This window comes from Pseudomonas sp. P867 (assembly GCF_019891455.1).
Classification (GTDB): Bacteria; Pseudomonadota; Gammaproteobacteria; order Pseudomonadales; family Pseudomonadaceae; genus Aquipseudomonas; species Aquipseudomonas synxantha_A.
In genome coordinates, this window is the sequence record NZ_JAFLXB010000001.1 from 1 (window position 1) to 228,652 (window position 228,652).

The following is a 228,652-nucleotide window of genomic DNA, read 5'->3' on the forward strand; positions in this document are numbered from 1 at the left end:
GCTCCTGCCCACTCGATAACTGTCCCATCATGCTGTGTGATCCCCCTCCGGCCAATGAAGAGATTTTGCCGGAGGCCAGTCAGGGGAGCTACTTTTTCAACAGAATCGGCCCAAAGCGGACATTTGACAGAAATGTAAGCGGTAACGAATTTTTCACTGTGGCTCCAATTCTGACCATAAACAACTGCGCCCAATGCCGGCCATTAACGTACCGTAGTCTTCAAAATTACTGGCACTCACCTCATCCTGGCTCGTCCACGTTGCTTCACACTCTTCGCACACCCACAGCAAAATATTTGTGGAGCGCACCCGCATTGCTCGAACGTAACCTTGGCTGCACCTTTGGCACTCAATCAGCATACAAATAATCTCTGACAGGACTTAGATGTAGTCTAATCCTATCGGCTGCTTTTGGCCGACTTCTGCCTATTGCGAAGGGAAACTTTGGGTCGACTTCTGCCAGTCAGGGCACACCCAGTGTGCTGGTCAAACCCGATCCAAACGACTGGTCAAGTCGAATGCAAATGTGTGGTCAGGTGGAGTGCAATTACCAAGCAATGTTGGAAGTAGCCTCATGTAGGTAAATGAATAAAGCAATGCATCCGTGGGTGATCGTTAGCCTGCGGATCTCTTCATCATTGGATAGTTTTGTTTAAAGTGGTGATTACCTGCAATGCCGTACCAAAACCAAAAAGGCTAATGCTACGGTCTTTGTTTGAGTCGTATGGCCATTCCACATACCTGGTCAGCACGGACGTCCCCGCGTTCATCGCAGCTACTAGATCTGCCTCCTGCTTTGGGGAAAAGCCAGGATCAGCAGGGGCGTCAACGGGCGCTGCTTTGTCGATGCGCAGGGCTATAGAAGAGCCGGGTAGGTGGTCATTCCCTACCTGCACAAAATAGGAGGAAGCGCCGGAGACACCTACCATCAGGCTTGCTCTCGACATTGCACAATAATGAGTATCGCTCATGCCATCTAGCTTACAGCGAAGATTCCAGTTTTCATCATGTTTGTCCTTCAGGATATCAAGCACGTTTTTAGGCAGCCCTTGTACTGAGCCGCTCCCATCTGTGTAGTAGAAACGGTATTTGGCACCGTTGAGCGTTCCCGACTCTACGCGATGAAGCACATTGTTCTTTCCCGACATCAGGTCGAAAGAGACGTGACAGACGACTGCCCCTCCTTGGAAAATCGGACCTACAACATTGACCATCTCTGGCGCGGCCACTGTTGGCTTATCCTTTCTATACCCCGACTCATACTGCGTCTCGGGGCACTGTGCTGCTTGGATTACATGCGGTAAAACGGCGGCAACCGCAATGGCGAGCGTGATAGGCCGAAAATTGTACATTTCATTAATCCCTTAATATGAATGGCCTGCACATAGTTAAGTGAAGGGCCGATAGAACTAGAATTTTTGGATATCAGTGAGGGTTGCAGCAAACGCCTGGAGAATCTCCACCTTGCTTCGGCCGCCGCCGGTGAGGTGGATGAACTCATCAAAATGGATATTCACGAGCTTGCCCGTTCTCGGATTCATTAGGGCGCACGTCCGCCACTCATAATTGCCCGTCTCTACAGCCGCCGCATAGCTCAACAGCCAGTACATTGCGACTTGCCTATAGTCGGCAGCGGAGAAATTACCGGCTATGCATTTCACTTCGATCAGAGTCGAGCCGGCAAAAAAATCGCCGGTTCCTGAGGCGATCCAGCGAAAGCCGGGTATCACCGGAGCCGCCCCATAAGCCGAGTTACAATCAGTGGCTACCTGCTTAACCATAGTCACCAGGTTGTCCGCTACGCGCAGGGCTATACGTTGATCATTCTCAGAAATTTCCGATGGGCTGATTGCATCGAAGAATCTACTCTGCCTGTCTGTAGCGGTAGCAACGCATTCTCCCCACGTCGGATTGTTACCAAGGACGCGCTGCTCACCTACGGCAAAAGCCAATTCGAATAACAGAGATTTTTGCAGTTCACTTGCCTGAATCGCTTCTGGCGGTACGACGATCACCCCACAATCGATAGCCAACTTGTTATAAAAGGACACGATGCCAGGCGTTAGCCCTGGAAAAATAGCGTTCAGTATGCCGGGAATATTTCGAGCGATCGTTCTAGGATCACGCCCAGCTTTAGTTATCATCACACCAGCTCCGGTAGAGACCGGCGAAGGTCGGACGATCCTTACGCTCTATTCCTAGCCTCCATGACTGTTCCAAGCTTGGCCCAATCTGACGGCGTAGGCCATCCCCTTGGTCTCCAAAGGATTCGGCTGCGAGCCATGTCAATCGCTGACATTCAGCGTTGATTTCACTCCATCGGCTTGAGACAGAGCTGAAACCAGACCTGTCTTTCCATAGACGCCAGCAGTCTATACACGCTCTCTTGACTGTGTGGGACGAGTTGTATTTATAAGCACTTTGGACAAAAGCAGCTCTAGCCGGCGTTTGCGCAAACTTCAATACCCGAAGGTAGTGAAGCAAGCTGGCTTCAGCTTGCAATAAATGAGCAGAGTGGACAGCCACTCTATCTATCACCGCATCCAGATTAGAGTGGATTTCTTCATATTCCGCGCCTGCTCTGAGATTGGCTACACCTCGCATGATGGTTGACCATGAAGCGCGAAAGGCATGCAAGTTATTCGGTTCCAGTAGCGTCGAGGCAAGCTGCAGGGCTACGACTGGGCTATGGAATTTCAGGGTCCTACCTATTTGGGTTATCAAGAAATTATCCGGGAGCGACTTTTGCAATTCGTTGCCGAGCAATTTCTGGACGTCTAGATTTTCGACAGTCATTTTCAGCGACTCATAATCCCCCTCGGGGTTATCAGAGTAAGGATCATAATGTAGGTCGATATGTCTCAAGATTCCGGCGTTGGTATCGTCACCACCAAGCTGAGTAGTAACATATTCCTCATAATGCTTAGCTGTCATCATGATAGTTTTCGATTTATTTAGCGTGATCCCATAGTCCGCGAGAGCGTGTGATAAAAATGCTAGCCCTGCGTAAGCGGCGGAATTCGAATCTGCAATGAGCACATAGTCGTCAACATATCGGTGCCAACGTAAGCCGTCATGCGTCATTCGGTGGTCGACAGAGTTCAAGAATAGCTCTGCCAGAATCCGCGAGCACTGTCCACCGACAGGTAGGCCGAAGGAGCGTCCCGCTGAAAACTTGGATAACAGTGCGGTGATTTGGTTACCTACCCTGCCATCCGGGAACAGGTCATCGATGAGGTTTTCTAAATAATGATGCGAGATGTGTTCGTAAAAGCTTGAAATGTCGGTTTGGACGACTACTGTCCCCTTATGAGCAAGCGCAGCCTCTTTCGACGTAGCCTCTCTGAACACTCTCCAGGATGAGCCCCGGTCGAATAGCTCAGACCCGCCCTCCGCCTGGAACCTATATGAGAAGGTTCGCTGATCACGTCTTGGTTCTAACTGATCGGCGATAGCTACGCCAAGTCCGTTGAAATAAATGCTCCAAAACGGGTGAAGTTTTGTAGTAACCCTGAATCCTGATGCACCGGTAGCGACCAAAAGGCGCTCGCTGAATACGGTTAATGCTGCGATTTTGTTCTTGCTGTTGGACACACTGTCTTTGCGAAGCTCCTCCGAAAAACCGAAAGCGACTTCTGCTAGCTCATTTTGCTTAGCTGAAACGAAATTCGTGTCGACATCGAAAGGTAGCGTGTCGTTGTCACCGTGCGCTCCGATATCAGCAGCCGCACGCAGAAAATGCTCAAGTGTTACTTCAGACATATCCTTCCCCCGGCCGACGATCTCTGTTAGCCGGGCTCAGTGCACCGACAATCCCTCGCCCAGCGATCATCTCAGTACGCCCAGTGCATGTCGATAGGCGGCTAAAGGCGGACGTTCGCGTTTTCTAGAAAACTGGGGGCGATTCATGCAAGCGCATGTCGGTTACCTGGCATGAATGATTCCACTAGGCCAGAAACGGTGCTGTCCGCAGTCAACAGCAGATTTCGGTATGGACAAATTAGACTCCGAAAGCACTTCATAAGTGGATAGCCATGGCCATGGTGTATTCAGCGGGAAACTAGAGTCGGCGCGGGTTTCAATAATGTCCATGGGTTGACATCTTTCCTTTACATCGATGAAATATTTTGCGACCTAACTGGTATGCCCGGCGAACTCACAGAGTTTGGGCGAAAGATCCGTGCCAAAGTCCTAAAGCACACCGGTATTCCAGTAGGTGTGGGCATTGCCCACACCAAAACCCTGGCAAAGCTGGCCAATCACACGGCAAAACGCCTGCAGGCGCAAACCGGCGGTGTAGTGGATCTGTGCGACCCGTTCAAACGTGACTGGGTGTTGCGCAACACCGCCGTAGAAGAGGTGTGGGGCATCGGTCGACGCATGACCGCGCACATGCAGGCCTTGGGCATCCGCACGGCCATGGACTTGGCCAAGGCGGATCCGCTCTTGCTCGGCCGCAAATTCAGCGTCGTCCTGGAGAAAACCGTGCGCGAGCTCGCCGGCACTTCGTGCCTGGCCCTGGAAGAGGCGGCACCGGCCAAGCAGGATATCTGCTGCAGCAGAATGTTCGGCATGCGCCTGGAGACGATCGAGCCTATTTAAGAGGCGGTGGCCACGTACGCGCAGGGGGCTTCGGAGAAGTTGCGGGCTCAGCATTCACTGTGCAAAAAGATCCGCGTGAGCATTCGTACCGGCATGTTTAACCCCGATGAGGCTCGTTACGCTAACGGCGTGGTCGTGGAGCTACCCTACCCTACCAATGGCGTGCGTTTGATCACCAAGGCCGCGACACAGGCGGTGGAACGCCTGTTCCGCCCTGGGTTCCGATACAGCAAGGCTGAGATTTTGTTGATGGATCTTCGTCAACCAGGTGCATTCACCGACGACCTGTTCGCGCACACGCAACCAGCTGCAGCGGACAAGGTCATGAACGTTCTCGATGAAATCAACTACCGGTGGGGCCGCGGAACGCTGCGCGCTGCAGCGGTGCCGGCGGCGCCTGCCTGGGCGATGCGTCGTGAGTTGATGAGCCCGAACTACACCACCAGGCTTGATCAGCTCTGGACGGTAAATGCCAATTGAGGCATCAGAATTGAGGGAGTTTCAAAATGTGCAGTCATTACGAAGCACCGGCGCCGCAGCGGGTAGCTGACGCCTTCGGCGTTGAACCTTATGAACAGGGCAAGCTGGATCTGTGGCCAGGCTACATCGGGCCCTTCATCCGCAACGCGGAACACGTCGACCTCGAGGCGGAGTCGCCGGCGCCGAATGAAGTACTCGCCGGTTCGTTCGGCCTGGTCCGTTCCTGGAGCAAAGACACCAAAATCGCGCGCAAAACATACAATTGCCGCTCGGAGACCGCGAGTGCGAAGCCGTCTTTTCGCACCGGTTGGCGTCAGTCCCACCACTGCATTATTCCTGCCGCAGCGATCTATGAGCCTGACTGGCGTACGGGAAAATCCATTCCCACGCGCATAGTTCGGTCGGATGGTGAATTGATGGGAATCGCCGGCCTGTGGGAGAAATGGCACGAACCTGGTACCGACAGGATCCTGCACAGTTTTACGATGCTCACGATCAATGCCGACGACCATCCTTTCATGCGCAACTATCATAAACCCGAAGATGAAAAGCGCATGGTGGTTATTCTGCCCAAGGGGCTGTATGCCGATTGGTTGGATGCCTCGGCCAGCGATAGCATGGAGTTCATGCGTCAGTACCCGGCCGACCGCATGGCAGTCGCCATGTGAGGCTATACCGCTGCCTACGCTAACCTGAACTGACCAAAACGAGAGTGGTTGAATGACCAAAGATGAACTGCGACAACAGCTGCAGGAGCAATTTGAGCAGCACTTGCAAGCAAACCCTGACGCGGTGACGCTATATGCGGCAGAGCCGGAACCCGAAACCAAGCCGTGGAAAAAGAAGCCTAGCCCGCTTGATCAGGCATTTGCACGAGACCTGGCTGACATTGAAAAGGCCCTGCGGGCCGAGGAATAGCCCTGGGCAGCGCTGTTACCATTTTCCGTGAACAGAAGTAACACCATCTGGCCAGGACTATCCCCGGCTTTTTTGTTGACGTACTATGTCAGGATTGATGGTGATTAAACATTTAGAGTGATCCATGCCCAAGGCAATCGTTATCGAAGATGAGCAGCTTAAACATGCGGTGAAGTTGGCCAAAGTGAGCAGCCCTGAGAACGGGAGCCGTGACGCAGCATTGTTGTTGACCTGCTTTGGCACTGGAATGACCGTGACGGAGATTTGCCGTCTGCGTGTGAGCGACTACCTGACCGAATCTGGCACTGTACTGATCGACTCCCAGGTGCGGGCAGAGATCGCGTACAACCACCGCTCAAGGCCGTTGTGCTGGACAAGCAAGAAGCTGACGAACGCCATAGACGCACATCTGGCCGAGCGACTTGTACGCGGCCATGGCATCTCTACCAGAGTGGCGGCTTACCGTGGCCTTGATCCTGACTCACCACTGTTTGTGTCCGGTCGTACTGGTGAAGGGTTGAAGATCAGTGCACAGCGCCGCGATGGTAAGACCTACTACAGCGCGAATCAGCTTAGTCGCCTGTACACGCGATTGTTTGGGCTTGCCGGTATCGAAGGGGCCAGCGCGCAATCAGGCAGGCGTACCTTGGCAGTGAAATTGAAGCGCCGGGGGATCGACCTGCGACACATCAGCGAGATACTTGGCATTGAGAGCCTTGAAGCCGTCAAGAAGCTCTGCGCGAGCGATCCTGCGCGGCTGGGCGACATAGTTCGGAGAATCATTTGATGGAAGTTAGCCGATGAGTAAGGTGTTCCTGAGTCATAACCATGCGGACAAGCCTTTTACAAGGCGTCTCGCGAGCGATCTTCGCCAAGCTGGTCATTCTGTTTGGATTGATGAAGCCGAAATAAACATCGGTGACTCCCTCATAGGGAGAATTCGTGAAGGTCTTGATGAAGTAGATTTCGTGGCCGCGGTTCTAAGTGAGCACTCCATTGGTAGTGTTTGGGTGCAGAGGGAACTGGAGATCGCATCAAACCGAGAGATCGAAGAGCGCAGAGTGGTTGTTCTGCCACTGTTGGTGCAAAAAGTGGCGCTGCCAGGTTTTCTGAAAGGGAAATTTTACGCTGACTTCACCGATCCCACGTCTTACAAACCAATGCTTGATCTGCTACTTCGCGCGCTTGGCCCCGCAACGCCGGTAGAAAAACCCGCAGACGCTGAGATGGAAGCTCTAAGGAGCGAACTTGCCGTCATGAAGCATGCTTTAGATGATCTTTCTAAACAGAATAAAGCTCATCAACATTTTTCGCTGATGCATAAGAGTCCCCTACTAGCTGAAGCTGTTGACCGTGCTAACCAGAAATTTCCGAATCATGCGCCAATCAATAACACCTACGCCTTTGAGGTTGGTAATACCGTGGTAACCCTGGATTACCTGCTTTGGGGTATTGGGAAAGCCATGAGAACGGGAGCTCACGTTCTAGAGGCGCTGCTTTCAATGCACAACAAGTGGCAAGAGGCTCACTGCATGATCGAGGCATATGACGACCTACTAGCTAGCTATGACTAAACGATCCAGGTAATTCACATATGACCATGCGCACATACGAGTACTTCGCCTGCCCTAATGGCCATCAAGGCGAAGAAAAGACTTCAGAGAACGATCAGCCTTACTCAAAAAGCTGGGAACAGGTATCAACCAAAGGGATGAAGGATGGACCAGACGGGACCTACCTGTGCACTACCTGCGGATTGGTGATGTCTCGCGCTCCGAAGCCGCTTGCATAGGAAATATGCGCGGGGCTCTCAGCCTCAAAAGGTTCGGGATTTTTCAAAAGCATTCGGATGGGCTGTCGCTTTCAATGATGGTGGTCTTGACCGAATGAAGGATCATTACGACCCAGAGCTTGGCAAGCTAGTTGTAGCGCTCTCCTGGTGGAGTCGCGCGCTTTCGAATGGTGTTCCAGAGAAAGATTTTGACCGCTACATGGATGCCCACCTGGCATTTGCTGATTCGCTGGTGAGCGGTGTCGGCCAGGTAGAGGCAAGAGCAGCAATCCAAAAATGGGAGCGATTCGCAGGTTAATTCGGATTACACGCAAGATTTTAGGAGAGACACAATGACCAACACGGCTACCGCTTTCGGCGTACAAGCCAAGTACCCCAATGAACAAATACAGCGCAGCTGTGAGGAGCGTTTGCAACTGCTTCTGACAGCCCAATCCAATGAGCAGGTTGGCCATCACTACCACCAGGGAAGGGCTATGTTCAAGCCCTGTCAGATGCCGGTCTGATCACCCGCCAGGAAGGCGGAATCATCAGTAGCCAACTGCTGGAAACCATGTTGAAGGCTATGAAGCGGCTGAATGACGCAGGCGCGAAGTAACGGTCAAGGTTGCGAACTAACGGAAATGCCGCTGCATCCACATGCCCGCCTCCGTGCAGGCCTTGTCAGTAGGAGCAGGGCATTTTCGGCCCTGGGATCGAGCTGGGAAACCTCACGTTAGGAAGCAAATTATGGAAGTTGAGAAATCGGTTCTCATTGCGGTTAAAGATTTATTATTGTCTCGATTAGAGAGCATGCCGTGGCACGACTTTGATCTTGAGTCAGGCTACGGTGATGTGCGGGGCGAGCTGGTGGTTTTGTGTCGGCAGAATGCTGATTCTGAAGCCCTCACGAAGGTTCTGAGAGCAGAATTTCTGCATGATGATAAGCAGGTGTACATCACCAACATTTTCATGCCTGAATCCATGACGAAAGAGCGATTGGGTAAGCGCGTGATTAAAGCTATGTATGAGGCTTGTGCAAAGTACAATTACCACCTTCTGCTAGTCGATATGGTTCCGTCGTTCTATCGCCGCATGCTCGAACGTGGCGCGCATAAAATTGATGGAGACTCAGTTCAAATTCATGCCAAGACAAACCTACTTGATGATATGGCGAAGTAGGAAAACGTGCGAGAGGACCACCAATGGCAGACCTATTGAAACTGGTCGAGGCTGAACAGGCTATAGCCTTGGCTCGACTTCCTAGCCCATTCGCGGTGTTGTTTGAGCGAGGCGATCTTTCAGTTGAGTTGTTTGCCCCTCGAGGCAAGGATACACAAACTCCCCATGCTCAAGATGAGCTGTACATCGTCAGTAACGGCACTGCGACTTTTCGGCGTGATCAGGTTTACACAGATGTAAAGGCAGGTGATCTGCTATTCGTACCTGCGGGTGTAGATCATCGTTTTGAGCGGTTTAGCGAAGACTTCCGTACCTGGGTGATTTTCTTCGGCGAGACACACCCTTTGTCCGGTCGAGACTAATAGGAAAAATCGCTGCACAACCGGCCCATTGCAGTAACAAAGCGCGGCTTTCGCGCCTCACTTTTTGAAGGAATGAAAGGCACCATGGACGACATCGGCACCATCGACTTGACCCTGATCTACAGCGCCCCTGGCCGTGAAACACCTATAGCGCATCCCGGCGTCATAGCTACCCTGTTCTATAACGAGCCACATCGTACCTGGTCCGTTATGGTCGACCATCCAACCAATCTCATCCGTGATGGGCTTATTCGTGCTGAAGTGGTCCTGTCCGATGGCCGAAAGCTGGCTGGCACTGCACGTCGCCCGTCTATCTTGGGCAACGCGTTTGAACTGGTTGAAGACGCTTCCCACTAAATAGGAAAAGTTCGAAAAACGCACCAGGTACGCTCAAGCCCAGCCCTCAAAAGCTGGGCCGAGTAGGTAGAAGGATGCCCACTTGGCGTCCAATTCATCGAAGGAATGACGACATGGCAACCCCTCAAGGAAAAAACCAAGCTGGTGTATCGCGATCACCTTCGCCGATGAAGAAAACAACGGATTCGTCACGCTTGGCGGCGCTGGCTGGGAAACTCAAACCGAATGGGAACAGCAGTGGCAGGACATTTTTCTATCTCGGCTGGGCGATGCAGATCCGTCAACGCTGTTCGCTGACAAGCTCGACCAGGACGGTGATCAGATCGACGAAAAGCGTGTGACGGCTGAAACCGTTGAGCGGTTGTTGGGCCGTCCCTTGGACGAACTGATCGCCGAAGGACGAGCGAAAACCCCGTTCACCATGGCCCAGCTACTGGAGCGCGACCCGGAGCTGGCTGCACAGTTTCGTAGCCGCCGGACACCAGCGGCAAGTTGAGGGAAAACTCTGGCACAGCACCGTCCGACTTGATGAGTGCTAGCTCAGGCCATTGCGGCCGCTGAAATCGGCTTGACTTGCTTTATTTTCTGTTTTCTGAAGCGCCCCCAAACGGCGCAGCATGGCGATATCGTTATTGCGGCGCTCAATGCCGAGTGCGTGTGCAAGCGTTTCCACAGCCGCGATGGTCAAGTGGTGTTGATGGCCGAAATTCCCAAATTTCCGCCCAGGTACGTCATGGAGGGAGACGAACTGGTGATAAGGGTCATGCCGGACGGGGCGATTTGATTCTCATGGTCGGCCAATCTCGGTGCGGGTAAGCCTTAAAGCTTGACGATGACTCTTTTCGCGTCGAAGAATTTGCGCCGGAACATCGGCGTCGGGAGCGTCGATAAAGGCGTGCTTCACGCTACAGTTTCAAACTCTACTACTGCCAACATGACAATTCCCGCAACGGGGATTTCAGCGTTTTTGAAGCACCCGGGAATATAGACATAAAGTGCCCGTCTTTTAGGTGGGCCTCATCTATCTAAGACAATCAGTCTAACCGAAAGCACCTTCTTTGATCCTCCATCATAATCACACTCAAAGCTGGCTTTCTTATACACTCCCGCTCCATGCTGATACGCGACCTTGCCGTGAGAGTCTTGAAAAACACCTACGTCCTCCAAGGTTTCAAAGTTCTCGCCCTTTATGGTTATCGTCGATTTATTGTAATCCAGCCAGGCGATATCCATTATTGCTATGCCACCACTGTCACCAGTCCATTTGAAAGCGTTTTTAGCTGTTTTCTGTATTGCTTGTTGGCAACCGTCAACATAGTAGGGATGGATTAGCTTTACCCAACATGACAAATTCCTAGAACAAGCTTGCTTGCTAACGTCGGTTGGATCAACTTGTTGGTCGGCTTGTGCAATGTCTGTGATGCTTGTCATAGACAGCACGAAAGAAAGGATAGTTGCCATTACTAGTTTCATAAAGCGTCCTTACATATTTTTGATTTGTGAGACTGCTAGGCGCCCAGTCCGTGCCATCCCCATTTGCCATAAGACTTCTGAAGACGAATTTCCCAGCGTTTAAGACCCCTACTGCCAACCACAAAATGAAGTCGGTCTATTCGATATTTTTTGCGGTATTTCTTTCCTTAGGCTTAAGGAATTCCAGCACCGTATCGGCGCAATGGCCGGCGCTTTATCTCGGATCGTTTCATGCTTGATTCTTGTATGGTTCGGCTCGATTTTGTGCGAACCATATATGGCGCCATACACAGAATCAAGGATAAAAGGACACAAAAAGGAATAGAAGGGCTCAGCAGGGATTGGGGCTCGTTCAGTATTGCAGGGGGAGGGGCGTAGCGGGAGGGTGTTGGACAAGGGGGAATAAAAATGCGGAGCGGGTAGAGGAGTTTCAATTAAGGGATGTTCGCCGAATCCAGGTCGGCCGTTACGAGATGCGCTATGTGATAGTGGATTAGATTATCTACCTTCAGCGCCTACGGCAAACGATGGCCTATCAAGGCTCAAAAAACCTTAGCGTACGTTTTTACGAATTCTGTAGGCTCCCCTTTGCAGGCTACGAGCCACCCAAGACCCTCACTGGCCTTAGGTGCACTTTTTATTCCGTTGCTCCGAACCCTAGATACAGGGTAGGTCGCCCCGAGGCCGTGTTGAATTCGCTAACCCACAAGATAATTAGCCTGAAAACCAATTAATCAAGTGCTGACTGATCCGGAGTGAAATGAGCTGATTCCCACCCCAGCCAACCTCTGTGGATAGTATGCGGACTATTGACATGTCAGTGAAATGCGCATACATTGAAACAGGTGATACGCGTAACACATGAGGCATGACATGACAGTAAAAAAACACGTCAGCGTTCGGTTGGAGCAAGAGACTAGGATAAAGCTAGAGTTAATCGCCAAGCGCAGGATGATGGAGACAGGTGTGGCGGTAACACTCGCCGATATGATCCGCGAAGGTCTGGCCCAGTTTACCGACATTGAGCAATCACAGAATTCTGTGGCACGTATTCAGTCCCTTGCACCAGTAAAGCCAGCCCCAGCCGAAGAATAGGCCGATATGATCCCTCAGATCGCAGCTAAGCCAAAGACTAGCCGCATCCATACTGAGGATAAAATCAGCGAGCTATGCCGTCAGGCTCAGAAGCAGAGAAAAAAGGGGATGAGTATCTACAGGATTGCAGACCAGCTAGGCGTTGACCAAACGATATTTGCCCGTAAGCTGCTAAAATAATATCGAATGTGGATCAGGTCAGAGATATCTGAAAGAGTGCCAGTCCACTGAGCAAGCAACGCAATGACGTCCACACAGAAACTACCGTAGGAGTAGTGCAATGCGGAACCAATAGGATAATTTGTGTTGCACTTAGTTCCTGCAACGAAGTAAATGCTTGATGGGGATTATTCGTAGTTTGCCTGTTGTGGTAGATTGCAAGTCCAATGTTTATGAAGATGCTTTAGGGCTTTAGAAAATGAGCAGGCTTTTTTTAAAATATTTGTCTGTGGGTATAATCAATACCATGCTGCATTGGGTCGTGTTTGCATGGCTGGTTTATATGCAAGACTTCAGTCAAGCTACGTCAAATCTGTATGCTTTCAGTATCGCGGTTACATTTTCTTATTTCGCTAATTCGTATTTGACGTTCGAAAAAAAGCCTACGACAACTAGGTATATTGCGTTTGTTGCTTTTATGGGGGCATTAAGCTATGCGTCTGGTTTGTTAGCCGACCGAGTAAGCTTGACGCCAATTTTAACATTGGTAATGTTTTCTACAATTAGCTTGATTGTGGGATTTTTTTACTCAAAACTGATTGTTTTTAAAGATAAAAAATGAAAATATCATTAGTTGTACCTGTTTTCAATGAAGAAGATGCAATACCTATCTTCTATAAAGCTGTTCGTGAAAACAAAGAAATGAGCGAGTATGAAGTTGAAATAATCTTTATAAATGACGGTAGTCACGATGCTACAGAATTTATTATTAATAAATATGCGTCTACAGATTCTCTAGTGATGGCGCTAAGCTTCACCCGAAATTTTGGTAAAGAGCCAGCTCTATTTGCTGGTATAGAACATGCGACTGGAGATGCTGTAATTCCAATTGATGTAGATCTTCAGGACCCCATTGAAGTCATTCCAGAGCTTATTAGAAAATGGCAGTTAGGGGCTGATGTAGTGTTAGCCAAGCGTACTGATCGCTCTAAAGAAAACTGGTTGAAAAGAAAAACAGCCGAGTGGTTTTATAGGTGTCACAACAAAATTAGTACACCGAGAATTGAGGAAAATGTAGGTGATTTCCGACTGATGTCAAGAGAGGCAGTCGAAAATGTTAAGTTGCTGCCTGAGCGAAACTTGTTTATGAAAGGGATATTGTCATGGGCAAGTGGAAATATTGAAGTGGTTGAATATTCTAGAGCAGAGAGGTCTGCAGGGGATTCAAAGTTTAATGGCTGGAAATTATGGAATCTGGCTATTGAAGGAATAACCAGCTTTTCGTCTGTCCCTCTAAGAGTGTGGACATATTTAGGATTGTCTGTAGCTACCTGTTCATTTTTGTATGGTAGCTTCATGGTAATTGATAAATTTATCTGGGGTAATGCAGTACCTGGTTATCCATCGCTACTCGTCTCCATTCTGTTTCTTGGTGGCATTCAATTGATAGGTATTGGTGTGCTGGGTGAATACATCGGTCGTATATACACAGAGGTAAAGCAACGACCGCGATATATCCTAAAAAGGTATAAAAAATGACTTATAGCAAAAACTGCTTTATTTCATGTTTGATGATATTGGGAGTGGCGTTAATTCCCATTTTCAGTTCAAATATTTACTATATGGATGACTTGTATAGGATTGTCTTAGGTATTAAAGGATGGTCTGGGGATGCAAGACCATTTGCAGAGATTTTCTACAGTGCATTGACTTTGCAAAGTGTTACTGTGCCTGATTTATATCCGGCACCATTAATATTGGCAGTAGTTTTTTCGTGCTTTGTTTTTTCTATGTTATCCACGAGATTTTCTAACGGAAGGGATATTTTATTCGCTTTTTGTATATGTCCATTAATCCTTAATCCTCTGTTTGTTTCAAACTTACATTTTAAATATGATTCCCCTTTTATGGTGGTTTCTGTTGCATTTGCATTGCTGTCTTTCTGTTTTGAACTCAAAAAAATAATTGCGTGCGTTTTTATTACTGCAATATTTGTGACGCTAACATTGTCAACCTATCAAGTATCAGTAAATGTTTTTGCTGCGCTGACAGTTGTTGAATTTTTGCATGTCGCGACCAAAGGGGATTTTAGAGCGGCCGTGCTGAGACTTTTTAACAGAGGCGTTGGTTTTATTGTTGGGTATCTGATTTATTCCAAAATAATAATCCCTCTGGTGCAAGTAAACAAATATTTTTTAGAATACAGCACGGCTATTAGTCTGGATAAGTCCGGGGTTTTAAAAGTATTTGATAATTTAATGTCTTCATTTTCGATATTCACGAATAGTCAAAGCTTGGGCTTTGAGATTTTTGTCTTGTGCCTTGTTTCTGCTTATTTCTTGACAATTGTCAATTTATTGATATCAAGCTACAAATCTATAAACCCAATTGCTTTGGGCTTGTCATGCATTTTGGCTTTCTTTACGTTTGTATTGCTAATTCCTGGTGTCATGATTTTTAGCGAGCAACCTTTATTCTTTGCTAGAGGCTATATCGGCTTTGGTGCATTCGTTTCGGCGATGCTTATACCTTTGTGCTGGGCTTCGGTTAGGGCACTCAGATATATTCTGGTTATCCCATATATTTATATGGTCGGCTTTATCTATGCTGCGCATAATGCATTTAGACTTGAAAATGACCATATTGAGCGAACAGCTATCAGCATTATTGATGACATAAATAAAAGCGGTAATGCTGATATAAATTATATGCGTGTCGATGGTGTATTAAAGAACTCCTCAGGCACTGAAGTTATAGTTGCTGCGTATCCTCTGGTGAAAAATATTTTGCCCAAAGCGTTTTCGTATCAATATGACGGTGGTCTATACGTCATAAAAAGGCTTGGTCTTCCAGATGTGAAATATGCAACGGATGAAAAAGCTGAGGCTGTTTCTAATAGTTGCATGCCTAAGCTAAAAAGGTATTATTACGAAATTTGCTTCGGCGCCGGAGATACGGCTTATGTGAGATTTAAATAATCCTGAGTGGTTCATCGCACTCACTTGCAGGAAATTGATTAGCAGGCGCTCACTCGAGTGCCTCTGTCGCTTCGGTGTAAATCATTGACTGTTATGGTAATCAACCCCCGCTTCCAGTATCTGCTAGAAGAATAGCCAAGGCCTTTAAACCGCTTACTGTTGAGTAACGCCGAATTTGCTCCAAGCCTCGGCTTCGAACACCATAAGTTATGAGAAAGTAACAATGAGTACAGCAAATTGGAACGGGATCAGGCTCGTGCTAACTGTGCTTGCCATGGTGGCTATTATTTTTTTCAGCACTACATCCAGGCCGAGCATGAGCAGAGCAATTCGCAGCGTGATAGTTATTGCGCGAGGCAAGCCGAGGCACCTTATGAGCCGTTGAACGGGGATGCCAGCTGTTTTGGATGGACGCGTAGATCCGGTAGCCCGATGACAACTGAAGGTTGAGGGAAATCAACGAATGGCCAATTTTGCAGCGGTAAACAAAGCAATCAAAAAAGCTTTCCCGACTTTGGATATCCAGGCCATACGCTGCAAAGGCTACGTGTTTTTCGGTGGCAACGACGGCTTTGACAAGATCGAATCGATTTACTCGCATCCAACCAGCACCAGTAGGAATTTCAACATGGACTTAGATGCCCGCAGAATTAACGAGCAAAAAATTATAATAGCCGCTGCCGAAAGCTTAATTGAAGTCGGTTGCAGAGTTTCCGTTGTTGTGGGTGAGGTTGTGCTTCTTTCCGATAGCACGGACCCGATTGAAATTGATAAAGCTTTCTGCGAGTCGGGTGAGTCCGGCTTTAGTGTGAAGCGTGTTATCGATGGTACGGTACAAAAGGGCTGGATCGAGTTTGTCAGTGCATTTGGTATTGAAGTTACGGCAGACGACAATCTCCAGATAAATCACGCGTTGCAGATGGTCAACGAGTTGGCCACGCAACTGGGGCTGCAGCGGAATGTCCCAATCTGCGAGTCGTGCGGCTATGAGGACCATCCTGATAAGTACGGTAGTCGCTGCCCTGAATGTGGTGCCGACCCCATATAGGAAAACTCGGTGAACAGATTCCGCAATAAGCCCCTTCGCGATCAGTCCGCAGCCATGGTTGCCGCGTACCGCAACCGTCACAGCGGATTGTTCACCGAAGCTGGCCAGCCACATCGCGCAAGCGGACTGGCCTTGGCGTTCTGGAACGGCTTTGACGGCGTTTCGATGGGAACCGGATTCACCATCACCACCAGGGCCGAACGCAGCTCGCCTGCCTACGCTTGCTGGAGAGCCGGACAAGACTGCAAAAAATCAGACCCCGTGGCCCAAGCCGCGACGTAACGGAAAACGCACCAGGTACACCACAAGCCCGGACTAAAAACCGGGGCCGCGTCAGTAGAAAGAGCAGGCAGTCTTGCCTATTCTCTTGCGTAGGCAGGATTGCCTATAACTGATAAGTGAGGGATGCGTGGACAATCGCACACGTTATCTGCAGCTGCTGGATGCCTATGGCATCACCCAGGCCAAAAGCGCTGAACTGATTGCAGCGGTGACGTCCCGGCCATGCTCGGCGAGAACCGTTCGGTCGTGGTTCAACGATCCTGAAAAGCGAAGCTCAACACCGTGTCCCGACTATGCAGTCCCGAACCTGGAAAAGGCTATTGAGTACATGCAACGCGCATTGGCGCGACGTGCCGAAGGTTAAAGGAAAAAACCGCATGAAAAAAACAGGCCTCGCCAAATCCAACGTCAAGATCGGACTTTTCATAAGGATCGACTAGAAGGTGAATTGCTTCATATGGTGCTGCTTTCGGCGTTCTATGGTTTGGAAACATCCAAACTGTTTGGCTAGTCAGTTGAGCATCGCTACGGGCAGATGACTCATGCTCAGTTTATGCTGAGAGCAGGACACAGCCGTATGTATTACGCCGTGAAGGGAGATGGAATGCCGATAGGTATGCTCATCACCACTAAAACGGGCAAGCCGAAAATTAAACGTATGGACGCGATCTATGTGTTCGAGACATTTCGAAGTTCAGGCGTTGCACAGATGCTTTAAAGCCAGCTTTGAACTCGGCGTCACTGAAATCGGCTGCATGGCCCATGCGCGCCGCAAGTTCTTCGAATTGCACGCCACCAACAAGAGCCAGCTCGCCGAACAGGCCTTGCGCTACATCCAGTTGCTTTACGACATCGAGAGCGAAGTCCGCGACCTTGAACCGGATTACGCCGCCTAATACGGCAAGAAAAAGCTGTACCGGTGATTGATGCTCTGCATGCCTTGATGATCGCCCAGCGCCAGATCGTGCATGACGGCTCGGCGATCAGCAAAACTCTGGATTACAGCCTCAAACGCTGGACGGCGCTGTCGCGCTATCTCGATAACGGGGCCGTACCCATTGACAATAATTGGTGCGAGAACCAAATCCGACCGTGGGCGTTGGGTCGCAAAAATTGGCTCTTTGCAGGTTCGCTGCGCAGCGGCAAACGGGCGGCGGCGATCATGAGCTTGATCCAGTCGACGCGGCTCAACAGGCATGATCCGTATGCTTATCTCAAAGATCTGCTGACGCGGCTGCCGACGCAGCGAGCAAGTGAGATTACCGAGTTGCTGCCGCATAAATGGGCGCCCGTTCAACCGCCCAAAGTATGTTGGGCAGGTGCGGACAGCGCTGGTACTGGGGTTACCGGAGCAGCGGGTCGGCTCATCGCTAATGTGATGAGGCGTACATAGATGGCGTGGACGGCGCAGGCAGTGCGTAAGTCGCCTTCATCCATTCGATTTCTGCCTGGGGCGTGCGCCCAAAGAAACGTTTGAATTCGCGGCTGAATTGCGAGGCGCTTTCGTAGCCTACATTGAACGCCGCCGTCGAAGCAGTCATAGCGTTGCGTAGCATCAGTAATCGCGCCTGGTGCAAGCGCGTCGACTTCAGATATTGCATCGGCGACGAGTCCGTCACGCTGCGAAAGTGCAGATGAAAATTGGGCACGCTCATGCTCGCTTCTTGGGCAAGGGACGCCACATCCAGGCGCTCCTGGTAGCAACTATGGATCTTGCGGATCGCACGAGTGACCTTACCAAAGTGCCCCTGGCGATTGAGCGCGGCGCGCATCGAGCCACCTTGCTCGCCGGTTAGGATGCGGTAGTAGATCTCCCGCACCAGCGACGGCCCAAGTATTTGCGCTTCGCCCGGACTGCTCATCGCCTCAAGAAAGCGTAGCGTCGAGGCGCGCAGCAAATCGTCCATTGGCGAGGCATACATGCCCTTGGGCTGGGCATCACTTGGCCCGAGAGCTTCATCCATTTGCAGTATCAACTCGCTGGCCATTTGTAAGTCAAGGCGCATGTAGACCGCCAGCATTGGCTGCGCCTCGCTGGCATCGGTCTCCATGGTGAAAGGAACTGGGACGGACACCACTAGATAGTGCTGGGCGTCATAAACGAATACGTCATCGCCCAAATAGCCACGTTTGCGCCCTTGGCACAGGATCACGATACCCGGGTCATACAGCACCGGAGTGCGAGTCAGTGGCCGATTCGAACGCAAAAAGCGGATATCCTCTAGCGTGCTGAGGTTGTAGCCCTCGACCGGCGCGAGGGTTTCCATCAAATGCACCATGCGCGAGGTGCGTGAGTCGGCCCGATTCATTGATGTCCCCTCTGCTGGCCGGCCAACCGTCGGTGGCAAGGGTCAGCGCTTCCCATTGATCAATCTCCCTGGCCGTGCGATTAAGCTTGTCACGTACCAGCCCCAACGCGTCACTGCCCAATAATAAGTGTGCCGGTGGTGTCGGGCTGGCAATAACCTGCAACATCGCTTGCGCCGCTTTTCGCGGGTCGCCAAGCTGTTTGCCGCTCTTTTCTTCGCGGGCCTTACGTACCGGGTCGAAACTGGCGTCATAGTCAGCAATGCTTCGTGGGGTGCGCTGCATCGAACGACCGGCCCAGTCAGTCCGAAACGAGCCAGGTGCCACGGCGGTCACGAAGATGTTGAAAGGTAGCAGTTCTTTGCTCAGCGTATCGGAGATACCTTCGAGAGCAAACTTGCTCCCGCAGTAGTACGCGATGCCCGGCATCGTGATGGTGCCGCCCATAGAGGTGATATTAAGAATATGACCAGTGCGACGCTTGCGAAAATAAGGCACGAAAGCCTTGGTCATCGCTACCGCGCCGAACACGTTGACGTCGAATTGGCGACGCATTTCCTCCAGCGGCGACTCTTCAAAGATGCCCTCATGACCGTAGCCGGCGTTGTTGACCAACACGTCGACTGGGCCGTGGGTTGCTTCAATAGCAGCTACTACGCTGTCGATCCGGGCGAAGTCAGTGATATCCAGAATCACCCCATGAGTATGATCCACCGAGAGCGCCTGAAAGGCGCGCAAGGCGGCTTCACTACGCACGGTACCTATGACACGGTGGCCCGCTGCTAGAGCTTCTTGCGCCAGCGCGTTGCCGAAACCACTGCTCACCCCCGTGATGAATATGGTTTTTCTGCCGTTCATGGCGACTTCCAATAAGTAGGGACGAGGCCATGATATCTATCGAAAACTCGGTCACCTATGCCGGTTTGTCTTAGAGCATTGCCTATTCCTATCAGAGTCAACAGTTAAGTGGGCGCGCGTTTAACCACGCAACATGTGTGTTGAATGGACACTTATGTCAATTCCATGCAATTGTATGGGAGAGTCTGCGCAATACCCCAACTACTCCAGGAGAGTTGGCCAAACGCTTACGATTAAACTTATCTGAGTATTGCTGCTCTTTCTTTTGAGCTAGCCAATCAATGGCTGATAACAACAACACCCCATCAGCTGGTCCCTCAAGCTTTATGGAGCGGCCTGTCGTGTTGTCTCTAATTATGACAGTAGGAGTGGCCGTAACCCCGGCTTTGATAGCCTCCGCAGCCTGCTGGCCGACACGCTGGGCGATCAATTTGTCAGTGGCTGCACAGGACGACAGGGCCTGGTTAGTAACACCAACAACGTTCAGATGCCCATCGAAACCCTCACCGTTGCTACGGGTCCGGTCAAAGATCTCGTCAATGGCTTGCCAGAAGGCACGTGCGCCACCAAGCGCCCCCGCACATTCTACGAGCTTGGATTCGTGTACTGCGGTCGGACCGTGCACATCCAGTGGCAGGTGATGCCACTGCAGGTTTACATCCTTCTGCTGCTGTATCCAGGTTTTCAACGCAGGTGTGTAAGTCTTGCAGTAGGGGCACTCCAGATCCGCGAACTCAGTCACAGTCCAGCGTGCTTTTGAAGGTCCAAACAACCACGGGCCTGCGCTGTGCGGGGGTGGTATCTCACTTCGAGTGAGGGCTAAGCAGGCCATCGATGTGCCTGCCAAAACGCACCCCAGCATCAACCAGTATTTGCGAAGGCCTGTCATGCCCGAGCCTCGGCTGGCTTCGATGAAAGCAGCGCTTGTTTACGGAGGGCCTCAAGAAGAGCGTTCTCAGCATTCTCGGGTTGTGGGTGCTGTAGCAGCCAGTTGGCTAAGACCGCGTGAAGTTGGGACTCAATGTCACGACGATCCACCGCACGAACCAAAACCTGTTGCAGTTGCTCTATCAAAACGGGTGCACACACCTCAAGGGTTTGAAGGGCGTCTTCACCGGGTTGTTCAAGCAGTTGGGTCAGACTTTCAATCAGATTCTGGGTCAGGGAATTCAATGCTCTCATGCTTGGCGCTCCAAGGCCGTGACTTGCTCGGGGAAAGTAATGGTGTGAGGTTCGATACCGCGATAGCGGTCAAGCGTCGCAGCAACTTCAATGGCGGCATCGAGCTCGCTGCAGCCTTTGGCTTGCATGATGTCGAAGCGTTGCTTTTTCTCTTCCGGCTCGGTCATGGCCAGGGCCAGGTACAAACTCGGTGGTACCGCTCGGAATAACATTTCCATGCTTTTGGACAACACGACGCCCTCGGTGAATTTGCCGCTTTCTTTACGCGCTGACAGCATCATCGACTTCTGTGCAGGAGTAAGTTCACGAAACCGCGCGATCTTCTCCACCTCATCAGGCGGCATGTTTAAGCACATCCACCATTCGATCATGTTTAGTAGGGCTGAGGCTTCTGGCGGCACGTCGTCAACGTTCTGGGTGGCCATCCAGAACCAGGCGCCGAGCTTTCGCCACATTTTGGTGATCTTGACGGAGTAGGGGGATAGGAGTGGGACCTTCAACTGGATGTGGCCTTCGTCGGTGAAGCAGATCAGCGGACGGCCTTTAAACTGGTCACGCTCGGCAATGTTGTTCACCGTGTTGAGCAGGGAAATATAAGCGATGGCCATCTGTGCGCTATAGCCTTCTCGCGCATAGGTGGCTAGGTCGACAATGGTAATGTCCGCTTCTGGCCATGGGGTGCCAGGACGGTTGAACATGTCGCCTTCGGTGCCCATACAGAACATGGACAAGGCTTCCGCCATCTCCAAGAATCGTGTGCTTCGGGCGTCTGGAATACCGGGTTCGAGTCCCATTTCTCGCAGCGCTTCACGGATATCTTCCGGCAGAACGATACGTTGTTCCGTGACGCATTTTTTCGCTGCATTCAGTATGCATTGGCGAATGGCGCTACGGTCGGCACGAGTAAGACGGGCATCCTCTTTTTCTTCACCACCGGTGATCATCAGCCTGGCCGCAATTTCCATCTCGCCCAGGATGTCGCGTTGTTCATCCTCGGTCTGGCTAGTCAGATGTTCGTCCGACGCCTCAAGATCATCAGCTTTGATGATCTTTACGTTTTGGCTGGGTTCGATGAGCTTCACGGCATCAGCGAATGGCGCGAGACTGACCCCCGATCCAGGCGCAAGTCGAACCCGGTTTACCGTCAAACCCAACTTTTTGGCGAAATCACCGAGTAAGCCGAAGCTGTTGCCAGCCTCCACAATGAACAGACGTGGCCGATAGATCGCAATGATTTGGCTAAGGATGTTTGTCGCGCTGGCCGATTTACCTGAACCAGTAGGGCCGAAAATGAACAAATGGGCGTTCATCTGCCGGTCCAGCTTGTTCAGCGGGTCGAAGGTTATCGGCGCTCCCCCACGGTTAAACAGGGTAATACCCGGATGCCCGGTTCCGGTCGACCTACCCCAGACGGGGGCCAGGTTCGCAATATGTTGGGCGAACATCAGTTGTGCGTACCACTCCAGTGCTTTGCGCGCATTGGGGTCGAAGTTGCCGGGTAGCCATCTAAGGTAGGAGTTCAGCGGTGCCACTTCATCCCGAGGTTCCACCGGCTCCATGCCCGCACCCAGCAATGCGCTGCTGAGTTGCAAACTGCGTTCGTGCAGCTGGGCATCGTCTTTACCCCGCAGGTAAAACGCTACGCTACCTCGGTACAGCTTGTGCTTGCGCCCGAGCAACTGACGGGCGGTGGCGACGTCTTCGCGTGTCAGGATCGAGGCCTGAGTGTCTCCAACTGCCTTGCGTGAAAGCTGTTCCAGATGCCCTTCGAGAATGTCCTGCGGGGTGATCACGAGAGTGATACAGAGAATGGTGTCCTCTGGCATTTTGTCGAACAGCGCGTTGAGCGCATCACCGCCCTTTCGGGTTTCACCGGTTAAGTGCCCGGTCTTGGGAGCATCCCTCAAGCGGTCAAGCATCACCACCTGATGGGGAAGACCGTCGAAATACCACAGACCTTTCTCTATATCTGACAGTGGTTCGCGATAAAACAGGTTTTGTGAGAAGTCGGTACCGCTGGCGAGCGGCAACTCGCCCTCTGCAGCGGGTACTTGCTTACACACCAATTCGTAGAACCGGCGAATATCTGCGTCGGCAGGGCCAAGATGATCGGGACGAGGATTGAACCAATGAATCAGCCAATGGCGAATGGCGTGGCCATCCATGCGATGGGTTTTAATGCCGGCGTTCGCCAAGCCGCCCACCAAGCGATCACAGATGATTTTCAGGTAAGGACCTGGCGCCTGGCCTCGCACATCCGCTTGCGCGCCTTGGGTACGACGGTAGACAACAACACGGACGCGGCGCTGCTGGCCCCTCCAGGGCAGTTGGCTGACCTTGGTGTCTTCAAACAGCCCGCCTGGTTTGGAGATGGATTCCAGGTGTTGCTTCATCAGCTTCAAATAAAGCTCGGTGAATGCACTGCCTTGTGCGCGTGGTTGAACGTAGTCATGCAGTTGCTGAAGGTAATCGTCCCAGCTGGTTTCGTCCTGGGCATAGAGCTGAACCACCCAGGGTGAGGTTTCAAGCTCGTCGAAGGAGTCCTGGAGGGTGTTTTCCAGGGCGTCGCGGGCCTTGCGTAACCATTCGGGATCCCGACCTTCGGTACCAATCGGTGTCAGCTCAAAAAAGGCAGCGCGAGACACGCCGTCTTCCAATAGCATGGCTTTTTCTGCAGGCAGGTAATCCACCCAGGGCAGTAGGTCTACAAACGAGGGGTTGACGTCGTATAGACGGTCAGCATCAGCGGTTGTGGCTGGCTTTTTCTTTGGGTTACGCCAATCGCTCGGCGAGGGAATACCCATGGCAGCAAGGCGTTCGTAGTAACGCCCTGTCGCAGCCTCAAACGTCTCGGTGGCTGGTCCCTGCACATCGTCAGACAACGGCGAACCTGGTGTTACGCCAGGTTCCACACGCTCTGTCGCCCGTCGCGTTTTGAATCGTTCAAAAAAACCCATCAATATGCCTCCGTGCGTTCGCCAGGCATGGCGTATTGCACCCGCTGATACAGCGGAAACACCGTGGTGTAGCCTGGGATCGGTGCCGGGTCTGAACCCGCTAAATGAGGAAAGACGTACATCACCAGGTCGGGATTGGGTAGGCGTTTAAATTGGCTGTAGATCTCGTTCTGTGCGGTACGTGTGAACATGGTGCTGTCTGTTTCCCTCGTCTCCAGAGGCCGACGAAGATCTTGGCGTGCATCGAGCAATTGGCGGCTGCTCGAGCTGCTTGAGCCGCTGGAACCTTGATCCCAAACGTCCATCATTGTGCGGTCCCCATGGGGGAGCAATTCGTCTTTGTTGGTGGAACAGGCCGAGGCGAGTAGGGCGATGGCCAGGTATGCACCTAGTTTTAAGCCATGATTAGTCAAGCGCAGTCGAAACATGACGGGCTCCTGAGCGATAGTTGACCTTGCGGCCATTGAGTTCGTAATCGATGGTCAGTTGCTGGTCCAGGTGCACAGCTATCTTTGCCCCGGGTTGTACATACACCGCTGCGAAGGCTTGCCCGTAGAGTTTGTTGACCCAGCTGGAGACGTCATTGACGCCCTGGCCAATGATTTTGCCCATGGCTTCACTGCCCGAGCCGCCGACAGAACCGATGGTCCCGGACTGAGGGTTTATAAAAGAGCCACTGTTTCCATCTGACTTGATGAGGGAGGCAGCACCTGCGCCGGCGGCGGTAATCAGTACCTGCGAGCCAATATATTGCGAGGCGTTGCTTTTGCGGTCGCCACTGATACAAGGAATGCCATAGGCATCGCTTATCCAGCCCAGGCCACCCTGAATGGTGGTTTGGTTGCCATTGTTCTGGTTGTTACTATTTTGACTGCTATTCGTTTCTTCTTGAGGTTGTGGCAGCGTGCGCACAGTGCCGTCATTGAAGACGAACGTCAGGCTTTTTATCTGACCGCGTACGCAAGACAGGGTCCAATCGCCGGAAGCCGTTCCGCTGGCAACCGCGCCGGCGACGTCGGGCAAGTCGATGCCGTTGGCCGTGAGATTGTCCGGCCCAATCAATACCTTGAACGGGTAGGGGTCGTTGACAGTGCCGTCAATGGGCACCCGGCCGATCAGCGCGGACATGGCCACCGAACCCATCAATGTCGAGTTCTGCGGCAAGGTATAGACCTTACGCACCTGTTTGCGGGCCTCCTGTGGCGAGATTTCATTCGCTACACTTTGAGCGCTCGTGCGCAGTGCATTTTGTCCTCGGTCCACGGACTCGCCAAAAGAGGTCGGGAAGTTAAAGCCGCTTGCCGTTTGATTTGACCCAGCAGCGATGGGCTTGCCGTTGACATCGACCGGCGTTGCGTCTTGCGGCTCTATCCAAACAACGTCCGCGCCAGGTCCGCCTTTGAAGCCTTGACCGTCACCTGGCTGTACGCCGAAGCCGATCGGCAAATCAGATCCTGACTCATTGCCACTGCCCGATTTGCTGCTCAGGGTATTGTACTGCTGCTGCAGTGTGTCCAAGAGGGTTTGGCTCTGTTGTTGCGCCTCCTGCTTCATCGTTTGCTGAACGTTTTGCAGTTTGTTATCGACGTTGAGGTCGATGTTCTGCAGGCGTTTTTGCAACTCGATGTTCTGTTGCTTTAGCTCGTCATTGTTCTTCAAAGCATTGGAGACTTGGTCCTTGAGTTGTCTGCTTTCCACGACAATGGTGCGCAATGTGTCGCTGGGTGTATCTCCGTCAACCCCAAGCTTTTTAGCCTCTTTCGTACTAAGTACAACCGTTTCCGGTGCATGAACCTGTTGATCGTCACTTCCGCGATTGAATAATTTGACCACTACGTATAGCGCCAGGATCGCGAACGGTATGACCAGGTATTTAACAAGTGGATTACTCTTCACGACGACCTCCCTTCGGGTCGATCTGGCTGATTGCCGCCGGCAATAACGATTCGGCTAGACCATGGCCACAGGTCACCAGGTAGACCGTCGAGGTGTCGCTGGAATCACCTTTGGCGCCAAGGTAGGGATGCTGAAAAGTCGCGGTGACAAAGTCACCCATCAGGTCACGTGGATCCAATGTGAGGTTTTGGGCGCTTGTGTTACGTAGCTTCACCGCCGTGACCCAATACTCGTCTAACCGCCACGACCCCAACGCAGAGGCTTCGATCGGCAATGTCGGCAGTAGGGTGGTGAGGTCCAAACCGTGCTTCAGATTGATCTGAGCAATCCCCTCCACGGGCTCAACGGTGCGTAGGGGCGCGTAAAGCATCTGTGCGGCATATCGCGTCATGACCACCGGAAGTGGGGTCTCACGACGCGGTTTCGGCGCGTCCTCATCCTCCTCGGCTTGAGCGCGGGCTTGGGCCGTGGAAGAAGTTGCATGGTTGCTTGGAGGTTTGGCGTTGACTTGGCCGTAACGCGGGGCGGGACTGTCCCCGGCTACAATTTTAGCCGGCTCGGATGCGACCTGATTCGGTTTCCCTACCGTTGCGATGATATCCACGAGCATGATCTCACCGGAGTTCATGATCTGCAGCTGTAAGCGAGTCGGTTCAATCGGCTCTTTCGCCAACAGGTAGAGGGCACCACCGGTGCTCTGCACGCGCAGTTTGTCGACGAGGTTACGAGGCACGCCCACCCGTACGTTTTGGTCCACAAAGACAATACGCTCCTGACCCACGATCAAGGGCAGTGCTATAGGGATACGATCCCAGCGCAGGATTTCGACGGCGTTGGCCAACCCGCAGAAGTGAAGGGCTAAGAGCCCGATTATCAGTAGGCGGCGTGTCATCATTTGCCTCCTGCTCTGGTCGTTTCTTCGGAGACTTCGATGCGTTGTGGATTACTGCTATAACAGTCCCAGGCCAGGCCGAAGGGGTTTTTTTCGGGATCGACGTCGAATCGGATAATTCTTAACGGATAGCGAGCTAATGCCCGCTTTACGCGCTCCCCGCCGTAGTGCTCGTCAGCGGTGATATCCAGGTTGACGGTCCAGTCATTGATGCTGTGCTGTTCAATATGTTGCTCAGACTTATCGTCGAGGCCTCTGCCTGGAATTTCAAATACACCCCGCTCACGTTTGCGCAGTTCCCCGCTATTGCGGCGTAGTTCGAAATCTTTCTGCAAATAGGCTTTGCAGCTGGGAGTCAGGTAGCTTTCCAAGCGGGTAATGTTGTCCTCGTAGTCGGTTTCACCGTCAACGGGCCAGCGGTTCATCTGCTGAAAAATGTACAGCCCGAAGGCATATACCGTCTCCTTTGGAATATCCCACCACTTGCGGGTGCTACCTGAACGCAGATCTGGAGGCACATGAACAGTCAGGTCACGCGGTGCGCTCTGCCAGCCATAAGCCATGTACAGACCCAGGGCAATGAGAAGGCCAATGACCATGCGCAGGCTGTTGATGTGGGCCAACTGGGCGTCTACTTTTTTACGGTAAGTCATTGAACCTCCGTTCGATGGCAGGTCCACGCACCTGTACGTGTGATCAGCAAGGCTTTATTCCAGGTCGGAAAAATCCGTGCGATGTTCAATTGCATTTGGCGGTATAGCCATGTATCAGGCCTGCCGCGTTTCCACCGACGCAAGAAACGACTGGCAAGAAACAGCCCAAGGACTGCACAGAGCATGGCTGCGCAGATGATAAGTGCCCAAATCTGGGTAAATATCGCGGCCGGAATTCCGATCAACAGCCCTGCGCCGGTACTTAGCGCCAAGGTGGCCCACATTTCATCAGCGGTAAGTCCGCCCATGATGACTGGCTGATTGTTCAATCGCACTGGAAGGAAAATCAGGGTCCCATCGTCTGAGAGTTCTGTCATTGCCACGGCTCTTTAAAGAATATTTGTAGCCTTGGTGACCAGAAAAATAGCGACACCGAGGATGGCGACACCGACTGCGGCCGTCGCCCCCAGATCTCCCCATTTCTTCTTGCCAAGTTGAATTTCGTGGTAGGTGCCGAAGGCATGCCAAGCAACACCACTGAAAATGACGGCGCAGATAATGAGGCCAAGCAAAGAAAAACCGTCAAAGGCGTAGTTCTGCATGGTTTGCATCAGGTTAGAGCCTTCCCCCCGGGTAGGAGGCTGAGACTGCGGAAGAGCCGCCATGGCCAGTTGGGGGAGAGCAAGCAACCCGATCAGCATGCGGCCCGGTTTTAATAATGAAGTCATGGTGTATCTCCCATAGGGTCAACTAAGAACAAATGTGGTGAGGATCATGCAAAGCAGCAGGATGCGGACGACCGAGGTCGAGGCAATCGTTCGATCAAGGTTGCCAGTGGCCCATCCTCGGTAGCAGCTCCAGATAGCCCAGGCGCCCCACATGAAGATGATGGCTACAGCGACGCCGGCGAAAAACAGGTAGCTCGTCGAGGCAGGGAACCCTCCCGCTGCTTGAAACGCAGCAGCCTGAGCGCCGCTCATGCTCATGGCTTGCGTCCTTCTGTCGTGTATTGGCCTGACAGCTCAACAGGATCACGCGGCTGGGCTCGGGATGGGGTTAGATAGCCCTCCAACCCATGACGAATTCGGGCGATATCACCTGCTAGGCGCTGGTAATCGAAGAAGTAACGCTTGCCAGGTTCGTCGGCCACTTGAGCGCTACGACGTGCGGTGTCCTCCAAGGCATTTAACTGGCGGATCATCACGTCCAAGTTGGCCTGTTCAGAGGCTGAAGCAGCGGCCGCATGAGAGACAGGCAGACTGCATCCGATAAGTACGATGAGACCTGGCAAGGCAATTCGGCGAGTGAGTGCAGTGAGACGCGGGTACTGGATCACGGCTGGGCTCTAGTCATTCCTGATGCCGTAAGCTTGCCGTGATCAAGCTATGGTCGCCGCAAGAAAACCATATTCAGGACTGTAAGGATTTCTTCTGGCGGTACTGACATCATCAATCGCAGTGGATAGGGCGTTTGAAGAACAGCAGATACCCGATGGGCAAGGCGAATCCGTAAGCCCAGCCTTGGGCGTTTTGATTGCCAACCTTGACTTCTCCTTTGACCACGGGCTGCACGCTGACCAGCTCCCAGCCTTCGCTGCCTAATTGAGCAAGGCGGTTTTGACGTTCATAATCTTCCAGAAAACCCTGGGTGTCGGGTTCAGTGGTGGGCTCTTCGGACTTGAACATGAAGAGCTTTTTGGTTCTGACAACGTACTGAAAGGGAGAGAACTCAGTGTGGTATTCAAATTTCTGATGGCCCATGGCGACGTCCTCGATGTGCAGAGCTATCAGGGTTTCAATAATGAGCGCGTGCCAGCAATCTGAAATAGTTTGTCGCTAAGCGCGTGATTTCAGAGGTTTGGCTGGAGATGTTCGATAGCTGCCCGTCACGCACGGCAGAAATCGGCCAGAAGCAGCCATTTGATAGCGAGTCACACCGCATCCATCTCAGCACAGATGCGTCTGTCGCAAGTTGGCTGAGACGGCCTCTAAAGGAGTTACCTGATGAGACTCAATCGCGCGCCGACTCCGCTGCCGCAACCGCCATGGCATCAATTAGCTGCGCAGATGCGCTAGAGATGGGAACATAGCCGCGCATCAGGATTTGTGCACTCCGTCTATACGCAGCTGCCCGAACATCGATAGTGTCGCCATCAGTGCTTACACTGACAGTAGTATCCAATTTGCCAGCTGGGTTCTCGATACTCACTTCGATATCCGAATACGCACCCAATGGGCAGCTCACACCAACAGCCACATCATGCGCGATCGTCCCCGGAAGCAAGCAAGCGGCTGCAAGACAGCAGCCGCCAGAAACAGCCATCGAAGCGTGGCCTGTCTGAGGCGTGAAATACCGCACCGCAATATGGCCCCCGTGACGCGGGGTGCCCACGATGCACACTTTGGGAATGGTTTCGCTACGTTCCAACTCCGAAACGCTCATCAGCTCGCCATCCCGGCCACGAAGCTGCATCTTGAGGCCAGCCTCAATCCAGACTCGCCGTAGCCTGGCCATAAACAGGGTGTCAGCCTCAAGTTCTGAAATCGCCTCATGGCCCGTTTTGCCAAAGCTAGCCGCATCAGCGATCACCATAGGCACAGCGACATCCACACACGAGACCTTGTGCCCGGCGACGATGTCAACGACTTGGCCTGTTGGCAAAAGAGTGCCGGTCTTGTTGCCCACCGGAGATTGAAGAAACAAATCAACGCGGGGAAAAGCTCCTGGAACGCCTGGAATCTCGGCGTTCACAAATCGGCCTAGGACATTGCGTGACATGCGCGCAACAGTGAGGACGCCTGTGTTGGTGTTCTTTATTTGGGCCTCAAAGCTTCCAGTTGCAGGCGCCTCTATCAGCCCAGCGTCAATAGCCCATAGCAGCAGAGCAGAAGACATATTGCCGCAATTCACGCTCCAGTCTATATCGCTATGATCACTAGCCAACTGGGCGAGCGTACTGACGATCTGGCGTCCCGTCGGAGTATCCTCAACCCGAGCCAAAAACACTTTGTTACTGGTTGCTGGCCCCCTTCCGAGCCCGGTTATCTGACGATTCCCAGGCAGATGTCCTGCAAGAGGAACTCCCATGAGGTGGCGCAACAGCTCTGCTCGCAACAATTTGTCACGTGGCAGCAAAGGCTCCCAAATCACTACACCTGTCGAAGTGCCACCTCTCATGTAATGCACTGGCAACTCCATCACGCCAGCATGCATCCGAGATGCTAAAGCCATTTTGGGAGACGGGAAACATAGGTAGTTTGAACATCTACAACTCCACAAATAATTGAGGGAGCCCTTAGATAGGCTCCTACACGGATCCCCTGCTGGCGCTGGCCGGTGAGTTCCGCCACGTACTAATGATAGTCTGGGCACCAGCTATTGCTTGCCAACTCCTAGGCAACTGATGTTTTCACTGGCAATTGCGACACGGCGCAACAAGTATCCATACTAGTTCGCTCTCAGTTCAAATCCCATACTACTCGGCGCGTTGACCATCGGCGGGCCAGCGCTGCTTGACAGTACTATAGGCTCAGCGCTTGGCAGAGCGGCATTCAACACGACCTGGCTATTGGTCTATCTGCAATCGTTATTCCTGCTACGGAAGCATCGTGATGAGCAAGACACCTGATACATGGCTCGCATTGCCAGTCAGCCGTGGTGGTTACCCCACGCTCCTCGCTCTAAACTTACTCGCAGGATGGACCATACTCGGCTGGTTCAAAGCCTATCGTTTGGCACTCGAGGAACTGCGATAGCAGGATCGAAACGCGCTTGAGAGTTCAGATCAAGAGTAATAAAATCTGGGCACTTTTTTGATGCCTGGCTGTCAACCCTGCATCACCGCTAAGCTAGTACGCTGTCATGCACTGCTGGAAAAAAAATTCGCTGATTGAAAAACTAGAACGAAGCCTGCCTGGGCAGCAGGTAGATTGCGTTTTGATCAATGGATGGATAGCTACCGTTTTCGTCAGGCAACCAGAGCATGGCTCAATGTTTTGCACGACAGGCATCAACCTGGCCGATCTTGAAGACGGCTCAAGCGTTCATAGGCTTGCGGAGGAGCTTATATTTGAGATCGATATGTCCAGGAGAGAGAAAAGCTGAAGAACTCTTGCTGTAGCATCCTAATTGTTCACCAAATATCTTTGAGCACGCGGTCCACATTACGGTCTTTTATTTTCGCTTAACCCCGGCTGGACAATTTATCTAGCCAGCGGCCTCGCAACATCACTTCCTCTTTTATCTCCGCAACCAGCTTCGCAATCGCCGGATTCGAACTCAGGGTACGCGCGTCGATACCAGTCACCGTCAATTCGACTTGGTGCGTAATGTCGTTGGCCAGTTGAAGGCAAAGAATGTATCCGCAGCCGACTTTGCAAGTGCACAGAGTGGGTAAAAAGGCTGTTTCAAGGATACGGCGCAATTCAAAAGCCGAAATCATCGGACCATACTCCATGTTGGACTTCGTATTGGCAGTGCTGCCAGATAGAGAGAATGCCTCAAGGCAGCACCGTCTACATGGGTCGTCCAGAATTGTTCAGTTTCCTCCTAGACGCTACACGCGGCAATGTGGGCGACGCGCTGGAGACGGTCGGCGAGAACGCAGGGCACACTAAGCGGGGGGATCTCTCGGTTTAAGCAGATGACCTCCTGAACAAGGGCCTTTGGTGAGATCAGAACCGCGCTCTAGAGCATCGCGCCCAAGAAGTGTGTAGACCCCATGAGCCCATTCAGAGAGAAGCGCATGACCTCTGACATTCAGTAAGCGTCCGGTGGAGACACCTTGACGCCTTCATTCCCACAGACACAACGGCTCCAAAACCGCAATCACTAGCAGGGCTTTGCACCAGTTCTGGCAGTAGAGGGCTAGGTAAATTCGATCAGTGGCTGATCAGCACGTCGATGCCATCTGCCTTATCGTGAACACCGAATCGATCACGAGTGGGTTGCCCGGCCCATACCGATAACATCGACCAGCCCCCCTCACGACGAAGCTTGACCACGACCTTATCCAGCACTGCGATTCCCGTGATGTCCCAGAAGTGAGCCTCACGTAGGTCTATCGTGAGGGTCTCAGGTTTCTCATTGAGGTTGACGGCATTAGTGAATTGATATGCTGAACCAAAGAACACCTGTCCGACCAAGAAGCACGTACCGCGACCATGTTTAGGATCATATTTCGAGGCGATGTTCAAGTAGTGCGCAATTTTGTTAGCGAAGAACTGGCCGCTAGCAAGGTACGCGCTACTGCGCCATAAGCGAGGCTATGCTTAGCGACGACCACGAACGCCATCACAATGTTCGTAGAGAGCGAGTACTCATCGAGGTTGCGAAAGGAATTCGGACTGAACGTACTGATGACACCATGATCATCCCAGCGACCAGGGCGGCCGTCGATATGCGGGCCAGCCAATCACCTAAGAAGATCATCATGATCAGTGGCACTACCCCTGCGATCAGCGTCGGCAAGCGAGTTCGACCACCAGAGTTCACGTTCATCATCGACTGACCGATATGCATAGCCCGCCATACCGCCAATGAGTCCGCTCGCGAACCTTGACCTTTGCACTCACAGCTCTTATCGCTGAACGTGTCGCTCAGGTATCGACGATGGTCGCAATCATCATCGACTCCAGCAATCCCACTATGGCCAACGCAACGGCGTAATGAAGCACGATAAGTAGAGTACTCAGGGGCCGCGGCACCTCAGGCAATATGAACATCGGCAAGCTATCAGGCTTTGCACCCATATCCCCAACGGTACGGATTTGAAGTCTCATAGAAGCCGAAATAGCGGTGAGCATCAAAATGCAAACCAGTGGTGAAGGAGCCGCTTACCCAGCATCGGTAAGCGTGGGAACAGATAGATTATTGCCAATCCCCGGCAGTCACTGTGTAGACCGGCCAGTTGACGCCAGTGATCTCTGGCAAATGTGCTATAAAAATGAGGAGCGCGAGCGTCTTGATGAATCAGGCCACGACCGAGCGTGATTAGAAACGCATTAACTCCCCTAAGCGCAAGTAACCAGCGATGATCTGCAATACGCTGCAGAGTAGCGCGGCGACCAACAAATATTGAAGACCATGATCCTTGACCAGATTCATCATCAATAACGCTATGGCGCCAGTGGCTACCAAGATCATTGCAGGACGTCCGTCTACCAAGGCAATAATGGTACGGCTGCAGAAGGAGGAATACAGGTCAACCTTGGGGTCAACTCCGGTAAAGATGGAGAACGTGATCTACATGGCGCGCTTAGGCGGCGATGAGTTCGCTATCTTGCTGACGCCTTTGCATAACGCGCAGTACATTGCCGACAAGGTCGTCGCATGTATAGACGCCCCTATCGAACTTCTCGGCAGCCCGCAGATAATTTCCTCACTCAATATCGGTATTGCTCTATATTCAGAGCATAGCGCCACTCCCGGTGCGTTGCTTAATGCCGTCAATATCGGCGATATATCAACAGCCGTGTCTATCGCATTTAATGTTCCCCATAGGAGTTAATCCCTTGTTCTCAATCGGACGTTTTGTGTTAATCACGTTAGTGTTAGCTCTTCTGGCCGTGAGCGGCTGCCAGACGATCGCGAGCAAAGGCCTGACGCCAACGCAAGTGGCTGCTCTCAAACAGCAAGGTTTTGAGCTGACGGATGATGGCTGGACCTTCGGCCTATCGGGCAAAGTATTGTTTGGCAGCGACGTTGAAACCCTTAACCAGCCCAGCACCGATATCGTTAAACGTATCGGCAGGGCGCTTATAGATGTAGGGATCGAACGCTTGCGTATCGACGGCCACACCGACGCCTCGGGAACAGAGACCTACAATCAGCAACTGTCCCTTCGACGAGCCGAAAGCGTCAGCAATATCCTAATCAGTGTAGGTATGACAAAAGAAAATATTCAAATGCGTGGGCTGGGTAGCACCGAACCGGTGGCACCGAACACTACGGTGGCAGGGCGTACGGAGAATAGGAGAGTGTCAATAGTAGTTATCGCGGGTTGACCGCGGTACCGAATACCAACATTGAATCGCCCCGGGTTTCGTAGACACCTCCATGCCTTAAAATGAGGCCAATTAGGGGGGGCCATGAGCAACCCGCGTTATCCCGAAGAATTCAAAATCCAAGCAGTCAATCAAGTGACCGAAAAAAAGCTGCCTGTCGCTGAGGTAGCGGCCCGTCTCGGCGTGTCGACGCATAGCCTCTATGCCTGGATAAAGCGCTACAGCAAACCTCAAGAAGAACGGCAGCAGGATGATGATCAGCACGCTGAGCTACGTCGTCTGCGAGCGGAACTCAAGCGCGTTACTGAAGAGCGAGACATGTTAAAAAGGCCGCCGCGTACTTTGCCAAGGAGTGCGGCTGAAGTACGCCTTTATCAAGCAGCGCGCACGCGACTATTCGATTCGACGGCTTTGCCTGACGCTGAAAGTCCATCCCAGCGGTTATTACGCCTGGCTGTCTGAGCCGCAATCTGTACGCGCCAAAGACGACCAGCGACTGCTGGGTTTGATCAAGCATTCCTGGCTGGAGAGCGGCGGCGTTTATGGCTATCGCAAAATCCACGACGATCTGCGCGAGGTCGGTGAGGATTGTGGTCGTCATCGTGTGGCGAGGCTGATGCGTATTGAAGGTCTGTGTTCTCAGACAGGTTATCGACGCGGCCCTGGAAAGTACGGCGGTAAGCCAGCGGTCGTCTCACCCAATTTGCTGAAGCGCCAGTTCGATGTTGTGGAACCCAACAAGGTTTGGGTAACCGACATCACGTACATTCGTACGTGTGAAGGCTGGTTGTATTTGGCGGTGGTACTGGATCTGTTTTCTCGGCAGGTCGTTGGCTGGTCAATGAAGTCGCAGATGACCAGTGATTTGGCTATTGATGCGTTATTGATGGCGGTTTGGAGGCGTAAACCGAAGCAAGAGGTGATGGTTCATTACGACCAAGGCGGCCAATACAGCAGTTCCGATTAGCGCAGCTTTTTAAAGGCAAACAATTTGGTTGCAAGTATGAGTCGCCGAGGCAACTGTCATGACAACGCCGTGGCCGAGAGCTTTTTCCAGCTTCTGAAACGGGAACGGATGAAGCGAAAAATCTACACCACGCGGGAAGATGCTCGGAGTGATGTGTTCGATTACATCGAGATGTTCTACAACGTAAAACGCCGCCATGGTTTCAAGAGTCAGCTGTCACCGGTAGGGTTTGAAAAGCGTTACGCAATGAGCTTGCAAGGTGTCTAGAGAATCCGGGGCGATTCACTCATTCTTCAAAGCCATTCCCCACGCGGGAGCCTTTTCGTACCTCCCGCCCCCCCATTGAACATTTTTGGCCCCGCTGCTCTCTCCATCTCAGGCTTCCTGTGTAGTTTTGGATGAACAACTATTGCTACTGGGACCGACAAGTTAACCCTCGCTACACCATGAAAAATCCCGCACTAAAGAAGTGAGCCTCGCATCCCTATGGGGCGACTCACCGTTTTCGAAGTTCTTGACTTATCAAGAGTGCATTCTCACGCAACGCTTGAGCACAGGGTGAAAGTTCGCGATAAGCTAAAGCCAGAATATACGGCACGGGAGTGCCTGGCCCTGTAATTTCGCGGCATACAAGCCTTCCTGGCTGACTTTGCGCATACAGTCGCGGCATCAGCGCAATGCCTATTTCTCCCGCCACAAGGCCTGCGGTAGTTTGCATTTGACGCGGATGCTGGATGACACGTGGAGCAAAACCAGCTTCTCCACACGCCTGCAATATCGCGGCATGCATACCAGGCCCATGATGTTGAGCGAAAAGTACCCAAGGCTCGTCCGCAAGTTCTGACAAACTCAGGCTCCCTATTTTAGCAAGATGATGACTTTCCGGTAACACCGCGACCATTTGATCCTCAATCAATGGTTCAAGTCGAATATTACCGGCATCCCTGACGGGCAAGACTAGAATACCAATGTCCAGTTGGTCATTACGCAAACCTTCTATTTGCTCTGGTGGGGTGGCCTCCATCAATTGAATATCAACCCCAGGGTTGGTGCTCTGAAAGCTGCGTAGTAAAGCAGGCAGAAAGCTGCTGAGGGTGCTGTCGACGAAGCCGAGGCGGACTGACCCGACCGCTCCAGCAGCACTGCGGCGAGCTGCCTCACACGCGTGCTCAGCCTGCGCGAGGGTTCTTCGCGACTCCACCAAAAATACCTCACCTGCAGGGGTCAGCTTTGTAGAACGCGGACTTCTCACTATTAATTCGACACCGAGCAACTCTTCCAGCCTTCTGATAGCCAAGCTCAACGGCGGCTGAGACATATTGAGGCGAAGCGAGGCCTTACGAAAATTCAAGGTTTCGGCTACTGCAACGTACTGGCGCATCAGTCGCAAATCGATCATTTGATACCTTTTTTATATCAACCCAAAACAAAAGGAGTATTTTAACTATCGACAGAATCTGCATAAAATTGCTTTTCAATAGAGTAACGATGTAACGAGTTACCGAATAACACGCTAAATCAGCTAGTCGCAGGCCAAAAGTGAATGCTCGCACATTTATGGCAAGCCACTCTCGACGGAGTAAAAATGGCAATGACCGGGTGCAGCTTAAGTCAAGGCTGCCGATATCTACCTTCCCGGTCGCTCATAGTAGAGATGCAAATTACCAGCATCTACAGTAAGCAGCTTGGTCTCTCCGAGCGATTCAGGCAAGGGTTGCAGCAGACGCCATCATCACGTGCGGAACCATGGGGGTGTTCGACCTGCGACCAGCGTAATCTTCGCTCGGGATCGGGTTAGAACATAACCGGCTGTCACTGTCGGCGTGTTTTTTGGCGATGTGCCTGGTAAGCCTGATAAAAACGACTCTATCGGCGCTGAATTTGATGCATCTCCCTGGAGTGAACTCTCTGGCGGCGAGGAAGATCACGAACAAGTTAATCTAGGCCATAGCCAAGCGAAGGATGCGATACGATTGATCGATGTCTATATGGGTAAGGAGCGCAATTACGGCAAGGCGTAACGAAATTTGGAGCCACTTTCGTGATAGCTGATGGCCAGGATAGGCAGTGATCTCCTGGTCCCAGGTTCACTACGATGAGGCAACTCATTTGGACTGCGTGACGCTTAAATCCAAGGGGGTAAAACAATAGGGCGGACGCTTCACACACTCTGGATTGTGAAAACGCACATACAGTGATCAAGGGCCACGTACGCATCCACGGTGAGGAGACCAACGCTCGCTGGTTCAATGCGCTGCTGTCCAGCCGTTGGATGGTGCGTATCACAACGGCAAGCTCGCGAAATTCGCTCATCGTTACTAGATCAAGCCCAATGGAGTTTCAACTGACGCATTGATCTGATCGCACTGATGCCACCCTTGCTTTTAGCTCCACCAGGCTCCAGTCACATACGCCGTGTAACATGCTAGTGTTATCGGCTGAAGCGGAGTCCTAATTAGGAACAATTCCGATGACAACAAGCGCTGGAGTGTGATTTATTTGTCTAGGATACACACTTTCTTTAATCTTTCATTAAACAAGATTCACAGCCTAAACCCAAACCGGACAGCAACTTCGCGACTATTCTCGCGAATAATAAGCTATCTGGAGAGGTCTCGGCCTAACGAGAACTCCTTACTGATTTTTCAGTATAGACCTGATAAAGCACATATCTTTTATGGAGGCTCGACATGTGAAAAAAACGCACAGCAGTATAGCGCTTTCATCGAAACTAACTAGAGAGTACCAAAGGAAAATGAGTTAAGAACTCAATCAAACTATTATGCACGACCTTGTCACATATAAAAAACTAAAATTCAACACCCTGAAGCAATTCTGCAATTTGCGTCTAGACAAGAAGCCAGCACTTAAAGTGGATAGAAATACTTTAAAAACTCAAGAAGGAGCTACACCTCTTTTTCTTTGTGGTGGATAAAAATGACTGAAACCAAGAAAATAGAATTTACTAATTTAGTAAATGTCGTACTCGACACCCTAGTATGTTCTTGCCCGCTACCGCTGACCCTCACCGTCGAAACCTTCAATCTTCCAAAAGGTAGCTACGAAGTAAACCTGCATCCCACCCCTTACATTGGTGGTCACTACAACCAAACTCCTGAAGAAAAATATTTGGAAAGTACCTTGGAATGGCTTCTGGCGGAGGGATTTATTAGAAAGCTTGACACAAACGAATACGTTGCGACACTGAAAACTTTGCAGTTGTATGAATGGTCGCCCAAACTCTGTACGACAAGTTAATCTAAGTAAAATCGTCACCATGTGCTACTGACCGTTTGAAACATCCCCGACTAGTGTGCTGTTCAACTCATATTGTTCACCCATGTTTAAACCGTAGTGGGATTGCCAGCGCAGGCTATTATAGAATGGCTACCGTACGACTGCTCACAATTCATTATAAGAAAATGGTGTAGACGAAGCCTAATGGCTCCAATGCCAACGTTCGGAAGCCCAGCAGTACACCGCTCCCACATCATCACCCGGCAGCCGCAATTAATGGAAAAAACATTCATCTGCCGCATCATTTCCCACAAACAGGAACCTTGTGCTCACCCCTCTCCATTTCGTCAGAGTTCTTGCAAATTTCTGATGATCTGAACAAAAAATACAAAGCTAGCAATGATCAAGCATTATTCCCCCAGTCTCAAACACTAAAGCTCTTAAAGTCAAATTGGCGGCTACCTGTAGCTTAGGAGAGTGCTGATGTTTTGAGGTGAAGGTGGAGGCAAATCGTAGGCGTGGCCGGCCTTCTCCAGCCCCATTCGTAACTAGAGCAAGGTCGGTTCATTAATTTAAATCAAGTCTGCTATATGTGCATTATTCAATCGTTGGTAGCAAGAAGTCTGCGTTAGACAGATACCCACTGATACCTCAACAACTGTTCAATCCTGCTAGTCCGTTGCGTAGGCAGTCGAATTAGCACATCTGTAAGATAAGGGTATGAGGTAGGCCCGTTGAGCCGTGTAGACTGGATCAAAACCATAACCGCCGCCGCTCGCTTGCCAATGCGGAGCGACCCGGCCAACGACCAGTTCTAGCGTCCATGACCTTATCTGGTTTTCCACTTAATTATTATCCATGGGTACAGTCCCATCGTCTCAGGCGGTCTCAGACTTTTTTAAATTATCTGGTACAAATTTCGTTATAGATTCGGACCCTAAGAGGAAAGCAAGGCTTAAACATTGACGCGTGAGCAAGCCTTGGCCACGGATGGCAACCGCTTTAACTTTATCTCCGAACAAGATGAAGAAGGATCGGAGCGAGCTCGTTGGACGCTCATTCAAATTTGGCATAGCACATCCTTGAGGCCTTCGTTGTGGATAATCGCAGACTCGATTTACGGTGGTGCAGAGTATCGTCCCCTCGGAGTGCACTGCGGCACAATTGCAAATCCTGCCCAAGATCAGGGGCTACCTGTCGGTATTTGCATGGACGCTGGGTCAATGAGTGACGTGCGCGAACGGAAGCTTCTGTTTTGGGCAGGCCTAGCTGGAGTGCTTGCTGCGATGAGCTGGATCGTAGGTGACATTTTCATTGTCGGGCATATAGTTGACCACGCCGCGTACCCACTGTTGTTTACAACCTACGCGGACCGCATAGATATCAGCTTCGCCGAACATTTGGTCGGCGTTTCGCGAGAGCGATTGATGACTGGTGCTCTAATCGCGGTTTTTACGATGCCGCTGTATCTGGTCGGTGGCTGGCATCTGTGGTGCGGCATCCGTTCCGTTGGGCGTATCTGGGCACTGACTGCGGCGTTATTGATGTTCGCTGGCTACGCGTTTTCGCCATTCGCACATGCCGCCTTTTACTTCGTAGGGGCCCTCTATCAGACGCTACTGATTACTGAACCATCTGTGCACCCTTCCCTGCTGGCACTGGCCGGTGAGTTCCGCCACATACTAATGATTGTCTGGGCACCATCTGTCGCTTGCCAATTCCTAGGCATGCTGATGTTTTCACTGGCCATTGCGACAGGGCGCAGCGAGTATCCGTACTGGTTCGCTCTCAGTTCAAATCCCATGCTACTCGGCGCGTTGACCATCGGCGGGCCAGCGCTGCTTGACGGTACGATAGGCTCAGCGCTTGGCAGCGCCGCATTTAACACGACTTGGCTATTGGTCTATCTGCAATCGTTACTCCTGCTCCGGAAGCATCGCGATGAGTAAAACTTCTGATACGTGGCTCGAGTTGCCAGTCAGCCGTGGTGATTACTACCAAATCCGCCTCATCAAATACTTCAGGTTTAATGGACTGTTGATGCTGATCGAATAGGCTGAAAACAAAGGGTATATATTAATCCGTCGACACTTGCTAGCAGGCTTGGTGATTGAGTTGCAGCGGCGCGCAACCAAGTGATACTGTCACGCCAAGTTTCCTAAAGGGGTGCTTGGTTTGGTAAGCAAAGGTTCCTTCGGACAGTGGCGGAGACGTGCGACGGCCGGTGTCGGAGGTATCGCCGCTATCGTGGCAAGTTGGGGAATCGGGCTGTTCGAGGTCAAGGAAAAGCCGCTTCCTCCGGACCTGCCTGCAGGCCAGGACATCGTTGTGGGCGAGTGGTCGTTGCGCTTCGACCGCGTAAGCCTGAGCGACCACCTTCCGAATGGAGACGTCATTGCCCGGCTCGGTCGCAAGGCGATCGTGCTGGACGTGCAGGCGACCAATCGGACCGCTCGCACCAGCAGTTCGTTTCTGCAGGCGATCAAGCTAGCGACGCCGGTCCCGGGCGTCGATGCACGGCCGACGGCCTATCTGCTGCGCGATCGCGCAACGACCACCGAATTGCAGCCAGGGTTGCCGGAACAGATCGCCTTGGTCTGGACGTACCCCGCGGCAGAACACGCGACTGCACGGGTGCGTTTTAACGTCGCGGCCAAGAATTTCAAGCCATTCGACAACCTCTACGCGCAGCCGATCTGGACCGCTCAGCATCCCGTCGGGGTGATCGAACTGCCCCTGGCTGCTTCGCTGCCCGATGCGCCCGCAGGTGATTTGTGAAGCGGCTTGCGGGAGTCGCCATCCTTCTGATCGGCTTAGTAGCCCTCGCGGGAATGCGCTGGACCATTCCGCGTTACGACAATATCACCGGCCCGATCGCTTTTCCCGGGAAGCCCGGCGAATGGGTGAACGCCGACAATCTCGTAGTTGCGGCCGGGCCTGCTCGTGTTGCCCGGGCGATCCGCTTCAACGCCATGGGGAAGACGCAATTGCGAACCAGTGGTGGCTTGTGGCTGGTGATCCCGGTGCGATCTCGGGTGGAGCGCGCGACCGCGCATGTATACGGCCGAACCTGGATGACCGCCGACGGTCGCCGCTATCGTGCAAGTGGCCGTGCTGAAGATGGATCTGCGGTGTTGTCGTTGGCCAAGACACTGCAGCCTGGCCTGGAACGCAAGGATCTGGTGGTGTTCGAACTGCCTAGTGAGCTTGCAGCGGCCGGCGGCACTCTGCTGCTGTCGGAACAAAGTGAGCCACGCCTAACGGCCGAAGTGCAGGTCCGCTATCCGGCCATGCCGGTCAGTTCAGCGACGGACCTGCTCGACCTGGATGCGTTGCATGCCAAGCTCTGAATCCGACCTCACGCAGCGCATCCACGAGCGGCGCACGCGCTGGCTTGCGATCGTTGCGTTGGTGTTCCTGGTACCTTGCACGGTCGTCGCGACCGGTTGGCGCGATCTGAGGGAAATTTTCCACGCACGCCAATTGCATCCGGTCGATGTCGCGCCGGCGCAAAATGCGGACTACGCCGGGGCCAGTGTGCGGCTTGTCGGCCTCGACCCTCTTCCACTAAAGGCCGGGCTCCAGGCTGACCGCACGTTTATCAGAACGCGCCTGCTTTTCCAATTGCGCGATCCGTATCTAGGGCGCCGATGGTTGGACTGCAGGCTGGAAATCGTCGACGCCGCAGGCCACTCCTGGGCGGCAATCGACACGGTGCCGGACCTGTTGCAACGCATGATGGCCAAGCCGGGGGAGCCGAAGGGTACCCGTTGCGGCAGCCTGGCCGTGTCCAATATCAAATCGGGACGTGAGGTCGTGGTCGACGCGTACTATCTGGTGCCGCGTCCGCTGCCGCCGGACCTGCGGGTGACGTTGAGTACCCGCGAAGGGCGTCCGGCCTATCTGCGCTTTGCGCTAGGGGGAGAGCGATGAAGGAGATGCGCATCGGAGCGCTGGCTCTCATTCTCGACACGCTCTGCCTCTGGTTCCGCTACCTGCCGCAGTTGCTGGCGCTGGCGCTGGCCGGGGCGTCTCTCCACGAAGTGCTGGTGCAGGGCGCGGTGTGGCTCGGCTATCACAACAGGCTTGCCGGCCTACTGTCATTGACCCTGGTCGTGCTCGTAAAGCTGGTCATCATCGTGTTGATGTTCGAGACGCTGCGCCCGGCATTGCCGGCGATCGTCAGTGCGTCGCGGACGGCAACGCCCGAACCGCAGGAACAGGAGCCCGACGCGGGTACGTTGGGCTGGCGACGGCTTCCGGTAATCGTCTCCCAGGCGCTGGTACCGTTCTTCGCCTACTACGCCGCCTGGGGATTTCTCGGAGATACGATCCGCGCTTACGCGCGTGAGGGACTGGGGCAGTACGATCCCTCGGACCCGGTGTACGGCGGCTTTCTGTTCGACGTGGCTGGTGGCTGGTGGCTGGTCGCTTCAGTCGCCTTGCTCTGGCTCATCCGGCGCGGCGCCAGGCGTCAGAATGCGCGTAGCGCGCATCCGGCATGGAACCTGCTCATCGTGCTGTGCGAAGCTGGCTGGACATTCGTCGGCATGTACGTGATCACCGAATGGCGGGGCGGCGTGTTCCGCTGGCTCGCCAGCCTGCGTATCGCCGATATCGTCAAGGAGCTGTGGCAGGCCATCAGCCATCCGATCGGGGTGGCGCAGGCGGCGATTCCAGGACCGGTGGAACAGACGTCGGTTGGGGTCGCCGAGACCTTAGTCGGTATCTTCTTTTCTGCCTTATTGCCGGTGGTCTGGCTGGCCTTAGCCGCACTGATCTACCGCTACGATGTGCATTCCGAGCTGAAAGCGCCGGGCGCATGGGCGGGCAAGGTCGATGGCGCAATCGGCCTGTGGGGCAAGCTGCCCGGATGGTTTCGAGATTTCACCGGGCATTTCTGGGCAGGTACGGTTTCGCGCTATCGCGCGGCGGCGAACAGTGTGCACCTGGCCGGTGCGACCGGTCTGGGAACGCTAGTCGCGATGATCGTGCTCTATCGTGGGTTGGATTGGGCTGCGGCATGGACTTGGATGGGCATCACCCGCCTGGTAGGGCCGCATCCGCAAGTAGTCTGGCAGGCGATCGCCGATCAGATCTCCATCATCCTGGGGGCGCCGAGCGACCCCGGCGACGGCATCCTCCCGCAGACGCTGAAGATCTGCCTGCTCGCTGCGACGCTGGAACGCACCTTCCATGGCGGGCGCGCTTGGCGCGCGTTGAAGTAGTCCAGCGCCTTGAGCCGTCTTTTCGGCCGAGACTGGCCGAAAGCGCGTCGTGGCGTCGACACATGCTGCGACATGCGACGGCCGCGACGCAGCGCGTACATCAGGGGACGTCAATGCCAGGGCTGTGTAGCTATAGGACACAGTCCGGGTCGGTAAGCATGACCATCGTTGACACGGACCCAACCCGATGCATGTGAGGGTATTCACCTGTTCAGGAAGTCTTTATCAACAGGTCCTTAAGCCACCTGAGTCGCAAACCTTCCCACGGCGTCAACTACACGTTTTGCGCCATCCTGAATCTCAACTATTACGCAGCCTGCCTGTGTGGCAAGTTCAAGACCCTGCTCTGCTTGGATCTTAGTGTTCGCCATCTCAGTTACGGTTTCACCTACCAGCTTCTGGTTCTGCAAGACAACTGATGCGATTTCGTCAGTAGCAGTACTAGTACGCCCAGCCAATTGTCTTACCTCATCAGCAACAACAGCAAAACCCCTACCCTGCTCACCTGCTCGAGCAGCTTCGATTGCAGCATTCAGGGCCAATAAGTTAGTTTGCCGAGCAATGCTACTGATAGTCTCAATGATCGAACTTATCAATAATGACTGCTTTCCGAGTGCCTGCACACCTTCAGAAGCAGCATGCATATCAATGGAGACTTTGCGCATAGTGTGCATAGTCTCGTTAACTACGACCGCGCCACGCTGAGCAATAACATCGGTCTGCTGGGAAATCTCAAATGCAATTTGGGCTGCTTCACTGACTTCTCGCTCGCGAGCAACCTGATCGGTTACAAGCGTCGCAAACTTAACTACCTTATGGAGTGTCCCGTCGATGTCATACAACGGATTGTACGTCGCCTCCAACCACAGGGTGTGACCGCGACTGTCAATACGCTCGTATCTACCGGCAAAAAAATCACCCTCGTTGAGACGTAACCAAAAATCTTTGTATTGCTGGGATAACGTCTCCTCTGACTTACAAAATATACGGTGATGTCGGCCTTGTATTTGGTCTAGATTGTAACCCATTGCCTTTAAAAACTGGTCATTTGCCGTGAGTATATTACCGGAAAGGTCAAACTCAATGACTGCCGTCGACCGAAGCAATGCATCAACGAGGGACGCATTTACTGAAGCCTTTTCTACCCGGGGGGTAACGTTCGCTGCATAGCAATTGATATGACTTAACCTGCCGGTAAAATCTGTTATCGCGCACCAATGCGCAAAAAGCCAAACAAAAGAGCCATCCGCATGCAGATATCTATAATCGTCAGCTACAGACTTACCTGCAGTGACTGCAGCTCTAAATTTTTGAAAACATGGAGGCTCGGATGCGAAAAGGGGGACAATATCAACTATAGCACGACCTACCAGCTGATCCTGAGAATAACCCAAAGCCTCTGCAAAGTTCTGGTCGCACTCGATGATTTTAAACGTCGAATCGAAACACAATGTTAGCATTCCACGGCTTAGCCCATCGCGAAGTTGACGCAACTCCGACAGCTCTACTGCTTGGGAATTAAGCTGATTTTTGATTTTTCTATTAAACATGGAAAAGCCTCTTGTATATCCATCAAAAAACGCCCGCGCCAACATAAGTCCCGCTCCACCTTCGTATACTTATATGAAGAGTTCTGCGGGCACTGGCCGCCCTAGCAAGTATCCCTGCAGTGAGTCGCAACCTAAATGGATCAGCAGCTGGCGCTGCTGTTCATTCTCAACGCCTTCCGCGACGATACGGAGCCCCATTTTTTTTCCCAAAGTAATAATAGCCGAAACAATCGCTTCGTCTTCGCTACCCGCTTTTAGGTCACGGACAAACCCTCGATCAATTTTCAGCTCATTGACAGGCAATCGTTTGAGATACATTAAGCTAGAATAGCCGGTGCCAAAATCATCAATCGATAGATCCACTCCCATGTCAGCAAGGCGCCTCATTAGTAGAAGGCTTTCCTCTGCGTCGCGCATCGCGATAGTTTCCGTAACTTCCAAAGTCAGGCTACTTGCATGCAAAGCATGGCTTGCCAAAGCTTCTGTCACTGTGGCTACCAACTCCTTATGACCGAACTGCACGGCAGACAAATTCACTGCAATTCTCCAGTTTTTATATCCTTGATCTAGCCATTCTCGCATCTGCCGGCACGCTTCAAACAACACCCAATTACCGATGGGAATTATTAAGTTGGTTTTTTCCGCGAGACCGATAAATTGGCTGGGTAACAGCAATCCGCTTACTGGGTGCTGCCAACGAAGAAGAGCCTCTGCACCGATTAGCTCGCCGCTTTGAGCATCAAACTTTGGCTGGTAATACAAACGTAATTGTTTCCGATCAACAGCCACTCGCAGATCTTGGAGCATCTGTAACTGGTGGCGAGCTTTACTTTTCATCGGGCTATCAAAAATACAATATCCGTTTTTTCCTAACTCTTTGGCGTGATACATAGCCGCATCAGCATTACTTAACAATTCGTGTTGATCCAGCCCGTGATCAGGACAGAATGCGACCCCCATGCTAGCGGATATTTGCAGACAATAATCATCGACTAGAAACGATTTGGATAATAACCTAATTTGCTTATCGGCCACTCGAGAGACATTGCTAGGTTCCTGTAAGTCTATCAGCAGAACAAACTCATCTCCTCCTATCCGAGCCAGTGTTTCTTGCTCGTGCAGATGCCCGCGTAACCGCGACGCCACCTCCTTAAGAAGTTTATCTCCTACATCATGGCCAAACGCATCGTTTATTGCCTTAAAGCCGTCAAGATCAATAAAAATCAAAGCAAAACAACCGCCTTTCTCCTTGACCTTAAGAATAGATTTTTCAATTCGGCTATAGAGCAGCGTGCGATTAGGCAAATGGGTCAATTTATCGTGCAGTGCCTGATGAGTCAGTTCCTGATTGGCCAGGAGTAGCGCGTCAGACATTTCAGCTGTTCGTATTTGGAAGCGATAATCCTGTAATGATAATAGCAGCGCACCTATCAGCACCAGCAGCGAGGTAATTACTACCACTTTATACAATTGCCCTCCTGAAACCCCCGAACTTAGCGCGTTGCAATAGCTACCTTCTGGGAAGTTAGCCGCAGCCATACCGATGTAGTGCATGCCGACAATAGCTATTCCAATTAATACTGCTGCCGCACAACGATTTCGTCGTACATGGGGCGTGTTTTTTCGTAGGCGAATCGCTATCCACAACCCCATAGCCGAAGCGCCGACCGCCACTGCCACAGATGCACCTAAAAGCGTAGGGGAGTAATCTATCCCAGGCAGCATCAGCAGCGCGGCCATGCCGATATAGTGCATACTGGCAATGCCAACCCCCATGAATAATGCTCCGAGCCCCAGCTGTATACACCCTATCCGAGGCTGGCTAACTAACCATAATGCAAAGCCCGAAGACACTACCGCAATTAATAGTGATAGCGCAGTTAAGCTTAAGTCATAAGCCAATTTTATCGGTAGTTGGAAGGCGAGCATACCGATAAAATGCATGGACCAGATGCCAACCCCCATGGCCAGCGCGCCCCCAATCATCCAAAAGTAAACATCTCGACCTTTTGCTGTGGCTATGCGCCCTGTCATGTCAAGCGCCGTGTAAGAGGCTAGGATGGCCACACACAACGATATAAAAACCAAAAAATTAGAGTAGTGGCCAATCAACATAATCATTATCTACTAAGTACGGCACTGTCGGAATTCAACAAAGTTAACTTTAATGCATGATACAGCGCACCCAAACTTACAAGTAAGGAATTACGAATCGATCGTTTAAAACTGAATCATGATTGCACCTCGTACACCAATAGTGAGACCAACGGCCGACGCAGGTGCATTTTAAATAGCCTAGAGCTCACACATGAGCGCCCCATGCTTGCACTGATCTAAATTCAATTAGATCCAGAGGGCAGGTCTTGTGCGGAAGAAGGTTATGCAAATAAATTAGGTATGTAACATACTATTTAAGGTGGGGCTTGATATGAAAAGGGTATCAAATGATCGATTTGCGACTGATTCGCCAGTACGTTGCAGTAGCCGAAACCTTGAATTTTCGTAAGGCAGCGCTTCGCCTCAATATGTCTCAGCCGCCGTTAAGCTTGGCCATTCGGAGGTTGGAAGAAACACTCGGCGTTGAATTAATACACAGAAATCCGCGTGTTACGAAACTGACTGCCGCTGGTGAGGTATTTCTGGTGGAGTCACGAAGAACCCTCGAGCAAGCTGAGCACGCGTGTGAGGCCGCTCGCCGCAGTGCTGCTGGAGCGGTCGGGTCAGTCCGCCTCGGCTTCGTCGACAGCACCCTCAGCAGCTTTCTGCCTGCTTTACTACGCAGCTTTCAGAGCACCAACCCTGGGGTTGATATTCAATTGATGGAGGCTACCCCACCAGAGCAAATAGAGGGTTTGCGTAATGACCAACTGGACATTGGTATTCTAGCCTTGCCCGTCATGGATGCCGGTAACATTCGACTTGAGCCATTGATTGAGGATCAAATGGTCGCGGTGTTACCCGAAAGTCATCACCTTGCTAAATTAGGGAGCCTGAGTTTGACAGAACTTGCGGATGAGCCTTGGGTACTTTTCGCCCAACACCATAGCCCCGGCATGCACTCCCGCATAGTGCAGGCATGCGCAGAAGCGGGATTTATTCCGCATGTAGTACAGCATTCTCGGCAAATGCAGACCACGGCAGGTCTTGTGGCGGGAGAAATAGGCGTTGCGCTGATGCCACGGCTGTATGCGCAAAGTCAGCCAGGAAGGCTCGTATGCCGCGAAATTACAGGGCCAGGCACTCCTGTCCCTTATAGTCTATCTTTAGCTTATCGCGAACTTTCACCCTGTGCTCAAGCGCTGCGCGCGATGGCTCTCTTGCTGAGTCAAGAGTTGCGGAAAAGCGTAGTAATTGCATAAGTAATTGCCCGGTAAACAGGGCAAATCTGACAAAAGTATGACGCTCAAATATCCGTGCGGATTTCGATTTGCAGCCGGAGAGCACTAGAGATAAACGCTGCTGTGCATGATTTGACGCAAATCTGGTTGGCATTACCCCCCCCCCGGGAGGCTGACTACGAGACAGGGCCGAATCGTTTGAGCGGTTACCGGCACACGGTGCTTGTGAGAGCCCCATGGGCTCACATATTATGAGACTCATTCTTGTTTAGGAGTGAGCTCATCAGATGCCATCGGCCGACATTTCCCTGCATGACACTGCTAGCCGTCTTTATCAGTGCTGGAGGTACTAATGGGATTATTCGTCGGCAAGGAGCGCCCCCCATGCAGCGGTATAGAGTTGAAATAATATACCCTTTTTGTAAGAGAATGGATCCAATTTACCAAATTCATGACGACCAAGGGCCGATCCCTCAGTTGCGCTGGGACTATGAGCCCCTCGCTAAGGTTATATGTGATGATCTGAACGACGGGTTGGATCTATTGGCAGAGATCCAATACAAACTGAATGGTCAGCAACAATCGCTAGTTATTTCATCTCAATTTGCGGCTGCCGAAGATATCCTCTACTTTCTTGAAAGCCAAAAGCTCTGCGAGTACCATCGGGCGCATTTAACAACCGAAGAAAAACGCTCAATTCTACTGAAGGAGGGGTACTCGGAAATTTCTATCAGTTGGCGCTCGCTACCACTATTTGAGTAGAAATCTCTACACGATGACTAGAAGATTCAGGACAACAGTGCCCCAAGCCTAAAAATTATCCCGTACCGTTCGTCGCTCCGATTAATTTAAAGACCAGCCAGTACGTTATATATTTATATTGAGCAGTATATGGAGAGGCCAATGAACATCAAACCGTTCGTTACTGAGTTAAGTCGGATCAACAATTACCACATGCTTGCAGAAATAATTTCAAACATAAAAGACCCTGCACTGGCCCATGATCCTCTTTTTGTGAGAGGCCTCGAAGAAGTCAGCAAGGCGCTATTTGAACATTGTGAGCAGATTCGCTTACTGGGCAATATACTCAATGATGCTCTCCCGCATTCCAATAGCTCTATCCTTCGCCTGGTTGATGTGGCACGCGGTAAATAACGTGAAGAGCAAAGCGATCAAAATTGCTGTCATAGGGCGCGGCCTGATTGGGTCGGCAGCGGCCCGTCATTTAAGCAAGATAGGTCACAAAGTTCTCCTTATCGGACCGCCTGAACCTACTAGCTATCCGGCTCACGGAGGCGTTTTTGGTAGTCATTATGACGAGGGCCGCATCACGCGAAGATTGGAGTTGCACCCTTACTGGATGCAAATGAACCAGGCGTCGATATCACGTTACGGCGAAATTGCTGCAGAGAGCGGCATTGACTTCTACCAGGAAGTTGGTGTTCTTCATATCGGAGCCTTCGATAGCCCCGATGTAGCGCTCATCGAAGGGATCGCTCACGCTGCCGGCGTGCCGTACGAATCACTTGAAGACGGGTCCCTGGCTGGGCGATTTCCTTTCTTGGGAACAGTAAAGCATATGCGCGGTGTTTTTGAATCATCAGATGCTGGCTATATCAGTCCGCGACGCCTCGTTCAGGCACAGACAATAGCTGCTCAGCGTGCTGGTGCACGCTTCGTCAACGAGCCAGCCTTGAGTATTTCGGAATGTAGGTCTGGTGTTACGATCAAAACAAAGTCAGGAAGCGTCACGGTCGATCGAGTTCTTGTGACAACGGGCGGTCATACACCTTCGCTGCTTGGCAAGACTTTCGGATTCAAGGTCCTTGCACGTACCGCAGCGATGTTTCGCTTGGGGGAATCGGAGGCTCGACGCCTGGCAGGCATGCCGTCAATACGTTATTTCGGGCCCAGGGGAATGTCTCAATATATCCTGCCGCCGATTGCCTATCCCGACGGTCACGTTTGGCTGAAGCTCGGAGGCGATCCGGTAGATGTTGAACTTGAAGACGAGGTCAGCATCAAGGAATGGTTTCGGTCTGGCGGCTCACCCAGCGTGGCCGATTATTTGCAGGGACAAATCCTTGACCTTATTTATAATCTGCGATTCGAGGCAAGACGCGTCATACCCTGTATGACCACCTTCAGCGATTCGGGCTTGCCGCAGATAGGTCTGATTTCAAATCGTGTCGCGGTGGCTTTTGGTTGTCAGGGTAAGAGCGCCAAATGTTCAGATGAGATGGGCCGCCTAGGCGGGATGGCGTTACTCGGCGAGACGAAACTATAGCTGGATTGGTCTAATGCTTTAGGAAATTGCAATTGGCCTTGATGGTGGCGCATAGCTCAATGGCGTTTCCCCCACCTCAAACTTACCAGCTACCATTCCGGGTACGCTCCATAAAGTTCGAGATTACTTGGCAGACATAGGCTGCGCTCACGGCCCGGATTTAGCTTGTATAGCATGAATAATGTCGATAGATGCTGTATTGTTAGCCTGCTCACAACCTCGGGGGTGGACATCCACGATCACCAACGTGTCATCCCTAGGTTGTGAGCACACTCTTTATCGCTTTATTTTTTCGAATCTTTCTAAATCGGATAGCGACCATTTCGTTAATAGCAGTGAACCCTAGGAAAACGAGGTTTCACTGCAGATGCGAGAGATAGCCTTGGCCATGGATTGGCAACTTTCGAGCTCACCTGGCGCGGAGAAGTTCTCAAAACGGCTCATGGAAGATCCGGAGTGCGCGCGCCAGGCGGGCACCTATGTTTTTGTGTGATCATGATTAGCTATTTACCTCTCGAAAAATCTCTCTTGCAGTGGTCAGCCAGATTGATGGTATCGGTCGAGTCAAAGAATATCCTTCAGCTATGCCCCTGGATGTTGTCGCGACCGAGCTGCTTCAGCAAAAGCTTCAGCCTAAGCTGGTTGTAGTGGTCACTGATCCCGGACACGACGTTAAGTTTTTCCTCGGCCCGCGCTGGAGCCAACCCATCGTTGAATTGATGAGGCCTAATCTAGTTGTAGCCATGCATCGAAAAATGGCTGATATCGCGCTGTGCTTCCTGCGCAGTTCGATAGCCCACGGTCGGTATCCATTCTGTTTTCAAACTGCGAAATACGCGCTCCATCGGTGCGTTTTCCCAGCAGTTTCCTCGTCGACTCATGCTCTGGCGCATGCGGTATCGTCACAACCGCTGGCGAAAGAGTCGGCTTGCATATTGCGATCCCTGGTCCGAGTGGAATAGCAGATCCGAAGGCCTGCCACGCTGCTCGTAAGCCATATCCAACGCTCTGATCACCAGATCAGCTTCTGGCTTTTCCGACAGCGCCCAGCCCACGATCCGACGCGTACAAAGATCCAGGACGACAGCCAGGTAATGCCACTTTCCTTGCGCCCAAATGTAGGTGATATCGCCGCACCAGACTTGATTGGGCGCTGGCACATCGAACTCGCGGTTCAATGTGTTCGGGATATCCAGTCTTTCTACTGTTGCTCGTTTGTAGGCATGGGAGCCGGGTTGTTTGCTGACCAAATCAAGCTCGCGCATCAAGCTGCGCACTTTGAATCGACCGATCTGCTCACCGTCTTCACTCATCAGCGACAAAATGCTTCGACTGCCCGCAGCACTGCGACTTTGTGAGAACAGCTCACTGACACGACTACGCAATCGAAGCCGTTCAACATCGGGCGTGCGGCGCCGCAGGCGCTGGGCGTAGTAACACGAGCGAGTGACGTCAAACACCTTGCACAGCCAATCAACCGGTTCATGGGCGCTCAACTGGTCAATCAGCGCGAACGCTCGTGGTCTTCCGACATCAAGAGCGCGGTAGCCTTTTTTAATATGGATTTCTCTCGCTCAAGCCGAGCAATCCGAGCTTCCAGCTCCTGAGTTTTTTGCTGTTCAGGAGTCAGTGCTTTGTTCTGCGGGGTGACGCCTTTATGTTCTTTCTGAATCTGGTCAACCTAGCGGCGCAATGCTGACTCATCAATGCCGAGTGAACGGCTGGCTTCGATGTAGCTGTAGTTTTGCTTGAGCACAAGGTCGGCAGCCTCGCGCTTGAATTCAGGAGTAAAGGAGCGGCGTTGTTTGGTTATCTGACACCTCGATCTGGCGAGCATTCTCGCCTAAATGGGTATCCGGTTTCATTAGACCACTACAAAGGAGTAGCGACCGCGTTGCGAATAACGCCGCTTATGTTCAATGCCCCCCAAATCAAGGCCCGCTCCGGCTGGCTTTTTTGTGCCCGATGGAAACCAGACTCCGGCAGGCTGGTCTACCATTACCGCTGCGCTTGATCTGGGCGTGCTTGCTAAGGAAGAGAGACGTGTCGCTACCCATCAACGCGCGGCAGATGAATGCGCTAAAGGCGCTTCAGCGGGAGGACCCGGACCTGGGTGAATTGGCCATTGCCATCGCGCAGGCGTTCGATGCCACAAGGGTCGAGAACCCTGAGCTGGCAGCCTTGATCCTGGACAAGACCTGCCGGCGCATGGTCGCTCAGGAACCCGGCAGTCAAGAAGCGATGATTCGGCACTTGGTGACATTCGGTAAGTTGAATTGCCTGACGCCCGCGCAGGTCAACGACTTCACTGAGCGAGTCAGGAGGCACGGATAACCGTGCACAACGGAATTCAAGAAGAAGACTGCGCGTCCTGATGGAGGGCGGCGCTGTACGTGATACGCTGGTCAGCCGCCATGAGAATAAGTGGACGCCGGCTAACCGAGATGCTCTTCATAAGTCTGCTTTCGGCTGAGCATCGACATAGCGCTGCATAATAGAAAGCACCATTGAGTTCAACGCTAGGACCTTCATCCCTCGCGTCACCGCCACGTATAGCAAATTCAACTCGTCATATTTACGACCTTGGTCAATATCGGGTGAAAGCGGATCAGCGCTAAAGTCGCCATACAGGCTGACAAAGTCCCATTCCAGCCCCTTGGACTTGTGCCCAGTCGTGAGTGTCACGGTGGCGTCTAGCTCGTTATCTACCGAGCGGGAACGTAAGGTTTGGATCCGCTGGGGCAGGTCCGGATAGGCTGTAATGATCTTGATCGATCGCAACATCTCCGTATCCTGGCTTACCTCGGCTATTTCCACGTACTGTGAAAAGTCTCGGTAATCTCTCAACAGCCGGCGGTTCTGCACCTCATGGTTACGGTTGCGGCTGAATAGGTATAAATCTTCCAGATCGCGTAGCGAGTAGCTGTCGATACCGCCGACCCAGAAAATCTTGGGGTTGCTTGCGACCAGCTGCAGGGCGTTCTCGATGACGCCGGTCACGGTACGATGGATAAACGTGCGATGCGGTAGCTCTTCTGGCAGAGCCCGTTTAACCAGGGTATTGCAACCTAACCCCTGCAGCTTTCGAGTCTCACCCTTATAAAAAAGAATGATGTTGGCCACATGCGCGACAGCAGGGCCGAAGCGAAAGCTTTGGGTCAGGTAGTGACGTTCGGCGTCGGCCATCCAGTCGCTGTTGAGCGCATCTTCTGCGCCGCGGAAACGATAGATCTGCTGGTGGGGATCGCCGACTGCCACCTTGCGGACCCGTTGTATTTTTACTATGTCGGCAATAACTGGGTTCACGTCTTGACCTTCGTCGAGCAGAATGGCGTTAAATCGTCCGCTCAGGTCGGGCTTGCTTAGCTGATACAGCTTCAAGTACGCGTCATGGGTGATCGACATTCCCGTGTCCTGCAGATCGATCATCCGGTTCCAGATGGTTTTAGCCACGTTTAAAGCATTGTTCCGGAAACGTTCCTGGGCACTTGTGAGCATTAGTTGCCCCTGGAACCTGGGAAAATGCACACGGCCCAACTCGCCATCGGCGCTGGCCATGAAGTTGTTAAGCGTGCTGAGGACATCCCGCACGAGCTCCCAGTCCTGGGTGTTGATGGCCCTTGCGATATCCGTCAGGCGTAAGTTATTGGTCTGCTTGGTGGCGTACTGACTGCCATAGACTGCATATGCGAGGCCATGCGCCGTCTTACACACCACGTTTCTGCGTGGAAAACGGCCCCTGGCAGCGAGCTCGACGGATTTGTTGTAGCAGAGGTAGAGCATTTTCACCGAGGCGTGTTGTGTGGCGTAGCCCACCAGTGTGGTGGTTTTGCCGGTACCGGCAAAAGCCTGAACCAGCAGCTTGTCAGCCGTGGAATGGATGATGGGCTGCTGTTCTTGAGTCCACTGCATGGGCAGCTCCTAAAGGTATTTTTTGAAGCTTGAGACGGTGATGTAAACGGACACACCCAACAGCACGGCGCAGGGCAACAGAATCAATAGGGGGCTGATGCTGATGGGAATGGCCAGGTAGACTGTCCAGGGCACGATGGTCAGCGGAATGATCGTCCCCCGAGCTTTGTGATACAGGTAACTTGACTCGCGGCCGGAGCCGAATTTTCGTAGATCACGCCGCACCAGACCATCGACCAAGCCAGTGAACGCAGCCAGAGCGAACAGTGGAATCGTCAACGTCAGAATGACCATTCGCACACAGAAGGTCAGGACTGTGTATAACGCGGCTAAGCCATAGTCCTGGAATTTGATCATCGCCCGACCGAGTTCGTAGCGAAGGTTTAAGGTTCCCGTTTTTTGTGGTGATGTTGAGCGAGCGTACTGTGTCAGTGCATTTATGTTGTCCTGCATGCCGGTTTTCACCATCAGCCAGTCATAGACCGTGTGTGCCAGCCAGGTTGCCGTACGCCCCGGTTCTTTGATGACAACGCTGTGCAGCAGATCCTGGGACAGCCAGCCCAGTTCGTGTAGGAACATCTGCTGTGCATGTTTCCAGCCGGCATCCGGCCAGAACGTGTACATGCACAGCCATTCAACGACGATGGCGCCGATTAAGGAGCCGAACATCACCCCCAAGAAATGAAAAGGGGTAGCGAACAGCATGCCCAGGAAGTTTTTTTGACCTTCCTGTTGTTGCTGGGCTTTTTCCGCGATATCGGCCATGGCTCTGTTCCTTCAAGCCTATGCGGCTTTTCCGTTATTGGCCATCTGGCGGAAGTCGTCTACCAAGTCATCAGGAAGCGACTCACTTAATGCGTCATATCCCGGCGCTTGCCACCAGTCGCTGCTGGTTCCGGATCCTTTACGCATGCCCTCAACCAAGGCCTGAAGATCCTTGGGCATCACTTCATCGGGATCGCTTGCCGGCAACGGCATACGAATCTTCCACAAATTCCCCCCCTCTATCAGGGCAAAGCACTGCCCCTTGGGCAGGGCAACCACATGCGCCGGTTCGATCATCGGTACGCTTACACTTTGGATCTGATCGTGGGTGTTAGAGGTGAATGCAGCGTTGCCGTTAATAGCGTCATTTGCACTGCTTGCGGGTGTACTGGTGAACACCTGGACCTTGGGCAACTGGTTGGTCAGCAGCTCGGCGGTTGCAGTCTCACGTACCCGTAGCATGAACAGGTTGTTGAAGTTACCGATGACTTGGCCAGCTTTAGCCCGGTTACCGATTTTTGCCTCAATATCGCTCATGGTTTGGGTGTAGGCCGTGACCTGCATGCCGGCACCGCCGCCTTTGTTGATCATCGGTATGAATTCATCGCCCATCAGTTCATTGAATTCGTCCGCATGCACGTTAATCGCTACCTTGCCCCCGGTGGCCCCGGGCAAGCCATCATCGATGCCAAACTTATAGATGTGGCCCGCAACTGACACCAGGTCGCTGAACATCGAGTTGCCCACCGCTGCGGCCACCTCTGTATCTGATAAAGCGTCCAGGCCGACATAGACCACGGCCCGTTTGCGGATGATCTGCATCCAGTCAAAGATCGGGCGTGGATCCTCAAGATCCATGTAATCGGGAGAAAGCAGCTCTGCAATCCGGCCGGTGGTAAGTTTTTCCAGCAATGGCAGAAGGCTGGCCACGATCTTGTCGAAATAGGTTTTGTCATAGCGTACGGCTGATCGCAGACCCTCCATCACTGGGTCGGCGATGCGTTGCTGAGTGAGGTACATGTCCAGGGCCACCACGCGTAGCGGTCGGTCCTTCATGGCGAAACTGAGGTTCTTACGATCGATCTTTCCTTCCAGCTCAACGATGGTTTGCCAGGCTTTGGGATCATTTTCAGCAAAGTGCTTCTGCGCATACTCGATGAACAGCGCGTCAATGTTTGTCACGTGCTTGAGGATCTGTTCATAGTCCGGCCGACGTCCCAGTGCCACGAGGGCGCGCGCGATGATGTTGACGAAACGCCAGGCGAATTCCCGGAATGCCGCGGAATTGCCTTCCCCCGAAAGTTGGCCGGCAATGCGGGTTGCAACCTCCGAGATCCGACCAAACCGGCCGACGGCGTTGTAGCGCGCGGAGTGATCGGGCCAGCCTAGGTGGAACACGTAGAACTCCTCCAATCGGTTTGCGCGCTTGCATTCGATGTACATTCTCTTCAGGAGGTCTGCATCGCCTTTAGGATCGAAGACAATCACCACTTCGCGGTCCAGGTTCATTTCTACATTGCGCTGGCTTCGATGAACGGGTTGCACACGACGCCCCATCCGAACGCGGCGCCGGGGGCTGCGGCGGGTACGTCTGATGTCTTGGGTGATAAACAACTCTGCCAGGCGGGTTTTTCCAACACGAGTAGTCCCCAGTACAAGGGAGTGTCCAACCCGCTCACCCAGTGGCAGGCTGACATCCGCTTCGTTCGGCTCTATACCGTGCAAGCGCGGTAGGCCCCCGACTGGAGGAAGTGGACGCGCCGGGTTAAATGGCACATCCCACGAGGTAGCCTTTGACAGCAATTTGAGTGGAAAGGGCGCGAACTCCAAACGCTCCTCAATTCTGCGAGCAAAGGTATAGATAGACGTGGGCTCGACATACTCGGCGTATTTTGGGAGGTAAGTCTCCATCAACCGCTGAGTATGTTTTTGGGTCCAGCGAAAGCCTTTACCGATGAATAGCCGCTCATTGCTGACCGGCATGTCTTTGCTGGTCATGGTGTAGTGGGGTAGGCGCCGAATATTGCGCCGGTAACGCAGCACCACCAATGCTTGTTTGAGGCGGAAGAACCCTAGACCCAGAAAGCCTGTACCGGCAACCATGCCGAATAAAGGCGTCAGAGCAACCGCCCAGGGCGCGAAAATACAGAGCAACGCCGCAGCGGCACATACGCAAACTATGTACAGCTCAACAGCAGGGCGTAGTAACGACTCAATGGTGTAGGAGGTGGCCATGGATCACTTCCTATGAGTGAAAGGGGACAGTGGCTCCACTGTTTCGAAATGGAAAACGACTGGCTTGCCTGTCTCAACGATCAGCCCATAGGACTTGGCCAGGCGGTATATGGGGTGGTAGCTGTTGAGGGAGTTGACGTGATCAGCAATGCGCTTTCGCCAGACCTCCAATGGCATCGCTGCCTTGCTCAAGTTACACGGCACGCACGCGGGCATCATGTTGCTGATGGTGTGGTTCTCCGGCAGCCCCAAAATGATGGCGCCGGTGTACTTGCCGTTCACCCTTTCAGGTTCTCGCCATACTGCTTCCTTGTGGTCCGCATGCCACCGGTCACCCAACAGCACACCGCAGTATGCGCAATGGCCCGCGAATTTAGCGTGAAGCTCGCAGCGTTGCTTCTTGGTCAGCTTCATGGGGCCGGGATCCTCCTTTGATGCGTGATGATGAATTGGCCAACTCTTGCCTCGCTTGCTCAACTGCCTCGGGCAGGCGTTCTTTCAGCCGCTGACATAGCTCCACCTCGTCACCAGGTACGCGAGCGATGACGGTGCCGCCATAGAGCTTGGCGACATAGGTAACTTGTTCAAAAAGCAACTGGCCTGCTCGTGGGTCATCCGGTTGCTTGATAACCAAGGTGATGTGCGTAAGAGAGGCCATACCCTGGTCACTGCTGGATCGTTGTGGCAGTGATCAACAGCGGGTAATGCTGGACTCCCAGGCGCTGTGCCAGGTCATTTGATGGTGCCGGGACCAACTGTAGATTTCCTGCCCATCGTTGGATTTCGGCAAACCGCTCGGCGCTGGCCACGTTAACCACAAGGCCAACTGCCTGCAGTTGCTGTAACTGATCGCGACGCTGTGATAACCACTTTCTGGAGCTTTCATCGTCGCCTACAAGAAACAATGGTTGCAGGCCTAGTGCATTGATTACCCGGCCCTGGACCTGCCCGGGTGTCAGTTGGTCAGAGCGCACTGGAAACGAGCCTTGCCCACGCACACCAATATTCTCTGACTGTGCTGACTGCTCGGTTGGTTCTGGAGTCAAGTCTTGGTAGTAGGGCAGAGCAGAAACCCCTCCTCGGTCTTCGACAACAATCAGCGAGGTGGCATGCACCGCCATGGGGGAGGCCAAACACAGCAAAACAGGCAGATGCAGCAATCTATTCATGGATTATTCGCCATTAGGTTGATACCGGTGACCCGGCTGAGGTGTTTGGCAAAAGCTCGTCGGTAGCGGGCAGCGGGTTCGCCTCCGGCAGGGCGGTGGTACCGGCCAGCAGCGGTGATCCAATTGCCTCCTTTGGCTTTTTGCTCAGCCAGGATCTGGGCTGTAACCGAGAGGTTTTTGTACGGATCCAGCCCTTCGCAGGGATAGCTATAACGGTGGCCGTTGGCACCGATGTTGGTTTGTCCAAGCCCGACGTCGACTCTATTTGGGCCTGCGGTCTGAAGGGCGACCATCAACGCTCTGCAAGCATCGCTGCGCGTCGCAAAGCGATATCCGGCGCCGGCAACATTCAACGTCCAGGGCCAGGGGACGATCTGGCCGCGAAGTCGAGTGCCACTCTCTTGCAGTGCAACGGAGTACAGCACCTCGGACGGAACGCCGGCAGGCAGTGCAATCAACTGATAGGCCGGTGGTGGAACCTCGGCACCGTTTGCAAATGCCGTGGTAAACAGTAGCCCCGCCGTTAAAGCCGCGCGAATTACAGACGCTGCCATTGTCCATTCACCTCGCGTACCACGGCCGGCAGCTCACCGCCGAGTCCAAGGCCAAGCCATCGACCTGCATCGTGATTCAGTGTGATTTGTCGGCTTCGCACGCTGGCCGGTTCGACTCCGGCCAAGATGGCCCAGCGGCGAATTATTTCGTCATCACCTTGACTGCCAACGAAATACAGATCAAAGGACTGTTTCTGGTTTTGTAAGTCTTTGACGCGGTCAATACATGCGTTGCAACTGTCTTGAACAAAAATGGCCAGTCGTCCAGTGCCTTTCACAGCACTTAACGCTCCCGAGCCAGGAGCAGATGAAGGGGTGGACGATAGTTGGATGACTTTTTCATTGGGGTAAAGACGTGCGAAGGCTTGGTCATAGGCCCTTTGGTACGCCAATTCCTTATCGATACGCTGTCGCTCGGCTCGCACCTGCAGCTCTGCATAGCGTCGGCGCTCCTCCTCCGACTTCGCTTCGATGCCAAGTGCTGTCAGAGGATCCAGGCCTGGCGAATAGATTCCGCGAGGGCCCTCCATCACAGTTTGAAAACGGGACCATTCTTGGGGGGTTAATCCCCACTCGCGGGCGAGTTCTGTCTGACTGGCTCCTTGAGAAGAGTTGTGAACTTCACTGTTCTGAGTGTTCGAGATCGACGTTGATTGCCCCGAAGCCGCATGACAGCCGTATGCAAACGCGAAGGTGGTCAAGCCTGCAATGAAACCCAAAATGTTCCTAGGCTTCATTGTTTTCGAGGAAGTGGTAGGGGAGTGCATAAAGGAGGTCCTATTGCGCGACGGTTACGGTTTGAGGTGTTCCGGCCACGTCAAAGCGTGCGGATCTTCCGTCCAGCGCGTTGAGTCGCCAGGCGGTGCCCGCCACAGCGTCACCAGGTCGGATAAGGTAAATTTGATTCAACTGCGTGCTGCCAGGCGGTGCTACGGACAAAAAGCGTTCACCGCCGCGATATTCGATACCGACAACGGTAAAAGGGGGTGTTTGCGGTGTGACAGTGGTTGTAGCGGGCGGTGTTGGCCGCTTTGTTTGGCGGACAACGGGCTTAGGTTTGGGCTTGAGGGGAACAGCAGTGGTTTGTTTGATTCGTGACTGACTGAGTTCTTGAAGGCGGCTATCGAGTGTTTCGACGCTGGCTTTAAGGACAACCAATTCACCAGCAGACGCAGCATTTTGAGAGATTTCTTGCGCTGACTCTGTCGCTTGCTTTGCATACGCTTGTGCGGCATCAATTCGATTCGACAAAGCCTGCTGCCCGGCTCGGAAGTCCTCATTGGTCACCAGGTGTTTGCCGGCTACCGTGTCCAGTCGCTCATCGATTTTGCCCAGCCGCGTCAACAATGCATCGAGCGACTCTTTGTCTGCAGTCGCAGCCAAGCTGGTGCTGAGTTGGGAGAGTTGATGATGCTCATACCCCAGAATGCCTGCCAATAATGCAAGGCACAGACTGAGTATCGCTGTGGTTCGAGTAGGGCGTGGTAGGTTCATGGGCGTCCTCGCGCAAAAGCGAATACACCCTCTCAAATCGTTCTGCTAGGTTCAGTAAAAAATAGGTATTCCAGCGTGTTTGATTTTAATTCTGCCTCGACTGGTGAGGACGAGGGCAGTCCGGAGGCACAACGATAAGGCAGCTATACGCATCGCGCAAAGAAGACAAGGCGTCGTGGCACCGGTATAGATGGTCACTGCAACCTTGATTGATGGCTAACAGCTCGCCGTAACCGTCATGCGGGTGAGCGATGTCGGGGTACTCGAGTAACGCCTGAGCACGGATGCAATCCATTTCCGTCAGCCAAGGTTACGAGCCGCGCCGCGCCCATTTGGCGCGGCTGCTCGAATTACTTTTTATTCTGATTCATCCTGATCATATCGCTCAGCTATTCACCGCCGCGCCATCGGTCATATGAGAAGCTGAGCAGTCAACATGCTCAGTTGAAACCGACGTTTCCTCATTTTGGTCGCGCGTATCTTCAGGTTCGGAGCATCTATTACATAGGGCGCAGCGCCATGAAGCAGATTCTGATGCTGAGGGATACTGGGCTAACAGTCGCTCCAGTGTACGCGGGTGTATATGGAAGCGTGCGGCTACCTCTTGTTTGGAAAAATAATGCTGCAAGATCAAGTGGTGAGCCTCTTCGCACTGCTGGGGCGTAAGAGATGGACGACGCCCTATCAATTTTCCCTCTGCACGTGCGGCTGACATGCCGGCACGTGTTCGCTCGCTGATAAGCGCGCGCTCAAATTCCGCCAAAGCCGCCATCATATGAAAGACTAAGCGCCCTCCTGCAGAGGTCGTATCAATATGTTCGGTTACGGATTGAAAGAGTACACCCCGACTCGCTAGCTGCTCAAGTAACCGCACCAAGTGAGAGAGCGAGCGCCCCAGGCGATCAAGACGCCATACCACCAACTTTCCGCCGGACTGAAGTCGGCGGATGGCCCTATCGAGGCCGGGGCGGGAGCTCAAACTTCCTGAGAGTCCTTGATCGGTATAAATTTCGACGCATCCTGCAGCCTTAAGCGCAATTATTTGTAGGGCCAAGTTCTGGTCCTCGGTCGATACGCGCGCATATCCAATGATCAAGGCTCTATCCTTTTAGAACGGATGCTATGCTGCGGCTTAGGTCTATCCCCTGAGTAATAAACGGTGGCCTTTGGCGGCCCACCGAAGCATGCATCTCTGTTTACAAACGATGCAAGTACAAGGTTTGCTCGCAATTTCTTCCTGCATTTTAAGGGGGTGAATAGCTCTGGCTTTTTTGCATGTCGACATTTTCCATATCATGAGCATTGTCCTTTGCTTCTTCCCTGATCAACATCCTTTGTAGCGTTCTTGGATGGACACTAAATAATGTTGCTACGTCTCGCGTTGTTTGATTTTTATCCTCTATTAATGATCGTGCCCGTTTAACTTGTTCTGATGACAGTAGATAGGGGCGGCCTATGGGCTTACCAAGCGCCCTGGCAGCTGCGATACCTGCGCGCGTGCGTTCGCTGATGAGCGAGCGTTCAAACTCCGCGAGGGCAGCCATCATATGAAACACCAGCCGACCTCCAGAAGAACTGGTATCTATGTGTTCGGTAATCGAACGGAAGCGAATATTACGCCGCCCCAACGTTTCCAGCAATTGCACGAGGTTAGCGAGTGAGCGCCCCAAGCGGTCCAAGCGCCACACTACTAATTTATCCCCGGATTTTAGGTATGCTAATGCCTGGTCCAGTCCTTGACGGGAGCTTGTCGCACCTGACACACCGTAATCTGAATAGATCTTGTCGCACCCCAGCAGTTTAAGCGCTTGGGTTTGTAGATCGAGGTTTTGGTCCTCGGTTGATACTCGTGCGTAACCGATCATCATGGTTGATCGCCCTCATTTAAAAGGGACGGTATCTTCGAAGCTACGCCCGTTGGGTCTCGTTGAAGCACTCCAGACTACAAAAGCTGATTCTTAGATACGCCCCGTATTGACAGAAAGGTTCCTTTTTGTCACGAGGGGCTGCGCTCGTTCGATGTGCCGGAATTGCGACACCTCCTTACATATTTTCGACCGTCAAAGCATCGTTACATAAGGGAACCCTTATGTACACCAATAGAAGTGATTCGCAAAGAAGCCGATTTTTTGAAGGGTTTTTAATATCGTCCGAGGTCGATATTCAGGGGCAGGATAATGGCCGCTTGTTGGGTTCTATATGAGGGGCACCAACGTTAATGATTTCACTCATGTGCTGGTTGAATTACGTAATCACGGTCATCTGAGTGCTGTCTATGGCGACGCTTTCGCTGCTGCTGCGCTGCGAAGACTGCAGTGGTGCGCGCATCTATGGGGTGGCTCGGTATTTGTTATCGGACCTCAGTGTTTCCTTGTGACGCATTCGCCGTCATCGTCGGAGGTAGAGCCATCTACCCCGAGGATAGAGAGCTGGCAGTGGGCTTTATCAACAACGCCCTTGGACTTCGGTGGCAGTCGGGCATTGCCCGTTGTGACTGTTGAAGCTGTGAAGGTCTCGAGTGTGGGGTTGACTGATGGTCGCCTGCGTTACCCAGATGAGTTGGAGCGAAACGACACGGCTCCGTCCTTAGCGCCCGTTCGTTATGGGAAAAGCTGGAACTTGAATTATGAGCGTGACATGGAAGTGGCGCTCACCTATTACCGTGCCTTGATCCAAGGACAAGCCAGCTTGGTGTTTCAGCCCATCGTCCAGCAGGGTGCCTCCAGTATAGTGCTTTATCAGGAAGCGCTGGTTCGCTTGAGTGCTGGGCCAAGTCAGTCCAATCCAGGACCTGCCCAATTTGTACCTGCCCTGGAGCGGCTGGGTCTGATCCGAGTGCTCGATCACACGGTGATGATGGCTGTAGTAAACCGCCTGGAGGTTGATCCAACTGCACGGTTGGGTTGCAATCTTTCCGCTCAGAGTCTTACTTCAGATGCGCTGTGGGACTCTCTCATTGAGCGTCTCCTCATTCATCCTGACGTGGCAGCCCGGCTCACGCTGGAGATCACTGAAACGGCGCCTCTAGCAAATTTTGAGGCCGCATGTGTTTTCGTGCGTCGTCTCCAGAAGGCTGGGTGCCGAATAGCACTGGACGATTTTGGCGCCGGTCACAGCAGTTTAGCTTTCGCTAATGCCATTCGCCCTCACGTCATCAAGATTGATAGCAGTTTTGTGCATGCTGCGCGCAGAGATATATCCGCTGCTGATCGACTTCGTAAACTTGCTGCTCTTTGTCAGACCTTGGCTCCTTACGTTGTAGGGGAGGGAATTGAGAGTACTGGCGATATTGAATTAGCTGCCATGGCTAACGTGGGCTGGCTTCAGGGCAACGGCACTGGACTACCACTTCCCTTTAATCCCTCGCTCGATCTTTGTGTGTTTGACACACAAAAGGTGGCTTTATGGGGGGGGTGAAAGTCTTCATGCGGCGCTTATCTATTTGGTTTAAAGCTCCAAGTAGCTATTTCGGTACTGTGTGCGTGAATTTGCTATTCCGAATGGGATGTATGGCATGGTTCTATTCAAGATTTTTTTTGGGTGGTGCACGTATCAAAAGTGCGTGCGACACGAACCGGTTTATATCCTTTAGATTTGGTATCGCGTACGTTATCGAAGCTTGCTCCACCCGAATAAAATTGAAGTTTCAGGGTGTCGGGATAAGGCCGCTATACATGAGAGTAAGTGCGCTTTCACAATCTACCTTTCCCGAATTAGGCCAACCTTGTAGGCAACTGGGGATTCCTGGCTTGAGGCAGCGTCTTCGTATACTCGAAGCTGCGAGCGCACGGTTCCATAGCTTCCGTCCTCTTCCGCAGAGCACTGCTCCGCCCACGACTTAGTTAGTTGTCCGCACTTGTGGCAGTGAATGTGCGCAGGACAATTATTTGATGCGTTATTGAATTTCTTACCGCATTTCTTGTTTTGGGGAAACTCTAATGAATAAAATTTATAATGTTTTATGGAGTCGTGCTCGTCGTCAATTGGTGGTTACATCAGAGTTGGCGAGTAGTGAAGGTTCAGGTAGCGCATCAGGCGGTGCTATTGACAATCGGCTGTCGGTGAGTACGTCATATGCACAGCCGCAGCGAATGATGGCGGCGCTGATTGTTCTTGGAGCGATGGTGTTACCTGGCGCTGCTTTTGCAGGGAGTAGCTCGATCTACGTGAATAATTCAACTGATGGCAACTGCACTGCCGTCAGCGACGCAGGTGCGAATTCGGGAGCCGCCACTTATGGCGGCTCAGAATGCAATTCTAATCTTTCAACACAAACCAGTAACACGACATTTTTTGGCACTCGTTACAACAATGGTTCGCAAACCAACGCAACAGATCTCTCGCTTGGTGGCATGTTGTATGTGAATGCTGGCCAGATTGGCGTGACCGACAATCTGACCGGTACCTACTCAATGCGCTTGGGCAGTCAGGCGACATTGAGTGCGACGGCTGGTGCCAATGCTGTGGCGATCGGTTCGGCACAAACCTCAAGTACCAACGGATCTTCAACCACTGCAACGACCGCCAGCGGCGCGCAGTCAGTCGCCATCGGTTCGTCGGCCAAGGCAAGTGGCACCGATACACTGGCACTCGGCACCAGGGCTTCGGCTGTGAGCAAAAACGGCATCGCTTTAGGCACGTCCGCTGCGGTTCGGCCTTTGTCGGCGGGCGTGGCGAACAATTCCAATCTGAACGCAGACGGTGGGATCGCTATCGGATCTAGCGCAACCGTCGGCAACGCGCGCGGGATTGCTTTGGGCCAAGGCGCAAATGCCGACCGGCTTGACTCGATCGCCATTGGCACTAATGCCAGGGCGGCCTGGGACGGTTCCGCCTTTTCGAATCAGTACTCGGGCAATATCGCGATTGGAAATAATGCCGTCGTCGGTACCGGATCGGGCAATGCAGCGACCGTTGTTGGTAGTGGGGCCACGGCAGACGGTGGCAACATCCAGACCGCGGTCGGTGCGGGCGCGACCGTACGTGGCAACATCACCACCGCTGTAGGTAGCCAGGCCAAGGCGATTGGCGACACGGCGGCTGCCTTTGCAGTGCGTTCGCAGGCTTCGGGCTACGACAGCGTGGCTGTGGGTACGGACGCCATCGCGGGTATCCGCGGCGCAGCGGGCACCGGTATCGCACAGACGGCGAACGCGGCCTCGGCCCTGGGCGTGGCTGCAGCAGCGCAGGGGGGCGGCTCGACCGCAGTAGGTACCGGGGCCTACGTTTTCGGAGACGGCTCGGGTGTCCTGTCCGGCTGGAACCCAACGGATGCCCGTATTTCTAGGGTCGCTAAGGACAGCAGCTCTTTCAGCATCATCGGCGGCAAGAACAATTTTGCTGTTGGCAACCGTAACGTCGTGGGTTCTACTTCGACGAACAACGTGGTGTTCGGCAACGACGTGCGTGTGGGCGCCACCAGCGCAGCGTTCGAGTCCAAGACAGCTACGTCCGCTGGCGTCACGCTAAACTACCTGCAGCCCACGTTCGCGAACGAGAAGGCCGTAACTAATTCGGTCGCCATCGGCCAGTCGGCCAAGGTTGGCGGGAACGAAAGCGTGGCCATCGGGCACGACGCGCAAGCCAACGGTGTTCAATCCATCAGCGTGGGCACCGGCAACATCGTCAATGGCAACAACGCCGGTGCCTTCGGCGATCCGAACACGGTCAACGGCAATAACTCGTATGCTTTCGGCAACAACAACACGATCAATGCCAACGACGCCTATGCTGTAGGCAACAACGTCAGCATTGCTACGGGCCTGGATGGCGCGGTGGGCATTGGCAACAACACCACGGTGGCAGCCTCGACGGTTGCCTCTTACAAACCGGGCCCCGGCACGGTGGCGGGCACCGCGGTCGGCAGCAATGTGGTCAGCTTAGGCGCAGAAGGTGCCGAGCGTCGCGTTACCAACGTCGCGGCTGGTGGTGCCGATACCGATGCGGTCAACGTCAGCCAACTGAAGGCGCTGGACGACGTAGTGGCTGCCAACAAGACCAAGTACTACAGCGTCAACTCGGCGGGTGGGACGAACGAGAACAACGACGGCGCTACAGGTGCGGATGCGATTGCTTCCGGCAAGAACGCAGTGGCGTCGGGCGACGCCAGCTACGCTGCCGGCCTGGGCGCCAATGCTGCGGCCACGAGCTCCGTAGCCATCGGCAACGATGCTCTCGTGGAAGCCAATCAGGCTAACGGCATCGCCATTGGCCGTGGCGCGCAAGTTCTCAACTATGTCTCCACTGGGACCACGACGCCGGCCGTAGCCATCGGCTACAACGCTGTCGCGCGCGACAGCTCAGAGACCGTTGTCGGCAGCATGGCCGGCTACGGCGCCAAGTTGGACACTACTGCCGCCAGCGGTGGGACCGCGTATGCCAGCGATTCGGCAATGTTCGGTTCGCATGCGGGTAACAACGCCACCTACAAGTTCGCCACGTTCATCGGTCAGGAGGCGGGCCGTAACAGCAATGGCGTGCACAACACTGCGGTCGGTCAGAACGCGATGCGAAACACGACCGGTGGCTACAACACTTCACTGGGCAGCAATGCGCTGGCGACCACTGCAGGTTCGACGCTGTCCGTCGTGGGGAACACAGCAATTGGTACGTTCACGGGATCCGGTGCCAGCGGAAGCTACAACACGTGGACGGGCTACTTTGCTGGCGGCAATACCAAAGGCGACAAAAACGTAGCCACCGGCTCCGGTGCAGGCGGTTTTGTGACTGGCAACAACAACGTAGCCAGCGGAACTTCTGCTGGCGCTGTCGTGACAGGCGATAACAACGTCGCGGTCGGCAATTCTGCGGGTTTTGGAGTCTCCGCCAACCGGACCATCGCGGTTGGCAACTCTGCGGCGGCGTCCGAAGACGACGCTATCGCTATCGGCACCAACAGCAGGGCTTCGGGCACCAGTAGTATCAGTATCGGGACGGGAAACACCGTCAGCGGCAACAAGTCCGGCGCTTTCGGTGACCCTAACATCATCAGCGGCAGCGGCTCTTATGTCGTGGGTAACAACAATACTGTTGCTAACAACAATGCCTTTGTATTTGGCAATAACGTCACCACGTCGCAGGACAATAGCGTTGTGCTGGGGAACGATTCGACGGATCGTGCTGCGACATCTGTCAGCAGCGGCACAATCAATGGGGTGACCTATAACTACGCGGGTGTTGGCTCGGCGGCTAGTGGCGTGGTCAGCGTAGGGGCATCTAGCGCTGAGCGTCAGATCATCAATGTAGCGGCAGGTGAAGTGAGCAACACTAGCACTGACGCAATCAACGGCTCGCAGTTGTTTGCGACAAACAGCGCAATTGATCAGGTTGGTGTCACAGCGAGCAAGGGCTGGAATATCACCGCCCAGGGCGCAAACAGTACTAACGTCGCTCCGGGCGCTGTGGTAGATCTGAAGAACAGCGATGGCAACGTGGTAGTGAGCAAGAACACTGGCAGTAACGATGTGACCTTCAATCTGGCCAAGGACCTGACGGCTGACAGTGTGACGACAGGGAACACATCGCTGAACACTTTCGGTGTGCAGGTGGGTAACGATGTGAACTTGGGCGCCACCGGGCTCGTTATCGCGAATGGTCCTAGTGTGACCACTGCGGGCATTGATGCCGGCGGCAAGAAAATCATCAATGTGGCTGCAGGCACGGACGCTACCGACGCAGTGAATGTTTCTCAACTGACCACTGCGGTAGCGGGTAGCAAAACCCATTACTACAGCGTGAATGATGGTGGTGCTCAAGGTGGGAACTACAACAACGATGGCGCTACCGGAACCAATGCGGTCGCGGCAGGAGTGGGGGCGGTGGCATCCAGCTCCGACGCGTCTGCGTTGGGCAGCGGCAGTCAGGCAATTGCAGCTGGTGCCACCGCTTTGGGCTCAGGTGCTTTGGCGAGTGCTGTCGGTGCAACCGCTACGGGTAACGGTAGCCAAGCCAGCGGAACACGTTCTGTTGCGATGGGGGACGGTGCGAAGGTCTCGGCCGCTGGCAGCGTAGCGCTGGGTGCGGATGCCAGTGATGGTGGACGTGGTGTCGAGAACTATACCGGCAGATATTCCGGGGCTCAGAACAGCACCGTGGGTACTGTATCGGTGGGTAACGCGTCGACGGGCGAAATCCGCACTCTCAGCAATGTGGCAGATGGGAATCAGGCAACTGATGCCGTGAATCTTCGGCAACTGGATGGTGCAGTGCAGGTTTCTAAAACATACACCGATACTCAAATTACCAACGTCAACACAGGTGTGAGCAACCTCGGCAACCAGGTAACGCGGAACACCACCAACATCAGCAGCCTGCAAAATGGTACGGATGGCTTCTTCCAGGTCAATAACAACGACGGGAAGAGTAAACCTTCTGTCACTGGGGCCAATGCGGCGGCCGGCGGGGCTGGATCTGTAGCCTCGGGCAATAGCAGCTTGGCGGTGGGCACGAGTGCAAGCGCTACTGCCGATAATGCCGTTGCGCTGGGCAGTGGCTCTGTCGCCGACCGTGCTTACAGCGTTTCAGTAGGCTCGGCCGGTAAAGAGCGGCAGATTACTAACGTGGCAGCCGGTACTGCAGCCACCGATGGTGTCAATGTCAGCCAGCTTCAGAGTTCACAACAGGGTGGCGTGCGTTACGACAGCAATGCCAATGGGACCACTAACTACAACCAGGTAACCCTGGGCAATGGTCAGGCATCTGGTGGCACAAGAATCTCCAATGTAGCCCCAGGCCTGGCCGGTACGGATGCGGTCAATCTGAACCAACTCAACCAGGGTGTCACAAGCGCAAATCAATACACGGATCAGCGCGTCAACCAGCTCGACCGCGATATCGGTTCTCTGCGTCAGGACACCTATGCTGGCATCGCTGGTGCGCTGGCCACGGCTAACCTGCCGCAGGCTTATAGCCCAGGCGCAAGCATGGTGGCAGCAGGCGTGGGCAACTACCAAGGGCAGTCGGCCGTTTCGGTTGGGCTGTCAACGATCTCCGATAACGGTCAATGGGTCCTCAAGGTAAGTGGTACTGCGGACAGTCGTGGTCGGGCCGGTGTTGGCGCGGGCGTTGGTTACCAGTGGTGAGGTGCTTGATGTACGACTATTCGAAAAAAACAGGCAAAGGAGCCGACATGCAGAAGAACGGCTTGCAGCGTCCTCGCGACGTCGCCCGCATGCGCACATTGTGCATGCTAATACCGATGGTGCTGGTCTTGGCCGGTTGCGCAAATCTGAGCCCGGGGATCGCTGACGATGGTAGTTCTGCTGACCAACTGATCTGGCCGGCGCTCGGGGATACTAATGCAATGGCGCGTGATGGCAGCTATCCAACGCCCGAGGCTGTATCGCTGTTGCGCAAGGGACTGGATAAGGGGCAGGTACTGCGCCTTATAGGTGCACCGCACTTCGGCGAGGGTATCGCTGGCGTGCGCGAGTGGGACTACCTCTTCCACCTGCGTCGCGCTGACGGAAAAGGGATGCAGATTTGCCAACTGAAACTATTGTTTGATCGCGATCGGCAAGTAGGCAGCCTGTATTGGTTACCGCAGGGATGTGGCGGTGAGGAAGGCGTCACTGCGACCCAGCAGGTTAAGGCGCCAGCACCGACGGTTTATACGCTTACGGCGCATGCGTTGTTTGCATTTGATCGTGCGGCACTGGGTTATATGCAACCGGAAGGTCGGCAACAGCTGGAGGAGTTGGCCGGTCAACTGCGTGATAGGTTGGACAATTTGCAACATATCGACGTAGCCGCTTATAGCGATCGTCTGGGCAGTTCGAGCTATAACCAGGCGTTGTCTGAAAGGCGCGCAAGGAGCGTGGCGCAGTATTTACTAAAGGCTGGCATTCCTTCCAGCCGTATACAGGCGACGGGGAGAGGGGCTAGTGATGCGTTGACTGACCACTGCTCGGCGTCGTTGCCGAGAGCTGCATTGATTGAATGCCTTGAGCCGGATCGGCGTGTAGAAGTGACGGTGACGTGGACTCGCGCTGAGGAGCACATGGCCGCCTCAGATCAGGAAGTAGACTCAACAGACGGGAGTGGAAGTGATGACTAATATTTACTCAAAACGTCTCTCTTCGACTATACTTGTGGGCTCAGTGCCCCTAGTGTTGGGCATACTGCTTCTACCCGCCTGGGGGGCTGAACAGGCACCTTCTAAGCTTAATTCTGCTTCGAGTACGGCAAGTAAATCTGGAAGCGTCGAACGCTTTCAGGATTGGGGAATTACTTGCAGTGGGGAGTCGAAACAGCGCTTTTGCACACTGGCTCAAGAGCTACGGCGACGTGGGGACAATCGCCGTGTAGCTTTGCTTGAGGTCAAACCGTTAGGTCTGGATCAAGCGTTAGCAGGTTTGACGTTACCTTTCGGTTTGGCATTAGAGGCGGGCGTCATACTACAGATCGACGACTCACCTGCATTGCCCGCCAAGCGCTATCAAGCCTGCATGCCAGAGGGGTGTCTGGTTCCTTTGAATCTCGATGCCGAAACATTGGCTGCGCTGAAGCGCGGGCAAGCCCTCAAGGTGAGTGCTCCAATTTTGAGTGGGGGCACGTTTAACTTCACTCTTTCGCTCAGAGGTTTTACGACTGCTTATGCGCGGATGGTAGCAATGGTCGGTTCGGATCAGACTGCGCAACAATAATGCATACATTCTACCTGGGCGCATCAATTTAGATGCGCCCTCTTTGGGTCACCCTTATCGTCTGCTCTTCAAGGTTCTTTCGCTCTAGATGAATGCATTCGTTGAACACCTTTCAGTCCACCAAATTAAAATGATGGGGTGGACTGAAGTGTTCGGAAGTTTACAGTCATAGCGGTAAAGCATAAGGTATGTCCAGCTATTGGTTGACAACTACTTCGGAAGACGAAGTTCGAGGCAAGCCTGCATTTATAGCGAAAATCCTTCGTTGGGGGCGCATCTTTTTCTCATTCGGAAATTTACACATGTCGTTATTAAAACGTTCAACTACCGAATTGATAGGTACCTTTTGGCTGGTGTTCGGTGGCTGCGGTAGCGCGGTGCTTGGTGCATCCTTTCCAGAATTAGGAATTGGATTTCTTGGGGTTTCCCTGGCGTTTGGCTTAACAGTGCTGACCATGGCTTTTGCTATCGGTCATATTTCGGGTTGCCATCTCAATCCGGCAGTTTCGCTCGGACTGGTGGTGGGCGGGCGGTTCCCGATCAAAGATTTACCCGCTTACATCATCGCCCAAGTGATGGGAGGAGTGATTGCAGCGGCTCTGCTGTATTTTATTGCAAGTGGCAAACCTGGCTTTGAACTGGCGGGCGGTCTGGCGTCTAATGGCTATGGCGAACACTCTCCAGGCGGCTATTCGATAGTAGCGGGATTTGTCACTGAGCTCGTGATGACTGCTATGTTCATCATTATCATCTTAGGCGCTACAGGTAAACGCGCCAACGCTAGTCTTGCACCCATCGCGATAGGCTTGGCGCTGACCTTGATTCATCTAATCTCGATCCCGGTCACTAATACTTCAGTCAATCCGGCCCGCAGCACCGGGCCGGCGTTAATAGTCGGTGGCTGGGCGATGCAGCAATTATGGCTGTTCTGGCTGGCACCATTGTTAGGGGCAGTGATTGGTGGCGTAATTTACCGCTATTTAGGTAAAGAAGACAGTCAACGGATTGCAGTCAATAAAGACCGACTTCATCAGGAGGGTGAGAGCTGATGTTTTTACGCGGACAAATCGTTTTATCGGGAACTACCCACTACTCTTGCGGAGTGTTTATTAAATAGCACTCTTTATACGTCAGAGGTCTGCGACCGGACAGCTCTTTACCCGCCTTACTTTACCCTTTACGATCTTAAATATAGGGGTTCGCGCAACGTAAACGCAAAGTTTTATGCGGAGCAAAAACGGTCTATGAAATGGGCTCTGTCAGCGCTGGGGAAATAATACATCATCTCACGATCCTAGGATCTTGTACCTCAGTTAGCAATGATGCGACAGATTCCACATATTATCTGGGGAGGAAAGGGCGCTTGAAGGTCGTGCGCCAAGCATTGCCCGACGATACAGATGATGCCTTCCAAACCGCCTCGGAGGTTATGTCCCAGGACCTCAAATCGCTCGTGGCACATTAGACGGTCGCACGCGGTCACTATATCGTGCATTTCCTGCTCTTGATGAGTGCGACACCCCTCGACCATTCTGGATGCTCTTAAACGTCCTTATAGTGCTTCTAGAGGCCAGGGGAAGTGTCTCAAACGATTTTTAGGCATACATATATGTCAGCTGCTAGGCGCTACCAGATAATTTGATAGGTTTTCGTGGTTTTTCGTCCGGTGTAATGCTGTTAATGGCGGCATAACGCCATTCTCCCAGGCCAGCGTTAACGGTCTCGCTTAGAAAGCATTGCGATTTCTACATACTCAACGGACAATGTACGTCCTTACCTTAAGGATCATTTCGAGTTACGTGCTGCGATCCTTTAAGTGCCGGTCGCTTTGAGCGGGATCCCATTTTTACGTCTACGATAAAAAAATTTAAGGAACTACTTATCCTTAGGGATTACTAACATGTAGTGCTAGAAACCTATGGGCGTGCGCTCATTTTTACGCAGCGGTCCATAGTGAGAATGTGTGCGCAATTGTTGCTCAGTCCAAAACTACCGAAGAAGGAAATTAACTTTTGACAGATAAGGATACTAGTCACCCAAATCATTTTGCACAAGAGTTGCCTGAGATTCCTAAACAGTCGAAGGGGCCTTATGATCACTTTTTGCCTCAAAATGATCCTGATATGACAAATACCTGCTTTTCATGTATGGGTGTTTTACCAGGAGATTTGATGCTAGAAGTTGGTCAAGGTAACGGTGCCCACGTGCTTCAATTTTTTGATGCGGTTCCGCAAATAAAGTACCAAGGGCTTGAACTGTCTTGGCTGATGCATCATGATTCCGTGAAACTCAATCAGGAATTAGTGTCAATCGGGAAGACTCGTTTTACGGTCTATAATGGGGGAAAGTTTCCGTTTGCGGACCAAACTTTTGACAAGGTTATGACCGTGAACACGCTGGATTTTATCTCTGATCTACTGGTGTTCTTAATCGAGGCCCGTCGCACACTAAAGGATGGAGGCCAATTTGGAATGGCCTTTGTTTCACGTGAGTTTGTGCGATCATCGCCTGACAAAAACCAAAGTTCACGTTTGCATGGGGTAGAAGAGGTTAAGCGAATGATCGCTAGGGCTGGGTTTTTTGACCTATTAGAAATTAATGTGCACGAAAATATTTTAATAAGTAATAAGTTTGTGGGGGCTACCACGCGCAGGGAATTTTTCGTAATAACAGCTACCAAGAGTGACGCGCCATCGCAATGCGCCTGACTTATGCATCCGCATGCTGCGTTCAGATCACTGGGCGGTGCCGTTTCAGTGAACTCCACCGTAGCCCAGAACGAAACGTCAAGCTTTTTGGCCAGGCGCTCAAGTAGAGACGTCCACCCTACATAAGATATAAAGCTTAAAGAGGAAAGGTTACTGACCAGTTTCGCTGCCGGGTCAACCTCAAGAAGATTAACTACAGGCGTCATCACTGCCTCATCAAGACCTCGATTCAGTCTCAACCTCTCCAGGGCAGGTACGAATTGCGTAGGCGATAGGTTTGGTTCGCGCGCGACAGCGCTCAAGCGCACCAGTGCCTCCTGGTTAAGTACCATGCTTGAAACATTCTGGATGATAGGTTGGAACAACCTTGCATATGTGGACTCACCGATACCATCTGTCCACGACCAACACTATTGCCCTCAATGCATGAAGAGCTCTCGCCTTGCCAAAAAATGTTAAATCCAAGATGCCATTTCGTAAGCAATGGGATGGGCGCCCCTGCCCCTAATTGAATTGCTGTGCCAGAGTGAGTGGTATCACCACCCACCTGTGTGAAAGAGTGATGAGCTATGGAAGACAAAACTTTTGGTATCGACCTAGCCAAAAACGTTTTCCAAGTTGATGGCGTGAACGCGCTAGGCAAGCGCTATAATGCCTAAAGCGCGATCAGCGGTTCCTCACAAATATAAATTAAAAGGCCACCCGTAGGTGGCCTTGAGGTCATACAGCAATCAATTGTCGAGCAAGCGCCATTTCCACTGAGTTCCCATCTTGGTTCAAGGAATCGAGACCTGACTCCGGTACATCTCCCGACGTGCTTTGAGCTACGGAGATTTTCTTGGCCATCAACTGCAGGCAAGTAACCTGAGAGCTGCAGGCATAGCCAAAAAAAAACACCCGCACTGGCCGCTTTTGCCCAATCCGCCATGACCGTCGAGCTGCCTGTTGCAAGGTGTACACGTTGTACCCCGTCTGCAGGAACGCAATGGTCGGAAAATCGAGCAAATCCAACCCGGTCTTTACCAGCTCCGGGTTAGTGATCAGTACGTCGACACCTCTGTCTACTTGGTCGAGGATCCAATCCTCGCGCCTGGCGGTATCCACTGACGCCCTCAGGACCGCTACTTTTAAATCAGATTGCTCCAGCAGCCGTCTCAGGCGAGAGGTGGTGTCACGAGTGCCACTGTACACGGTATAGGCCAGAACCTTGCGGCCTTTGGCTTTCTCCGTAAGGCAGAGGTCGCGCAGTGCTTTTTCCTTCGGCATTATTTGTTCATCTGCAAAGATCGAGGGGACGAACGCCAAGGTATCTTTGCTACGAGGGTGCTTAACGATCTCCGGTCTAAAGCAGCAGTCAGGCCAAGCCAGCAGCACGTTGAGTACTACCCCTAGCAAAGTAGTGTCTCGACGAGCCAATGCCTGGCGAAGTTCCTGTGTCAGTTTTTCTGCCAATTGCTGATAGGCCGACGCTTGTTCTGTAGACATGCTGATATCGACAAATTCCTCTTGGTACGCCGGCAGCACGTTGCCGCCGATATCTTTAAGTTTCAGAAACACGGTGAACGGCAACACAAAGCGGTGAATGCCTTTAGGGCCGAAGCCTGGGGCTTTCACCGTCCGCACCGAGAGTTTTTTTCCCTTGGCTGTTTTGTGTGACACGTTGTCCCGCTCGGTGTAAATGTCCTTCAATACGCCGTGGTCGCGCATGAATGACATCGCGGCCGGGGCCATACTTCCGCGCGCGTTTGGCTTGTAACCGTCCTCGATCATGCGCCGGGTAAGTATTCGGAACAGGAGGTAGAACAGATCATCGGCATAGCCACCCATGAGGGTGCCGGTCAGGAGCACGGTTTTACGTGCTTTCGCTGCCAATACACCCATGGCCTGACCCTGGGCCGAGCCACTGTTTTTGTATTCATGTCCTTCGTCCACCACCAGCAGGTCGAAATATCCGTCTGGTAGGTAGCGCTTAATGAACTCGGTGGGTTGGTAACCGCCCTCACCAAAACCAAACTCAATGTTGGCCATGGCACGTTCCATGCGTTTGGCTCGGCGATCGCTGAAGATGAAGTTGCCTTTGACGTCCATCAGGTTGATGAATTCGCTGACGTTATCGATCAGCATCGAGGCGAGAAAATCCTCCCCGAAGTCATTCAGCAATTTGTCTGCTCGTATTGGGCCGATGGTCGGAATTCGGCACATCGACTTCAGTATGGTTGCCCGACGCGTTCCGTTTTCAGCCTTGCCTGGACGCATCAGCGTCCAGAGTTGGCCATGACAGTGAGGGCAGCTTTGACGGCGTTCCTCTCGGTGAAATTCTTCGACAGTGATCCGGTTGCTTTCTAGATCCTCCAGAAGTCGACCGCAATCTGGGCAGCCTGCAAAGCGGTGTCCGCCGGCAGAGCGACGTGACCAACACGCGGGACGCCAGTGAAACCCCATCCGCATGCGCACGCGCCCTAGGATGAAGAACTCTTGTCGACCATCGTAGGGATCTCCCAGTTGATCACGCAGCTTGAGCAGCTTGACCAGGGTATCGGGGCCGTTGAGCACCCAAACCCGAGCATCTGGGATGGTTTCAAGAATCTCTCGCCGCCATTTATAGACCAGGTGAGGAGGTGAAACCACCATCGTGCGACGGTAGCCAGCGCCGTGCATCACGGCCGCAATAGCAATGGCCATCATGGTTTTACCTGTGCCCATTTCGGCGTTGATGACAGCGGCTTGCTCGTTGCGGTCCAGCAGCAGTGCGGTTACGGCCTGGACAACCTCGGCTTGCGCCGGGAACGGTTGGCGTTTGAGCGTGTTCATGATCCGTTGGCGGATTTCGTTGATGTTGCCAGCGTAAACCGGTGGGTTAGAGCGGTTGAGCGAATCCAGCAACTCATCACCGAATTCGTCGATGAATTCGGTCAAGCCGATAGTCAAAGGTGGGCGTGCGGTGTTTGATAGGTCGTTCATGTTTGTTTCTCCGTAAGGAATGAAACAGGGCATGCACGACACCCCGACGGGTATTGTGAATACCCTGCGGGTTGATTTATGGATGGCCAGGTTGGCGTGGTGGGTCAGTAGTCCGATGGCAGCAACACGGTTGTTGCACTTCGGTCAGCTTCGGTGATGATCCAGAGCCGGGTCTCATCGCCGGCGCATATGTCATAACAGGAGAACAATCGATCCCCGGAGGTCAGAGCCCGTTGGTTACTGCTCCAGTCTTCATTGGGCAGTTCCCCCCAGTCGCCGGAGAAATGCCGTCGCAAGTAAGTGCTTGGATCGAGATGTCCATGCTCCACCATATGGTGCACCGACTGGGTCAGCACTAAGCGGCCCGGTTCAAATGTCACTCGTGGTGGTGGGGTCAGTGTTGGCTGTGTCACCGCCTCATCAGGTTCATGCGGCGTATCCGCCGATGAACTGATAGTGATCACGCGGCCTTGGTTGGCAGAGCCTGGCGTCATGTCCCATGCCCGAATGATGGGCACGAAACGATCAGTCAGGATCCTTACCTCAGACACGTTGCCGTCCTGGTCCTCGGTGAACTCGGTCTTGCGGACTTTATCTTTGTAGGTATCGCCTTTGAGCACCAATACTTGGCCGGTTTTGGATTTCACTACGCCGGAAATCGCACCGGCAGCCAATGCCAGCGCCAAGTGCCAGCGCGAGAGCTCCCTTACGGGAGGTCGTGGCTGAGCGCCGCTTTGACCAAAGTGCAGTGTGAAGTCCGGCCACATGCCACGAAGCCTTTCGATTTCTTCGCTGAGCTGTTCGGGTTCAAGGCTGATACGGTAGAAGTGTTCCAGCTCGTTGGATGCCGGGAGAACCCTGTAGGGCTCCCATGGCCAACTGGTTGGTAACGCCTCCGTGCTCAATGTGCCGGCGCCGATCGCCTGAAGGCGTGCGCGTACGTATTTGACGTCTTGCGGTCGAGCGAGATCCTGCCGGCGGATTCGTATACCGAAGATCACTACCTGTTTAAAGGTTGAATCAGCGGCTTTGTAGATTCGCAGTTCAGTAAAGTGATTGCATAGCCAACCACACAGCTCATCGTCTAGCACGTAGTGCGGAACAATCAGCACCAACACCCCGCCGTTCTGAAGCAGTGGTAGCGCCCGTTGATAGAACACCTTCTCCAGACGCCGACGGCCGTTACCTTGGTACTGAGATGCACCTGCATGGTCAGCGACCAGGTCACCGTAGGGCGGGTTGAGCCAGAGTAAGCCGAAGGCCTGGCGGCTGATCATGGTGTCCATCAAGTCGCTGTGCAGTACGCGATCCAGCAGTTTCTTGCTGTGATTGGCACGCTCCTGGTCATACTCGACTGCGTAGGTCTCAACGCGGTCACGCCCAAGTGCATGAGCAGCTTCAGCTAAGGCAACGCCTTCGCCTGCACAGGGATCGAAGATCCGCATCTTTCCGCTTGGGGATGGTGCCAACGCTTGTAGGGTAAGTTCCAGCGTCGTTTCGTCAGTGGGGTAGTAGCCATTGCGAGCGAAGTTGCGCGCCAAGCGTGGGAACATCAAGGCCATGATGAGGCTCCTGGATCAAGGCTCAAAACTGAGCGTGGGTTGAGAGTTGCCCTTGGCGAATGAGATCGCCTAAAGCAGGTTCGAGGACGTCGAGTTGCAACGACAAACGCCATGCCGCGACAGCGCCGGACGTTCCTGGTAACAGCTGCAGCATGTCGTGTTGGGTGAGCAACCCCATTACCTGCTCCTGCCAATGTGGCAGCAGCGGTAATGGACAGGTGTCCTGTATCAACGGCCAAAGCCGTTGATGAGGTGACTGCCCATTCTCAAGAAGGGCGTAGGCGAAGTGGTTGGCCCGATCCGGCTGTACGCAGCGTCGGTCAAACAACCAGAGGTGAATCAAGCTGCCGAATAACATACCGCGCAATTGTCGCGTGGTGCGCTTTTCCAACAGATCGATGTTGGGAAAGACAGGAAGACTTTGGCCATCTACAACGATGTGAAACTGGCTTAAACCATCTTCTGTCGTGCCGAGGGTCAGCCTGGCCAGGAACTCCTGCAGCGCCGTGTCTCGACCCCATGCAGAGAGGAACACCAGGTTGCGTTGTTCGTCACACGCGCAAGCGTCGACGAAAAGATCATTGCACTCCTCGATTGGGAAGAGCGGGGTAGGGCTGAGCATGGGAGCCTCCATAATGGAGGGGGAACCCGCCCGGAGGGGCGGTGAGCCCCTCGGGGGTGTTAGCAGTAAGTGTTATTGCTTGGGAAACAGCAGGTTGTCCGATTTGAACGTTTTATCGTTCGGGTCAAACGAGACCGTTTCGTCTTGAAATAGAGGGCTGTGCCCAGTGAGAAAAATTTGCCCCATGTATTTGGGGCGAAGGGCAACGGCGGCATCGGCTTGTTCTGCCGTCATTTCGAGCTCATCTACCAAGAAGTCCCAAATCTCCTCATTCGTCGACACCTCGTTATTGGCGAGCTGATCTTCGATGTTTTCAAGGAATTCTTGGGTCAGGTTATTGAAGATTGGATTCATGTGCTGCTCCTGCTGAGTCGAGGAGCGCCCAGGAGGGAGCCCCTCATGGGTTGTGCCGATTGGCTTGGCGTATCGCGGGCTTCGTCAGGTATTGGAGATATTCCATACCTGCAGTTTGAAGTTGTGTACATAGCCGAGCTCAGAGAGCCGACTGCACTGTTGGCGTAGTTGCTGGCGATCAACAGTTGTGTCCAGCCTGACTGTATCGCTCAGAGGCCAGATTGTGCCGAACAACTCGGCATCTGCCTCGAGGTCGTTGGTTCCGCCGGTCGGGGTCATCCCAAACGGGGCATCCTCTTCTGATACCTGTCTATTGGAGGTCGGTACTGCGGGCGGACTATTCCGCTGCACTGGCTTGGAGAGGTTGGAGGAAGACTCTTCATCCATAGGGTCAGGCTCGTTTGGCGAGAGCCTGGCGGCGTCTTCTGGTGTCAGATTGTCCACGTCGTCGAGGCTCATGCTTTCCAGCTTTGCACGGATCTCAACGACCAGGCGACCTGCTGTGGAGTAATACGAAGGACGGATCTCCGTTATCAGAAAGTCGCCTCGGTATTTTCCTTCATCGTACTGATCAAGGAGTGCGTCTTTGATCACGAACTCACCGATAGAGGTCGAGAGCCGTCCGACGTTGAATTCGCCATTGCGGCCACTGATGGTACGAATGGCCAGTTGGCCGGGGATGTTGATCATGGGCAACTCCACACTGCTACGAATGAAAAAAGCCCGACAGGTGTCGGGCTTTGGGTAGTGCTGTGAATGTCGAAGGATTACGGGCAAGAAGTATGAGTTTCTTCCTTAAGTGAGATGTACAGATAGAAAACGCCTGGTGGTGATTCTATGCGGTCAAGTTTTAGGTCCAGCCAGACTCGATCAGTGCTATTGCCGGCAGGCAATAAACGATAGAGGCCGAAATGGATCTGTGTGCTGTCAGGTTGCAAATGCAGTTCTCGGTAGGCCTCCAGGACAACATCGCCCAGTCGCTCACTGACAACACTTGCATCCTTTGGGTTTTCAATATGCACCGCTTCCTGCCAGGCTCGTGGTGTTAAAACGACCGGGAGCTTGAGCAGATCGGACGACACGAGGTTAGTGGTGGTTTTCATGTTTATCTCCAGGTGAGAGACCACCTGGCCCGTTCGGGAGATGGTTTCCCGTTGGGTGGTTATGCTGTTGCAGAATCAGCGTGAGAGTCAGCTATCGCTACTTGGCGATTTAGTAATACTCGGGGTGGTTAAGCTCATCTTCCAATTCCCAGCGTACTCTTCGATATTTCTTGAGAAGTCCGTACTCCGATAACAGTGGGCTGTTTTTGGGAGTGAATTCATCTCGATGGTCCATCTTTGCCAATGAGATAACGCCATCCAGGACCTCTAACCAAAGGTCAGAAGTAAGGGTGTAGCGCGGGTCGTCATCGGGATCGAGCGCCGGGTTGCTCGGAAGTAGTTTATCCAGCTCGCTGTAAACACTAGCTTGAGCAGCTAAAAGACCAATTTCGGTCAGCAGCGGCAGTCGTTGAGGATTCATCATCATGGTTTATCTCCAGGGTTCGGAAATCACCAATCCCGAAGGGAGGCGTTCCCTTCGGTACGAATATTGAAAGGCGCCCAGGGGGCGCCATGATTTCAATCATGCAGATTGACGTAGTTCAGGTTCTGGTTGTCCATGGGCGTCATCCGAATCATCTCCAGCAGCACCATCCTCGGCAGGAAGGGGCTCGGCAGAGTCTTTCGGTTTGGCTTCATAGACAGTTACCCCATCCACCTTGATCCAGCCGATAAACAACAGGCGTCCCTTGAGGCTTGCTCCAGGTTGACCTTTTTTATCGCCTTTTTCGTAGGTAAATGCGTCGGTCCAGATATCACCGATGCGGAAGCTCACAAGGACCTTCTTTCCGGCTTCAACGGCTGCTTGGCTGCGACGAATCAGCTTTTCAGCTTCAGCGCCGACCACGTTGCAGTCGATATAGGAATACTCGGCATCATCCATCGACCCGCGCAGTGCCGCAACGGTAACTGCCATGAATGGCTTACCTTTGCCGCGAGGTTTCACTTCACGGATACGGTTGAGATAACCGATACCAGTGGTGTGAAGGTCGAAGAATTTTGCTTCGTTGGATTGATTAGTGCTCATGGTGATTCTCCAGTTTCGAAATAACAGAAAGCGGAGAAACACTTCGCCCTAGGGGGGAAAGTATTCCCCGCGAGGGTGGGTGGAGCTTAAGGTTGTTTAATGCATCAGCTTCATTGCAGTGATCATTACACCGACAGCTGCAGACAACATGACGCCCATGCGAATGGTGAGCTTGACTTCAAGCTGAGAAATTTCAGATTTGAACTCTGCAGCAAGAGCAGTTAAATCTGCCTTGGTAGCCAAACGTGAAAGCATGTCGGTCTCCAAAGCTTCAATAACAGCATTTGCCTTCTGTTCCGGGACGTTAATCGAAATCAACGCCTGGTAGAGAGCCAGTTCAGTTTTCATCAGACCTCCAAAAGTGAGAGGCCTGCCCTGACGGCATAGGCCCGTCATGGGTGGGAAAGGTGCTTCCATCGACTAAGTCGACTGATCGCGCTACCGGAAGCTATGGCGATCTTGGGAGTGGATCAATGCGGAAAACCGCATCGTAGTCTTGCGGATCCAGACTACTTGGGCATGTTGCTGACGACGTCAGCGATACATGTGCAGATCATGGAAATACGATTGTCGCTTGTCAAGCCCCTACCGGGAAAACTCCGAGGAAACCTTCCCGTTGGGAAGGCTCCCTACAGAGGCGAAGGGCGCAGACTTAGCAAGTTGCTGGCACCAACGAGGGAGCAGCCGGCTTCTTACGCGATTTACGAGCAGGCTTTTGGACCACTCGAGTGTTCGCCGCGTACCAAAGGTTCAGGTCGACACCTTTACGAGTTATTGCCGGTAAATGATCCATCTCACGTACGAGACGCTCAGGTACGCAGGGCGGTGGAAGCAACGGAGCTGCTTTGGTATGGATAGCTGTGGGCGCAGCGCTGGTTTTCTTTACCGCACGCAGAAATTGTCGCGTGATGGCGCCAAGCGCGAAGCCGAAGCCATAAGCAAGTTTGGACATGGTGATTCTCCTGCAGGATGAATGCGGAGAACCCACTGACCCTGTTGGGGAAGTGATTCCCCGCGAGGTGAGTTGCATAAGGTGCTTCCATCGACGATTGTCGACCGACCGCGCTACCAGAAGCTCAGCGGTCTTGGGCGGATCTGACACGAACATCGTATCGCAGTCTTCAAGATCCTAACTGCCTGGGCATGATGCTGACGACGTCAGCAAAGCACGTCCATATCATCGAAGGGGGGATGGTGATGTGTCAAGCGGGGAGGGATATTTCGGGGAGGGCAAAGCAGGTTCAGGTCGACAGGAGAAGCTACCGAGAGTAGCTGGGTCAACAGTCACTCTCGGATGTAGTAAGAAGCGTCTTTAAGAAAAAAATACCACCTGTGCGGGATGAAGGCGTTATTGATCCCTGGGCTGTGATCTGAACGTCTTACTTCCAACACCTGGCCGATTATCGTGGCTGAGGCCAGCTAGCATAAGGCACGCATCCGCGCACAAAGGGAGCCCTGCGTTTCGCCGGCGGGCCACCGGCAAGGAAAAGCAGCTACCAATAGGTAGCCTGATCATCCCTTGCAAGATGATCAGGCTACCTATTGTATGAGCTTTAAAAAGTGTGGGCCACAACACCAGTGTGGCCCTTAGACTACGGTGCTTCGAACCTCAACAGAGCCCTATGTGCCTTTGAACTCGCAATTCACGAGTTAGACGGCTGCGTGTCTGGCTTGAACAGGGAGACACAGGGAGAGCTCTGAACCAGGTCCGCACGCCCTTCCCGGAGCTATGCGTGCTTTTGGGTTGGTGATGAGGCAAGCCGCATCACCGGGCGCTACTGATGACCGCCAGTAGCCAACGGGGTGGAAACGTTGTTGTGATCATTATGTTGATAGGCCGGAGCTTATGCAACCCGGCGCTTTTCAAAGTCGATCGACTGAGACTAATTGACGGCGACGACCGCACCCTCGGGAACGGGGGACGGAATTGCAATACCGGTTGCCCCAGTTATCTGTGAAATCAGCATTCCTGAACGCTTTAAACCAACGGTAGTTGTCTTTGTCAGGTCTACCAGCACAGAAGGCAAGCCTGACGGTGCAACCCCATCAAAATAAGTATAGGCCGTTCCTGATGAGATGTAAGAACCTACGCCCACAGGTTTCACAAACCACCCAGGTAGGTTGAGCGCAGAATCGCTCGGTACCCCGCTGAAGCCCGGGTTGGCCTGGGCATATTCGGTAGCGGCAGATCGGTACACCAGAAAGCCGCGACCCAGCGAGTCGAGGGTAGCGTAGTCGGATATACGTTGGTCCTGATGTTGGTTCTCCATGAAAATGCTGGAGGCAATGAGCACAATCATCAAAACGAGCCATTGCATTGTCATGATATGAGCTCCATCCACAGAACGGTGGTTGTTACCACCTACGCGTCAATAACAAAACTATTTCGTGAGGATAATCAATGTTAAGCAAATTCCTACTAGGCCAAGCGCAATGACAGTCCACTTTGCGGCTCCCTTGATGCTCATTGGTTTGCGTTGTGGATTGATTAATTCCATAGTGGCGATCTTTTTCACTAAATAACGACCAGAGGCCGTTTGGTGTAACTTGTAAGTGAACTCGCCGACCTCGAATGCCTCTTTTCCTTCTAATGCGCGACGCCATAACACAGTTGAGCATATCCTGCTTCGGGTGCTTAGCCAGGTCTGTAATTCTCCAGCGCTATACTCAACGTTATTTTCAAGCGTCTGCACTGCCATAATCCCCATAAATAAACAATAAAACGTTTTTGAAATTTTATAAATGGATGCTTTATTTGAAGCAGCTCCAATAGAAAAGACCTGGCCAGGAAAGTCGAGATGTGGAGAGAAACCATCCACTTGCATTTCTGAAGATGTACCCAGTCTCGCTATCTCCGATGCCAAAAGCGCCAGTTAAAGAGCATGACTTCCATGTAGTGTCGCCGAGGGAGCAGGTCACACTTCCTCTGGCAGGCGCCTGGCAGGTGCCTTGGATCAGCTGGAATTCCCATCCACCTGGTCTTTTCCATATGCCTTGTTCGCAGGACAACGTTATTCCCACGGCGCTTTTTGCAAGAAGGGTTCGGTCACTGCATTGTTGCCCCTCGTTAGCTAAGCCTCCCAGGGACAAATATTCATTTGTCTGAATGCGATCATAGGCCGTTATCTTGCCAGTCGAGGTTATCTTTCCACCCCATAGTTCACCACCGGTTGAAAAGTTTTTGTTGTTATAAACTTGGACCCAGTTGGGGCTATTTTGATAAATTCCGCCTCCCCATTTTTCGCTGTACCAGCCTGTGTCACCACGTGTTCTGAACCAACCACCTGTGCTGGTATCACCGGTAATGGTTGCAGTAGCGGCATTTACATTGGCTGTGGCGCTGACGTTTCGAGCTGTAATGTCAGCGTTAGCTGTTATGTTGCCCGATGCTGTGATATTTCCTGCGTTGTTAATATTGTGGTTACCCATCGTGATATCAGTATTCATCGTGTTGAATTCTGGATGGTTTGGCACTGCGTTTCGATACAGATAGTCATTAGCCAACGCACCATCCATAAGGAAAAGTGCGCTAGCTGTATGTCCTGGGCCAGGAGCTATAGCATAGTTACTTAGTGCAACTTGCCATCCACCCCGCACGCCCTGGACGATGTTCGGGTTGGCTGAAGAGATGAAGCCACCAGGCCCTCCGAGATTTTCAGCGATGGTTCGGATACCCATTTCTGGAATAGTCTGCCCACCAGTAGTAACCACAATCACTTCCAGTTGATTGGGGTTGGGTTTCCGCGCGAGGCCGAGAATGGTCTGCCCAAAAGCGTTAGTGGCGCTAAAACCTGCAGGAAGGTAGTTGGTGTTGACGAGCATCGGAACGGTTATTTGCACCGGTACGGTTGCTGCCGCGTTGGCCAGTACCACGCTGTAGTTATCCTTCAGATATTTGGCCAATGCCTCTGAAACGGTTCTCTGTTGATCAGCAGCAATTCGATAGTCCTGAGAGTCCATCTGCTTGATTTGCCATGCGATCGCCAAAGTGACGACAACGGAGAAAACCGCCAATCCGATCGCCATGTCCAAGCTCAAGAAGCCCCGCTGCTTGTTCCTACTGGTCATTCCAGAGACTCCTTGATGATTGATGAGCGATGTCGTGATCGAGCATCGTGATCTTTCCTGCATGGACTTTCTCTCGGATGCCCCGTCCGTCATCGCCCGTGAAAAGCAGGCTCTGCAGGGTTAATCGACGACTGCCTTCGTTGCCGCTTGATAAGGACTGGTGAAGAACGGCCACCAACCCCTTGGAGAGCAGCTCTCGGGCGTTTTTGAGTAACGGCTGAGCCAGGGCTGATATACGTTCAATGCCTTGAGTAACGCTGCCTGCATGGCCTGTGCTGATGATGAGATGGCCATTGATCGAGGCTTGAATTACTTGTGCTGCTGTCGAGCTGTCGCGAATTTCTCCCACGAACAGGAAATCGGCTCTTGTGCGCAGCGCTAGAATCAACGCTTCCTCGTATCCCCCCATCCGGCGAGAGACCGGAACTTGAATGCAGCGCCCACTACCATGCCGACCATTCAAAAACGGTTCTGGAGGATCCTCGACAGCCACACAAATGCCTCCCCAGGTCTCAAGGCGGGCCTTCACCAGTGATGCAGCACTGGAGGTTTTCCCTGTGCCCATTTCCCCACAAATGAATATAAGGCCGCGAACTGTGTCGCTCATCAGCGCGTCCTGCAGGTAATCAGGCAGACCCAGCATGTCCAATGGACGGATCTGGACTGAGGATTTGCTTACTACAAACACAGGCTTGCCATTCAAATCCAGCAACTGGGTTACACGAAGGACGACGCCATCTTCAATTAGGGCGAACTCTGGATCCTGGGTTGCCTTGTACTTTTCCTCGCACTGCGCCCTTAAGCGCTCAAGGTCCGCCCGCCACTCGGCGGGCGCTTCAACCCTTCGTGCCTGTCCAGGGAGACCTTTGGCGTCGGCAAATCCATCGCCGAGGTACAGGTCAACGAATTCAGCATCAGAGATCACGCTCACACTGAATTCCTTAGTACGAAGTCCAAGCGATGGTATTGGCGTCCGAGGAGCAGCTGGTCGCAGCTGCCACTGCAGTGATTTCGCCGGCAATTGCAGTGCCGCCGTTGATCGCTGTCGTTGTCTGTTTGTCCTTGGCCATGTTTGAGGCAAGGGTGATGCAGGCATTTTTCGGAAGGTTGGATTCTGTGATGGTGAAGGTCATGCCGTTGCTCATAACGGTCACTGCGCCGTTCCAGCGGTTGGACAGGGCATTACCGTTGATGCTCATGCCGCCAGTTGCCTCGAGGTTGATCAAAGAAGGCGCCAAGTTGGTGCCTGCCGTGGCGTAACCCGTGGTGCTTTTCAGTCGTTTGGTATTGCTGAGCAACGTGCCGAGATTGCTCTGTTCAATAGTGACGTCCGAGCTGCCGAACGTTCTGTAGCCCATGAACACGATGAAACCGAGTGCTACCGCGATCAGCATCAACCAGAACATCCCGTCCAGGGAGAGAAATCCACGTTGGTTGTTTGGAGTGTTTGTTGGCATTTCCAGTACCTCATTTAGGTTTGATTTAAAGCGTTGCAGTCACATTGCCGGCCAACTGGAAGATCCCGATCACTACCAGAATCATCATGACCCCCATGGCCATGGAGGACATGCCGATAAGAGATTTGGCGATCGCTTCGACGCGCTGAAGCGTTTGCTCCAGCCACCGGTTGGAAAACCGTTCCATCGACTCAGCGAAGCCTTTGCGGGTGGCGAGCACTTCCAGAAAATGCATCGCCATGGGGTCTGGGAATTGATGACCCGCAAGCTTCAATGCGGTACCGAAGTTTTTGCCGGCGCTCACTCCGTAATGAATGGCGCTCAGGCGCTCTTTCAACCATGGAGAGGCATTGCGTTGAAGAGAGGTCAACGCATCGAGTTGGTTGATGCCGGAGCGCAGCATCACAGCCATGTTGAGCAGAAATATCGAACCGTGGAGTGCCTTGTAGACTGACCAAGGCGGGAGCCTCTCTGCTCGCACTCGCAGGATCTGGAGCAGCTTGTTCAACTGCAGCTTCCACGACGGGCTGGCGGCCGTGATCTGAAGTCCGCAAAACACGGGGAGAGTCACTATCGATATGAGGATGAAGACAATCACAGCTATCAGCGTCACAAGTCCGTAGTGGGTCACGAAATTCGATAGGGCGTAGAGGAAGGCCGGCACGGCGGTCCACGCCTCGGGGTTGGAGCGTCGTGTCATGGAGGGCACCATCCACACTGCAATCACATACAGCAACGCCGCCATGACGCTCCACACCACGGAGGGGAAAACGGTAGCGGACGCTACGAGTTTGCTGATCCGCTGACGTACTTCGATGATCCTCACGCAGTCCCGAAATGCCTGCACCAGGTTGCCCGTGTCTTCCCCGGAAGCGATCAGAGAGTTCTCGTCATAGGGAACCCAGCCTTCGCAGGAAATGCTCAGGGATTTCCCGCCTTTCACCGATTGCGCGATATCCCTGCATGCAAGGGATACCGGATGCAACTTCTGCCCGTTATCGCTGAACGCTCTTGCCACCGTATGCAGCGCGTCCTCAAGCGACACACCGTCCTCAAGGATGCCCATGAGGCTCTCGTAGAACTGGATTCTCTCGTTTTTGCCAAACTGCTTGGCATAGAAGGTCTCTGCCCAACGATTCAGCATCGCTCTGAAGTCACTCAGCATGAGCGAGCTCCAGGATTTGCTTGTCAAAGTCCAAAGGCCCCACCGTCATTTCGGCGTGGCGGGGGTCTACTAAGCCTTGTTTCAGTTTGATGATCGTGTGTGCGGTCTTGGTAATACCGCCCATTTCCTTGACCCAGTGGCGACGTGCCGCACTTGCACCCTGCCCATTGAAAACGCGCATGAACTCAAGGTCGGTGAGCAAAGTTTCCGCCACCACCGTGCGGCCAGTGATGCCCAAGCCTTTGCAGTGCGGGCATCCAGGTCCTTTGAGGTAGGTCTCATCAATCGCTTCCAGATTGCTCAAGCGCTGCACCAGCGCACTGTTGAGCTCCCCGAGGTGCTCGCGTGCGGGTACGCGGCAGTGGGAACACAGCACGGGCAAGAGGGATTGGTTGACCACGCTTGTCATCAATGCAGGATCAGTGACCAGGTGTCGGTCTACACCCATGTCGATCAGTCGTTGAAGAGCTGCTACAGCGTTGTTCGTGTGCAGTGTCGTCAGCACCAGGTGACCAGTCATACCGCCGCGCAAAGCTGCTTGTGCTGATGCAAGGTCTCGGATCTCCCCATACATGAGAATGTCAGGGTCGAGCCGCATGGAGTTGGTGATCCCGTCATTCCAGGTTTCACCGGCGCCCAGCGGTGACTGATTGGCGAGGAGTGGATATTCAGGTGGATCTTCCATCGTCAGAATGTGTTTTGTTCCACCGCACTCTTCATGCAAGAGGTTCAGGTTTACCTGCAGCGACTTCGATTTCCCGGAACCGGTGGGTCCAGTGATCAGGTTCACCCCATAAGGCAGACTGCGGATGCGGCTGAATGCATCAATTTGCTGCGTCAGAAAACCGAGATCACTCAGCGTCATTTTGGTTTTGTCGTCATACAGCAGACGCAAAACCATTAGTGGGCCATCTACGAGCGGCCGAGTGGCGACTCGTGCACCGAACAAACCGAGCTGGTCGACATAGGCGCGTTTCACCCTAGCGTCCTGGCTCACCTGCGGCCGGTAGTGGTCTTTCGCGACATCGCACATGCTGTTGTAGAGGGACGAGCAGAGCTCCATGCCCACCTGACTCTGATGCTGCTCCGCCTCCCACAAGAGCCCGTGGATGCGAAAGAAGATTCGGGTGATATCGTGACCTACGACAAAGTGGACGTCGCTCGCATTGCGCCGGTGGGCTTCTCCTAAAAGCTGCACCACCTGGGCCTGGCGCTTCGTCTCGGTCGCCGATAGCGCTTTACCATTTGCATCATCATTGGCGCGGTAGAGTGCCTTGATCGTGCTCATCGAGCAGACCTCGACCTCAAAGTGGTGATTCTCGTGTTCCAGCTGGTCCTCGAATGCCATGACATAGGCATCCGTTTGGTGTTGGGCTGACACATACAAAATCCCATCGCTGGTCAGCGCACATAGTTGACGCAGCTCGGGTTTCAGCTCAAACGGTCCACCAGGGGCCGTCAGCAATGTTTGGTGCGACGTCAGTAGGACTGCAGCAGACTCATCACTGTCAGGCTCTATGACATCTGGTTTTTCAGTCAGGATCGTCATCGAACTTCTCAATCAACGTTGGCCAGGGATCAGCCCAGGCGGCATTGGTGCTGATGGGGTAATGCTGGGGGCGGGATTGTTGACGTTGCTCAAGCTGGCCGGGGGTGTACTGGAAAAGCCGAGGGGGTAGCGCTTACCACCACGCTCGAGGGTCACGTTTTCGACGGATAGGATGGCCACGCGGTAGCCACCGGGTAACTCCCGAGATGAGGCATCTGCGTCTACTTCAAATCCACTGCTGTAGAGCAGGGTTGCACGGAGCCGTTTTGCTGAGCCGAATACCGCCTTCACGACAGGCAATTCAGACTGTGTATCACTGCTGTGGGCCGAGGCTGCAGCCGGCTGTGTGAGGTTTCCTTGAGAAAAAAACACAGTTGACGGCTGCGCCGTCGCACTTTGTTCTTCGCCCTTGATCGATCTTTCGGCCTTGGCCTTCTCGGCTTTGGCATTCAACAAGATCGTCTGGCTTTGAATCTGGGCCAACTCGCCGACGTTCACCCCAGATAGGGTGTTCTCATCCGCCCAGCTCGATGGTGCCCCTAACGCAAGGATGGAGCACAAAAAGAACAGCGCTTTATTTCGCATAAAGGTCACCTATTACTGACCAGACAAGGTGGCCGGTCTCATATTTGGTTGTGATTTCACGCAGCCGTAAGCCTTGACTGGGTGCGCCAGACAATGAGTCCAGCGGGGTAATGCCAGTGGCATAGCTCAGCTCGAATTGCTTCCATTGAGGTGGTGGCGGCGGCGGCGGAGCAGGCTGACCGGGAATGGCTGGTTGAACGGGCACAACCACCGGTACTTCTTTCAGCACTGGGGATTGATTGAAGCTATGCAGCCAAGAGGAGAGATTCGCCAACATCACGATGGCTTCATTAAGAGGCTCATCACCAGCTGCGGGTAGCGAGATGTCGAATTTCAACGTGGCCGAGTTGCCTTCGTCAAAGAAGGCCGGCCGATCAGAAAAGTGACCCTGAGTCGCCTGTATCAGTTTGTCGGCCGTGCTATTGCCCGAGCGCTTATAAGAGGACAAGACCTGTGCGCCGTCGCAGACCGCACTGGTGAACTGCCATCCCTGAATGGACAGAGGCAACTGATAAATGACGTTGCTGCAACCCTCCATGAAATCTGCAACAGATGGACGTTTGGCCCAAGGGTGTTCAAGCGCTTGGGGCGTCTGTTCCATACCGGATTCTTTTTGCAGTCTGGCCAACTCTGCCAGGCGTTGCTGTTCAGCCTGGAACGCCGCCTCTTTGGCTATTTGGTCCTGATGGCTCTGCCATTGAGCCCACCCGATGATGCCGGCAGTGATCAACACGCCGAGAACCGCTAGCTGCACAAGTTCTGGTTTGGATAGCCCAAAGACGAGTGGCCGTAGCCGGTACTCGCGTTTTAGATGCGACGGCTGAAGTAGCTCTTCCAAGTCCAGTGGTTGACCGCCCATTTCGAACTCTGGGGGCAGGTACTCGTTGTCGAAGTTGATGCCACGACTGCGTTGTTGCGCGACTCGGCGGCGGACCTCAGCACCTGTGCCGATCATGTCGCAGCCAGAGATCACGCCACCTTGATACACAGCAACGAGGGCATATTGGTCAATCTCGCTTTCAGTTTTCCAGGCCGCGATCCATGAGTCCCCCAGCTGTCCAGCCAGGGTGGCCGCGAGCGAGTACATCCCTTTAGTGACCTCTTCACTACGCGCTACGAAACCCGCCTGGATAATGGCTGGTGTTCTTCTAATGGCGACTATGTCGAGGTGGTGCTCACGACCGTACTGGCGCGCTTCCTTCATGTGACCGGTGACACTGCCCAGCGGATGCCAGCGCAGACCGGTGACAAATGATTTCCCTCGATACTGGAGTACCTGGACCCGAGTAGAGCGTGCATTTTTTGAGGTTTTCGCAACCATGGCTTACCCATTGGAACCTGTGCAATGCAGCAGTGGGGTGGGGTAAGAGCCCCAAGGCTCGTTGGCAGCAGGTGAAATCACTGCGCTGAGGCTGCCTGTGTCGCTATCAACAACAGGAGTAATCAGCACTACGAGCACGCTGTGTCCTGTGGTGCGGACACGGCTGCCGCCCAAACCGAAGAACCCAGGATCCCCCACGCCAGACTTGGTTGCGTTTTCGCTGTTCTCCTCAAAGCCTGTAAGTACTAGGGTTTGACCGCTGCGCAATTTGACCTTGGGCGACAGATTCTTGGTGTCGTAGTCCGCTGTCTGGACACTGGAGCCGTTGCTCGTAAAAGTGGTGAAGGTCGGTTTGCTGCTCATGCTCAGGGTGATCATCAGCAGCATATTGTCCTGGTCGATGATTCGAGGAAGCAACATCATGTTGAAGCCGCTGGTGATGGTCGCGGGGGTGAGCGAAGTAGACGATCCAACGGAAGCCGTAGTGGTTGTCGAACTTGATGCGACATAGCTCTTTACGTTGCCGATCTGGATGGGGGCCGGCTGCAAATTCAGCGTGGTGACCGACGGCGAGCGAACGTTTGAGATTCGGCCCTGTTCTGAAAGTGCTTTGATAATTAAGTTGGAGCCAGCCCAAGGAGACTTCGACGTGTCCAAAATACTCAAGGAACCCGACACCGCGCCCGTACTTATGCCGGTGGTGGCATTCTTCAGAGAAAAGCCCCATTTGTTGCTCAGGGACTTATAGACAGCCGTCCAGTCCAGGCCGGTCTGGTCTGTGTCGGTGAGAGTTACCTCGAAAACTTTGACGTTGAACAACACCTGACGGGTGATACTGCTGTTGATCGAATTCAGGTATTTAGCAACGTTTGAGAGCACTTCTGGTCGATCACTTACCGTCAGGGTGCCAGTGGATCGTGAGAGGAACATCCGACCTTGGGGCTGTTGGCTCAGCATCGCCTTGACGTTCTTTTCAATGTCTCCGATCAGCGAGGTCTTGATGGTGACGGTGGTGCTCTGGTTGCTGCCTGACTCACCCGATGCACCTGTCGACGAAGATCCGCCACCACCACCACCGGAACTGCTCCCGCTGCCTGTGGCGGTCAGCAAACCCGACTTCACAGTGCTTTCGATGACCTGGTCATCTCCAAATGCCCAGATGTCGAACGTCTTGGTGTCGAAGTAAGTGACATGCACGCTTCGATCATCGGTGGAATAATTCCACGCCAAACCCAACTGGGAGGTCGCTTGATTCAACAACCCTGACAGCTTGCCGCTGTACTTAATGGGGAATGTGTTGGGCGCAGTCAGCCCAACCGAATTCATTGAGCGGGCGTTGCTCGGAACATTACCGATGACGCCGGCGGGCATGAAGTTGGCCAGGTTGTCGGCAGAGCCCAAACCAGGTGGAACCGCAGGTCCTGAGTTGCCCTGCGTCGAAGTGGAAAGGACACTTGGGTCGATTGCATCAGGGGCTACGATGACCGGAACACCACATTCGCTAGTGATGTACTGCGCGATCTCAGCGATACCAACGTTATACGAAGGGCGATAGGTGATATCGCAATCCATGCTCAGCGGTAAACCACGCTTTGCGACCAGCGGTTTTTTGGATACCCATGGTTTGTCGCTGAACACCACCGTAGCGCGCGCGGACTCTTGTTGCTGATTTCTCAGAAATCGGCTGTATTGGGAGGCTGTCGCAGCGTCATTTTCAGCTCGGCTGGCTGATTCATTCACGCGCTGCAGCGAACAGGAACTCACCAGCGAGACCATGAGTGACAAGGCTGTGCCTTTGATCCAGAGACGAGCATTCATCATTTGTTCCTCTCTGTAATAAAAATCAGCCGCTGTGATGAGCTACTGTCGACCACATCGACCAGAAAGGACCGTGGAGCCGTGTCGTACAGCGGGAAAATCGACCCGATGGCTTCTTGGAAACTGCCCTCAAATCGAAGTGGAGCGTCAATTGAGTAATCCAAATCATCGACCTGCCACATCAGTTTCCAGCCCGCTTTTTCAGCCCAGCCTTCGACGGTTTGACGAAGGGTTGAGCCAGTTGAAGCCGTCCATGTCTGGGCCAGCGGCTTCGGTGCTGCAATGTCCGTCGCAACCGGCTTTGGCGCTGCAGAAACTGCGGACGGCGCGGTGACCAGTTTCGGAGTTGAAGCGGCCTTGGCATTTGGGTTGCTGGACGAGGTCGAGGCCGGACTCGGAGTCGGCAAGGTAGACGTTTGTTTGGCAGAGCCGTCCTTGGTATTCACCGTAGGAGGGGCCACGGTTTTGGCTGGTGCAGCATTCGCCGCAGGTGTGGCGGCAGATGCGGTTGCTGTGAAAGGCGCTGTTTGCGGAACGGCGGCGACTACTACTTGGCTGCCCGCATCGTTGTTATTGCTCTTCGCTGCGATAGGCTGTGCAGCTGTCGATGTGTTGAGTTGAGCAATCTGAGTTGATGCAGGACGTGGAGAGTCCGTGAGCTGGTAGCCAGGGCGCAGGACGTAGCACACCTGACGGTTGACCTCGTCGACCTTCACCTGCCAGGCCGGACCTGCGAGCACCTGCAGGGTGTTACGCAGGGTCATTGGGCCAAGTTTATATTGAGCTGCTGGGAGTGGTCGGGTGTAAAGGATGTTGACGTGGTCAGAGTCTGCCGAGCAAAGCGTATAACCTGAACGGTCCACGACGTACTGCATGGCCTCACGCACATTTGGGTGCATGTTGGCAGGAATGCTGATGTCGATAATTTGAGCCATCAGGTCACGTTGGCCAGAATCTGGCAGCGTGCTGACGAGGGTGTAGCGGCCATAGCGCATTACTGGTTCTTTTTCAGGAACGGCCCCGCCAGGATAGAGGTCTGGCGTCAACATGTCCGGGTTTCGACTGCTGTCGAAGGCGGGCTTGGGTGTCTGCGCGGTATGGGTCGTGCAACTTGCGATCAACGCGAGAAGCGAGAGCGTGGTGACGTGCCTGATCATGTGCCGAGAGGCCCCCTGTAATGATAGGGGGAAAGGTGACAGGCTGATACCAAGAGCGCAGTAGGAAATAGAAAACTGCGTCTTTAGGTATTTCGCTATCTATAATGCCAATATGCTATCGTCAAGTTTTCAGGGAGAGGTTGCGATGAATGTCTTTGGCTTAGCAGTGCTCGCGCCCACCTGCCTGTTCAGCTACCTTATTAGCAGCGGCGACAATTCGATAGCGATAGTAGCTAACATTTTGTTCTATACTAGCGCCACAGCCATTTACTTATTCCCCTCAATTTACACAGCTCTAGTCGAACCAGCTCCTCCTCGCCGTATATTTATCATCAATCTGTTGGCTGGATGGACCTTAATCGGCTGGTGGGCGGCTTATCAATTGGCCATGTGCTATCCTCAGAGTCAACCAGTTGAATAGTAATTAAACGTGTACGGAGTTGCGCACAGTGATCATCAGGTCAAGTTGATTTTATAAAATTTATCCGAGCAAAAAAGCTTTGGGGCTTTTGTTATTTCAGTATGTATGTCGTTAATGGGTAGGGTTATTTCTACGGGGCGCATCATGGATAGACGAGTATGAAAAAGCGTGGAAGCACCTTTTCGAAGTGGTTTAATAATAAACTTCATCATCGCAGCCACGATGAACCTCTGAGTGACGGCACATGCATAGATGTTCAAGTGAGAATTACTTCCTCCAGCGTCACCCAGCTCTTTATTGGTGTGTATCGAGGCGACGGTGTTGCAATTTTGAGGAATTTTATGAGAACCTTCCCACAGAGACTATGACAAAAGCTCTGGTATGGGGAACTGATAGGGCTCGAGCTTTTGCTGTGACAGGAAAGTTATCTGATCAACATCTCGGGGATATCAACAAGTAAGTTTGGTGACTTCGCTGAACGGTTTCAGATTCAGAATCTCATTGATAACTCTGATCTGGCGCTGGCGATTGTATCGGGCTCAATGAGGTCACTTGCCAACTGGCGCTTATCCAGCAGCATTTGCCAGAGCATCTGGTCGATGGTGTTTTCCACCAGCGGGATTTTCACCACGACCATCCTCAACTGCCCATTGCGGTAGGCCCTGTCCTCAGCCTGGTCCTGCAGTCCAGGCGTCCAGGGGAGGCCCAGGAACATCACATAGTTGGCCGCAGTGAGGTTGTTGCCGGTGCCGGCAGCGGAGGTAGTGGCGGCAAAGACACGGGTTTCTGGATCACTTTGGAATTGATCGATCGCCTTCTGCCGTCTGCCTACAGAGTCACTGCCGACAACCGTGACGCACCCGTACTCAGCTTGCTTGCACCGAGTGCGAAGTGTTCCTACCGTATCCATGAACTCACAGAACAAGATAACTTTGTCCTGCGCGTCCAGTTCGCACAGCAGCTCCATCACGACTCGGACCTTCACCTGCTCGAGCAACTGACGTAGTGATCCCAGCCTGGCCAGGCTAGGTCTGTCTTCAAGGCGAATCTGATCGTATTGCTTGCGCTCTTCAGTGGTGAGTTCCACGGGCAATGTTTGTCGCTGTTTGCCTTTGAGTCCGGGTAAAACATCCTTGCGTCGACGAAGCATCCAGTCGCCAATCGCGTCGCGCAGATTCTTGCGAAAATCCTGACTGCCGGTGAACTGTTCGCAGAATTCTTTGAGGGGCAGCTTCCCCACAGGATGGCCGGATAGCCGTAACAGCGTGTGCAGCTCTGATTCTCGGTTGAGGACTGGCGTACCCGTCAGCAGGTAACGGTTGGGTATCTTGGCGGCAATGTCGAAGCCGTGACGTGTCCACGCGGCGGTCGGCTCTTTCAAACGGTGGGCCTCATCGATGATCATCACCTCAAAGTGGCCCGCATGCAGGACAAAATCACCCAGGCGTTCGTAGTTGGTGATTATCCACTGCAATGAAGGATCAAAGGCTTGCTGACCGATTGTGGCATCTGGATACACCATCTGGATTTCTCGTTGCCAGTTGATGATCAGCGTCGACAAGGTGATGACCAAGATAGGTCTACCAGCTGCTCGGACAGCAGCGGCGATGATTGCCTGGCGTGTTTTGCCGAGGCCCATATCATCCGCAAGCAAGGCGCTGGTTCGCTGTAACAGGTGCCTGATGCCCGCAGGTTGGTGGTCCAGTAAAGAATATCCAGCCAAGGCCTGATTGATTTGCTCGGTGGTGAGCCCGGTGCGCTCGATTGAGGGCACCGCGGCTAGATACACGTCGGTTGATGTGCTGTCATCAGTGGCTTGCGCTGCGCGCTCCTGTGGAGGTCCACCAAGACTGATGCGGGTGATTTCATCAGCTGGAACAATGGATCCGTCGGTCAGCAGCTCTTGCACGGTATCGAGGATCTCGAACTGATCTTCCGACAGTCCAAGCTCCAGGATCAGGTTGCTTCGCACCACTTCCGCGCCAGCGTCGATGCGCCAGGACTTGGAATGCCCGAGATACACGCCGTGCATGCGCCTTGAAACGGCGACCGCGCCAGGATGATAGTCACCTGACAGCAAGATCCCGCCCTGAACGAGTGGAGCTATCCGAAAGGTCAGCCCCCAAGTGAATGCCTGCCGATCTGGTACGCGTTGTGCCGTTGAGATTTTCTGTGAAAACGTCTCCCAACTTTCATTGAAGCGGTCCTCGGACAACTCCATCAACCGGTGGAAGAGCACGTCCAGGTCATCCAGCAACTTGCCTTTGGGCAAGCGCCAATAGCGATGCTGGGGATGCTCGGCACGGCGGATGTAGAAACCATCACGTTCGAGAAATAGCCGATTGGCTCCGTCTACGTACTGCAACAGAATGCCGAAGTCATAGCCGTCGAAGATGATTTTTTCGACCAGGTCCTGCCGGCGGTTCATGAGGCGCGGACGGCTCATGTTTTGCCCAGGCGCAAGTTGATCCATTCCGCGCATGCTTGAGCATGCAATTTTTTCCGGTTTCGATTTGTATAGCGCGACATGGATAGGGTCTGGTCGGGCCATTCCAGGTTGATGGCGATTTCACCCGATTTGATCTTTGCCCAAAACCATTGATAAGCCCGGTCAACCCTGGAGCCCGACTTAGGCGTGCGATTGCGTACCCCTCGCAGTTGTGTCGTCATCAGGTGTTTGGGAGTCAATTTTTCTAGCGTTTCTCCCCAGGCGCTTTCATTCATCTGGATTTCAGCAGAGGCCAACGATTGCCCGTTTTCTCGAACCGAAAAAAGACGGCAGTTGCCCCGATAAGCGCTGTAGTCGTAACCATCAATGCAATGGCCCAGCGCTCGATGTTCCGCATAAAGATCAGCGGGACAGTTCAGTTCCACAATTTGCAGCCCATTCGGGCTTACGAGTGGTGTGTCGTTTGGATTAAGCAGCGGCCTCCAGGACGTTAAAGAGTCTGTTTTTGTTTGGGGATCTGCTGCATCCAGGGCTTCACGTATGTCTATCATCGCGAGGTGAAAGGCATCCACCAAACTGGCGATCTGGTGATAGGTAGCAGTAGCAATGAAGCTTTTGAGTTTTTGCAGTGCTTCAGAGGCATCGGGTCCGTAGCTCTGATCTATGTTGTTGAAGAGCTCGTTCAGGTCTCGTAAGTCGTCGGCGATTTGGTGCCAACTGGGGTCAGACCAATCTGTTGGACACCCTGACAGCATTCTGTTCCAGTCCTGCGTTTGCTCCCGCAGTTGATACGGGATTTTATCCAGCAAGGCGAAGAACGTGATCCAGTGCGCTTTTTTAAGGGGGCGGCGGTTGCCCAGTGAGGCTCCTAGCAGCAGTCGATGCCAGGGCACTTCAGGCCCCTCACGATTGATACGGGTCAATGCACTGCCGGTATCGAATACTCGTTGTTGCCCTAAGTAGCGCACTGCCGCACGCGGCGCCTGTAGCAGCCAGGCCAGTGTGTCGATAAGCGGAAGTCCTGCGTCTGCAATGCGACCGATCAGGCACTCTTGCGCAACGATCAAAGAGCCATCGTCGCTCCAGTTTGGGCGGCATTCTTGAAGGTCGTCCCACGGGCAGGTCATGTATGCCTGTTGCTGCCCATCCCACGGCCATGGCCATTGATCTGCTAGTACCAGAAGTGGAATCAGTACTGGCTGGGCTTTTAGGGCCTGGAGGCGGCGTTTACGGTCACCTTGAGCCAGCCAGTTATAGAGCTTGGGGGAGGGGCATTGCACTGAACGAACGGCGAACAGTAGTTCCTGATCCAGGCACTGGCAAAACTGCTTCAGCGTGCTGCCAATCTGCTTCAGGTAAAACCGGTTTCGGGGAATGAAGTACCGATTGTTGCTCACCATTGAATCGTATCCGCTGCGATTGAAGCTCCCGAGATCTTCAATCGACAGGGCTTTCGCCCTCTCTCCAGCCGACTTGCAGAAGGAGGTCAGTAGGACGTCTGCATACCAGCGTTTTTCAAACCTGAGCAGTAGTTGCTGGGCCACCATTGCGGTGGGTTTTCTCTTATGCACGCGGTCCTTGCTGAAGATTTTGCAGGCCTTAACCTGATGACCATCGAAGTACTGGAGGTGATCGCCGATTCTGGCCAGGACTGGTTGTATTTGATCACTTGTTGAGGGCAGGGTGACGCACCAGCACCGAGTGTGGACGGTTGAACTCAGATAGGTTTCGATGAATGAGGTCAGTCGGGAGGGCGGTACGCTAAAATGCAAAGCCCAGGTCTGGGCGACTTCAATCTGCCGGTCAGAGAACTTCTCCAGCTTCGGCGCCAAGATGCGCAGTCCCAACACCGATTGTCTTTTCTGCACGCTCACCCATGACCTCCTCTGCGATTCGAAGAGAATGTCGGGTATAGGGTAGGTATCGTTCCAGCGTTAATGCATAACGCCCATCACGGTGATTTAGGGCTTGCCGAATATTTTGGAAGAGAAGAGCTGTAGGCAGTATTTGATGAGCTTGGATTTACCAGTAGTCAGGCTTCACAGCCGGCTTTTTTTGAGTAGATACCCGGTTTGGAAACTGGTGGCTGGCAAGTTCTTCAGTTGTAACGATGTGGCGCATCCAATGTGCATGATGTTTAAGGGATCCAGGTATCGTTCGTTTGATACCTTCACGGTGCGGCAAAATCACCCCGATACGTAGGTTTGGAAAGTCTTCTCGGAGCGCTCGCAAGGCGGGGGTCATGTCGGTATCAGCCGAAACCAACACGATCTGCTGGATACGCTCCTCCGGCATCAGACTCGCTTGGCGAGCTGCTAGCCGATACATGCTGATAGCGATGTGAACGTCCGTTTCTTTTTCTTCAAGCTTCCAGATATCGACCTGGTCGAGCCTAGACGCCGGAGTGTTCTTATTAACAAAACGAGGAGCTTTGCCTGACTCTAACTGATGGCGCCCGTACGTAACGTCAACACCGCGTGCTATCAAGGCGCGGAGGTAACTATCTTGAGCTTCTTTCGAGCGGATGCCACGGCTGGCAAGTGAGGGTTTCACACCGGAAGTGAAAAAACTGACCGATACCAGAGTGTTGTCAGGGTGCTCGACTCGCAGAATGTGCGCGAGCAACGATGGAAGATCGAGCCATTTGTACTGCGTGCCTGCGAGTAGGCCGTAAAACAGGTTGTAACCGTCCACAAAGCAGGCTGTACGCAAGATATTCAGTCCTTGGAAACGAAAAAACCGGCGCAAGGCCGGTTTCTTCACCCCAACAGCCAGCGAACTGAATCGCTGCGTACGGGGCTGAGTAGTAAGTTAATGATGACATAGTTGCCATGTATGTCAACTACCCTGTCACAATCGCGTTCATGCCCCTCCGTCTACCCCCGTTTGGGTTTGTCGAAGTCCGGCTTGCCATTCAAGTTTGGAAAACTCACCTTGCATCCATTCGATTTGAAGCCTGTGCAACCCCAGAAGTCATAGCCACCGTCCCCTTTTTTTTGTCGCCTTGCGAGGGGCTGATTGCACTTGGGACAGTTGAAAGCGCCACCTGCTTTGGGTGGGCGTGGACCTGACGCCATAGGCACACTCGGCATTCCTCGCTGCTGAGACAGTTCCTCTTCCAGGCGCCTATGCAGACGTGCAACGACAGCTCCATAGGTGTCTTGGCCCTGGGCGATTTTGTCCAAATCGCGCTCCAGCTCCCTCGTAAAATCGAGCTCCACGAAACTGAAGAACCCTTCCAGCTTCGCGATTGTTTCCTCTCCCAGCGGCGCCGGTATCAGCTTGCGGCTTTTTTCCTCGATCATTCCTTTGCTGGTGATGTTCTTCAAGATCGAGGCGAACGTACTGGGACGACCAATACCGCGGCGCTCCATTTCCTTGATCAGACTGGCCTTGGTGTAGCGGGATGGCGGCTGGGTTTTCTTCTTCAGCAGTTCTCCGTTGTGCACAGAGAGGATCTGTTTTGGTGAGAGTGCAGGAACTGGGTTGCTCGCTGCTGCATCTTCCTCATCGTCTGTGTCATCGCCCTTGAGCAGTTTCCGCCACCCAGGATGAAAAAGTGTTTCACCAGTTGCATTGAATCGCAGAGCTTTACCATTTGGGCCAACCGCGAGCAGTTTTACAGCACGCACGTCGAAAACCGCCGCTTCGATCTGGCTGGCCAGCGCCCGGACCCAAATCAACTTGTACAGGGCGAGCTCCTCGTCGTTCTCACCAGCTTTTGCATCAGCCCAATGCGTCGGGGTAATAGCGGGGTGGCCTTCCTGCGCGCCTTCGGCGGCCTTGAATGTACGTCGCTGGTCGACGGTCTTCAACCCGATGAATCTAGCTACGGTTCTTATATCCTCCATAGCCTCGTCTGGTACGTTGGGATTATCCGTCCTGTGGTAGGTAATGACGCCTTGTTCATACAATCGCTGGGCGACTTGCATGGTTTTGTCCGGGTCCCATTTCAAGGCGTTGCTGGCTGCTTGTTGAAGGGTGGAAGAGATAAAGGGCGCGGGTGGATGGCGCTCAGCATTGCGGTCTTCACAGGACTCGACGACGACATTACGTGTGCCGGCGACGAGTTGAGCCAGGTTGGCATCTTGAACGTAAGGAAAGTCTTTGCTTGCGAACTCCGGTACCGGTTGCCAATCTGCATACCAGGTGGAGCCCTGATTCATATCCATAAAGTTCAGACGCACTCCGAAGTGGCTGACTACCTGGAAGTTACGGATCTCGCGCTCGCGCAAAACCACCAGGTATACGGCAGGCGATTGCACGCGGCCTGCAGAGGTGGGCTTGCCCATCAGTCGGCGTAGCTCCTGAGTCACCAGGTAACCCACCAAACGATCAAGTACACGCCGGCATTCTTGTGACGCGACTCTGTTCAAATCGATTTGGCGAGGATTGGCTAGAGCCTCTGCGACACGCTTAAGGGTGATTTCATTGAAGGTGACGCGTTTGTAGGCTTTGATCGCCAATACTTGCTGGATGTGCCAGCTGATGCTTTCACCTTCGCGATCCGGGTCGGTTGCAAGGTAGATTTCATCGGCCTCTTTAGCTGCGGCCTTCATGGTTTGCACGGCCTTGGCGCTTTTTTCCAGGATCACGTACACCGGTCTGTAATCTTTGCGGACACCGGTAGTGATCATGCTGTCGTCCTGCCCACTGGCCGGCAAGTCGCGTATGTGCCCACCACTTGCGACCACCTTCCAGTTTTCACCTGGGCGCAGCTTCTCCATCATTGGCTGAAGCTTTTTCCGCTTCCCAGGTGCCTCGATGATCAATAGCTTCACGGTGTGCCCCTTCTCAATTAAGCAGAGAGGGACTGTCACGTCATGGCAGGTAGGGCTTCAATGGGAAATGGTCAATGCACAACGGGAGGCTTTTAGCGGCTAGAGCTTAAGCGTCAGCTGCTGTTCCTGGGCAAAGCCCTTTAGCCACGACGCGCGCATCGCAGGATGGTGGTAAGGGCAGTCATACACCCGTAGCCCTTTCCGGGCGGCGTCAGTACCGGCTATTTGAACGGCAGTATGGGGGTTATTGAATTGCCGCCTATCTGCTGGTTTCAAAGAAGTTCGAGATTGCGCCATTGGCTATCGGTCCCCGAAGAACAGATCTATCAGACAGTAGCATCACGAATAGAGCATTTTTTTCCACAAAAACGGAGGTTTTAATCTTCTGTGCTTGAAATAGCCGAATGGAAGTGTGGCTCAACCAAAAAGTTAACGAATGGCGCGATTTTTTGCCAACCAATTGGCGGGCTTTATGTCAATTCGTAGCGGGCTCGTCCGTCCAGTTCGCAGCTCTGATCCACGCGATGAAGTCCTGAGTGGATTGTCCGCTTTGAACACGTAGTTGTTCCAGCTTGCCGTATAAGTGTTCAGACATTTCGTCGTCATCGTCAAAGTCGACGCGGTATTCAGTATCTAAGCGGTATTCATCGAGCAAGGTGTTGATAAATCGGCGGGCTTGCCAGGTATCAAGGTCTGTCTCTCCACGCCCCCCCATCAGATACTCCCCCGTTCGCCACCCAACTGGAGCCCATGATGCTCGGTTTAGGTCCAGGGTGAGCCCGTAGTAGTCCGGAGCATTCACCTCGCTCTCATCGAAGTATGCCCAGTACACACGGCCTAAACCTGGGTGCTCTGCGCCAATTACAACGAACCCTGTAGGGTCCCTCAATCCTTCATCCATCGGCGCCTCCTAATTTATAGCGATTTCCTAACCAGGTTGGGGGAAACGATGAGCTGTTCCCCCAACACCGACAGCTACCCGAATGGGCCGAAAATTTAAGCCCCTGTATTCAGAGTTGCGGTGGATCGGTATCTGGATATTCATCCGGGCCTGGAGCTGGCTGCGGCCGCGATTCGGGTCTGTTGGTCTGTTGCGAATTCTGATTTTGCGAAGGCGCCAGATTCACCATGGTCACGCGGTGTGGCAGCATGCCGACTCGGCTGGCCTGGATTTTCAAAGCTTCGAATTCACCTTCGTCGTTCTTCCAACGGTCCATGACGGCGCGACCGGATACCAGCACTCGCATTCCTTTCTGGAACAGTTGCGAGTAATGCTCGGCGTCCTTGTGCCACCACTCCACATTCGCCCAAAAACCGCCACGATCTTCGTAGCCGCCTTTGCCATCCGGAATCGAATTGTCGAAGTAAACGTTGGCTCGCATGAGTCGACGTGGGTCTTTATTGCCGTTGGGGAATTCTTTGAATTCCGGTGCAGAACCGATATTGCCTTCCCAGCCTTGTACGGGCGTGCCCATGAGTGTTCTCCGAGGTTATTGGTGTTGCGTTGGATTGTTGAGCTGCTGCAGGCGAGCGGTATACACGGCCTCTGCCTGGCCCATTTTTTCTGCGCACTCGGCGGCCTGTTTGGTGATCGAGTGCAGCAAACTCATTTGCATGTTCAAGGTGATGCGCTGCAGCTCCATCACGTAAAGATCCTGCAGCATGGATTCCGGTGTTCTGGGTGACCCCATCATTTCTGCCCAAACCCCGACGCCCATGCGCCGATCTGTCACCTGCTGCCATCTCAAAAACTGGGTACCGGCTTGGGTGTTCTGCTCAGTCAATCGCACTGGAACAAGGGTGAATGGATATCGACGGGCTTGGCTCAGTACTTCCTGGGCAAGAGCTTTTAGGTCCGATTCTTGAGCTCGGCAAAGATCGGCAAATTGGGTCAGCTCCCCCTTACCTTTAAAAGGCTTTAAAAGGCCTTTTAGTGAGGCGGCCTGTTGCAGTCGCTGAAAGGCTTCCTGTTGCAGTGGCCGGAAGGCGGCCTGTTGCAGCGACCCATCATTGGAGGGAATCTGGCCCATGCTCTTTAACCCTCAACGGAGTCATCGAGATGATCATCCGTCTCGGTTTGCTGCTGACCGCGGATGATCGGTGGAGCGAAATTCGAACGGCGGGTGCCTTCCAGGATGTCCTGTGGCAGCTCACCGTAGCGCTCGTACATTTTGTGGGCTGCTTCAGCTTTGGCATTGTTTGCGGCAAAGTCGTCGCGAGCAGCGCCTGAGTATTTATAAATCTGGGCCAGGCCAAACAGTCTCCGCAGTACCGCTGCGCCTTCATCAATCCAGGTTTCCATATCGTGCCGGCCGACAAGGCCAACGTGCTGGGCCAGCAAAATGCGTCTGACAATTTCGTCGTAGTTCGTCAGCAGGTACACGGCCTGAAATCCGAGGGGATTGGAGATGTACAGCGGGAGGCTGACAGGCTGGATCGACAGGTTTTCGCTAATGCTGATGGCCGGCGGAAGGGAGGCCATGGCTGTGTCCAGGCGATCTTCGATGGTCTTTAACGCTTCCTTGGAATCGTTGATCTTCTCTTCGAGGAGGATCATCCACCAGTCAGAGTAGGGATCATCCTGTTGGGCGCCACGAGACATCCGATTGACGACAGTGCAGAACCCTGACAGACCGATGATGCCGGCTTTGAGGTCATTTTTAGGGCGCCCCATCCATATACGAGCGGCGTGGTGAGTGTGAAGGGTGAGCTTCACATCGCTGCGCAGTGAACCGATGTTGAGCCGGAAGTTATCAGCCATGGTGCAGTGTTTCCTTGGGAAGAGGATTGACGTACCCATGCTGCAATTTGGCTATAGGAGACGCAGCATTAAATGCGTAGCCCGATGGAAGGGGATTTGTTGATGCTTCTATATATAGGAAGAGATGTAACTCGCCTGTGAGCTGATGACCTCCACTGATGCCGGACCCTGTTGGTGTGTTGCGGGCCGCAACACTTACATGGCTGCCACCATCGATGCCGGATTCTGCCGGGGTGATGCGGGCCGCATCACCTGTATTGCTGCCGGCACCGATATCTGATCCTGCTGAGGTGGTGCGGGCCGCACCACTTGCATGGCTTCCACCATCGATGCCGGACCCTGCCGAGGTGGTGCGGGCCGCACCACTTACATGGCTGCCACCATCGATGCCGGATTCTGCCGGGGTGGTGCGAGCCGCATCATCTGTATCGTTGCCGGCATCGATATCGGATCCTGCTGAGGTGGTGCGGGCCGCACCACTTGCATGGCTGCCGCCATCGATGCCGGATCCTGACAAGGTGTTGTGGGCCACAACACTTGCTGTGTCGCCGGTCCAGATTCCGGCCACGGCCGCTGTGCTGTGGGCCGCGTTACCTCGATGACCTCGTTGTCCGCCTAACATCACGGATGTGTACCCCGATTAGGCTTCAGCAGATGCAACATTCCGCTGAGTGTGTGTTTTGCGGTTTGTATCGACTCAGGGCTACGGGGCTGAGTTACCGTCTTCGTCGGCTGCTCTGTGCCCTCTGGCGGCGCTGAAGCTTCTTGACGCTCGTGACTCGCTTTTGCCTTGTCGTCAGGGTTCCATTGACTGTTGAAATCTCCGCGAACGGCCATTCCGACGAGTGTCATCAAGTAACCCAGCGGGTTACGGACACCTCCCGAGTCACAGCGGTGGACCCATTGTTTGATCAGCGCCGGTTTCAACTCTGCTGGAACCTTTTGCAGCGCCATGACCGCGTTCTGTTTTTGCTCGACCGGTAGACGATGCAGTGCACCGAGTAAATCGGCAGCCATGTCGTTTGGTGTGGGCGGTACATGTACAGAGCTTTTACAAACATCTTTGTGTGTATCTGTATACGTACTATATGAGTTCGGATGCCGAACTAAGCCCGAACTCAGTGATTTACGGCTGAGTTCGGCATCCGAACTCTGCTCCAAAGCGATTCGCTCTTCGCCTTTTTCACTGAGTTCGGTATCCGAACTCAGTGGAGATAGAGCTATATTTTGCTGAGTTCGGATTCCGAACTCAGTCGCTTTAAGTACGACGGGCGCCTGCGCTTTGGTCCAGGCCTGGCTATTCATGCGGGATTCGATGATGTCCAGCCTGCTAGGTAAGCGTTGGCCAACATCAGGATCAGATGCAAATTCCTTCCAGGCAATTTCTGCCACTTCGCGAATCACCTTGGTCTGGTGCTGCATTGACTGCGCGAGTAGCTGCAAGTAGTCCTTGTCGAACTCTAGAGCTTCGGCCGGTGTGACCGGTTCGTCATGAAGCAGGTAGACGTTGCCTTGCACTTGTCCACTCAGATCATTGCGCACCCGTCGCCCCAGGCTAAGCCAACGGGTAAGCCGTAGGGTCACTAATGCTTTTGATACAGTTTCACGTGAAGCAGGCCTACCGGGTTGCATACCCAAATATGGCCGCAGTTGGTCATAGGTAGGGAACGCCGTAAGGCCGTCGTCGTTGATCAGTAGGCGAAATACCTGCCAGGTGTTTCTTTCAAGCGGGGTTAAGCGATCATCCAAAAGCAATCGGCGAGGTACCGTTTCGTGTGGGTTCCCGCTGAAAATAATTCCGGAGTAGGGGGAAGACCCTTCAATCCCCGGAGGCGCCGACTCTTTTTTCTGAAGCAAATGAGCTTCAAGGTGACCCGAGGCCGAGTCTAAAAGCGTCGACAAGGGGAGCCGAGACAACCTCATAATACAGAGTCACCTTCCACCGATGTCGCTGCAGGCTGTGCAAGTCGTTGAGAAGACACAAGCTGTAGCCTTCTCGGAAGGCCAGGGTTTGCTGGAGGGTAAAGCCCTTCCTTTATCCAGGACTGAATGCGATGCCAGATGATGGCCAGGCTGAGGTTCTCGTGGGTTTCATCTGGGCTAGTATCCTGTGGAGCATTGAGTTCCTCGGCGACTAACATGGCGATGTCCAGCAACGCGAGACTGTCGCCAAGCTCTACCTGATGCTCTTGCATTAGGTGCGTCCATCGGTACCAAAGCTGAGCGTCCATCTCCTCACTGAATTCGCGCCAACGGCCACGACGTGCCGTCACGCCGATCATGAGGCGTTGAAGGGCCACATCCTGCGGAGACAGCCCGAAGAACTGTTGCAGCATTTGAGTGGTCGCGCCAAGTCGCAGCGCACGTTCAATCATGCGCACTTCTTCATCAGAACGCTGCGCGCCTGACAGTAGTTTTTTTACCATGTCCCCATCAATGGTGACGTTGCACCAAGACACGGGAGTGTTAAGCAGCAAGCTCAGTACTGAAGGTTGTTGGAGCTGAGCCAATATCTCTGGCTCCAGGCCCATTTCGATGCAGCGCCGAAGTTGGCCATTTCGCATGTGATGAAGCACCTGTGACAGGATTGCTTCATTTATTGGTGTCTTGGACATGACGACTCCCCCTTGTAGAGTCCGTGTGTTAACTGGCTGAATTCGGACCGTTGTTGGCGACTGACTGGATTTCCAGATCAATCAAACGTCTTGCGAGACGAATAATGCGGAACAGCTTCACTAAAGCGCCGTCGCTGAGACGGCATTCACTTTCAGGGGGCTGATCTTTTGTGTGAGGCTGGCCCAGTAAGATCTGGCCCAGCCCGGCTGCGAACTCGAAGTCAGCCAAAGCGTCAATTTGAAGCTCGGGTTGCTGCTGAATCATTTTCAGTACGATGGTCATTGAGCCGCTCAAAGACTGGAGCAGCGTCAAGGTATGTTGGGCTGTGGCAGTAATTTCGACTTCCGCTTCGGGGTGTCGGTAGCTGAACCCGACGCCACCATCGATATCGATAAATTGACCTGGGGCTTTGACCGAGCTGGCTATTTCGCGAGCCAATTGAGCAATGTGCTGACGCAGGGTTGCGGTATTGTCTATTTCGCGTTCGATGTACCAAAGGTCAGAAATGGGATTGAGTCCGCCCGCTTGAACAGGTATGGCCACCAAGGCATTGGAGGCGAAGTCGGGCAAGACCTCACCGTCAAGCGCAGCGAGCTCCCGTTTCATCTTGTCGACTCTGGGAGAAGTCTTCACAGGACTCGCAATGTGCCCATCGATACGTGCTTGGCGTTCTTGTGGGCTCATTTGCTCCCGCGGAGTAGGGGCCAGTTGCTGTTGGACCCCTTGAGGTGAAGGACTCTCTTTGGAGGGCGTCGTCTTATGTGTGCTGCCCCCCGAAGGAGCAGGGGGTAGTTGTAGAGGGTTCTGATTAGCCTCAATGCCATTGTTTGAGGCGTTAAGTTGAGTCCCCCCCTCAAATTGCGATGCAGGGTACTGTGGCAGCTCAAGAACCGGCGTAGAGCGGCGCAACTGGTCCTGGTTCTGAGTGATTTCCAGCAGTATCTTTTCGTAACCGAGATTTAAAGGCTTTTTGAGCTGATCAATTAGTTCGTCCTGGAATCGCTGGAACAGAAACTCTTCTGCATCGCCCTCAAACTGGGACAATACATCTTGAAAAATTGTCTCAAATTCTAGAATCGGCCCATTTTCTTGCGTTTGGTAATTGCGCTCCCAGCACTGCAAGGCGCTCTTTCTCAAAGAAAGAATCTTCGAAACTCGGTCTACACCTAGTCCGGAATACAGCACCGTAGGAATTGCAGGAAGCAGGTAGCGGATGGCGTCCTGCATTCGGCTTATGTGCGTATGAGAGATAGGGTAGCCATCTGCGCTGAGCCGCCGTGAAAGCTCACGCAATGAGATAGATTCCCCTGCCTCTGTTTCATATAGCGCTCTCGCTTTGTCGACCCCAATAGCCCGCTCAATGAATAGGAGCTGGCCTTGCAGGTCGTTTTCAGCCAAGTGGCCGGTGAGCGAGATGATTTCGCCCCGAACGGCGTCCCAGGGGCGAAATAGGCAGTGAAACTTGAAGTACTTCTCGTCGCCGGTCTCACGATACAACTCGTTTAAAATTGCCAGACGAGTGTTACCGCCGTTGCGGATCCGGTACTTATCTTCCCCAGGTTTGCGGGTTACGGGAGGTGGCGTATCGAGACCCCGATTTCGTATCGACTCTTTAATTTCATCGTACTTCGGGTTACGAGTCGTCCTTGGGTTTTCGTCATACGGCAGCGTTTCGTCGAGGGTCAACAGCATGGGTGTATCGACGATGGGGTCACTCATCCGCGCTGCCACTGGCGACTTCGATTCAAACGCCGGCAGCAACAGCTTATCTTTCATGGTCTGGGCCAAAGACGGTTTCATACTCTGGCTCCTGGCTGCGCGTAAGCCGGGCTTGCCGCCAAAAGCTGGTCAATGATTTTTAAAGCACGATCAAGAGCGGCTTCAAGTTCGGCAGTTGTTTCCAGCCGATAAACAATTTCTGAGTTCATCGACCTGGCGTTGTCACGTGCTTCCAACGCGATGCGTTCGCGCATCCCGTCGGGAAGGCGAATAACGAATTTTTCTTCATGCAGACGCTTTGGTTTGTTACTCATGGTGGGCTCCGATGCCTAGGGTAGAAAGTGTGTTCAGCGACGTTTCAACTGATCAGTGAGTTGGGTAGGTAACCCCTTGATGACTAATGAATTGGACGCCTCGTCGTACTCGATCTTGTCCCCTAGCAGATGCGCTTCAAAACTGATGGACAAGCCTTCGGCACGGCCGGTGAACCGACGGAATTGGTTGAGAGTGCGTTTATCCAGGGGGATTTCCGGCGACAGGCCGTAGTCCTTATTGCGGATATGGTCGTAGAACGCCTTGGGCCGATCTTCATCGATCAGGCCCGAGAGTTCCTCCAGGCCCATGGGTTCACCGAGCTTGGCCTGGCTGGTGGCGTAGTCCACCAGGGCCTTGGTTTTCTCGCGGGCCGATTCGTCTGGCAGGTCTTCGTTTTCAACGAAGTCGCTGAACGCCTTGAGGAGGGTGCGGGTTTCGCCCGGGCCGTCGACGCCTTCCATGCAACCAATGAAGTCGCTGAAATACCCCGAGATCTTCTTACCGTTCTTGCCTTTGATGTACGAGATGTACTGCTTGGACTGTTTGTTGTTCTGCCACTCGGACAGGTTGATACGCGCCGCCAGGTACAGCTGGCCAACGTCCAGGTGGCGTGAAGGAGTGACGTCCAGATCTTCAGTGACCACCACGCCTTCACTGTGATGGAGCAGGGCAACAGTTAGGTAGTCGGTCATGCCTTGCTGGTAATGGGCAAACAGTACGTGGCCACCGGTGGAGAGGTTGGATTCTTCCATCAGCTTTTGCAGATGCTCGACCGCCGTGTGGCTGAAGGCGGTGAAGTCCTGGCCACCTTCAAAGTACTGCTTTAACCAGCCGCTAAACGGGTGCGCGCCGGACTCGGCATGGAAGAAACCCCAGGCCTTGCCTTGTTTGGCGTTATAGCTCTCGTTGAGTTCGGCAAGCATGTTCTCGATGGCGACCGATTCGGATAGCTCCGAATCGCGTGCCTGGAGGACAGCTGGTGTGCCATCGGGTTTTTTGTCGATCAGGTGGACGATGCAATGACGGATAGGCATTAGATTGCCTCCTGCGAATGTAGGGTTTGAGCTCGATCAGCACGACGAATACGGGCTTTGGCATTAAGGCCTGAGCGGTAATCGCTTGCGGTTGATGAGGTGTAAATCGATCCAAGGCCAGACTTGGTGAACTTGATGTGGCCACCTTGAGTGCGAGACACCGTCCAGCCATTCGCTTCAGCAAACTTCACGAGTACACGAAGGCTCTCGCTTTTTCCGCGTAGGAGATTGGTGGTCATAGCTCTGCATCCCTGGCTGCCAGAACGTTACCGGTCTGGATCGCGATGATTTCAGCCTGGTCGCCAGGAAACTTGGTACCGAGCTCATGCAAAAAGTGACGCGTAGCCTCACGTGCTCCAGGGACGCGGAACACCACGCTGCAGTGCTGAACTTCCGCGGGGTGTTGCAGGTGAGACATGACGGCCACTTTCAGCGAGCAGCACTGGAGGTAGCGGGGCACCCAAACCGACCAGAAGTAACTGGATAGCAAGGCGCCCGCGCAGAGCAGTTCAACGGTAATTGTTGCGCTGGGCGTGTTGGTCAGCTCGACGTAGCCGAGCTTCTCAAACTCCAACAGATCCTCACGCATGCTCATTGGGACCACGGTGCTGTGGTCACGAGCAAGGCGGCCGATCGCTTGAGCTAATGCGTCGAGCTCCACTGGGTTTATCCCAGATTTATGGGCATGAGCCACGGCAGAGGCTTCGAACACGGCACCGGCATGGATACTAGGAAATAGCTCGGCGCTACTGTGCATCCGACACCTCCTGAAGTTCCTCGATGTCATAGCTATTGCAAGTAGGGCAAATAAGCTCGTCCACTTCACCGCCGGGTAAGGCTGGAGCGCCACTCACTTGGTGTTTTGGGTGGTGGCTATCGCATTGAAGGCACCAGTGAGTGATGCGGACGAGAGTATTCATCGCTGAGGTGTGCTTTTTCATATTTGAGCCCCTTGCCAGCCGGCGTTAGGACTGAGGTTGGCAAACCGGGTCTGATTGGCGATGAAGGCTGTTCGTACGGTCCCAGTTGGGCCGTTACGCGCCTTGCCGAGAATGATTTCTGCAATGCCTTTGTGTTCGCTCTGAGGGTGGTACACCTCGTCCCGGTAGACGAACATAATCAGGTCCGCGTCCTGTTCAATCGCACCGCTATCACGCAGGTCTGCGTTGATCGGACGCTTATTTGGCCGACGCTCCAGTTCTCGGTTGAGCTGGGAAAGCGCAACCACCGGGCAATTCATCTCTTTCGCCAGGGCCTTGAGGGATTGGGATATAGCGCTGATCTCGTTGGCTCTGTTTTCCTGACCTGGGCAGCGCATGAGCTGCAGGTAATCGATCAGGATCAAGCTCGGGTGCCCGAAGCGACGAGCTGCTCGACGAGATTTGGCTCTGATTACTGCAGGCGTGAGCGCTGATGAGTCGTCGATGACCAGGCGCTCGCCATAGCCATTGATACGAGAAACCGCTGCAGTCAGCTTCGGCCAATCATCATCATCGAGCTTGCCCTTCAATAGCCTGCCCAGATCGATATGGCCTAGGATGCCCATCAATCGATACATCAATGCTTTGGCCGGCATTTCCATGCTGAAAACCTGAACTGTACGATCAAGCTTTGCCTGCAGAGCCGTATCTATGAAGTTCAAAGCCAGAGAGGTCTTCCCCATAGACGGGCGCGCGCCGAGGATGATCAGGTCGGCTTCTTGAAAACCCGACGTCAGCTCGTCCAGATCCTCCAGGCCTGAAGGCAGGCCGGTCACGGTGATATTGCCGTTGAAATGTTCGTCTATTTGTTCGACGACATTCGTCAGGCACTGGTTGATATTGACGAATTCCGTTGCGCTCTTGCCCTCACCCAGAGCGAACAGTTGCTGTTCAATTGATTCTTGAACATCCTCCGCACTTGCCAACGGGTCTGTCGCCTCGCGAGAGCATTGGTATCCAAGGGACATGAGCTGTCTGAGCCGAGAGCGATTACGCACGATGGATGCGTAATGCTCGATGTTGGCTACAGACGGCGTGTTTTTGGCCAGCTCGCCTAGATAGCCCAGCCCTCCGGCTTCGTCTGGCTCCTCCAGCGCGTTGTGGACGGTGACGATGTCGAACGGAATCGACTTGTCAGCAAGGCTTGCCATTGTCCGGAACAGCAACCGATGGTCGTGTCGAAAAAAATCAGAGGCATCCAGTTTGTCCGCGACGAGATCCCAGGTGTTGTTGTCGAGCAGTAGCCCACCTAACACACCTTGTTCAGCCTCTACGGAGTAGGGCGGTGAGAGGTCAAGGTGATTCATTTCCCTGACTCCTGACCTATCTGAAGAAAACCACTCCCGTTGCGTGCCCCCAGGGCTTTGACCATGTCGACTTCAACCTTCGCTGAATTGATCATGACCTGAGCAACCTCCGCTACCGCTTTAGCCCGTTCAATTTCCATTGGTTTTTCCGGGTCCAGGAGGCTCTCGATCGCGACGAACAGGTGATTACGTAGATCTTCAATCTTGTTCTTCATTTTCAACCTCCCGGATGGTGCGTTTGAGTTTGCCGATAGCGCGTATTGCGGATTTCAGCTCTTCCGGATACCGATGAATGGTGTTACGACGCATGCGTTCTGCCCTCGTCAGCAACTCCAGGTTATTCAGAGCTATATGGGCCTTGTTGCCGTCCTTGAAGCACACGCACATGTTTAAAGGGACTGGTCCGTGATGCTCCTCCCAGAGCAGTACGTGCACCGCTTTCCAGTCAACGGGTGGATAACCGGTATCGGTGATTTTCTTCTGCAGATAGCCGTCAGGAGTCGTGCGCAGGCTGCCAACAGGGAGCCAGTTCCCTGGTTTATTCCCTGCCTTAAACTGCGTTTGAGTCATGCGGCCAGAGGAGGGGAGCCCCTTGAGGCCCTTATTCCACGGGACAAAACCCTTGGGAAAGCGGAATTCAGCGCCCAACTTGCCGTCAAGCCGGCCACAGAGACTACTGCGAAGAAACTCGGTGCTTTTGCTCAAACCCAGCCGTTTGGCTTTGGCATAGACCTGATAGACGCTGAGCCCCAATTCGGCGGCTAGGACATGAGTCGGTTCATCGGGATAACGGGCAATGAGCGTGCGCTCTTCTGCCTCACTCCAAACATGGTGTTTGTGAACCGGGGTAAGCCCAAGCTGGGATCTGGCTTGTTCCAGCGCCGCCATGGCCAAAGGTGAAAGCGAATGAGTTCTCATTGGCTCCCCCCATGCCCAAGGGCTCCTTGTGACTGCTGTCCAACACCACGATGCAGCCTGGCATTCTTGCCCTGGTCCCATCCCGCTTGCAGAGAGCGGGTGTCATGACCTTTGGCTTCGATGGGCTTGATAATGGCTAGTGTTAGTTTTGGATGGTGCCATTCCAGGTAGGCTTGGATCTCCAGCGCAGTGTTTTCGTCTATCCCGCCTGCAAACTGGTTCACCTTAGAGGCGACGGCATTGAGCCAGCCCTCTGCAAACAGTTGGCCACGGTGACGTTTGGTTTTCAGTTGGCAGCGCTTCTGCTGGGCAACATGAGCTCGTCGGGCTGCCACAAGCTGGTGATGCAGCGTTGAATAGGTGTGAGCTTCCAGCTCGGGTGAAATACCTTTCCCCAAGAACTTGAAGCACCAGCCAAGTAACGGATTGAAATACGCCAAGTGGCTGCAATCGAAGGCTTGGGAGCAGATTGAAGCCAGGTTGTGCAGCCAGTCCTGCGGTGCCCGACGGGTTTTGGTACCCACAATGGCTTCTTCGATTGTATGGGCAGCGACTTCGGTGTGTTCCAGGTTGTACTGCTTCATCAAATGGCGCGCTTGGCGAAGTGCAATTTCCACTTCGTTTGGGGCAGCGCCTTGTGATTTGGCCAGCGCCATGAGTTTGGCGACCTTGCTGAGGACTTTTTGCTTGTCCATTAGTCGTCCCCTCCCTGTTGAAGGCGGGGGGAGAGCGCCTCTGACCACAGGCGAAGTGTTTCTTCCTCATCAGCAGAGAGGTGAGTGTGGGCAAGACAGTCCGCAACCTTCTGTTTTAAGGCGTCAAGACGGTTTTGAACACTCGAGCCATCGTCGTAAGCAATCTCTTGCTCAACAGTTTGCACAACGTCATTACGCAGAGAGAGAACCGTGCTTATCCAAAAGGCACTTGGGCTGGTCCAGCCAATAAGCTTTCGAGTTCTGGCAGGCGATAGGTAATCACGGAGCCTGAGATTGAACTCCCTTGGGGAATAACCATTCCTGAAAACGTCTGCGCGATTGAGCGTCAGCGCTGTTTTAAGAATATCCAGGAGAGGGTCCAAAGCCGTTGACTCAGGAACAAAAGGTTCTAGATATGTTTCAGCTACCAGGCGTTTGGCTTCGGCATATCGACTTTGCTGACGGCGTTTGGCTTGGCTTTCGTCGCGGCCGCGCTTTTCCTTCGCGTGCTTAATGTTCGAGTTCACTGACTCGATAAGCTTCGCGGCGTCCTGCAAAAGCTGAAGCTGTTCAACGCTCAACTGAGCGCCAATCCGACCGGGTAAATGGCAACCGCTTGTCAGTGCTCGGATTTCTCGTGCGGTTCCACTGAGCTTGGCTTGCAAGCTGCGCAATTGCTGAGCGCTGTAGTACTTGCCAACCTCTAGAATGAGATCTGCAGTAATACTGCGGGCGTCGGTAATGGAGGGCTTCGCCATTTCAACGACCCTCCCTCACCAAGTTGGCTACCTTTTCCTCGGTCATGGCCTCGAAGCGGTCACGCCATTCTGGGAAAAGCTCAATGGCCAAACGGCGGATGACGACTAGGGCTGCCGGAGATATTCGGTTTGAAGGCTGTCGGTATTCCAGGCGGTGTACTGGGACGCCCAGTGAAGAACCGCTACGAAACACCACTGCGCTGGGGACGACGCTATCCAGAACGTTGATTTCGTCATTGTCCTGGAAAATTTCCCGTACCGACTGCTCGATCATTTGCGCGTCAGTGGTTTGGTCGAGGTTGTTGACGACGATCCGCACGGGAGGGATTTTCATGCCCAGGCGCCCATAGGCGCGCAGGCCGTCCAACATCTGCATGGTTCCCCGGCTGAACTCCCGAGCAGCGAGCATATTGGGCGGAAGCGGGGATATGACCAAATCAGAGGCTAGGACCACCATTTCGAGCATGGCCGATCTGGCGCCTTGGGTGTCAATCAGTACCAGGTCGAAATGATCTTTGAACGCCGGCATCAGATTGGCGAGTCGCAACCGTCCGTCAGGTGCCTGCAGGAGCAGGCTGTTCAGTTGGTTGTTGATGTCGTTGGAAATGACAAGCGACAGGTTTGGAATCGCGGTGCTGGATATGATCTTGGCTGATTCGGTGATATTGAATGCCAGCAGGTCGTAGATGCCGCCCTGAGCTTCGTCGACCAATTGGTAATACGAGGAGAGTGAGGGCTGTGCAGGATCTAGGTCGATGAGGAGCACGCGCAGCCCTGCATCCGCACAAAAAGCGCCGAGGTTGGCCTCGATGGTGGTTTTGCCTACGCCGCCTTTGGTCGAAACGACCGCAGAGATTTTCATGGTTTGGAGCCTCTAATGTGGGTTCATTAGAGGCTGCGAGGCCACGGAAACAGCTATGTGTAGCGAACACGATCCTGGGCTCTGAAACACTAAAACCAATTGTCTTTTAACCAATTGGTCGTAGGTTCGAATCCCACACGACCCACCATTTTTGAGACCAGTTCAGGCTGGAATCGAATCTTAAGATCAGAGGCCAAAAGCGCTGATCGAAGAAGGCGACTGAAAGGTCGCCTTTTTTTTACCGGGGTATAGCGCAGTCCGGTAGCGCGCCTGCTTTGGGAGCAGGATGTCAGGAGTTCGAATCCCCTTACCCCGACCATATTAAAAATCCTCGTATCGAAAGATACGGGGATTTTTTTTGCGCGCGCGAATCTTGAATTCTCCGCAAAACAAATGTGGGAGGGGGCTTGCTCCCGATAGCGGTGGGTCAGCTAAGTATTCATTAACTGACACACCGCTATCGGGAGCAAGCCCCCTCCCACAGGTGTTATGCGTTGTTAGTGGAGTTTGAGGCGCGGTTCTGTGCCTCGCCCAATCTTGCTGCCCAGCATCAGCATCGCCGTGCGGAAGAAGCCGTACAGCGCCATCTGGTGCATACGGTACAGCGACACATAGAACATCCGCGCCAACCAGCCCTCCAGCATCACGCTGCCAGTCAGGTTACCCATCAGGTTACCTACCGCCGAGAACCGCGACAGCGAGATCAGCGAGCCGTAGTCGGTGTACTTGTAGGTCGGCAGATCCTTGCCTTCAATGCGCAATTTCAGCGACTTGGCCAACAACGAAGCCTGCTGATGCGCGGCCTGGGCTCGTGGGGGCACATTGCGGTCGGTGCCCGGTTGCGGGCAGGCGGCACAATCGCCAAAGGCGAAGATGTTTTCATCGCGAGTGGTTTGCAGTGTTTGCAGCACCTGAAGCTGATTGATGCGGTTGGTTTCCAGGCCGTCGATGTCTTTGAGAAAACCCGGTGCGCGGATCCCGGCCGCCCATACCTTGAGGCTGGCGGGAATCACTTGGCCGCTGCTGGTAATCAGCGCGTCGGCGGTTACTTCGCTGACCGCCGAGTTGGTCAGCACGGTCACCCCGAGTTTTTCCAGGGTTTTATGCACTGGGCCGCCGATCCGCTCTGGCAGGGCAGGCAATACCCGCGGGCCGGCTTCGATCAGGGTGATATGCATGTTTTCCGGTTTGATGCGGTCCAGGCCATAGGCCGCCAGTTCATGGGCTGCGTTATGCAGCTCGGCGGCCAGCTCCACCCCGGTGGCGCCGGCACCGACGATGGCCACGCTGATTTGTTCAACGGCATCGGTTTGTCCGGCATGGGCGCGCAGGTAGTGGTTGAGCAGTTGTTGGTGGAAGCGCTCGGCTTGCTTGCGGGTATCGAGGAACAGGCAATGCTGCGCCGCACCCTCGGTGCCGAAGTCGTTGGTGGTGCTGCCTACGGCAATGACCAGGCTGTCATAGCCCAGTACGCGCGCGGGCACCAGCTCGCGGCCTTCTTCATCGAGGGTGGCGGCCAGCTGGATTTTCTTCTGTTCACGGTCAAGCCCACTCATGCGCCCAAGCTGGAACTCGAAGTGGTTCCATTTTGCCTGGGCGACATAATTGAGTTCGTCTTCCGAAGAATTCAGCGAGCCGGCAGCCACTTCGTGCAGCAGAGGCTTCCAGATGTGAGTCAGGTTGGCGTCCACCAGCGTGATGCTGGCCTTGCCGCGCTTGCCCAGAGTCTTACCCAGGCGGGTAGCCAACTCCAGGCCGCCGGCGCCGCCGCCGACGATAATAATACGATGGGTCATGGGGATATCTCGCAAGGCTAAAAGAAATCGGAGCAGTTACCCCCGCGAGCGCCAGGCAGCTCATAGCGTCAGGTAACTCAATAGGCGGCTCAGCACGCCGAGCCCGATCACCACTACCAGCACCACACAAAGGAGCAGCCATGGCCGGAAAGGCTTGCGCTCGACTCTGTGCTGGGAGAGTTGCAGGTACTCTTGGACATGCTGTTGGTCATCGGGGTTCAGGCGGCTGGTCATAAAGGCCTCGTCAGGTAGACGTTGCAAAAGGGCGCCACGTTACAGCCAAGGGTTCAAAGGCTGATGCCCACATCGAACACTATGCTGCGGCCCAGGTTGTTGCGCAAGAAGTCCGGCGCGTCCGGGTGTGCGAACAGTACGCGCGCGAAGGTTGGCCCCACCAGTGACAGTGAGCGCCAGCCCTGGCGCAGGTATTCGGTTGGCGGCGGAAAGTGGCTGTTGAGGTCCAGCACTTCGCGTTTGAGGCTGGTGAAAGCGATAAGGTCCAACTCCCCCAGGTCCATGCCGCGTTCTTTGTAGTTATGTGCTTTTTTGCGCAGTGTCGGTGCCAGGCGCAACAAAAACTCATGGGCGGGAATGCGTCGTGGCTTGGCTTCGCGCCGCACCAGTTGGCTCAAAGAGAACGCGCTACGCCTGCGCAGCAATTCATCGCGCCATTCGTCGTTCAGGCGGCGCCCCTCGTCCAGCACGAAAAACACCTCGAAACTGGCGTCGCGAAACAACACATCCGGCGGCTCCTGGCCCGCAGCGTGAAACTCTTCGACACGGTAGGGCACATTCAAGCCCTGCAGCAGGCGCTGGCAGACCCAACGCTCACGCTCCCATTTGCGGGCATTGGACAGAAACGCATTGGCTTGTTCGGCTGCTACGGTGAGCAGGCGCAAATAATCTGAGTCATCCATATTCCCAGCTTAGCGTTCAAATGATGACCACAGGAAGTCCTGCTTTAAAACGCGGGTGTAGACTGGTCACCTGGCAGCAGGCCCAAGGATGAGGTGTGTGGTGAGGCTTTTTATAAAGGTAGTGCATCCGTGATCAGTGCAGCTGTTCTGGCGCCATCGACCCTCGGCATTGGCTGGCTGTTATATGCGCCGGTGGTGATGTGGGCGACGTTGCGCTCGCCTTGGGTCGAATTGTTCGCCGACCGACGGCGCCAGCATTTGCTGTTCGGTACGGTGTTCGCGTTGTTTATGCTGTGGCTGGTGCGCCGGGATTTCGATACCGGGGTCTCGTACCACTTTATCGGCATGACCGCCGTGACCTTGCTGCTGGATTGGCCGCTGGCAATCGTCGGTGGGTTTGCTGCACAGTTCGGCTTGATGCTGCTGGGGCGCCAGGATCTGGCCGCCCTTGGCGTCAACGGCCTGCTTCTGGTCGGGCTGCCGGTGCTGGTCACCGAAAGCTGCGCGCTGTTGGTCGAACGGGCGCAACCGCGAAACCCCTTTGTGTATATCTTCTGTTCCGGTTTTTTTGCGGCGGCGCTGTCGGCATTGTTGTGCCTGTTGGTCGGCCTGGGCCTGTTGTGGTTGGACGGCCGCTTTGCGATGCCGGAATGGTTGGAGGACTTTGTAGGTTACCTGTGGCTGATCATCTTCCCTGAAGCCTTTATCAACGGCATGGTCGTCAGCGCGTTGGTGGTGTTTTGCCCGGAATGGCTGGAGACCTTCAACCGAACTCGCTATCTCTCGGCCCCCTGGAAGGACGACGATTCACGGCGTTGATCCAGGTCAAATGCCGGGCACCGGCGCAGGTCCATGCTCTGCAAAATTTTTTCTGGAGCACCGATCATGAGTGTGTACGAGTGGGCACGGCAGGAGTTGCGCAGAAGCCAGGACGCAGCGCAGGAAATCGGTTTTGACCCCGGCTTGACCTTGCGCGCCATGCTCAGTGCGGTGGTGCAGCAAAGCAAGGGTGTACGCAGTTTTGAAGACCTGGCCGACGAGTTGCAATACCTTGCAGAAAACCTCGACGACCAGCAGGAATATGCCTTTATGCGGCCTTAGTGGCGCGGCGGCAGGTCTTCGGAAAACAGTTCATCTTCGGCGTCCGGGGCCACCGGAATCTTGTGTTCTTCAGCGGCCCAGGCACCCAGGTCGATAAGCTTGCAACGGTCCGAGCAGAACGGCCGGTTGAGGTTGGTCGCTTTCCATTCCACGGGTGCACCGCAGGTTGGGCAGTCGACGGTCAAGGGTTGGCTCATGATCGGCCTCCACGCAAAGTAAGGTAAAAGTGGTGCAGTCGCTCGACCTCGCCGTGCAGCCAGGCAAGGTCCTTATCGTTGACCAGCACGTCATCGGCATGGTTCAGGCGGTCTTCGCGGCTCGATTGAGCCTTGAGAATCGCCTGCACCTGTTGTTCGCTGATGCCATCGCGCTGCAGGGTACGCTGAATCTGCAGCGATTGCGGCACGTCGATCACCAGGATGCGCTGGGTCATGCTGTATTGGCCGGACTCGATCAGCAGCGGTGACACCAGGATCGCGTAAGGCGACTGGGCGCGTGCCAGGTGGCTGCGAATTTCCTCGGCAATCAGCGGGTGCAGCAAGGCTTCCAGCCACAAACGTTCTTGCGGTACCTCAAAGATCAGTTTGCGCAGCGCGGCGCGATCCAGCTGGCCGTCGGGTTGCAGCACGCCGTCGCCGAAATGCTCGGCAATGCGCGCCAGTGCCGGCCGCCCGGGTTCGACGACCCAGCGGGCAGCATGATCGGCGTCCACCAGGTCGATGCCCAGGTCGATAAAGTGCTCGGCCGCAGCGCTTTTGCCGCTGCCAATGCCGCCTGTGAGGCCAAGAATCCAGGGTGTTGCGACAGAAGTGGTCATCTGAAACCGACAGACTGCAAATAGAAGTCGGTTATTTGACCACCCCAGAGCAATGCAATCCAGCCGGCAATTGCCAGGCACGGCCCAAAGGGCATCGGCGTCGACGTTTGGGCCTTGCGCAAGCGCAGCAGGATCAGCCCTGCAAACACGCCCATCAGTGAGGCCATCAGCAACGTCATCGGCAGGATCTGCCAGCCACCCCAGGCCCCCAGCAATGCCAATAACTTGAAATCGCCATGGCCCATGCCATCCTTGCCGGTGACCAGCTTGAACAACCAGAACACGCTCCATAGGCTCATGTAGCCAACGACCGCGCCCCACAGTGCGTCGGGCAGTGTCGCCAACAGGTCAGTGCTATTGAGGACCAGCCCCAGCCAGAGCAGCGGCAGGACCAGCACGTCCGGCAGCAATTGGTGGTCCAGGTCAATCAGGCTCATGGCCAGCAAGCCCCAGCTCAGCAACATCACCGCAGCGGCTTGCCAGCCGAAGCCGAAATGCCAGGCAACAGCGGCAGTGATCAGCGCGCACGTCACTTCGGTCAGTGGATAGCGGACGCTGATGGGCTCACGGCAATGGGCGCAACGACCCCTGAGCATCAGGAAGCTGAGCAGCGGGATATTTTCCCAGGGCCGAATCGGCTGGTTGCAGCGCGGACAGCAGGAGTTCGGGCGCATCAGATTGTACACCGGACCGGCGGGCTCGGTTGGCAGGCCGAGGACCTCATGGGCCTGGGTACGCCATTCGCGTTCGAGCATTTTGGGCAGGCGCCAGACCAGCACGTTGATGAAACTGCCGATGATCAGGCCGAGCACCAGTGCCATGCAGGCAAACGCCCAGTGCAGCTCGCTCAGCAGCAGGCTCAAAAGGCCGTACCCAATTGAAAGACCGGCAGGTACATCGCAATCACCAGCGCGCCGACAATGGCCCCCAGGACAACCATGATCAGCGGCTCCATCAGGCTGGTGAGGTTATCGACCAGGGTGTCTACGTCCGACTCGTAGTGGTTCGCGACTTTTTCCAGCATCCGGTCCAGGGTGCCGGACTCCTCTCCAATGGCAGTCATCTGGATCGCCATGCCGGGAAACAAACCGCAGCTGTGCATGGATTGATTCAACTGCATGCCTGTGGATACATCGTGGCGCATACGTTCGATTGCCTGTTTGAAGGGGTCATTGCCGACGGCTCCGGCTACCGAGCCCAGTGCCTGGACCAGCGGGACACCCGCTGCAAACGTGGTCGAAAGCGTGCGGGCGTAGCGGGCGACGGCGGTTTTTTGCAGCAGTTTGCCTGCCAGAGGCGCTTTCAACAAACTCGCTTGCAGCCAATGGCGAAAGCCAGGGTAACGGCGGTAGGCGTGGCGCAGCCCGCCCACCCCCACGGCTAGGCCCAGCACGAGTATCCACCACGCTTGTTGCAAGAACTCGGACAGGGCAATGACCCCCAGGGTAAACCCGGGCAGTTGGCTGTCGACCCCGGCAAACAGATGCTGGAACTGAGGCACGACGTGTATCAACAGCACTGTGCTGACCAGTGTCGCGACTACCAGGACTGCGACAGGGTAAGTCATGGCTTTTTTGATCCTGGCTTTGAGCTGTTGGCTTTTTTCCAGATGAATCGCCACGCGCTCCAGCAGGGTTTCCAGAGCCCCGGCCTGTTCTCCGGCAGCTACCAGGTTGCAGTACAGGTCATCGAAATAACGCGGGTGCAGGCGTAGCGCTGCGGCCAGGTTATTGCCGCTGGCGATCTGTTGTTTCAACGCCTTGACCAGTTCACGCACCTGCTGGTTTTCAAAACCCTCACTGATGATGTCGAAGGCTTGCAGCAGCGGGATCCCGGCTTTGAGCAAGGTCGCCAACTGTCGGGTAAACAGGGCGATATCGGCTGGCAGGATTCGCGGGGTGAAAGCCGAACGTGATCGAGGCCTCTTGCGCACACGCTCGGGGCAGATCCCTTGCTGGCGCAGTTGTGCCTTGATCAGCGCAAGGCTGTCGCCAGCGGTTTGCCCGGTCACCCTGCGTCCTTTGCGGTTGATGCCTTCCCAGGCATAGATCGTTGACGTGTCGTTCATATCGGTTTGCGCACCCGGCAGTGAAGAATTTATAGCGTAGTCAGGTGGCGGATTCGGGGCGGCTGGTGTTATGGGATAAAGTGTCAGAATGTGCGTCTTGCAGGCGATGGGCTTCGTGGTGGTGGGTACACTGGCGCCGTTGCACACTTCGGGGCGCAGGACGCGCCTTGTCATGGTTTTATTCTGGAGAGTGAAAGAGATGCGTCAAAAAGGCTTTACCTTGATCGAGTTGTTGATCGTTGTGGCAATCATCGGCATTTTGGCCACGATCGGTTTGCCCATGTACACCAAGCACCAGGCCAAGGCCAAGTTTACGGCGGGGCTGGCTGAAATCAGCGCGTTGAAGGCCGGTTATGAAGACGTCATCAACCAGGGCACTGTGCCCACTGTGTCGTTGATCGGTGGCAACAGCCCCACTGCCAATTGCAAGATCGACGTGACAGGAGATGTAGCCTCGGGCGCCGGCTCCATCAGCTGTGAAATCCTCGATGCGCCAGCGCCCGTGCTCGGCAAGACCATCACCTTGACCCGCAACGCAACCAGCGGATGGACCTGTGCTACCACAGCGGATCCGCAGTACGTTGCCAAGGGCTGCTCTGCCAACGGCGCGTGATGGCGCCGGGCGGTGAGCGAGTCAGTTGCTGCATGACCAATGCAGTGCTAGCTTTAGCCCACCGCCCGTGTAGCTCAGCCGGTAGAGCAGCGCACTCGTAACGCGAAGGTCGCAGGTTCGATTCCTGTCTCGGGCAAAAGCGCACCACTGCTTCAAAGGCAATGTTTTCAGATGATCCCAGAATGGTTCTGAAGGCCAGACGAGTCGGCATTCGTGCTCGCTCTTTTGTATCTGCGCAACCTTGATGACCCAGATGCATCCCCATTCCTCGATCCAAGAGAACGACATGACCACGACTGAGATAACCCAGCAAGCGCGTCACGAAGAAGCACTCAAGCAATACCTTGAGGAGTCGCCGCAGCTTAAAGAAGAGATCAAGGACCTGAGCGCTGACGACCAGCGCGATCAGATTCAGTGGGCATTCGAGGATGAGGCAGAGAGCCAGAGCCTCCAGCCTTGGGAGTTGACCCTCAAGTACACCTCGACACCGGAAGAATTCGAAGCTGCGCGGTTGGCCTTGCATAAAGAGGCGGCCGAGGTGCTGGGCGTCGAATGGGAAGAGTACTGCGAGATGAATAATCTTGTAGTTTAAAAGCAGCCGCGAGTTTCAAGCTGCAAGCGGCAAGTTGTCTCGCAGCCTTCTTGCAGCTTGCAGCTGGCAACTACTCAGATACTGAGGCGCATCGACAGATCCACTGCCTTCACATCCTTGGTCATCGCGCCGATGGAGATGAAGTCCACACCGGTTTCAGCGATAGGCAGCAGGGTACTTTCATTGATCCCGCCGCTGGCTTCCAGCTTGGCCTTGCCGGCGTTCAAGCGCACGGCCTCGCGCATGTCTACCAGGCTCAGTTCATCGAGCATGATGATGTCGGCTCCCGCCGCCAGGGCTTCGCGCAACTCATCCAGGTTTTCCACTTCGATTTCCACCGGCTTGCCTGGGGCGATCTTGTGGGCGGCCGTAATCGCCTGGGCAATGCCACCGCAGGCGGCAATATGGTTTTCCTTGATCAGGAACGCGTCATACAGCCCGATGCGGTGATTGTGGCAACCGCCACAGGTGACCGCGTATTTTTGCGCCAGGCGCAGGCCCGGTAATGTCTTGCGGGTGTCCAGCAGCTTGACCTGGGTGCTGGCGACAAAGTCCGCGAGGAACTGCGCTCGGGTGGCTACACCTGACAGCATCTGCAAAAAATTCAGCGCACTGCGTTCACCTGTGAGCAGCGAGCGTGCCGGGCCTTCAAGGTGGAACAGCGCCTGGTTGGGGCTCACACGTTCACCGTCGGCCACCTGCCAATGCACGGCCACCCGTGGGTCCAGTTGGCGAAATACCGCATCCACCCAGGCCGTACCGGCAATAACAGCCGCTTCGCGGGTAATGATCGTGGCCTTGGCCAGCCGTTCGGCGGGGATCAACTGCGCGGTGATATCGCCACTGCCGATGTCTTCCAGCAGTGCGCGGCGCACGTTGGCTTCGATTTCGGCGGTGAGGTCGGCAAGACGGAGGTTCGGCATAACAGGCTCCACAAACAAAGTGCCTGGATTATAGGGGCTGCGTGCGTTCGAACCCAGCGCGCCGCTCATTTACAGCGTAAAGGCAGAGTTTGCTGGCGCAACCCCCCTCATTTGCAAGATAATCTCGCGCCTTTCAATTGGCGTCATAGCTTTGACGTCGAGGTGGTAGCCGGTTTATTTGCAGCGCACTGCCGTGCCTGCCCCGTTCTTTGCCCCTCTCAACACCGCCGTTTCAGGAGGCCAGGATGCACAATGACGGAAAGGTGGTGCCTATCAACAGGGCACAGGCCACGCCATCGCCGCTCGCGCGCCTGCCGGTGGTGTTGCTGCAGGTGCGTGACAAGGCCGCGCAACAATTGCAGCAGGGTTTGCAGGAACTGTTCGATAACGCCGACGACACCCTGTTCGAAATGGCTGACAAGGCCCGAAGCACCGTCGACCATCATATTTTTTTCGAAGCAATGCGCGACCTGCGCCTCAAGCGCAAGAACTTCGAACGCGTGTTCATGGAGCAGCTGTTTGTCGCCTTCGCCAATCTGGGCCAGGCCGGAAGCGGCGATCTGCACCTGGTGCCGGTGGTGTCCTACGAAGCGGTATCCGGTACCAGTGCCGACGATATGGAAAAAGCCGTAGCCCTTGAGGCGATGCTCGGTCGGGTGCGACATCGTGATGGCTTGGCCCTGGGACAGTTAAGCGCGCGCATGAGCCGATTGCTGGGCCGGCGACTGGATGACCATACCAACCCACTGGGTCCGGCACTGCTCTGTGAGTTTTTCCTGCAGGCAGGGCGCAGTCTGGGGGTGGAAATCCGCGTCAAACTGATCATGCTCAAGCTCTTTGAAAAATACGTGCTCAGTGACGCGGACCTGTTGTATGGCGAAGCCAATCAACTGCTGGTCGCCGTTGGTGTACTGCCTGAACTCAAGGCCGTGCCATCCCGTCGTCCCGGCGGGCGCGCCAGCCGGGAACACCAACGCGCCAGCCAGCCGATCGTCGACCCGCCGCTCGATAAAAGCGGCCAGCAAGCGTTCAGCGCGTTGCAGAAGTTACTGCAAGCCGTGCGTGGCAGCGTGGCGCCGACCCTCGAAGCCAGTGCCGAGCCGCAACCCATTGCCACCCGTGATCTGCTACGCCTGCTGTCGCATTTGCAGCAGTACGTCCCCGAGCCCGAGGCTGAAGACGATTTCGACCTGCGTAACCAGCTTGAACAGCTGCTCACCCGGGTCAGCGTCAAGAGTGGCAAGTCGCGGGTCCTGGAAGATTCTGACGAAGATGTAATCAATCTGTTCGCTATGCTGTTCGCGTTCATACTCGGTGATAGCAGCGTGCCGGACGCGTTCAAGGGCCTGATCGCCCGTTTGCAGATACCCTTGCTGAAAGTCGCCGTGCTGGACAAGAGCCTGTTCAGTTGCACGCGCCATCCGGCGCGACGCTTGCTCAATGACATCGCGGGCGCCGTCATGGGCTGGAGCCCGCCCGAAGACGCCTCCCGCGATACTCTGTACCTGTGTGTCGAGCAGGTCGTGCAGCGTTTATTGAATGAGTTTGTTGAAGACCCGGCGATTTTCTCCCAGCTACTGACGCAATTCAGCGCGTTTACCGCTGATGAATCCAGGCGCAGCGAGTTGCTTGAGCGCCATACCCGAGAGGCCGAGCAGGAGCGCCTGCATACCGAGGCTGCCCGCCAACGTGTGGCGCAGGTGCTTGATCGAAGGCTGGCGGGCAAGGTTCTGCCGCAGTTTGTGGTGCAATTCCTCCAGCAAGCCTGGAGCCAGGTGTTGCTATTGGCCATGCTCAAGCATGGCGGACAGTCGCTGCAATGGCAGGCAGCGCTGCGCACCCTGGATGAGTTGATCTGGAGCGTCGGCCTGCGGGAAGACACCGAAGCGGGCCGGCATTTGCTTGAGCAACTACCCGCGTTGCTCAAGGCGTTGCGTGACGGTTTGGCCGCTGCGGCGTTCGACTCTTTTAGCACCCGCGAATTTTTCCGGCGGTTGCAGGCCATGCATGTTCAGTGTTGCGGGGGCGACGGCGGCGAAGTGCTGGTCGAAGTCCGTGAGTCCTTCACGCTTGGCACCGGTGCGCCATCCGTCGTTGCGCCGCTGCCCGATGATGACCCCGACCTGCTCAAGGCCAGGCAGTTGCAGATCGGCGCCTGGGTAGTGTTTCAGCACGATCAGGAAATCGCCCTGCGCTGCAAGTTGACGGCAATCATGCCGCCTGCCAATACCTGTATTTTCGTCAGCCGCACCGGGCTCAAGGTTCTGGAAAAAACTACCGACCAATTAGCCCATGCGTTCAAGCGTGGTGTGCTGCGCACGCTGGATGATGGCCCTTTGTTCGAGCGTGCGCTGGCTGCGGTGATGGGCGACCTGCGTCAACTCAAACGCGGCAAGTGATCGCAACCGCAGGGTGGAACGCGGCATACTGGTAACACCTCGTCTCATTTCAGGAGCCTGTATGCAGTTGGACCCCGCCAGCGGTTGGTGCCAGGGCATCCGTCATTGCCCGTCGCCCAATTTCAACGAGCGCCCTGAAGGCGAAATCTCGCTGTTGGTGGTGCATAACATCAGCTTGCCTCCAGCGCAGTTCGCCACGGGCAAGGTGCAAGAGTTTTTTCAGAATCGTCTGGATGTTTCAGAGCATCCCTACTTTGCCGGTATCGACCACCTACGCGTGTCTGCGCATTTTCTGATTGAACGTGACGGCACTGTGACGCAATTTGTCTCGTGCCGGGACCGGGCCTGGCACGCCGGTATTTCCAGCTTCGAGGGGCGCGAGGTGTGCAATGATTTCTCGCTGGGGATCGAACTGGAAGGCACAGACGAACTGCCGTTCACCGATGCCCAGTACGCGGCGCTGACCGAGCTGACGCGCCAGTTGCTCAAGGCTTACCCAAAGATCACTCGCCAACGTATTTGTGGTCACAGCGATATCGCCCCGGGGCGCAAGACTGACCCGGGCCCCGCTTTTGATTGGGCGCGCCTTCTCGGCGCCCTGCAGGATGGAGGACACGAACAATGAGTTTCCTGGTGTTGGTGCTGGCGGTGTGGATCGAGAAGTTCTCGGCCTTGCGCCTGCGGTTGCAGCGCGACGGTGGATGGCTGCGTGAGCTGGCCAAGCTGGAGTCGAGCCCGCGCATGGGCAAGCGACCCTGGCTGATCCTGACGCTACTGGTGCTGCTGCCGGTAGCGTTGCTGGCGCTGTTGTTGTTGGTACTGGAGCCGGTGGCCTATGGCCTGTTGGCGTTACCTGTGCACATGCTGGTGGTGATCTATAGCCTGGGCCGTGGTGATTTATTGGCAGGGCTGGGGCCATTCCGTGATGCCTGGCGGCGTGGTGACCTGCAAGCCGCCGAGCATGTGGCCGAGCGCGACTTGAAGCTTGGCGCCGACAGTGGCGAGCAATTGCTGGAGCGGGTCCAGGGCTATCTGTTGTGGCAGGCATACCAGAGCTTTTTTGCGGTGATTTTCTGGTATTTCCTGCTGGGCCCGGTGGCGGCTTTGGCCTACCGGCTGTTGGCGCTGGCCAGCGAACATAGCCAGAACCCGTTGGTGGCTGAACGTGCCGCGCAGTTGCGTCACGCGTTTGACTGGTTGCCGGTACGCCTGTTGGCGGCGAGCTTTGCTTTGGTGGGCAACTTTGTCGGGGTCAGTCGGGTGATGCTCCACGAACTGCTGAGCTGGGACATCAGCGCGGCGCAGTTGATGGAAAAGGTCGGGCTGGCCGCGGCTGAAATCCCTCCTCCAGTGGTGGGGGCTGACGGCATCAATAGCCTGGATCGGTTGTGGGAGCTGCTGCTGCGTGCGGCGGTGTTGTGGTATGCCGGGTTTGCCATTTGGACTGTATTGCCCTGAGTACTGTGGGAGGTGGGCTTGCCCCCGATGACCACCGGGATCTACACCTCTTGTGGGAGGGGGCTTGCTTCCGATGGCGGCCTCCGGGCCAACCAGGGTGCTGGATCAGACCGAGTACATATCCATTCCTGCGGTAACGGCCACGGTTGGTTCCGCTTTTACAGCGGGTCACTTTGGAAAAGAGCCCCAAAGTAACCAAAGGGCTCTTGCCCCACCACTCGGCACCTCGCTTAGGCTCGGTGTGCCCGTAATCCGCCAGTGATTTGGGGGGCCGCCGCCACGCGCCATCCATGGCGCGGGGCGGCTAAACCGGCATCCCTGCCGGTTTACCCCCCAAATCCCTGTCGAATTCCGGCCAGCGTGGTTTGACGGGGCGCTTAAGATCAAGATCAAAAGCAGATCAAGATCAAGAGCGGCTCGCTTCGCATCGTGGTTACGGGGGCAAGCCCTCCTACATGTGCTCTCCGGATCTGCCGTTAACCTTACGTTACAAAACTTCCCTTCGAATTGAGCTATACAGACAGAGCGCCAAATAGTGGCTATCTGCCGCCGCCCTGCGCCTCAATAACAATAAAAGAAGGGGAGATCACCTGTGATGAGCTTGCTCTATCCTGCCGTCGCGCTGATGAACCGCCTGAGCTTCGGCATGAAGTTCAGCCTGATCAGCGTGCTGTTCCTGCTGCCGATGCTGGCGACCAACTATTACCTGGTGCGTGACTCGTGGCGCGAATTTCAGGGCACCCGTATCGAACTGCAAAGTCTCGACCTGCTTGGCAGCAGCCTGGCATTGCGCCGTGAGTTGGAAACGCTCAACAACCAGGTGCAGATCAACGTCATTCTCGGGCAGTCCGGCAAGGCGGCTGATCTTGAAGCGCAGATCACTGCCCTGGAGCAAGGTGTGCTGGAGCGGTTGCAGGGGTTGCACGCCATGGCGACGCAGCCCGAGCAAGTCGAGGTTTTTGAAAACAAGCGCGACGAGCTGATCGCCGCGTTCAAGGCGCAGCAACAGGAAACCTCGTTGCTCAACAAAGCGGCGTTGATCGGCAAGTTACTCAACCAGGCCCAGATGCTCAGCCAAATCATCGCCAGCCAAGCCGGCTTGAGCCGTGATGCGCAGAGTGACCTGCGCCAACTCAGCGACCTGGTCACTGCGGTCACCCCACAGGTCACCCAACTACTCGGTGAGGGCCGCGCGATGGGCGCGTATTCCCTGGGCCAGGGCTTTATCAATTCCTCCTCCAGTACGCGCTTTGACGAGTTACTGCAGCAGGTGGAAAAGCTCCAGGGCGAATACGGCTTGAAGCTGCAGGACGCGCTGGGCGCCAGCAACGCCGCGCATGCAGCACTCGATAGCTTGGCGCAAGCCAGCCAGGCCAGCCTCAAGCAAGGCAGTGAGTTGTTCGAAGAACAGGTAGTGATGGCCGAGACCCTGGATACACCTTGGCAAGGTTTTTACGACGGCGTCAGTCAACTGATGGCCAAGACCTATCAACTCGATGACGCCACCTTAGCGTTCATCGGCCAGCAACTGGAGCAGCGTCTGACGCAAAACCGCCTGCACATGGTGTTGCTGGTCGCGGCCCTGGTGGCGGTATTTGCGCTGATCTTCTACTTGTATGCAGGTTTCTTTGTCTCCACTAGCACTACCTTGCGCAGCCTGGGGGCGATGATGGACAAAGTCGCGGCCGGTGACATGACGGTCACTTTCGTCGCCCACAGCCGCGACGAGCTGGGAGACCTGGGCCAAGTATTCAATGGCACCGTGGCCAAGATCCACGACCTGATTGAGCGCGTCGGGCATACGGTCAGCCAGGTCGAGTTGCAGGCCAGCCAGGTGCAGACGATTTCGGCACAGAGTAACCAGGCGGTATCCGGCCAGCGCAGCCAGATCGAACAAGTGGCAACGGCGATGAACCAGATGTCTGCCACCGCACAGGAGGTGGCGCGCAGCGCGGCGGCGGCGGTCAACAGTGCACAGAGTGTCAATGATGAAACCGTCAGCGGACGGGCGCTGGTGCAATCTCAACAAAGCGGCATCGCACGCCTGGCTTTGGAGATCGATGAGTCGGTGCGGGTGATCAATCAGTTGGCGGCCGATAGCCAGTCCATCAGCAGCGTATTGGAGGTGATCAAGAGCATCGCCGAGCAAACCAATTTGCTGGCGCTCAACGCGGCCATCGAAGCTGCGCGTGCCGGTGAGCAAGGACGCGGTTTTGCCGTAGTGGCCGATGAGGTGCGCACCCTGGCCCGGCGTACCCAGCATTCCACCGGAGAAATTGAACAAATGATCAGCCGCTTGCACAGCGGCGTCGGCGCAGCGGTAAAGGCGATGGGCAGTAGCCATGAAATGGCGAGTGGCACGGTAGGGCAGTCGGAAAAGGTCCAGCACGCCCTGGAAAATATCCTCGGTGCCGTAGGCATGATTGTTGACCAGAACCAGCAGATCGCCGCTGCCGTGGAGCAGCAAACGGCGGTCGCTCACGACATCGACCAGAATATTGTCCAAATCAACCGCGCCGGTGAACATGCAGCACAAGGCGCCCAACAGACCGAAGCGGCCAGCCGGCAGTTGTCGGCGCAGGTCATTGAGCTGAAGCAATTGATTGGTGCGTTTCGGGTGTAAGAACTTTCTGTGGGACTGGGCCATGAATCACGTGGCATTTGTCCTGATTTGCCGGGCTGTGTTTTATCGCGACGTGAATGGGTGAGAATTTGTTTCATCAGTCACGGTCACGAGGGGATACGACGATGGCCGCTGCAATCGGCATCAAAGGGCATTGTGCCCAGTGCAACATGACGTTTGAACTCAAGCCTTGGCAACTGAACGCCATCGCCATGGAAGTACCGTTTGACTGTGCGTACTGCCACTCGGGCCTGCAGTTGTGCTGCCACAAGCAGTTGCGTCAGTTTCGCGCCCTGGACCAGTGGGCGCTGGTGCGGCCCGGCATGATCATGCTGACGTGCGCGACCTTGCTGATGGCGTTGTTCGCAGAGTGGTTGGGGCTGCTCAGCGTGATCGGGCAGCTGAATATTTCGCTGGTCGCGGTGTTGATTTATCTGCTGGTCGTGCGCTACGCCCGTTATCGGCAAAGGATGACCTTGAACTTGCAGGTCATCAGCCCGCTACCAGTTGAACAGCTCGCACGCATTGCGTGTGCTCGTCTCACCCAGCAATAAAGGGCTGATGCCCATACGCTCAGCCAGGGCGGTGCAGATATCCGGCAGGTGTTGCGGGCAATTGCGCTGGTTGGGATACATGGCCGGGGCCATGTCCGGCGAATCGGTTTCCAGTACCACGGCTTCAAGAGGCAATTGTGCCAGTACCTTGTGCATGCGCAGGGCCTGGGGCCAAGTGGCGGCGCCGCCCAGACCGAGTTTGAAGCCCAGTTTGATGTACTCGCGGGCCTCTTCAATGCTGCCGGCGAACGCATGAATGATCCCGCCCCTCGGTAGACGGATGCGCTTGAGCGTGGCAATCACGACGGCGTGGCTGCGGCGTACATGCAGCAAGGCGGGGAGTTGGAAATCCGCCGCGAGTTTCAGCTGGGCTTCGAACAGGCTTTGCTGGCGCTCGCGATCCAGGTGCTCAAGGAAGTAATCCAGACCGATTTCGCCCACGGCGCAGAGTTGCCGATGGCCGTGCAAGCGCGTCAACCAGTCACCCAGCTCCAGCAGGTCGGCAGGGCGATGCTCATCGAGATACACCGGGTGCAAACCAAAGGCAGCGAACAAACCGTCGTCCTGCTGCACCAGATCCCACAGCCGCTGCCAGTTTTTCTGATACACCCCCAGTACCACCAGACGCCGTACCCCGAGTTCACGGCTATGGGCGAGGACTTGCGGGCGGTCGTGATCGAAGTCCGCAAAGTCCAGGTGGGTGTGGGTGTCGATCAGCTCCACGTTCAGACCTCGTGAATGCGCTGCTTGAACGTGCGGCCAATCGCATGCACACCCGGTTGGTACTGTTCTTCTTCGATGGCCGCCAGGGCCAGGCGCAGAGCTGTCTCGGCGATCAGTTGATGTTGCTGGGCCATGGCGTTGACTGGCAGCGGCAGGAAGTCCAACAGTTGGGTGTCGCCAAAGGTGCCCAGGCGTAGCGGCCGCGACCGGAGGGGGAAGTCATGCAGCGCATCGAACACGCCTTGCAGCAGCACGTAGGAGGTAGTCACCAGCGCGTCAGGCAAATGCCCCAGGCGCTGCAGCAGTTGCTCCATCAGCTGTCGGCCACAGTCACGGCTGAAGGCTTCGCCCTGTTCGATGATCACTTCGCCGGTGAAGTCTTGCAGCGCTTCACGAAAACCCGCAGTACGTTCCTGGCTGATGCTCAGCTCGGGACGTGCGCCGATCAGCGCGATTTGCTTGGGCAGCGGTTGTAGCAGGCTGCTGGTGAGTTGCTGACAGGCCTGGTGATCATCGCTGACCACTGAGCAGAACTGGTCAGGCTCCATCACCCGGTCGATGGCAATCACCGGCAACCCCTTGGCTTGCAAGTCTCGATAGCTGTCATCGCTGGCCGGCAGGCAACTGGCGACGAACAACGCATCGCAACGCCGCGCACGGAACAGTTGCAGCAGTTGGCGTTCGCTGTCGGCTTCGTCATCGGAGCTGGCAATCAGCAACTGATAGCCCCGTGCCCGGGCGCCTTGCTCCAACAGTTTGGCAATGCGTGCGTAGCTGGGGTTTTCCAGGTCTGGCAGGATGAACCCCAGGGTGCGCGTATGCCGGCTGCGCAGCCCGGCGGCTTGAGGGTTGGGGGTAAAACCATGGGCCTGGACCACGGCACGCACACGCTCAACGGTTGCGTTGCTGATGCGCTGCTGTTCGGCCTTGCCATTGATGACATAGCTGGCGGTGGTCACGGACACACCGGCCAGACGTGCAATATCACTGAGTTTCAAACCGGGATTTCCTTGTTTTTTAGAGCGTGCCCCGACATTTTGTCCAATCGTAACCGATTCCAGCCCACGACCAATGTCCCACGACAGGTGCCGAGTGGTGCTTCAAGCTTGCGCAATTAACGCGTAATCTGCCATAAATTCTAGATTAAACGTTTCAGCAAGCGTATTTTTACGATGTTCGCCGCTGAGTGGCTACTGCCAATTGACCACTCAGTCAGTTATTTTTGAACGTCCCGCGCTGATTTATTCAAAACAATACCTAGTGCGCACATCGCACTAACTAGGAGAACGGCATGCTTGAGCTCACTGTAGAGCAGATATCCATGGGCCAGGTGGCTGTGGATAAATCTGCTGCCTTGCACCTGCTCGCTGACAAACTGGTGGCCGATGGCCTGGTTGCCGAGGGCTATCTGAGCGGCCTGCAAGCCCGTGAGGCCCAGGGTTCGACCTTTCTCGGCCAGGGCATCGCCATTCCCCACGGTACGCCAGAGACCCGCGACCAGGTGTTCACCACGGGTGTGCGCCTGCTGCAGTTCCCCGAAGGGGTGGACTGGGGCGATGGCCAGATCGTCTACCTGGCGATTGGCATCGCCGCCAAATCCGACGAACACCTGCGCTTGCTGCAACTGCTGACCCGTGCCCTCGGTGAAACCGACCTCGGCCAGGCGTTGCGCCGTGCCGGCAGTGCCGAAGCGTTGTTGAAGCTGTTGCAAGGTGCGCCCCAGGAACTGGCGCTGGATGCGCAGATGATCAGCCTGGGCGTGTCTGCCGATGATTTTGAAGAGTTGGTATGGAGGGGCGCGCGCCTGCTGCGCCAGGCCGACTGCGTGAGCAATGGTTTTGCTGCGGTGTTGCAACAGGTCGACGCGTTGCCCCTGGGCGATGGCCTGTGGTGGTTGCACAGTGAACAGACAGTCAAGCGTCCGGGCCTGGCGTTTGTCACGCCGGACAAACCCATGCGCTACCTCGGCCAGCCGCTGCACGGCCTGTTCTGCCTGGCGAGCCTGGGCGAAGCCCACCAAACCTTGCTTGAACGCTTGTGTGCCCTGTTGATTGAAGGGCGCGGCCAGGAATTGGGGCGTGCCACCAGCAGCCGTGCGGTGCTTGAAGTGCTGGGCGGCGAATTGCCACCGGACTGGCCCAGCGCCCGCATCAGCCTGGCCAACGCCCACGGCCTGCACGCCCGTCCGGCCAAGATCCTTGCGCAACTGGCGAAAAGTTTTGACGGCGATATCCGCGTGCGCATCGTTGATGGACCGGTGGGCGCGGTATCGGTCAAAAGTTTGAGCAAGTTGCTCAGCCTCGGTGCGCGTCGTGGCCAGGTGCTGGAGTTTGTCGCCGAGCCGACGATTGCCGGCGATGCACTGCCTGCACTGTTGGCCGCGGTAGAGGAGGGCCTTGGCGAGGAGGTCGAACCATTGCCGACCCTGAGCGCCCAGCCTGCTCCTGTGGATATCGAGCCGGTGCTCAGCGCGCCATCGAGCGGCAGCCAGATCCAGGCCATCGCCGCCGCGCCGGGCATCGCCATCGGCCCGGCGCATATCCAGATTCCACAGCTGTTCGATTACCCCCTGCGCGGTGAGTCTGCCGCCATCGAACGCCAGCGCCTGCACACCGCCCTGGGCGATGTGCGTAAGGATATCCAGGGCCTGATCGAGCGTAGCCAGGCCAAGGCCATCCGCGAGATTTTCATTACCCATCAGGAGATGCTCGACGACCCGGAACTGACCGACGAAGTCGATACCCGCCTCAAGCAGGGCGAAAGCGCGGAAGCTGCGTGGATGAGCGTGATCGAAGCCGCCGCCAAGCAGCAGGAAGCCTTGCAGGACGCCTTGCTGGCCGAGCGCGCCGCTGACCTGCGTGACATCGGCCGTCGCGTGCTGGCGCAGTTGTGCGGCGTCGAAACCGTCCAGGAACCCAGCGAGCCCTACATTCTGGTGATGGATGAAGTCGGCCCCTCGGACGTTGCGCGCCTGGACCCGGCCCGCGTAGCCGGCATTCTGACTGCCCGCGGTGGTGCCACCGCTCACAGCGCCATCGTCGCGCGCGCCCTGGGGATTCCCGCCTTGGTCGGTGCTGGTGCTGCGGTGCTGCTGCTGAGCGCCGGTACGCCACTGCTGCTCGACGGCCAGCGCGGTCGCCTGCATGTCGACCCGGACGCCGCCACCCTGCAACGCGCCACCGTGGAGCGCGACACCCGCGAACAACGCTTGCAAGCTGCCTCGGCTCAACGCCACGAGCCGGCGCTGACCCGTGACGGTCACGCCGTGGAAGTGTTCGCCAATATCGGTGAAAGCGCCGGTGTGGCGAGTGCGGTGGAGCAGGGCGCCGAAGGCATTGGCCTGCTGCGCACCGAACTGATTTTCATGGCCCACCCTCAGGCGCCGGACGAGGCTACCCAGGAAGCCGAGTACCGCCGCGTTTTCGATGGGCTCGGCGGTCGCCCGCTGGTGGTGCGCACCCTCGATGTAGGCGGCGACAAGCCCTTGCCCTATTGGCCCATCGCCCAGGAAGAAAACCCCTTTCTTGGCGTGCGCGGCATTCGCCTGACCTTGCAACGCCCGCAGATCATGGAAGCGCAATTGCGGGCACTGCTGCGCTCGGCGGATAACCGGCCGCTGCGCATCATGTTCCCCATGGTCGGCAGCGTGGATGAATGGCGCGCCGCCCGCGACATGACCGAGCGCCTGCGCCTGGAAATCCCGGTCGCCGATTTGCAACTGGGCATCATGATCGAAGTGCCGTCAGCCGCCTTGCTGGCGCCGGTACTGGCCAAGGAAGTCGACTTCTTCAGCGTCGGCACCAACGACCTGACCCAGTACACCCTGGCCATCGACCGCGGCCACCCGACCCTGTCGGCCCAGGCCGATGGCTTGCACCCAGCGGTCTTGCAACTGATCGACATCACCGTGCGCGCCGCCCATGCCCATGGCAAATGGGTCGGCGTGTGCGGTGAGTTGGCGGCAGACCCGCTGGCGGTGCCGGTGCTGGTCGGCCTGGGGGTGGATGAGTTGAGCGTGTCGGCCCGCAGCATTCCTGAAGTGAAGGCGCGGGTGCGCGAATTCAGTCTGAGCGAGGCCCAGGGCCTGGCGCAACAAGCACTGGCGGTGGGTTCGCCCGCGCAAGTGCGTGCCCTAGTGGAGGCCGTGTAGATGGCGAAGATTCTGACCCTGACGCTGAACCCGGCGTTGGACCTGACGGTGCGCCTGGCGCGCCTGGAGCCCGGTGCAGTCAATCGCAGTGAGGCGATGTTGACCCACGCGGCCGGCAAGGGCGTGAATGTGGCGCAGGTGCTGGCCGACCTGGGCCACCACGTCAGCGTTGGCGGGTTTCTCGGTGACGCGAACCCTCAGGCTTTCGACGCGCTGATCGCCAGCCGCGGGTTTGGCGATGCGTTCGTCCGCGTGCCGGGCGAAACCCGCAGCAATATCAAGATTGCCGAACAGGACGGACGTGTCACCGATATCAATGCGCCGGGGCCGCTGGTGAGTGAAGCGGCGCAAACAGCGCTGCTTGAGATGATCGCGAAGAAGGGTGCGCAATTCGATGCGGTGGTGGTGGCCGGTAGCTTGCCGCGCGGCGTCAGCCCGCAGTGGTTTCAAGCACTGTTGGGTCAGTTGAAAGACCTCGGTTTGAAAGTCGCCCTGGACACCAGTGGTGAAGCGTTGCGCGCTGGTTTGCAGGCTGGCCCGTGGCTGGTCAAACCCAATACCGAAGAGCTGGCAGAGGCCCTGGATAATGCCACCGATGCCATCAGCCAATTGCATCAGCAAGGCGTCGAGCATGTGGTGGTCTCCGACGGCGCCGCAGGCGTGACCTGGTACCGCCCAGGCGCGGCTCTACACGCCACGCCACCCAAGGTGACGGTGGCCAGTACCGTGGGCGCTGGCGACTCGCTGCTGGCCGGGATGCTTCACGGTTTGCTCAGTGGCGATACGCCTGAGCACACTTTGCGCCGCGCCACGGCGATTGCCGCGATGGCCGTCACGCAGATCGGTTTTGGCATCAGCGATGACGCGCAGTTGGCGCGCCTGGAAAGCGGCGTCGATGTACGCGCGCTGACAGAACAATAAGAGGGTTTGTGATGAAGTTAGCCATTGTTACCGCCTGCCCCAACGGCATGGTCACCAGTGTGCTGTGCGCCCGCTTGTTGGACGCCGCCGCCCAGCGCATGGGCTTGCACACCAGTGTCGAGGTCGTTGATGTGCAGCGCCCGGAACGTCAGTTGTCCCAAGCCACGATCGATGATGCCGAGTGGGTACTGCTGGTCAGCAGCACGCCGGTGGATATGCAGCGTTTTGTCGGCAAACGCGTGTTTCAAACCACACCGGCCCAGGCGCTGGCAGATGTCGAAGGCGTATTGCGCCGGGGCGCTGAAGAGGCCCAGGTGTATGTCGCCAGTGAGGCCCCGGTATCGGCGAAGAATGCGCCGCGTATCGTCGCGATTACTGCGTGCCCGACCGGGGTGGCCCACACCTTCATGGCCGCCGAAGCCTTGCAGCAGACCGCCAAGCGCTTGGGCTACGACTTGCAGGTCGAGACCCAAGGCTCGGTCGGCGCCCGCACACCGCTGAGCCCGCAAGCCATCGCCGAGGCCGACGTGGTGTTGCTGGCGGCGGATATTGAAGTCGCCACCGAGCGTTTTGCCGGCAAGAAAATTTACCGCTGTGGCACCGGCATCGCCCTCAAGCAATCCGAAGCCATCCTTAACAAAGCCCTGGCTGAAGGCGCGGTGGAAAACGCCGGCAGTGGCGCGCCGGCCAAGTCGGAGAAAACCGGGGTCTACAAGCACCTGCTCACTGGCGTGTCGTACATGTTGCCGATGGTGGTGGCGGGGGGCTTGTTGATCGCCTTGTCATTTGTGTTCGGCATCCATGCTTTCGAACAGCCAGGCACCTTGGCAGCGGCGCTGAAAAGCGTCGGTGACCAGGCATTCCTGCTGATGGTACCGCTGCTGGCGGGCTACATCGCCTACTCGATCGCCGACCGTCCTGGCCTGGCGCCGGGCATGATCGGCGGCTTGCTGGCGGGGACGCTGGGGGCTGGGTTTATCGGCGGCATCCTGGCCGGTTTCGTCGCGGGTTACTGCGTCAAGCTGATCAGCCGTGCGGTGCAATTGCCCCAGAGCCTGGAGGCGCTCAAGCCGATCCTGATCATCCCGTTGCTGGCCAGCCTGTTCACCGGCCTGGTGATGATCTACCTGGTGGGCCCGCCGGTCGCACGTTTGCTGACGGGTCTCACCGATTTTCTCAGCACCATGGGCACTACCAACGCAGTGCTGCTGGGCATTTTGCTCGGCGGCATGATGTGCGTGGATTTGGGCGGGCCGATCAACAAGGCGGCGTATGCGTTTTCCGTCGGCCTGCTGGCGGCGTCGAGCGGCGCACCGATGGCCGCGACCATGGCTGCCGGCATGGTGCCGCCGATTGGCATGGGCATCGCTACGTTATTGGCTCGGCGCAAGTTCGCCCAGACTGAACGCGAAGCCGGCAAGGCCGCGATGATCCTGGGCCTGTGCTTTATCTCCGAAGGCGCGATCCCGTTCGCGGCCAAAGACCCGCTGCGCGTGATCCCGGCCAGCATCGCCGGTGGCGCGCTGACCGGTGCGCTGTCGATGTACTTCGGCTGCAAGTTGGCCGCGCCCCATGGCGGGTTGTTTGTGCTGGTGATTCCGAATGCGATGAACCACGCGTTGTTGTACTTGCTGGCGATTGTGGCGGGCAGTGTGTTGACGGGGTTGGTGTATGCGCTGCTCAAGCGACCGGAAGCCGTGGAGCTGACGGTCACTGCTGCCAGGGGCTGATGGGATTCAGAATGTGGGAGGGAGCAAGCCCCCTCCCACATTTGGATCTCCATTGTTTGTAAGGCCGGTGTCATCTTCGTTTCATCCCATCATGCTTTAGTGGCCCTTTTGATACTCAAGAGGGCACCTGCATGAGCCACTTCGATCTCGGCCGCCGCCGCGTGATGCAAGCCGTGGGCGCCGGCCTGTTGTTGCCGGGCCTGGCCCCGGCGGTGATCGCTTCGGTGAAGGACCGGCCGCAACTCACCGATGGCGTGCAATCGGGCGACCTGCTCGGCGACCGTGCGATGATCTGGAGCCGCAGCGACCGCCCCGCGAAGATGGTGGTGGAGTGGGATACGCGCAGTGTGTTCAGCAACCCCCGCCGATTGGTTTCCCCGCTGGCCGACAGCCGCAGCGACTTTACTGCCCGTGTCGAGCTCACCGGTTTGCCGGTCGATCAGTCGATCTTCTACCGTGTTCACTTCGAAGACGCCCAGACCGGTGTCGCCAGCGAGCCCTGGTTCGGTCACTTGCGCAGCGAGCCGCAACAGCGTCGCGATATCCGCTTTGTATGGAGCGGCGACACCGTTGGCCAAGGCTTCGGCATCAACCCGGAGATTGGCGGTATGCGTATCTACGAAGCCATGCGCCTGCGCCTGCCAGACTTTTTTATCCACAGCGGCGACACCATCTACGCCGACGGCCCGGTGCCCGCGCAGTTGACCACCGAAGGCGGACGTATCTGGCGCAACATCACCACCGAGGCCAAGAGCAAAGTGGCGGAAACCCTCGATGAGTATCGCGGCAATTACCGCTACAACCTGCTGGATGAAAACGTGCGCCGCTTCAATGCCCAAGTGCCGCAGATCTGGCAGTGGGACGATCATGAGGTGATCAATAACTGGTCCTCCAGCAAGCAACTGGATGAGCGTTACCAGACCCGCGACATCAATACCCTGGTCGGCCGTGCGCGGCAGGCCTGGCTGGAATATTCACCGATGCGCCGCCAGAGTGCCGACGGCGGCGGGCGTATTTATCGCAAGCTCAGTTACGGGCCGCTGCTGGACGTGTTTGTGCTGGATATGCGCAGCTATCGTGGGCCGAATGATGACAACCTGGGCGGCGAAAAAACCTTCCTCGGTCGCCAGCAACTGGACTGGCTCAAGCGCGAACTCAAGGCGTCGCAGGCGCAATGGAAGGTGATCGCCGCCGACATGCCGATTGGCCTGGGCGTGCCCGACGGTGAAGTCAGCCCCGGCGTGGCGCGTTGGGAAGCCATCGCCAATGGCGACCCCGGCCCGGCGCAAGGGCGTGAGCTGGAGATTGCCGAACTGCTTGGCTTTCTGCGTGCGCAGAAGGTGCGCAACCATGTGTGGCTGACGGCCGATGTGCACTACTGCGCGGCGCACCACTACCACCCGGACCGGGCGGCGTTTCAGGATTTCGAGCCGTTTTGGGAGTTTGTGGCAGGGCCGCTGAATGCCGGCAGCTTCGGGCCGAATCCGTTGGATAAAACCTTTGGCCCGCAAGTGGTGTTCGAGAAAGCGCCGCCTGCGCAAAACACCTCGCCGTTTGCTGGCTTTCAGTTTTTTGGTGAAGTGCAGATTGATGGGCAGACAGGGGAGTTGACCGTCATTTTGCGCGATCTCGATGGCGTTTCGGTGTTTGAGCAAAAACTGCAACCTGCCTGATTGGAATGCAGTTAAAACTGTGGGAGGGAGCAAGCCCCCTCCCACAATTGATCTTCATTGCCTGACGGGTCAGTAGACATCCCGGCGATAGCGGCCCTGTTCAATCAAGCGCTCCACCGCCTCACTGCCCAGGATATCCACCAACGCCTGATCCACCCCCGTCGCCATCCCTTGCAAACTGCCGCACACATAAATCGCCGCGCCGTCCGCCAGCCATTTGCGCAACACATCTGCCGATTCGCGCAGGCGATCCTGTACGTAGATCTTCTCTTCCTGGTCCCGCGAAAACGCCAGCTCCAGCAGCGCCAAGTCGCCACTGGCCAGCCAGCCTTGCAGTTCGTCCTGGCACAGGTAATCGTGGGCGATATTGCGCTCGCCAAACAGCAACCAGTTACGCTGCTGGCCATCGGCAATACGCGCCTTGAGCAGGCTGCGCAGGCCCGCAAGGCCGGTACCGTTGCCCAGCAGGATCAACGGCACGGGAGCGTCCGGCAGGTGGAAGGCACTGTTGCGGCGCAGGCGCAGGCTGATACCCGAACCGATGGGGGCGTGTTCGGTCAGCCAGCCGGAGCCCAGGCCCAGGCTGCCGTCGGGGTGGCGTTCCTGGCGCACGATCAGTTCCAGCACGCCGTCGCTGGCAATCGAGGCGATGGAATATTCGCGCATACCCAGGGGCACCAGTGCGTCCACCAGGGCTTGGGCATGCAAGCCGACCAGGTGTGCACGGTTGTCCGGCAGTTGACGGTTGGCCAGGGCTTGATCGAGCGTTTGTGCCAAGCCGTCGATCAACACGCCGTCACTGCCGGCCAGGCCGAGGCCGTCGAGGAAATGCTCCACGGCCCACGGACAATTGCGCGGCAAGACCTCCACCAAGTCACCGGCGAGCCAGCTCTGAGGCGAGGGTGGAGTGAGACCTAGCAGGTAGACATCGGCCCCCGCGCTGCCGGGGTTGAGCAGGCGGCGTTGGCTCAACGTCCAGTTTTCGTACGGGTCTGCCTGCCAGGCTGCCGCGGATGCGTGACCGGTGAGTTGGCCCAGTTGCTGTTGCCAGGTGTGCAAGGCCACTGCGTCGCCGCTGTCGACTTCCACCGGGGCAAACAGCGGGTTACCGCCCTGGTTGGTCAGCCAGAAATGCAGGCGCCGGGCGAAGCCACAGAAGTGTTCATACTGCCGATCACCCAGGGCCAGTACCGAGTAGTTCAAGCCTTTGAGGGGCAGGTCCTGGCCGAGCACGCTGCGCTCGAAACCACGGGCGCTGTCGGGGGCTTCGCCGTCGCCGAAGGTGCTGACCACAAACAGCGCATGTTGCGATTGGCTGAGGTCGTCGCGGCTGACGCTGCCCAGGGGCTGCACCTTGACCGCAACGCCGGCGGCCTGCAATTGCCCGGCAGTCTGCCAGGCCAACTGTTCGGCAAAGCCGCTTTGGCTGGCAAACCCGATCAGCCAGGCCGGCGCATCGCTGTGAGGGGCACTCAAACCTTGGCGGGCTTCGCGTACCTGGCGTTTCTTGCGACGACGGTCGAGGTACAACAGCCAGCCAGTGATGAAAAACAGGGGCATGAGCAGCGAGCTGACGGTGAGCACGATGCGCCCGATCAGGCCGAAATAACTGCCGGTGTGCAACGCATAGACGCTGGTCAGCAGTTGAGCCTTGAGGCTCTTGCTGGCATAGCGATCATGGGATTTGACCTCACCGGTGGCCGGGTCCAGGTTGATCTGGTTCAGCGCACGGTCATGGGGTGAATCCTTGAGCAGGTAGTACACGGTGGCCGGTTGCCCGGCGACGGCCGGCATACGGATATTGTAGGCACTCAGGTCGGGGCCGGCGTTGCTGTAGATGCTGCTCCAGATCGCCTCGTAGTTGGCCACCGGGGCAGGGCCCGGGGGCGGCGGGCCGCGTTTACGCATCCGCTCGTTCTGCGGCGCATCGGAGAGCAGTTTGGTCACGCCCTGGTTGTACCAGTCGTAGGACCAATACAGCCCGGTCAGTGCCGCCAGCAGATAAAACAGCAGGCACCAGGTGCCGAACACCGAGTGCAGATCCCAGTTGAAGCTGCGGCCCTTTTTGCGCCAGTCCAGGGTCAGCCACACGCGCCAGCTTTTTACCTGGCGCGGCCAGCGCAGGTACAAACCAGAGAGGCAGAAAAACACCAGGATCAGGGTGCAGGCGCCCGTGATATTGCGCCCAGTGTCGCCGATGGCGAGGAAGCGGTGCAGTTGCAGGATAAAGCCGAATACATCCTGGCCGACGGCGTCGCCCAGGTAGTCGCCGGTGTACGGGTCGAAGTAGCGCATCTGGCCACGACGCTCCCCCGGTGGCGGGGTGAAGGACACCCGGCCGGCATTGCCACTGTCGCTTTCTACCCACAGCATCGCGACGCTCTTGCCTTCGGTGGCCTCCAGCTTGCGCACCAGCTCGGCAGGCGGCAGTACGCCGGCTTCGCGTTTCTGTACGTTCAATACTGTGGGGTTGAGGGCCCGCAGGATTTCATCCTGGAACGAGTACGCAGCCCCGGTGATCCCCATCAAGGCCAGCACCAGCCCGGCAGTGATGCCGAAGAACCAGTGCAACTGAAACAGGGTTTTCTTCAACACGTCGGAGCGCCTCGCTGATCTGGATATCGATGTCACGGCGCGCATTATGCCGTGGGTTATCGAGAAAAATTCTGTTTTACACACAAAAGCCCCACGCATCCGATGCGTGGGGCCTTGGGTCGGAGCATTGACTGCGTTTAGAAGTGGAAGCTGGTGGTCAACAGGGCGGTACGACCGGCCGCCTGGTTGGCGAAGTGAGTGGAGAAGGCCTTGTCGTAGTAGGTCTTGTCGGTCAGGTTCTGCACGTTAAGTTGCAGGTCGACGTTCTTGGTCAGCTTGTAGCTGGCCATGGCGTCGTAGCGAGTGTAGGAGGGTACGTACACGGTGTTGCCGACATCGCCGTAAACCTGATCGACATAAAAGGCGCCGCCGCCGATGGTCAGCTTGGGCGTGATGTCGTAGGTGGTCCACAGGCTGAAGGAGTTCTTCGGCGTGTTGGGCATCTGGTTGCCTTTGTTGGAGCCGGCACTCACTACACCGTTACGCCCGTTCAGGCCGGATTTGACCAGCTCGCTGTCCAGGTAGCTGTAGCCCGCAAACAACTGCCATTTATCTGTGATCTTGCCGCTGGCGGACAACTCGATGCCGTCGACCTGAGATTCACCGGCGTTCTGGTAGGTGAGAGCGTCCACCAGGATGCGGGTGTTTTTCTTCTCGGTGCGGAAGAAAGCTGCGGTCAGAGACAGGCGATCGTGGAACAGGTCCCACTTGGTGCCCAGTTCATAGTTGACGGTTTCTTCGGGCTGCAAGTCGCTGGTGGCGGCACCGGCTGACAGTGGGTTGCCGTCGGAGCCTTCGCCGATCAGGCCACCGGCAGGCGTGGCCGAGGTCGCGTAGGAAGCGTAGATGCTGCCGTTCTCCAGCGGCTTCCACACCAGGCCGGCCTGCCAGTTGAAGAACTGGCTGTCGTCCTTGATCTTGGAGCGTCCGGCCACGGCGTTGCTGTTGGCCTCGGTATCGAAGGTGTCGTAACGCAGGCCCACGTTCAGCAGCCATTTCGGATCCAGCTCGATGGTGTCGAACACATAGGCGGCGCGGCTGGTGGCCTTGGTGTTGGTGCCCATGTAGTTGCGCGCAACGCTGCCGTTCCAGGCGTCGTCCGGGTTCGGGTTGCTCAGTGAGGTGCACTGGCCGCCCAGGCTGCCCTTGGCCGGGTTGCACACCGGGTTGGCGTTAGGGCTGACGGTATAGCCGCTGACACGGGTCTCTTCCCCGGTGAACTCCAGGCCGGTGGAGTAGCTGTGCTTGAAGCCCAGCGCCTGGAAGCTGCCAAACAGGTCGGTCTGGTTGGTGGTTGTGGTGGTCGTGGAAACACGGCTATTGGCACGACGCCATACGGTGCCGAACTTGTTGACGTTGAGTTTGCTGTCGTCCGGTTGTGTCAGCACATAGTCCTGGCCGGTGCTGCCATGGCGCAGGGTATTTTTCAGCGTCATGTTGTCGTTCAGGTCGTGCTCGATGGAGAACGTGCTGATGTCGGCACGGGTCTTGCGGAAGTCGCGGCTTTTCAAACCGTAGAAATTGTTGCTGTCGCCGCCGTCGTTGGGTTTGTCGTGCGCGTGGGCGGTGGCGGTCGAGGAACCATAGCCATACGGAATCCCCGAATCCGGCAGGTCATCGCTTTCCATATGGTAATAGCTGAGGTTGACGCGGGTCGGCGTGCCCAGACCAAACGTCAGCGACGGGGCTACACCCCAGCGGTCGTAGTTCACCGCATCGCGGCCTGCCACGTTTTGTTCGTGGCTCATCAGGTTCAGGCGGAAGGCGGCGCTGTCGTCGAGGAACTGGCGGTTCACGTCGAGCACGTAGCGGCGGGTCTGGTCGGAGCCGTAGGTAAAGCCGCCGTTGGTGAAGTCACGTGCTTGTGGGGTTTTGCTCACCAGGTTGAGGCTACCACCGGCCGAACCACGGCCGCCGAACGAGGAGTTCGGGCCCTTGCTGACTTCGATGGACTCGATATCGAAGATCTCGCGGCTCTGGCCGCCGGTGTCGCGCACGCCGTCCAGGTAAGTGTCGCCTTGGGCATCAAAACCACGAATGAACGGGCGATCGCCTTGAGGGTTGCCGCCTTCACCGGCGCCGAAGGTAATGCCCGGTACGGTGCGCAAGGCGTCCTGCAACGACGTGGCGGCAGTGTCCTTGAGTACTTGTTGCGGCACCACGGTGACCGAACGCGGTGTGTCCACCAGCGGCGCGGTGTATTTCTGCGACGAGGCTTTTTCCACCTGATAGGAGGTGTTGTCCTGGTCCTGGCCGGTAATGTTGGTGGCGCCGAGGGAGATAGGGTTGCGCTCGCCTTTTTGCTCGGTGTTTTCTGCTGCCTGCGCCAGGTGGGCGGCAGAGCTGGCGCTGAGGGCAACGCCGATGGCCGAGGCCAGCATACGTGGTGAACTGGCGGTTGTTATTAGCGTAGTGCGCGACATGACGTGTCCCTTCCCCAAGGATGTGAGGCCGCGGAATATAGGGCCAACAAGACTTTGTATCAATTGAGAGGTATTGCTATTCGCATCGAATTTACATTCTTTACACTTTTTCGTTACGGATTTTGCGTTCTCGTTCGTCCCCGGGTTTTACAGGGCGGATAAGAATCAATACCATTGGCGCCTCTCTGATCGCAGGTATTGCCTCATGTTGCTGCACATTCCCGACCTGTTCTCTCGCGAGGAGGTGCTGCGCATTCGCCAAGCCCTGGAAGAGGCCGAATGGGCCGATGGCAAAATCACTGCCGGGCATCAGTCCGCCAAAGCCAAGCACAACCTGCAATTGCCCGAAGGCCACCCATTGGCCAAGGAGATCGGCGCAGCCATGCTGGAGCGGTTGTGGAGCAACCCGCAGTTCATGTCGGCGGCGCTGCCGCACAAAGTCTTCCCGCCGCTGATCAACTGCTATACCGCAGGTGGCAGTTTTGACTTCCATATCGACAATGCGGTGCGCCAGCCCAAAGGCAGCCACGAGCGCGTGCGCACCGACCTGTCGTCCACGCTGTTCTTCAGCGATCCCGACGAGTACGACGGCGGCGAACTGGAGATCCAGGACACCTTCGGCCTGCAACGGGTCAAGCTCCCCGCCGGCGATCTGGTGCTGTACCCCGGCTCCAGCCTGCATAAAGTCAACGCCGTGACCCGTGGTGCTCGCTATGCCTCGTTCTTCTGGACCCAAAGCCTGGTGCGCGAAGACAGCCAGCGCACCTTGCTGTTCGAAATGGACGGCGCCATCCAGCAACTGAGCCGCGACGTGCCCGAGCACCCGGCGCTGATCCAGCTCACCGGCACCTATCACAACCTCCTGCGCCGCTGGGTCGAGGTCTGAGATGGGCTTTTTATTGCGTCGCCAGGAAGTGCTCAACGTCGAGCAATTGCAGTCCATGCTTGATGATTCCCCGGTGCGCGCCGCCCAGGCGATTCTGATCGCAGCCAAGGAAGGCGTGGTCGATGCCCAGGCGTTGCTCGGGCAGATCCTGCTGGAAGGGCGCGGTATTGCACGCGATGAAGCGCTGGCGCTGCGCTGGTTCCAGATTGCGGCGCAGGGCGGGCACGTGATGGCGCGCAATATGGCCGGGCGTTGCCTGGAGCATGGTTGGGGTTGCGCCGTCGATGAAGCGGCAGCTGCGCGGCAATACCGGCTGGCAGCAGAGACCGGCCTGGATTGGGGCCAGTACAACTACGCCAACCTGCTGGCGACCGGCCGTGGCGTTGTGCAAGACCAGGCCCAGGCGCTGACGCTTTATCGCCAGGCGGCAGAGCAGGGCCACGCCAAGTCGATGAATCTGTTGGGGCGTTATCTGGAAGATGGGCAGTATTGCCCCAAGGATCTTGAGGCAGCCGTTGAATGGTACCGGCGCTCCGCCGAAGCCGGGGATTTTCGGGGGCAGTTCAGTTATGCGGCGGTGCTGGCGCACAGAGGCCAAATCGACGCTGCGCTGGAGTGGCTGCGCAAGGCGTTGGCGCATGGGAATCTCAAATTCCTGCGAACGGCGCACAAGGCGCTGGCGCTGGCCAATGAGCCGCAGATTCGCGCCATGGCCAATGCCTATCAACAGCGTGCCGCGACCTTTTCCTGAAGCCAAAAAAAACCCATGACTTGTCATGGGTTTTTTATATGCGGCGTTCTTACACGTAGAACGATTTCAACGGTGGGAACCCATTGAACTCAATCGCGCTGTAGCTGGTGGTGTACGCACCGGTCGACAGCCAGTACAAACGATCACCAATCGCCAGGTTCAGCGGTAGGCCGTACTTGTAGTTCTCGTACATGATGTCGGCGCTGTCGCAGGTTGGGCCGGCAATGACCACTTCTTCCATCTCGCCCTTCTTCTCGGTCCAGATCGGAAACTTGATGGCTTCGTCCATGGTTTCGATCAGGCCGGAGAACTTGCCCACATCCGTGTACACCCAACGCTCGACGGCGGTACGCGACTTACGGGCCACCAGCACCACTTCGCTCACCAGGATACCGGCGTTGGCGATCAGCGAACGGCCTGGCTCCAGGATGATTTCCGGCAGGTCGTCGCCGAAGTCTTCCTTGAGGAAGCGGATGATTTCTTCGGCGTAGGTTTCCAGGCTGTTGGTGCGGGTGATGTAGTTGGCCGGGAAGCCGCCGCCCATGTTGATCAGCTTCAGTTCGATGCCGTCTTCTTCTTTCAAACGCTCGAAGATCACCTTGACCTTGGCGATGGCCGCGTCCCACACGCTGATGTCGCGCTGTTGCGAGCCAACGTGGAACGAGATGCCGTAAGGCACCAGGCCCAGGTCGCGGGCGAGGATCAGCAGGTCCATGGCCATGTCGGTCTGGCAGCCGAATTTGCGCGACAAAGGCCAGTCGGCCGTGGTCGAGCCTTCGGTGAGGATGCGCACATACACTTTCGAGCCCGGCGCGGCCTTGGCGATGTTGCGCAGGTCGGCTTCGGAGTCGGTGGAGAACAGGCGCACGCCCTTCTCGTAGAAGTAGCGGATGTCCTTGGATTTCTTGATGGTGTTGCCGTAGCTGATACGGTCGGCGCTGACGCCGCGGTCCATGACCTTGTCCAGCTCGTAGATCGAGGCGATGTCGAAGCTCGAACCCTTGTCTTTCAACAGGTCGATGATCTCGACGGCCGGGTTGGCCTTGACGGCGTAATACACTTTGGCGAATTCGAAACCGGCGCGCAGGTCATCGTAGGCCTGGCTGATCATCGCGGTATCGATCACCACGAACGGGGTTTCTTGCTTGTCGGCGAACGCCTTCATTTTGTCAAAGGTGGCGCGCGCGAAATAATCTTCGACGTTGATCGACATGCTGGGGAACTCCTAAGGGCAAACTGTATTGATCAATGGGTGCAAATGAACGTCCTCCGTATCCCCACTTTGGTTCGCCTACTTCCCAAGGCATGTCGCCGAAAGCAAAAAGGCCACGGGATAAGCTTCCCTTGGCCTTGCTGTCTCGTCGTCAGTACTTGAGCCGGATGGATCGTTTCCAGCATGGACGTTCGGCGCGAACTTTAGGGCTTGATGGGCGTGGGATCAACTAAAAATGTCGCGTTTTTGCACGCGTTCGTCGCGGGACCCAGTCCAGCTACTTATGTAACCGACCGGTGTGACGGATTGATGTTCCCCGCTGAGTGGGAATTGAGGACATTTCCCTGACTCACCGAGGGGCAAATGTGGGAGGGGGCTTGCTCCCGATAGCGGTGTGTCAGTCACTTCTCAGTCACTGATTCACCGCTATCGGGAGCAAGCCCCCTCCCACATTTTTATCCCTGTTGTATCAGGTCAGGCCAGGGCGGTCTCGGCCGGCGAGACAATACTGGTCTTGCCCCCACGGGACTTGCCAGAGCTCAGGTACTCGGCAATCGACTCCTGAGTCACTTCACCCAGGAACACCCGCTCGGCATCCATCACCGGCAACCACGAGCGGTTGAACTCATACATGCGCGACAGCAGGATGCGCAAATGCTCGTCGTAGGCAGCGGTGGCGTTGAACTCGCGCAGGTACTGGCCGCAGGTACCGGTCTGACGGTGTAAGTCGCGACGGCGCACATACCCCAGTGCCTTGTTCTCGGCACAGGTGACCACCACGTAGCGGCGGTCGTGCTCGTCCATCAGCTCCAGCGCATCGGCCACCGGTGTTTCCGGGCTGACCGACGGGGCGTTGTCCGCCGCGTCTTCGGCCTTCACCAATAGCAGGCGCTTGAGCGTGCTGTCCTGGCCCACGAAGTTGCTCACGAACTCATCGGCCGGGTGTGCCAGCAGCGTGTCCGGGTGGTCGATCTGCAGCAGCTTGCCGGCACGGAAGATGGCGATCTTGTCACCCAGCTTGATGGCTTCGTCGATGTCGTGGCTGACCATGATCACGGTCTTGTTCAGCGCGCGCTGCATCTCGAAGAACTCGTTCTGGATCATCTCGCGGTTGATCGGGTCGACCGCGCCGAACGGCTCATCCATCAGCAACAGCGGCGCATCGGCCGCCAGCGCACGGATCACGCCGATACGCTGTTGCTGGCCACCGGACAGTTCACGCGGGTAGCGATGCAGGTACTGCTTGGGTTCCAGCTTGATCATGCTCATCAGTTCGCGGGCGCGGTCGTGGCATTTTTGCTTGTCCCAACCGAGCAGCTTGGGCACGACCACGATGTTTTCCTCGATGGTCATGTTGGGAAACAGGCCGATCTGCTGGATTACATAGCCGATGTTGCGACGCAGGGTCACTTCGTCCAGGTCAGTGGTGTCTTCACCGTTGATCAGGATCTTGCCCGAGGAGGGCTTGATCAGGCGGTTGATCATCTTCAGCGTGGTGCTCTTGCCGCAGCCCGAGGGCCCCAGGAATACGCAAATTTCGCCTTCGTTGACGGTCAGGCTTACATCGTTGACGGCGGTGACAGTCTTGCCGTTGCTTTGAAAAGTCTTGGACAGGTTTTGAAGTTCGATCATTTGAGCAATCCTTTTGGAGTCAGCGAGCGTTGCAGCCATTGCAGAAGCAGGTCGGCGAAGATGGCCAGGAGACTGACCAGCACGGCGCCGACAATCAGCATCGACATATCGCTGCGGCTGATGGAAGCCAGAATAAGTACACCCAGGCCACCGGCACCGATGGTGGCGGCGATGGTCATCACACCGATATTCATCACGACGGCGGTGCGCACGCCAGCAAGAATCACCGGCACGGCAATCGGCAGTTCGACCATGCGCAGGCGCTGGCCGAAGGTCATGCCGATGCCTTTGGCGGCCTCGCGAATGCCTGGCTCAACGCCGGTGAGGGCCAGGTAGGTGTTACGCATGATTGGCAGCAGGGAGTACAGGAACACGGCGGTGATCGCCGGCATCGGCCCCAGGCCCTGGCCGAACTTGGAGTAGAACGGCAACAGCAGCCCGAACAGCGCAATGGATGGCACGGTCAGCAACACCGTGGCGCTGGCTTGCAAGGGACCTGCGAGGGTTGGGAAGCGCGTCATCAGAATACCCAGGGGCACGCCGATAAAGATCGCGAGGATCACGGCGATGCCGACCAGGGTGATGTGCTGCCAGGTCAGGTGCAGGACTTGGGCCCAATCAAGATGGGAAAAGGCGTTCAAAAATTCCATGTCTTCTCCTTCTTAGTTGATCGGATGTTGGCGCAGGAAATCGGCGGCGACAGCGGACGGGCTTTCGTGGTCGACGTCGACCCGCGCATTCAGCTCGCGCATGGTTGCGTCGTCGAACAGCTCGGCCAAGGGCTTGAGCTCTGCGGCCAATTGAGGATGCTGGTCGAGATATTCCTGACGGATCACCGGAGCTGCGGTGTAGTCCGGGAAGTAATGCTTGTCGTCGGCCAGCAGCTTCAATTTGAACGCGTTCAGGCGGCCATCGGTGGTGTAGACCAGACCGGCAAACACCTGGCCATTACGCAGGGCGGTGTAGACCAGGCCAGCGTCCATCTGCCGGGTGTTTTTGCGCGTGAGGTTCATGTCATACAACTTGACCATGCCGCCCATGCCGTCGGAACGGTTGGCGAACTCGGTGTCGAGGGCCACCAGGCGGTTTTCCTTGGTGTCCTCGGCCAGGGCTTTGGTCAGGTCGCTGATGCTGTTGATCTGCGGAAATTCCTTGGCCACGTTTTCCGGCAGTGCCAGCGCGTAGGTGTTGCTGAATTTCGACGGCGAGAGCCAGACCAAGCCTTTTTTCGCGTCGAGTTCTTTCACCCGGGCGTAGGACTGTTCGCTGTCGAGCTTCTCGTCGATGTGGTTATAGGCCACCAGCGATACGCCGGTGTATTCCCAGATCAGATCCAGTTGCCCGCTTTCCTGGGCACTGCGTGCCAGGTTGCTGCCCAGGCCACCCGTCACACGGGCGTCGTAACCCTTGGTGCGCAGGTACTGGGAGGTGATTTCGGCGAGCAGGGTCTGCTCGGTGAACACCCGGGCGCCAATGCGAATCACCGGTTTTTCAGCGGCTTGCGCAATACCGGCAAACAGCAGGACGCAGCCTAATATCAAGCTTAGTTTTTTCATGTCGATTCCTTTCCTGGCGTTAAGACGGGCGCAACCCGCGTTCCAGCCAGAGGCGGCTGGCCATGGTCACCAGGCCGTCAAGCAGCAATGCCAGCAGCGCGGTGCATGCAGCGCCGAGCAGCAGTTGCGGCTGGTTGTTCAGGGCAATGCCGGGGAAGATCAGGCTGCCCAGGCTGTTGGCACCAATCAGGAACGCCAGTGGCGCGGTGCCGACGTTGATCGCCAGGGCCACACGTACACCGCCGATGATGATCGGCACGGCGTTGGGCAGTTCCACGCGAAACAGCACCTGGCGCGGCGTCATGCCGATGCCGGTGGCGGCTTCCTTGAGGGAACCCTGGACGTTTTTCAAGCCTTCGTAGGTGTTACGCACGATGGGCAGGAGGGAAGCGAGAAACAGCGCGAAGATGGCCGGGCCGCTGCCGATGCCGAGGACGCCGAGGGCGATGGCCAGTACAGCCAGGGGAGGGACGGTGTTGCCGATGTTGAAGATCTGCATGAAACGTTCTGCACGCCCGACCATGTTGGGTCGGCTGAGCAGGATACCAGCGGGGATGCCCACAATCAGGGCTGCCAGCATGGAGACTAGGACAAGAATCAGGTGAGCTTGCAGGTAAAACAACAAATCGTCGCGGTACAGTTCGATCGTGTTGATGCCGATCCAGTGGACCAGCAGGGCCAGGAGCGCGACGACAACCGCGCCTCCTATCAGCCCTTTGCCATAGCGAATAGCCACAGGCGGACTCCTTTTTTTCTTTTGTCGGCGAACACATTCTCCGGCGGCAATGCCATTCCTGGCTGTCGGCGAATAGGTTCGCGAAAAGCAGCTCGCCGATACTGGCAATGCAGTATGCGATCAAGCCATGAGCGCAGCCTCGTCAGGCTAACTTGCTGATATTTCAGCCCCTGTTCCGAGTGCGGTAGCAGGGGAGTGGACGTCTCGACCTTTTAAAAGGTTCCACACTTGGGCGCATTTAGCCACCCCCAATGGGCTCAACGGTGGTCCGTACCCCCTCGTTTGCGCTATACTCGCCGCCCTTTTTTGACTCACCTGCCAGGCGATTTCCCATGACCCACCAGGCCGCCGAAGTCGCGAAACGCCGCACTTTCGCCATTATTTCCCACCCCGATGCCGGTAAAACCACCATCACCGAAAAGCTGTTGCTGATGGGCAAGGCGATCGCGGTAGCCGGCACGGTGAAATCGCGCAAATCCGACCGCCATGCCACCTCCGACTGGATGGAGATGGAAAAGCAACGGGGTATTTCCATTACCACGTCGGTCATGCAGTTCCCGTATCGCGACCACATGGTCAACCTGCTCGACACCCCGGGCCACGAAGACTTCTCCGAAGATACCTACCGCACCCTGACGGCGGTGGACTCGGCATTGATGGTCCTCGACGGCGGTAAGGGCGTTGAGCCACGTACCATTGCGCTGATGGACGTTTGCCGCCTGCGTGACACGCCGATCGTCAGCTTCATCAACAAACTCGACCGTGATATCCGCGACCCGATCGAGTTGCTGGATGAAATCGAAGCCGTCCTGAAGATCAAGGCCGCGCCGATCACCTGGCCGATTGGTTGCTACCGCGACTTCAAGGGCGTGTACCACCTGGCCGACGACTACATCATTGTCTACACCGCCGGCCATGGTCACGAACGTACCGAAACCAAGATCATTGAAAAGCTCGACTCGGACGAAGCCCGCGCCCATCTGGGTGACGAGTACGACCGTTTCGTCGACCAGCTGGAACTGGTGCAGGGCGCCTGCCACGAATTCAACCAGCAGGAATTCCTCGACGGCCAGTTGACCCCGGTGTTCTTCGGTACCGCCTTGGGCAACTTCGGCGTCGACCACGTGCTCGACGCGGTAGTGGACTGGGCCCCGCGCCCGCTGGCGCGTGTCGCCAACGAGCGCACCGTGGAACCGGTTGAAGAGAAATTCACCGGCTTCGTGTTCAAGATCCAGGCGAACATGGACCCCAAGCACCGCGACCGTATCGCCTTCATGCGCATCTGCTCCGGCAAATACGAAAAAGGCATGAAGATGCGCCACGTGCGTACCGGCAAGGATGTGCGCATCGGCGACGCGCTGACGTTCTTCTCTTCCGAGCGTGAACAGCTCGAAGAAGCCTACGCCGGCGACATCATCGGTCTGCACAACCACGGCACCATCCAGATCGGCGACACCTTCACCGAAGGCGAAGCATTGGGCTTTACCGGTATCCCGCACTTCGCCCCGGAACTGTTCCGCCGCGTGCGCCTGCGCGACCCGCTCAAGTCCAAGCAACTGCGCCAAGGCTTGCAGCAATTGGCCGAAGAAGGTGCCACCCAGGTGTTCTTCCCCGAGCGCAGCAACGACATCATCCTCGGCGCCGTGGGTGTGCTGCAGTTCGACGTGGTCGCCAGTCGCTTGAAGGAGGAATACAAAGTGGAGTGCTCCTACGAGCCGATCACCGTGTATTCGGCGCGCTGGATCGAGTGCAGCGATAAGAAGAAGCTGGAAGAGTTCTCCAACAAGGCGGTGGAAAACCTCGCGGTCGACGGCGGTGGTCACCTGACCTACCTGGCGCCGACCCGGGTCAACCTGGCGTTGATGGAAGAGCGCTGGCCGGATGTGAAATTCCGCGCGACCCGCGAACACCACTAAGGTCTGAGCGTTTCAGAGAATGTGGGAGGGGGCTTGCCCCCGATAGCGGTGTGTCAGCCAGTGTATTGGGCTCTGACACTCCGCAATCGGGAGCAAGCCCCTCCCACATTTTGATCTCCAAAAGGCTGGAGATTGGCGGTAATCCGGCATCGCGACTAGCGTAAACGCTGGTGGCAGTTAATGACTGCCGTGCGGGTCTTATTTACTGACTGGACGGAATCAACCATGAGTATTTTTCAACGCGTAGTGCTGTTGATGAAGGTGCTGGTGCTGTTGTCGTTGGGGATGTCGACGGCCTGGGCGCATAACCCGGTGCAGAGCGTAGGGGTGGTGACGAGTGGCCAGGCATCGGACTTGCAGTTGGCCAAGTCCGAAGCCGAACCAGGCGATCAAGGCCAGGGCGGCAGCGAGGGTGATGATGACTCGACTACCGACGAGCCTGACAGCGACGACGCAGATGAAGGCGACAGCCAGACGTAGGCTTGCTGAAAAGAACGCGCCTCCCGTCAGGCTATAGCTGGCGGAAGGCGCTTTTCAGACCTCCGGCGGTGACTTAGAACGAGGTGGTCACCGACGCGAAATAAGCCCGGCCCGGCTCGTTATAGGTCTGTGCACCGGCATCCTCGGCATTGCCTTTGCGCGACAGGCGCTTGTCCAGCAGGTTGTTGATACCGACACGCACGCTCAAGTTTTTGCTGAACTCATAACCACTGCTCAGTCCCATCAGCCCATACGGGTCGACATCCTGCTGGGCGCTGCGGTCATAGCTGTTGGCACTGCGTGAGTTGAGTGTCGGCGCTTCCTGCTTGCCGTAGTAGGTGCCGCTGACCTGGAAGGACAGCTTGTCGGTGGCTTGCCAGTCCAGCGTGGTGTTGACGGTGTACTTGGGGATGATGCTCAACGGCTCGCCGGTGTCTTTGTCCTTGGAGTCGATCATGTAGGTCAGGTTGGTGTTCCAGTCCAGATCGCTGCGCAGGCTTACGAACAGGTTGCCTTCAACCCCCTGGACCAACGCGGGCCCGCTGTTTTCCCACTCCAGTACGCGGCGACCATTGCCCAGGCGGAAAGCCGCCTCGTTACTGGCATTGATCTTGTTCTTGTAGTCATTACGGAAGTACGTCGCGCTGGTACGCCAGGTACCCTTGTCGAAGGCCAGGCCGATTTCCTTGTTGACGCTGATTTCCGGCTTCAGGTCGCGATTACCCACCAGGTAACAACCGCCCATATTGGCTTCGCTGGCGTTGCAGCCATTGCCACGGCTGTACAGCAAGTAGTTCGGGTTGGACTGGTACAGGTTGGGGGTCTTGTAGGCACGGGCAATACCGCCCTTGAGGCTCAGCTCATCGGTCAACTGGTGCGAGGCGTTGAAGCTGGGGCTCCAGTTGCCGCCGAATTCTTCATGGTCGTCGTAGCGCAGGCCAGGGGTGATGATGGTCTTGCTGCCCAGTTCGATGTTGTCCTCGGCAAACAAGGCATAGCTCGATGCGGTGGTCTTGGTGCTGTTGCGGCTGACGCCGGGGATGGCGGGGACGCCGCCGGTGCCCGGGTCATAAGTTTGCGGGCGCAACGAGCCTGGATCGTTCATCGACTCGTAGAGGTATTCGCTGCCCAGGGTCAGGACCTGTTCGGCACCGAAGCTCAGGGGCAGGTTGACCTCGGCGGTGGCCCGGGTGTTACGCAGGCGTGATTCGAAACGCCCGGCGCTGGCCGAAGGCGCGCCCTCGCCGGATCCGGCCAGGCCTTCGTTGAGACGCTCATTGCGGGTCAGGTCGTGGGTCAGCGAGGCCAGGGTCGAGCCCCAGTCAAATTCACCACGGTGGGTTGCAGAGAAGCTGCTGCGTTGAATCACACTGGTTTCCTTGCCCACCAGGCTTTCAACGAATGCGCCACCTCCGTTGAGCATGGTATCGCCGGCAAAAATATTACCCTGGCGGCTGTAGCTGGCTTCCAGGTCGAGTGTTTGCTCGGGGGTGAATTGCCAGCTCAGCAAGCCATTGACGTCTTTATTGCGCACGCCCTCGCGGCCAGCGACCAAAGAATCAGGCGTCGCTTGAGCTGCGCGGTTGATGTCGGCGTCATCGGCGTCGGTCTTGTTCAGGCCGCCATAGACGCGGAATGCCAGAGTGTCGGTCAACGGGCCGCTGAGGTTGAAGTTGGTGCGCTTGCTCGCGCCTTCGGCATCGTTTTCGGGGAAGGCGGTGTAGGCGGTCAGCGAACCGTGCAATTGATCGGTCGGGCGTTTGGTGATGATGTTGATCACCCCGCCCATGGCCCCGGAGCCATAACGAGCGGCGGCCGGGCCGCGCAGGATTTCGATGCGCTCGACTTCTTCGGCCGGCACCCAGTTGGTTTCGCCACGGGTATCACGGTCACCGCTCCAGCCATAACGCACGGCGTTGCGTGAGGTGGAGGGTTTGCCATCGATCAGGATCAGGGTGTTTTCCGGGCCCATTCCGCGTAGGTCGATCTGACGGTTATTGCCACGGCTGCTGCTGGAACTGTTGCCGGTCAGGTTGACGCCTGGCTCGCGGCGGATGATCTCCGACAGGTCGTTGCTGGGTGGGCGTTTCTTGATGTCTTCGGCGGTGATGATCGACACGCCGGGCGCTTGCTTGAGTTCTTCGGCAGCGGTGCCCAAAACACGCGTCTCGCCCAACACCAAGGCTTGGGAGGTGCCATCTACAGGCAGGTCCGTTGCTTGGATCGGTACTTTATCGCGCTCTTTTTCCACACTCTCCGCCAGCAGCGCGGGAGACGAAAGGGTAGCGATAAACGCCAGCGATAGATGGCTGAGCCTGAATTGAGACGACATGTCCACAAAGTCCTTTACGAGGGGCGATTGAACGAGAGGCGTCTGAATTTTTCGCGTAGCCAACCGTGGCTTGGCAGCCAGTATCCAGCGCCCTCTTTGCGTCGTGATGGTATTGATTCTCAAACAAAAGTAAATTTCATTTACAATCTATACACTTTCCAGAGGGCTCTGGCGCAATGTTTTCAAGGCCGGAGGCATTGAAAGGCGCAGGTCCATCTGTATTTTCTTTGCTACAAATGCGCAAAAAAAAGCCCCTCCGGCCAGACTGATGCGCAATCTGGCGGGAAGGGCGATGGAACTTATTGAAGCTGCAGTTCCTACAAGGGAGGCGTCAGGCCACGAATTGCTCCGCGTAGTGGCAAGCCACCTGCCGATTATCCAATGGTCGCAACAGCGGCTCCTCGCTGCTGCAGCGCTCGGTCGCATACGGGCAGCGCTTGTGGAACGCGCAGCCAGGTGGCGGGTTCAGCGGGTTGGGCAGTTCGCCGACGATTTTGATCTTCGGCTTGTTCGGGTCCGGGTGAATGGTCGGTGTGGCCGACAGCAGCGCCTGGGTGTAAGGGTGCAGCGGGCGGGCGTAGATGTCTTCCTTGGGGCCTACTTCCACCGGGCGGCCGAGGTACATCACCATCACGTCGTCGGCGACGTGTTGCACCACTGCCAGGTTGTGGGAGATGAACACGTAGGCGGTGTTGAATTCCTGCTGCAAATCCATGAACAGGTTGAGCACCTGGGCCTGGATCGACACGTCCAGCGCCGAGGTCGGTTCGTCCGCCACCAACACTTTGGGTTGCAGCATCATCGCCCGAGCCAGGGCGATACGTTGGCGCTGACCACCGGAGAACATGTGCGGGTAGCGCTGATAATGCTCAGGGCGCAGGCCCACTTGCTTCATCATCGCCTGGACTTTTTCGCGGCGCTCGGCGGCGGACAGGTTGGTGTTGATCAGCAACGGCTCCGCCAGTTGATCACCGACTTTCTGGCGTGGGTTCAACGACGCATACGGGCTTTGGAAAACCATCTGCACGTCTTTACGCAATTGCTTGCGCTGGGCCTTGTCGGCACCGGCCACTTCCTGGCCGGCAATTTTCAAGGAGCCCGAAGACGGCTCTTCAATCAGCGTGAGGGCACGGGCCAGGGTGGATTTGCCGCAACCCGACTCGCCCACAACCGCGAGGGTCTTGCCGGCTTCCAGCTCAAAGGACACGCCATTGAGAGCACGCACGGTGGCGTGGCCCTTGAACAGGCCACGGGACACTTCATAGTGACGGGTGAGGTCGCGGGCGGTAAGTACGACGGCCATTACGCCACCTCCTGGTTCAGCGGGTAGAAGCAGCGGGCGAGGCTGTTGCTTTTCGGATCAAGGCTTGGACGCTGGGCGCGGCAGGAGTCCTGCACATACGGGCAGCGCGGTGACAGCAAGCAGCCCTGCGGACGGTCATAGCGGCCTGGCACGATGCCCGGCAGCGTGGCCAGGCGCGTGGCGCCGAGGCTGTGCTCCGGAATCGCCTTGAGCAGCGCTTCGCTGTACGGGTGCGCCGGGATGTCGAACAGTTGCGGCACCTGGCCGACTTCCACCGCTTGGCCCGCGTACATCACGCATACGCGCTGGGCAGTTTCAGCCACCACCGCGAGGTCGTGAGTGATCAGCACCAGGCCCATGTTCTGCTCTTTTTGCAGGGCCAGCAGCAGTTCCATGATCTGCGCCTGGATGGTCACGTCCAACGCAGTGGTCGGTTCATCGGCGATCAGCAACTTGGGCTCGCCGGCAATCGCCATGGCGATTGCCACGCGTTGGCTCATACCGCCGGACAATTGGTGCGGGTAGGCATCCATACGGCTGGCGGCGCCTGGGATCTCGACTTTTTCCAGCAGTTCGATAGCCCGCTTGCGCGCTTGTTTGCCGGACATTTTCAAATGCAGGCGCAGCACTTCTTCAATCTGGAAACCCACGGTGTAGCTGGGGTTCAGCGCGGTCATCGGGTCCTGGAACACCATCGCCAGGTCTTTGCCGACGATCTGGCGGCGCTGGCGGTTGCTCAGCTTGAGCATGTCCTTGCCGTCGAAGTTCAGCGCATCGGCGGTAACGATGCCGGGATGCTCGATCAGGCCCATCAGCGCCATCATGGTCACGGATTTACCCGAGCCCGACTCGCCAACGATCGCCAGTACTTCGCCTTTGTCGACCGACAGGTCGAGGCCGTCGACCACCGGTACGGCGGTCTTGTCGCCGAAGCGCACGTTGAGATTCTTGATTTCTAACAGTGACATGGGAATCTCCTCAGGCGGCGTTCTTGAGTTTCGGGTCCAGCGCATCGCGCAGGCCGTCACCCATCAAGTTGATTGCCAGCACGCTGAGCAAAATGGTCAAGCCAGGCAGGCTCACGACCCACCAGGCGCGTTCGATGTAGTCACGGGCCGAAGCCAGCATGGTGCCCCACTCGGGGGTTGGCGGTTGTACGCCAAGGCCGAGGAAGCCCAGGGCCGCGGCATCGAGAATCGCCGAGGAAAAGCTCAAGGTCGCTTGTACGATCAGCGGCGCCATGCAGTTAGGCAGCACGGTGATGAACATCAGGCGTGGCAGGCCGGCGCCGGCAAGGCGGGCGGCGGTCACGTAGTCGCGGTTCAGTTCGCCCATCACCGCGGCGCGGGTCAGGCGCACGTAGGACGGCAGCGACACGATAGCGATGGCGATCACGGTGTTGATCAGGCCAGGGCCGAGGATGGCGACAATCGCCACGGCCAGCAGCAGCGACGGCAGGGCCAGCATGATGTCCATCAGACGCATGATGGTCGGGCCGAGCAAACGCGGGAAAAAACCGGCGAACAGGCCCAGCAGGATGCCCGGGATCAGCGACATCACCACCGACGACAAGCCGATCAGCAACGACAGGCGCGAACCCTGGATCAGGCGCGAGAGCAAGTCACGCCCCAGTTCGTCGGTGCCGAGCAGGAACTGCATCTGCCCACCTTCCAGCCAGGCGGGCGGGGTCAGCAGGAAGTCACGGTATTGCTCGCTGGGGTTATGCGGGGCAACCCAGGGGGCGAAGATCGCGCAGAACACGATTAGCAACATGAACAGCAGGCCGGCAACCGCGCCTTTGTTCTTGGAGAAGGCTTGCCAGAATTCTTTGTACGGGGACGGGTACAGCAGGCTCTGATCGACTGCTGACACTGGAGTAGAGGTAGTCATGGTCATGATCTCAGCGCTGGTGACGGATGCGTGGGTTGGCGAAGCCGTAGAGGATATCCACCACGAAGTTCACTAGGATCACCAGGCAGGCGATCAGCAGAATGCCGTTTTGCACCACCGGGTAGTCCCGCGCGCCAATGGCTTCGATCAGCCATTTGCCGATGCCGGGCCACGAGAAGATGGTTTCGGTCAGTACCGCACCGGCCAGCAGCGTGCCGACTTGCAGGCCGACCACGGTCAGTACCGGGATCAGCGCGTTGCGCAGGCCGTGCACGAATACCACGCGCGCCGGCGACAGGCCCTTGGCCTTGGCGGTGCGGATGTAGTCCTCGCGCAGTACTTCAAGCATCGATGAGCGGGTCATCCGTGCGATCACCGCCAGCGGGATGGTGCCCAGCACGATAGCCGGCAGGATCAGGTGGTGCAGGGCGTCCCAGAACGCGTCCGGCTCGTCGGCCAGCAGGGTGTCGATCAACATGAAACCGGTGCGCGGCTCGATGTCGTAGAGCAGGTCGATACGCCCGGAAACCGGGGTCCAGCCCAGGCTCACCGAGAAGAACATGATCAGGATCAGGCCCCACCAGAAGATCGGCATCGAATAGCCCGCCAGGGAGATGCCCATCACCCCATGGTCGAACAGGGATCCTCGTTTGAGTGCCGCGATCACCCCGGCCAACAGGCCCAGGATACCGGCGAACAACAGGGCGGCCATGGACAGTTCCAGGGTCGCAGGGAAAAGGGCGGTGAACTCGGTCCACACGCTGGTGCGGGTGCGCAGCGATTCGCCAAGGTCGCCCTGGGCGAGCTTGCCGACGTAATCCAGGTATTGCGCATACAGCGGCTTGTTAAGGCCAAGGCGCTCCATTGCCTGGGCGTGCATTTCGGGGTCAACCCGCCGCTCGCCCATCATGACTTCTACGGGGTCGCCTGGAATCATGCGAATCAACGCAAAGGTCAGCAACGTGATGCCGAAGAACGTGGGGATCAATAACCCCAATCGGCGGGCAATAAAACTAAACATCTTGGTGTGTACCTCAATCAGCCGGTTAGGCAGGTTCGGCACCGTCAATGTCGACGGTGCCGAGCGTTTTTCTTATTTACTTCACCTGGGTGGTGGCGAAGTTATTTGTACCCAGAGGGCTTTGGGTGAAGCCTTCTACGTTCTTGCGCAGGGCGGTGAACAGTTTCGGGTAAGCCATGGGAAGCCAGGGTTGGTCTTTCTCGAACACATCCTGTGCTTGTTCATAGAGCGCGGCCCGTTCGGCCGGTTCCGCGATTGCACGGGCTTTGTCGATCAAGTCCTGAAACTCTTTGTTACACCAGCGGGCGTAGTTTTCGCCGTTTTTGGCTGCATCGCAACTCAGGTTTGGCGTCAGGAAGTTATCCGGGTCGCCGTTATCACCGACCCAGCCCGCCGAAACCATATCGTGCTCGCCGTTTTTGGCACGCTTGAGCATCTCGCCCCATTCCATGACCTTGATATTGATCTTCAAGCCAATCTGGGCCAGGTCTGCTTGCATACGCTGGGCGCCGAGCATCGGGTTGGGGTTGGTCGGGCCGCCGCCGTTACGGGTGAACAGTGTGAATTCGGTGCCTTCCGGCACGCCGGCTTCCTTGAGCAGGGCACGGGCCTTGTCCAGGTCGCGTGCTGGGTTTTTCAGCTTTTCACTGAAACCCAGCAATGTCGGTGGATAAGGGCCGGTGCCCACGACTGCATTGCCTTTTCCGAACAGCGCTTCGGTATAGCCGGCCTTGTCGAACGCGATGTTGATAGCGTGGCGTACCCGCGCATCGCTCATGTATTTGCGGGTGGTGTTCAATGCGGTGTAGCTGGTGGTCATCGCCGCCAGTTCATCGACTTTCAGGTTCGGGTCTTTCTTGATGCTTGGGATGTCATCCGGCTTGGGGAACAACGCGATCTGACATTCGTTGGCCTTGAGCTTCTGCAGGCGCACGTTGTTATCGACGGTAATAGCCAGAATCAGCGGATCGACCGCCGGTTTGCCGCGGAAGTAGTCGGGGTTGGCCTTGAAGCGTGCCTGGGCGTCTTTCTGATAACGGGTGAAGATGAACGGACCAGTGCCGATGGGCTTGGCATTGAGGTCTTCGGTCTTGCCGGATTTGAGCAACTGGTCGGCGTATTCCTTCGAATGGATTGAAGAGAACGCCATGCCCAGGTCAGCCAGGAACGGAGCTTCAGGACGGGTCAGGGTAAAGACGACAGTATGATCGTCGATCTTCTCTACGCTCTTGAGCAGTTCCTTGAACCCCATGCTTTCGAAGTACGGGTAACCCACGAGGGACTTTTTATGCCATGGATGATTCGGGTCCAGCTGGCGCTGGAAGCTCCAAAGCACATCGTCGGCGTTCAGGTTGCGCGTGGGTTTGAAATAGTCGGTGGTGTGGAACTTGATGTCGTCACGCAGGTGGAAGGTGTAGGTCAGGCCATCGGCGCTGATTTCCGGCAGGTCTTTAGCCAGGGCGGGAACCACTTCGGTGGTGCCGGGCTTGAAATCCACCAGACGGTTGAACATGGTTTCAGCGGCGGCATCGGCGGTCACGGCGGTGGTGTACAGGACCGGGTCGAAACCTTCCGGGCTGGCTTCGGTGCACACCACCAGCGGTTTGGCCGAAACGCCGATCGCCACGCTCAACAGCGCGGCAGCCATGGCGGCTTGTAGCGGGAGCATTTTCATTCAGAGCCCTCTGCAATCGATGGAACCAGAAAAGCGTAGACGGCGAACTCGTCCTGAGTCCGCCGCCTGCCTGGCGCTAATTAAAGGATGTTGAATGGGATGGTGGTGACCAGACGGAACTCTTTGATGCTGCCGTCGGATTGGAACTCGCTGCCACGGTGTTCAACGTAGGTGGCACGAATTGCGGTGGCCTTGAGCGGGCCGCTCTGGACCGCGTAGGAAGCGCCGATACCGTATTCCTGGTGCTTCTCGCCGTCCTGGGACTGGATGCCGTCGTAACCTTTGCCGACTACACCGCGGTTACCGGTGTAGTGGGTGCCGTCGATGCCCCAGCCGCGAGCGGAGTAGGCGTTGAACTTAAGGCCTGGCACGCCGTATTCGGCCATATTGATGGCGTAGGCGATCTGGAACGATTTCTCGTTCGGGCCGTTGAAGTCGGACGTCAGGGAGTTGGCCAGGTAGATACCGTTGGTTTCGTGCAGGTAGTCGAAGTACTCGTTACCGTTCACGGCCTGGTAGGCGAAGGTCAGGCTGTGGGCCTGGTGAGTCAGGCCAAAAGACAGGGAGTAGGTATCGTTGTCGATATCCCCCATCAGCTTTTTGCCTTCATCGACGGTCTTGTAGTAGTTGAAACCGGTGGTCAGCGCCAGTTGCTGGCTGTCACCCAGTTCATGGGTAGCGCCGAAGTAGTACTGGTTCCAGAAATCCTTGACGTTGGCGCCGAAGAAGCTGGTCTTCAGGCTCTTGAATGGCTGGTAGTTGGCGCCCAGGGTATAGACCTTGTCGGTTTCAACCTTTGCGCTGTTGGTGTATTCGGAGCGGAATTTCGACAGGCTCTGTTCGCTACGTGGCGAAACGCGGTCAAACACGCCGCCCTGGAACGACAGGTTGCTGAACTCTTCGCTGTTGAAGCTCACACCCTGGAAGCTTGAAGGCAGGGCACGGTTGCCGATGGTGTCGACGATGCCGCTGCTGAAGTTCTGGCGACCGGCGGTCAAGGTGGTGTTGGACACGCGGAACTGCACGTTGGCCAGGCCCAGTTTGCTCCACTGGTCTACGGCGTCACCGTTGGAGTCCGCCAGGGTACGGTTGGAGCCGCCCTTGATATCACGCTTGCTGCGGTCCAGTACCAGAGCGTTGTAAACCGCTACTTCGGTCTTGACGCCGACGGTGCCCTGGGTGAAACCCGAGCTGGCTTTGAGGATGGTGCCCTGTACCCAGTTGGTACGGTTACGGTCGGTCAGGGTCTGGCCATGCTTCTGGTACGCGAAGGTGCCCCCACGGTATTTGCTTTCATGGGAGTACCAGTTACGTGTGGTGCCGCCAAGGCTGAAGTCTTCAACGAAGCCTTTAGCCTCGCTTTGGGCGCTGGTGCCGGCCAACGTGGTAGGAACGAAGTCCTGGCTTTGCGTTTCAGCGTAGGCGGTTGCCGTGATGCTGCTGATGGCCAGGGCCAGAAGCGCTTTGCTGCTCAGTTTCATGGGTGAAGCTCCTTTGGTTCTCTTTTTTAATGCCGGTCTTTTTAGGTGAACCGGCTATTGGGTGTGGAACTCGTTCAAGCCTGTGCAAACGTTTGGCGTAGGAATTTTCCCAACAAAAGCCTGCGCGTTTGCCGGGAAGCGAACTTCGCTCCCCGCAATCCGGTTATTTTCTTATGGGGTAATGCTGACGCCCGAGAACACGTTGCGGCCGAAGGGGCTCACCTTGAAACCTTCGACTTTGGCGCTTAACGGCTGGTTGACCGTCGAGTGGGCGACTGGCGTGATCGGCACCTGCTGCTTGAGCAGTTGCTGCGCCTGTTTGTATAGAACAGTCCTTTGTTCGCGGTCGGTCACGACCTTGGCTTGCTTGATCAGCTTGTCGTACGCCGGGTCACACCACATGGAGTAGTTGTTCCCGCCGATGGCGTCGCAGCTGTAGAGGGTGCCCAACCAGTTGTCCGGATCACCGTTGTCGCCGGTCCAGCCAATCAGGCTGACATCATGCTCACCGTTCTTGGTGCGCTTGATGTACTCGCCCCATTCGTAGCTGACGATTTTGACTTTCAGGCCGATCTTGGCCCAATCGTTCTGCAGCATCTCGGCCATCAGCTTGGCGTTGGGGTTGTACGGACGTTGTACCGGCATCGCCCACAGGGTGATCTCGGTGCCTTCCTTGACGCCGGCGGCCTTGAGCAGCTCCTTGGCTTTTTCCGGGTTGTAGGCGGCGTCCTTGATGCTGTCGTCGTAGGACCACTGTGTCGGCGGCATGGCGTTGACCGCCAGTTGCCCTGCGCCCTGGTACACAGCGTTGAGGATGCTCTGCTTGTTCACCGCCATGTCCAGCGCCTGGCGCACTTCAAGCTGGTCGAACGGCTTGTGGCGCACGTTGTAGGCGATGTAGCCGAGGTTGAAGCCAGGCTTGGTCAGCAGTTGCAGGTTCGGGTCGGCCTTCAGCGCGTCTACATCGGCGGGGCGCGGATGCAGGGTGACCTGGCATTCGCCGGCCTTGAGCTTCTGCACCCGTACCGAGGCGTCGGTGTTGATGGCGAAGATCAGTTGGTCCAGCTTGACGCGGCTCGGGTCCCAGTACTGTTTGTTGCCCACGTAACGTATCTGCGAGTCTTTCTGGTAACGCTGGAACACAAATGGGCCAGTGCCGATCGGCTTCTGGTTGATGTCGCTGGGCTTGCCTTGCTTGAGCAACTGCTCGGCGTATTCGGCGGACAGGATTGCAGCGAAACTCATGGCGATGTTCTGTACGAACGCGGCATCGACCGTGTTCAAGGTCATCACCACCGTGTGCGGGTCGGTTTTTTCGACCTTGGCGATATTCTTGTTCAGGCTCATCCCGTTGAAGTACGGAAACTCGGTAGGGTAGGCCTTGCGGAATGGATGCTCGGGGTCAAGCATGCGGTTGAAGGTGAACAGCACGTCGTCGGCGTTGAAGTCGCGCGTCGGCTTGAATTCCTTGTTGCTGTGGAACTTCACCCCCTCACGCAGGTGGAAGGTGTAGGTCAGGCCATCTGGCGAAATATCCCATTTGGTCGCCAGCCCAGGTACTACGTCGGTCGCGCCTTTTTCGAATTCAACCAGGCGATTGTACAAAGGCTCTGCCGCATCGTTGTCGGTGGCCGTGGTGTATTGCGCAGTGTCAAACCCTGCCGGGCTGCCTTCGGAGCAGAACACCAGGCTCTTCTTTTCGGCGGCCTGGCCCATCGTGGCCACGGCCAGCAGGCTGGTGGCAAACATCGCGGATAGAACAGTGGTATGGCGCATGACGATCCCGATCCTTGTTTGTAGTTATCAACAGCAACCCTCCCGCTGGCCATGGCCAGGAAGACATCACTGATCCCACGCACAGCAAGTGCCATTTCCCAGAGTGATGCCTCTGCTGTCCTACGACGTTATGGGACGCGGACCTTGCAGTAAATGCGCCAATTCTGACTGGACTTGTAGGTAACGGAGACACAAGGCGCAGTTCGTTGCTGTAGGACGGCAACGCTTACAAATGTGGTCTGTTTCCTATGGCCCTGGCGGATGGAATAACGGCGACGTTGTGAAACGTCGCCGTTATTGATCCTTACTTGCCGCTTACGCTAACGCCGTAGAAGGAGTTCAAGCCAAATGGGCTGATCTTGAAGTCCTGTACGGTATTACGCATGGGTTGATACACCGTCGAGTGCGCGATAGGTGTCATCGGGACTGCATCTTTGAGGATATGTTGCGCCTGCTTGTACAGCTCGGTGCGTTTGGCGACATCCGATGTGGCCTTGGCTTCTTTCACGATGCCGTCGAATTTCTTGTCGCACCACTTGGAGAAGTTGTTGCCCGACAGCGAGTCGCAGCCGAACAGCACGTTCAGCCAGTTGTCCGGGTCACCATTGTCGCCGCTCCAGCCAATGATCATGGCCTGGTTCTCGCCGCCTTTGGAACGCTTGATGTACTCGCCCCATTCGTAGCTGGTGATCTTGACCTTCAGGCCGATCTTGGACCAGTCGTTCTGCAGCATCTCAGCCATCAGCTTGGCGTTCGGGTTGTACGGACGCTGAACCGGCATGGCCCACAGGACGATTTCGGTACCTTCCTTGACGCCGGCTTCCTTGAGCAGCGCCTTGGCTTTCTCTGGGTCGTACTTAGCGTCCTTGATGCTGGTGTCGTAGGACCATTGGGTCGGCGGCATGGCGTTGACGGCCAGTTGGCCGGCGCCCTGGTACACGGAGTCAATGATCTGCTGCTTGTTCACCGCCATGTCCAGCGCCTGGCGTACGCGCAGGTCAGCCAGCGGGTTAGGCTGGTCGCTGCCCTTGACCTTGTCCATCACGTTGTAGGCCACATAGCCCAGGTTGAAACCGGCCTGGTGCGGCAGCTTCAGGTCTTTGTCTTCGCCCAGCGCCTTTAGGTCGGCCGGACGTGGGAACAGAGTGATCTGGCATTCGTTTTTCTTGAGCTTCTGGATACGCACCGACGGGTCAGTGGTGATGGCGAAGATCAGGTTGTCGATCTTCACGTCTTCAGGTTTCCAGTAGTCCTTGTTGCCGGTGTAACGAATGTTCGAATCTTTCTGGTAGCTCTTGAACACGAACGGGCCAGTGCCGACCGGCTTCTGGTTGATGTCGGCGGGTTTGCCTTCCTTCAACAATTGCGCGGCATATTCAGCGGACTGGATCGAAGCAAAGCTCATGGCCAGGTTCTGGATGAAAGCCGCGTCCACGGTGCCAAGGGTGAACTTGACGGTGTGATCATCGACTTTCTCGATGTTCTTGATGTTGGTGTCCATCCCCATGTCCGTGAAGTACGGGAACTCGGTGGGGTAGGCCTTACGGAACGGATCGTCTTTGTTGATCATCCGGTTGAAGGTGAACAGTACGTCGTCAGCCGAGAATTCACGAGTAGGCTTGAAGTACGGGGTGGTGTGGAACTTGACGCCTTCGCGCAGGTGGAAGGTATACGTCAGGCCGTCCGGCGACACATCCCAGCTGGTGGCCAGGCCAGGAACGACGGCGGTGCCGCCACGCTCGAACTGGCTCAGACGGTTGAACATGGTTTCGGCCGAGGCATCGAAGTCTGTTCCGGTGGTGTACTGGCCTGGGTCGAAACCGGCCGGGCTCCCTTCGGAGCAGAACACCAGGTTAGTTGCCGCCAGGGCTACGGGGGCTGCGGCCATAAGGCCAGCGCTCACTAATAACGGAAGGACTGCGTGTTTAAGCATGTTGGCCTCATGATTTGTTGTCATTTTTGGTGGTGAGGGCGACCTCGTGAGTCGGCCTGCGGATACTTATGCAGGCGCCATACCCAATGCAAGATGCTGAACGGTTACGAGCGGTAAACAGTGGTACGAACGTACAGGAATGTCGCAATTATGAAAGTTTTGCCATAAATGCGTCGATTTGATGGTTTTTTTCGGTGCAATGTGCGCACCAAAAAAGCCCAGCCGAGGCGTCTAGCACACTCGGTTGGGGCGTTGATGTTACTTATCTAGACTCACGCCGTAGAAGGGCGTCAGTCCAAACGGGCTGATCTTGAAGTCGCGCACTTCCTTGCGCAGGGGCTGGAAAACCGTCGAGTTCGCAATAGGCGTTATAGGTACCTGTTCCTTAAGGATTTTCTGCGCCTGTTGATACCACTTGATACGCTGCTCGCGATCATTGCTGACCTTGGCTTGCTGCACCAGCTTGTCGTAGGCCGGGTTACACCATTTGGCATAGTTGCTGCCCTTGACCGCGGCACAACTGTAGAGCACGCCGAGCCAGTTATCCGGGTCGCCGTTATCGCCGGTCCAGCCGTAAATCATTGCGTCGTGTTCGCCATTTTTAGCGCGTTTGATGTACTCGCCCCACTCATAGCTGACGATGTTGGCTTTGATGCCGACCTTGGCCCAATCCTGTTGGATCATTTGTGCGGACATCCGCGCATTGGGGTTGGAGGCGCGTTGCACGGTCATCGCCCACAGATTGATGGTGGTACCTGGTGCAACCCCTGCTTCTTTTAGTAGCAACCGGGCTTTGGTCGGATCGTAGGGGGCATCCTTGATGCCTGGGTCATAAGACCACTGCGCCGGCGGCAATGCGTTCTGCGCCAATTGTCCGGCGCTCTGGTAAACGGCCTTGATGATTGCTGGTTTGTCGATCGCCATGTCCAGCGCCTGGCGCACCTTGAGTTGGTCCAGCGGCGGGTGCGTTACGTTGTAGGCCAGGAAGCCCAGATTGAAACCCGCTTGTTGCAGCACGCGCAGATTGGGATCTTGCTTCATCACGTCGATGTCGGCAGGACGTGGGTAACCGCTGACCTGGCATTCACCGGCCTTTAGTTTTTGCAGGCGCGCAGCGGCGTCCGGGGTGATCGCAAATACCAGGTTATCGAGCTTTACGTCCTCGGGCTTCCAGTATTGTGTGTTGGCCACATACCGGATCTGCGCATCTTTCTGGTAACGCTTGAACACAAACGGCCCGGTGCCGATGGGCTTTTGATTGATCTGCTCGGCCTTGCCCTCTTTCAACAGCTGGGCGGCGTATTCGGCCGATTGCACCGAGGCGAAACTCATCGCCAGGTTCTGTACGAATGAAGCATCGACATTGTTCAGGTTGAAACGCACGGTGTGTTCGTCGAGTTTGTCGACGCTCTTGATCGTGGCGTTCAAGCCCATGTCAGTGAAGTAGGGCGATTCGGAGGGGTAGGCCTTGCGAAACGGGCTGTCGGCATCGAGCAAGCGATTGAAGGTGAACAACACATCATCGGCGTTGAAATCACGGGTCGGGGTGAAGAAGTCGGTGGTGTGGAACTTGACGCCATCGCGCAGGTGGAAGGTATACGTCAGGCCGTCCTTGGATACATCCCAGTTCGTGGCCAGACCCGGTTCTACCTCGGTGCCACCGCGCTTGAACTGAGTCAGACGGTTGAACACGGTTTCGGCGGACGCGTCAAAATCGGTGCCGCTGGTGTACTGGCTGGGATCGAACCCGGCGGGGCTGGCTTCGGAGCAGTAGACCAGGGTGGTTGCGGCCTGAGCCATCGGCATAAAAGCCAGTAGGCTTGCGGCGAGGAGCAGTGGCTTGACGGCGATTCTTTCCATGGAGACCCCTGAAATGGCAGGCAGACCAAAGCTGCCTAAACGAAAACGGCGGTCACCGAGGTTACCGCCGTTCTGGTTACTCAGGTAGGGACATCTGCATCAAAGGGGGCCTTGATTACTGAGGGAGATCATCGGGGATCGAGACTTCCAGTTGAGTTGGAGCGTAATCGTCAATCGTGTAAAGGTCGCCGGACACGTCATTGTTCTCGCGAATGGTGAAGGTTCTGACGGAGGTTGCTTCTAAATCCGGAATCACTTTTGGAACGTGATCGCTGACATCGCTTACAAACCACGTGGTGACGACTTTGACTCGGGCTTCACTGTTTATCGGGTCGTAATCAATAAAGTAAGAAGTATTGCTTGCTGTGACGCCGTAGCCTTCTTTCAAGCTTTGGAGCAACTCCCAATTGGCGGGAAATACTGATCCTTGATGGGCAACCTCGGAGATACGGGATCGCAGTTGTGCATCGGGAATCTCTTTCTCGAATTTCTTTAGACGGCTCAGTCTTGTCGCTTCGGGTGTGTCTGCACTGGCGTCCAACGGCACCTCGATATCGCCGCCTTTTGAGCTTTTGATGACCGTGTAGTTGTTACGATTCAGGTCGGGAAGAAAGTGCTCTGAATAATTGGTCTCGCTCAGAGGCGTAGGAGCCGCTCGCTCCGAGGGCAATACTTCGAACTTCTCCTTGGGGGCCTCCCAGCCAATATTCAGCTTTCTTTTAACAACGCCGTTTTCTTCATAGCCGCGGGTCGATACGGCGTAAGGTCTGGTCTCATCCACTTTCATGAATTGGTCGAATCTGTCGGCTCGTGCCACGGCCTGTTGATCGACATCGGCGAACAGGTCCGAAAAATGGGGGGTCAGATTTTCACTAGGTGTTGGCGATGGTGAGCGCTGCCACGGCCACCTCACCCCCCCATTGGCTGCATTGCGAACCCAGTTTCCGTCACCGGCTGAATGCACGGTCAATACAATCTTTCCGGAGCGATCAATAATCTGCACGTAGTCATTGCTAGGTTTGAAGTTGCTTTTTATTTCATATACGCCAGGGACGCCTGTCCCATCGGTGTAGCGGATAAACCAGCGATCTTCGTCGGTGGCGGTGTTCTTGAGCTGATAGATGCCCTTCTGGTTGTGCGTGGCCTTTTCAATCAACTGCTCGCCGTCAGGGATGGCATATTCGCTGATCATCCCCGCGTGACTGGGCCGCAACGGGTTCACCTGGGGCGTCGAGTGATTTGCAACCGGGTTGGTATCACTCTCGCTCAACGCGTTTGGCGTGCGCACGAGTTCAAGATCGCTAGTGTCCTGACTGAATCGCCAGCTGTAGGGTTTTGCGCTGGGAGCGCCAGGTGTCAAAACCGCCTCCCCAAGTCCGGCTTCCACTCCAATGGGGGCAATCTCGTGCGCCAGTTGCAGGCTGGAAATTACTGCCGCGGCGTTACCTGCGACACGATCATCAGCCGTCTTGCCGTAGAGGCCATCGTGTACGCCGAAGACAATGTTGCCCACATTGCCTACGATCGGTAAGTAACCAAACGTGTTACCCCAAAACTCTTTGGCTGCTTTCCAACTTTGTTGGGAGGCGCCAAAGACCTCGGTTTGATCGGTCCAGCGTGCATTCTTGGCATTTATCGCCTGGTAGTGGGGGGCAATACCGTTTTTAAGGTCGCCAAATTTCAAGTAGTAATCGCTGTCTCGCGATTGTGTGTAATTGAATGTCTCCCGGACCGGTACGGCCTGATCTGTGAACGGGCCTTTTCTTCCTGGAAACGTAGAACGGTTATCCTGAATCAATGCATTGAGTACATACCCGGCCCCTACCCAGTGAGCATCATGACCGCCTTGCCTGTCACGAGCGTTGAAGCGGCTAACCAATTGAGCCTGATTGTTTTTAGCCCAACTGGCAAAGTCGTCATCACCGTGTATTTCACGGGCGGAGCCATTCTTTAAGTCAATCATCAGTCCCTTATTCGGGCGGTGGTCATAATCACCGTGATAATTGATATAAGGAATAAATGCATAACCCTCTAAGGGATAGCCATATATGTTGGGGATTACCGCGTTTCCGTCTTCTTCAAGTGTGCGGACAATGGCGGCCCGCGCAGCGGGGGTTAGGTGTTTGTTACTGGAATTGTCGTCATGCAGACTTTGTAATATTCCTCGCAACACATAGGCATCCGCTTTGCCCGATCGCTTCGCCAGTTGCCCCGAGGCGTCGCGCATGGGCGCCGCTATTTCATTTTCCCAATGGCCTTGGAGCTGGCTGCCCAAGGATTCCAGTTCGTGAAGCTTGTTTTTATCTTGCGGGTTGATGTGCATGCCCTGGAAGTTCAACGGGCCGCCCCTTGACACCTTGTCGTGCGCAAGAGCGCCGGCTGCAATCTCCCATGCAAAATAGGTGCGTACCTCCTTGTTGGTTTCCTCCTGGGGCTTGCCCATTCCTACATAGGAGTGGAAGGTCACCGAGATTTTTTCATGGGGATCGTAGCCGGCTGCTAGCAACCCGCCGCTGAAGTAACCTGCGGGTTCAAGAAACAGGCGAGTTTGCTGGAACTTGATATTGCGTTCTGCGTCGCTGCCATTTTCGATGTGTTGAATGTGCGCGACGACTCGACCGGCATAGGCATCGATACGATGCATTCGCTCTTGCTGTGTATAACCCGCGTTTGGCGGAATAACGTTGACTGACCCATAGATGATGCTTTTGGAAGCATCGAGCTCATGGGCGGGTGTAGGCAAGGGGAACGGGGGTTGGTCGAGCAATTTTTTTGGATGTTTTGAAGAGGTTTCTTCTGCCTGCTGCCGGGTTTGCGTTGCGGGCAAATCATCAAGCGCTCGACGCTGGCGATAGTGTGTGGGAGGGAAAGAGGGAACGACGAGTGTGGGAGCGAGAGACGGTGTTATATTCATTATCGACTCACATTAATTATTGGATAAATAACTGCCGTTCATCGAGAAACAAAGAAATCGATATGTGTGATGTTCTGTTGTCAGTACGTCCGTGTGTGGCAAATAACCTGTTCGATGTTCTGATTCAAGATGATGTGCATGGCAACCCTGGGTGGGAAGTTGAGTGTCGTAAGTTCCAGGCCTGCATTCGTAATGTTTGACGAGTGGTGTCGTGAGGGCGAGGTTTAGATAGATTAGAGTAAGGCTGTAGTATCAAGTTACTTGGTGTGTGGTAGCGGTCTGAGTGTTCCGTGGGCGGCAACACCACAGCGTAACCGGTGAAGGTTACGCCGTGTTGGTCTCGCGAAGACTTACGGTAAAACTTCGATCACTCCATCGGCGCTCATGCTCACTTGGCTGGTGCCCGCTTCAACGTCAGGCGTCGGTGCAGAATCTGCCATGGCCGCCTTCATCATCATGCCGCCACGGGCATAAGGCATCGGGTAACCATTGGTGTTGAAGTTCAGATTGACGATCTTGTAACCCTTGCCGCCCAGTGCATCGGTAGCCAGTTGCGCACGGGCCTTGAACGCAGTAACCGCGTCCTTGAGCAACGCATCTTCGCTGGCCTTGCGCGTGGCATCGGCGATGGCGAAGTCCATGTTTTCCATTTTCAGCGTGTTCAACAGCTCGCCGGTGAGCTTGGACAGCGCCGGGAAGTCCGCGCTTTCCAGGCGCAGTTCGGCGCGCTCACGCCAGCCGGTGATCTTCTGGTTCTTGTTGTCGTAGATCGGGTAGCTGTTACGGCTGCCCTGGCGCAGGGTCACGCCTTTGACTTCGCGGGCCTGGCCTAAGGCTGTGTTCATGGTGGTGGTGATTTCAGCGGCAAGCTTGGCCGGGTCGGCGTTTTGCGACTCGGTATAGAGGGTGACGATCATCTTGTCGCGGGCTACTTCCTGGCTGACTTCGGCGCGCAGGGAGATCTGGTTGTAGTTCAGTGCATCGGCGGCCATGGCCGGCAGGCTGGCAATGGCGCTGGCGCTGAGAGTGATGATGGCTGCACTGCGAATGAAACGAGACATGGAAGCTCCTTGAGGTAGTCGTGCTCGGTATGACTGTAGACGCTGGCATAGGGTTCTTCGGGTTTACACATTACCAACAAGTTATGCGGGTGCCGACGAACGGTCATTTAGCCGGCCTGCGTCAAAGAGCCACACGCGCCGTGCCAGCAGGTCCGCTTCGTTTATACTCGTGCCGATCCGCCTGCAGCGCTCATCGGGAGAGCTCATGCTCGCCGCCGTAAAACTGACTTCCGCCACTCGCCAGAACCTCTGGCGCCTGACGTTCATTCGCACCCTGGTATTGGCCGCACAGGCAGGTTCCGTCGGGCTTGCCTATTGGTTCGACCTGCTGCCGCTGCCCTGGCTGCAACTGGCTGTGACCCTGGGTTTTTCCACCGTGTTGTGTGCATTTACCGCCATACGGCTGCGCACCACCTGGCCGGTGACCGAGTTGGAATACGCCCTGCAACTGGCTTGCGACCTGTTTATCCACAGCGTGTTGCTGTACTTCTCCGGTGGGTCCACCAACCCGTTCGTTTCGTATTACCTGGTGCCACTGACCATCGCTGCGGTGACGTTGCCATGGCGCTACTCGGTGGTGCTTTCGGGGATCGCGCTGACGCTGTACACCCTGTTGCTGGCTCAGTTCTACCCGTTGCAGACCTTCCCTATCGCCCGGGAAAACCTGCAAATCTACGGGATGTGGTTGAGTTTTGCCCTGTCTGCCGCCGTCATTACCTTTTTCGCCGCACGTATGGCCGAAGAGCTGCGTCGCCAGGAAGAGCTGCGCGCCATTCGCCGCGAAGAAGGGCTGCGCGACCAGCAATTGCTGGCCGTTGCCACCCAGGCTGCCGGTGCCGCCCATGAATTGGGCACGCCGTTGGCGACCATGAGCGTGCTGCTCAAGGAAATGACCCAGGACCATCACGACCCCGCGCTGCAAGACGACTTGAGCGTGCTGCAGGAACAGGTCAAGCAATGCAAGCTGACGCTGCAGCAACTGGTGCGTGCCGCCGAAGCCAATCGCCGCCTCGCGGTTGAAATGCAGGATGTGACCCAATGGCTCGATGAAGCCCTGAACCGTTGGCACCTGATGCGCCCCGAGGCCAGTTACCGCTTCAACCTGTTGGGCCAAGGCAGCGTGCCGCGCCTGGCGCCACCGCCAGACCTGACCCAGGCGCTGCTCAACTTGCTGAACAACGCCGCTGACGCCTGCCCTGAAGGGCTCGGTGTACAGTTGGACTGGGACGCCGAAAACATCACCATCAGCATTCGTGACCACGGCGCGGGCGTGCCGCTGGCCATTGCCGAGCAGATCGGCAAACCCTTCTTTACCACCAAGGGCAAAGGCTTCGGCCTGGGCCTGTTTTTGAGCAAGGCCAGCGTGACCCGCGCGGGCGGCTCAGTGAAGCTCTATAGTCATGAGGAAGGTGGCACGCTCACCGAGCTGCGCCTGCCCCGTGTCGCACGAGGAGATATCGATGAGTGACGAGATCCAAGTCGAAGGCGAAGAACTGCCGCACCTGTTGCTGGTAGATGACGATGCCACCTTTACCCGCGTGATGGCGCGCGCCATGAGCCGTCGCGGTTTTCGCGTCAGCACCGCAGGGTCTGCCGAAGAAGGCCTGACCATCGCCCAGGCCGACCTGCCCGACTACGCCGCCCTCGACCTGAAAATGGACGGCGACTCCGGCCTGGTGCTGCTGCCCAAGCTGCTGGAGCTCGACCCCGAAATGCGCGTGGTGATCCTCACCGGTTACTCCAGCATCGCCACCGCTGTCGAGGCGATCAAGCGCGGCGCCTGCAACTACCTGTGCAAGCCGGCGGACGCCGACGACGTGCTGGCCGCTCTGCTTTCCGAGCACGCCGACCTCGACACCCTGGTACCGGAAAACCCGATGTCGGTGGACCGCCTGCAATGGGAGCATATCCAGCGCGTGCTGACCGAGCACGAAGGCAATATCTCCGCCACTGCCCGTGCTTTAGGCATGCACCGCCGTACCTTGCAGCGCAAGTTGCAGAAGCGCCCGGTACGACGCTGAACGAACACTGAACAACCTGCTTCAGGCTGCACGGATGCGCGAACCGATCACCTATGATCGGTTCAAACGCCTGTGATGTTTTTCCTGCCGAGCCTGAACAATGAACCAGAACGCTGAGTACTCCGCGATCAACGACGCGGTGCGGGGGCAATTCTTCCGCCGAACCTGGGCCATGATCACACCGTATTGGCGTAGCGAAGAGAAGGGCAGGGCCTGGCTGTTGCTGGCTGCAGTGATTGGCCTGTCGCTGTTCAGCGTGGCGATTTCCGTGTGGATCAATCACTGGTACAAGGATTTCTACAACGCCCTGGAGAAGAAGGACACCGCCGCCTTCTGGCAACTGATAGGTTATTTCGGCGGCATTGCGGCGGTGGCGATTCTCGGCGCGGTCTACCGTCTCTATCTGACCCAGATGCTGACGATCCGCTGGCGCGCCTGGCTCACCGAAAAACACTTCACCCGGTGGCTGGCCCACAAGAATTACTACCAGCTGGAACAGGGTGGTTATACCGACAACCCAGACCAGCGGATTTCCGAAGACCTCAACAACTTCACCTCCGGCACCTTGAGCCTCGGCCTTGGGTTGCTGCGTAATGTGGTCAGCCTGGTGTCGTTCTCGATCATCCTGTGGGGCGTATCGGGCAGCATCGAAGTGTTTGGCATCACCATCCCCGGCTATATGTTCTGGTGCGCGCTGCTGTACGCCACCGTGGGCAGTTGGCTGACGCACCTGATCGGCCGACGCTTGATCGGCCTGAGCAACCAACAGCAACGCTTCGAGGCAGACCTGCGTTTTTCCATGGTGCGGGTGCGTGAGAATGCCGAGAGCATTGCCCTGTACAACGGCGAGCCCAATGAAAGACAACGCCTGAGTACGCGCTTCGGCAAGGTCTGGCACAACTTCTGGGACATCATGAAAGTGTCCAAGCGCCTGACCTTTTTCACCGCCGGCTACAGCCAGATTGCGATCATCTTCCCGTTTATCGTGGCCGCGCCGCGCTACTTCACCGGAAAGATCGAGCTGGGCGAGCTGATGCAAATCAACTCGGCGTTTGGCAACGTGCAGGAAAACTTCAGCTGGTTTATCAACGCCTACTCGGAACTGGCGACATGGCGCGCCACCAGTGATCGCCTGCTGAGTTTCCAGCAAGCCATGAGCGACAACGAGCAGCGAGCCCCGGCCATCGATGTGCGCCCTGACGGCGAGCGCCTGGTGATCACGGATCTGGGCATGGACCTGGCCGACGGCCGTCACCTGCTCACCGACGCCGACATGACCGTGGAGCCTGGCCAGCGCGTGATGCTCAGCGGGCGTTCCGGTAGCGGCAAGAGCACCTTGTTGCGGGCGATGGGCCATCTTTGGCCCGCAGGTCATGGCAGCATTCGGTTGCCGGCGACGCGCTACCTGTTTCTGCCGCAGAAGCCTTACCTGCCGATTGGTACGCTCAAGGCGGTGCTGAGTTATCCACAAGACGACAGCGTCTATCCGGCAGAACGTTATGCACAGGTCCTGCAAACCTGCCGCCTGCCGCACCTGCTCAATCGTCTGGATGAAGCCAACCACTGGCAACGCATGCTTTCGCCGGGTGAGCAACAGCGCCTGGCCTTTGCCCGTGCGTTGTTGTTCGCACCGCAGTGGCTGTATATGGATGAAGCCACTTCGGCGATGGATGAAGAGGATGAGGCAACGTTGTACCAGGCATTGATCGATGAATTGCCGGGATTGAGCATCGTCAGCGTCGGCCACCGCAGCAGCCTCAAGCGTTTCCATGGGCGGCATGTGCGCATCGAGGGTGGGCGGTTGCAGGAGCAACAACTCACTTGAGCTCATCCTCGGTGAGTGTGGGAGGGGGCTTGCTCCCGATAGCGGTGTGTCAGCCACCTACTTTGGGGCTGACAGACTGCTATCGGGAGCAAGCCCCCTCCCACATTAGGTTCTGCTTTGTCTTGGAGAATGAGACAAAAAAAGCCCGGCTGATCATAGATCAGCCGGGCTTTTTTAATGCTCGAAGATGACTTACTTCTTCAAGCCGTAATGCTCATCCAGCATTCCTGGGGCGTTCGGCGTCTTTGGCGCGTAGTCCCGTGGTGGCTCCTGGTTTTCCCGAGGCGGGGTCAGGCGTTCCCGTGGGGTTTGCGGTGCATCGGAATGCAGCGCAGCCAGCAGGCGCTGGCGGGTGATGTCGTCGAGGGCCAGGCGATTAGCGCCTTCGGCGAGGTGATCCTGTACTTCCTGGTAGCTCTGGGTGAGCTTCTTGACCAGGGTCGCGGTGCTGTTGAAGTGGGTAACAACCTCGTTCTGATAACTGTCAAAACGTTCCTGAATGTCATCCAGCTGACGCTGCGTGCGGTTAGGCGCGGCATTCGGCAGCAGGCGGGCAACCAGGAATCCAATGGCGACACCGGCAACCAGGGCAAGAGTCGGCAACAACCAAACTAAGAGCGAGTGTTCCACGAGTCCTTCCTCTATAAACGGCTTTGCTTTACGTTAACGGCTCAAACCTGCGCTGTATACCGCGATTAAGCTCGCAATGATGCCATGCACAGACTTTTAGCTAGACGAGTCGACCCCTTGAGAGGTCACGGAGTTCATCCTTGCTCATGCGTGAAACCCCCGTTTTGATCGATGGCCCGGTGGGCCAATTGGAAGCCTTGTACCTGGATCACCCCGAACCACGTGGCCTGGCGCTGATCTGCCACCCTAACCCGGTGCAGGGTGGGACCATGCTCAATAAAGTGGTGTCGACCCTGCAACGCACTGCGCGCGATGCCGGTTTGATTACTTTGCGTTTCAATTATCGTGGCGTCGGTGCCAGCGCCGGTACACACGATATGGCCAGTGGTGAGGTCGACGATGCCGAAGCGGCCGTCACCTGGCTGCGGGCAAAACATCCCGAACTGCCGATCACCTTGTTGGGTTTTTCCTTCGGTGGCTATGTCGCGGCCAGTCTCGGCGGCCGTCTGGAAGCCAAGGGTGAAAAGCTTGCGCACCTGTTTATGGTGGCTGCCGCCGTGATGCGCCTTGGCGATGCAGATGTGTTGCCCCAAGGCTGCCCGTTGACCCTGATCCAACCGGAAAGCGATGAAGTGGTCGACCCGCAATTGGTCTACGACTGGTCCGCCGCCCTGAAACGCCCCCATGAGTTGCTGAAAGTGGCAGAATGCGGACACTTTTTTCATGGCAAGCTGACCGATCTCAAGGATCTGGTGCTGCCACGCCTTTCGAATTGATGACAAGCGATCACCCATGACGACCCGTACCCGAATCCTCACCGGCATTACCACCACCGGCACGCCGCACCTGGGCAACTACGCCGGTGCGATTCGCCCGGCGATCCTCGCCAGCGAAGACGCGAATGCCGACTCCTTCTACTTCCTGGCCGACTACCACGCGCTGATCAAGTGCGACGACCCGCAGCGCATCCAGCGCTCGCGCATGGAAATCGCCGCGACCTGGCTGGCCGGTGGCCTGGATGTGAACCGTGTGACCTTCTATCGCCAGTCGGACATCCCGGAGATTCCCGAGCTGACCTGGCTGCTGACCTGCGTTGCCGCCAAGGGCCTGCTCAACCGCGCCCATGCGTACAAGGCGTCGGTGGACAAGAACGTGGAAAACGGCGAAGACCCGGATGCGGGCATCAGCATGGGCCTGTACAGCTACCCGGTGCTGATGGCCGCTGACATCCTGATGTTCAACGCGCACAAGGTGCCAGTCGGTCGCGACCAGATCCAGCACGTGGAAATGGCTCGCGACATCGGCCAGCGTTTCAACCACTTGTTCGGCAACGGTAAAGAGTTCTTCACCATGCCCGAGGCGCTGATCGAAGAAAGCGTCGCCACCTTGCCGGGCCTGGATGGCCGCAAGATGTCCAAGAGCTACGACAACACCATCCCGTTGTTCACCAGCGCCAAGGACATGAAAGACGCGATCTCGCGGATCGTGACCGACTCGCGTGCGCCGGGCGAAGCCAAGGACCCGGACAATTCGCACCTGTTCACCCTGTACCAGGCGTTCGCGACCAAGGCGCAGGAAGAAGAATTCCGTGGCGAGCTGCTGCAAGGCCTGGGCTGGGGCGAGGCGAAGAATCGTCTGTTCCAACTGCTCGACGGCCAACTTGGTGAAGCGCGCGAGCGTTACCACCAACTGATGTCGCGCCCCTCTGATATGGAAGACCTGCTGCTGGTCGGCGCCAAGAAAGCCCGTGCCGTGGCCGCGCCATTCCTCGCCGAGTTGCGTGAGGCGGTGGGCCTGCGTTCGTTCGTTAACCAGGCTGCGGCGCCGGTCGCAACCAAGAAAAAAGCGGCGAAGGCTGCGCGTTTTGTGAGTTTTCGTGAAGACGATGGCAGCTTCCGCTTCCGCCTGCTGGCCGCTGATGGTGAGCAACTGTTGCTGTCGCGCAACTTTGCCGATGGCAAAGCGGCCGGCGCTGTGACCAAACACTTGCAAAGTGGTGATGCGCTGGACGTGCGTGCGCAGGCTCTGAGCTTCAGCGTATGGCTGGACGGCGCCGCCGTGGCTGACAGTGCCGAGTACGCCGATCAAGCATCGCGTGACGCGGCCATCGAAGCCTTGCGCGCTGCGTTGGCCCCAATCGAGGATTAACCCGACCAAGGGTTGATTGCCATTCTCCAGGGCCGTCGTTACAGTGTCGGCCCGTTTTTGTTGCCTTGCTAACGAAATTATGACGCCCCTAGAACGATATCAAGCTGATCTGAAACGCCCTGAATTCTTCCATGACGCAGCCCAGGAAAATGCTGTGCGTCATTTGCAGCGCCTGTACGACGATCTGGTCGCGGCCTCGCAAAGCAAACCAGGGATGTTCAGCAAGCTGTTTGGCAAGAAAGATCACACGCCGGTCAAGGGCCTGTACTTCTGGGGTGGCGTCGGCCGGGGCAAGACTTATCTGGTAGACACCTTCTTTGAAGCGCTGCCATTCAAGGAAAAGGTCCGTACTCACTTCCACCGCTTCATGAAGCGCGTGCACGAAGAGATGAAAACCCTGCCGGGCGAGAAAAACCCGCTGACCATCATCGCCAAGCGCTTCTCCCAAGAAGCGCGGGTGATCTGCTTCGATGAGTTCTTCGTCTCCGACATCACCGACGCCATGATCCTTGGCACGCTGATGGAAGAGCTGTTCAAGAACGGTGTGACCCTGGTGGCCACGTCGAACATTGTGCCTGACGGCCTGTATAAGGACGGCCTGCAGCGTGCGCGCTTCCTGCCGGCCATTGCGCTGATCAAGCAGAACACCGATATCGTCAACGTCGACAGCGGCGTCGATTACCGCCTGCGCCACCTGGAGCAAGCCGAGCTGTTCCACTTCCCGCTGAACCAAGCGGCGCACGACAGCCTGAAAAAAAGCTTCCGCGCCCTGACGCCGGAATGCACCCAGGCGGTGGAAAACGACAAGCTGATGATCGAGAACCGCGAAATCATCGCCTTGCGCACCTGCGATGACGTGGCCTGGTTCGAGTTCCGCCAGCTGTGCGACGGCCCGCGCAGCCAGAACGACTACATTGAGCTGGGCAAGATCTTCCACGCGGTGATCTTGAGCGGCGTCGAGCAGATGGGCGTGACCACCGACGATATTGCGCGGCGGTTTATCAACATGGTCGACGAATTCTACGACCGTAACGTCAAGTTGATCATCTCGGCGGAAGTCGAGCTCAAGGACCTGTACACCGGCGGTCGCTTGAACTTCGAATTCCAGCGCACCTTGAGCCGCCTGCTTGAAATGCAGTCCCACGAGTTCCTGTCGCGCGGACACAAGCCTTAATCAATCTCCAGCTCAATGGAGATCCAATGTGGGAGGGGGCTTGCTCCCGATTTCGGAGTGTCAGTCACTGTAGATGTGACTGACCCAGCGCAATCGGGAGCAAGTCGAATCGTCGCACCGCCCCTCCCACTTTGTTTTCTGTGTTCCTTCAGTTAGGCGGCTTGCTGAAATTGCTGGCGATACTGGTTCGGCGACAACTCCGTGTGCTGCCTGAACAACCGCGCAAAGAAACTCGCATCGTCGTAACCCACCTCATAACTGATGGTCTTGATGCTCTTGCGGCTGCCTGAGAGCAGGCCCTTTGCCGTCTCGATGCGCAACCGTTGCAGGTAATGCAGCGGCTTGTCACCGGTGGCGGTCTGGAAGCGCCGCATGAAGTTGCGGATGCTCATGCCGTGTTCCCGGGCGACGTCTTCGAAGCGGAACTTGTCGGCGAAGTGTTCTTCGAGCCAGTGCTGGATCTGCAGGATGATCACGTCCTGGTGCAGCTTCTGGCCGCCAAAACCGATACGCCCCGGCGAATAGCTGCGCTGCACCTCATAGAGGATGTCGCGGGCCACGGCCTGGGCGATGTTGGCGCCGCAGAAGCGTTCGATCAGGTAGATGTAGAGGTCACAGGCCGAGGTGGTGCCGCCGGCGCAATACAGGTTATCGGCATCGGTCAGGTGCTTGTCCTGGTTGAGCTGCACCTTGGGGAAGCGCTCGCTGAAAGCATTGAAGAACCGCCAGTAGGTGGTCGCCTCCTTGCCATCGAGCAGCCCGGCTTCGGCCAGCCAGAACACCCCGGTGGCTTCACCGCACAGCACGGCGCCGCGGGCATGTTGTTCGCGTAGCCACGGCAACACTTGCGGGTAGCGGGTGCACAGGGCGTCGAAGTCGTCCCAGAAGGCCGGCAGCACGATGATATCGGCATCCTCCAGGCCGCCGTCCACCGGCATGATCACATCGCTGAAGCTGCGCACCGACTGCCCGTCGGGGCTGACCAGGCGCGTATCGAACCCTGGGGTCAAGCCCAGGCCCTGCTGTTTACCGTAACGCAGGCTGGCCAGATGGAAGAAGTCCTTGGCTTGCATGAGGGTGGAAGCGAATACCCGATCAATGGCCAAAATGCTGACGCGCCGCAGGGGCGTGGAGATTTGGTTAGACATAATTTCATTTATTCTTATAGGGGAAAGTGGTCACCAGACGGCTGGATCGTCTTATTTTTTGTCGCATGTGTCCAGTGTCCCGTGACGCCATCGGGGCATAGGCTCTGTGGGCTCGTCCTTGTCCGACAATCCACGCAGGTGACCCATGATCCCCAGAACCTTGTTCAGCTCGGAGCACGAACTCTTCCGCGAGAGCGTGCGCACCTTCCTCGAAAAACACGCCGCGCCCTTTCATGGGCAATGGGAAAAGCAGGGCTATATCGACCGGAGCCTGTGGAACCAGGCGGGGGAGGCGGGCATGTTGTGTTCCCACCTGCCGGAGGAATATGGCGGCCTGGGCGCAGATTTCCTCTACAGCGCGGTGGTGATCGAAGAAGTCAGCCGCCTGGGGTTGACCGGCATCGGCTTTTCTCTGCACTCGGATATCGTCGCGCCCTACATCCTGCATTACGGCAGTGAAGCGCTTAAGCACAAATACCTGCCCAAGTTGATCTGCGGGGAGATGGTCACGGCAATTGCCATGACCGAGCCGGGCGCCGGTTCCGACCTGCAAGGGGTCAAGACCACGGCAGTGCTGGACGGCGATGAGTACGTCATCAACGGCTCCAAGACCTTTATCACCAACGGTTACCTGGCCGATCTGGTGATCGTAGTCGCCAAGACCGATCCCAAGGCCGGCGCCAAGGGCACCAGCCTGTTTCTGGTGGAGGCTGGCACGCCCGGTTTCGACAAGGGCAAGCGCCTTGAGAAAGTCGGCATGAAGGCCCAGGACACCTCGGAGTTGTTTTTCCAGGACGTGCGGGTGCCCAAGGAAAACCTGCTGGGCCAGGCCGGTATGGGCTTCGCATACCTGATGCAGGAACTGCCTCAAGAGCGTTTGACCGTAGCGATAGGCGCACTGTCTTCAGCCGAAGCGGCATTGCAATGGACCCTGGATTACACCCGCGAGCGCAAGGCGTTCGGCAAGGCGATTGCCGACTTCCAGAACACCCGATTCAAGCTGGCCGAGATGGCCACCGAGATTCAGATCGGCCGTGTGTTTGTCGACAAATGCATGGCGTTGCACCTGGAAGGCAAGCTGGACGTGCCGACAGCGGCGATGGCCAAGTACTGGGCCACGGACTTGCAATGCAAGGTGCTCGATGAGTGCGTGCAGTTGCACGGCGGCTACGGCTTCATGTGGGAATACCCGATTGCCCGGGCCTGGGCGGATGCGCGGGTGCAGCGCATTTATGCGGGAACCAATGAGATCATGAAGGAGATTATTGCGCGGGCACTTTGATTGTCTGGTGCTCTTGATGGCCTCATCGCAGGCAAGCCAGCTCCCACATTTGACGGTATTCACAGATCAACATGTGGGAGCTGGCTTGCCTGCGATGGCGGTCTGAAGGTCAATCAAGGCGCGGGGTTTGGATGATCCTTTTGAATCGCCTCAATCCCTTCCAACACCTCTTTCGACAGTTTCAACTCGGCACTGGCAATGTTGCTATCCAACTGTTCCAGCGACGTAGCCCCAATGATATTGCTGGTCACAAACGGCTGCTGCGTCACAAACGCCAGGGCCATCTGCGCCGGGTCCAGGCCATGTTCCCGCGCCAATGCCACATAGCGGCTGCACGCCGCCTCCGACTGCGGGTTGAAGTAACGGCTGAACCGGCTGTACTCGGTCAGGCGTGCCTTGGCCGGCCGTGCGCCGCCTTCGTACTTGCCGCTGAGCATGCCGAACGCCAGTGGTGAGTAGGCCAGCAAGCCGCACTGCTCACGGATGGCGATTTCTGCCAGGCCCACTTCAAAGCTGCGGTTGAGCAGGTTGTATGGGTTCTGGATCGACACCGCGCGCGGCCAGCCACGGGCTTCGGCCAGGGCGAGGAACTTCATGGTGCCCCATGGGGTTTCGTTGGACAGGCCGATGTGGCGGATCTTGCCGGCCTTGACCTGTTCATCCAGGGCTTCGAGGGTTTCTTCCAGGGGGGTGAGGTCGTCTTCGTCCTTGTGCTTGTAGCTCAGTTGGCCGAAGAAATTAGTGCTGCGTTCCGGCCAGTGCAGTTGGTAGAGGTCGATCCAGTCGGTCTGCAGGCGCTTGAGGCTGGCGTCGAGCGCCTGGGTGATGTGCTTGCGGTTGTGACGCAGGTAGCCATCGCGGATGTAGTCGATGGTGTTGCCGGGGCCGGCGATCTTGCTGGCGAGGATCCAGTCGGCGCGGTCGCCACGGCTTTTGAAATAGTTGCCGATGTAGCGTTCGGTGGTGGCATAGGTGTCGGCCTTGGGCGGTACCGGGTACATTTCTGCGGTATCGAGGAAGTTGATCCCCGCGCCCTTTGCCCGTTCGATCTGCGCGAAAGCCTCTGCCTCGCTGTTCTGCTCGCCCCAGGTCATGGTGCCCAACGCGATGGCGCTGACGTTCAGATCGGTGCGGCCCAGCTGTCGGTAATCCATCGGGTACTCCTTCAGGGGAAAACAATCATAAAAGCAGGTTGAATTTTTTTTCGCAATCTGCATAATTGCCCACCTCTTTCTGCAGTGGAAGTGATGCGCCGCCTGCCGAAGAATCTTGCCGTTGAACGGACGCGCCGACCCGAGCCCCCGATAGCGTCTGTATCCGGCTGCCTTTGACTTGTCAAAGTACGCACTATTCAGTAAGATCCGCCGTCTAATTTACAGGGCGGCCCCTGAGGCTATTAAAGAATGACAACTTTTACTGCAAAACCGGAAACAGTTCAGCGCGACTGGTTTGTCGTCGACGCCGCTGGTCAGACCCTGGGTCGTCTGGCCACTGAAGTCGCCAGCCGTCTGCGTGGCAAGCACAAGCCTGAATACACCCCGCACGTTGATACCGGTGACTACATCGTGATCATCAACGCTGAGCAGGTACGTGTTACCGGCAACAAAGCGCAAGACAAAATGTACTACCGTCACTCCGGTTTCCCAGGCGGTATCAAGTCTTCCAACTTTGAAGGCCTGATCTCCAAGAAGCCTGAAGCCCCGATCGAAATCGCGGTCAAAGGCATGCTGCCGAAGGGCCCACTGGGTCGCGATATGTTTCGCAAGCTGAAAGTCTATGCGGGCGCTGTACACCCTCATGCTGCTCAGCAGCCCCAAGAACTGAAGTTTTAACGGAATAGTTCATTATGTCGGCGACTCAAAATTACGGCACTGGCCGTCGCAAAACCGCAACCGCACGCGTTTTCCTGCGTCCGGGCACTGGTAACATCTCGATCAACAACCGCTCCCTGGACAACTTCTTCGGTCGCGAAACTGCCCGCATGGTAGTTCGTCAGCCGCTGGAATTGACCGAGACCGTTGAAAAGTTCGACATCTACGTCACCGTTATCGGTGGCGGTGTAAGTGGTCAAGCTGGCGCAATCCGCCACGGTATCACTCGCGCTCTGATGCAGTACGACGAAACCCTGCGTGGCGCTCTGCGCAAAGCTGGCTTCGTTACTCGCGATGCTCGTGAAGTTGAACGTAAGAAAGTCGGTCTGCGTAAAGCGCGTAAGCGTCCGCAGTACTCGAAGCGTTAATTCGCTTTACGTTCCAGAAAACGCCCAGCCTCCTCACGGAGCTGGGCGTTTTTTATTGCCTGCGATTTATGCACATTTTTCGCCGTGACAACTTGCCACATCCGTAGACCCCCTATACTACAAGGCCTGAGGGCGGAGGCCCGGGCAATTCCCTTGTCATACGTGGGGCTTTTCATTACCATCCGTCAAAATTTTTATAAGTAAAGATTCAACACTTAGTAGACGCCTGATTTAACAGGCCAAAAAGCTGATGGGAGAGGACTGAATGAGCAATGACGGCGTGAATGCAGGCCGGCGTCGCTTCTTGGTAGCAGCCACATCCGTGGTGGGTGCTGCAGGAGCGGTGGGGGCTGCGGTCCCGTTCGTGGGGTCATGGTTTCCCAGTGCCAAGGCGAAAGCCGCAGGTGCACCGGTGAAGGTGAATGTCAGCAAGATCGAGCCAGGTCAGCAGATGATTGCTGAATGGCGCGGCCAGCCGGTTTTCATTGTTCGCCGTACCGAGGAAATCCTGGGGAATCTGAAAAAGATCGAAGGCCAGTTGTCTGACCCGAAATCCGAAAATTCCGATCAGCCCGCCTACGCCAAGAACGAAATGCGTTCGATCAAGCCAGAGATCCTGTTGCTGGTTGGTCTGTGTACCCACTTGGGTTGCTCGCCTACCTTCCGCCCGGAAGTGGCCCCTGTCGATCTGGGCAAGGATTGGGTCGGTGGTTATTTCTGCCCCTGCCACGGCTCGCACTACGACCTCGCTGGCCGTGTCTACAAATCCCAGCCTGCTCCATTGAACCTGCCCGTGCCTCCGCATACCTACGAAACTGACGACCTCATAGTCATTGGCCTCGACAAGGAGAACGCGTGATGAGCAAGTTCATGGATTGGGTGGATGCGCGCTTCCCCGCCACCAAAATGTGGGAAGACCATCTCAGCAAATATTACGCGCCAAAAAACTTCAACTTCTTCTACTTCTTTGGCTCCCTGGCCTTGTTGGTGCTGGTCAACCAGATCGTCACCGGCGTGTGGTTGACGATGAGCTACACCCCGTCGGCGGAAGAGGCCTTTGCTTCCGTCGAATACATCATGCGCGACGTCGAGTACGGCTCGATCCTGCGCCTGCTGCACTCCACAGGCGCGTCAGCGTTCTTCATCGTCGTCTACATGCACATGTTCCGTGGCCTGCTCTACGGTTCGTACCAGAAGCCGCGTGAGCTGGTGTGGGTGTTTGGCATGTTGATCTACCTGGCGCTGATGGCCGAAGCCTTCATGGGCTACCTGCTGCCATGGGGCCAGATGTCGTACTGGGGCGCCCAGGTGATCATCTCGCTGTTCGGTGCAATCCCGGTGATCGGCAACGACCTGACCCAGTGGATTCGTGGCGACTACCTGATCTCCGGCATCACCCTGAACCGCTTCTTCGCCTTGCACGTGGTGGCCCTGCCGATCGTGATCCTGGGCCTTGTGGTACTGCACATCCTGGCACTGCACGAAGTGGGTTCCAACAACCCTGATGGTGTGGACATCAAGAAGCACAAGGACGAGAACGGCATCCCGCTCGACGGCATTCCATTCCACCCTTACTACACCGTGAAAGACATTGTCGGCGTAGTGGTGTTCCTGTTTGTGTTCTGCTCGATCGTGTTCTTTTTCCCGGAGATGGGTGGTTATTTCCTGGAGAAACCTAACTTCGAACAGGCCAACGCCTTCAAGACGCCCGAGCATATTGCCCCGGTCTGGTACTTCACGCCGTTCTACGCGATCTTGCGTGCGATCCCCGACAAACTCATGGGCGTGATCGCCATGGGCGCAGCCATCGCGGTGCTGTTCGTGCTGCCGTGGCTCGATCGGAGCCCGGTCAAGTCGATGCGCTACAAAGGCTGGCTGAGCAAGATCTGGCTGTGGGTGTTCTGCATTTCGTTCGTGATCCTGGGCGTGCTAGGCGTGCTGGCGCCGACCCCCGAGCGTACGTTGCTGTCGCAGGTCTGCACCTTCCTGTACTTCGCCTACTTCATTCTGATGCCGTTCTATACCCGGCTCGAGAAGACCAAACCGGTTCCGGAAAGGGTGACTGGCTGATGAAAAAATTATTCGTTGCATTCGTGCTTGCGGCTCTGCCGCTACTGTCCTTCGCCGCCGAGCATGGCGCGCAGCTGGAAAAAGTCGATATCGATGTGTCTGACAAGGCCGCCATGCAGGATGGGCTGCGTACATTCACCAACTACTGCATGGGTTGCCACAGCGCCAAGTTCCAACGTTACGAGCGTGTCGCCGATGACTTGGGCATCCCCCATGAAGTGATGCTCAGCCACGCGGTGTTCACTGGCGCGAAGATCGGCGACCACATGAACACCGGCATGCAACCGGCCGATGCCAAGGCCTGGTTCGGCGCCGCACCGCCCGACCTGACCCTGGTGGCCCGCGTGCGCGGCACCGACTGGCTCTACGGCTACCTGAAATCCTTCTACGAAGACCCTGCGCGCCCGTATGGCGTGAACAACAAAGTCTTCCCGAACGTCGGCATGCCGAACGTTCTGGTCGGCCTGCAGGGTCGTCAAGTGGTAGGATGCAAGCAGGTTCAGGTCGTTGAAGACGGCAAGAAGCAATATGATCCGTTGACCGGTACGCCTCTGACCCATGAAGCATGCGATCAACTGACCATCGTGCCCAAGACCGGTACGCTGAACGAAGAGCAGTTCGACGAGAAGGTCAAGAACCTGGTGACCTTCCTGGCCTACTCGGCCAACCCGGTCAAACTGCAGCACCAGCGCATCGGTACGTACGTCTTGCTGTACCTGGCTTTCTTCTTCGTATTCGCTTATCTGCTCAAGCGCGAATACTGGAAGGATGTGCATTGATCCAACCGTAAGCAATTGCTGTTAATCTTGCGCGCCCAGCGGCATCTCTGAACACGTAACGCCTGGTTTGACCGGACGTTACAGAGATGCTCTCTGGGCGCGCTCGTTTTTGAGCTTTCGATAATTTCAACAAGCGAGGAGGACCGCCATGGGCGTGACCAATCGGTTGGCCTGTTACTCCGACCCCGCCGACCACTATTCCCACCGAGTACGCATCGTGCTCGCAGAGAAGGGTGTCAGCGCCGAGATCATCAGTGTGGAGGCGGGCCGTCATCCGCCGAAACTGATCGAAGTGAACCCTTACGGCAGCTTGCCCACCCTGGTCGATCGTGACCTGGCGTTGTGGGAGTCAACCGTGGTGATGGAATACTTGGATGAGCGTTACCCGCATCCGCCTTTGCTGCCGGTGTACCCGGTAGCGCGTGCCAACAGCCGCCTGCTGATCCATCGGATCCAGCGTGACTGGTGCGGGCTGGTGGATGTCATTTTGGATTCGCGTTCTAAGGAAGCCGCTCGGGTGCAGGCGCGCAAGGAATTGCGCGAAAGCCTGACCGGTGTTTCGCCGCTGTTCGCTGATAAACCTTTTTTCCTCAGTGAGGAACAAAGCCTGGTGGATTGCTGCCTATTACCCATACTCTGGCGCTTGCCGATCCTGGGCATTGAACTGCCACGGCCGGCCAAGCCGCTGCTTGATTACATGGAGCGCCAATTTGCGCGTGAGGCTTTCCAGGCGAGTCTGTCTGGTGTCGAACGCGATATGCGCTAAGGCTTAAGGAGCCGTTGATGAACTCCAGTCGACCTTATTTGGTCCGCGCGCTCTATGAGTGGATTGTGGACAACGATTGCACACCGCACATGCTGGTCAATTCCGAGTTTCCCAAGGTGGATGTGCCACAGGGTTTCGCCAGCGACGGACAAATCGTGCTGAACGTATCGCCCAGTGCCGTGCGCCATCTGCACATGGACAACGAAGCGGTGAGCTTTGAAGGGCGTTTCGGTGGCGTACCACATACGCTGTTCGTGCCGATTGGTGCCATCCTCGGGATCTACGCCCGGGAGAATGGCCAAGGCATGGTGTTCGATCTGGAGTCGCCTTTCGAGGACGACGAAACGATCGACGGTGAAGGCGGTGATGATCTACCGCCATCGGACAGCGAGCCGCCGCGTCCTAGCGGTCGGCCGAGCTTGAAAGTGGTGAAGTAGGCGGATTTTGCCTTCAGACCCCTCTGAAAAATGCCTCGACGTTTGTCGGGGCATTTTTTTGCGCGAAGGATATGGATGAAAGTCGCGCCACAACGGTGATCGTACAACCACCATGGGCTATGATGCGGTCTTCAGTTCGCCGAGAAAGATGGTTCATCATGGAAAACGCCAGCGCCGCTCCACGTCTGCCCCGCAAGCGCCGCAGCCTTGCCCAGGAATTGGTCACGGTGTTGTCCGAGCAGATCCGCGATGGCCAGCTCAAACGCGGCGATAAACTGCCTACCGAGTCGGCGATCATGGACGCCCACGGCGTCAGCCGCACCGTGGTGCGCGAGGCCATCTCGCGCTTGCAGGCGGCGGGGCAGGTCGAGACCCGCCATGGTATCGGCACCTTTGTGTTGGACACGCCCAGCCCTAGCGGTTTCCGCATTGACCCGGCCACCGTGGTGACCTTGCGTGATGTGCTGGCGATTCTGGAGCTGCGTATCAGCCTGGAAGTAGAGTCGGCGGGCCTTGCCGCCTTGCGTCGCAGTGATGCACAACTGGCCGCCATGCGTGCGGCCCTTGATGCGCTGAATGAAAGTGCGGCCCACGCTGGTGATGCGGTGGCGTCAGACTTTGCCTTCCACCTGGAAATTGCACTGTCTACCGGCAACCGCTACTTCACCGACATCATGACCCACCTGGGTACCAGCATCATTCCGCGTACCCGCTTGAATTCGGCGCGCCTGGCCCATGATGACCAACAGGATTACATGAGCCGCCTGAGTCGCGAACACGAAGAAATCTATGAGGCAATTGCCCGTCAGGATTCGGATGCGGCGCGGGCGGCCATGCGTCTGCATTTGACCAACAGCCGTGAGCGGCTGCGCCATGCCCATGAAGAGGCAGAAGCGCAGCGCGGCTGAGGTTTGCCATATCCCGTGTGGGAGCTGGCTTGCCTGCGATAGCGGTGTGTCAGTCATTGAGTTTGTTACTGAACCAGTGCATTCGCAGGCAAGCCATCTCCCACATTTGATCTCCATTATCTGGAGTACCGGGCCTGTTTAGCTGGCGGGTTGATTGGGCTTGTAGTCTTTGAGCAACAGATACGTACTCCACCCCCACCAATCATTGGTCCAGTGTTTGTCGTTCAGGTCATTGACGTCCTTGCGCCGCAGCACCTTGTCCCCCTCCATCTTGAACAACGGCGAGAAGTTATTCGCCGGGTTTTGCGCGGCGTTCAGGTCGGGCACATACAGCGGTGCCTTGAAGCTGGCCGGGGAGGGCGTGACGCCGCTGATGAAGGTTTCGAAGATTTCGTCTGCCGAAGCCTGCACCGCACGTTTTACCTGCACGCGATTATCGGCGTCGATGCTGTCGAAGTAGCGCTTGTCGCCGTAGGCATGCCACTGATCACCCATGGCATTACGCACCTTGAGCCCGAACTTGCTGTCTTCGTCGTGCATGAAGCGGCTGATCAGCGAGCCCAGTTCACCTGGCGTCACAACGGCTGCCAACTGTTTGCGCGGCACTCGCAGGTGCCCGGCAGAAAACAGGTCGGTCAAGAAGTGATCAGCGAAGCTGTTCATCGCATAGGCCAGTTCCAGGGCCTGGTCGGTACCCGTCTGGTGGGCCACAACGGCTTGTTGCAGCGCCGCCGTGTGACCGGCCAGGTACGCGGACAAGGCCCACTCACCGAAGTGATCGGCATTGTCCGCTGCCAGCTTGAGGTAGCGTCCCAAGGGAATCAGGGCCGAAACAGCGCTGCCGCCACCCGTGATGCGGTTCCACTCCTCCGACAACGTATCACCCAGTGCGTCGTAGGCTTCATGGGGTTGTTTGCCATCCTTGATCGCCTGCTTGACGGCGTTGATTTCCTTTTGCATCACCGCCAGGATCTTCTGCGCCTCTTCCCGTGAGGCGGGCAATACGGCGAGAGAGTTGAAGGCTGCAGTGAAACGTTGCACGCGCTCGGCCGCAGAGGCGCCATCGCTGATGGCTTGGCCGGGGATGCCATAGAAATCGCCACCCAAAGCGATCACTTGGCCGTAGGTCAGCGCGAGCCCGTTGGGCAGATGCAATTGCACCTGGTGTGCAGGAATCGCCGCAGCGTCCTTGGCGAAGCGCAGCAGGGTTTCATCGCCGATGGCGGTGTGTTCACCCCCTTCAAAACGCAGGATTGGCGGGAGTTTCTCGGGTACTGCTAGTTCAAGACCTGACATGTTAGCTCCTTGCTATGTCGTGGGAATCTTCCTTTTTAACTGTATGTATATACAGCTAAAGTTACTATAGGTGAGAAATTTCCTACGTCAAGAGTTGCAATCCACACGTCAGGTGCGAGCGGAGGCTCAACGAATTGCAGTTGACGAATCTTTTTATAGTTGTACGATGACGTACGACATTATCAAAACCAACAACAACGCTTTCCTCAGAAAGTCTTCGCCCAGGGTGTTCGAATAATGAATCCACAAGAACTGAAGTCCATCCTCTCCCACGGTCTGCTGTCTTTCCCGGTGACCGATTTCAACGCCCAGGGTGACTTCCACCAGGCGGGCTACATCAAGCGCCTCGAATGGCTAGCCCCTTACGGCGCCACCGCGTTGTTCGCAGCCGGTGGGACGGGTGAGTTTTTTTCCCTCGCTGCCAGCGAATATTCCCAAGTGGTAAAAACCGCCGTGGACACTTGCGCGTCCAGCGTGCCGATTCTTGCCGGTGTGGGCGGTTCGACCCGCCAGGCCATCGAGTACGCCCAGGAGGCAGAACGCCTCGGTGCCAAAGGCTTGCTGCTGCTGCCGCACTACCTCACCGAAGCCAGCCAGGACGGGGTTGCTGCCCACGTTGAAGCGGTGTGCAAGTCGGTCAAGATCGGCGTGGTGGTTTACAACCGCAATGTCTGCCGCCTGACCGCGCCGCTGTTGGAGCGTCTGGCCGAACGTTGCCCGAACCTGATCGGCTACAAGGATGGCCTGGGTGATATCGAGCTGATGGTGTCGATCCGTCGCCGCCTGGGTGACCGATTCAGCTACCTCGGCGGCCTGCCGACTGCAGAGGTTTACGCCGCGGCCTACAAAGCCCTTGGAGTGCCGGTGTACTCCTCGGCGGTGTTCAACTTCATCCCGAAAACCGCCATGGACTTCTACCACGCCATTGCCCGCGAAGATCACGTCACCGTCGACAAGATCATCGATGACTTCTTCCTGCCTTACCTGGACATCCGTAATCGCAAAGCCGGGTACGCAGTGAGCATCGTCAAGGCTGGCGCGAAAATTGTCGGGTATGACGCCGGCCCGGTGCGTACGCCGCTGACCGATCTGTTGCCGGAAGAATACGAAGCCCTGGCCGCGCTGATCGACAAGCAAGGCGCGCAATAAATTATCCACAAGGCCGCTGAGCAATCAGCGGCCTTTTGCGTCAGGAGAAGATTTGTGTCCCAAGCAAAGCGTTTCGAAAACTACATCAACGGTGAATGGGTAACCGGCGCCGACTATTGCACCAATATCAACCCGTCTGATTTGTCCGATGTCATCGGCGAATACGCCAAAGCGGACGTGGCCCAAGTCAACGCGGCCATTGACGCGGCCCGCGCCGCTTTCCCGGCCTGGTCCATGTCCGGTATCCAGGCGCGCCACGACGCGCTGGATAAAGTCGGCAGTGAAATCCTTGCCCGTCGCGAAGAGCTCGGCACCTTGTTGGCCCGGGAAGAGGGCAAGACCCTGCCCGAAGCCATCGGCGAAGTGACCCGCGCCGGTAATATTTTCAAGTTCTTCGCCGGTGAATGCCTGCGCCTTTCAGGTGATTACGTGCCCTCGGTGCGTCCGGGCGTCAGCGTTGAAGTGACTCGCGAAGCCCTTGGCGTGGTGGGGCTGATTACTCCATGGAATTTCCCGATTGCCATTCCCGCGTGGAAAATCGCCCCGGCCCTGGCCTACGGCAACTGCGTGGTGATCAAACCTGCGGAGCTGGTGCCGGGTTGCGCCTGGGCCCTGACGGAGATCATTTCTCGCGCTGGTTTCCCTGCTGGTGTGTTCAACCTGGTGATGGGCAGCGGTCGTGTCGTCGGTGACGTGTTGGTCAACAGCCCGAAAGTCGATGGCATCAGCTTCACCGGCTCCGTTGGCGTGGGTCGTCAGATCGCCGTCAATTGTGTGTCGCGCCAGGCCAAAGTGCAGTTGGAAATGGGCGGCAAGAACCCGCAGATCATCCTCGATGACGCCGACCTCAAGCAGGCGGTGGAGTTGTCGGTGCAGAGCGCGTTCTATTCCACCGGCCAGCGTTGCACCGCGTCGAGCCGTTTGATTGTCACCGCCGGTATTCACGACCGGTTTGTTGCGGCAATGGCTGAGCGCATGAAGTCGATCAAGGTCGGCCACGCGTTGCATACCGGCATCGACATCGGGCCAGTGGTGTCCCAGGCCCAGTTGGACCAGGACATGAAATACATCGACATCGGCCAAAGCGAAGGTGCGCGGCTGGTCAGCGGTGGCGGCCTGGTGACCTGCGACACCGAAGGCTATTACCTGGCGCCGACCTTGTTTGCCGACAGCGAAGCGGCGATGCGCATCAGCCGTGAAGAAATTTTCGGCCCGGTGGCCAACGTGGTGCGTGTGGCTGACTACGAGGCGGCGCTGGCCATGGCCAACGACACCGAATTCGGCCTGTCGGCGGGTATCGCCACTACGTCGCTGAAGTACGCCAACCACTTCAAACGCCACTCCCAGGCCGGGATGGTGATGGTCAACCTGCCGACGGCGGGTGTGGACTACCACGTTCCATTCGGTGGCCGTAAGGGCTCATCCTACGGTTCGCGCGAGCAAGGTCGCTATGCGCAAGAGTTCTACACCGTGGTGAAGACCAGCTATATCGGCTCGTAATACGCAGCATCCTGTGGCACTGGCTTTATGTGGGAGCTGGCTTGCCTGCGATAGCATCACCTCGGTCTTGCTGACACACCGAGGTGTCTGCATTGCGGGCAAGCCCGGCTCCCACAGGAAAAACAAAAAATCATTACCCGCAAAAAAAATAATTAGTGGGAGTACCTCTTCATGCAAGCGACCAAGCCGACCCATGTCCGCTATTTGATCCTGCTCATGCTGTTTCTGGTGACCACGATCAACTATGCCGACCGCGCAACTATCGCCATCGCCGGCTCCAGCCTGCAAAAAGACCTCGGCATCGACGCGGTCACCCTCGGTTACATCTTCTCCGCATTCGGTTGGGCTTACGTGGCCGGGCAAATTCCTGGCGGCTGGCTGCTCGACCGCTTCGGCTCGAAAAAAATATACGCCTTGAGCATCTTCACCTGGTCGCTATTCACCGTGCTGCAAGGCTATGTCGGTGAGTTTGGCGTCTCCACCGCCGTAGTGGCGCTGTTCATGCTGCGCTTTATGGTGGGCCTGGCCGAGGCGCCGTCGTTTCCGGGCAATGCCCGTATTGTTGCGGCGTGGTTTCCTACGGCTGAGCGCGGCACCGCATCGGCAATCTTCAATTCGGCGCAGTACTTCGCCACGGTGTTGTTTGCGCCATTGATGGGCTGGATCGTCTACCGCTTCGGCTGGCAGCATGTGTTTATCGTGATGGGCGTGATCGGCATCGTGTTCTCGATGATCTGGCTGAAAGTTATCCACAGCCCGCGCCAGCATCCGATGATCAACGAGGCCGAGTTCAACCACATCGCTGCCAACGGCGCGATGGTCGACATGGATCAGGACAAGGGCAAGGGTAAGAAAACTGATGGGCCGAAGTGGGATTACATACGCCAGTTATTGACCAACCGCATGATGCTCGGCGTGTATCTGGGCCAGTACTGCATCAACGGCATCACCTACTTCTTTCTGACCTGGTTCCCGGTGTATCTGGTGCAGGATCGCGGCATGACCATTCTCAAGGCTGGTTTTATCGCCTCGTTGCCGGCGATCTGCGGCTTTATCGGCGGTGTGCTCGGCGGGGTGATTTCTGACTACCTGCTGCGTAAAGGCCACTCGCTGACCTTTGCACGCAAGGCGCCGATCATTGGTGGCCTGCTGATCTCCAGCAGTATCGTGGCCTGCAATTACGTGGACATCGAATGGATGGTGGTGGGCTTCATGGCCCTGGCGTTCTTCGGCAAAGGCGTTGGCGCACTGGGTTGGGCGGTAGTGTCCGACACCTCGCCGAAGCAGATCGCCGGCCTCAGTGGCGGCCTGTTCAACACCTTCGGTAACCTGGCGTCGATCACCACGCCGATTGTCATCGGCTACATCATCAGCACTACCGGCTCGTTCAAATGGGCCCTGGTGTTCGTCGGCGCCAACGCGCTGGTCGCAGTGTTCAGCTACCTGGTGATTGTCGGCCCGATCAAGCGCGTGGTGCTCAAAGAGCCGCCCGCCAAAGGCCCTGAGTTGACCAACCTTTCCCAAGCGCATTCCTGAGGTTCGTGTGATGCAGTTGATTGAACATGCCGACTCGCCGCGCTCGATCCGTTTGCACGAGCGCGACAATGTGGTGATCGTGGTAAACGACCAGGGTGTACCGGCGGGGACCGAATTCCCCGACGGCCTGGTCACCGTGGAGTTCATACCCCAGAGCCACAAGGTCACACTGGAAGATATCCCCGAGGGCGGCCGGATTATCCGCTACGGTCAGACCATCGGTTACGCCCTGGCTCCGATTCCGCGTGGCAGTTGGGTGCAGGAAGATCAGCTGCGCATGCCCACCGCGCCACCGCTTGACAGCTTGCCGCTGTCCACCGAGGTGCCTGAAACCCAGGCACCGCTGGAGGGGTTCACCTTCGAGGGCTATCGCAATGCCGACGGTACCGTGGGCACGCGCAATATCCTCGGCATCACCACCACCGTGCAGTGCGTTACCGGCGTGCTGGACCACGCAGTCAAGCGCATCAAGGATGAGTTGCTGCCCAAGTATCCCCACGTCGATGATGTGGTGGCGCTGACTCACAGCTACGGCTGCGGCGTGGCGATTACGGCGACGGATGCCTATATCCCGATCCGCACCGTGCGCAATCTGGCGCGCAACCCGAACCTGGGCGGTGAAGCCCTGGTGATCAGCCTGGGCTGCGAGAAATTGCAGGCCGGCCAGGTGATGCACGATAACGACAGCTCGGTGGACTTGAGCGAGCCGTGGTTGTATCGCCTGCAGGATTCCAGCCATGGCTTTACCGAAATGATTGAGCAGATCATGGCGCTGGCCGAGGTGCGCTTGAAGAAACTCGACCAGCGCCGTCGGGAAACCGTGCCGGCTAGCGAGCTGATCCTGGGTATGCAGTGCGGTGGTAGTGATGCGTTTTCCGGTATCACCGCCAACCCGGCGCTGGGGTATGCCTCGGACTTGTTACTACGGGCCGGCGCGACGGTGATGTTTTCCGAAGTGACTGAAGTGCGCGATGCCATTTACCTGCTGACTTCCCGGGCGCAGAACCAGGAGGTTGCCCGGGAACTGGTCAGGGAAATGGACTGGTATGACCGTTACCTGGCCAAGGGTGAAGCAGACCGCAGTGCCAATACCACGCCGGGCAACAAGAAGGGCGGGCTGTCGAATATTGTCGAGAAGTCATTGGGCTCCATCGTCAAGTCCGGCAGCAGCGCGATCAACGGCGTGCTCGGCCCCGGCGAGCGCTTGAAGGGCAAGGGCCTGATTTTTTGCGCCACCCCGGCCAGTGATTTTGTGTGCGGCACCTTGCAACTGGCGGCAGGGATGAACCTGCATGTATTCACCACCGGGCGTGGCACGCCGTACGGGCTGGCGATGGCGCCGGTGGTCAAGGTGTCGACCCGCACCGAGCTGGCCCAGCGTTGGCCGGACCTGATCGATATCGACGCCGGGCGCATTGCCACCGGGCGCGCGAGCATCGAGGAGCTGGGCTGGGAGTTGTTTCACTTCTACCTGGACGTGGCCAGTGGCAGGAAGCAGACGTGGGCGGAGCATCACAAGTTGCATAACGACATCACGCTGTTCAACCCGGCGCCGATTACCTGAGACCGAGTCGCCTGCATCGGGAGCAAGCCCCCTCCCACATTGGTCCGCATTTCAACAGAATGAATGCGTTCAAATGTGGGAGGGGGCTTGCTCCCGATAGCGGTAGACCAGACGACACGGGCTGCATGGCTTATCATTAGCCAACTAACGACGCCCACCAAGGTTCTCCCCGGCATGCTGGCAATCTTCCTTACCACCCTCACCATCACCGCGCCGGTGTTTGCCATGCTGTTTCTGGGGGTGCTGCTCAAGCGCATCAACTGGATCAACGACAACTTTATCCACACCGCGTCGTCCCTGGTGTTCAACGTCACCATGCCGGCGCTACTGTTCCTGGGCATCCTGCATGCCGACCTGCACGCGGCACTCAAGCCGGGTTTGCTGATCTATTTTGCCGTCGCCACCCTGGCGAGCTTTGCTTTGGCCTGGGGCTGGGCGATTTTTCGCTGCAAGCGTGAAGACCGGGGCATTTACACCCAGGGTGCGTTTCGCGGCAATAACGGGGTGATCGGCCTGGCGCTCGCCGCCAGTATGTACGGTGACTACGGGATCTCCCTGGGCGCAATCCTCGCGGCGCTGGTGATCCTGTTTTACAACACGCTGTCGACCATTGTGCTGGCGGTGTACAGCCCGGTGATCAAGTCCGACCCGTGGAGCATTTTCAAGAGTGTGGTGGCTAACCCACTGATCATCAGCGTGATCGTTGCGGCGCCGTTCGCGTACTTTCAGATCAGCTTGCCCGGCTGGTTCGAAAAGTCCTTGCAGTACCTGTCGGATACCACGCTGCCGTTGGCGTTGATTTGCATCGGCGGCACCTTGTCCATGGCCGCGCTGCGCAAGAGCGGCAACATGGCGTTGAGTGCGAGCCTGATGAAGATGATCTGGTTGCCGGTGATCGCAACCTTGGGCGCTTGGTTGCTGGGCTTTCGCGGGCCGGAGCTGGGGATTCTGTTCCTGTACTTCGGCGCGCCGACAGCCGCGGCCAGCTTCGTGATGGCCAGGGCGGCGCAAGGCAATCATGAGCTGGCGGCGGCGATTATCGTGATCACTACGCTGATGGCGGCGGTGACCACCAATATCGGGATTTTCGTATTGCAGGCGGGTGGCTGGATCTAGGCGTCTTTCTGGTAGCTTTCGATCACTTCCTGCGCCGCCCGAAAGGCATCAATCGCCGCCGGCACACCGGCATACACCGCGCAATGCAGCAGCGCTTCGCGAATCTCGTCTACCGTGCAGCCATTATTAAGTGCACCGCGCACGTGGCCCTTGAGTTCCTGCGGGCATTTGAGGGCTGTCAGGGCGGCGAGGGTGATCAGGCTGCGGGTCTTGAGCGGCAAGCCTTCGCGGTTCCAGACAGCGCCCCACGCATGTTCATTGACGAAGTCCTGCAGCGGCTGGGTGAACGCCGTGGCATTACCCAGGGCGCGGTCGACGAATGCATCGCCCATGACTTGGCGTCGTACCTCAACTCCGGGTTTTTTCTGATCGGTCATTTCGATTCCCTCTTGTGTTGGCGGTGCCAGGCGCGCACAGAGGTGAACAACAGCAAAGCCACCAACGCCGGCAGGACGTAATACAGCATCAATTGTTCAAGCTTGTTGGCCAGGGGCATACCGGTGGTGAAGGCCATTACGTGCAGCCCGTACGCCAGGTACAACCCCAGCAGCACCAGCCCTTCGATACGCGTCACGCGGTAGCCGGTATAAAACACCGGCAGGCACAGGACGATGGCACCGAGCATTACCGGCAAATCGAAGTCCAGGGCATTGGGTGATACCGACAGCGGCGACGGCGCCACCAGCGCGGTAAAGCCCAGCACTCCCAGCAGGTTGAACAGGTTGCTGCCGATCACGTTGCCCACCGCAATTTCCCGCTCGCCCCGCAAGGCGGCGATCAGCGATGTGGCAAGGCAGGGTAGCGAGGTGCCCACGCCGATGAGCGTCAGGCCGATGACGCGCTCCGACAAGCCCAGGTCGCCCGCCACTTCCACCGCGGCGCCCAGCAACAAATGCCCGGCCAGTACCAGCACCAATAGCCCGGCGAACATCAGCAACGCGCTGCTCAACCAGGGTGCCTTGGCCACGGTGTCCAGGGTGCGCGGGCGGCGTGAATGACGCGTCTGGTGGTGCAGCACGCCAAGGTAAGCTACCAGCGCCACCAGCAGCAAAACACCATCGAGCGGGGTCAGCACTTCATTGGCGGCTAGGATAAACACCAGCAGACCGGCGAAGATCATCACCGGGATATCCACACGCACCAGTTGCCGCGAGACCCGCAGCGGAATGATCAGCGCCGACAGGCCCAGGGTGACGAGGATATTGAAAATGCTGCTGCCAATAACGCTACCCACGGCGATATCGGTATTGCCGGCCAGCGTGGCCTGGAGGCTGACGGCCATCTGCGGCGCGCTGCTGCCGAAGGCGACAACGCTCAGGCCGATGATCAGCGGTCGCACTTTGAGGCTGGCCGCCAGGCGCACGGCGGCGCGTACCAGGATCTCGGCGCCGACGATCAACAGCAGCAAGCCGCCGACCAGTTCGAGCAGGCTCCAGGGCGAAAGGGCGTTCAATCCGAAAATACTCAAGGCGGCCTCAATCAGTTGTTCAGGGCTTGCACGCGAACCCGTGCGGTGCCGCTGCCCAGCATACGCAGTTGCTCGGCAGCCTTGCGGGAAACGTCGATCAGGCGCCCACGGGTGTGCGGGCCGCGGTCATTGATGCGCACCACGACCGATCGGTCGTTGTTCAGATTGGTCACTTTGACCCGCGTACCGAAGGGCAGGCGCCGATGCGCAGCGGTCAAGGCGTTCTGGTTGAAGGGTTCACCACTGGCGGTTCTTTTGCCATGGTGTTTGGCGCCGTAATAGGAGGCGGTGCCGGTTTCGTCGTAACCGTTGGGGTCGATGAGACCGCTGGCGCAACCGGCCAGCAGGGAGGACAAGGCCAGGAGGCCGAGTAGACGTTTCATTGTCAGGACATCCCCAATAAAAAATGTGGAGAGGGAGCAAGCCCCCTCCCACACAGGTTGGAGCCAGACCTTGAAGTCTGCTCCAACCATTCACCGCAATCAGCCTTCGAGCTTGCTTTTAAGCAGTTCGTTCACCTGTTGCGGGTTGGCTTTGCCCTTGGAGGCTTTCATGGCCTGGCCGACAAAGAAGCCGAACATCTTGCCGCGCTTGGCTTCGTCTGCGGCGCGGTATTGCTCGACCTGTTCGGCATTCGCCGCGAGCATTTCATCGAGTACGGCCGAAATCGCGCCGCTGTCGGTGACTTGCTTGAGGCCACGCTTCTCGATGATCTCGTCGGCGTTGCCTTCACCCGCGGCCATCGCTTCGAACACCGTCTTGGCGATTTTGCCGGAGATGGTGTTGTCCTTGATGCGCAGCAGCATCCCGCCCAATTGTTCGGCAGTGACGGGCGCTTCGTCGATTTCCAGGCCCTGTTTGTTCAGCAGGCTGCCCAGTTCGACCATCACCCAGTTGGCCGCCAGCTTGGCGTCGCCGGCAATGCTCACGACTTTTTCGAAGTAGTTGGCTTGTTCACGGCTGGAGGCCAGCACGCTGGCATCGTAGACCGACAGGCCGAACTGCTCCTGGAAGCGCTCGCGTTTTTGCTGCGGCAGTTCCGGCAGGGTGGCGCGGATGTCGTTGAGGAACGAATCTTCCAGCACCACCGGCAACAGGTCCGGGTCGGGGAAGTAACGGTAGTCGTTGGCTTCCTCCTTGCTGCGCATGGCGCGGGTTTCGTCTTTGTTCGGGTCGTACAGGCGCGTTTGCTGGATCACCTTGCCGCCGTCTTCGATCAATTCGATCTGGCGACGCACTTCGCTGTTGATCGCCTTCTCGATGAAGCGGAACGAGTTGACGTTCTTGATCTCGCAGCGGGTGCCGAACTCAACCTGGCCCTTTGGCCGGATCGACACGTTGCAGTCGCAACGCAGCGAGCCTTCGGCCATGTTGCCGTCGCAGATGCCCAGGTAGCGCACCAGCGCGTGGATGGTCTTGACGTAGGCCACGGCTTCCTTGGCACTGCGCATGTCCGGTTCGGAGACGATTTCCAGCAGCGGCGTGCCGGCACGGTTCAGGTCGATACCGGTGGCGCCGGGGAATTCTTCGTGCAGGCTCTTGCCGGCGTCTTCTTCCAGGTGCGCACGGGTTACGCCGACACGCTTGATGGTGCCGTCTTCCAGCGGGATGTCCAGGTGGCCCTTGCCGACGATCGGCAGTTCCATCTGGCTGATCTGGTAGCCCTTGGGCAGGTCCGGATAGAAGTAGTTCTTGCGTGCAAACACGTTGTGCTGGCCGATTTCGGCGTCAATCGCCAGGCCGAACATCACCGCCATGCGCACCGCTTCCTGGTTCAGCACCGGCAGCACGCCGGGCATGCCCAGGTCGACCAGGCTGGCCTGGGTGTTGGGCTCAGAGCCGAACGTGGTGGCGCTACCGGAGAAAATCTTCGATTGGGTGGCGAGCTGGGTATGAATCTCCAGCCCGATCACAACTTCCCATTGCATAGTGTTCTCCTCAGAAGCCGGTAGGGGTGCGGGTGTGCCAGTCGGTGTGCAACTGGTACTGGTGCGCCACATTGAGCAGGCGGCCTTCCTGGAAATACGGGGCGAGCAATTGTACGCCTACCGGCAAGCCATCGACGAAACCGGCGGGCATGGACAAGCCCGGCAGGCCCGCGAGGTTGGCGGTAATGGTGTAGAGGTCTTCCAGGTACTCGGCGATCGGGTCGCCGGTCTTGGCGCCGATTTTCCAGGCCGGGTTCGGCGTGGTCGGGCCGAGGATCACGTCGACTTCTTCGAAGGCGGCCATGAAATCGTTCTTGATCAGGCGACGGATTTTCTGCGCCTTGAGGTAGTACGCGTCGTAGTAGCCGGCGGACAGGGCATAGGCACCGACCATGATCCGGCGCTGGACTTCACTGCCGAAGCCTTCGCCACGGGAGCGTTTGTACAGGTCGGTGAGGTCTTTCGGGTTTTCGCAGCGATAGCCGAAGCGCACGCCATCGAAGCGCGACAGGTTGGAAGACGCCTCTGCCGGCGCGATCACGTAGTAGGCGGGAATCGCGTGCTGGTTGTTCGGCAGGCTGATTTCCTTGATCACCGCGCCGAGCTTTTCCAGCTCTTTGATGCTGTTTTGCACCAGATCGGCGATACGCGGGTCGAGGCCGGCGCTGAAGTACTCTTTCGGCACGCCGATGCGCAGGCCCTTGAGCGAGGTATTCAGGCTGGCGCTGTAGTCCGGCACGGGCTCATCGATGCTGGTGGAGTCCTGTTTATCGAAGCCTGCCACGCCTTGTAACAATATTGCACAGTCTTCAGCGGTGCGTGCCAGAGGGCCGCCCTGATCGAGACTTGAGGCGTAGGCGATCATGCCCCAGCGGGAAACGCGACCGTAGGTCGGCTTCAGGCCGGTGAGGTTGGTGAACGCGGCGGGCTGGCGGATCGAACCACCGGTGTCGGTCGCCGTAGCGGCGGGCAGGAAGCGTGCGGCCACGGCCGCAGCCGAGCCACCCGACGAACCGCCGGGCACGTGCTCAAGGTTCCACGGGTTTTTCACCGCGCCGTAGTAGCTCGACTCGTTGGCCGAACCCATGGCGAACTCGTCCATGTTGGTCTTGCCCAGGGTCACAGCCCCGGCGGCGGCCAGCTTGGACACCACGGTGGCGTCGTAGGGCGCCTTGAAGTTGTCGAGCATCTTCGAGCCGCAGCTGGTGCGAATGCCCTGGGTGCAGAACAGGTCCTTGTGGGCGATGGGGGCGCCCAGCAGAGGGTTGTTTTCACCGTTGGCGCGACGTGCGTCGGCGGCCTTGGCCTGGCTCAGGGCCAGCTCTTGGGTGAGGCTGATGAAGCTGTTGACCTTGGGATCGTGCTCGGCGATACGCGCAAGCAGGGTTTTGGTCAGCTCTTCGCTGGAAAACGTTTTGTCGGCGAGACCGCGGGCGATCTCGGCCAGAGTCATGTGATGCATGAAAGGCTCTTTCCCTTTAGTCGATGACTTTCGGAACCAGGTACAGGCCGTTTTCGACCGCTGGCGCGATGGACTGGTATGCCTCGCGGTTATTGCGCTCGGTCACGACGTCTGCGCGCAGGCGCTGACTGGCTTCCAGCGGGTGAGCCAGGGGCTCGATGCCGTCGGTATTGACGGCCTGCATTTGGTCAACCAGCCCGAGAATGCTGTTCAGGGCTGCGGTGGTCTGTGGAAGATCGGCGTCATTGAGGCCAAGCGAGGCCAGATGCGCGATTTTTTCCACGTCGGAGCGTTCAAGCGCCATGGGATTCTCCAGTGGAAAACAGAACGGAAGGCGTCCGTGTGTTAGATTGTCGGAACACTACCGCATTTCTACGGTCATATGGCCGCGATTGTGGGGGTTGGTGCACAGAAAGTCGGCCAATTTAGCACATTGGCGCCTTGCCCAAAATCCCTGTCGTTGTTAGAGTTTGCCGCACTTTTTTACCCACGCGTTGCCTAGGGTCCCTTTCCCATGTTCAAGAAACTGCGTGGCATGTTTTCCAGCGATCTTTCCATTGACCTGGGCACTGCCAACACCCTTATTTACGTGCGCGAGCGCGGTATCGTTCTGAATGAGCCATCGGTTGTGGCCATTCGGACCCATGGTAATCAGAAAAGTGTCGTTGCCGTTGGCACCGAGGCCAAGCGTATGCTCGGCCGTACACCAGGCAACATTGCTGCCATTCGTCCGATGAAGGATGGCGTGATCGCCGATTTCAGCGTCTGCGAGAAGATGCTGCAGTACTTCATCAACAAGGTTCACGAAAACAGTTTTCTGCAGCCCAGCCCTCGTGTGCTGATCTGCGTTCCGTGCAAGTCCACCCAGGTTGAGCGTCGTGCCATCCGTGAATCGGCCCTTGGCGCCGGTGCCCGCGAAGTGTTCCTGATCGAAGAGCCGATGGCGGCTGCGATCGGTGCCGGCCTGCCGGTTGAAGAAGCCCGCGGCTCGATGGTGGTGGATATCGGTGGTGGTACGACCGAAATCGCCCTGATTTCCCTGAACGGTGTGGTGTATGCCGAATCCGTGCGCGTGGGTGGCGACCGTTTCGACGAAGCGATCATCACGTATGTGCGTCGCAACTACGGCAGCCTGATCGGCGAATCCACCGCCGAGCGCATCAAGCAGGAAATCGGCACCGCATACCCGGGCGGCGAAGTTCGCGAAGTCGATGTTCGCGGTCGCAACCTGGCCGAAGGCGTTCCACGTGCCTTCACCCTGAACTCCAATGAAGTGCTGGAAGCTCTGCAAGAGTCCCTGGCCACCATCGTTCAGGCCGTGAAGAGTGCCCTGGAGCAGTCGCCGCCGGAGCTGGCTTCCGATATCGCCGAGCGTGGCCTGGTGCTGACCGGTGGTGGCGCCTTGCTGCGCGACCTCGACAAGCTGCTGGCACAGGAAACCGGTCTGCCGGTGATCGTCGCCGAAGACCCGCTGACCTGCGTTGCTCGTGGTGGTGGTCGTGCGCTGGAAATGATGGATAAACACACCATGGACCTGCTCTCCAGCGAATAAGATTGCCTGGATGGTTCATGCTTGGTCGGCAGGCAGCACTTTGCAGTGCTGCCTGTTGGCGTTTATCTTCTTCAATCTGCATCCAGGCCGGTTTGATGCCGTATGAATAAAGAGAACATTTGCCTGGGAGGAGCGGCTTATTAAACCGCTTTTCGCCAAAGGCCCCTCATTGGGCGTGCGCTTATTGGTGCTGACCGTGCTTTCGGTCGCGCTGATGGTGGTCGATGCCCGCTTTGCACTGCTCAAGCCCGTGCGTAGCCAGATGTCGCTGGTGTTGATGCAGACCTACTGGATCACCGACCTGCCACAACGTCTCTACCAGGGCGTGGCCAGCCAATTTGGCAGCCGCACCGAGCTGATCGCCGAGAACGAAAAACTCAAGACTGAAAACCTGCTGTTGCAGGGGCGCATGCAAAAGCTGGCGGCCCTCACCGAGCAGAACGTTCGTCTGCGCGAGTTGCTCAATTCTTCCGCGTTGGTCAATGAAAAGGTTGAAGTCGCCGAGCTGATCGGCATGGATCCGAACCCGTTCACTCATCGCATCATCATCAATAAGGGTGAGCGCGACGGTGTGGTCCTCGGCCAGCCGGTGCTCGATGCCCGTGGCCTGATGGGCCAGGTGGTGGAGTTGATGCCCTACACCTCGCGCGTCCTGCTGCTGACGGACACGACCCACAGCATTCCGGTTCAGGTCAACCGCAACGGCTTGCGCGCGATTGCCAGCGGTACTGGCAACCCCGAACGCCTCGAACTGCGCCATGTTGCCGACACTGCGGATATCAAGGAAGGCGACCTGCTGGTCAGCTCCGGCCTGGGCCAGCGCTTCCCGGCCGGCTACCCGGTGGCGACGGTCAAGGAAGTGATCCACGATTCTGGCCAACCATTCGCAATCGTTCGGGCCGTGCCGACGGCTGCCCTTAACCGTAGCCGTTACCTGCTGCTGGTGTTCAGCGATAACCGCACCCCGGAGGAGCGCGCCAACGACGCCGCCCAGGCCCAGGAAGCGGAAGACAAGCAGAACGGCACCGCGCCGGTCGTCCCCGCCATTGTGCCCAAACCGGCCTTCGTCGGGCCACCAGCGCCTGCGGCTGCGCCGGCCGTTCCGGCAACCGCAGCGCCTGTCGCCACACCAGCCAAGCCTGCTGCACAGAGTGCTCGCCCGGCTAAACCGGCGGCGACCACCGCGCCTGCGAGGCCTGCGACAACCGCTCCGGCCACCACACGGCAGAGGGAGGAATAATGGCCGGTACTCATTCGCGCAATGGCTGGATCGTCTGGCTGACTTTCGCCATTGGCTTGCTGCTCAGCGTTTCGCCGCTGCCGCAATTCATGGAAATCCTGCGCCCGCTCTGGCTGGCCTTGCTGCTGGCGTTCTGGTCTTTGAACCTGCCGCACAAGGTGGGCATGGTCACGGCGATGTGCCTGGGCTTGGCGGAGGATGTGCTCTATGGCACCTTGCTGGGCCAGAATGCGTTGATCCTGACCCTGATCACTTTCCTGGTGCTGTCGTTGCAACAGCGCCTGCGCATGTTCCCTATGTGGCAGCAGTGCCTGGTGATCCTGGTGATTTTCGGTCTGGCGCAGTTGGTGCAATTGTGGCTGAGCGCATTGACCGGCAACCGTCAGCCCACCCTGGCGCTGGTCTTGCCGGCCCTGGTCAGTGCACTGCTGTGGCCCTGGATCAGTTTTGGCCTGCGTGGGCTGCGTCGCCGCTATAAAATCAATTGAATGGTTGCGAGGCTCTGCCTGGTTATCGAACCCAACAGGGAGAGGCTGCAATGATTTCGCTTTATCTGGCCTCGGGCTCCCCGCGGCGACGTGAGCTGCTGACCCAGATCGGTGTGCCCTTCACCGTAGTCAGCGCCGCTATTGATGAAACCCCTCATGCCAACGAACCCGCCGTTGCCTATGTCGAGCGCCTTGCGCGCGGCAAGGCAACGGCGGGTTTTGTTGCGCTTGGCCAAACCTCGGGCACCTGCGTATTGGGCGCCGATACGGCGGTGATTATTGACGGCCAGATCCTGGGCAAACCCGTGGACCAGGCCGACGCGCTGGCAATGCTGATGGCCCTTTCGGGCCGCGAGCATGAAGTGCTCACCGCGATTGCCCTCACCGACGGCCAGCGCTGCGAAACTCGATATGTAAGCAGTCTTGTACGTTTTCGCCAGCTTTCTGTCGAAGAGGCTACAACCTACTGGCACAGTGGCGAACCCCAGGACAAGGCCGGCGGCTATGCTATCCAAGGCCTGGGTTCGGTGTTCGTTGCCGGCCTCAATGGCAGTTATTCTGCGGTGGTTGGCCTGCCCGTGTGCGAAACCGCGCAACTGCTCGTCCAATTCGGCATACCCTGTTGGCAAAACATTACCGTGCGCTGAACGCCGTATTCCAGCGCCAAGCCTTGAGCGATCGGTCACTATTGTGAAAACGCCTGAACGAGACCCAGCCATGAGTGAAGAGATTCTGATCAATATCACGCCGATGGAATCGCGCGTGGCGGTGGTAGAGAACGGTGTTCTGCAAGAAGTGCATGTCGAGCGTACCCAAAAGCGTGGGATCGTCGGCAATATCTACAAAGGCAAGGTGGTGCGCGTACTGCCAGGTATGCAGGCAGCATTTGTCGATATCGGCCTGGACCGTGCTGCGTTTATCCACGCTTCGGAAATTTCCCTGCGCGAAGGCCCTGCGGTGGAAAGCATCAGCGCCCTGGTGCATGAAGGGCAGAGTCTGGTGGTGCAAGTCACCAAGGACCCTATCGGCTCCAAGGGCGCACGCTTGACCACCCAGTTGTCGATTCCCTCGCGCTACCTGGTGTACATGCCGCGCACTGCCCATGTCGGCATTTCCCTGAAGATCGAAGACGAAGCCGAGCGTGAACGCCTGAAAAAGGTGGTCAGCGACTGCGTGGCTGCCGAGGGCATCAAGGAAGCGGGCGGGTTTATCCTGCGTACCGCCGCCGAAGGCGCAGGCGCTGATGAGATCCTTATGGATATCCGCTACCTGCGGCGCCTGTGGGATCAGATCGACGCACAGATCAAGACCATTGGCGCGCCCAGCGTCATCTATGAAGACCTGGGCCTGGCGCTGCGTACGCTGCGTGACCTGGTCAGCCCGAAAATTGAGAAAATCCGTATCGACTCGCGGGAAACCTTCCAGCGCACCACGCAATTTGTTGCCGAGCTGATGCCGGAAATTGCCGACCGCCTGGAGCACTACCCCGGCGAGCGGCCGATCTTCGACCTGTATGGCGTTGAAGACGAAATCCAGAAAGCCCTGGAGCGCAAGGTGCCGCTCAAATCCGGCGGCTACCTGGTGGTGGACCCGGCCGAAGCCATGACCACCATTGACGTTAACACTGGCGCATTCGTGGGCCATCGCAACCTCGAAGAGACCATCTTCAAGACCAACCTGGAAGCCGCCACGGCGATCGCTCGCCAACTGCGCCTGCGCAACCTCGGTGGCATCATCATCATCGACTTCATCGACATGGAAGATGAGGAACACCAGCGCCAGGTATTGCGCACCCTCGAAAAGCAGCTGGAGCGCGATCACGCCAAGACCAACATCATCGGCATCACCGAGCTGGGCCTGGTGCAGATGACCCGCAAGCGCACCCGCGAAAGCCTTGAGCAGGTGCTGTGCGAGCCGTGCAGCAGTTGCCAGGGGCGGGGTAAATTGAAAACCCCGGAAACCGTTTGCTACGAAATTTTCCGCGAAATCCTGCGTGAGGCACGTGCCTATCAGGCCGAGGGTTATAGAGTGCTTGCCAACCAGAAAGTGGTCGATCGCCTGCTGGACGAAGAGTCGGGGAACGTCGCGGAGCTGGAGAGCTTTATCGGTCGCACGATTCGCTTCCAGGTCGAAACCATGTATTCCCAGGAACAATACGACGTGGTGCTGCTCTGATCCCCAATTGCTTGCCTTATTCGAGACCGGCGGACCTTGATCTGCCGTCCGCCAACTGTTTTTTGAGGGTCGCCTGACATGGAGCGTCTGATACGCTTTTTTGCCGCTTTGACCCGCTGGGGCTTGGGCCTGTGTGCGTTGCTGCTGGTATTGGCGGCGGTGTACGTAAGCCTGGGGCGTGAATTGACCCCATTGGTCGCCGAATATCGCGCCGAAATCGAAGCCAAGGCCCAGGCTGCAGTGGATACACCGCTGCATATCGGCAGCCTTGAAGGCCGCTGGAGCGGGTTTGCTCCGGTATTGCTGGCTCACGATGTGATGGTCGGCGAGGGCAGCAGTGCCTTGCGCCTGGACCAGGTGGAAGTGGTACCGGATATGTGGGCCAGCCTGTTGGCCCGTGAAGTGCGCATCGCCCACCTTCAAGTCAGCGGCCTGCAATTGAGCGTCAAGGAAGACAAGGACGGCCGCTGGACGCTGCAAGGCTTGCCGGTTCAGGACGACCAGCCGCTGGACCCGCAACAGTTGCTGACGCGCATGCAAATGGTCAAGCGCGTGTCGGTGCTGGACAGTCAGGTTACCTTGCAGCCCTTCGATCAGGCGCCGGTGACCGTGACCTATGTAGGCCTGAGCCTGCATACCGGCATGAGCCATCAGCGTCTGGATGCACGGCTGACCTTGCCTGATGGCCAGCCGCTTGCTGTCAGCCTGCGTAGCCGTATTCGCGCCAGCCAGTGGAAGGACGCAGAGATCGACGCCTACCTGAGCCTGCCGCAAAGCGACTGGGCCAAATGGATTCCCGCCCGGCTGACCCAGCAATGGAAACTCACGCAGTTCAAAGCCGGCGGTGAGTTTTGGCTCAGTTGGGCCAAAGGCACCGTGCAAAGCGCTGCGGTTCGCCTCAACTCGCCGCAAGTGAAGGGCAGCTACGCCGACCGCAAGCCCGTGCATCTGGAGAATCTGGCGCTGACGGCCTACCTGCAACGCAGTGACAGTGGCCTTGAAGTGCTGTTCGATTCGCTGGCAATGAACATTGGCGACACCCGCTGGGAGTCGCGCATTCAATTGCAGCAAAACCTGGCGACCGATAAAGAACAGGAAGTGTGGAAGTTGCAGGCCGATCGTCTTGACCTGACGCCGATCACGCCGCTGCTCAATGCCTTGGCGCCGTTGCCCGAAGGTTTCGCCAAGACCGTCGAGCATCTCAAGGCCACTGGCCTGTTGCGTAATGTGCTGGTGGATTTCCGCCCTCAGGACGCCACCGACCAGAAAGTCAGCTTTGCCGCGAACCTTGAGCGTGTCGGTTTCGACGCGTATTTCGGTGCGCCGGCCGCGCGTAATGTGTCCGGCAGCATCAGTGGCGACCTGGGCCATGGTGAACTGCGCATGGACAGCAAGGATTTTTCCCTGCATCTGTTTCCCATCTTCGCCAAGCCCTGGCAGTACATCCAGGCCAATGCACGCCTGACCTGGAAGCTCGACAAACAGGGTTTCACTCTGATCGCTCCGTACATCAAGGTGCTGGGCGAAGAGGGTAAGGTCGCGGCGGACTTTCTTATTCGCCTGCATTTCGATCATAGCCAGGAAGACTACATGGACCTGCGGGTCGGCATGGTCGATGGCGATGGCCGTTTTACCCCCAAATACTTGCCGGCCGTGTTGAGCCCGGCGCTGGATGAGTGGCTGCGTACCGCGATTCTCAAAGGGGCAGTGGATGAAGGCTTTTTCCAGTACCAGGGTTCGTTGAGCCACAACGCCCTGCCGGCGTCGCGCAATATCAGCCTGTTCTTCAAGGTGCATGACGCCGAACTGGCCTTCCAGCCGGGTTGGCCCCATGTGAACAAGGTCAATGGTGAAGTGTTCGTCGAGGAAAGCGGCGTGCGCATCCTGGCGAGCAAGGGGCAGTTGCTCGACACCCGGGTCAAGGATGTGTACGTCAATATTCCCCACGCACCGGCCGGCAAGGACAGTCATCTGTTGCTCACCGGCGGGTTTTCCGGTGGCTTGGGTGATGGTCTGAAAATTCTTCAGGAAGCGCCCATCGGTACCGCGTCCACGTTCGCCGGCTGGAAAGGCGAGGGTGACCTGCAAGGTAGCCTGGACCTCGACGTTCCCCTGGCCAAGGGCACCGAGCCCAAGATCGTGGTGGACTTCAAGACCGACAAGGCACGCCTGCAATTGGCTGAGCCGCCCTTGGACCTCACCCAGCTCAAGGGTGATTTTCGCTTCGATAGCGCCAAGGGCCTGAGCGGTCAGAACATCTCGGCCCAGGCATTCGAGCAACCTATCACTGCGCAGATCTTCGCCGAGGGCAAGCCGGGCAATATCAGCACTCGCGTGACTGCCAAGGGTCAGGTGGCGGTCAAACGTCTTACGGATTGGCTGAACGTCAGTCAGCCGTTGCCGGTATCCGGCGAGATTCCTTACCAGTTGCAGGTTATTCTGGACGGTGCGGACAGTCAGTTGATGGTCAACTCCAACCTCAAGGGTGTTGCGGTGGATCTACCGGCGCCGTTCGGCATGCCGGCCAGCCAGGGACGTGACAGCACCTTTCGCATGACGTTGCAGGGCGCTGAGCGACGTTACTGGTTTGATTACGGCGAGCTGGCGAATTTCACCTTTGCGGCACCGCCGGACAACTTCAATAACGGCCGTGGCGAATTGTTCCTGGGTGACGGTGACGCGCTGTTGCCCGGGACCAAGGGCTTGCGCATTCGTGGCGTGCTGTCGGAACTGGATATCGATCCCTGGAAAAAGCTCGTGGACCGCTACGCGGGTAACGACCCAGGTGGCAATGCCAAGCAACTGCTCAGTGGCGCCGACTTCAGGGTAGGCAAGCTGACCGGATTTGGTACCCAGTTTGACCAGGTCAAGTTGCAGCTTGATCGCAAGCCGGCTGCCTGGGGCCTGCAGCTCGACAGCCAGCAAGCCAACGGCACGGTGAACCTGCCCGATGCCAAGGGCGCGCCGATTGCGATCAACCTCAAGTACGTCAAATTGCCCGCAGTGGACCCGACAGCCCAGGCCGACGAAAACGCACCGGACCCGCTGGCCGATATCGACCCCAAAAGCATCCCGGCACTGGACATCGCCATTGACCAGCTGTTCCAAGGCCCCGATCTGATAGGGGCATGGTCGCTGCGGATTCGTCCGACCGCCAAGGGCCTGGCCTTCAATAACCTGGACCTGGGCCTCAAGGGGATGCTGCTCAAGGGCGCCGGTGGCTGGGAAGGCGCGCCGGGCGCCAGCAGCAGTTGGTACAAGGGCCGCCTCGATGGCAGAAATATCGCCGATGTGCTCAAGGGCTGGGGTTTTGCGCCTACGGTGACCAGTGAGGATTTCCATCTGGACGTGGATGGCCGTTGGCCGGGCTCGCCGGCCTGGGTTGGGCCCAAGCGCTTTTCCGGCAGCCTGGATGCCGCATTCCGTAAAGGTCAGTTCGTTGAAGTGGAAGGGGGCGCCCAGGCATTGCGGGTGTTTGGCCTGCTTAACTTCAACTCCATTGGCCGGCGTTTGCGTTTGGACTTTTCCGACCTGTTTGGCAAAGGCTTGAGCTATGACCGAGTCAAGGGCTTGCTGGCTGCCAGTAATGGTGTGTTCGTGACCCGTGAGCCCATCACCATGACCGGGCCCTCGACCAATCTTGAGCTTAACGGCACCCTGGATCTGGTCGCCGATCGCGTCGACGCCAAGCTGCTGGTCACGTTGCCGGTGACCAACAACCTGCCCATCGCGGCGCTGATTGTCGGTGCGCCTGCCATTGGTGGTGCGTTGTTCCTGATCGACAAGCTGATCGGTGATCGGGTTTCGCGCTTTGCCAGTGTGCAGTACAAGGTGCAAGGCCCTTGGAAGGATCCGAAAATCACCTTCGACAAGCCATTTGAAAAGCCAAACTGAGAGCCTGTGGAGTAGCATGGCCCCATGCCCTGTCTGGAGTGTCGGCCCATGTCCTTTGCAGTAATCCAAATGGTCAGCCAGAGCGACGTGCTGGCCAACCTCGCCCAGGCACGCCGCCTGCTGGAGCAGGCGGCGGCAAACGGCGCGAAACTCGCGGTTTTGCCGGAGAACTTCGCCGCCATGGGACGCCGTGACGTGGCCGACATTGGCCGCGCCGAAGCATTCGGTGAAGGCCCGATCCTGCCATGGTTGAAACAGGCTGCCCGCGACCTCACCTTATGGATAGTGGCCGGCACGTTGCCGCTGCCGCCCAGGGACCATCCCCACGCCAAGGCCAACGCTTGCTCGCTGCTGATCAATGATCAGGGTGAAATCGTCGCTCGCTATGACAAGCTCCACTTGTTTGATGTGGACGTAGCGGATGCTCGCGGTCGCTACCGCGAATCCGACGACTATGCTTTTGGAAGCAATGTAGTGGTGGCGGATACGCCAGTGGGCCGCGTGGGGCTGACGGTGTGCTATGACTTGCGCTTTCCCGAGCTGTACAGCGAATTACGCGCTGCGGGGGCTGAATTGATTACCGCGCCCTCGGCCTTTACGGCGGTGACTGGGGCCGCCCATTGGGATGTGCTGATTCGGGCGCGGGCCATTGAAACCCAGTGCTACCTGCTGGCAGCGGCTCAAGGCGGTGTGCACCCAGGCCCACGGGAAACCTTTGGCCACGCGGCAATCATCGACCCTTGGGGGCGGGTGCTGGCGCAACAGGATCAAGGCGAAGCGGTGCTACTGGCCGAACGCGATAGCGGTGAACAAGCGTCGATACGGACGCGCATGCCGGTGGCGAACCACCGGCGCTTTTTCTCGCAGGGCGCGCAGCGGCCTGCTTCAGAACGATGAATTTAAGGCCAAACCTATGAGCGAGTTGTTGTCCTCAGTCAGTGAACACCTCCTGGCACCCGGTGGCGTGACCATCGAAAGTTTGCAAACCGTGCTGGGCGATCTCGCCGGGCCAGGCATTGACGCGGCTGACCTGTATTTCCAGGGGCAGATTTCCGAGTCCTGGGCCCTGGAAGACGGCATCGTCAAGGAAGGCAGTTTCAACCTCGACCAGGGAGTGGGCGTGCGTGCCCAGTCTGGTGAAAAAACGGGTTTTGCCTACAGCAATGCGATCACCCTGGAGGCGCTGGGCCTGGCAGCACGTGCTGCGCGCTCGATCTCCCGCGCTGGACAAAATGGCACGGTGCAGGCGTTCAGCACCCAGGACGTGGCTCAGTTGTATGCGCCGGATAACCCCCTGGAAGTGATCAGCCGTGCGGAAAAAGTCGAGCTGCTAAAACGTATCGACGCCGCTACTCGTGCCTTGGATCCCCGTATCCAGCAGGTTACCGTAAGCATGGCCGGTGTGTGGGAGCGCATCCTCGTTGCCTCCACCGACGGCGGGCTGGCGGCGGATGTACGGCCGCTGGTGCGTTTCAACGTGAGTGTGATCGTCGAGCAGAACGGTCGCCGCGAACGCGGTGGCCATGGCGGCGGCGGGCGTACCGACTACCGCTATTTCCTCACCGATGACCGTGCCATGGGTTATGCCCGTGAAGCGCTGCGCCAGGCGCTGGTCAACCTCGAAGCCATCCCTGCACCGGCGGGTACCTTGCCGGTGGTGCTGGGCTCGGGTTGGTCCGGGGTGCTGTTGCACGAAGCGGTCGGTCATGGCCTGGAAGGGGACTTCAACCGCAAGGGCAGTTCGGCCTACAGCGGGCGAATGGGTGAGATGGTTGCGTCCAAGCTGTGCACCATCGTGGACGACGGCACGCTGGCCGGGCGCCGTGGTTCGCTGAGCGTCGATGACGAAGGCACGCCGGCCGAATGCACCACCCTGATCGAAAACGGCATGCTCAAGGGCTATATGCAAGACAAGCTCAACGCTCGCCTGATGGGCGTGGCGCGCACCGGTAACGGCCGTCGTGAGTCCTACGCGCATTTGCCGATGCCACGCATGACCAATACCTACATGCTCGGTGGCGAAAGCGATCCGGCGGAAATCATCGCCTCGGTGAAACGCGGTATCTATTGCGCCAATCTGGGCGGTGGCCAGGTCGACATCACCAGCGGCAAGTTCGTGTTCTCCACCAGCGAAGCGTACCTGATCGAAGACGGCAAGATTACCGCGCCGGTCAAAGGGGCGACCTTGATTGGTAACGGGCCGGAGGCCATGAGCAAGGTGTCGATGGTCGGTAACGACCTGTCGCTGGACAGCGGCGTGGGCACATGCGGGAAGGATGGGCAGTCAGTGCCGGTAGGCGTGGGGCAGCCAACCCTGAAAATTGATGCGATCACCGTGGGTGGCACGGGGTCGTAAGGACGGAGCTTCGGGTGGCGAAGGCCGCCACCCGTGGAAGAGGATCAGCGCAGGCCGCGTTGAGTCTCGTCCAGCTCACGGATGTACTTGAAGATTTTACGGCTGGTGGCCGGCGCTTTGTTGTGCGCCTGCTCGTGCTGGGCCTGACGGATCAGGGAGCGCAATTGCTGGCGGTCCGCATCCGGGTAGTCCATCACGAATTTCTCCAGCACGGCGTCATCGCCCGCGATCAGGCGGTCACGCCAACGTTCCAGGTTATGGAAGCGTTCGTTGTACTGGCGAGTGGAGGCATCGGTTTGATCAAGCAAGGTCAGAATGGCGTCAATGTCCTGATCGCGCATCAGTTTGCCGATAAACGAGATGTGCCGTTTGCGCGCGATATTCGCGGTGTGCTTGGGCGCATCAGCCAGGGCCCGGCGCATTTCGTCGGTCAATGGCAGTTTGGCAATCAAATCTTTTTTGAGCGTTGTAAGGCGCTCGCCGAGGTCAACCAGAGCATGCAGCTCGCGTTTGACCTGGGTTTTGCTTTTCTCCCCATCGAGGGAGTCGTCGTAAGAATCAACCATGGTGGCAGTCCGCAAAGAAACGCCGCCATGATAACCAGTCGGGGGCCGCTTGTCCGGCCCGGTCGCTCGATGGCCTTAACCGAAAGCAGAATTTGAGTGGAGAAAACCATGAGTGCAGCCCAAAGCGTCGGTCCGCAAGCGTTACCGGCACTGCAGGAACAAGTCGAGCAGATCCTCGCCGAGGCCAAGCGCCAGGGGGCCAGCGCCTGTGAAGTGGCGGTGTCGCTGGAGCAGGGGCTGTCGACTTCGGTGCGCCAGCGGGAAGTGGAAACGGTCGAGTTCAACCGCGACCAGGGGTTCGGCATCACCTTGTACGCAGGCCAGCGCAAAGGCTCGGCCAGCACCTCGGCCAGCGGCCCGGAAGCGATTCGCGAGACCGTCGCCGCTGCGTTGGCGATTGCCAAGCACACCTCCGAGGATGAAAGCTCGGGGCTGGCCGACAAGGCGCTGATGGCCAGGGATGTGCAGGATTTCGACCTGTTCCACGCCTGGGACATCACCCCGGAGCAAGCCATTGAACAAGCGCTGATCTGCGAAGCGGCGGCTTTCGATACCGACCCTCGGATCAAGAATGCTGATGGCACCACGCTGAGCACTCACCAGGGCTGCCGTGTGTACGGCAACAGCCATGGTTTTATCGGCGGTTATGCGTCCACACGTCACAGCCTCAGTTGCGTGATGATCGCCGAAGCCAACGGCCAGATGCAGCGTGACTACTGGTACGACGTGAACCGCCAGGGTGATTTGTTGGCAGACCCCGTCAGCATTGGCCAACGGGCTGCACAGCGTGCCGCCAGTCGCCTGGGCGCGCGCCCGGTGCCGACGTGCGAAGTGCCGGTGCTGTTTTCTGCGGAACTGGCCGGTGGTTTGTTCGGTAGCTTCCTGGGGGCGATTTCCGGTGGCAACCTCTATCGAAAATCGTCATTCCTTGAAGGCGCAATCGGCCAAAAGCTGTTTCCTGAGTGGTTGACCATCGATGAGCGCCCGCATTTGATGCGTGCGATGGGCAGTTCGTCGTTCGACGGTGATGGCCTGGCGACCTATGCCAAGCCGTTTGTCGAAAATGGTGAGCTGGTCTCGTATGTGTTGGGTACCTATGCCGGTCGCAAGCTTGGCCTGCCGAGTACCGCCAACTCCGGTGGCGTGCATAACCTGTTCGTGACCCATGGTGACGAAGACCAGGCTGCATTGCTGCGACGCATGGGGCGTGGCTTGCTGGTGACTGAGTTGATGGGCCAGGGCCTGAATATGGTCACCGGTGATTACTCCCGGGGCGCGGCAGGTTTCTGGGTGGAAAATGGCGAAATTCAATTCGCCGTCCAGGAAGTGACGATCGCCGGCAACATGCGCGATATGTTCAAGCAAATTGTCGCTGTGGGTAATGATCTGGAGTTGCGCAGCAATATCCGCACGGGGTCTGTGCTGATCGAGCGGATGACGGTCGCCGGTAGCTAACCTCTCCGGTACTCAAGGAAAGGCGCGCCATCCCAAGGATGGCGCGCCTTTTTTATTGCCCATGTCACAGAGGTATTAATCGGGCACTCTTGTTTTGATTCTCAATATCATTTAATAATAAATATCATTACCGAATGAGTGTGGATCATGAGTTCTGTCCTGCATGAGGATCCGTATCTGGAAAGCTGGCGCTGGATGAGCCGCCAGATTCGCTGTGGCCTCGATCCCAATGAACCTCGCCTGATCGAACATTACCTCAATGAAGGTCGATACCTGGCCTGTTGCACCGCGACCCATCCGTGGACGATCGCCGAAACTTCATTCCGCCTGCTGATCGACACCGCCAGCGATATCGCGCTGCCCTGGCATTGGCGTTCGATGTGCCTGGACCAAGCGTGGCGCCCGCTGCGCGACCTGGAAAAACTCTCCCAGTGTGCCTGCCGCCTCAAGCGCTGGCAGGCCTTTGCCTGGCAGTTGGCGACCTGCGAATTACTGCCTTCGATTTCCGTTTCTGACTTGGTGCAAGGATCTAATGATGAGTAATACCCGTATCGAACGCGACAGCATGGGCGAACTGCATGTGCCGCAAGACGCGTTGTATGGCGCGCAAACCCAGCGAGCGGTGAACAACTTCCCGATCAGCCAACAGCGTATGCCCGCGCAATTCATCCGCGCCCTGATTCTGGCCAAGACAGCCGCGGCCAAGGTCAACGTCGACCTCAAGCAGATCAGCGAAGGGCAGGGCAAGGCCATTGTCGATGCCGCCCAAGGCTTGCTCGAAGGTGACTACATGCAGCACTTCCCGGTGGATATCTTCCAGACCGGTTCCGGCACCAGCTCCAACATGAACGCCAATGAAGTGATTGCGACCCTTGCCAGTCGTTTGCTTGGCGAGGTGGTCAACCCTAACGATCACGTCAACTGCGGCCAAAGCAGCAACGACATTATCCCCACCACCATTCACGTCAGCGCCGCCTTGGTACTGCATGAGCAAACGCTGCCAGCCCTGCTGCACCTGGTGCAGGTGATCGAGCAGAAGGCTGAAGAGGTGCATCCGTTCATCAAGACCGGTCGTACCCACTTGATGGACGCCATGCCGGTGCGCATGAGCCAGGTGCTCCATGGCTGGGCGCAGCAGCTCAAGGCCAATATCGGGCACTTGCAGGACCTGCTTCCGGCCTTGCAGGCACTGGCCCAGGGCGGCACAGCGGTGGGCACCGGGATCAACGCGCATCCTGAATTTGCCGGGCGTTTCAGCCAGCAACTGAGCCATTTGACCGGGGTGAAGTTCACGCCCGGCAAGGACCTTTTTGCATTGATTGGCTCCCAGGACACTGCCGTCGCAGTTTCCGGCCAGTTGAAGGCCACGGCTGTATCGCTGATGAAGATTGCCAACGACCTGCGCTGGATGAACTCCGGCCCCTTGGCCGGCCTCGGTGAAATCGAGCTGGAGGGCTTGCAGCCGGGCTCGTCGATCATGCCCGGCAAAGTCAACCCTGTGATCCCGGAAGCCACGGCGATGGTCGCCGCGCAGGTCATCGGCAATGACACCGTCATCACAGTTGCGGGTCAATCGGGCAACTTCGAGCTGAACGTGATGTTGCCGATCATCGCCCAGAACCTGCTCAGCAGCCTTGAGTTGCTGGCCAACTCCAGTCGTTTGCTGGCGGACAAGGCCATTGCCAGCTTCAAGGTCAACGAAGCCAAGCTCAAAGAAGCACTGTCGCGCAACCCGATCCTGGTCACCGCCCTTAACCCGATCATTGGTTACCAGAAGGCCGCTGAAATTGCCAAGAAGGCTTACCAGCAAGGCCGCCCGGTCATCGATGTCGCCCTTGAGCACACCGACCTGCCGCGCAGCCAACTGGAAGTCCTGCTGGACCCGGAAAAGCTCACGGCTGGCGGCGTGTAATTAACCACCCTGCTTTGGAGGCTCACCATGGAGCACTGGAAACGTACGATCGAACGGGCCAATCGCTGCTTTATGGCGGGCGAGCTGGTGGATGCCCGCGAGGCCTATCTGCAAGCCCTGGCCCTGGCCCAAGTGTTGTTCGAACGCTGGGCGGATGCCGACGAAGCAGTGGCGGCCTGCGTCATTTCTCATCACAACCTGGCGGACCTGCACTTGCGCCTGAATCAACCTGAGGAAAGCGCGGAATACCTCTGCGCCATTCACCAGCGATTGTTGCAGACCATGCAGGACCCGCGCCTTAACCCGCAGTTGCGCGAGGCGGCGTTGCGCCAGAGCAGCAAGACCTACGTCGAGCTGTTGAATTTCATCAGCGATCACGGCGAGTACCCCCGCACCCACCGGTTGCTGGGCGATGCTGCGCCGCAGTCGACCTCGTCTCACTATGGAGCACATTGATATGACTTACACCCTGCCGGCCCTGCCTTACGCCTATGACGCCCTTGAGCCGCATATCGACGCGCAAACCATGGAGATTCACTACACCAAGCATCACCAGACTTACATCAATAATCTGAATGCTGCCGTGGAGGGCACGGAATTCGCCGGTTGGCCGGTGGAGAAGCTGGTGTCCAGCGTGCAGAAATTACCGGAGAAATTACGCGTTGCCGTGGTCAATCAAGGAGGCGGCCATGCAAACCATTCGTTGTTCTGGGCGGTCATGTCACCTACAGGGGGCGGTAAGCCCGAAGGCACGCTGGGCAAGGCTATCGATGAGCAATTGGGCGGTTTTGACAGTTTCAAGGAGGCATTCACCAAGGCTGCGCTGACCCGCTTCGGCAGTGGCTGGGCCTGGTTGAGTGTCACCCCGCAAAACACGCTGGTCGTGGAAAGCAGCGGCAACCAGGACAGCCCGCTGATGAGCGGCAACACGCCAATCCTCGGTCTGGACGTCTGGGAACATGCCTACTATTTGCGTTACCAGAACCGTCGCCCTGAATACATCAATGCGTTCTACAGCGTAATTAACTGGCCGGAAGTTGCTGCCCGCTACCAGGCCGCCTTGGCCTGACATTCACTCTAAAACAAGATCTAAGGGCGACTATGGGCACTGAAACACTGGCGATCAGCAGCGTGCGAATGTTCCGTTATGCGTTCGGTTCACTGCTGTTATTGGCAGGGACTGCGTTGCTGGTGGCCCATGGGCTGGCCTGGTTGGACCTTGAGCCGCGTATCCTGCGCGCGTTGCAGGGCGGCGCGATTTGCGCGCTCGGCACGGCGCTGGGCGCGGTGCCGGTCCTGGTGATACGGCGGATGCCGGTAGCGTTGAGCGACACCTTGCTGGGCTTCGGTGCAGGTGTGATGCTCGCAGCGACCGCTTTTTCCCTGGTCGTGCCGGGTATCGCCGCGGCTGAAGGCCTGGGCCTTTCGCCGTGGGGTGCGGGTGGGCTGATCAGCTTCGGCATCATGCTGGGCGCATTCGGGTTGTATCTGGTGGATCGCAAGGTCTCCGGCGCCAGCCCGGAGATGCTGGTGGGGACGCCGGATAAGCCGGTGATCCCGCCGCGCATCTGGCTGTTTGTGTTCGCCATCATTGCGCACAACATTCCCGAAGGCATGGCAGTGGGCGTCTCCGCGGGAGGAGGGATGGCGGATGCTGACAGTCTCGCCATGGGCATTGCCTTGCAGGATGTACCCGAGGGCCTGGTGATCGCGCTGGTATTGGCTGGGGCGGGGATGTCGCGGATCAAGGCGTTCCTGATCGGCGCCGCATCAGGATTGGTTGAACCGGTATTTGCGGTGCTCTGCGCCTGGCTGGTGAGCCTGGCTGAGGTGTTGCTGCCGTTGGGGCTGGCGCTGGCCGCCGGTGCGATGTTGTTGGTAGTGACCCATGAAGTCATCCCCGAATCGCGTCGCAACGGTCACGAAAAGCTCGCCAGCCTGGGGTTGTGTATCGGGTTTTGCCTGATGATGGTGATGGATACGGCGTTGGGCTGAAGCCAGCTCTCGTATCGGCGGTTATTCGCCTTCATCGAATTTGTTGTTGATCAGCTCAACCAACGCCGCCATCGCTTCCTGCTCTTGCTCGCCTGCAGTGTGCAGATGAATCGTGGTGCCCTTGCCGGCTGCCAGCATCATCATCGCCATGATGCTCTTGCCATCGACCATGGACTCCGGTGTGCGCCCGGCGCGGATCTGGCAGGGAAACTTTCCGGCCACGCCGACGAACTTTGCCGACGCCCGGGCGTGCAGGCCCAGCTTGTTGATGATTTCAATTTCCAGAGCGGGCATCGCGCAGGTGTTCCTTTCAGCTTAGGTCGCGGTGGCGAACCTGGACATTCTTGAGGGTTTGTTGCAGCACCTGGCCCAGCCGCTCAGTCAGGTAAACCGAGCGGTGATGGCCACCCGTGCAGCCAATGGCAATGGTGACATACGCCCGATTGCTAGCGGCAAAACGCGGCAACCATTTAAGCAGGTAGCTGGAGATGTCCTGGAACATCTCTTCCACATCCGGCTGCGCGGCAAGGTAGTCGGCGACGGGCTGATCCAGCCCCGACTGATCGCGCAATTCCGGCTTCCAGTAAGGGTTGGGCAGGCAGCGCACATCGAACACCAGGTCGGCATCGACCGGCATGCCACGCTTGAAGCCAAACGACTCGACCAGGAACGCCGTGCCCGGCTCGGGCTGATTCAGCAGGCGCAACTTGATCGCGTCACGCAACTGGTACAGGTTCAGGCTGGTGGTGTTGATCTTCAGGTCGGCCAGATCAATGATCGGCCCCAGCAGTTTGGTCTCGTCTTCAATGGCTTCGGCCAGGGAGCGGTTGGCGCTGCTGAGCGGGTGGCGTCGACGGGTTTCGGAGAAGCGCTTGAGCAGGGTTTCTTCATCGGCATCCAGGTACAGCACATCGCAATGAATGTGCTTGGCGCGCACTTCTTCGAGCAGTTCCGGGAACCGCGAGAGGTGGCTGGGCAGGTTGCGGGCGTCGATCGACACAGCGACCAGCGGCTGCGCCAGCTCGGTGTGGATAAGGGCGCGCTCCGCCAACTCCGGCAGCAGGCCGGCCGGCAGGTTGTCGATGCAATAGAAGCCGTTGTCCTCAAGCACATTGAGGGCGGTGCTTTTACCTGAGCCGGAGCGGCCGCTGACGATGATCAAACGCATGATTACTGCCCGTTTTGTTCATCCAGGACGACCTGATACAGCGCCTCGTTGCTGCTGGCACTGCGCAACTTGTCACGTACTTCCTTACGGTCGAGCATACTGGCTATCTGCCGGAGCAGTTCCAGGTGCGCATCGGTGGCGGCTTGCGGGACCAGCAGCACGAACAGCAGGTCAACCGGAGCTCCGTCGATGGCGTCGAAGTCGATGGGTTTTTCCAGGTGTAGCAAGGCGCTGACCGGGGTCTGGCAGCCTTCGAGACGGCAGTGAGGAATAGCGATGCCGTTGCCAAAACCGGTGGAGCCGAGTTTTTCACGGGCAATCAGAGCCTCGAAAACATCTTGCATCTCCAGCTCAGGCACTTGGCTGCTGATCAGGTTGGCAATTTGTTCCAGGGCGCGCTTTTTACTGCCGCCCGGCACGTTCACGAGGGAACGGCCGGGGGTCAGGATGGTTTGAAGTTGGATCATGGGGGAGGGTTAACGACCTGTACCTTGCATCAGGTGCAGATTCTTTTCCTTATGCTTTATGAGTTGGCGGTCGAGCTTTTCGTAGAGCGAGTCAATCGCCGCGTACATGTCTTCGTGTTCCGCATTGGCGACGAGCTTGGCATTCGGTACGTGCAGGGTGGCCTCGATTTTCTGCTTGAGCTTATCGACCTCCATGATGACCTGCACGTTGGTGATCTTGTCAAAATGCCCCGCAAGCTTGTTCAGCTTGCTCTCGGTGTATTCACGCAGGGGCTTGGTGACTTCCAGCTGGTGTCCACTGATGTTGACTTGCATACAGCTTCTCCTTCGTTGCCAGTGCATAAAGCGGTGGGCAGGAATACCCACCACTGGAACGCTGTGGCCCGCCCGTCACATCAACCGCTTACGCTCGCTGGAAGGCGCGATCCCAAGGGACTCACGGTACTTGGCGACGGTTCGACGGGCGACCTGAATGCCTTGTGCCTCCAGTAAACCAGCGATCTTGCTGTCACTCAACGGCTTTTTCTGATTTTCCGCGGCAACCAGTTTTTTGATGATCGCGCGGATCGCCGTGGACGAGCATTCGCCGCCTTCGGAGGTGCTGACGTGGCTGGAGAAAAAGTATTTCAGCTCATAAATACCGCGCGGGGTATGCATGAATTTTTGCGTGGTTACCCGGGAAATTGTCGATTCATGCATGCCTACCGCTTCGGCGATATCGTGCAGCACCAGAGGCTTCATGGCTTCGTCCCCGTATTCCAGGAACCCGCGCTGGTGCTCGACGATCTGGGTGGCGACTTTCATCAGGGTTTCGTTGCGGCTTTGCAGGCTCTTGATGAACCATCGCGCTTCCTGCAACTGGTTGCGCATGAAGGTATTGTCGGCGCTGGTATCGGCGCGGCGCACAAAACCTGCGTATTGCGGGTTGACCCGCAGCCGTGGCACCGATTCCTGGTTCAACTCCACCAGCCAGCGCTCGTTGTCCTTGCGCACGATCACGTCGGGAACCACGTATTCGGCTTCGCTGGATTCAATCTGCGAACCGGGGCGCGGGTTGAGGCTTTGCACCAACTCGATGACCTGGCGCAAGTCGTCTTCCTTGAGCTTCATACGGCGCATCAACTGGCTATAGTCGCGGCTACCCAGCAGATCGATGTAGTCGCTGACCAGGCGCTGGGCCTCGGCGAGCCATGGCGTCTTGGCAGGCAACTGGCGCAGTTGCAGCAACAGGCACTCGCTGAGCGTGCGGGCGCCGATGCCGGCGGGCTCGAATTGCTGGATGCGGTGCAGGACGGCTTCGATTTCGTCCAGCTCGATGTCCAGTTCCGGGTCGAAGGCTTCGAGGATCTCGTCGAGGGTTTCGTCCAGGTAACCCTGGTTATTGATGCAATCGATGAGCGTAACCGCGATAAGGCGATCAGTGTCCGACATCGGCGCCAGGTTGAGTTGCCACAGCAAGTGGCTCTGCAGGCTCTCGCCAGCCGAGGTGCGGGTGGTGAAGTCCCACTCGTCATCATCATTGCTCGGCAGGCTGCTGGCGCTGGTCTGGTAAACGTCTTCCCATGCGGTATCCACGGGAAGCTCGTTGGGAATGCGTTCGTTCCATTCCCCTTCTTCCAGGTTGTCCACCGTAGGGGCGGTTTCCTGGTAGGAGGGTTCCTGCACGTCGGGATTGGGTTTTTGCTCGATGTTGTCGGCCAGTGGGTCGGCATTGTCGAAGTCGTCGCCTTCTTCCTGGCGTTCGAGCATCGGATTGGACTCCAGGGCCTCCTGGATTTCCTGCTGCAGGTCCAGGGTCGACAATTGGAGCAGGCGGATGGCCTGTTGCAGCTGCGGTGTCATCGTCAGCTGCTGGCCCATTCTCAGGACTAGCGATGGTTTCATGGCAGGGGCTTAACACCTTATTCGCCGGCGCAATGCGCCATCCACGACAGGGCGCGTGAGCGCCAACATAAGCAAATTATATGCCTGATATCAGGGCCTTTGCCTAGAGCGCGGTAACAATAAAAAAACCAAGGTTTCTATTGACTCCTGCGCGCTCCGGCGAAAGGCGCGATACCACTCCGTCTACAGGCGGAACTCGTGACCCAGATAAACTTCCTTGACCAGTTCATTGGCCAGGATGGTCTCGGCGTCGCCTTCAGCAATCAACTGACCATCGTTGACGATATAGGCGGTTTCACAGATATCCAGCGTCTCACGGACGTTGTGGTCGGTGATCAGCACGCCAATACCCTTGGCCTTGAGGTGGTGAATGATCTGCTTGATATCGCCGACCGAAATCGGGTCAACGCCGGCAAACGGCTCATCCAGCAGGATGAACTTCGGTGCGGTGGCCAGGGCGCGGGCGATTTCCACGCGGCGGCGCTCACCACCGGACAGGCTCATGCCGAGGTTGTCGCGAATATGGTTGATGTGGAACTCCTGCAACAGGCTTTCCAGCTCTTTGCGGCGGCCGTCGCGGTCGAGTTCCTTGCGGGTCTCGAGGATCGCCATGATGTTGTCGGCTACCGACAGTTTGCGGAAGATCGACGCTTCCTGGGGCAGATAACCGATACCGGCGCGTGCACGACCGTGCATGGGCTGGTGGCTGACGTCCAGGTCGTCGATCAATACGCGACCCTGATCCGCCTGGACCAGCCCGACGATCATATAGAAGCAGGTGGTCTTGCCGGCACCGTTAGGGCCGAGCAAGCCGACGATCTGGCCGCTGTCGATCGACAGGCTGACATCACGTACCACCTGGCGGCTTTTATAGGCCTTGGCCAGATGCTGGGCTTTCAGGGTTGCCATTACTGGGCCTTCTTCTTCGGCTGGATAACCATGTCAATGCGCGGACGTGGCGCGGTGACCTTGGTGCCATTGGCGCGGCCAGCAGTGGCGACCTGCTTGACGGTGTCGTAGACGATTTTCTCGCCTTCGGTCGAGTTGCCGTCGCTGCTGATCACTTTGGCGCGGTCAGTCAGTACGATGCGGTTCTGCGGCGCGTGGTACTGGATGGTTACGCCGTAGCCTTTGATCGGGCCTGGATCGGCGGCGTTTTGCTTCTGTTCGAAATAGGCAAGGTTGCCCACCGAGGTCACGACGTCGATATCGCCGGCCGGGGTGCGGGTCAGGGTGACGGTATTGCCGGTAATCTTCATCGAACCTTGAGTGATGATTACGTCGCCCTTGTAGGTCGCGACACCTTGCTTGTCATCGAGCTGCGCATCGTCAGCCGAGATGTGGATCGGTTGCTGGCTATCGTTCGGCAGAGCCCAGGCGCTCACGCTTCCCAGTGCTGCGCCCAGACCGAGCAAAATAGGGAGGGTTTTAACGAGCCTCATACTGTCCTCTTACGTTCGATAGCAGGTGTATCCTGCTTTCTTTCAAATACGCTTTCATTCCCTTGCCAGTCGATACACCGCCAGCGCCGTCGATTCTAACGTCTTGCTCGGTCTGCGCATATTGCTTCTGTGGGAATACCGTCATGCGACTGCTGGTAATGATGGTGTCGCGGTTCTGCGCGTCTGTACGTGCGACGCGTACCGAGTCGATC

211 protein-coding genes, 2 tRNA genes and 10 pseudogenes (1 of these 223 cut by a window edge) are annotated in these 228,652 nt (G+C 56.5%); 94 read left to right on the plus strand and 129 right to left on the minus strand.

Annotated features, from left to right (window positions below; genetic code table 11):
• Nucleotides 1-635: 635 nt before the first annotated feature.
• Genes J1G33_RS00005 through J1G33_RS00015 form a run of 3 tightly spaced genes read right to left on the minus strand, consistent with a single transcriptional unit; the run spans nt 636 to nt 3,762 of the window.
• On the minus strand, nt 636-1,352 hold the full coding sequence (locus J1G33_RS00005) for a hypothetical protein (RefSeq protein ID WP_223017487.1): 717 nt from the start codon (nt 1,350-1,352) through the stop codon (nt 636-638).
• Between the two features lie 57 nt (nt 1,353-1,409).
• On the minus strand, nt 1,410-2,144 hold the full coding sequence (locus J1G33_RS00010; protein ID WP_223017488.1) for a hypothetical protein: 735 nt from the start codon (nt 2,142-2,144) through the stop codon (nt 1,410-1,412).
• Nucleotides 2,134-3,762 carry an RNA-directed DNA polymerase gene (locus tag J1G33_RS00015; protein WP_223017489.1) on the minus strand — a complete coding sequence of 543 codons (1,629 nt, stop codon included), beginning with the start codon at nt 3,760-3,762 and terminating at the stop codon, nt 2,134-2,136. The genes J1G33_RS00010 and J1G33_RS00015 overlap by 11 nt, the downstream gene beginning before the upstream one ends.
• Before the next feature lie 351 nt (nt 3,763-4,113).
• On the opposite strand from J1G33_RS00015, the pseudogene J1G33_RS00025 reads away from it, so the two are divergent.
• The 12 genes and pseudogenes from J1G33_RS00025 to J1G33_RS00075 all read left to right on the plus strand — a co-directional run.
• Nucleotides 4,114-5,082: pseudogene (locus J1G33_RS00025) on the plus strand (DUF4113 domain-containing protein); the annotation flags it as partial.
• 26 nt (nt 5,083-5,108) lie between these two features.
• Nucleotides 5,109-5,750, plus strand: a complete 642-nt coding sequence (locus J1G33_RS00030) for an SOS response-associated peptidase family protein (RefSeq protein WP_223017490.1) — start codon at nt 5,109-5,111, stop codon at nt 5,748-5,750.
• A gap of 52 nt (nt 5,751-5,802) precedes the next feature.
• Nucleotides 5,803-6,000: a hypothetical protein gene (locus tag J1G33_RS00035; protein ID WP_223017491.1), complete on the plus strand. Its 198-nt coding sequence runs from the start codon at nt 5,803-5,805 to the stop codon at nt 5,998-6,000.
• Between the two features lie 124 nt (nt 6,001-6,124).
• The gene (locus tag J1G33_RS00040) at nt 6,125-6,787 is read left to right on the plus strand and encodes a tyrosine-type recombinase/integrase (RefSeq protein ID WP_223017492.1); all 663 of its coding nucleotides are present in this window, start codon (nt 6,125-6,127) and stop codon (nt 6,785-6,787) included.
• A 13-nt stretch (nt 6,788-6,800) separates the two neighbouring features.
• The gene (locus J1G33_RS00045; protein WP_223017493.1) at nt 6,801-7,574 is read left to right on the plus strand and encodes a TIR domain-containing protein; all 774 of its coding nucleotides are present in this window, start codon (nt 6,801-6,803) and stop codon (nt 7,572-7,574) included.
• Between the two features lie 312 nt (nt 7,575-7,886).
• The gene (locus J1G33_RS00050; RefSeq protein WP_223017494.1) at nt 7,887-8,090 is read left to right on the plus strand and encodes a hypothetical protein; all 204 of its coding nucleotides are present in this window, start codon (nt 7,887-7,889) and stop codon (nt 8,088-8,090) included.
• Nucleotides 8,091-8,521: 431 nt separating this feature from the next.
• Nucleotides 8,522-8,953, plus strand: coding sequence for a hypothetical protein (locus tag J1G33_RS00055; RefSeq protein ID WP_223017495.1), 432 nt, complete (start codon nt 8,522-8,524; stop codon nt 8,951-8,953).
• A gap of 23 nt (nt 8,954-8,976) precedes the next feature.
• Nucleotides 8,977-9,315: a cupin domain-containing protein gene (locus J1G33_RS00060; protein ID WP_223017496.1), complete on the plus strand. Its 339-nt coding sequence runs from the start codon at nt 8,977-8,979 to the stop codon at nt 9,313-9,315.
• Nucleotides 9,316-9,399: 84 nt separating this feature from the next.
• Complete coding sequence (locus J1G33_RS00065; RefSeq protein ID WP_223017497.1) at nt 9,400-9,672, plus strand: hypothetical protein; 273 nt, start codon at nt 9,400-9,402, stop codon at nt 9,670-9,672.
• A gap of 113 nt (nt 9,673-9,785) precedes the next feature.
• Complete coding sequence (locus tag J1G33_RS27795) at nt 9,786-10,013, plus strand: hypothetical protein (RefSeq protein ID WP_262416678.1); 228 nt, start codon at nt 9,786-9,788, stop codon at nt 10,011-10,013.
• Entirely contained in the window at nt 10,010-10,168 is a 159-nt protein-coding gene (locus tag J1G33_RS27800; protein WP_262416679.1) for a hypothetical protein, read from the plus strand. Before J1G33_RS27795 ends, J1G33_RS27800 begins: the two co-directional genes overlap by 4 nt.
• A gap of 96 nt (nt 10,169-10,264) precedes the next feature.
• Nucleotides 10,265-10,456 (plus strand): annotated as a pseudogene (locus J1G33_RS00075) (S24 family peptidase); the annotation flags it as partial.
• A gap of 233 nt (nt 10,457-10,689) precedes the next feature.
• Here the strand turns inward: J1G33_RS00075 and J1G33_RS00080 are convergent.
• Complete coding sequence (locus tag J1G33_RS00080) at nt 10,690-11,145, minus strand: hypothetical protein (protein WP_223017498.1); 456 nt, start codon at nt 11,143-11,145, stop codon at nt 10,690-10,692.
• 413 nt (nt 11,146-11,558) lie between these two features.
• On the opposite strand from J1G33_RS00080, the pseudogene J1G33_RS00085 reads away from it, so the two are divergent.
• The 7 genes and pseudogenes from J1G33_RS00085 to J1G33_RS00120 all read left to right on the plus strand — a co-directional run.
• Nucleotides 11,559-11,642 (plus strand): annotated as a pseudogene (locus J1G33_RS00085) (type II toxin-antitoxin system RelE/ParE family toxin); the annotation flags it as partial.
• A 376-nt stretch (nt 11,643-12,018) separates the two neighbouring features.
• The gene (locus J1G33_RS00090) at nt 12,019-12,240 is read left to right on the plus strand and encodes a hypothetical protein (protein ID WP_223017499.1); all 222 of its coding nucleotides are present in this window, start codon (nt 12,019-12,021) and stop codon (nt 12,238-12,240) included.
• A 777-nt stretch (nt 12,241-13,017) separates the two neighbouring features.
• Nucleotides 13,018-13,938 carry a glycosyltransferase family 2 protein gene (locus tag J1G33_RS00100; protein WP_223017501.1) on the plus strand — a complete coding sequence of 307 codons (921 nt, stop codon included), beginning with the start codon at nt 13,018-13,020 and terminating at the stop codon, nt 13,936-13,938.
• Nucleotides 13,935-15,377, plus strand: a complete 1,443-nt coding sequence (locus J1G33_RS00105; RefSeq protein ID WP_223017502.1) for a glucosyltransferase domain-containing protein — start codon at nt 13,935-13,937, stop codon at nt 15,375-15,377. The genes J1G33_RS00100 and J1G33_RS00105 overlap by 4 nt, the downstream gene beginning before the upstream one ends.
• A gap of 463 nt (nt 15,378-15,840) precedes the next feature.
• Nucleotides 15,841-16,425 carry a hypothetical protein gene (locus J1G33_RS00110; protein ID WP_223017503.1) on the plus strand — a complete coding sequence of 195 codons (585 nt, stop codon included), beginning with the start codon at nt 15,841-15,843 and terminating at the stop codon, nt 16,423-16,425.
• A gap of 409 nt (nt 16,426-16,834) precedes the next feature.
• Entirely contained in the window at nt 16,835-17,071 is a 237-nt protein-coding gene (locus tag J1G33_RS00115; RefSeq protein ID WP_262416680.1) for a hypothetical protein, read from the plus strand.
• A gap of 349 nt (nt 17,072-17,420) precedes the next feature.
• Nucleotides 17,421-18,001, plus strand: a pseudogene (locus tag J1G33_RS00120) (IS66 family transposase); the annotation flags it as partial.
• Between the two features lie 76 nt (nt 18,002-18,077).
• Here J1G33_RS00120 and J1G33_RS00125 read toward each other — a convergent pair.
• The 17 genes and pseudogenes from J1G33_RS00125 to J1G33_RS00205 form a co-directional block, all read right to left on the minus strand.
• Nucleotides 18,078-19,016, minus strand: a complete 939-nt coding sequence (locus J1G33_RS00125; protein WP_223017504.1) for an AraC family transcriptional regulator — start codon at nt 19,014-19,016, stop codon at nt 18,078-18,080.
• A 25-nt stretch (nt 19,017-19,041) separates the two neighbouring features.
• A pseudogene (locus tag J1G33_RS00130) lies at nt 19,042-19,872 on the minus strand (oxidoreductase); the annotation flags it as partial.
• A gap of 157 nt (nt 19,873-20,029) precedes the next feature.
• Nucleotides 20,030-20,761, minus strand: a complete 732-nt coding sequence (locus J1G33_RS00135) for a thioredoxin domain-containing protein (protein WP_223017505.1) — start codon at nt 20,759-20,761, stop codon at nt 20,030-20,032.
• Nucleotides 20,758-21,054 carry a hypothetical protein gene (locus J1G33_RS00140; protein ID WP_008437414.1) on the minus strand — a complete coding sequence of 99 codons (297 nt, stop codon included), beginning with the start codon at nt 21,052-21,054 and terminating at the stop codon, nt 20,758-20,760. Before J1G33_RS00140 ends, J1G33_RS00135 begins: the two co-directional genes overlap by 4 nt.
• The gene (locus tag J1G33_RS00145) at nt 21,051-24,011 is read right to left on the minus strand and encodes a conjugative transfer ATPase (protein WP_223017506.1); all 2,961 of its coding nucleotides are present in this window, start codon (nt 24,009-24,011) and stop codon (nt 21,051-21,053) included. Before J1G33_RS00145 ends, J1G33_RS00140 begins: the two co-directional genes overlap by 4 nt.
• Nucleotides 24,011-24,439 (minus strand): TIGR03751 family conjugal transfer lipoprotein, encoded by a 429-nt coding sequence (locus tag J1G33_RS00150; protein ID WP_057710725.1) that lies wholly within the window; start codon nt 24,437-24,439, stop codon nt 24,011-24,013. The genes J1G33_RS00145 and J1G33_RS00150 overlap by 1 nt, the downstream gene beginning before the upstream one ends.
• Nucleotides 24,417-25,907, minus strand: coding sequence for a TIGR03752 family integrating conjugative element protein (locus tag J1G33_RS00155; RefSeq protein ID WP_223017507.1), 1,491 nt, complete (start codon nt 25,905-25,907; stop codon nt 24,417-24,419). The genes J1G33_RS00150 and J1G33_RS00155 overlap by 23 nt, the downstream gene beginning before the upstream one ends.
• Nucleotides 25,897-26,799: a TIGR03749 family integrating conjugative element protein gene (locus J1G33_RS00160; protein WP_223017690.1), complete on the minus strand. Its 903-nt coding sequence runs from the start codon at nt 26,797-26,799 to the stop codon at nt 25,897-25,899. The genes J1G33_RS00155 and J1G33_RS00160 overlap by 11 nt, the downstream gene beginning before the upstream one ends.
• Complete coding sequence (locus J1G33_RS00165) at nt 26,799-27,452, minus strand: PFL_4703 family integrating conjugative element protein (protein ID WP_223017508.1); 654 nt, start codon at nt 27,450-27,452, stop codon at nt 26,799-26,801. The genes J1G33_RS00160 and J1G33_RS00165 overlap by 1 nt, the downstream gene beginning before the upstream one ends.
• Nucleotides 27,449-27,829 carry a TIGR03750 family conjugal transfer protein gene (locus J1G33_RS00170; protein WP_223017509.1) on the minus strand — a complete coding sequence of 127 codons (381 nt, stop codon included), beginning with the start codon at nt 27,827-27,829 and terminating at the stop codon, nt 27,449-27,451. Before J1G33_RS00170 ends, J1G33_RS00165 begins: the two co-directional genes overlap by 4 nt.
• Nucleotides 27,830-27,841: 12 nt before the next feature.
• Nucleotides 27,842-28,180 carry a TIGR03745 family integrating conjugative element membrane protein gene (locus J1G33_RS00175; protein WP_065935690.1) on the minus strand — a complete coding sequence of 113 codons (339 nt, stop codon included), beginning with the start codon at nt 28,178-28,180 and terminating at the stop codon, nt 27,842-27,844.
• Nucleotides 28,181-28,198: 18 nt separating this feature from the next.
• Nucleotides 28,199-28,438 carry a TIGR03758 family integrating conjugative element protein gene (locus J1G33_RS00180; protein ID WP_223017510.1) on the minus strand — a complete coding sequence of 80 codons (240 nt, stop codon included), beginning with the start codon at nt 28,436-28,438 and terminating at the stop codon, nt 28,199-28,201.
• Nucleotides 28,435-28,749, minus strand: coding sequence for an RAQPRD family integrative conjugative element protein (locus J1G33_RS00185; protein WP_347709524.1), 315 nt, complete (start codon nt 28,747-28,749; stop codon nt 28,435-28,437). Before J1G33_RS00185 ends, J1G33_RS00180 begins: the two co-directional genes overlap by 4 nt.
• 151 nt (nt 28,750-28,900) lie before the next feature.
• Nucleotides 28,901-29,212, minus strand: coding sequence for a hypothetical protein (locus tag J1G33_RS00190; RefSeq protein ID WP_223017512.1), 312 nt, complete (start codon nt 29,210-29,212; stop codon nt 28,901-28,903).
• A 250-nt stretch (nt 29,213-29,462) separates the two neighbouring features.
• Entirely contained in the window at nt 29,463-30,683 is a 1,221-nt protein-coding gene (locus J1G33_RS00195; RefSeq protein WP_223017513.1) for a PrpF domain-containing protein, read from the minus strand.
• A gap of 952 nt (nt 30,684-31,635) precedes the next feature.
• A complete protein-coding gene (locus J1G33_RS00200; protein WP_186526937.1) occupies nt 31,636-31,893 on the minus strand; it encodes a DUF1652 domain-containing protein in 258 nt (85 codons plus the stop codon).
• A 439-nt stretch (nt 31,894-32,332) separates the two neighbouring features.
• Nucleotides 32,333-33,689, minus strand: a pseudogene (locus J1G33_RS00205) (SulP family inorganic anion transporter); the annotation flags it as partial.
• 10 nt (nt 33,690-33,699) lie between these two features.
• Here J1G33_RS00205 and J1G33_RS27805 point away from each other — a divergent pair.
• The 3 genes and pseudogenes from J1G33_RS27805 (at nt 33,700) to J1G33_RS00220 (ending at nt 35,690) form a co-directional block, all read left to right on the plus strand.
• Nucleotides 33,700-33,960 (plus strand): diguanylate cyclase, encoded by a 261-nt coding sequence (locus tag J1G33_RS27805; RefSeq protein ID WP_347709525.1) that lies wholly within the window; start codon nt 33,700-33,702, stop codon nt 33,958-33,960.
• Between the two features lie 4 nt (nt 33,961-33,964).
• A complete protein-coding gene (locus J1G33_RS00215; RefSeq protein ID WP_223017514.1) occupies nt 33,965-34,456 on the plus strand; it encodes an OmpA family protein in 492 nt (163 codons plus the stop codon).
• 84 nt (nt 34,457-34,540) lie between these two features.
• Nucleotides 34,541-35,690: pseudogene (locus J1G33_RS00220) on the plus strand (IS3 family transposase).
• Nucleotides 35,691-35,919: 229 nt separating this feature from the next.
• Here the strand turns inward: J1G33_RS00220 and J1G33_RS00225 are convergent.
• Nucleotides 35,920-36,822, minus strand: a complete 903-nt coding sequence (locus J1G33_RS00225; RefSeq protein ID WP_223017515.1) for a LysR family transcriptional regulator — start codon at nt 36,820-36,822, stop codon at nt 35,920-35,922.
• 1,538 nt (nt 36,823-38,360) lie between these two features.
• On the opposite strand from J1G33_RS00225, the gene J1G33_RS00230 reads away from it, so the two are divergent.
• A complete protein-coding gene (locus tag J1G33_RS00230; RefSeq protein ID WP_223017516.1) occupies nt 38,361-38,681 on the plus strand; it encodes a hypothetical protein in 321 nt (106 codons plus the stop codon).
• 607 nt (nt 38,682-39,288) lie between these two features.
• On the opposite strand, the pseudogene J1G33_RS00235 reads toward J1G33_RS00230, so the two are convergent.
• Nucleotides 39,289-39,538, minus strand: a pseudogene (locus J1G33_RS00235) (transposase domain-containing protein); the annotation flags it as partial.
• A gap of 345 nt (nt 39,539-39,883) precedes the next feature.
• Between J1G33_RS00235 and J1G33_RS00240 the strand changes: the two are divergent.
• The 5 genes from J1G33_RS00240 to J1G33_RS00260 all read left to right on the plus strand — a co-directional run bounded on the left by J1G33_RS00240 (nt 39,884) and on the right by J1G33_RS00260 (nt 43,888).
• On the plus strand, nt 39,884-40,609 hold the full coding sequence (locus J1G33_RS00240) for a DUF6796 family protein (protein WP_223017517.1): 726 nt from the start codon (nt 39,884-39,886) through the stop codon (nt 40,607-40,609).
• A 298-nt stretch (nt 40,610-40,907) separates the two neighbouring features.
• Complete coding sequence (locus tag J1G33_RS00245; protein WP_202883907.1) at nt 40,908-41,438, plus strand: hypothetical protein; 531 nt, start codon at nt 40,908-40,910, stop codon at nt 41,436-41,438.
• Nucleotides 41,435-42,010, plus strand: coding sequence for a hypothetical protein (locus J1G33_RS00250; protein WP_223017518.1), 576 nt, complete (start codon nt 41,435-41,437; stop codon nt 42,008-42,010). The genes J1G33_RS00245 and J1G33_RS00250 overlap by 4 nt, the downstream gene beginning before the upstream one ends.
• Nucleotides 41,997-42,593, plus strand: a complete 597-nt coding sequence (locus J1G33_RS00255) for a hypothetical protein (protein WP_186526935.1) — start codon at nt 41,997-41,999, stop codon at nt 42,591-42,593. The genes J1G33_RS00250 and J1G33_RS00255 overlap by 14 nt, the downstream gene beginning before the upstream one ends.
• Nucleotides 42,590-43,888: a hypothetical protein gene (locus J1G33_RS00260; RefSeq protein WP_223017519.1), complete on the plus strand. Its 1,299-nt coding sequence runs from the start codon at nt 42,590-42,592 to the stop codon at nt 43,886-43,888. Before J1G33_RS00255 ends, J1G33_RS00260 begins: the two co-directional genes overlap by 4 nt.
• 236 nt (nt 43,889-44,124) lie before the next feature.
• On the opposite strand, the gene J1G33_RS00265 is transcribed toward J1G33_RS00260, so the two are convergent.
• Both J1G33_RS00265 and J1G33_RS00270 read right to left on the minus strand, forming a co-directional pair.
• Nucleotides 44,125-45,438, minus strand: coding sequence for a PAS domain-containing methyl-accepting chemotaxis protein (locus tag J1G33_RS00265; protein ID WP_223017692.1), 1,314 nt, complete (start codon nt 45,436-45,438; stop codon nt 44,125-44,127).
• A gap of 69 nt (nt 45,439-45,507) precedes the next feature.
• Entirely contained in the window at nt 45,508-47,553 is a 2,046-nt protein-coding gene (locus J1G33_RS00270) for an EAL domain-containing protein (protein ID WP_223017520.1), read from the minus strand.
• 329 nt (nt 47,554-47,882) lie between these two features.
• Here J1G33_RS00270 and J1G33_RS00275 point away from each other — a divergent pair, with 329 nt between their 5' ends.
• The 4 genes from J1G33_RS00275 (at nt 47,883) to J1G33_RS00290 (ending at nt 51,063) form a co-directional block, all read left to right on the plus strand.
• Nucleotides 47,883-48,797 (plus strand): LysR family transcriptional regulator, encoded by a 915-nt coding sequence (locus J1G33_RS00275; RefSeq protein WP_223017521.1) that lies wholly within the window; start codon nt 47,883-47,885, stop codon nt 48,795-48,797.
• A gap of 363 nt (nt 48,798-49,160) precedes the next feature.
• Nucleotides 49,161-49,538 (plus strand): hypothetical protein, encoded by a 378-nt coding sequence (locus J1G33_RS00280; protein ID WP_186526930.1) that lies wholly within the window; start codon nt 49,161-49,163, stop codon nt 49,536-49,538.
• A gap of 141 nt (nt 49,539-49,679) precedes the next feature.
• Nucleotides 49,680-49,931, plus strand: coding sequence for a hypothetical protein (locus J1G33_RS00285; RefSeq protein ID WP_223017522.1), 252 nt, complete (start codon nt 49,680-49,682; stop codon nt 49,929-49,931).
• 1 nt (nt 49,932) lies between these two features.
• A complete protein-coding gene (locus J1G33_RS00290) occupies nt 49,933-51,063 on the plus strand; it encodes an FAD-dependent oxidoreductase (protein WP_223017523.1) in 1,131 nt (376 codons plus the stop codon).
• Between the two features lie 653 nt (nt 51,064-51,716).
• Here J1G33_RS00290 and J1G33_RS00295 read toward each other — a convergent pair.
• Nucleotides 51,717-52,876: pseudogene (locus J1G33_RS00295) on the minus strand (IS3 family transposase); the annotation flags it as partial.
• Nucleotides 52,877-53,106: 230 nt separating this feature from the next.
• On the opposite strand from J1G33_RS00295, the gene J1G33_RS00300 reads away from it, so the two are divergent.
• Nucleotides 53,107-53,397 carry a hypothetical protein gene (locus J1G33_RS00300; RefSeq protein WP_223017524.1) on the plus strand — a complete coding sequence of 97 codons (291 nt, stop codon included), beginning with the start codon at nt 53,107-53,109 and terminating at the stop codon, nt 53,395-53,397.
• A 117-nt stretch (nt 53,398-53,514) separates the two neighbouring features.
• Here the strand turns inward: J1G33_RS00300 and J1G33_RS00305 are convergent, their stop codons facing one another.
• The 11 genes from J1G33_RS00305 to J1G33_RS00355 form a co-directional block, all read right to left on the minus strand.
• A complete protein-coding gene (locus J1G33_RS00305; RefSeq protein WP_223017525.1) occupies nt 53,515-54,975 on the minus strand; it encodes a UvrD-helicase domain-containing protein in 1,461 nt (486 codons plus the stop codon).
• Between the two features lie 9 nt (nt 54,976-54,984).
• Entirely contained in the window at nt 54,985-55,740 is a 756-nt protein-coding gene (locus J1G33_RS00310; protein WP_223017526.1) for a TIGR03747 family integrating conjugative element membrane protein, read from the minus strand.
• A gap of 18 nt (nt 55,741-55,758) precedes the next feature.
• Nucleotides 55,759-57,975, minus strand: coding sequence for a type IV conjugative transfer system coupling protein TraD (gene traD / locus J1G33_RS00315; RefSeq protein WP_223017527.1), 2,217 nt, complete (start codon nt 57,973-57,975; stop codon nt 55,759-55,761).
• 3 nt (nt 57,976-57,978) lie between these two features.
• Nucleotides 57,979-58,389, minus strand: a complete 411-nt coding sequence (locus J1G33_RS00320; RefSeq protein WP_223017528.1) for an HNH endonuclease — start codon at nt 58,387-58,389, stop codon at nt 57,979-57,981.
• Nucleotides 58,349-58,633 (minus strand): hypothetical protein, encoded by a 285-nt coding sequence (locus tag J1G33_RS00325; RefSeq protein WP_124376261.1) that lies wholly within the window; start codon nt 58,631-58,633, stop codon nt 58,349-58,351. Before J1G33_RS00325 ends, J1G33_RS00320 begins: the two co-directional genes overlap by 41 nt.
• A gap of 7 nt (nt 58,634-58,640) precedes the next feature.
• A complete protein-coding gene (locus J1G33_RS00330) occupies nt 58,641-59,144 on the minus strand; it encodes an integrating conjugative element protein (RefSeq protein ID WP_223017529.1) in 504 nt (167 codons plus the stop codon).
• Nucleotides 59,141-59,698: a lytic transglycosylase domain-containing protein gene (locus J1G33_RS00335; RefSeq protein ID WP_223017530.1), complete on the minus strand. Its 558-nt coding sequence runs from the start codon at nt 59,696-59,698 to the stop codon at nt 59,141-59,143. Before J1G33_RS00335 ends, J1G33_RS00330 begins: the two co-directional genes overlap by 4 nt.
• Nucleotides 59,683-60,435, minus strand: coding sequence for a TIGR03759 family integrating conjugative element protein (locus tag J1G33_RS00340; RefSeq protein WP_223017693.1), 753 nt, complete (start codon nt 60,433-60,435; stop codon nt 59,683-59,685). Before J1G33_RS00340 ends, J1G33_RS00335 begins: the two co-directional genes overlap by 16 nt.
• 40 nt (nt 60,436-60,475) lie before the next feature.
• A complete protein-coding gene (locus J1G33_RS00345; RefSeq protein ID WP_223017531.1) occupies nt 60,476-61,192 on the minus strand; it encodes a methyl-accepting chemotaxis protein in 717 nt (238 codons plus the stop codon).
• 385 nt (nt 61,193-61,577) lie between these two features.
• A complete protein-coding gene (locus J1G33_RS00350; RefSeq protein ID WP_223017532.1) occupies nt 61,578-62,288 on the minus strand; it encodes a recombinase family protein in 711 nt (236 codons plus the stop codon).
• Nucleotides 62,289-62,436: 148 nt separating this feature from the next.
• Nucleotides 62,437-63,060 (minus strand): recombinase family protein, encoded by a 624-nt coding sequence (locus J1G33_RS00355; protein WP_223017533.1) that lies wholly within the window; start codon nt 63,058-63,060, stop codon nt 62,437-62,439.
• 751 nt (nt 63,061-63,811) lie between these two features.
• Here J1G33_RS00355 and J1G33_RS00360 point away from each other — a divergent pair.
• From J1G33_RS00360 to J1G33_RS00385, 6 genes are all read left to right on the plus strand, one after another.
• A complete protein-coding gene (locus tag J1G33_RS00360) occupies nt 63,812-64,609 on the plus strand; it encodes an EAL domain-containing protein (protein WP_223017534.1) in 798 nt (265 codons plus the stop codon).
• A gap of 521 nt (nt 64,610-65,130) precedes the next feature.
• Nucleotides 65,131-70,272, plus strand: coding sequence for a YadA-like family protein (locus J1G33_RS00365; RefSeq protein WP_223017535.1), 5,142 nt, complete (start codon nt 65,131-65,133; stop codon nt 70,270-70,272).
• A gap of 8 nt (nt 70,273-70,280) precedes the next feature.
• A complete protein-coding gene (locus J1G33_RS00370) occupies nt 70,281-71,246 on the plus strand; it encodes an OmpA family protein (protein WP_223017536.1) in 966 nt (321 codons plus the stop codon).
• A complete protein-coding gene (locus J1G33_RS00375) occupies nt 71,239-71,835 on the plus strand; it encodes an invasion associated locus B family protein (RefSeq protein ID WP_223017537.1) in 597 nt (198 codons plus the stop codon). Before J1G33_RS00370 ends, J1G33_RS00375 begins: the two co-directional genes overlap by 8 nt.
• Nucleotides 71,836-72,137: 302 nt before the next feature.
• On the plus strand, nt 72,138-72,884 hold the full coding sequence (gene aqpZ, locus J1G33_RS00380; protein ID WP_223017694.1) for an aquaporin Z: 747 nt from the start codon (nt 72,138-72,140) through the stop codon (nt 72,882-72,884).
• A gap of 963 nt (nt 72,885-73,847) precedes the next feature.
• Nucleotides 73,848-74,543: a methyltransferase domain-containing protein gene (locus J1G33_RS00385; RefSeq protein WP_223017538.1), complete on the plus strand. Its 696-nt coding sequence runs from the start codon at nt 73,848-73,850 to the stop codon at nt 74,541-74,543.
• A gap of 720 nt (nt 74,544-75,263) precedes the next feature.
• On the opposite strand, the gene J1G33_RS00395 is transcribed toward J1G33_RS00385, so the two are convergent.
• The 21 genes from J1G33_RS00395 to J1G33_RS00495 all read right to left on the minus strand — a co-directional run bounded on the left by J1G33_RS00395 (nt 75,264) and on the right by J1G33_RS00495 (nt 95,292).
• Nucleotides 75,264-77,504: a DEAD/DEAH box helicase gene (locus J1G33_RS00395; RefSeq protein ID WP_223017539.1), complete on the minus strand. Its 2,241-nt coding sequence runs from the start codon at nt 77,502-77,504 to the stop codon at nt 75,264-75,266.
• A 104-nt stretch (nt 77,505-77,608) separates the two neighbouring features.
• On the minus strand, nt 77,609-79,066 hold the full coding sequence (locus J1G33_RS00400) for a DUF6094 domain-containing protein (RefSeq protein WP_223017540.1): 1,458 nt from the start codon (nt 79,064-79,066) through the stop codon (nt 77,609-77,611).
• Between the two features lie 22 nt (nt 79,067-79,088).
• The gene (locus J1G33_RS00405; protein WP_223017541.1) at nt 79,089-79,688 is read right to left on the minus strand and encodes a hypothetical protein; all 600 of its coding nucleotides are present in this window, start codon (nt 79,686-79,688) and stop codon (nt 79,089-79,091) included.
• 72 nt (nt 79,689-79,760) lie between these two features.
• Nucleotides 79,761-80,042, minus strand: a complete 282-nt coding sequence (locus tag J1G33_RS00410) for a hypothetical protein (protein ID WP_223017542.1) — start codon at nt 80,040-80,042, stop codon at nt 79,761-79,763.
• An 84-nt stretch (nt 80,043-80,126) separates the two neighbouring features.
• A complete protein-coding gene (locus J1G33_RS00415) occupies nt 80,127-80,732 on the minus strand; it encodes a DUF3275 family protein (protein WP_223017543.1) in 606 nt (201 codons plus the stop codon).
• Between the two features lie 77 nt (nt 80,733-80,809).
• Nucleotides 80,810-81,145, minus strand: a complete 336-nt coding sequence (locus J1G33_RS00420) for a hypothetical protein (RefSeq protein WP_223017544.1) — start codon at nt 81,143-81,145, stop codon at nt 80,810-80,812.
• 109 nt (nt 81,146-81,254) lie between these two features.
• Nucleotides 81,255-81,572 carry a hypothetical protein gene (locus J1G33_RS00425; RefSeq protein WP_223017545.1) on the minus strand — a complete coding sequence of 106 codons (318 nt, stop codon included), beginning with the start codon at nt 81,570-81,572 and terminating at the stop codon, nt 81,255-81,257.
• A gap of 96 nt (nt 81,573-81,668) precedes the next feature.
• Nucleotides 81,669-82,172 (minus strand): STY4534 family ICE replication protein, encoded by a 504-nt coding sequence (locus tag J1G33_RS00430; protein ID WP_223017546.1) that lies wholly within the window; start codon nt 82,170-82,172, stop codon nt 81,669-81,671.
• 96 nt (nt 82,173-82,268) lie between these two features.
• Nucleotides 82,269-82,520: a hypothetical protein gene (locus tag J1G33_RS00435; RefSeq protein WP_065935667.1), complete on the minus strand. Its 252-nt coding sequence runs from the start codon at nt 82,518-82,520 to the stop codon at nt 82,269-82,271.
• Between the two features lie 304 nt (nt 82,521-82,824).
• On the minus strand, nt 82,825-83,124 hold the full coding sequence (locus J1G33_RS00440; RefSeq protein WP_223017547.1) for a hypothetical protein: 300 nt from the start codon (nt 83,122-83,124) through the stop codon (nt 82,825-82,827).
• Between the two features lie 931 nt (nt 83,125-84,055).
• On the minus strand, nt 84,056-84,496 hold the full coding sequence (gene pilM / locus J1G33_RS00445; protein ID WP_198715396.1) for a type IV pilus biogenesis protein PilM: 441 nt from the start codon (nt 84,494-84,496) through the stop codon (nt 84,056-84,058).
• A 57-nt stretch (nt 84,497-84,553) separates the two neighbouring features.
• Nucleotides 84,554-84,991: a hypothetical protein gene (locus J1G33_RS00450; protein ID WP_223017548.1), complete on the minus strand. Its 438-nt coding sequence runs from the start codon at nt 84,989-84,991 to the stop codon at nt 84,554-84,556.
• Entirely contained in the window at nt 84,924-86,240 is a 1,317-nt protein-coding gene (pilV, locus tag J1G33_RS00455; protein WP_223017549.1) for a shufflon system plasmid conjugative transfer pilus tip adhesin PilV, read from the minus strand. Before pilV ends, J1G33_RS00450 begins: the two co-directional genes overlap by 68 nt.
• Complete coding sequence (locus J1G33_RS00460; RefSeq protein WP_223017550.1) at nt 86,230-87,171, minus strand: ATPase, T2SS/T4P/T4SS family; 942 nt, start codon at nt 87,169-87,171, stop codon at nt 86,230-86,232. The genes pilV and J1G33_RS00460 overlap by 11 nt, the downstream gene beginning before the upstream one ends.
• A 10-nt stretch (nt 87,172-87,181) precedes the next feature.
• Nucleotides 87,182-87,697: a type 4 pilus major pilin gene (locus J1G33_RS00465; RefSeq protein WP_173667485.1), complete on the minus strand. Its 516-nt coding sequence runs from the start codon at nt 87,695-87,697 to the stop codon at nt 87,182-87,184.
• Nucleotides 87,698-87,722: 25 nt separating this feature from the next.
• A complete protein-coding gene (locus J1G33_RS00470; protein WP_223017551.1) occupies nt 87,723-88,862 on the minus strand; it encodes a type II secretion system F family protein in 1,140 nt (379 codons plus the stop codon).
• Nucleotides 88,852-90,411 carry an ATPase, T2SS/T4P/T4SS family gene (locus J1G33_RS00475; protein ID WP_223017552.1) on the minus strand — a complete coding sequence of 520 codons (1,560 nt, stop codon included), beginning with the start codon at nt 90,409-90,411 and terminating at the stop codon, nt 88,852-88,854. Before J1G33_RS00475 ends, J1G33_RS00470 begins: the two co-directional genes overlap by 11 nt.
• 12 nt (nt 90,412-90,423) lie before the next feature.
• Nucleotides 90,424-90,996, minus strand: a complete 573-nt coding sequence (gene pilP / locus J1G33_RS00480; RefSeq protein ID WP_223017553.1) for a type IV pilus biogenesis protein PilP — start codon at nt 90,994-90,996, stop codon at nt 90,424-90,426.
• On the minus strand, nt 90,986-92,317 hold the full coding sequence (gene pilO2 / locus J1G33_RS00485) for a type 4b pilus protein PilO2 (protein WP_223017554.1): 1,332 nt from the start codon (nt 92,315-92,317) through the stop codon (nt 90,986-90,988). The genes pilP and pilO2 overlap by 11 nt, the downstream gene beginning before the upstream one ends.
• Nucleotides 92,318-92,320: 3 nt before the next feature.
• Entirely contained in the window at nt 92,321-94,135 is a 1,815-nt protein-coding gene (locus J1G33_RS00490; RefSeq protein ID WP_223017555.1) for a PilN family type IVB pilus formation outer membrane protein, read from the minus strand.
• Nucleotides 94,135-95,292 (minus strand): TcpQ domain-containing protein, encoded by a 1,158-nt coding sequence (locus tag J1G33_RS00495; protein ID WP_223017556.1) that lies wholly within the window; start codon nt 95,290-95,292, stop codon nt 94,135-94,137. The genes J1G33_RS00490 and J1G33_RS00495 overlap by 1 nt, the downstream gene beginning before the upstream one ends.
• 145 nt (nt 95,293-95,437) lie before the next feature.
• Between J1G33_RS00495 and J1G33_RS00500 the strand changes: the two genes are divergently transcribed.
• Both J1G33_RS00500 and J1G33_RS27810 read left to right on the plus strand, forming a co-directional pair.
• On the plus strand, nt 95,438-95,713 hold the full coding sequence (locus tag J1G33_RS00500; protein ID WP_262416681.1) for a superinfection immunity protein: 276 nt from the start codon (nt 95,438-95,440) through the stop codon (nt 95,711-95,713).
• A gap of 158 nt (nt 95,714-95,871) precedes the next feature.
• Nucleotides 95,872-96,173 (plus strand): annotated as a pseudogene (locus tag J1G33_RS27810) (hypothetical protein).
• Nucleotides 96,174-96,203: 30 nt separating this feature from the next.
• On the opposite strand, the gene J1G33_RS00505 reads toward J1G33_RS27810, so the two are convergent.
• The 23 genes from J1G33_RS00505 to J1G33_RS00615 form a co-directional block, all read right to left on the minus strand.
• A complete protein-coding gene (locus J1G33_RS00505; protein WP_223017695.1) occupies nt 96,204-98,159 on the minus strand; it encodes a DEAD/DEAH box helicase in 1,956 nt (651 codons plus the stop codon).
• Nucleotides 98,156-100,036, minus strand: a complete 1,881-nt coding sequence (locus tag J1G33_RS00510; RefSeq protein WP_223017558.1) for a hypothetical protein — start codon at nt 100,034-100,036, stop codon at nt 98,156-98,158. The genes J1G33_RS00505 and J1G33_RS00510 overlap by 4 nt, the downstream gene beginning before the upstream one ends.
• A 148-nt stretch (nt 100,037-100,184) precedes the next feature.
• Complete coding sequence (locus tag J1G33_RS00515) at nt 100,185-100,874, minus strand: NYN domain-containing protein (protein WP_198716036.1); 690 nt, start codon at nt 100,872-100,874, stop codon at nt 100,185-100,187.
• 164 nt (nt 100,875-101,038) lie between these two features.
• Complete coding sequence (topA, locus tag J1G33_RS00520; protein ID WP_223017559.1) at nt 101,039-102,943, minus strand: type I DNA topoisomerase; 1,905 nt, start codon at nt 102,941-102,943, stop codon at nt 101,039-101,041.
• A gap of 99 nt (nt 102,944-103,042) precedes the next feature.
• The gene (locus J1G33_RS00525; RefSeq protein WP_223017560.1) at nt 103,043-103,240 is read right to left on the minus strand and encodes a CrpP family ICE-associated protein; all 198 of its coding nucleotides are present in this window, start codon (nt 103,238-103,240) and stop codon (nt 103,043-103,045) included.
• Nucleotides 103,241-103,418: 178 nt separating this feature from the next.
• Nucleotides 103,419-103,844, minus strand: a complete 426-nt coding sequence (locus J1G33_RS00530; RefSeq protein WP_223017561.1) for a hypothetical protein — start codon at nt 103,842-103,844, stop codon at nt 103,419-103,421.
• 109 nt (nt 103,845-103,953) lie between these two features.
• Complete coding sequence (locus J1G33_RS00535; RefSeq protein WP_223017562.1) at nt 103,954-104,418, minus strand: single-stranded DNA-binding protein; 465 nt, start codon at nt 104,416-104,418, stop codon at nt 103,954-103,956.
• 15 nt (nt 104,419-104,433) lie between these two features.
• Nucleotides 104,434-104,973 carry a DUF3158 family protein gene (locus tag J1G33_RS00540; protein ID WP_223017563.1) on the minus strand — a complete coding sequence of 180 codons (540 nt, stop codon included), beginning with the start codon at nt 104,971-104,973 and terminating at the stop codon, nt 104,434-104,436.
• Nucleotides 104,974-104,978: 5 nt separating this feature from the next.
• Nucleotides 104,979-105,704 carry a PFL_4669 family integrating conjugative element protein gene (locus J1G33_RS00545; protein WP_223017564.1) on the minus strand — a complete coding sequence of 242 codons (726 nt, stop codon included), beginning with the start codon at nt 105,702-105,704 and terminating at the stop codon, nt 104,979-104,981.
• Nucleotides 105,697-106,272: a hypothetical protein gene (locus tag J1G33_RS00550; protein WP_223017565.1), complete on the minus strand. Its 576-nt coding sequence runs from the start codon at nt 106,270-106,272 to the stop codon at nt 105,697-105,699. The genes J1G33_RS00545 and J1G33_RS00550 overlap by 8 nt, the downstream gene beginning before the upstream one ends.
• A 53-nt stretch (nt 106,273-106,325) precedes the next feature.
• Nucleotides 106,326-107,627, minus strand: a complete 1,302-nt coding sequence (locus J1G33_RS00555; protein WP_223017566.1) for an STY4528 family pathogenicity island replication protein — start codon at nt 107,625-107,627, stop codon at nt 106,326-106,328.
• Entirely contained in the window at nt 107,624-108,319 is a 696-nt protein-coding gene (locus J1G33_RS00560) for a DUF2857 domain-containing protein (protein ID WP_008437329.1), read from the minus strand. Before J1G33_RS00560 ends, J1G33_RS00555 begins: the two co-directional genes overlap by 4 nt.
• A gap of 28 nt (nt 108,320-108,347) precedes the next feature.
• Entirely contained in the window at nt 108,348-110,120 is a 1,773-nt protein-coding gene (locus J1G33_RS00565) for a ParB family protein (protein ID WP_223017567.1), read from the minus strand.
• On the minus strand, nt 110,117-110,353 hold the full coding sequence (locus J1G33_RS28045; RefSeq protein ID WP_223017568.1) for an Arc family DNA-binding protein: 237 nt from the start codon (nt 110,351-110,353) through the stop codon (nt 110,117-110,119). Before J1G33_RS28045 ends, J1G33_RS00565 begins: the two co-directional genes overlap by 4 nt.
• Nucleotides 110,354-110,386: 33 nt before the next feature.
• On the minus strand, nt 110,387-111,388 hold the full coding sequence (gene yejK, locus J1G33_RS00575) for a nucleoid-associated protein YejK (RefSeq protein ID WP_223017569.1): 1,002 nt from the start codon (nt 111,386-111,388) through the stop codon (nt 110,387-110,389).
• Nucleotides 111,388-111,627, minus strand: coding sequence for a type II toxin-antitoxin system HicA family toxin (locus tag J1G33_RS00580; protein WP_008437325.1), 240 nt, complete (start codon nt 111,625-111,627; stop codon nt 111,388-111,390). Before J1G33_RS00580 ends, yejK begins: the two co-directional genes overlap by 1 nt.
• Nucleotides 111,624-112,145, minus strand: a complete 522-nt coding sequence (locus tag J1G33_RS00585; protein ID WP_122365579.1) for a hypothetical protein — start codon at nt 112,143-112,145, stop codon at nt 111,624-111,626. The genes J1G33_RS00580 and J1G33_RS00585 overlap by 4 nt, the downstream gene beginning before the upstream one ends.
• Nucleotides 112,146-112,325: 180 nt before the next feature.
• Nucleotides 112,326-113,675: a replicative DNA helicase gene (gene dnaB, locus J1G33_RS00590; protein WP_122365581.1), complete on the minus strand. Its 1,350-nt coding sequence runs from the start codon at nt 113,673-113,675 to the stop codon at nt 112,326-112,328.
• Complete coding sequence (locus J1G33_RS00595) at nt 113,672-113,890, minus strand: hypothetical protein (protein WP_032877851.1); 219 nt, start codon at nt 113,888-113,890, stop codon at nt 113,672-113,674. Before J1G33_RS00595 ends, dnaB begins: the two co-directional genes overlap by 4 nt.
• A complete protein-coding gene (locus J1G33_RS00600) occupies nt 113,874-114,593 on the minus strand; it encodes an HNH endonuclease signature motif containing protein (RefSeq protein WP_223017570.1) in 720 nt (239 codons plus the stop codon). The genes J1G33_RS00595 and J1G33_RS00600 overlap by 17 nt, the downstream gene beginning before the upstream one ends.
• On the minus strand, nt 114,590-115,288 hold the full coding sequence (locus J1G33_RS00605) for a DUF2786 domain-containing protein (RefSeq protein ID WP_223017571.1): 699 nt from the start codon (nt 115,286-115,288) through the stop codon (nt 114,590-114,592). Before J1G33_RS00605 ends, J1G33_RS00600 begins: the two co-directional genes overlap by 4 nt.
• Nucleotides 115,288-116,046 (minus strand): hypothetical protein, encoded by a 759-nt coding sequence (locus J1G33_RS00610; protein WP_223017572.1) that lies wholly within the window; start codon nt 116,044-116,046, stop codon nt 115,288-115,290. The genes J1G33_RS00605 and J1G33_RS00610 overlap by 1 nt, the downstream gene beginning before the upstream one ends.
• A gap of 1 nt (nt 116,047) precedes the next feature.
• Nucleotides 116,048-116,908, minus strand: coding sequence for a ParA family protein (locus tag J1G33_RS00615; protein ID WP_032877846.1), 861 nt, complete (start codon nt 116,906-116,908; stop codon nt 116,048-116,050).
• Nucleotides 116,909-117,150: 242 nt separating this feature from the next.
• On the opposite strand from J1G33_RS00615, the gene J1G33_RS00620 reads away from it, so the two are divergent.
• Nucleotides 117,151-117,227: transfer RNA gene (locus tag J1G33_RS00620), tRNA-Pro, on the plus strand.
• Nucleotides 117,228-117,405: 178 nt separating this feature from the next.
• On the opposite strand, the gene J1G33_RS00625 is transcribed toward J1G33_RS00620, so the two are convergent.
• Genes J1G33_RS00625 through J1G33_RS00635 form a run of 3 tightly spaced genes read right to left on the minus strand, consistent with a single transcriptional unit; the run spans nt 117,406 to nt 119,621 of the window.
• A complete protein-coding gene (locus tag J1G33_RS00625; protein WP_005784669.1) occupies nt 117,406-118,704 on the minus strand; it encodes an NAD(P)/FAD-dependent oxidoreductase in 1,299 nt (432 codons plus the stop codon).
• Between the two features lie 60 nt (nt 118,705-118,764).
• Nucleotides 118,765-118,938, minus strand: a complete 174-nt coding sequence (locus J1G33_RS00630) for a DUF3094 family protein (protein WP_005784671.1) — start codon at nt 118,936-118,938, stop codon at nt 118,765-118,767.
• 53 nt (nt 118,939-118,991) lie between these two features.
• Nucleotides 118,992-119,621, minus strand: a complete 630-nt coding sequence (locus J1G33_RS00635; RefSeq protein ID WP_003188431.1) for a DUF1780 domain-containing protein — start codon at nt 119,619-119,621, stop codon at nt 118,992-118,994.
• Nucleotides 119,622-119,750: 129 nt separating this feature from the next.
• Between J1G33_RS00635 and J1G33_RS00640 the strand changes: the two genes are divergently transcribed.
• Nucleotides 119,751-120,440 (plus strand): energy-coupling factor ABC transporter permease, encoded by a 690-nt coding sequence (locus J1G33_RS00640; RefSeq protein WP_148853443.1) that lies wholly within the window; start codon nt 119,751-119,753, stop codon nt 120,438-120,440.
• A 66-nt stretch (nt 120,441-120,506) separates the two neighbouring features.
• Entirely contained in the window at nt 120,507-120,722 is a 216-nt protein-coding gene (locus tag J1G33_RS00645) for a hypothetical protein (protein ID WP_003171680.1), read from the plus strand.
• Here J1G33_RS00645 and yacG read toward each other — a convergent pair.
• Genes yacG through J1G33_RS00665 form a run of 4 tightly spaced genes read right to left on the minus strand, consistent with a single transcriptional unit; the run spans nt 120,719 to nt 123,607 of the window.
• On the minus strand, nt 120,719-120,919 hold the full coding sequence (gene yacG / locus J1G33_RS00650; protein WP_003188437.1) for a DNA gyrase inhibitor YacG: 201 nt from the start codon (nt 120,917-120,919) through the stop codon (nt 120,719-120,721). The two genes, J1G33_RS00645 and yacG, sit on opposite strands and share 4 nt — an antisense overlap.
• Entirely contained in the window at nt 120,916-121,539 is a 624-nt protein-coding gene (coaE, locus tag J1G33_RS00655) for a dephospho-CoA kinase (RefSeq protein ID WP_148853444.1), read from the minus strand. The genes yacG and coaE overlap by 4 nt, the downstream gene beginning before the upstream one ends.
• Nucleotides 121,536-122,402, minus strand: a complete 867-nt coding sequence (locus J1G33_RS00660) for an A24 family peptidase (RefSeq protein WP_148853445.1) — start codon at nt 122,400-122,402, stop codon at nt 121,536-121,538. Before J1G33_RS00660 ends, coaE begins: the two co-directional genes overlap by 4 nt.
• Nucleotides 122,399-123,607 (minus strand): type II secretion system F family protein, encoded by a 1,209-nt coding sequence (locus J1G33_RS00665; RefSeq protein WP_223017573.1) that lies wholly within the window; start codon nt 123,605-123,607, stop codon nt 122,399-122,401. Before J1G33_RS00665 ends, J1G33_RS00660 begins: the two co-directional genes overlap by 4 nt.
• Before the next feature lie 199 nt (nt 123,608-123,806).
• Between J1G33_RS00665 and J1G33_RS00670 the strand changes: the two genes are divergently transcribed.
• The 3 genes from J1G33_RS00670 (at nt 123,807) to J1G33_RS00680 (ending at nt 124,812) form a co-directional block, all read left to right on the plus strand.
• A complete protein-coding gene (locus J1G33_RS00670) occupies nt 123,807-124,220 on the plus strand; it encodes a pilin (protein ID WP_005784685.1) in 414 nt (137 codons plus the stop codon).
• A gap of 63 nt (nt 124,221-124,283) precedes the next feature.
• Nucleotides 124,284-124,356 (plus strand) — tRNA-Thr (locus J1G33_RS00675).
• Between the two features lie 150 nt (nt 124,357-124,506).
• Nucleotides 124,507-124,812, plus strand: a complete 306-nt coding sequence (locus tag J1G33_RS00680; RefSeq protein WP_032877840.1) for a DUF6388 family protein — start codon at nt 124,507-124,509, stop codon at nt 124,810-124,812.
• A 74-nt stretch (nt 124,813-124,886) separates the two neighbouring features.
• Here the strand turns inward: J1G33_RS00680 and nadC are convergent, their stop codons facing one another.
• Nucleotides 124,887-125,735, minus strand: coding sequence for a carboxylating nicotinate-nucleotide diphosphorylase (gene nadC / locus J1G33_RS00685; protein WP_032877839.1), 849 nt, complete (start codon nt 125,733-125,735; stop codon nt 124,887-124,889).
• A gap of 245 nt (nt 125,736-125,980) precedes the next feature.
• On the opposite strand from nadC, the gene J1G33_RS00690 reads away from it, so the two are divergent.
• From J1G33_RS00690 to J1G33_RS00710, 5 genes are all read left to right on the plus strand, one after another.
• A complete protein-coding gene (locus J1G33_RS00690) occupies nt 125,981-128,134 on the plus strand; it encodes a DUF1631 domain-containing protein (protein WP_223017574.1) in 2,154 nt (717 codons plus the stop codon).
• A 61-nt stretch (nt 128,135-128,195) separates the two neighbouring features.
• Nucleotides 128,196-128,759, plus strand: a complete 564-nt coding sequence (gene ampD, locus J1G33_RS00695; RefSeq protein WP_223017575.1) for a 1,6-anhydro-N-acetylmuramyl-L-alanine amidase AmpD — start codon at nt 128,196-128,198, stop codon at nt 128,757-128,759.
• Nucleotides 128,756-129,592 (plus strand): regulatory signaling modulator protein AmpE, encoded by an 837-nt coding sequence (gene ampE, locus J1G33_RS00700; protein WP_032877836.1) that lies wholly within the window; start codon nt 128,756-128,758, stop codon nt 129,590-129,592. The genes ampD and ampE overlap by 4 nt, the downstream gene beginning before the upstream one ends.
• Nucleotides 129,593-130,184: 592 nt before the next feature.
• Nucleotides 130,185-132,215, plus strand: a complete 2,031-nt coding sequence (locus tag J1G33_RS00705; protein ID WP_223017576.1) for a methyl-accepting chemotaxis protein — start codon at nt 130,185-130,187, stop codon at nt 132,213-132,215.
• A gap of 125 nt (nt 132,216-132,340) precedes the next feature.
• Nucleotides 132,341-132,769, plus strand: coding sequence for a hypothetical protein (locus J1G33_RS00710; RefSeq protein WP_032877832.1), 429 nt, complete (start codon nt 132,341-132,343; stop codon nt 132,767-132,769).
• Here J1G33_RS00710 and J1G33_RS00715 read toward each other — a convergent pair.
• Nucleotides 132,716-133,492 carry a TatD family hydrolase gene (locus tag J1G33_RS00715; protein ID WP_032877831.1) on the minus strand — a complete coding sequence of 259 codons (777 nt, stop codon included), beginning with the start codon at nt 133,490-133,492 and terminating at the stop codon, nt 132,716-132,718. The genes J1G33_RS00710 and J1G33_RS00715 overlap by 54 nt on opposite strands.
• 2 nt (nt 133,493-133,494) lie before the next feature.
• Nucleotides 133,495-134,490 (minus strand): catabolite repressor/activator, encoded by a 996-nt coding sequence (cra, locus tag J1G33_RS00720; protein ID WP_032877829.1) that lies wholly within the window; start codon nt 134,488-134,490, stop codon nt 133,495-133,497.
• A 293-nt stretch (nt 134,491-134,783) separates the two neighbouring features.
• Between cra and ptsP the strand changes: the two genes are divergently transcribed.
• From ptsP to J1G33_RS00740, 4 genes are all read left to right on the plus strand, one after another.
• Nucleotides 134,784-137,642, plus strand: a complete 2,859-nt coding sequence (ptsP, locus tag J1G33_RS00725; protein ID WP_223017577.1) for a phosphoenolpyruvate--protein phosphotransferase — start codon at nt 134,784-134,786, stop codon at nt 137,640-137,642.
• On the plus strand, nt 137,643-138,563 hold the full coding sequence (pfkB, locus tag J1G33_RS00730; protein ID WP_223017578.1) for a 1-phosphofructokinase: 921 nt from the start codon (nt 137,643-137,645) through the stop codon (nt 138,561-138,563).
• Nucleotides 138,564-138,574: 11 nt separating this feature from the next.
• Nucleotides 138,575-140,293 (plus strand): PTS fructose-like transporter subunit IIB, encoded by a 1,719-nt coding sequence (locus J1G33_RS00735; RefSeq protein WP_223017579.1) that lies wholly within the window; start codon nt 138,575-138,577, stop codon nt 140,291-140,293.
• Nucleotides 140,294-140,424: 131 nt separating this feature from the next.
• Nucleotides 140,425-141,966, plus strand: a complete 1,542-nt coding sequence (locus tag J1G33_RS00740) for an alkaline phosphatase D family protein (protein ID WP_223017580.1) — start codon at nt 140,425-140,427, stop codon at nt 141,964-141,966.
• A gap of 69 nt (nt 141,967-142,035) precedes the next feature.
• Here the strand turns inward: J1G33_RS00740 and J1G33_RS00745 are convergent, their stop codons facing one another.
• On the minus strand, nt 142,036-144,561 hold the full coding sequence (locus J1G33_RS00745; protein ID WP_223017581.1) for a sulfite reductase flavoprotein subunit alpha: 2,526 nt from the start codon (nt 144,559-144,561) through the stop codon (nt 142,036-142,038).
• Nucleotides 144,562-144,698: 137 nt separating this feature from the next.
• On the minus strand, nt 144,699-146,984 hold the full coding sequence (locus J1G33_RS00750; protein WP_223017582.1) for a TonB-dependent siderophore receptor: 2,286 nt from the start codon (nt 146,982-146,984) through the stop codon (nt 144,699-144,701).
• Between the two features lie 205 nt (nt 146,985-147,189).
• Between J1G33_RS00750 and J1G33_RS00755 the strand changes: the two genes are divergently transcribed.
• Nucleotides 147,190-147,870, plus strand: coding sequence for a Fe2+-dependent dioxygenase (locus tag J1G33_RS00755; protein ID WP_032877821.1), 681 nt, complete (start codon nt 147,190-147,192; stop codon nt 147,868-147,870).
• A gap of 1 nt (nt 147,871) precedes the next feature.
• The gene (locus tag J1G33_RS00760; protein ID WP_032877819.1) at nt 147,872-148,621 is read left to right on the plus strand and encodes a tetratricopeptide repeat protein; all 750 of its coding nucleotides are present in this window, start codon (nt 147,872-147,874) and stop codon (nt 148,619-148,621) included.
• Nucleotides 148,622-148,670: 49 nt separating this feature from the next.
• On the opposite strand, the gene J1G33_RS00765 is transcribed toward J1G33_RS00760, so the two are convergent.
• The 5 genes from J1G33_RS00765 to J1G33_RS00785 form a co-directional block, all read right to left on the minus strand.
• Nucleotides 148,671-149,834 carry a type III PLP-dependent enzyme gene (locus tag J1G33_RS00765; protein ID WP_005784717.1) on the minus strand — a complete coding sequence of 388 codons (1,164 nt, stop codon included), beginning with the start codon at nt 149,832-149,834 and terminating at the stop codon, nt 148,671-148,673.
• Nucleotides 149,835-150,308: 474 nt separating this feature from the next.
• Nucleotides 150,309-151,466 (minus strand): ABC transporter ATP-binding protein, encoded by a 1,158-nt coding sequence (locus tag J1G33_RS00770; protein WP_005784718.1) that lies wholly within the window; start codon nt 151,464-151,466, stop codon nt 150,309-150,311.
• Nucleotides 151,463-152,116, minus strand: coding sequence for an ABC transporter permease (locus J1G33_RS00775; protein WP_005784720.1), 654 nt, complete (start codon nt 152,114-152,116; stop codon nt 151,463-151,465). The genes J1G33_RS00770 and J1G33_RS00775 overlap by 4 nt, the downstream gene beginning before the upstream one ends.
• 12 nt (nt 152,117-152,128) lie before the next feature.
• A complete protein-coding gene (locus J1G33_RS00780; RefSeq protein ID WP_032877818.1) occupies nt 152,129-153,022 on the minus strand; it encodes a glycine betaine ABC transporter substrate-binding protein in 894 nt (297 codons plus the stop codon).
• Nucleotides 153,023-153,041: 19 nt separating this feature from the next.
• On the minus strand, nt 153,042-153,758 hold the full coding sequence (locus tag J1G33_RS00785; protein WP_004372306.1) for an ABC transporter permease: 717 nt from the start codon (nt 153,756-153,758) through the stop codon (nt 153,042-153,044).
• Nucleotides 153,759-154,090: 332 nt separating this feature from the next.
• Here J1G33_RS00785 and J1G33_RS00790 point away from each other — a divergent pair, with 332 nt between their 5' ends.
• Together J1G33_RS00790 and J1G33_RS00795 are read left to right on the plus strand one after the other, a co-directional pair.
• On the plus strand, nt 154,091-155,674 hold the full coding sequence (locus J1G33_RS00790) for a peptide chain release factor 3 (RefSeq protein WP_005784726.1): 1,584 nt from the start codon (nt 154,091-154,093) through the stop codon (nt 155,672-155,674).
• A gap of 225 nt (nt 155,675-155,899) precedes the next feature.
• Nucleotides 155,900-156,154, plus strand: coding sequence for a hypothetical protein (locus tag J1G33_RS00795; protein ID WP_032877817.1), 255 nt, complete (start codon nt 155,900-155,902; stop codon nt 156,152-156,154).
• A 73-nt stretch (nt 156,155-156,227) separates the two neighbouring features.
• On the opposite strand, the gene J1G33_RS00800 is transcribed toward J1G33_RS00795, so the two are convergent.
• From J1G33_RS00800 to J1G33_RS00855, 12 genes are all read right to left on the minus strand, one after another.
• Entirely contained in the window at nt 156,228-158,486 is a 2,259-nt protein-coding gene (locus tag J1G33_RS00800) for a TonB-dependent siderophore receptor (protein ID WP_223017583.1), read from the minus strand.
• Nucleotides 158,487-158,817: 331 nt separating this feature from the next.
• Nucleotides 158,818-159,789: a peptide ABC transporter ATP-binding protein gene (locus J1G33_RS00805; protein WP_005784734.1), complete on the minus strand. Its 972-nt coding sequence runs from the start codon at nt 159,787-159,789 to the stop codon at nt 158,818-158,820.
• Nucleotides 159,789-160,757, minus strand: coding sequence for an ABC transporter ATP-binding protein (locus tag J1G33_RS00810; RefSeq protein ID WP_032877816.1), 969 nt, complete (start codon nt 160,755-160,757; stop codon nt 159,789-159,791). The genes J1G33_RS00805 and J1G33_RS00810 overlap by 1 nt, the downstream gene beginning before the upstream one ends.
• A 10-nt stretch (nt 160,758-160,767) precedes the next feature.
• Nucleotides 160,768-161,679: an ABC transporter permease subunit gene (locus tag J1G33_RS00815; RefSeq protein ID WP_005784738.1), complete on the minus strand. Its 912-nt coding sequence runs from the start codon at nt 161,677-161,679 to the stop codon at nt 160,768-160,770.
• A 10-nt stretch (nt 161,680-161,689) separates the two neighbouring features.
• Nucleotides 161,690-162,700: an ABC transporter permease subunit gene (locus tag J1G33_RS00820; RefSeq protein ID WP_003171721.1), complete on the minus strand. Its 1,011-nt coding sequence runs from the start codon at nt 162,698-162,700 to the stop codon at nt 161,690-161,692.
• Nucleotides 162,701-162,776: 76 nt separating this feature from the next.
• Complete coding sequence (locus tag J1G33_RS00825) at nt 162,777-164,375, minus strand: ABC transporter substrate-binding protein (protein WP_032877815.1); 1,599 nt, start codon at nt 164,373-164,375, stop codon at nt 162,777-162,779.
• Between the two features lie 80 nt (nt 164,376-164,455).
• Nucleotides 164,456-165,856, minus strand: a complete 1,401-nt coding sequence (locus tag J1G33_RS00830) for an OprD family outer membrane porin (protein WP_032877814.1) — start codon at nt 165,854-165,856, stop codon at nt 164,456-164,458.
• 171 nt (nt 165,857-166,027) lie between these two features.
• Nucleotides 166,028-167,632, minus strand: coding sequence for an ABC transporter substrate-binding protein (locus tag J1G33_RS00835; RefSeq protein ID WP_032877813.1), 1,605 nt, complete (start codon nt 167,630-167,632; stop codon nt 166,028-166,030).
• 304 nt (nt 167,633-167,936) lie between these two features.
• Nucleotides 167,937-169,565 carry an ABC transporter substrate-binding protein gene (locus J1G33_RS00840; protein ID WP_005784750.1) on the minus strand — a complete coding sequence of 543 codons (1,629 nt, stop codon included), beginning with the start codon at nt 169,563-169,565 and terminating at the stop codon, nt 167,937-167,939.
• 258 nt (nt 169,566-169,823) lie between these two features.
• A complete protein-coding gene (locus tag J1G33_RS00845; protein ID WP_032877812.1) occupies nt 169,824-171,425 on the minus strand; it encodes an ABC transporter substrate-binding protein in 1,602 nt (533 codons plus the stop codon).
• Nucleotides 171,426-171,540: 115 nt separating this feature from the next.
• Nucleotides 171,541-174,339, minus strand: coding sequence for a hypothetical protein (locus J1G33_RS00850; RefSeq protein WP_223017584.1), 2,799 nt, complete (start codon nt 174,337-174,339; stop codon nt 171,541-171,543).
• Between the two features lie 350 nt (nt 174,340-174,689).
• Nucleotides 174,690-175,400, minus strand: a complete 711-nt coding sequence (locus J1G33_RS00855) for an SIMPL domain-containing protein (RefSeq protein ID WP_032877810.1) — start codon at nt 175,398-175,400, stop codon at nt 174,690-174,692.
• A gap of 205 nt (nt 175,401-175,605) precedes the next feature.
• Here J1G33_RS00855 and J1G33_RS00860 point away from each other — a divergent pair, with 205 nt between their 5' ends.
• From J1G33_RS00860 to J1G33_RS00870, 3 genes are all read left to right on the plus strand, one after another.
• Complete coding sequence (locus J1G33_RS00860; RefSeq protein ID WP_032877809.1) at nt 175,606-176,868, plus strand: ATP-binding protein; 1,263 nt, start codon at nt 175,606-175,608, stop codon at nt 176,866-176,868.
• The gene (locus J1G33_RS00865; RefSeq protein WP_003171731.1) at nt 176,861-177,421 is read left to right on the plus strand and encodes a response regulator transcription factor; all 561 of its coding nucleotides are present in this window, start codon (nt 176,861-176,863) and stop codon (nt 177,419-177,421) included. The genes J1G33_RS00860 and J1G33_RS00865 overlap by 8 nt, the downstream gene beginning before the upstream one ends.
• Nucleotides 177,422-177,521: 100 nt before the next feature.
• Nucleotides 177,522-179,246 carry an ABC transporter ATP-binding protein/permease gene (locus J1G33_RS00870; protein WP_032877808.1) on the plus strand — a complete coding sequence of 575 codons (1,725 nt, stop codon included), beginning with the start codon at nt 177,522-177,524 and terminating at the stop codon, nt 179,244-179,246.
• Between the two features lie 192 nt (nt 179,247-179,438).
• On the opposite strand, the gene J1G33_RS00875 is transcribed toward J1G33_RS00870, so the two are convergent.
• Nucleotides 179,439-179,876, minus strand: a complete 438-nt coding sequence (locus J1G33_RS00875) for a DUF1043 family protein (protein WP_005784763.1) — start codon at nt 179,874-179,876, stop codon at nt 179,439-179,441.
• Nucleotides 179,877-180,022: 146 nt separating this feature from the next.
• On the opposite strand from J1G33_RS00875, the gene J1G33_RS00880 reads away from it, so the two are divergent.
• From J1G33_RS00880 to zapE, 3 genes are all read left to right on the plus strand, one after another.
• Nucleotides 180,023-180,652, plus strand: coding sequence for an alpha/beta fold hydrolase (locus J1G33_RS00880; protein WP_005784765.1), 630 nt, complete (start codon nt 180,023-180,025; stop codon nt 180,650-180,652).
• Between the two features lie 16 nt (nt 180,653-180,668).
• Complete coding sequence (locus J1G33_RS00885; RefSeq protein WP_032877807.1) at nt 180,669-182,024, plus strand: tryptophan--tRNA ligase; 1,356 nt, start codon at nt 180,669-180,671, stop codon at nt 182,022-182,024.
• Between the two features lie 79 nt (nt 182,025-182,103).
• A complete protein-coding gene (zapE, locus tag J1G33_RS00890) occupies nt 182,104-183,198 on the plus strand; it encodes a cell division protein ZapE (RefSeq protein ID WP_005784768.1) in 1,095 nt (364 codons plus the stop codon).
• A gap of 152 nt (nt 183,199-183,350) precedes the next feature.
• Here zapE and J1G33_RS00895 read toward each other — a convergent pair whose 3' ends face one another.
• Nucleotides 183,351-184,247 (minus strand): GlxA family transcriptional regulator, encoded by an 897-nt coding sequence (locus tag J1G33_RS00895; protein ID WP_177327423.1) that lies wholly within the window; start codon nt 184,245-184,247, stop codon nt 183,351-183,353.
• 244 nt (nt 184,248-184,491) lie between these two features.
• On the opposite strand from J1G33_RS00895, the gene J1G33_RS00900 reads away from it, so the two are divergent.
• Nucleotides 184,492-185,628 carry an acyl-CoA dehydrogenase family protein gene (locus tag J1G33_RS00900; RefSeq protein ID WP_032877806.1) on the plus strand — a complete coding sequence of 379 codons (1,137 nt, stop codon included), beginning with the start codon at nt 184,492-184,494 and terminating at the stop codon, nt 185,626-185,628.
• A gap of 113 nt (nt 185,629-185,741) precedes the next feature.
• Here the strand turns inward: J1G33_RS00900 and J1G33_RS00905 are convergent, their stop codons facing one another.
• Entirely contained in the window at nt 185,742-186,782 is a 1,041-nt protein-coding gene (locus J1G33_RS00905; RefSeq protein WP_032877805.1) for an NADP(H)-dependent aldo-keto reductase, read from the minus strand.
• A gap of 249 nt (nt 186,783-187,031) precedes the next feature.
• Here J1G33_RS00905 and rplM point away from each other — a divergent pair, with 249 nt between their 5' ends.
• From rplM to J1G33_RS00945, 8 genes are all read left to right on the plus strand, one after another.
• Entirely contained in the window at nt 187,032-187,460 is a 429-nt protein-coding gene (rplM, locus tag J1G33_RS00910; RefSeq protein ID WP_003171742.1) for a 50S ribosomal protein L13, read from the plus strand.
• Between the two features lie 14 nt (nt 187,461-187,474).
• Nucleotides 187,475-187,867, plus strand: coding sequence for a 30S ribosomal protein S9 (gene rpsI / locus J1G33_RS00915; protein WP_002555064.1), 393 nt, complete (start codon nt 187,475-187,477; stop codon nt 187,865-187,867).
• A gap of 265 nt (nt 187,868-188,132) precedes the next feature.
• Entirely contained in the window at nt 188,133-188,726 is a 594-nt protein-coding gene (gene petA / locus J1G33_RS00920) for a ubiquinol-cytochrome c reductase iron-sulfur subunit (RefSeq protein WP_032877804.1), read from the plus strand.
• On the plus strand, nt 188,726-189,937 hold the full coding sequence (locus tag J1G33_RS00925; RefSeq protein WP_032877803.1) for a cytochrome bc complex cytochrome b subunit: 1,212 nt from the start codon (nt 188,726-188,728) through the stop codon (nt 189,935-189,937). Before petA ends, J1G33_RS00925 begins: the two co-directional genes overlap by 1 nt.
• Nucleotides 189,937-190,716, plus strand: coding sequence for a cytochrome c1 (locus J1G33_RS00930; protein ID WP_032877802.1), 780 nt, complete (start codon nt 189,937-189,939; stop codon nt 190,714-190,716). Before J1G33_RS00925 ends, J1G33_RS00930 begins: the two co-directional genes overlap by 1 nt.
• Nucleotides 190,717-190,864: 148 nt before the next feature.
• Nucleotides 190,865-191,482, plus strand: a complete 618-nt coding sequence (locus tag J1G33_RS00935; RefSeq protein WP_005784778.1) for a glutathione S-transferase N-terminal domain-containing protein — start codon at nt 190,865-190,867, stop codon at nt 191,480-191,482.
• Nucleotides 191,483-191,499: 17 nt separating this feature from the next.
• Nucleotides 191,500-191,919 carry a ClpXP protease specificity-enhancing factor gene (locus J1G33_RS00940; RefSeq protein WP_223017585.1) on the plus strand — a complete coding sequence of 140 codons (420 nt, stop codon included), beginning with the start codon at nt 191,500-191,502 and terminating at the stop codon, nt 191,917-191,919.
• Between the two features lie 158 nt (nt 191,920-192,077).
• Nucleotides 192,078-192,827, plus strand: a complete 750-nt coding sequence (locus J1G33_RS00945; protein ID WP_223017586.1) for a FadR/GntR family transcriptional regulator — start codon at nt 192,078-192,080, stop codon at nt 192,825-192,827.
• A gap of 138 nt (nt 192,828-192,965) precedes the next feature.
• Here J1G33_RS00945 and J1G33_RS00950 read toward each other — a convergent pair whose 3' ends face one another.
• Nucleotides 192,966-194,123 (minus strand): phospholipase, encoded by a 1,158-nt coding sequence (locus J1G33_RS00950; RefSeq protein ID WP_223017587.1) that lies wholly within the window; start codon nt 194,121-194,123, stop codon nt 192,966-192,968.
• Between the two features lie 237 nt (nt 194,124-194,360).
• Here J1G33_RS00950 and kdgD point away from each other — a divergent pair, with 237 nt between their 5' ends.
• The 5 genes from kdgD to J1G33_RS00975 all read left to right on the plus strand — a co-directional run bounded on the left by kdgD (nt 194,361) and on the right by J1G33_RS00975 (nt 200,988).
• A complete protein-coding gene (gene kdgD, locus J1G33_RS00955; protein WP_005784786.1) occupies nt 194,361-195,272 on the plus strand; it encodes a 5-dehydro-4-deoxyglucarate dehydratase in 912 nt (303 codons plus the stop codon).
• 54 nt (nt 195,273-195,326) lie between these two features.
• Nucleotides 195,327-196,772, plus strand: a complete 1,446-nt coding sequence (locus J1G33_RS00960; protein ID WP_223017588.1) for an aldehyde dehydrogenase family protein — start codon at nt 195,327-195,329, stop codon at nt 196,770-196,772.
• A 171-nt stretch (nt 196,773-196,943) separates the two neighbouring features.
• The gene (locus tag J1G33_RS00965) at nt 196,944-198,308 is read left to right on the plus strand and encodes an MFS transporter (RefSeq protein WP_032877798.1); all 1,365 of its coding nucleotides are present in this window, start codon (nt 196,944-196,946) and stop codon (nt 198,306-198,308) included.
• A gap of 10 nt (nt 198,309-198,318) precedes the next feature.
• Nucleotides 198,319-199,872, plus strand: coding sequence for a galactarate dehydratase (garD, locus tag J1G33_RS00970; protein WP_005784791.1), 1,554 nt, complete (start codon nt 198,319-198,321; stop codon nt 199,870-199,872).
• Between the two features lie 174 nt (nt 199,873-200,046).
• The gene (locus J1G33_RS00975) at nt 200,047-200,988 is read left to right on the plus strand and encodes an AEC family transporter (protein WP_005784792.1); all 942 of its coding nucleotides are present in this window, start codon (nt 200,047-200,049) and stop codon (nt 200,986-200,988) included.
• On the opposite strand, the gene J1G33_RS00980 is transcribed toward J1G33_RS00975, so the two are convergent.
• From J1G33_RS00980 to gatC, 6 genes are all read right to left on the minus strand, one after another.
• The gene (locus tag J1G33_RS00980; RefSeq protein WP_032877796.1) at nt 200,985-201,365 is read right to left on the minus strand and encodes a carboxymuconolactone decarboxylase family protein; all 381 of its coding nucleotides are present in this window, start codon (nt 201,363-201,365) and stop codon (nt 200,985-200,987) included. The genes J1G33_RS00975 and J1G33_RS00980 overlap by 4 nt on opposite strands.
• Entirely contained in the window at nt 201,362-202,408 is a 1,047-nt protein-coding gene (locus tag J1G33_RS00985) for a calcium/sodium antiporter (protein ID WP_177327422.1), read from the minus strand. The genes J1G33_RS00980 and J1G33_RS00985 overlap by 4 nt, the downstream gene beginning before the upstream one ends.
• A 59-nt stretch (nt 202,409-202,467) precedes the next feature.
• Nucleotides 202,468-202,839, minus strand: coding sequence for a septal ring lytic transglycosylase RlpA family protein (locus tag J1G33_RS00990; RefSeq protein WP_005784798.1), 372 nt, complete (start codon nt 202,837-202,839; stop codon nt 202,468-202,470).
• Between the two features lie 99 nt (nt 202,840-202,938).
• Nucleotides 202,939-204,384, minus strand: coding sequence for an Asp-tRNA(Asn)/Glu-tRNA(Gln) amidotransferase subunit GatB (gene gatB / locus J1G33_RS00995; protein ID WP_005784800.1), 1,446 nt, complete (start codon nt 204,382-204,384; stop codon nt 202,939-202,941).
• Between the two features lie 10 nt (nt 204,385-204,394).
• A complete protein-coding gene (gatA, locus tag J1G33_RS01000) occupies nt 204,395-205,846 on the minus strand; it encodes an Asp-tRNA(Asn)/Glu-tRNA(Gln) amidotransferase subunit GatA (RefSeq protein WP_223017589.1) in 1,452 nt (483 codons plus the stop codon).
• Between the two features lie 16 nt (nt 205,847-205,862).
• Nucleotides 205,863-206,150: an Asp-tRNA(Asn)/Glu-tRNA(Gln) amidotransferase subunit GatC gene (gene gatC / locus J1G33_RS01005; RefSeq protein ID WP_003188556.1), complete on the minus strand. Its 288-nt coding sequence runs from the start codon at nt 206,148-206,150 to the stop codon at nt 205,863-205,865.
• Nucleotides 206,151-206,360: 210 nt separating this feature from the next.
• Here gatC and mreB point away from each other — a divergent pair, with 210 nt between their 5' ends.
• The 8 genes from mreB to tldD all read left to right on the plus strand — a co-directional run bounded on the left by mreB (nt 206,361) and on the right by tldD (nt 217,551).
• The gene (gene mreB / locus J1G33_RS01010; RefSeq protein WP_002555108.1) at nt 206,361-207,398 is read left to right on the plus strand and encodes a rod shape-determining protein MreB; all 1,038 of its coding nucleotides are present in this window, start codon (nt 206,361-206,363) and stop codon (nt 207,396-207,398) included.
• A 139-nt stretch (nt 207,399-207,537) separates the two neighbouring features.
• A complete protein-coding gene (gene mreC, locus J1G33_RS01015; protein ID WP_078820290.1) occupies nt 207,538-208,638 on the plus strand; it encodes a rod shape-determining protein MreC in 1,101 nt (366 codons plus the stop codon).
• Entirely contained in the window at nt 208,638-209,126 is a 489-nt protein-coding gene (mreD, locus tag J1G33_RS01020; RefSeq protein ID WP_003188558.1) for a rod shape-determining protein MreD, read from the plus strand. The genes mreC and mreD overlap by 1 nt, the downstream gene beginning before the upstream one ends.
• Nucleotides 209,127-209,176: 50 nt before the next feature.
• The gene (locus J1G33_RS01025) at nt 209,177-209,773 is read left to right on the plus strand and encodes a Maf family protein (protein WP_078820291.1); all 597 of its coding nucleotides are present in this window, start codon (nt 209,177-209,179) and stop codon (nt 209,771-209,773) included.
• Between the two features lie 70 nt (nt 209,774-209,843).
• The gene (gene rng, locus J1G33_RS01030; RefSeq protein WP_003188562.1) at nt 209,844-211,301 is read left to right on the plus strand and encodes a ribonuclease G; all 1,458 of its coding nucleotides are present in this window, start codon (nt 209,844-209,846) and stop codon (nt 211,299-211,301) included.
• 78 nt (nt 211,302-211,379) lie between these two features.
• Nucleotides 211,380-215,195: a YhdP family protein gene (locus J1G33_RS01035; RefSeq protein WP_223017590.1), complete on the plus strand. Its 3,816-nt coding sequence runs from the start codon at nt 211,380-211,382 to the stop codon at nt 215,193-215,195.
• A gap of 48 nt (nt 215,196-215,243) precedes the next feature.
• On the plus strand, nt 215,244-216,092 hold the full coding sequence (locus J1G33_RS01040; RefSeq protein WP_032877791.1) for a carbon-nitrogen hydrolase family protein: 849 nt from the start codon (nt 215,244-215,246) through the stop codon (nt 216,090-216,092).
• A gap of 16 nt (nt 216,093-216,108) precedes the next feature.
• Nucleotides 216,109-217,551, plus strand: a complete 1,443-nt coding sequence (tldD, locus tag J1G33_RS01045) for a metalloprotease TldD (protein ID WP_223017591.1) — start codon at nt 216,109-216,111, stop codon at nt 217,549-217,551.
• A 44-nt stretch (nt 217,552-217,595) separates the two neighbouring features.
• Here the strand turns inward: tldD and yjgA are convergent, their stop codons facing one another.
• A complete protein-coding gene (gene yjgA / locus J1G33_RS01050) occupies nt 217,596-218,117 on the minus strand; it encodes a ribosome biogenesis factor YjgA (RefSeq protein WP_005784816.1) in 522 nt (173 codons plus the stop codon).
• Between the two features lie 108 nt (nt 218,118-218,225).
• On the opposite strand from yjgA, the gene pmbA reads away from it, so the two are divergent.
• The 6 genes from pmbA to J1G33_RS01080 all read left to right on the plus strand — a co-directional run bounded on the left by pmbA (nt 218,226) and on the right by J1G33_RS01080 (nt 223,479).
• Complete coding sequence (gene pmbA / locus J1G33_RS01055; RefSeq protein WP_005784818.1) at nt 218,226-219,572, plus strand: metalloprotease PmbA; 1,347 nt, start codon at nt 218,226-218,228, stop codon at nt 219,570-219,572.
• A 147-nt stretch (nt 219,573-219,719) separates the two neighbouring features.
• The gene (locus tag J1G33_RS01060) at nt 219,720-220,115 is read left to right on the plus strand and encodes a FagA protein (protein WP_122733947.1); all 396 of its coding nucleotides are present in this window, start codon (nt 219,720-219,722) and stop codon (nt 220,113-220,115) included.
• Nucleotides 220,108-221,484, plus strand: coding sequence for a class II fumarate hydratase (locus J1G33_RS01065; protein WP_223017592.1), 1,377 nt, complete (start codon nt 220,108-220,110; stop codon nt 221,482-221,484). Before J1G33_RS01060 ends, J1G33_RS01065 begins: the two co-directional genes overlap by 8 nt.
• A 27-nt stretch (nt 221,485-221,511) precedes the next feature.
• On the plus strand, nt 221,512-221,940 hold the full coding sequence (locus J1G33_RS01070; protein ID WP_005784824.1) for a hypothetical protein: 429 nt from the start codon (nt 221,512-221,514) through the stop codon (nt 221,938-221,940).
• Nucleotide 221,941: 1 nt separating this feature from the next.
• Nucleotides 221,942-222,553, plus strand: coding sequence for a superoxide dismutase (locus tag J1G33_RS01075; protein WP_032877788.1), 612 nt, complete (start codon nt 221,942-221,944; stop codon nt 222,551-222,553).
• A 32-nt stretch (nt 222,554-222,585) separates the two neighbouring features.
• Complete coding sequence (locus J1G33_RS01080) at nt 222,586-223,479, plus strand: ZIP family metal transporter (protein WP_005784830.1); 894 nt, start codon at nt 222,586-222,588, stop codon at nt 223,477-223,479.
• Nucleotides 223,480-223,500: 21 nt separating this feature from the next.
• Here J1G33_RS01080 and J1G33_RS01085 read toward each other — a convergent pair whose 3' ends face one another.
• From J1G33_RS01085 to lptC, 8 genes are all read right to left on the minus strand, one after another.
• Nucleotides 223,501-223,773 carry an HPr family phosphocarrier protein gene (locus J1G33_RS01085; RefSeq protein ID WP_032877786.1) on the minus strand — a complete coding sequence of 91 codons (273 nt, stop codon included), beginning with the start codon at nt 223,771-223,773 and terminating at the stop codon, nt 223,501-223,503.
• Between the two features lie 16 nt (nt 223,774-223,789).
• Complete coding sequence (gene rapZ, locus J1G33_RS01090; protein ID WP_005784834.1) at nt 223,790-224,647, minus strand: RNase adapter RapZ; 858 nt, start codon at nt 224,645-224,647, stop codon at nt 223,790-223,792.
• Nucleotides 224,648-224,649: 2 nt separating this feature from the next.
• Entirely contained in the window at nt 224,650-225,114 is a 465-nt protein-coding gene (gene ptsN, locus J1G33_RS01095) for a PTS IIA-like nitrogen regulatory protein PtsN (protein ID WP_032877784.1), read from the minus strand.
• Between the two features lie 9 nt (nt 225,115-225,123).
• Complete coding sequence (raiA, locus tag J1G33_RS01100; protein WP_223017593.1) at nt 225,124-225,429, minus strand: ribosome-associated translation inhibitor RaiA; 306 nt, start codon at nt 225,427-225,429, stop codon at nt 225,124-225,126.
• Between the two features lie 75 nt (nt 225,430-225,504).
• Nucleotides 225,505-226,998 (minus strand): RNA polymerase factor sigma-54, encoded by a 1,494-nt coding sequence (locus J1G33_RS01105; RefSeq protein ID WP_005784839.1) that lies wholly within the window; start codon nt 226,996-226,998, stop codon nt 225,505-225,507.
• 183 nt (nt 226,999-227,181) lie between these two features.
• Complete coding sequence (gene lptB, locus J1G33_RS01110; RefSeq protein WP_005784841.1) at nt 227,182-227,907, minus strand: LPS export ABC transporter ATP-binding protein; 726 nt, start codon at nt 227,905-227,907, stop codon at nt 227,182-227,184.
• Nucleotides 227,907-228,440 carry a lipopolysaccharide transport periplasmic protein LptA gene (lptA, locus tag J1G33_RS01115; RefSeq protein ID WP_032877782.1) on the minus strand — a complete coding sequence of 178 codons (534 nt, stop codon included), beginning with the start codon at nt 228,438-228,440 and terminating at the stop codon, nt 227,907-227,909. Before lptA ends, lptB begins: the two co-directional genes overlap by 1 nt.
• On the minus strand, nt 228,427-228,652 hold the 3' end of the coding sequence (gene lptC, locus J1G33_RS01120; protein WP_032877780.1) for an LPS export ABC transporter periplasmic protein LptC. The gene runs 347 nt beyond the window's last position; only the last 226 of its 573 coding nucleotides appear in the window; its start codon lies off the right edge, out of view; its stop codon occupies nt 228,427-228,429. Before lptC ends, lptA begins: the two co-directional genes overlap by 14 nt.

Excerpts from the sequence above, each read along its gene's own strand:
- J1G33_RS00645 (WP_003171680.1), top strand. The coding sequence starts at position 120,507 with ATGAGTGTGTACGAGTGGGCACGGCAGGAGTTGCGCAGAAGCCAGGAC.
- J1G33_RS00755 (WP_032877821.1), top strand. The coding sequence starts at position 147,190 with ATGTTGCTGCACATTCCCGACCTGTTCTCTCGCGAGGAGGTGCTGCGC.
- J1G33_RS00225 (WP_223017515.1), bottom strand. The coding sequence starts at position 36,822 with ATGATCGATTTGCGACTGATGCGCCAGTACGTTGCAGTAGCCGAAACC.
- gatC (WP_003188556.1), bottom strand. The coding sequence starts at position 206,150 with ATGGCGCTTGAACGCTCCGACGTGGAAAAAATCGCGCATCTGGCCTCG.
- J1G33_RS00045 (WP_223017493.1), top strand. The coding sequence starts at position 6,801 with ATGAGTAAGGTGTTCCTGAGTCATAACCATGCGGACAAGCCTTTTACA.
- J1G33_RS00680 (WP_032877840.1), top strand. The coding sequence starts at position 124,507 with ATGACCACGACTGAGATAACCCAGCAAGCGCGTCACGAAGAAGCACTC.
- pilP (WP_223017553.1), bottom strand. The coding sequence starts at position 90,996 with ATGCGAAATAAAGCGCTGTTCTTTTTGTGCTCCATCCTTGCGTTAGGG.
- J1G33_RS00885 (WP_032877807.1), top strand. The coding sequence starts at position 180,669 with ATGACGACCCGTACCCGAATCCTCACCGGCATTACCACCACCGGCACG.
- J1G33_RS00175 (WP_065935690.1), bottom strand. The coding sequence starts at position 28,180 with ATGACTTCATTATTAAAACCGGGCCGCATGCTGATCGGGTTGCTTGCT.
- J1G33_RS27795 (WP_262416678.1), top strand. The coding sequence starts at position 9,786 with ATGGCAACCCCTCAAGGAAAAAACCAAGCTGGTGTATCGCGATCACCT.
- J1G33_RS00670 (WP_005784685.1), top strand. The coding sequence starts at position 123,807 with ATGCGTCAAAAAGGCTTTACCTTGATCGAGTTGTTGATCGTTGTGGCA.
- J1G33_RS00280 (WP_186526930.1), top strand. The coding sequence starts at position 49,161 with ATGCAGCGGTATAGAGTTGAAATAATATACCCTTTTTGTAAGAGAATG.
- J1G33_RS00395 (WP_223017539.1), bottom strand. The coding sequence starts at position 77,504 with ATGAACGACCTATCAAACACCGCACGCCCACCTTTGACTATCGGCTTG.
- J1G33_RS00540 (WP_223017563.1), bottom strand. The coding sequence starts at position 104,973 with ATGGGCCAGATTCCCTCCAATGATGGGTCGCTGCAACAGGCCGCCTTC.
- J1G33_RS00400 (WP_223017540.1), bottom strand. The coding sequence starts at position 79,066 with ATGGCCTTGATGTTCCCACGCTTGGCGCGCAACTTCGCTCGCAATGGC.
- J1G33_RS00305 (WP_223017525.1), bottom strand. The coding sequence starts at position 54,975 with ATGCAGTGGACTCAAGAACAGCAGCCCATCATCCATTCCACGGCTGAC.
- J1G33_RS00830 (WP_032877814.1), bottom strand. The coding sequence starts at position 165,856 with ATGAAACTGAGCAGCAAAGCGCTTCTGGCCCTGGCCATCAGCAGCATC.
- J1G33_RS00735 (WP_223017579.1), top strand. The coding sequence starts at position 138,575 with ATGAAGTTAGCCATTGTTACCGCCTGCCCCAACGGCATGGTCACCAGT.
- yejK (WP_223017569.1), bottom strand. The coding sequence starts at position 111,388 with ATGCCTATCCGTCATTGCATCGTCCACCTGATCGACAAAAAACCCGAT.
- J1G33_RS00565 (WP_223017567.1), bottom strand. The coding sequence starts at position 110,120 with ATGAAACCGTCTTTGGCCCAGACCATGAAAGATAAGCTGTTGCTGCCG.
- J1G33_RS00925 (WP_032877803.1), top strand. The coding sequence starts at position 188,726 with ATGAGCAAGTTCATGGATTGGGTGGATGCGCGCTTCCCCGCCACCAAA.
- J1G33_RS00405 (WP_223017541.1), bottom strand. The coding sequence starts at position 79,688 with ATGCTCAGCCCTACCCCGCTCTTCCCAATCGAGGAGTGCAATGATCTT.
- J1G33_RS01065 (WP_223017592.1), top strand. The coding sequence starts at position 220,108 with ATGAGTAATACCCGTATCGAACGCGACAGCATGGGCGAACTGCATGTG.
- mreB (WP_002555108.1), top strand. The coding sequence starts at position 206,361 with ATGTTCAAGAAACTGCGTGGCATGTTTTCCAGCGATCTTTCCATTGAC.
- garD (WP_005784791.1), top strand. The coding sequence starts at position 198,319 with ATGCAGTTGATTGAACATGCCGACTCGCCGCGCTCGATCCGTTTGCAC.
- J1G33_RS00840 (WP_005784750.1), bottom strand. The coding sequence starts at position 169,565 with ATGCTTAAACACGCAGTCCTTCCGTTATTAGTGAGCGCTGGCCTTATG.
- J1G33_RS00810 (WP_032877816.1), bottom strand. The coding sequence starts at position 160,757 with ATGTCACTGTTAGAAATCAAGAATCTCAACGTGCGCTTCGGCGACAAG.
- tldD (WP_223017591.1), top strand. The coding sequence starts at position 216,109 with ATGAGCGAGTTGTTGTCCTCAGTCAGTGAACACCTCCTGGCACCCGGT.
- J1G33_RS00420 (WP_223017544.1), bottom strand. The coding sequence starts at position 81,145 with ATGAAAACCACCACTAACCTCGTGTCGTCCGATCTGCTCAAGCTCCCG.
- yjgA (WP_005784816.1), bottom strand. The coding sequence starts at position 218,117 with ATGGTTGATTCTTACGACGACTCCCTCGATGGGGAGAAAAGCAAAACC.
- J1G33_RS00615 (WP_032877846.1), bottom strand. The coding sequence starts at position 116,908 with ATGAAAATCTCTGCGGTCGTTTCGACCAAAGGCGGCGTAGGCAAAACC.
- J1G33_RS00740 (WP_223017580.1), top strand. The coding sequence starts at position 140,425 with ATGAGCCACTTCGATCTCGGCCGCCGCCGCGTGATGCAAGCCGTGGGC.
- yacG (WP_003188437.1), bottom strand. The coding sequence starts at position 120,919 with ATGAGCCAACCCTTGACCGTCGACTGCCCAACCTGCGGTGCACCCGTG.
- J1G33_RS00470 (WP_223017551.1), bottom strand. The coding sequence starts at position 88,862 with ATGCTGAGTGACTTCAGAGCGATGCTGAATCGTTGGGCAGAGACCTTC.
- J1G33_RS00190 (WP_223017512.1), bottom strand. The coding sequence starts at position 29,212 with ATGGGCCATCAGAAATTTGAATACCACACTGAGTTCTCTCCCTTTCAG.
- J1G33_RS00430 (WP_223017546.1), bottom strand. The coding sequence starts at position 82,172 with ATGAGCACTAATCAATCCAACGAAGCAAAATTCTTCGACCTTCACACC.
- J1G33_RS00580 (WP_008437325.1), bottom strand. The coding sequence starts at position 111,627 with ATGACCACCAATCTCCTACGCGGAAAAAGCGAGAGCCTTCGTGTACTC.
- J1G33_RS00270 (WP_223017520.1), bottom strand. The coding sequence starts at position 47,553 with ATGTTGATTGGCCACTACTCTAATTTTTTGGTTTTTATATCGTTGTGT.
- J1G33_RS00750 (WP_223017582.1), bottom strand. The coding sequence starts at position 146,984 with ATGTCGCGCACTACGCTAATAACAACCGCCAGTTCACCACGTATGCTG.
- gatA (WP_223017589.1), bottom strand. The coding sequence starts at position 205,846 with ATGCATCACATGACTCTGGCCGAGATCGCCCGCGGTCTCGCCGACAAA.
- J1G33_RS00170 (WP_223017509.1), bottom strand. The coding sequence starts at position 27,829 with ATGACAGAACTCTCAGACGATGGGACCCTGATTTTCCTTCCAGTGCGA.
- J1G33_RS00330 (WP_223017529.1), bottom strand. The coding sequence starts at position 59,144 with ATGAATAGATTGCTGCATCTGCCTGTTTTGCTGTGTTTGGCCTCCCCC.
- J1G33_RS00440 (WP_223017547.1), bottom strand. The coding sequence starts at position 83,124 with ATGTCCAAACTTGCTTATGGCTTCGGCTTCGCGCTTGGCGCCATCACG.
- J1G33_RS00760 (WP_032877819.1), top strand. The coding sequence starts at position 147,872 with ATGGGCTTTTTATTGCGTCGCCAGGAAGTGCTCAACGTCGAGCAATTG.
- J1G33_RS00230 (WP_223017516.1), top strand. The coding sequence starts at position 38,361 with ATGACTGAAACCAAGAAAATAGAATTTACTAATTTAGTAAATGTCGTA.
- lptB (WP_005784841.1), bottom strand. The coding sequence starts at position 227,907 with ATGGCAACCCTGAAAGCCCAGCATCTGGCCAAGGCCTATAAAAGCCGC.
- J1G33_RS00265 (WP_223017692.1), bottom strand. The coding sequence starts at position 45,438 with ATGTTTAATAGAAAAATCAAAAATCAGCTTAATTCCCAAGCAGTAGAG.
- J1G33_RS00240 (WP_223017517.1), top strand. The coding sequence starts at position 39,884 with ATGAGTGACGTGCGCGAACGGAAGCTTCTGTTTTGGGCAGGCCTAGCT.
- zapE (WP_005784768.1), top strand. The coding sequence starts at position 182,104 with ATGACGCCCCTAGAACGATATCAAGCTGATCTGAAACGCCCTGAATTC.
- J1G33_RS00195 (WP_223017513.1), bottom strand. The coding sequence starts at position 30,683 with ATGGCTTTAGCATCTCGGATGCATGCTGGCGTGATGGAGTTGCCAGTG.
- pilO2 (WP_223017554.1), bottom strand. The coding sequence starts at position 92,317 with ATGGTTGCGAAAACCTCAAAAAATGCACGCTCTACTCGGGTCCAGGTA.
- J1G33_RS00310 (WP_223017526.1), bottom strand. The coding sequence starts at position 55,740 with ATGGCCGATATCGCGGAAAAAGCCCAGCAACAACAGGAAGGTCAAAAA.
- J1G33_RS00865 (WP_003171731.1), top strand. The coding sequence starts at position 176,861 with ATGAGTGACGAGATCCAAGTCGAAGGCGAAGAACTGCCGCACCTGTTG.
- J1G33_RS01105 (WP_005784839.1), bottom strand. The coding sequence starts at position 226,998 with ATGAAACCATCGCTAGTCCTGAGAATGGGCCAGCAGCTGACGATGACA.
- J1G33_RS00030 (WP_223017490.1), top strand. The coding sequence starts at position 5,109 with ATGTGCAGTCATTACGAAGCACCGGCGCCGCAGCGGGTAGCTGACGCC.
- J1G33_RS00110 (WP_223017503.1), top strand. The coding sequence starts at position 15,841 with ATGGCCAATTTTGCAGCGGTAAACAAAGCAATCAAAAAAGCTTTCCCG.
- J1G33_RS00775 (WP_005784720.1), bottom strand. The coding sequence starts at position 152,116 with ATGGAATTTTTGAACGCCTTTTCCCATCTTGATTGGGCCCAAGTCCTG.
- J1G33_RS00630 (WP_005784671.1), bottom strand. The coding sequence starts at position 118,938 with ATGACCAGCCGCCTGAACCCCGATGACCAACAGCATGTCCAAGAGTAC.
- J1G33_RS00555 (WP_223017566.1), bottom strand. The coding sequence starts at position 107,627 with ATGAGGTTGTCTCGGCTCCCCTTGTCGACGCTTTTAGACTCGGCCTCG.
- pmbA (WP_005784818.1), top strand. The coding sequence starts at position 218,226 with ATGAGTGCAGCCCAAAGCGTCGGTCCGCAAGCGTTACCGGCACTGCAG.
- J1G33_RS00530 (WP_223017561.1), bottom strand. The coding sequence starts at position 103,844 with ATGGATGAAGGATTGAGGGACCCTACAGGGTTCGTTGTAATTGGCGCA.
- J1G33_RS00010 (WP_223017488.1), bottom strand. The coding sequence starts at position 2,144 with ATGATAACTAAAGCTGGGCGTGATCCTAGAACGATCGCTCGAAATATT.
- J1G33_RS00055 (WP_223017495.1), top strand. The coding sequence starts at position 8,522 with ATGGAAGTTGAGAAATCGGTTCTCATTGCGGTTAAAGATTTATTATTG.
- J1G33_RS00150 (WP_057710725.1), bottom strand. The coding sequence starts at position 24,439 with ATGTTTCGACTGCGCTTGACTAATCATGGCTTAAAACTAGGTGCATAC.
- J1G33_RS00905 (WP_032877805.1), bottom strand. The coding sequence starts at position 186,782 with ATGGATTACCGACAGCTGGGCCGCACCGATCTGAACGTCAGCGCCATC.
- J1G33_RS00765 (WP_005784717.1), bottom strand. The coding sequence starts at position 149,834 with ATGTCGATCAACGTCGAAGATTATTTCGCGCGCGCCACCTTTGACAAA.
- J1G33_RS00535 (WP_223017562.1), bottom strand. The coding sequence starts at position 104,418 with ATGGGCACGCCCGTACAAGGCTGGGAAGGCAATATCGGTTCTGCACCG.
- J1G33_RS00610 (WP_223017572.1), bottom strand. The coding sequence starts at position 116,046 with ATGGCGAAGCCCTCCATTACCGACGCCCGCAGTATTACTGCAGATCTC.
- J1G33_RS00475 (WP_223017552.1), bottom strand. The coding sequence starts at position 90,411 with ATGACGATCCTGACTGAAAAACCAGATGTCATAGAGCCTGACAGTGAT.
- ampD (WP_223017575.1), top strand. The coding sequence starts at position 128,196 with ATGCAGTTGGACCCCGCCAGCGGTTGGTGCCAGGGCATCCGTCATTGC.
- J1G33_RS00545 (WP_223017564.1), bottom strand. The coding sequence starts at position 105,704 with ATGGCTGATAACTTCCGGCTCAACATCGGTTCACTGCGCAGCGATGTG.
- J1G33_RS00325 (WP_124376261.1), bottom strand. The coding sequence starts at position 58,633 with ATGGCCTCTCTTACGCACATCACCTTGGTTATCAAGCAACCGGATGAC.
- J1G33_RS00860 (WP_032877809.1), top strand. The coding sequence starts at position 175,606 with ATGCTCGCCGCCGTAAAACTGACTTCCGCCACTCGCCAGAACCTCTGG.
- J1G33_RS01035 (WP_223017590.1), top strand. The coding sequence starts at position 211,380 with ATGGAGCGTCTGATACGCTTTTTTGCCGCTTTGACCCGCTGGGGCTTG.
- J1G33_RS00255 (WP_186526935.1), top strand. The coding sequence starts at position 41,997 with ATGCCAAGCTCTGAATCCGACCTCACGCAGCGCATCCACGAGCGGCGC.
- J1G33_RS00340 (WP_223017693.1), bottom strand. The coding sequence starts at position 60,435 with ATGAAGCCTAGGAACATTTTGGGTTTCATTGCAGGCTTGACCACCTTC.
- gatB (WP_005784800.1), bottom strand. The coding sequence starts at position 204,384 with ATGCAATGGGAAGTTGTGATCGGGCTGGAGATTCATACCCAGCTCGCC.
- J1G33_RS00355 (WP_223017533.1), bottom strand. The coding sequence starts at position 63,060 with ATGATGATCGGTTACGCACGAGTATCAACCGAGGACCAAAACCTCGAT.
- J1G33_RS00260 (WP_223017519.1), top strand. The coding sequence starts at position 42,590 with ATGAAGGAGATGCGCATCGGAGCGCTGGCTCTCATTCTCGACACGCTC.
- J1G33_RS00605 (WP_223017571.1), bottom strand. The coding sequence starts at position 115,288 with ATGGACAAGCAAAAAGTCCTCAGCAAGGTCGCCAAACTCATGGCGCTG.
- J1G33_RS00500 (WP_262416681.1), top strand. The coding sequence starts at position 95,438 with ATGAATGTCTTTGGCTTAGCAGTGCTCGCGCCCACCTGCCTGTTCAGC.
- J1G33_RS00805 (WP_005784734.1), bottom strand. The coding sequence starts at position 159,789 with ATGGCCGTCGTACTTACCGCCCGCGACCTCACCCGTCACTATGAAGTG.
- J1G33_RS00275 (WP_223017521.1), top strand. The coding sequence starts at position 47,883 with ATGATCGATTTGCGACTGATTCGCCAGTACGTTGCAGTAGCCGAAACC.
- J1G33_RS28045 (WP_223017568.1), bottom strand. The coding sequence starts at position 110,353 with ATGAGTAACAAACCAAAGCGTCTGCATGAAGAAAAATTCGTTATTCGC.
- J1G33_RS00770 (WP_005784718.1), bottom strand. The coding sequence starts at position 151,466 with ATGATCGAACTTCAAAACCTGTCCAAGACTTTTCAAAGCAACGGCAAG.
- pilM (WP_198715396.1), bottom strand. The coding sequence starts at position 84,496 with ATGACAATGCAATGGCTCGTTTTGATGATTGTGCTCATTGCCTCCAGC.
- aqpZ (WP_223017694.1), top strand. The coding sequence starts at position 72,138 with ATGTCGTTATTAAAACGTTCAACTACCGAATTGATAGGTACCTTTTGG.
- rapZ (WP_005784834.1), bottom strand. The coding sequence starts at position 224,647 with ATGCGTTTGATCATCGTCAGCGGCCGCTCCGGCTCAGGTAAAAGCACC.
- J1G33_RS00035 (WP_223017491.1), top strand. The coding sequence starts at position 5,803 with ATGACCAAAGATGAACTGCGACAACAGCTGCAGGAGCAATTTGAGCAG.
- J1G33_RS00880 (WP_005784765.1), top strand. The coding sequence starts at position 180,023 with ATGCGTGAAACCCCCGTTTTGATCGATGGCCCGGTGGGCCAATTGGAA.
- J1G33_RS00965 (WP_032877798.1), top strand. The coding sequence starts at position 196,944 with ATGCAAGCGACCAAGCCGACCCATGTCCGCTATTTGATCCTGCTCATG.
- J1G33_RS00015 (WP_223017489.1), bottom strand. The coding sequence starts at position 3,762 with ATGTCTGAAGTAACACTTGAGCATTTTCTGCGTGCGGCTGCTGATATC.
- J1G33_RS00200 (WP_186526937.1), bottom strand. The coding sequence starts at position 31,893 with ATGATTTCGGCTTTTGAATTGCGCCGTATCCTTGAAACAGCCTTTTTA.
- J1G33_RS00935 (WP_005784778.1), top strand. The coding sequence starts at position 190,865 with ATGGGCGTGACCAATCGGTTGGCCTGTTACTCCGACCCCGCCGACCAC.
- J1G33_RS00665 (WP_223017573.1), bottom strand. The coding sequence starts at position 123,607 with ATGAACGACACGTCAACGATCTATGCCTGGGAAGGCATCAACCGCAAA.
- J1G33_RS00365 (WP_223017535.1), top strand. The coding sequence starts at position 65,131 with ATGAATAAAATTTATAATGTTTTATGGAGTCGTGCTCGTCGTCAATTG.
- J1G33_RS00100 (WP_223017501.1), top strand. The coding sequence starts at position 13,018 with ATGAAAATATCATTAGTTGTACCTGTTTTCAATGAAGAAGATGCAATA.
- J1G33_RS00140 (WP_008437414.1), bottom strand. The coding sequence starts at position 21,054 with ATGAGAGCATTGAATTCCCTGACCCAGAATCTGATTGAAAGTCTGACC.
- J1G33_RS00855 (WP_032877810.1), bottom strand. The coding sequence starts at position 175,400 with ATGTCTCGTTTCATTCGCAGTGCAGCCATCATCACTCTCAGCGCCAGC.
- J1G33_RS00980 (WP_032877796.1), bottom strand. The coding sequence starts at position 201,365 with ATGACCGATCAGAAAAAACCCGGAGTTGAGGTACGACGCCAAGTCATG.
- J1G33_RS01085 (WP_032877786.1), bottom strand. The coding sequence starts at position 223,773 with ATGCCCGCTCTGGAAATTGAAATCATCAACAAGCTGGGCCTGCACGCC.
- J1G33_RS00815 (WP_005784738.1), bottom strand. The coding sequence starts at position 161,679 with ATGACTACCTCTACTCCAGTGTCAGCAGTCGATCAGAGCCTGCTGTAC.
- J1G33_RS00505 (WP_223017695.1), bottom strand. The coding sequence starts at position 98,159 with ATGAGCCGTCCGCGCCTCATGAACCGCCGGCAGGACCTGGTCGAAAAA.
- J1G33_RS00990 (WP_005784798.1), bottom strand. The coding sequence starts at position 202,839 with ATGAAACGTCTACTCGGCCTCCTGGCCTTGTCCTCCCTGCTGGCCGGT.
- J1G33_RS00625 (WP_005784669.1), bottom strand. The coding sequence starts at position 118,704 with ATGACCCATCGTATTATTATCGTCGGCGGCGGCGCCGGCGGCCTGGAG.
- J1G33_RS00930 (WP_032877802.1), top strand. The coding sequence starts at position 189,937 with ATGAAAAAATTATTCGTTGCATTCGTGCTTGCGGCTCTGCCGCTACTG.
- J1G33_RS00900 (WP_032877806.1), top strand. The coding sequence starts at position 184,492 with ATGATCCCCAGAACCTTGTTCAGCTCGGAGCACGAACTCTTCCGCGAG.
- J1G33_RS01080 (WP_005784830.1), top strand. The coding sequence starts at position 222,586 with ATGGGCACTGAAACACTGGCGATCAGCAGCGTGCGAATGTTCCGTTAT.
- J1G33_RS01060 (WP_122733947.1), top strand. The coding sequence starts at position 219,720 with ATGAGTTCTGTCCTGCATGAGGATCCGTATCTGGAAAGCTGGCGCTGG.
- J1G33_RS00285 (WP_223017522.1), top strand. The coding sequence starts at position 49,680 with ATGAACATCAAACCGTTCGTTACTGAGTTAAGTCGGATCAACAATTAC.
- J1G33_RS00940 (WP_223017585.1), top strand. The coding sequence starts at position 191,500 with ATGAACTCCAGTCGACCTTATTTGGTCCGCGCGCTCTATGAGTGGATT.
- J1G33_RS00425 (WP_223017545.1), bottom strand. The coding sequence starts at position 81,572 with ATGATGATGAATCCTCAACGACTGCCGCTGCTGACCGAAATTGGTCTT.
- J1G33_RS00415 (WP_223017543.1), bottom strand. The coding sequence starts at position 80,732 with ATGATCAACATCCCCGGCCAACTGGCCATTCGTACCATCAGTGGCCGC.
- nadC (WP_032877839.1), bottom strand. The coding sequence starts at position 125,735 with ATGCCGAACCTCCGTCTTGCCGACCTCACCGCCGAAATCGAAGCCAAC.
- J1G33_RS00835 (WP_032877813.1), bottom strand. The coding sequence starts at position 167,632 with ATGCGCCATACCACTGTTCTATCCGCGATGTTTGCCACCAGCCTGCTG.
- J1G33_RS00410 (WP_223017542.1), bottom strand. The coding sequence starts at position 80,042 with ATGAATCCAATCTTCAATAACCTGACCCAAGAATTCCTTGAAAACATC.
- J1G33_RS00135 (WP_223017505.1), bottom strand. The coding sequence starts at position 20,761 with ATGACAGGCCTTCGCAAATACTGGTTGATGCTGGGGTGCGTTTTGGCA.
- petA (WP_032877804.1), top strand. The coding sequence starts at position 188,133 with ATGAGCAATGACGGCGTGAATGCAGGCCGGCGTCGCTTCTTGGTAGCA.
- J1G33_RS00525 (WP_223017560.1), bottom strand. The coding sequence starts at position 103,240 with ATGGCGCAATCTCGAACTTCTTTGAAACCAGCAGATAGGCGGCAATTC.
- coaE (WP_148853444.1), bottom strand. The coding sequence starts at position 121,539 with ATGACCACTTCTGTCGCAACACCCTGGATTCTTGGCCTCACAGGCGGC.
- J1G33_RS00375 (WP_223017537.1), top strand. The coding sequence starts at position 71,239 with ATGACTAATATTTACTCAAAACGTCTCTCTTCGACTATACTTGTGGGC.
- J1G33_RS00690 (WP_223017574.1), top strand. The coding sequence starts at position 125,981 with ATGCACAATGACGGAAAGGTGGTGCCTATCAACAGGGCACAGGCCACG.
- traD (WP_223017527.1), bottom strand. The coding sequence starts at position 57,975 with ATGGCCACCTCCTACACCATTGAGTCGTTACTACGCCCTGCTGTTGAG.
- J1G33_RS00050 (WP_223017494.1), top strand. The coding sequence starts at position 7,887 with ATGAAGGATCATTACGACCCAGAGCTTGGCAAGCTAGTTGTAGCGCTC.
- rplM (WP_003171742.1), top strand. The coding sequence starts at position 187,032 with ATGACAACTTTTACTGCAAAACCGGAAACAGTTCAGCGCGACTGGTTT.
- J1G33_RS00005 (WP_223017487.1), bottom strand. The coding sequence starts at position 1,352 with ATGTACAATTTTCGGCCTATCACGCTCGCCATTGCGGTTGCCGCCGTT.
- raiA (WP_223017593.1), bottom strand. The coding sequence starts at position 225,429 with ATGCAAGTCAACATCAGTGGACACCAGCTGGAAGTCACCAAGCCCCTG.
- J1G33_RS00635 (WP_003188431.1), bottom strand. The coding sequence starts at position 119,621 with ATGGATGACTCAGATTATTTGCGCCTGCTCACCGTAGCAGCCGAACAA.
- ampE (WP_032877836.1), top strand. The coding sequence starts at position 128,756 with ATGAGTTTCCTGGTGTTGGTGCTGGCGGTGTGGATCGAGAAGTTCTCG.
- J1G33_RS00345 (WP_223017531.1), bottom strand. The coding sequence starts at position 61,192 with ATGAACCTACCACGCCCTACTCGAACCACAGCGATACTCAGTCTGTGC.
- J1G33_RS00795 (WP_032877817.1), top strand. The coding sequence starts at position 155,900 with ATGAGTATTTTTCAACGCGTAGTGCTGTTGATGAAGGTGCTGGTGCTG.
- J1G33_RS00040 (WP_223017492.1), top strand. The coding sequence starts at position 6,125 with ATGCCCAAGGCAATCGTTATCGAAGATGAGCAGCTTAAACATGCGGTG.
- J1G33_RS00945 (WP_223017586.1), top strand. The coding sequence starts at position 192,078 with ATGGAAAACGCCAGCGCCGCTCCACGTCTGCCCCGCAAGCGCCGCAGC.
- mreD (WP_003188558.1), top strand. The coding sequence starts at position 208,638 with ATGGCCGGTACTCATTCGCGCAATGGCTGGATCGTCTGGCTGACTTTC.
- J1G33_RS00975 (WP_005784792.1), top strand. The coding sequence starts at position 200,047 with ATGCTGGCAATCTTCCTTACCACCCTCACCATCACCGCGCCGGTGTTT.
- J1G33_RS01025 (WP_078820291.1), top strand. The coding sequence starts at position 209,177 with ATGATTTCGCTTTATCTGGCCTCGGGCTCCCCGCGGCGACGTGAGCTG.
- J1G33_RS00435 (WP_065935667.1), bottom strand. The coding sequence starts at position 82,520 with ATGAAAACTGAACTGGCTCTCTACCAGGCGTTGATTTCGATTAACGTC.
- J1G33_RS00060 (WP_223017496.1), top strand. The coding sequence starts at position 8,977 with ATGGCAGACCTATTGAAACTGGTCGAGGCTGAACAGGCTATAGCCTTG.
- J1G33_RS00320 (WP_223017528.1), bottom strand. The coding sequence starts at position 58,389 with ATGAAGCTGACCAAGAAGCAACGCTGCGAGCTTCACGCTAAATTCGCG.
- pilV (WP_223017549.1), bottom strand. The coding sequence starts at position 86,240 with ATGACCAGTAGGAACAAGCAGCGGGGCTTCTTGAGCTTGGACATGGCG.
- J1G33_RS00585 (WP_122365579.1), bottom strand. The coding sequence starts at position 112,145 with ATGCACAGTAGCGCCGAGCTATTTCCTAGTATCCATGCCGGTGCCGTG.
- ptsN (WP_032877784.1), bottom strand. The coding sequence starts at position 225,114 with ATGATCCAACTTCAAACCATCCTGACCCCCGGCCGTTCCCTCGTGAAC.
- J1G33_RS00845 (WP_032877812.1), bottom strand. The coding sequence starts at position 171,425 with ATGGAAAGAATCGCCGTCAAGCCACTGCTCCTCGCCGCAAGCCTACTG.
- J1G33_RS00335 (WP_223017530.1), bottom strand. The coding sequence starts at position 59,698 with ATGGCAGCGTCTGTAATTCGCGCGGCTTTAACGGCGGGGCTACTGTTT.
- J1G33_RS01075 (WP_032877788.1), top strand. The coding sequence starts at position 221,942 with ATGACTTACACCCTGCCGGCCCTGCCTTACGCCTATGACGCCCTTGAG.
- J1G33_RS00065 (WP_223017497.1), top strand. The coding sequence starts at position 9,400 with ATGGACGACATCGGCACCATCGACTTGACCCTGATCTACAGCGCCCCT.
- J1G33_RS00495 (WP_223017556.1), bottom strand. The coding sequence starts at position 95,292 with ATGATCAGGCACGTCACCACGCTCTCGCTTCTCGCGTTGATCGCAAGT.
- J1G33_RS00105 (WP_223017502.1), top strand. The coding sequence starts at position 13,935 with ATGACTTATAGCAAAAACTGCTTTATTTCATGTTTGATGATATTGGGA.
- J1G33_RS01070 (WP_005784824.1), top strand. The coding sequence starts at position 221,512 with ATGGAGCACTGGAAACGTACGATCGAACGGGCCAATCGCTGCTTTATG.
- J1G33_RS00825 (WP_032877815.1), bottom strand. The coding sequence starts at position 164,375 with ATGAAAATGCTCCCGCTACAAGCCGCCATGGCTGCCGCGCTGTTGAGC.
- J1G33_RS00870 (WP_032877808.1), top strand. The coding sequence starts at position 177,522 with ATGAACCAGAACGCTGAGTACTCCGCGATCAACGACGCGGTGCGGGGG.
- J1G33_RS00790 (WP_005784726.1), top strand. The coding sequence starts at position 154,091 with ATGACCCACCAGGCCGCCGAAGTCGCGAAACGCCGCACTTTCGCCATT.
- J1G33_RS00820 (WP_003171721.1), bottom strand. The coding sequence starts at position 162,700 with ATGTTTAGTTTTATTGCCCGCCGATTGGGGTTATTGATCCCCACGTTC.
- J1G33_RS27805 (WP_347709525.1), top strand. The coding sequence starts at position 33,700 with ATGGCGCGCTTAGGCGGCGATGAGTTCGCTATCTTGCTGACGCCTTTG.
- J1G33_RS00125 (WP_223017504.1), bottom strand. The coding sequence starts at position 19,016 with ATGAATCGGGCCGACTCACGCACCTCGCGCATGGTGCATTTGATGGAA.
- J1G33_RS00080 (WP_223017498.1), bottom strand. The coding sequence starts at position 11,145 with ATGAAACTAGTAATGGCAACTATCCTTTCTTTCGTGCTGTCTATGACA.
- J1G33_RS00950 (WP_223017587.1), bottom strand. The coding sequence starts at position 194,123 with ATGTCAGGTCTTGAACTAGCAGTACCCGAGAAACTCCCGCCAATCCTG.
- ptsP (WP_223017577.1), top strand. The coding sequence starts at position 134,784 with ATGCTTGAGCTCACTGTAGAGCAGATATCCATGGGCCAGGTGGCTGTG.
- J1G33_RS01040 (WP_032877791.1), top strand. The coding sequence starts at position 215,244 with ATGTCCTTTGCAGTAATCCAAATGGTCAGCCAGAGCGACGTGCTGGCC.
- lptA (WP_032877782.1), bottom strand. The coding sequence starts at position 228,440 with ATGAGGCTCGTTAAAACCCTCCCTATTTTGCTCGGTCTGGGCGCAGCA.
- J1G33_RS00145 (WP_223017506.1), bottom strand. The coding sequence starts at position 24,011 with ATGGGTTTTTTTGAACGATTCAAAACGCGACGGGCGACAGAGCGTGTG.
- J1G33_RS00800 (WP_223017583.1), bottom strand. The coding sequence starts at position 158,486 with ATGTCGTCTCAATTCAGGCTCAGCCATCTATCGCTGGCGTTTATCGCT.
- J1G33_RS00710 (WP_032877832.1), top strand. The coding sequence starts at position 132,341 with ATGGCCGCTGCAATCGGCATCAAAGGGCATTGTGCCCAGTGCAACATG.
- J1G33_RS00780 (WP_032877818.1), bottom strand. The coding sequence starts at position 153,022 with ATGAAAAAACTAAGCTTGATATTAGGCTGCGTCCTGCTGTTTGCCGGT.
- J1G33_RS00165 (WP_223017508.1), bottom strand. The coding sequence starts at position 27,452 with ATGACTTACCGTAAAAAAGTAGACGCCCAGTTGGCCCACATCAACAGC.
- pfkB (WP_223017578.1), top strand. The coding sequence starts at position 137,643 with ATGGCGAAGATTCTGACCCTGACGCTGAACCCGGCGTTGGACCTGACG.
- J1G33_RS00490 (WP_223017555.1), bottom strand. The coding sequence starts at position 94,135 with ATGAATGCTCGTCTCTGGATCAAAGGCACAGCCTTGTCACTCATGGTC.
- rpsI (WP_002555064.1), top strand. The coding sequence starts at position 187,475 with ATGTCGGCGACTCAAAATTACGGCACTGGCCGTCGCAAAACCGCAACC.
- rng (WP_003188562.1), top strand. The coding sequence starts at position 209,844 with ATGAGTGAAGAGATTCTGATCAATATCACGCCGATGGAATCGCGCGTG.
- J1G33_RS00180 (WP_223017510.1), bottom strand. The coding sequence starts at position 28,438 with ATGAGCATGAGCGGCGCTCAGGCTGCTGCGTTTCAAGCAGCGGGAGGG.
- dnaB (WP_122365581.1), bottom strand. The coding sequence starts at position 113,675 with ATGAATCACCTTGACCTCTCACCGCCCTACTCCGTAGAGGCTGAACAA.
- J1G33_RS00090 (WP_223017499.1), top strand. The coding sequence starts at position 12,019 with ATGACAGTAAAAAAACACGTCAGCGTTCGGTTGGAGCAAGAGACTAGG.
- J1G33_RS00595 (WP_032877851.1), bottom strand. The coding sequence starts at position 113,890 with ATGAAGAACAAGATTGAAGATCTACGTAATCACCTGTTCGTCGCGATC.
- J1G33_RS00370 (WP_223017536.1), top strand. The coding sequence starts at position 70,281 with ATGTACGACTATTCGAAAAAAACAGGCAAAGGAGCCGACATGCAGAAG.
- J1G33_RS00600 (WP_223017570.1), bottom strand. The coding sequence starts at position 114,593 with ATGAGAACTCATTCGCTTTCACCTTTGGCCATGGCGGCGCTGGAACAA.
- J1G33_RS00560 (WP_008437329.1), bottom strand. The coding sequence starts at position 108,319 with ATGTCCAAGACACCAATAAATGAAGCAATCCTGTCACAGGTGCTTCAT.
- J1G33_RS00850 (WP_223017584.1), bottom strand. The coding sequence starts at position 174,339 with ATGAATATAACACCGTCTCTCGCTCCCACACTCGTCGTTCCCTCTTTC.
- kdgD (WP_005784786.1), top strand. The coding sequence starts at position 194,361 with ATGAATCCACAAGAACTGAAGTCCATCCTCTCCCACGGTCTGCTGTCT.
- J1G33_RS00465 (WP_173667485.1), bottom strand. The coding sequence starts at position 87,697 with ATGCCAACAAACACTCCAAACAACCAACGTGGATTTCTCTCCCTGGAC.
- J1G33_RS00160 (WP_223017690.1), bottom strand. The coding sequence starts at position 26,799 with ATGACACGCCGCCTACTGATAATCGGGCTCTTAGCCCTTCACTTCTGC.